The sequence below is a fragment of the Amycolatopsis halotolerans genome (assembly GCF_042647905.1).
Lineage (GTDB): Bacteria > Actinomycetota > Actinomycetes > Mycobacteriales > Pseudonocardiaceae > Amycolatopsis > Amycolatopsis halotolerans.
The window spans coordinates 1-202,918 of the sequence record NZ_JBHRWI010000039.1; the positions used below are offsets into that span (position 1 = coordinate 1).

Here is a 202,918-nt window from a genome sequence, read left to right on the forward strand (position 1 = left end):
CCCCCAACTCACCACCTACCTCACCACCACCCAACCCATCGACACCCGAGAACTCCGCGCACTGCTTGAGGAATCGCTGCCGGAGTACCTCGTGCCCGCCCATCTCGTCGTCCTCCCTCGGATGCCCCTCACGCCCACCGGAAAGATCGACGTCGCGGCACTGCCCGCCCCGGTCGTGCGGGGTGCCGGATCGGGATCGGCGGCCGACGAACGAGAACGGGTTTTGTGCCGGCTGGTCGGCGAGGTCCTCGGAGTGCACCACGTGGGCACCGAGGACAACTTCTTCGATTTGGGCGGGCACTCCCTGCTCGCCACCCGGCTGATCGGCAGGATCCGCACCGAAATCGGGGCCGAGCTCACACTGCGCACGCTCTTCGAGCACCCGACGATCGCCGGTTTCGCCTGCCGGCTCACCGCCGCCAGGACCCGGCCGCGGCTGCACCGCGAGAACGTATCCGAAAACCCCTGACGCACGACGAATCGGAGGAAGGACCGCAGATGGCCGAGTCGACCAACCCGTTCGACGATCCCGAAGGCACCTTTCTGGTGCTGATCAACGACGAGGAGCAGTACTCGTTGTGGCCGCAGTTCGCGAACGTGCCCGACGGCTGGCGGACGGTACACGGTCCCGGCCCGCGGCAGGACTGCCTCGATTACATCGAAACCCACTGGACGGACATGCGCCCGGCCAGCCTCGTCCGTGCCATGGCCGACCGAGAGAGCTGAACGGCGGGAGCCCTATGGAGCGCACGACCATGCTTGCGGACGGCCGCGCGGTGGTCCTGACGGCGGAGGAAGCCGAGGCGTTGACCCGCCTGACCGGCGAGCTCGCCGACGGAACGGCATTGGAGAGTCCACTGTGGATGAACCGCGCGCGGACCGCCTCGTGCGCCTTGCCGACCAGGATCGGCGCAGCGCTGCGCCGGTTCCGGCACGACGCCGGCGAGGACGGGGTGCTGCTGGTCAAGGGACTCCCCCTGGGGCCCGTCCCTCCCACCCCTGGCCGCTACGACAGTCTCCAGCTGTACGCCACGCAGCCGGCGGCGCTCCTGGTGTCGCTCGCGCTCTGCATCGGCGAGCCGGTCGGCTTCGCGGACGAAAAGGGAGGCAGTCTCGTGCACGATGTGGTGCCGGTTCCCGGGATGGCCGACTTCCCGGGCAATGCCGGGTCCGCGCCGCTTACCCTGCACGTGGAGAACGCGTTCCACCCGCACCGGCCGGACGTCGTCGGCTTGCTGTGCCTGCGCAACGACCACGACGACGCAGCCGCCCTTCGGACCGCGTCGAGCAGGCGGGCGGTCCGGCTGCTCGACAGCGGGACCGTCGACGTACTGCGAGAGCCTCGTTTCGTCACCGAAGCTCCGGCGTCGTTCGGGTCCGGCGAAACGTCCGCCGAGTCGCACGCCGTCCTGTACGGCAGCGTGGAGGACCCCAGCGTCCGCGTCGACTTCACCAGCACGCACGCGACCGACGACGCGGCGGCCGACGCGCTCGCCGAGCTGTCCGGGGCCTTGGAGGAGGTCCGCACCGACATGGTGCTCGCCCCCGGCGACCTCGCCCTGGTGGACAACCGGGTCGCGTTGCACGGCCGGTCGCGGTTCGCCCCGCAGCACGACGGGACCGACCGGTGGCTGCACCGGATCTTCGTCCACGTCGACTTCCGCGCTTCGCGCGCCTGGCGGCCGCGGGGCGGGCACGTGATCTCCGGGCAGGCGGTTTCGTGACAGCGCAAGCGATGATCGTCGACGGCCGCGACCTGGACGCCCAGGCTTCGGCGCTCCGGACCGTCTCCCCTCGGCTGCACGGCTGCCTCGACCCAGTCCGGCTCGCCACTACCGCGTCTACGGCCCTGGACGGGAGCGCTCGCGACTTCGGCCCGGAAACCGCCGGCGGCCGCGGCGGAGCCTACGTCCGGGCGCAAACAGCCCAGCTCGCCGCGCGAGCGGACGGCATCCGGGCGCTGCTCGGGCTCTTCGGCCCTGCCGTGCGCCGGCCGGACGCGGTGGTGCTGGACCTCCTGGGCGGCAACGGCTTGGTCCGCCAGGTCAACGACAGGCTCGGCCTGATCGACGCCGAAATCCTCACCTGCGACGGTGCGCCCCACATGGTCTCTGCGGCGTGGGCGCAGGGCAGCCCCGCAGTCCTGCAGCGAGCCCAGCACCTCGTCGTGCGGGACGGTTCGGTCGACGGCGTCCTGCTCGCCTACGGCACCCATCACATCCCTGAAGAGGAGCGGGCCGGAGTCGCGCTCGAAGCGCGGCGCGTGCTCCGGGCCGGTGGCGTCTTCGTCCTGCACGACTTCGAAATCGGCTCGCCGATGGACACCTGGTTCACCGAGATCGTCGATCCGCATTCGGCGACCGGGCACCGGTACCCGCACCTGACCCGGGCGATGATCGAGGACCACCTGGCCACGGCCGGGTTCGGCGGGTACCGCATTACGGAGATCCTCGACCCCTACGTGACCACCGCGCCGACACGCGAGGAAGCACGGCTCCGGCTCGGCCGCTACCTCACCGACATGTACGGCCTCGTCAAGGCCGAGGCCGAACTGGGACCGGAGGACGTGTCCGCGTGGGCGGCCCGGCGGGCCGAGGAGATCTTTTGCTTCACCACGCAGGACGGGAGGCGGGCCCGGCCGCGGTTCGAGCGCACCGCCGATGGGCAGTGGGCCTACCTGGTCCCCCGGCCGGCCCTGGTCGGAATGGCGGTCAAGTGACCGCCCCCCGATCCGGAGCCGGAGCCGCTGCCACCGCCCGCGGCGGCTCGCTGCGCGCGCTGTTCGGCCAGCGGAACTACCGGCTCTTCGCCTTCGGCCAGGTCGTGTCGATCACCGGAACCTGGATTCAGCGCATCGCGCAGGACTGGCTCGTCCTGCACCTGTCCGGCGGCAACGCGGTCGCCCTTGGCACGGCCGCGGCGATGCAGTGGGGCCCGACGCTGGTGCTCTCGCTGTGGGCAGGCGACGTCGCCGACCGCGTCACGCGGCGGCGCTTCCTGATGTTCTCCGGCTCGGTTCTGGGCGGATTGAGCCTCCTGTGCGGCGTCCTGGTGCTGACCGGAGCGATCCAGCTGTGGCAAGTGCTCGTGCTGTGCCTGCTGGCCGGCGCCGTGTCGGCGGTGGAAACCCCGGTGCGTGCGGCTTTCACTTCGGAGATGGTCGAACCGGGGCAGGTCGCGACGGCGGTGGCGGTGAACTCGGTGGTGTTCAACGTGGCGCGCGTGACCGGGCCGGCTGTGGCCGGCGCGCTGATCAGCGTGCTCGGCACCGGGCCCCTGTTCGTCGTGGACGCCGTCAGCTTCGGCGCCGTCGTCCTGGCGCTGCTGCGGATGCGTCCCGGCGAGCTGCGCGTCTCCGCGGTCCCGTCCCGGCGGACCAAATCGCTCCGGGAAAGCTACCGGGAAGTGCTGCGGCACCCCGGGCTCGGCGCTCTCATCACCCTGGTGTTCTGCCTCTCGGCCATGGGCACGAGCTTCGTGACGATCCTCGCGGTGGTCGCGACACAGGTGTTCCAGCGCGGTGCGGGCGGATTCGGCCTGCTCTCGTCGGTCCTCGCGGCGGGCGCCCTCGGCGGGGCCGTGGCCGCGACCCGCTACACCCTCCGCCACCGGCCGGGCACACGGTTGCTCGCCGCGATCGCGTGCCTGCTCGGGCTTGGGGAAGTGGTGATGGGTCAGCTGCCGACCTTCTGGACGTTCACCGCGATGCTGCTGTGCTGCGGGTTCGTCGCGCAGATGTTCCTGCCGCTTGCCAACAGCACGGTGCAGCTGTCCGTACCGGCCGGCCAGCGAGGCCGCGTGATGGCCCTGTACGGAATCGCCGTGGTCGGCGCCTACCCGGTGGGCAGCCTCGCCATCGGCTGGCTGGCCGAGGCCGCGGGCCCACGGGTCGCGATCGTCGCGGGCGGCGCGGCGCTGGCCGTCGCGGCGGTGGCGTACGGCCTGGTGACGAGGGGCGCGGAGATACCGCGTGGGAACGAAGGGCTGGAGGAGACCGATGGCTGACAACCGGAACACCGACGAACCGGCGTCCCGCGCGGCGCCGCCGGCGGTGCCCCTGGCCGTCCTGCGCCAGGCCGAACGGCACCCCGGAAGGCCCGCCGTCGAGCACGAGGGCGGCAGCTGGACCTACACCGAGCTGGTGCGGCACGCCGACGCCGTCCGGACCAGGCTCGTCGCACACGGCCTCCGACGGGGCGGGCGCGTGGCACTGTTGCTGGACAGGTCGCCGGAGCTCGTCGCCGCGGCACTCGGCGTGCTGCTGGCCGGCGGCACGTACGTCGGTCTCGACGTACGCGAGCCGCCCGCCCGGCTGGCCACGATGCTGGCTGACGCCGGGACGCCGCCCGTCGTCACCGACGAAGCCGGCGCGGCGCGCCTGCCGCCCGGGCACCCGGTGATCCCGGTCGAGCCCAGGCCCGGCAGCGGCACGCCGACGTCCGTGGAGCCGTTGCTCCGGCAACCCTGCTATGTCACCTACACCTCCGGCTCGACCGGAGCCCCGAAGGGCGTCGAAGTGACCCACGGCGGGGCGGCGAACCTCGTTCAGTGGTACGGCGAGCGGTTCTCGGTCGGGGAAACCGACCGGATGCCGCAAATCGCCAGACCGTCGTTCGACGGCTGGTCGCTCGAGGTCTGGCCGTGCTTGGCGCACGGCGCGACGCTGTGCATCCCCCCTGACCGCGTCTTCCGCTCGGCCGAGGGACTGGCCCGGTGGCTGAGCGACGAGCACATCACCGTGTGCTTCCTAACTACCGCGCTCGGCACCGCAGTCCTCGCCGAGCCGTGGCACGCATCGCGATCCCGGTTGCGGGCTTTCCTCGTCGGCGGCGAGCAGCTGCGCACCGATCCCCCGGCGCACCTGCCGTTCGCCGTCTACAACGTCTACGGCCCGACCGAGACGGCGATGCTGGCCACCTGTCACGACTTCGCGTCCGGCGGGGCTGCCTCGGGACCGCCGCCGATCGGGGTCCCGCTCACCGGGGTCACCGGGCACGTTCTCGACGAGCGGTTGCGGCCTGTTCCCGTCGGCGGAACCGGCGAGCTCTATCTCGGCGGACGCGGGGTCGCGCAGGGCTACCTCGACCGGCCGGGGCTGACCGCGGCGCGTTTCGTCGCCGACCCGTTCGCCGGCGGCCCGGCCCGGCTCTACCGCAGCGGTGACGTCGTCCGGTTGCTCCGCGGCGGCGCACTCGAATTCGTGGGCCGCGCCGACAGCCAGGTCAAGCTGCGCGGGTTCCGGATCGAACCCGGCGAGGTGGAGTCGGCGGCGCGCGCCCTGCCTCCGGTGGCCGACGCGGTGGCTGTCGTGCACGAGCCTGCCGCCGGAGGCGGGATTCTCGTACTGCACGTGATTCCCGCCGACCCTGCCGCGCCGCCGGAGCCGGACGCGCTGCGCAAAGAGCTCGCCGCGGTCCTGCCGGACTATCTGACTCCGGCCGCCGTGCGCGTGCTGTCCGCGTTTCCGACGAATGCGCACGGCAAGACCGACCGGACGGCACTGGCCGCGCTGTCCCCGCAAGCCGGTCCGGCTGCCGGCACCGGCCCCCTGACCGGCCTCGAAGGCCTGATAGCCGAACTGTGGTGCGAGGTGCTGCCCATCACCGCCGCCGACCGCGAGGACAGCTTCTTCGACCTTGGCGGCGACTCGTTGGCGGCGATGCGGGTCGCGGCCAAAGCCCGCAAGCGCGGACTTCGCCTCGGCGCCGAAGACCTGTTCGAGCACGAAGTGCTGAGCGAGCTCGCCGCCGCTCTCGAAGAAACGGAAGCGCAGGCATGAACACCGGCACCACGCGGGTCACCTTCGTCGAATTGCCATTGTACCCCAACACCCTTCCGCTGGCTTCCGGATACCTGCAGGCCTACGCCCAGCAGGATCCGGCGGTGGCCGCGGCGTACCGCTTCACCATCGTTTCGCAGCCGGCCGACACTCCGGTGGAGGACGTGCTGACGGCCCTGCTCGCCGAAGAAGACTCCGCCGTCTACGCGCTCAGCTGCTACCTGTGGAACATGCGGGCGATGACGCGCCTGCTGGACGGACTGCTCGAACGCCGGCCGGACGCCTACGTCATCCTCGGCGGTCCGCAGGTGATGAACCACGCCGCCGCCTACGTGCCGCCCGGCCGCGATCGCGTCGTCGTGTGCAATGGCGAGGGCGAAGCGACCTTCTCGGCCTTCCTCTCCGTGCTGCTCGCCGAAAAGCCGGACTTCGCGGCCGTGCCGGGAATCAGCTTCTACGACGGCGACACCCTCCGCACCACCGAGGAACCCGCCCGGCTCCGCGACCTCGACGAGATCCCGTCCCCGTTCGCCGCGGGAATCTTCGACGGCGGCGACTACACGTTCGCGGTGGTCGAGACCAACCGCGGCTGCCCGTTCAAGTGCTCGTACTGCTACTGGGGCGCGGCCACCAACGACAAGGTGTACCGCTGGGACCAGGACCGGGTGCTCGACGATCTCACGTGGATCAGCGAGCACGGGGTGGAAAGCGTGTTCCTCGCCGACGCGAACTGGGGCGCGCTGCCGCGGGACGTCGACCTGACGCGGCACCTCGTCGCGTGCAAGCAGCGCAACGGCTATCCGATGATGATTTCCATGCAGGCGGCCAAGAACCGGCCGGACCGTGTCACCGAAATCACCGAGCTCCTGGTCGAGGGCGGCCTGCTGGCCAGTCAGCCGGTGTCGCTGCAAACCATGAGCGACGAGACGCTGAAGATCGTCGACCGCGCCAACATCAGGGAAAGCACCTACGTCACCCTGCAAGCGAAGCTCAAGGAAAAACGGATCAGTTCCTACACCGAACTCATCTGGCCCCTGCCAGGCGAGACACTCCGGTCGTTCCGCGAGGGCATCGACCGGCTGTGCCGCTCCGGAGCCGACGCCATCGTCACCTATCCGCAACTGCTGCTGCACAACACGCCGATGCACGCGCAGCAGGAAGTACTCGGCATCCGAACCGTACGGGTGGACGACGCGGTGGCCGAAGCCGACGTCGTGGTCGGCACCAAGTGGGTCGACCGGGCGGACTACGACTCGGGGATCTGGTTCACCTACGCGGTGATCAGCCTCTACAACGGGCGTGCGGCGCAGTTCACCGCGCGGGAACTGGATCGCGACGGCACCTGCTCCTACGGGGACTTCCTCACCGCCGCCGCCGAGTTCTTCCGCGGCCGGGCCGACGATCCGATCTGCGCGTTCTTCGCCGACTCGGTGTCCGGGCTCCGCAACTACGACATCAACAACACCGGCAAGGTGCTGCACTACGTCCTGCACTCCCACCGCGCCGAACTCGACCGGTTGCTGCGGGACTTCCTGCGCGAGAAAGGCTGGCTGGACACCGCGCGCCGCCAGGCCGCCTTCGAACTGGATCTGCTCGCCCGGCCCTACGTCTACCGCGAACCCTTCGTCCCGCCGTCCCTTCCGTTGCAGCACCTCGAAATCACGTCCGCGTCCCGCTACGCCGTCGAACTGCGGGCTTCGACGGAGGCGCTCGACCTGCTGGGTGCGCCGGCCGGCGTCGGCCAAGTCCGGGCGGACCACGCGGGCCGCCGCAAGATGCCCTACCCGCGCCACCGCAGCCTCGACCACAACGCGGCCTACTGCCAGGCGATGATGAACCGGCTCCGCGACATCATGCCGTCCTGGTCCGCGCTGGCTCCCGACGGCCGGGCGGAGGTCTTCGATGCGGCGTGAGCTTTTCACCGCGGCACACAAGGACTTCCGCGCTCTGGTGCGGACGTTCCTGGAGCGGGAGGTGCTGCCTCGCTACCCGGATTGGGAACGCGCCGGGGCGGTCGACCGGGATGTCTGGCTGACGGCGGGCAAGCACGGCCTGCTCGGCATGGACCTGGCCGTCGAATACGGCGGCGGCGGCGCCGACGACTACCGGTACCACGTCGTGCTGGCCGAGGAGTTCGCAGCGGCCAGGGTGCATGCGCCGGCCCTGTCGCTGCACAACGAGGTCGTCGGCGCTTATCTGAAGGCACTCGCGACGCCCGAGCAGCGGGCACGATGGCTGCCCGGGTTCTGCTCAGGCGAACTGGTCACCGCGATCGCCATCACCGAACCCGACGCCGGCAGCGACCTCACGCGTCTGCGCACCACCGCACGGCCGGACGGCCGGGGATTCCGGCTCACCGGGCGCAAGACGTTCATCTCGCACGGCGAACTGGCCGACCTGGTGCTGGTGCTGGCCCGGACCGGCGAACGCGACACCGACTTCGGGCTGCTCGCTGTCGAGCGCACCGCCGCCGGGTTCGCCGTCGGCAAGCGCATCGACAAGCTGGGGATGCGCGCGCTCGACACGGTGGAAATGGCCTTCGAAGACGTGGCGGTCCCTGCCGCGAATGTCGTCGGGCGGCCGAGTCGCGCGATGGGCTACCTGCTGCGTCATCTCAAACAGGAACGACTGTGGATCGCGGTGTCCGCGCTCGCCGGAGCGGAGCGCGTGTTCGCCGACACGGTGGACTACTGCCGCGTCCGTGCCGTCTCCGGCGGCCCGCTGACCGCGCTCCAGCACACCCGCTTCGTGCTCGCCGAGCTCGCCACGGAGCTGTCGGTGGCCCGGACGTTCACCGACCGCTGCGTCGCCGCGCACGTCGACGACATGCTCGGGGCGGACGAAGCGGCGATGGCCAAGTGGTGGAACACCGAACTGGCGCAGCGCGTCACCGACCGCTGCCTGCAACTGCACGGAGGATACGGCTACACGCACGAGTTCGCGGTCGGCCGGGCCTTCGTCGACAGCAGGGTCCAGACGATTTACGGCGGCACGACCGAAGTGATGAAAGAGACCATCGCGCAGTCGCTGATCTGACGAGCGGACGCGCGCACGGCCGCGAAAGGGGCCATCGATGAGCACCAACCCGTTGTGGTATCAGGCCTTCGAGCCGCGCCCCGCGGCACAGGTCCGGCTGTACTGTCTCCCCTGCGCCGGCGGCGGCGCGTCGTCGTACCGGCCGTGGACGCCCTTCGTCCCGGAGTGGGCCGAGCTGCGGGCGGTCAGGCTGCCGGGACGGCAGGCCCGGCACCGGGAACCGTCGTTCGACGATTGCGACACCGCGGCTCGCGCCCTCGCCGGGTGGCTGTCCGAGGAGAACGCTCCGTATGCGCTCTTCGGCCACAGCATGGGCGCCATGCTCGCCTACCGCGCCACCAGGTTCCTGCTGGCCGACGGCGCCCGGCCGCCTGTGTTCCTCGCGTCCGCGTGCTGGCCCGTCCGGGGAGTCCCGCCGGAGACGATGCCTGCCACGAACGACGACGACGAGACGTTCTGCGCGAAGGTCGCCGGAATGGGCGGGGCGGCCTCCGAGCTGCTGGCCGACCCGGATGTCCGCGAACTGGTGCTCCCGGTCCTGCGCGCCGACTTCGCGCTGTGCCACAGCTATCAGTACCGCGAAGAGCCACCGCTGCCGATGCCCGTCTCCGTGTACGGGGGCGCGGACGATCCGGTGACTGTGGCCGACAGCCTCGGGGCCTGGAAAGCGCACGCCGACCGGCTCACCGGTCCCCGGCTTTTCCCCGGCGGCCATTTCTTCCTCCAAGAACGCACTGACGAGTTCGCCGGGATCGTGTTCGGCGAACTCGCGGCCGCACTGCGCACCGTTCCCCTTCCTGCCGACCAAGGAGCCCGCCCGTGATCGTGCTCAACCCCGCCGACGTGCGTGAGCTGCTTCCCATGGCGGACGCGGTGGACCTGATGCGGACCGCCTTCCGCGCGTTCAGCGACGGCGCCGTCGAACAACCTGTCCGGCACATGGTGCATTCCCCGTCGGGCGACGTGCTCGCGGTCATGCCCGCTCATGTCAGCGAAGGCGAATACGGGTTCGGGCTCAAGGCCGTGTCGGTCGTTCCGGAGAACGCCGAACGCGGGCTTCCGGTGCACGCCGGGCTGGTGCTGGTGTTCGACCACGCCACGGGTCAGCCCTGCGCACTGGCGAGCGGAGCCGCGATCACCGCCATCCGGACCGCCGCCGCGTCCGCGGCCGCCACCGACGCGCTCGCCCGCCCGGACGCGAGCACGCTCGCGATCCTCGGCTCCGGCGTACAGGCCCGGTCACACCTCGAAGCGATGACGATCGTGCGGCCGCCGAAAACGGTGTCCGTGTGGAACCACCGCCGCGAGACCGCCGAACGGTTCGCGGAGTGGGCAGGCGAGCGGGTCGACTGCCCCGTCGAAGTCTGCGCGACTGCGGCGGAAGCGGCATCGGGAGCGGACGTGGTGTGCACCGTGACCGCCAGTGCCGAACCCGTGCTGGCCGTCGCCGACGCCGGTGCTCACCTCAACGCGGTCGGCTCCTCCTTCCCGGACGCGCGCGAGCTGACCGGGGAACTGGTCGGCCGCTGCCGCGTCTTCGCCGACAGCCGCGAATCCGCGACCCGAGAATCGGGTGATCTTCTCGCCGCCGTCGCGGAAGGACACTTCGCGATGGACCGCATCCAAGCCGAGATCGGGGAGGTTCTCGCCGGGCGGCACCCGGGCCGCGAATCCGCGGACGAGGTGACGTTGTTCAAGTCCCTCGGGCTGGCGGCCCAGGACGTCTACTCCGGACTGCTGCTGCATCGCCGTGCCGCGGCGACCGGAATCGGCACCCTGCTGGACTTCGCCGACGCCGACGAATGAGCGCCGCCGAAGCGATCCCCTTGTCCTACGGCCAGGAAGGACTGTGGTTTCTGCACCGGCTGGACCGAGCAGGCGCGACCTACAACCTGCCGCTGCAGCTCTCGCTGTCCGGCGTGCCTGCCGAGGAAACGCTGCGCGCCGCGCTCGGCGACCTGCTGGACCGGCACGAAATCCTCCGCACGGTGTTCCGCGAGGACGAAGGCACGCCGGTCCAGCACATCCTCGAACCCCGGCCCGCAGGCTGGCCGCCGCTGCACGTCGTCCCGGCCGATGCCGGCGCGGTGGACGACCTGGTCGCCGACGCCGTCCGCGGTGAATTCGACCTTGCGACCGGGCCGTTGCTGCGCGCCTGGCTGTTCGTCTTCGCCGATGGCACCAGCCGCCTGCTGCTCGTGCTGCACCACACGGTGGCCGACGGCTGGTCCGTCGCGCCGCTGCTGGCCGACCTCTCCGCGGCCTGTCGCGCCCGGTCGCTCGGTGACGCTCCTGCCTGGTCCGAGGAACTGCCGGTGCAGTACGCGGACTACGCGCTGTGGCAGCGGGACCTGCTCGGCGACCCTGCCGATCCGGCTGGGCTGGCCGGTCTCCAGCTGTCCTTCTGGCACCGCCGGTTGAACGATCTTCCCGAGCCGCGGCCGCTGCCCATCGCCGGGCCGCGTCCCGAGCGTCCGGTGCTCGCCGGTGCGGCGGCGCCGTTCCACGTCGGTACGGCGAGCGCGGTCCGGCTGGCGGACCTGGCCCGCGAGCACCGGGCTTCGCTGTTCATGGTGTTCTACGCGGGCCTGGCCGCGACCTTGCACCTCGCCGGCGGCGGAGAAGACATCGTGATCGGCTCGCCGGTGGCCGGCCGCACTGACACCGCGCTCGAGCGGCTTGTCGGCTACTTCGTCAACACGCTCGTCCTGCGCGTCGAGGCGAGCGGCGACGACACGTTCTCCGCCCTGCTCGACCGGGCCCGCACGACCGTGCTCGCCGCGCAGGCCAACCAGGACGTCCCGTTCGAGCAAGTGGTCGAGGCCGTCAACCCGCCTCGCGCACCGGGCCGTCACCCGCTCTTCCAGATCGCTCTGCTCGTGCAGAACGACGCCACCGCCCGGGTCGAACTGGACGGCTGCACCGGCACGCTCCTGCCGGTGGGGACCGGAACCGCCAAGTTCGACCTGACGTTCGCGGTCGACGCGGGCGACGCTGCCGCCGGGTTCACCGGAACTCTCGAGTACGCCACGGCGCTTTTCGACGCCGTCGGCGCGGCCTGGCTCGCAGGCTTGTTCGAGACCGTCCTGGCACAGGTCGCGGCGGCTCCGGACCTCCCGCTGAGCACGATCGTGCCGCCGGACCGCCCGCGCCCGGCCCTGATGCCCGAAGAGACGCGGCGGGCCGCTCCGGCGGGCCGCGACGAAACGCTCGAGCGCCGGCTCTGTGCGCTGTTCGGGGAAGTCCTGGGTATCGCCGACTTCGATCCGGCAAGCAGCTTCTTCGACGAGGGCGGACACTCGTTGCTCTCCGCGAAACTGGCTCGCCGCGTCGAGCGGTCACTGGACCGCAGGTTCGACCTGTGGACGCTCGTGGCCGCGCCGAGCCCGCGAGAACTGGCCGCGCGGCTTTCGACAGGGGATGCGGCCGACGGCGTGCCGGCTCTGACGCTCCTGCGCAGCGGTGGCGATGCGCCGCCGTTGTTCTGTGTGCCCCCTGCCGCCGGCGTCAGCTCGGTCTACCTCGAATTGCCCCGGCACCTGCCCGCCGAAATACCCGTACTGGGGCTGGACTCGCCGCTGCTCGGCGTCGGACGGCGCGAGCAGTGGACGTTCGGCGACCTCGCGGCCGACCTCGTATCCCGCATCGGCTCGGTCCCCTCCCCTGGCGGTTACCGGCTGCTCGGCTGGTCGTTCGGGGGAAATCTCGCCCACGCGGCCGCTGCCGGCCTGCGGGAGGCAGGAGAACGAGTCAGCCTGCTCACGCTGCTGGACGCGCACCCGTGTCCTCCGAAGCCCGGCGGCGACGTACCGAGCGAAGGTGTCCTGCGCCGGTCGCTCGGTCTGTCTGCAACGGACGAACTGCCCGCGGAGCTGGACACGCTGGTGAATGCCTTCGCTGCTTCCCTCGCCGCGATGCCGCCGCGCCCCGCCGCCGTGTTCGATGGCGATCTGGTCTTCTTCCGCGCCCTTCGGAACCCCGAGCCGGCGGACCCCTCCCTATGGCGGCCCTACGTCGGAGGCCGCATCACCACCCACGACGTCGACTGCGCCCATGGCGAACTGACCGGACCTGCGGCTCTGCGCCGCCTCGGGCCGCTGATGACACGCGCTCTGCTCGCCTCGGCCGGGTGACCCGTCCCCCCGGGCACCGCACAGGCTCTCCTGGCCGGACCAGCGAATGCTCCTGGGCACCGATCCGATCACGCGGCAGCGGGTGTTCCGGCTCCACGGTCACACCGCGGATCTGGTTCCGCTTGAATGGCCGCCTCGCCCGGAGCGGGCCACCTGCAGGGATCGACTGCTGCGGGGCCCGACAAGTATCGCAAGCATCTCCGGAAATTTAAGCCAGTAATTGTGTAATGAGGAGCCTGGACGGAAATTGCGTGTCCCCGGCTTCCTTGACGCCGTCCCCGATGCATCCGAACAGGTCTGTGTCGCCGCAACGGCGGGCGGCGACGGTCGCACCGACACATCCCCGGGATGGAAGCCGATGCTTGCGGCGGCACTGCGGCCAAAGCAGCAAGAAGCCGCCGAGTTGGGCCGTCCCGTCCGCGGGACCTCGACGAACGTAAATCGCCGACGGGGAAGTCAGGCACGCGTCATACCGCAGATAACGCTGATCGGTGTTGCGAATAAAAGAGAAAACGAACGAGCTGGCTGGGCTGCGCTCGCCGGCGCTACCCGGCGGATCGCCGCTCCTCGCCTTCCGGCATCCCGTCGACGTCGAGACCGGGCCGCAGGGGCCTTCCCTGTCCGATGGCGTGCACTGGCCCCGGGTTCGCTGCCGCATCGCCCTCGACCGATTCGCGAGGAAAGACCCATTTGCGGAAAGCCCACCAGCGGAACACCATTGCCACCAACGTTCCGACTATGAGGCTGCTGATGAAATCGGCTGCTTCCTGGACGACCAGGGACACGACCGGAACGTGGAGTTGGAGCACGTATCGCGACAGATACAGCGGTGTCGAGTTCAGCGCTACCCCGACACCGCTGAGCACGAAGAACAACGCGGCTTCGTGCCGTCGCTCGCGAACGCGGCGGGAGCGAAAGGACCACTCGCGGTTCAGCACATACGAAACGATCGTCGCGACGATGGTGGCGACGATCATGGCGGTAACCGGCTTTTCCCGCAGGACCGTAAACTTTAGCCCGTAGTTGACGACGAACGTGACCAGAAAGCAGACACCGCCGACGAGCGCGAACTTGAGAAGTGCCCGATGCCGAAAAACGTAAGGACGCGCAAAAGCTGGCACAAGCGTCAGAACTTTCCGAAAAACCGGCACCTTCTGAAGTATACACAGGCTATTCCCCGGTATCGGGACGCCCTGCGGACAAGCGCGCGCTACGGCTTCGGCTCCACCTTGACCAGCGGGACGAACGCCTCGGCGACGTTGAGTTCGCCGACGCTGCATCCATCGGCTTCCGTCCACGCATGCGCACTGAACGGCGCCGCTCGCCGCACGCCCGCGCACCACGTCGGCCACGCTCCTCGGAATCGGCAGAGCAGCACGATCGCCAGCGATCGGGGCAGGCAGGCACGCAAAGCGCGCATTCCCATGCTCCCGGCAAGGATGTCTTCGCGGGAACGTTCCGCCTCGGCATAGGTGGCAGGTCGCACCCGCCAGCGCAGGCAGAGCAATATCCGGCGAATCTGCCTCGGCGGCAGCAACGCGAGCAAGCGGCCTGCCGCGATCGCGCATCGGGCGCCCAGCCTGGTTCTGATGGATCGGGGCGCGTTCGGCCGCCTGGCAACAGACATCTCGACGCTCATGACAGAAGCCCGGCCGCAGCGATCTTGCCGATAATGCTAGCAACGTCCGCCAAGGAACGGTCTTCGTCGACCTCGAACTTGCCGGCGACGATTTCCGCAGTCCGCTCCGGCGTCTCCCCTGCCACGAGCGCACGGACTATCAGCGTCGCTGTCGGGTTCATTTCCCAGTATCGGCCGCTTCTCTGGTCGAGCAGCACGGCACCGAACTCGGTCTCGGCCAGGCTGACATGCTTTTTCAAGACAAAACTCATCGTTCGCTCCTTGGCCGGGGCTTTTCCTGGCATCGGGCGCGCAGCCACGTTTCACAGGCCAGCGCGCCGGAGAGCCCGAGGTCGCTCGAGGCGAGCGGATCGGTCCGGGCGCACAGCGAGCGCAGACGTCCCGGATCGACGAGCCCGAGTCGCCCCAGCTGCGAATCTTCCCAGATCTCAGCAAGTTCAGCCTGATGGTGGCGCAGCCCGCGGACCGCGTCGACAGTCCCGTCCGCCTTCGTCGTGCGATCGAGGATCTGACCGGGCACGAGGTCGCGCATCGCACCGGCCAGCAGGGGTTTGTACCGCCACGCCGTAGCCCGGTGCTCAGGTGCCGCACCGAGTGCCGCATCGATCACCTGGTCGTCGAAGAACGGGGCATGGGTATCGACGCCCAGGCCGCGCGACATCCGGGCCAGAGCGCGGATGTCGCGGGTGCCCGAGCGGATCGCGCTGAGTTCGGCATGGGTTCCCCGCGAGGCTGCCAGCGGCGCGACTTGCGCAGCCAGCTCGCCGATCTCCGAGGCGATCATCTCCTCGGCGTCGGACGTCAACCAGCCGGGCACGTGAAGATCAGTGTTCCAGCCGAGCCTCGGTTCGAACATGTCGACCGCCTTGCCCGGCGTGAGATCAACCGCGGCGAAGGCTTCGGAAAACGTCTGGTTCCGGAGAACCGCGAGCACCGTGCGAGACAACGGCCACGAGCGGGAGATCCGGTACGCCCTGAGCTCTCGCAACGCCTTCGCCGGTTTTCGTCGCGCGAGGGTATGCCAGTGGGCTGGCGATCCGGTGAAGAGGTGGTCCCCGCCGTGGCCGGTGAGGTGGTGCCGGGCGCCGCGTTCTGCCATCCGCGCGACGATTCCCAATGCGCGCTCGCGGAAAACCGCCATGGCCGACGGTTCGTCGAGCGGGGCTCCCCCCGTGTTCATCCCGGCGTAGCACAAGGGGATCTCGTTCGCGGGGATCACCTCGTGCCGGACGCCCGGCAGGTGAGCAGCGGCCCGGCTCGCCCACAAGCTGTCGTCGACGGTGGAATCGGATACGAGCGCCGTGCAGGCGATGAGGGGCACGCCGTTCCTCGCCGCGAGAAAAGTCACCGAGGTGGAGTCGAACCCTCCGGACAATTCGGTGCTTACCTGACCGCCGAGCTGGGTCCGCACCGACACCGCCGAGCTCAGCGCGGCCCTGACCGCTGCGGCGCTCTCCGCCATTCCGCGACTCGCCTGCGGCGGGGTCCACCAGCGCCGGACCCGCACGCTCCGGCCGTTGCCGGCGACCTCGACGCAATGCCCGGGTTCGACCGGTGTCACGCCGGACCACAGCGGACGCTCGCTCAGCGGAAACGACGGCTGCAGCAGGCGAACTGCCAGCGTCGGCATCCGCAGCTCCGCTTGCGTCAGGTCCGCGAGCACGTCGGCTTGGTCGGCGACGACTGGGATGCCGTCGAGTTCGCAGTGGTAGACGCGTCGGAGACCGGACGCGGTGCCCTGGATCCGCATGCGGTCGCCCATCGCGATCGCGACGTGATAGCTGCCGGCATACTTCCGCGTGATCAGGTCCGAGTCGGACAACTGCCTCATCCTGCCGACGTCCTCGCGGAGTTCGCCTGCCTTCGCTGCGAAGCAGCCGATCAACGCGACGCTCGTCGTGCCCACGGTGACCGTCAGCAACTCGCCGTGGTCCCATCGACCGACCAGCCACGGCCTGCCGGACGGGTGCGGACTGGCGTACACGCCAAGTTCGGACAACCGAGGATGCAGGGCCACGGGGTCCGTGAACCTGTTGTCAGGCAGTACGACAAAGAACGGAACGCCGAAGCCCTGCATCGTGCACTCCCTACCCTGCTGCGGAAATCACCAGTCGCGGTTGAGCACAATTCCGTCGAATCCGAAATTGTTCAGCCCGTCGGTCTTTTCCCGAAACGAGCCGGCCGGACGAAGTTCCGGGCTCTCGTAGGCCGCCTTGGGTTCGGTCGATTCGGTGGTCATGTCGGCATCCATCATAAGATCCTTTCTGTCGATGACAGCATTAATCAACCTCGGCACACGGATCGACGCGAAAATACTTCAGTTCGACATCCGCGCAAGCGGCAATATCGAATTCAACCGTTTTCCGGTGCCATAAAAATGGTAGCAGTCGCACTAATTCTGGTCCACTTCGCTCAGCAGCGGCGCCACTCAGCTGACGTCGGCAGCCGGGCCGGATCAAGAAATCACCGGCCGCGTCACCTGAGCAGCACTCGTCCGTACCGGCTGCGAGAACTGCCGAGAAAACCTCTATCGGCCGGAGATCAGTCCGGCAGACTGCAATTGCCGGACGAAGTCCCGCATATCGCGCTCGACCGTATCGCGGTCGGCGCCCGAAGCGGCGGCAAGACGGTCTCTGAGATCCTCCGGCCTGCTGCCGGCGACGAGTTCGCGCAAGATTCCGGCAGCCGTGGAGTTGAGCTGCCAGTACCGGCCCTTGCGCTCGTCGAGCAGGACTACGCTGTCGTCGACCGAGGTCATGGTCACGTGGTCGCTCAACTGCAGTGCCAACGTCAGCTCCCGTTTTTCCGCGCGGACACAGTCATTTGCCGTTGCCATCGCGACATGTCGCCGGGCTCGCCCACCGCCGCTCCGTCCGCCTCGACCCACGCATGCGCGCGGAACGGATGAACCTGAACCCCGGTGTGCCAGGTCGGCCAGTGACCGTGCAGACGGCACCACATCGCCACTGCTATCGAGCGGGGCAAGCAGCCGTCGCCGGCGCACATGAGACTGGCGCGCATCACCGCGCGGTGCGCTGTTTCCGCCTCTTCCCTGCGGGAAGGACGGGCTCCGCGGCTCAGCACCTCCAGTACGCGACGAATCCGGAAGGGCGGGCATGCGGCGAGGATTCGGGCTGCGTAGACGACCGCCACCACCGGTATGCGGCGGACAAGCCCGGGCCCGTCAAGCCTGGCGAGGGCCGTAGCTGCGGCTTTCATTGTGCACCTTTGCATTCCGCGGGCATCCTGCCCGGCTCGGCATCAGGGACGGCGTGCCCGACGTGACACCGCGTAGCCACGTTTCGCAGTTGAGCGTCGTGATCATCGCAGGCAGTGCGGCACCGGGAGGCTGGGGCGACGTGCAAGCCAGGCGCAGGGCGTTCGCGTCGACAAGCCCGAACTCTGCCAGGACGGGATCCTCGCACAGTTCCGTGATCCGTCGGCGCTGCTTCCGGAAGCCCGCATGCACGTTTTCGGACATGTCGTTCTTCGTCGATCGCTGCATCAGCTCCGCGGGCACAGTGCCGGAGAGGCTCTCCGTCAGCAACGGCTTGAAGTCCCAAGGGCTCGACCGGTCATCGGGCCGCACCGCGAGACAGGATTCGATCACCCGGTCGTCGAGGAAGGGAGAAGCCATCGCGACACCGCCCCGTCCGGCGACCTGTCCGATGAGCCGGGCAACACGTCCGGACAAGCCGATATTCTCCAGCGACTGATGCTGAGATCGAGTCCGGGCAAGCGGTTCGGCATCGGCCGCGGCGGACAAGGCGCCCGCCACCACGCGCCTGCCTTCCTCGGTGACCCAGCCGGGCAGGCGCAGTCGCTGATTCCACGTCGGAGGCGGCGGATGCGGTCCGGACAGCGGCGAGGCCAAGTTCCGCGCGCATCCCGCCAGCCAGTCGCCGTAGGATCCCCGATCGCCGACCACTCCCCACAGATCCCGCAGCGACCAGCGCCGGAGCGCACGTTGACCGTACAGATGGTTCAGGGCGACCCGCGGGTTGCGCCTGGCCAACGTGTGAAGATAGGACGTCGGCGCGGTGAGCACCTCGTCACCGCCGTGCCCGGTGAGGTGCAGGGTCGATCCACGGGCTGCCACGAGTTGAGCGATCGCCAAGAACTTCGCGCTCTGGACGCCGACGAACGGTTCGTCGTGGGATTCCGGCGCATCGAACATTCCGTCCAGCGCACCAGGCAGGTTCGCGCCGTCCAGCAGGACGTGATCGGCGCCTGACATCTGTTCCGCGGCTCGCAACGCGCTGGCGGTGTCGTCGTCCGCCGTGGTCAGGCCGCACAACGTCACCGCCGTGAGGCGCGGATTCTTCAGCCAGGCCAGGTAAGCCACCGGCGTGGAGTCCATGCCGCCGGAAAGGTCGCAACTCGTCCGCGGGTGCGCGGACACCCGGTTGTCGACAGCCGTGCATAGGGCCTCCCGGAACGCCGAACTCGCTTCGGCTCTGCTGAGGGTCGCCTCCGGCGACTGCCACCACTGAGACGTCCGGACTGAGCCGCCGGTCGCGCGAAGTTCGGCGTCATGCCCAGGCGGCACTGCCTCGACGCCACACCAGGGAGTCCGGTTCGAAAGAGGGTGCGGCACCGCCGGAAAGATCAGCCGCAGCGCGATCGATGTCTCGTCCAGCGCTGCCGCCTGTGCGTCCGCGACGACGTCCGCGCGATTCGAGATCACGCAGTTCCCCGTGCCGCGCGGGTAAAACACACGGCGGGTGTTCGACAGGGTCCCCCGGACGCGAATGCGATCGCCCAGCGCGGCGATCACATGATGGCTTCCCGGCAGCCGTCTGGTCACGCGATCGAGATCCGCGTAGCTGGTGACGGGAGACAGCATGGAGTTGAGGTTCTCGTCGGGAACCGGGCAGAAGCCGAGCAGGGCCACGATGCCGGCCCGGCTCCTGTGCACGAAAAGATCGTCTGCACCCAGCACGCCCACGATCAGAGGGCGGCCCGATTCGTGTGTCGCGAGCACGCGGGAATCCGGAGTCGGACGGCGAACGGCGAGAGCGCCGTCGTGGTCAGGCACGACCACGAACACGCTCTCGCCTCCGCCGACTGTGTGGCGGTCAAGCATCAGCCGCTCTCAGTCCCAGAGCCAGGCGACGTCCCACGTGTTGCTGCCGATTCCGTTGGTGAGTTCGCCGAACTCGCCCACGGGCGTCATCGCCGGTCGCTCGTAGTCGATCGAAACATTCTCCGCTTCACCCAGAAGACGCTGATCCATGAATCTTCTCCTCACTTCGGAAAATTCCGAGAAATACCGGACCGAATATGCGAACCGGCCCGTCGCTTACGTTATCCCAGTGTTCGATGCCGAGCAACCGAAGAAGACGATTCCCTGTGCTCCCACAACCGCAAGCGCCGGAATCCATCTCAGTGAAGACATTTTCTTTTCACAATCGGCAAATCATGCCAGAATACGGAAACTCCCTGCAGTGCACGGATCTACCAAGAACGCCGAGACCGGCGGTACGTGAAATGTCACTTGGCGGCAGGTTCCAGCGCATCAGGTTCTGCCGATTGAGCGGAAACCTGTTCGGCGAACTCACGCCAGGTCTGAGAGCATTCCCGGGCAAGATTTGCCACGGAATTCGCCCGATGCGGCGGTACATGCGCGATGAGGCGGTTCCACTCGCACACCTGGTTGAGATGCAAGTCCAGCAGCCGGAGCAGAAAGCGGCCGGTATCGGTCTGTCGAAAAGCAGGGTCCTGCCGCAGCGACTGAAGTGTTTCCATGCTGGTTACGGCATTGCGGACGGCCGACGTGCGTGACCGGCGCTCCCGCCCTTCACTTCGCCCGCCGGCTTTCCCACCGGTGCCGCCACGCTCGTTCGGCTCGCCCCCGGGCGCGACCGACAGCTTGCTCCCTGTTCTCTGCGCGGGGAGTCGCCGGGCCTTGCCGTCCCGGCCGATGCGAACCGTCGGCTGAGGAATTTCCTCAGTCGACCGCATCCGCACAGCTCCGACTGTCTTGGGAGAGAGGCCGACCAAGCCGGCGATCCTGCGATCCGACCACTCGGCATGCGCCTTGACGATGCGAGCGGCGGCGGCCGTGCGGTCGGCCAATGTCAACGGCAGCCCGTGCGCCACGTTCGCCTGCACAGCCTTGACAAATGCTTCGTCCTCGGAGCCGTCGAAGAATCGCACCTCGACCGTCGAACAGCCCCGCAATTCGGCCGCCATCAACCGGTGCATGCCGTCGATGACCTTCATCGTGCCGCGGTGGACCAAGATCGGAGGGAGGTGGCCATGCACCTCGGCAAGAGCGTGGACATGGTCCATGTCGACGCCTTCAAGCCGGGGAGAGTCCTCGACCACCAGCACGTCGATTCGCATCGGTTGCGCCGCGTCTTCCGCAGCGGTTTCGCCGAGCGCCTTCGCGTCTGCCCATTCAGCACCCCGCCGCGCCAATCGGGTCCCGCTCGGCCCGCCGCCGCTCAACACCTGAGCGGCCTCCGAAGCCGAGTGTCCGTTCTTGCCTGCCGATCTCCGCGTGCAACCATCCAAGAGTCCTCCCCTGACCGTGAACGCCCCCACCGTTTCCAGCCCGCGCCGACGCAAGGCGGCTGCAGTGAAGTGAACGTCCGATGGCTGAATCCCCCGACGGAAGACACCGCAACGTTGCGTGTCTTTATTGTCACAGTAACCCGGACTTGGGACATGTCAAGCGGTTTCACGACCGCTGGGACACCGCCGGGAAACCGTCTTCAGCCACACGCCGCACGACCGGAGACCGCGGCGGGCACGTCCGTGCTGTGCGTGCGGCCGCCCCGTTTTTGGCGGATCCGGCCGATCGCGTTGCAGGCCTGGGCCGGGGACAGCTGCGACCAGAGGGCAATCGCAGGTCGTTGCACTGACTTTCGCTGTGGATAGTCTTGGTTAAGGCGGCTGCGGTGGCCGATGAGTTCCGCTTCAATAGCGGAGCAAATGATTCGCACACCGCGTTGTGCAGCATCATCCTTTCCGTATCGCTGACAAATGCGCCGACGGTTGCCGCGAGATCACCGAACTGGGCTGAGGGTTCCCGGCGACCGCTGCCGGGGGAAGGCCGATGACGTTGCCGAGCGCGCGCTGGTGGCCGGCGGTGGCCCGGCCTAGCCGTCCACGCTTGGCCAACGGTGTCGGCAGTGCCTCGGATTGCCCGCGATTCGCTGTGGCAAACGGCCTTGACGCGGGGCGCGTGCGCCTCGAAGCAGCAGTGGTGCAATCGATCCGAACTGGACGGTCAGCGTGTGCTCGCGCTGCGCGAGCGTCCCTTGCCTCCGAACAGGACAGTCGCTCGACGGCACGAAGTCCTGCCACCAGTCGGCGGAAACACGGTAAGAAACGGTTGCCGCTTGACCGCCAGCAAGAACGGAGCGCTTTCGTAGGTCAAGGCGTACGGTGCTGCAAGGCCGGTGCGCCTTGGTCCCGATCAGCTACGTGCCTTACGGGACGGCCCGCGATCACTCACGCGCCTTCGACCGTTTCCTCGGCACTGGTGCGCTGCGCGCGGCGGCCTCCCCGCCGACTGGGCGCCGGGAGGTCCTGGTGCTTTCCGCGGTGCCCGCACGAAGCACGCCGTCGACGACAGTCCGAACAGGACTTGCGGCCGGCCGCGAGACTAGATGTCGCCGTTGGTGCCGTTGATGAATTGACCCGACCACTTGCGCTTGAGCCGAAGGCTCGCCAGGTTCACCCGGTCTCGGAGAATTCCCATCGGGCGGCGGATGTCGATGATCACGACGATCCGGTCCTCTTCGCTCTCGTTGCTGACCTCGTGCTCGAAGGTGTCGTCGATGAGCACGCTTTCCCCCTCTCGCCAGGTGTAGTGCTCGGTGTCGACCCGCAACCGCGGCGGGTTTCGCCGCGGCACCATGATCGCGAGGTGATAGCGGAGAATTCCCGCGTAGGGACCGTTGTGCGCGTTGAGCTTCACTCCTGGTTCGAGGACCGAGATCATCGCGTTCACCACCTTCGGCGTCCGCTCGGCGAAAGACAGGATCGTCGGGCAGTCCTCCCGCGCTTTCGGGTTCGCGACGCCGAGCATGTAGGCGTAGTAGAGCCGCCAGTTGTCGGACACCTCCGCCGCGCGGACGGGGTCGATGTCGCGGTACTGGGGCAGGTCGCGCCTGCCGACCAGGGCCAGCACCTCGCTTTTGACCTGGTCGAACTGCGATTCGAGCTGTCGTGCCTCGGGAAACAGTTTGTACGGGGACATGATCCGGAAACGCTTCTCGCCGCCGCTGGTGCGCAGGAAGTAGCTGTTGATCGCGTTCCGGACGCCCGGCTGGTCGACGCTGAGCGAGCCTTTCATGTGATGCTCCTTGGGTGGAAGGTGTGCTTTCGGTTCAATCGGTGCCTTCGGCGTGCGAAACCGCCTTGGTGCCATGACGGCGGAGGAGCAGATGGATCGCCACCCCGCCGCAGATGATCGCGGCGCCCCAGCAGACGATCACCATGCGCACCGACAGGACGAGGGTCAGCGTGCCGAGACCCAGCGCGACGGCGAGCCATAACGCGGACAACACCAGCTGGGACACCGCGAGGATCCGGCCGGTGTAATCCGGCGGCGCTTCGGCCTGGACATAAGCGCGGAACAGCACGAGCGAGCCCAGCGCCGCCCCGCCGACGAACCCGGCCAGCACGATCGACCACGGCAGGTTCGTCGCGGTCGCCAGCAGCGTCATCGCGCAGCCGGTAAGCAGCAGCGAGCCGGTGTGGTAGCGCGGGTCGTCATGCGCGTGGGAAAGCTTCACGCACACCAGCCCCGCGAGGAACGCGCCGACGCCCCAAGCCGCGTCGATCAGCCCGTACTCGGCGGCGCCCATCCCGTTGTCGTTCTTGACGAAAGCGGGCAGCACCGCGTTGATGCCGGAGATAAGGCTGCCGGGTATCGCAGCGAAGAGGGCCGCCAAGAGCAGTCTCCGGTGCGCGAGCAGCACGCGCCAGGCATCCGCCATGTCGCGGAACAGCAACCCGCTCGTGCGTTTGGTCGCCGGCTTGGTAGTGCGCCGCGACGGCATGGCCAGGAGCATGCCGCTCGTGAGTACGCGGCCGGCGAGGCCGAGAAGCAGCGGAGCGGTGTCGCCGAGCGCCGGAATGGCGGCCCCGCCCAGCCCCGCCCCGATGAACACCCCGACCTGCGACACGGCCTGCCAGACCCCATTCGCGCGCAGGAGTCCCTTGCGGTCGAACAATTCCGGCAGCAGAGCGCTGTAGCTGGCCGAGGACAACGAATACAGCCCGCTGACCAGCGCCCCCGCGACCAGCACGTGCCAGGGCTGCAGCTGCCCGAGGCCGGCGAGGAGCGGGATCGCGCCGAGCGGCAGGACCCGGCCGAGTTCGGTGGCCACGGTGACCGCGCGCCGGGAGAAGCTGTCGATCAGCGGTCCCCCGAAGAACGCGGCGGGCACTCCGGCGCCCGCGTTGAGCGCGGCCATCACCGCGAGGTGGAGCGGGGTGCCGCCGAGGGCGAGGACCAGCCAAGCCAGCACGACGATGTCCAGGCCGGTGCACAGGGTGGAGAGCGCACGCGCGCCCAGCAGCAACCGGAAAGCGGGGGTGCCCAGCATCAGAGCTCGGCCCTTCCGGCATCGGCGATCCGGTCGAGCCGGTCCCGGAGACCCGCGGGACACATCGGACCGAGCTCTTCGCGCAGTTCCCGCGCCTTGGCCCGGTTGTGCCGGGCGGTGTCCTCGTCCGACCAGCCGGGCGGAGGGCGCAGCAGCATCGACCACACGGGCACGGGTTCGCCGCCCCGCAACAGTTTCTGCCGGTATCCCGCCACGCCGAGGTCGAGCTCGCGCAGTCCGTTCCGCACGCAGTACCGGACCGGTTCGTGGATCATCAGGTTGAAGTACTCGGCGTGGTCGCCGATCCGGTCGTAGTCGAGTCCCGCGGAGCGGCCGACCAGCGTCCGGCCGTGCCGGATGCACGAGAAGTAGCCGAGGGCGCGGCCTTCGTGGCGGCAGACGAAGGCGAACAGCGCGTCGCCCAGGACCGACTTCAGCTGGCGGTAGCGCCCGACGAAATAGTCGGCGTCGCCGTAGCTGCCGTGCCGGCGCTGGGTGCTTTCCTGCAGCTCGCCGATCTCGCGGAGGTTGTCGTCGGTGATGTCCTCGACGGTCACCGACCGACCGCCTCTGGCCAGCAGCCGTCGCTCCCAGCGCACCCGGTCGCGGTCCCGTTTGCGCAGACCCGCTTCGTACTCCTGCTCCGAATCGGCGTGCACCGGCACCGAGATCCGCATCGCTGTCAGCAATACCGGCCGGCCGGGCAGCAGTTCCCGCAGCCGCGTCATGTCCGGTCCGGTCAGGTGCGCGGCGAACGCGGTCCCAGCCCCCGCAGCCGCCTCGCGCTCCGCCGCCGCGGCCCATGCCTCCAGCCCGCCGTTCACCACGGGTGCGGTTCCGTAGCCCGAGGCGTTTCCCACCACGGTCACCGGTTCCCAGCGGCGGGCGGCCTCGTCGGTCACCCGGTCCGCGCCGCCGAAGAGCGTGCCGGGATGGAGGTGTGCGTTGGCGGGACCGTCGCGGTACCGGAACAGCGGGACGATCGCGCGCAACGTGCCGTCGGCGTCCCGTACGACCAGTACCCGCTCCTCCGCGCCGTTCTGCCCGAGCATGGCGAGGTTCCAGGTCCTGGCCGAGTAGAAACCGATTCCGGTCGGGGCCGCCAGGTCGTCCCATTCCGCCGGCGCAGCGGGAAGCGGGCGCTCCTCTGTCGCGAAAGCGCCGCCGCGGCCGGTTGCCGGCGTGCGGGCGGTCATGCCGCGGGCCCCGTGAGCGCGACCAAAGGACGGGGGGCCAGGCCCATCTTGCGTTTGAACGGTTCGTTGAGGCGTCCGCACTCCGCGATTTCGACCCCGGACGACCACATCAGTTCCAGCATCTGCCACCACATCCGGTAATAGGGGCTGAAGGCGACGTCCGGCCGGTCGCGCAGATACCCGGCGGCCCAGTACTGCAGCCGGGCCGCTTCGAGAAAGCTCACGCCGACGGCCAGCGTGTCGCCGCCGGCGTCGCAGACCTCCAGCACCCGCACGGGCTCCCCCAGCTCGCGCAGGAACGCCGCGAGCTTGACCGGGTCGTAATACCGCGGCGACCCGGCCCGGGTTGCGGTGGCGGCCACGAACTCCATCAGCCGGGGAAGCTCGGGATGGTCGGCTCGGCGGATCTCGCACCGGGCGCCCTGGTCTTCGGCCCGGCGCAGCTGCCTGCCGAGTTCGCGGCGGGCCGAGCCGCGGAGCGAGGCGAGGTAGGACGGGCCGTCGGGAGCGAGCGCACGCGGCAGCACCCAGCGCGGGACGAGTTCCTCGCGCTGAAACCCGTGCTCGCCGAGCGCGCGGACGGTGTCCGTGCCGTCCTCGAGGTTGATGAAGCCCCATCGGGCGCATCCGGTCTCCGCCGCCTGGGTTCCGAACGCTTCGCCCAGTGCCCGCAGGGATTCGTCGTCGCGCGCGAGCACTCTCGCGCCGGGGCAGTGCCACATCGGGGAGAGAAAAGCCTGCTCATTATCGCGCAGGCCAAGCAGTCCGAGCGGATCGCCCTGGAGGTAGGCGGGCGCGGCGGCCAGCAGCCCGCCGCCGGCGTCGCGCACTTCCAGATAGCGCGGGAGGGCGATCTTCTGCACGGGATGGTGTTCGTAGGCGCGCAGGAACGCCCTGGTGTGGAACACCGGCGCGTCGAGATCCTTCGCCAGTTCGTCCCACTCCGGGCCGAGCTCGTCGGCGGTGCGGAGCACCCTGATCTCCCGCCGCCCGCGACCCGGCGAGCTCCGGGAGAGCGTGGTGACGTGGGCGATCGTCTCTGCGCAGGCCACCACGTCGTCGGGCGCGACCGGGCCCATGTGGCCGATCCGGAGGACGTCGCGTTTCCACGCGCCACGCCCCGAGGACACCCATACGTCGTGCCGGGCGGAAAGGGTGTCGCGGACCCGTTCCGCGGCCGGCTCCGGCAGGCGAACCGCAGTGACCGTCGGCGAGCACAGCGGCTCCGGAGGCACGACGACGAGTCCTCGCGCACGCAAGGCCTCCCGGCAGAGGCGCGCCGTCTCGGAGTGCCTCGACCAGACGTTTTCGAGGCCCTCCTTCTCGATCTCGGCGACCGCCGCCTCCAGTGCGAAGACCACCGACAGGTTCGGGGTGTACGTGGTGGTGGACTCGCGGGCATGCGCGGCAGCGCGGGCGAGATCGAGGTAGTAGCTGCCCGCTCCGGGAGCTGCGGCCCTGGCGAGCGCCCGCTCCGACACGGCCGCCAGCACGAGACCGGGCGGACAGGCGAGCGCCTTCTGGGTCACCCCGACCGCGACGTCGAGGCCCAGCCGGTCGAACGCGATCTCGGTCGCGCCCAGACTGCTCACGACGTCGACCAGGATGAGGCAGTCGCTGACCGACCGGACAGCTGTGGCCCACTGCTCCAGCGGAGCTAGCACACCGGTCGAGGTTTCGTTGTGCGTCAGCAAGACTGCCTGGTAGCCCTCGCCTGCCTTCGCGCGGATCTCCTCGGTCGGGGGCACGTCGCCCCACTCGGATTCCAGGACGTCGACCTCGGCGCCGTGGAACGCGGCGATCTCGCCGAAACGCGCGCCGAAGTAGCCTTGCTGCACCGACAGCACGCGATCGCCCCGCCGCAGCACCGACGCGGCCGCCGCCTCCAGCCCGCCCGTGCCGGAGCAGGTCAGCACCAGCACCGGCCCGGCCGTGCCGAACACTTTTGCCAGCCGCGCCGTCAGGTCTGCCAGCCGGTCGCGAAACTCCCGCGAGCGATGGCTGATCATCCGTTCGCCGGCCATCGCCTCGAGCGTCGCCCCGCTCACCTCCGCAGGGCCGGTCATTCGGTAGTTGCGCATGGCACATCGCCCTTCCTTCGCCGGTCCGCGGCGCTCGATCCGGCAGGCAACAGGCCCTCGACCGCGGCACGGACGCGCGCCCGGTCGAGGACGACCGGGGTACCGCTCACCCGGTTCGAAGCCATTCCCTCTTCCACCACGAGTCCGGCGAGACCGGGTTCGCGCTCGGCGCGGCAGTCCGCGGGCAGGCCGCGGGCGGTGATGAGCGACCGGATCGTCGCGCCGAGGTCGCGCTCGCCCGCGCGAAGCAGCCGCCGCAATGTCGCGACCGCTGCGGCGACCGCCGCCGGATCGTGGTCGTCCGGAATCTCCGCTGACCCCGCCTGCTCGACCATCGGCGCCAGCCAGGTCAGGTGCATCGCACAGGCGAGGCCGTGCGGCACACCGAGATGGGCAGTGAGCGGATAGGCCAGCGCGTGCGCCGCGGTGGTGCGGGTGATGTCGATGGCCCGTCCGGCAAGAGTCGCGGCTTCGCAGAGCAGATCCCGCTCAGCGGCCGTAGGAACCTCGCCCGCCTCGCGCAGGATCGGGACGACCTTGCCGAGCGCGGCCTCGGCGTGGTCCCGGGATTGTTCTGTCGCGCGGAGCGACCACAGCGATTCGACGGCGTGCGCCAGCGTGTCGAAAGCACAGCTCCAGGTGAGGGCGGGCGCACAACTGTCGGTCAGCGCGGGATCGACCAGCGCGACGTCGGCCCGTACCGCCGCGTCGTCGAGCGAAACCTTGCGGCTCCCCCGGTACAAAGTCGCGAACCGGGTGACCTCGCTGCCCGAGCCCGCGGTCGTCGGAACGAGCACCAGTCTGGCTCCGTGGAGCGGAGCGCGGCGTCCCTCGAGCACCTCCGCGGCCGCAGAGGGTTCGGGGGGCAACGCCCGGGCCGCCTTGGCGATGTCGAGCGAAGACCCGCCGCCCACGCCGACCACCAAGGTGGCGCCGCAGTCCGCCCTGGCCCCAGCCGCAGCCACCGCCTCATCGAACGTGGGATTCGGCCGGAAGCCGGAGAAGACGCGGGTGCCCGGCGGGAGCCGGCGCGCCAACCCGAGCCGTCGCACGGTGCCTCTGCTGGCGACCACGAGCGTGCCTGCCCAGCCAAGCCCCGCGAGCTCCGTGAGCCTGCCGGACACACCCCTCCCGGCGATCACCGGGACGCTCGGTTCGGCAAACGCTGTCACGACGCCTGCCCGGCAGCCGCGCCGCGGAACCGTTCGGCGACCGCGTCGAGCCCCATGGCCGCGGACGCCCTCGGGTGCACCTCGTCCGGCGTCGGCGCGGCTTTGAGGACGCACAGCACCGGCCCCGGTGCGGACAGCGCGGCCCGCACCTTGACGGTGAGGGTGCTTTCGTCGTCGCACGTCAGGACCGTCCGGTACCCGAGCCCTCCGCCGAGGGAGTCCCAATCGAGGCCGGCCGAGGTGCTGCGCTGGCAGCCGGTGGATTCGTAACATCCGTTGTCCACCACCACATGCACCAGCTGCGCGGCACCGGAAGCGGCGACGGTGCTCCCGGTGCCCAGGTGCATGAGGAAAGCGCCGTCGCCGTCGAGCACCACCACCCGGCGTCCGGGCCGGGCTGTCGCCAGGCCCAGTCCGATGGCCGCGGCGTGGCCCATCGAACCCTGCATGTAGAACGTCTCCGGCCGGTCCCGCTCGTGATGAGCCTGCCGCGACAGATAGCCGGTGGTGGTGACCAGCAGTTCATCGGTCAACTGCTCGAACAGGGCGGCGACCGCGGCCGCCCGGGTCAGCCCGGACTCCCGCACCGGCTCCTTCTCCGCTGCTTTCCCAATCGATTTCCTCGGCACCAAAAGGAAGAACGGGTCGTTCTTGGCGCGCGCGCGGGCCGCGTCGTCCAGCGCTTCGCCGAGCCCGTCCGGCCGGAGCACCGTGTGCGGGATGCCGAAGCCCGCGAGCATCGAGAGGGTGGCAGAGCCCATCACCGCGTGCTGAGCCTCGTCCTCGCCGGGGTCCGGCCAGCCGCGCAGCGTCATGACCACCAGCACCGAGACGCGGTAGGGCAGCACGAGCGAGGTCAGCGGGTTGACCAGGTTGCCGAATCCCGAGTTCTGGCACAGCACCGCGGCCTGCTCCCCGGCGAGCTCCCAGCCCGCGGCCAGCGCCAGCGCGGCGCCCTCGGACGCGGCCGGGGTCAGGTCGCCCGCACGGTCGAAGAGCGTCCAGGGCCCGGCCAGATGACCGCACGGGACGCCCGTCACCCGGCGTGTGCCGTAGGCGCGCAACTCCTTGACGAACGACTCTGCCGGCAGTACCCCGCTCAACGGTCCCTGCCCAGCCACTGGTTCATGCCGGACAGGTCGAAGATCTCCTTCACCGACGCGATATGCGGTTCGATGCCGGTGGTCGACCCCTCGGCGAGCACGGTCGCCCAAGCGTCGCGCACCGCCCGCACCGTCGCCCGCATGCCCTGGTTCGCGTAGATCACCATGGCGATGCCGGCGTCGTTCGCCTCTCGGACCGAGAACCGCGCGTAGGTGGTGGGCACCACGACCACCGGTGCACGGTGCCGCCACCGGTCCATGAAGGCGATCACTTCCGCCGAATCGACGGCCTTCGAGTGCACCAGCACCGCGTCGGCGCCGACATCGACGTAGTGGTGGCAGCGACGGAGCGCCTCATCGACCCCGAGGCCGCAAATGAACGCCTCCGTCCTGGCGATGAGGACCGTGTCCGGGTGCCGCTGGGCCTGCTTCGCGGTCGTCAGTTTCTGCCCGAACTCTTCGGCCTCGAGAAGCTGCTGTCCGGCGTCGACGAAGCTGTTCCGCTTCGGGAACACCTTGTCCTCTATGCAGACCGCGGCGACGCCGGTGTCCTCGTAGCACATCATCGTGTACGCAGCGTTGAGGTTTCCGCCGAATCCGGTGTCGCAGTCCGCCACCACCGGGACGGCCACCGACCGTTGGATCGTGGCCGCACCGGAGAGGAATTCGGCCATGCCGAGAAGACTGACGTCCGGAAGCCCGTGCGCCGCCGAGATCTCCAGTCCGGACGCCCAGATGGCGTCGAATCCGGCTTCGGCGGCCAACCGGGCGCTGAGCCCGTCGTGCGCGCCTGCCACGCGGAGAAGCTTCTTCTCGGCGAACGCGCGTCTCAGCATGGACGCCCGCGCACCGGGTGCTTCGATCAGGTTCGCAGTTTCCGTTGTCATCGCAGCCCTTCACTCTTTTCGGCTGTTCCGTTCGCAGCCGTCCCCAGGAATTTCGACAGGCGGTCAGCGGCTTCCGACAGGAGGCCAGGCGCCGCCGCGACACAGAGCCGGACATGGCCCGGCAAACCGAAGGTGGATCCCGGCCGCAGGCGGACCCCGGCGTGTTCGGCCAACTCCGCGCACAGCACCCGGTCGTCACGCCATTCCGGCCGTGCCTTCGCGAGCCCCGAAGCGTCGAGGCACAGGTAGATACCGCCGTGCGGGACGATCACGCTGACTCCCGGTACGGCCGACATCGCCCGTACGGCGTGTTCGCGCAATGCCGCCAGGCGGCGCGCCCGATCCGGCACGGAGTCCTGTTGCCGGTCGAGGACCGCGGCGACGGCGGACTGCGCCAGGGTGCTGACCGGCCCGGTGGTGTGCTCCACGATGTTCCGCACCGCCGCCGTCAGCGGCGCGTCCGCCCACACCCAGCCGATCCGGAGACCGGCCAGCGCATGCACCTTCGAAGCACCGCCGACCACGGCCTCGCACGGGCCTGCCCGCACCCCGCCCGCGTCTTCGCCGCCGTAGGCCCAGTAGATGTCGTCGACGACCAGAAGCAGCCCGTGCCGTGCGCACCAGGCGCGGATCGCAGCGAGGGTCCCGGTGTCGTAGACAGCTCCCGTCGGATTGACCGGGCTGTTCACCACGAGCGCTTTCGTTCGCCCGTTACGCGCGGCTTCGAGCCGATCGGGGTCCGGCAGCCAGCCGTTCGCGGGATCGCCCGGCACGCGCACCGGCCGGGCACCGGCGAGCCGCAGCATCTCGGGGTAGTGGCTCCACCGGGGTTCCGGGACGAGGATCTCGCCGCCGGACGCCGAAGCCGTGACGACGCTGAACAGCCCGTGCCGCCCGCCCGCGGTGACGGTGATCTGCTCGGGGTCTACGTCGGAACCGACCCGCCGGGCGTAGTGCGCGGCGACCGCGGAGCGCAGCCCCGTCTCTCCGCAGGATGCCGCGTAAGCGGTGACCTCCGGTCCGGAGACAGTCTGGGCGAGCGCTTTCAACGCCGGTTCGGCCAGCGGCTCGATCACCTGGCCCGAGGACAGGTCGATCACCCCGGTCATCCGTCGCCGCCCTTGGCCTGGAGCGGGCTGATGCCGGTGAGGGCCGCGATCTTCGCCAGGTCGGTCACCACCGGCGGCAACAGCGGGATGCCGTCGGCGGCGCGCTGTCGCGCCGACCTGCGGCGCCGGTCGCCCGGCATGCGCACCGGGACGTCCGGCTTCGCGGGTCTGGCCGAGCGGACCTCGGCGGTCAGCCGGTGCACCTCGCCGGCGACGACGTCCGGTTCGCCGAGCGCTCCGAGGTCGAGGCATAGCACGAACTGCCCGAGACCCGCTCCGCTCTCGTCGTAGGTGTGTTTGCTCCACCGCGCGCCCGCCAACGGGCCGCACAGCAGTTCGGCGAGCAACGCGAGCCCGGATCCTTTGTGCCCGCCGTATTCCTCGCCGAGGCCGCCGAGCGGCAGGAGCGCGAATCCTGCCCGCGCCTTCAGCCCGGCAACGACCGCGGGGAGGTCCGTGGCGGATTCGCCGTCCGGGCCGACCGCCCAACCGGGGCGCATCGGCCTGCCTTCGCGGCGAAGACGTTCGAGCTTGCCGCGCGGCACGATGCTCGTCGCCGCGTCGAAACACAGCGGGCCGTCCGTGCTGGGCACGGCGTAGCTGATCGGGTCGGTGCCGAACATCGGCTCGCCCGCGCCCGACGGAGCGACCTGCGGCGTGGCGTTGGTGGTGGCGATCGCGAACATGCCCGCGCGTGCGGCGCGTTCGGTGTACCAGCCCGCGATGCCGATGTGGTTCGAGCGGCGCACCGCCACTGCCGCGATTCCCTGCGCACTAGCACGTTCGACGGCCAGGTCCATCGCGAAGCACAAAGCGGGCTGCCCGAGCCCGTTGTGCGCGTCGACCACGGCGACCGCGCCGTGGTCGCGCACGACCTCCGGCGACGCGAGACCGTCGATCGCGCCTTCCCGCAATCCCTCGACGTAGCGGCGCAGCCGGGCGACGCCGTGACTGTCCACACCGGACAGATCGGCAGCGACCAGCACCTCCGCGGTCAGGTCGGCATCGGGACCGGACGCACCCGCCGCCCGCAACGCGGTCGCGGCGAACGCGCGCAGTTCAGCGGCTCCGACGATCATGACGGCATCACCGCCGCGGACGGCGTGCACGCGCGTGCCGCCGCGTCGGCCAGTCCGCTCCACAGCTCAGCGCCGGTCAACGGCGACGCGGGCGGCGGATCGGCGACCGGGTAGTGGCTGATGAGCGGATCCGGGGAGCGCCCTGCGAACCGGATCGCCACTACGCCGGTGGGGAGCCCGTCCGCGGCGCGCCGGGCGGCGACAGTACCCGGAAGCTTGCCCCGCCAGGTGCTCTCGTCCACTTTTCCTTCCGCGGTGACAGCGAAATCCGCCGACCCCACCGCGCCTGTTCTGTCCACCATCTCGAGAAGTGCCTCCGCCCCGGGTTTCGCCTCCGCCTCCGCCGCCGCGGCCAGTCCGAACCCGATCCCGCCGCCCGCCCCGAACCAGCCGCGGCGGAACCGGGCCGGGGCGGCTTCGTCGCCTGCCGCCGCGAGCAGGCTGGTGAACTGGCTCAGCGCGCCCGCCGCGATCGGCCGGTCCTGTTCGGTCATGCCCTTCTGCGCCCCGAAAAACGCGAGGTTCTCCGCCAGCGAGGGACGGACGTCCGGCAGCAGGCGCAGGGTCACGCCGTCGAGGAGCCGCCGGGCTGGGGCCAGGTCGATCCGCGCTACTTCGCGCAGCGTCGAGGGAACGGGGACGACACGCTTGCCCGACGAGTCGAGGAACCGCGCGCCGAGCGCGTGCAGCGCGCCCGCTCCGCCGTCGACAACAGCCGTGCCGCCAAGGGCGAGCAGAAGGACTTTCGCTCCCTTGGCGATCGCGTGCGCGATCACCGTGCCGACCCCCGCCGAACTCGCCGTGAGCGGACGGAGATGCCGTGGGTTCGTTCCGCCGAGCCCGCAGATCGACGCGGTCTCCACGACCGCGGTGCCGGAGTCCAGTCCCAGCCAGGAAGTCCGCTGTCCGCGACCCAAGACGTCCTGGGCGGTGACAGGCATCAACCGGCCGCCGAGGACCTCGTGCAGCACGGCCAGCGTGCCGTCGCCTCCGTCTGCCAGCGGCAGCACAGTCACCCTGGCATGCGGAAGCGCGCGCCGGACGCCGACGGCGAGCGCGTCGGCGACCTGGACGGACGTGGCATGGCCACGCAGGCAGTTCGGAGCGACAACCACGCTGCTGATGCGTCGCGCGGCCGCCCGGATATCGGGACTCATCCGCACACGGCGGAGCGCCCGCGGACCCAAGTGCGCAGCAGCAGCCGCGTGCGGTCGGGTTCGTCCTGGAATTCGGTGCGCCCGTGCAGCAGGGAGAGATTGTCGAACAGGGCGAGTTCGCCTTCGCGCAGCTTGCCTGCCCTCGTGAGGCCGCCGGCGGCGACAATCCGGTCCAGCTCGTCCAGCGCGGTGCGCTGCCGCTCGGTCAACGGCGGGATTCCGGGGTGTTCGTGCCCCCGCTCGATGTAACCGCGGAGATAGCTGATCGCCGGCTTTCCGTGCTGAGTGAACAACACCGGCTTCAGGGTGGTCGGCGGTTCGCCCGGAGCCTGGTCGCCCCTGCGGTCGAAATGGAATGGCTCGCGCAGCGCCGCGGTCGCGTCGCCGCTGGCGGCGAGGGCGGCTTCCAGATCGCGAATGTGCACGAACTCCAGGGCTCCGCCCCGCACGGATTGCCGGACGCACAGGAGAGTGAAGAACTCGGGCGCCGGGAGCGGAGCCTCCGCGCCGTCCGTGTGCAGGCTGCCGCCGAACCGGGAGTCCGAGTATCGCGCCCGCGCGCCTTCGCCGATCGCCGTTCCGCGATCCCGCACCTCGCGGACCAGGTTGCCCTCCCCGTCCTGCGGGAGCGGTTCGCCGAGCAGGCTCGTGAACCGCACCAGCGCGGTCTTGTTCCTCTCGTCGTCGAGGGGGAAGCCAGTCAGGACGAGAACTCCCTGGCCAAGCTCGACGTGCTTCCTGACCAAGGCAGCGAGTTCGTCGCGCGCCTCGTGCGGGTCCGGGTCCTCATCGTCGGCGACGAGGAAGGCGCGAAGCGCTCCGGCGAGCGGGACGCGAGACGCGCCGAAGCTGTCGACTTCGGCTCTGGCGTCCGCGGCATCGCGAGGCGTTGCCAAAAACTCGACCAACGGATCCCCCTCTGTCCGTTTTGCGCACCTGCCGCCAGAAAACTGCCAAGTTCCGGCAGCGCGCCGAATCACGGCAAGGTGCTCCCCAGATTTTTATTGCCCCAGTAGTGCACAATTAACGAAAATGTAGTCTAGATGTCATCTTGTCCGAGTGTCAAGGCGGCGTCCGCGTCAGCCGAGCGCCGTACTGCTCCTTTCGGGCCGCGACCTTCTGCGTTTCTTGACAATTTTTGCGTCCGTTTCGCCGTTCCGCGCGCGGTGCGCACAGCAGGCGGATGCGATCGCTGCGCCGAAGGACGGAACATCAGGAACGAACGGACCACCGGGCGGACCCGCCGATCGATGCGGAAACGATCACCAGCACCGATGGCCACAGGCTGACATTCCGGGCGCAACACTGCGGGCAGTAGTGCGAATTCCCCGGCATTGAGCGCATCGAACTTCATCTTCCGCAAAGCTGAGCAGCAGCAAACAACATGGCAGCATGACCGCGCCACGCCCCTCGGAACTGCCACTCGACCGGCCGGCCGGTTGCGTTTCGCTTGCGCACTATTCAGGAAAACGATCTCGGTCAAAGACCGGAAAAAGCACAGACCCGGCTAATAGGGCGAGGAATCCTCTCCGTTCCCGCCTTCTCGCCCGCGCAAACGGCGGGCCGACCGGGATCGGCGACAGCGCGGGCGTGAGCGGAGCGATTCGCTTGCCCGAGGTGGCCGGGGAATGCCGTTCCGGTGTCGGCGGACCGGCTGCACGGACCACTCGCGGTGGCGCGGCGGGAGATCGTCCTCGACCCGGTGCCCGGCCGCGGCACGAACGCGTTCCGGAAGACTCGACGGCGCAGCCGCTCCGGGTTGTCCTCGACAGCCCGTGCGATCACCGTTCCGCCCGAGTTGCGGCCTGTCAGCACGACGTCCGCGAGCCCGCATCCCAGGCCGGACCGGCACGCCAGGAACCGTGCCCCTGAGAGAAATTGATCGTAACTAAGCGCCCGTTCGCCAGCGTACGGAACAGATCGAAAGGAATAATGCGAGTTGCCGATGAGAACAAGGCCCCGCGCGCGAGGACAAGCAGTGCAGCCTTCGCGCGCGGCGGCCGACCGGGTTAGCCGCGGGGCTGATCAGAAGAGAATCCGCCGCCCCGAAGGCGGTGCGATCCGCCCGCGGGGCAGCGGATGGCCAAGGGGCCTTTGCGGAGTCGGCCCGCCCGTCGGCGGCCACGGAGAGCCTGGCATTTGTCCCACGGCGCGTCGCCAGACGAGATTTCGGGGTGCTCGCCGCGGATCCGCGCGAGACAAAGGGCAACGCCCGGGCCGTTGAGCGAACTGGCCGACAATGGCATCCGCGACGCGCAGGACAGCCAGCAGACCATGGTCGCGGACATGGAGTCATCGGCGGTCGCAGAACCGGAGATCCTCGCGAACTGCCGGCCGCCGCGGCCAACTGGCGCAGATTTTCGGACAGGATCGGGAACGAAGACCTTTGACTGCTGGCGCGCCGGCCACCTGCGGCGCCGAATCCACCCTCCTCCCGGACGGCATGCAGTCCCGACAGTCTCGTCACTGCGATGCAGGACTCCGGCCGGATCGGTTTCTCGTCGAACCACCGGGCAGATCCGGAACGCCGCCACGGGCGCGGCGCGCGGGTCGACGACAGCCACCCGGTCAACGTACTCGTCGCCGGCAGCCGAGACACCTGGTTCATCGCCGCCAGGTCGCAGTTTCTTGCCGGAGAACCGGCGGATCGCAATGGGCCGCCCCGGATCCTCCGTCTCTCAAGGAACCCGGCACAGCGCGACATCCGACCGGTGCCCGCGGTTGTTCCCGTTCATGTCCCCGAACCCGTTGCCGCATCAGGACGCACGCAAGGCATTGGCCTCTCGCCGAGAAGATCCGCAAGGGTTTCAAGATGCGGGAAGCGCCTCGCCGAGGTTGCCACGTTCACCTCCTCCGGCACCGGATCGCCAGAAGCACACGCGCCCGCGTCCCGTCGTCTTGCGGCCCGCTGTGGACTTGGCACGGACCACGGGGCCGCAGGAACCCGCCGCGTGCTCGCGGCGACGGGAATGCATCTGCCCCAAACTTGGCCGCGTTCGCCCCGCTCCCTCTTTGCGGATCTCGGAGCCGGATCGCGCGTCGAGTGCGGCTATCGCACTCGACGGGGCTTTCCGTCCACTCGATTCGAGAAAAACAATTTCCATTGGATTGCGATCATTACGATCGACCTTTTGTCCGTTTCGAGATTTTTCTCGGGTTCTGCCGGGCTCGTGATTCGGATCACCGAAATGGCGCAGCGAATTCACCGGCTGCGCCTGTAGCATGCAAGAAGGAGACCGGACGGGCATTATTGCGCCATCTGGGGAACCGAGCTTCAGCGTCCGGATCCGGTCTCCGATTGGCGGTTTCCGCGCGAAAGCGGACCGTTCCCGGGCATCGCGGCGCGGGAACCGCGCGGGCGACGCATTTATCGGGAATGACTGAACATCAGCGGCACCATGACGACGCGGCACGGGCGCATCCGGCAACTGCGCCCGTGCCGCACTGGGGGTACGGTGAATGAAGTGAAAAGCCGGGCGACGGTCCGGCATGCTGCTTTTTTCGATGTCGACGAAACAGTGATCACCGGCAAAAGCATGTTCGCTTTCCTTCGCTACTGGATGGCACGCCATGGCGACGACGGGAGCGGGTATGCCCGGCGTGCCGGCGAATTGGGGCAGATCGCTGCCTCCGGCCGGCCGCGGGAGGAAGGGAACCGGCTTTACTACCGCTATTTCACCGGGGCCGTTGCCGCTGAGGTGCAGGCCGCGGGCCGGGACTGGTATGCGACGTACCGGGAGGGGCCGGAGGCGTTCGTCGGGGCCGCGCTGGCGGCGCTGGAGAGGCATCGCCGTGCCGGGCACCGGATCGTGCTGGTGTCCGGCTCCTTCGCGGCCTGCCTGACGCCGCTCGCGGAGGATCTGGGTGCCGACCTCGTGCTGTGCTCTGAGCCGTTGACCTCGAAAGACGGCCGGTACACCGGCGAGGTCCGGCGGTCGATGATCGGCGCGGCCAAGCGGGACGCGGTGACGGCGGAGCTCACCGCCGCGGACCTGGATCCGCGCGATTGCTTCGCGTACGGCGACCACGCCAGCGACCTCGAAATGCTGGCCGCGGTGGGCAATCCGGTCGCGGTCGGAAACGACCCGGTGCTGGCCGCCCAGGGCTGGCCTGTGCTGCCCGCGGACCCCGCGCCGCGGCAATCCGGCGCGCGGGAAAACGCCGCGCACTGAATCTCGCATCGAATTCTTCAGCAAGGAAACCGGCCCCGTGGAGGTGGGGATGACTGCGTTCGTCGTGGTCGGCGATCGCTTTGCGAAATTCGCCGCGAATACCGGAGCTGTGACGGTTTCACAATTGATCGAGAAGGTGCACGGCGGCGGTATGTCCGGCGCGGTGAAGCTCGTCGGCGGCCAGGGCGTGACAGAATCCGACTGGGACCGGATCCGGGCCGCGCTGGCGCGCCGGGAAATTCTGAGTGAATTCGAGACGCACCCGTTGAGGCACGGCCCGCTCAGCGACCGTTCGGAAACCCATAAGCACAATCGGCACAACATTCTGGTCGCCGGGCTGGAACAGGTGGGCGAGCACGAATTCGAGGCAGCGCTGCGGTTGCACAACGACCAGGAGTTCCAGCTCGACCATATGGGCGTGCACGTCCAGGGAATGATCGTGCTGGAGGCCGCGCGGCAGATGTATCTCGCGGTGTGCGAGCGCTATTACCCGCGGGAAGACGAAATTCATCTGTTCGACAAGATGGAGACCGCTTTCCGCAACTTCCTTTATCCCCTGGAAACCCGGCTGCGCACTGCGGTGACCGCCGGGACCAGCGACCTCGGCCGGCCGGTCTTCGACGTGCGGACCGAGTTCCGGCAAGCAGGGCTGCACATCGCGGCGGTGCGGACGGTCGGCACCGCCTTGTCCGCACAGTCGCTGGAGCGCAAGGAGCACCGCGGGGCCGAACGCGCCCTGCGGCACGCCCTCAAGAACTCCCCGGCGCCAGACCCGGCCCGCTGACCCCGCTGCGAAGAGGAGGACCATGACGACGACGGAAGGCGCGGGACCGCCGAAATTCCCGATGTCCCGCCGCCCCGGCTGCCCGTTCGACCCACCGGACGAGCTTGCCGGGATCCGCGAGACCCGACCCGTCCAGCAGGTGCGCAACTGGGACGGCTCCCGGCACTGGCTGATCACCCGGTACCAGGACTGCCGCACGGTGCTCGGCGACGCGCGGTTCAGCTCGAACTTCCGGCTGCCCGGCTACCCGACGACCGGGCCCGCGCAGCTGGCCTCGACCTGGCGCAGCTTCATCAACATGGACGGCGCCGAACATCTGGAACAGCGCCGGGTGCTCATGCGCGAGTTCACCCGGCGCCGGGCGGAGCAGCTGCGGCCGCGCGTGCAGCAGATCGTGGACGACGCCATCGACGCTCTGCTGTCCCAGGGCCCGCCCGCCGACCTGGTGAGCCGGTTCGCGCTGCCGGTTTCCTCGCTGGTGATCTGCGAACTGCTCGGCGTCCCGTTCGAGGACTCCGCGTTCTTCCAGGACCGCTCGGCCGCCATGCTGGACAAGACGCTGAGCCGGGAAGGCATCAACAACGCCAGGGAGGAGCTGCGCGGGTTCCTGCGCGACCTGGTGGCCGCCAAGGAAGCGACGCCGGGCGACGACCTGATCAGCCGGCTCGTGCGCGACCAGGTCCAGACCGGGCGGATGACTTCGGTGCAGGTCGTGGACACCAGCATGCTGCTGCTCATCGCCGGCCACGAGACCACCGCGGACATGATCGGCCTCGGCACCGCGGCGCTGCTGGCCCATCCGGAGCGGCTGGCCGAGATCCGCGACAGCGACGACCCGGCGTTCCTCGCCAACGCCGCCGAGGAAATGCTGCGGTACCTCACCATCACCCAGTCCGGCAGAAGGCGGGTAGCGGTCGCCGACATCGAGGTGGGCGGGCAGCTGATCCGCGCAGGCGAAGGCGTGATCGTCGCGAACGCCGCCGCCAACCGCGATCCCCGGCACTTCGCCGCGCCGGACGAAATCGACCCGCACCAGAAGGCGCGCCACCACCTCGCGTTCGGTTACGGGCCGCACCAGTGCCTCGGCCAGTCGCTGGCCCGGGTGGAGCTGCAGGTCGTCTACGGCACGCTCTACCGGCGGATCCCCGCCCTGCGGCTGGCCGTCGCCCCGGAAGAAGTCCGCTATCAGCACGAAATGCTCATCTACGGCGTGCACGAGCTGCCGGTCTCTTGGTGAGCGCGGCTCGAACCCCGATACCCGGAAAGGGAACCTTCATGACTTCATCGTTGCTCCTGGCCACCGAGATCCCGGTGGCCGGGCAGTCGGCGGCAGACGCGGTCAAAGTGTTGCGGGACAATGGTTCCGGCACCCTCTACGAGGGCATCGAGCACCCGGCGATCCTCGAACTGACCCCGGTGGCCGACGCGTCCGCGCTCGCCGTGCCGCTGGCCCGGCTGCGTGAACTGCGCAAGCCGCTCGCACCGCTGCAGACCGGGGACTTCCGCACCCAGGTGCTGGAGTTCGTCGCCGCGCCGAAGCCGGTCGGCGGCGACCTCCCGGAAAGCCCGTACGTGCAACTGCGGCACGTCGAGGTGAAACCGCCGGTGCACGAGGAATACCTGGCCTGGCGCGAGGACACGATCTTCGCCGAGGTCCGCAAGTCCCCGAAGATCGAAGCCTTCCTGGCCTACCACTCGCTGGTGAGCACCGAGCCGGGCGTGCTGTTCGTCGCCGGGTTTTCCTGCCCTCCGGAGGAGTACCTGCCGACGTTCGCCTCGGAGCGGTACGCCGAGATCGCCCGCCAGGCGCATCCCCGTTTCGTCACCGACGAAGGCCTCTACACCCGGATCTACCGGCGGGTTCCCGCGGAAGGCGAGCAGTCCCGATGACCGAGCCGTCCCGGTCCGCGGTCTACCGGCTGAGCATGACCACCCAGGGCCCGCTGTACCCGCCGAGCGAGGTGATGAACACCGACGGAGACTTCGTCGTCATCGGCACGATCACCCGCGCGCAGCCGGACGGCACCGTCGCGGCGGTGCCCGGACGCGCGATCGTCGCGGCGGACAGCCCGCTCCCGCAGTTCGGGAGCACCCTCCCCTACCGGATCGTCCGCGAACTGCCCGAGAAGCTTTCCACCGAGGACGAGGCGATGGTGCTCGCCACGCTGCCGCTGCCGCTGCCCTGCTCCAACTACACCGCGGTGATGGCGCCGCAACAGCAGCCGGAGCCGTTCTCGGTGACGCGTCCGAGCTATCCGTTCCACCAGGCCCCGATTCCGGATCTGCAGCCGGAAGACGGTCCGAAGGTGACCGCGCCGGTCACGCTCGGGCAGTGGGTCAAGGCCCGCGGCACACTGACCGTCACGCTGGCCGAGGACAGCACGGCGGCGGAGTTCCGCGGCGAGTTCTCCGGGCTGATCCCGGAGAGCCTGTACACCGTGATGGCGATCCGCCGCCGGGACCTGGATCCGGACGGCCCGGCCCACCCCAGCCCGCTGGGAGTGCCGAATGTGTTCGTCGCCGACGAGGAGGGCAACGGGCGCTACCGCGCCGTGCTGCCCGACCCGTTCCCGGCCACAGACGCGCCGAACAGCGCGGACCGGCTGGTCAATTTCGTCGTGCTGTGGATGAGCTACCAGCAGAATTACGGCGGCGCGGTGGGGCACCACGGTCTCGGTGCCGACATCCACGCGCAGCTGCGCCTCGACGCGCCCGGCTTCGCCGAGTTCACCACCCGGCCCCGCAACGGAGATGGCAAATGACGTCAGGAATCGTGTCCCCGGTCAGCGATCCGGCCACCGAGGCCGCCCGCGGGCGCAACGCGGCGGCGGGCTTGCGCCTGCCGGTCGGCGTCGTATCGACCGGGCTGTGCGTGCCGCCGCGGGTGGTGACCAACACCGAACTCACCCGCACGCTCGACACTTCCGACGCATGGATCCGGTCCCGCACCGGGATCGAGGAACGGCGGTACCTCGCGACGGGGCTGTCCACATCGGACATGAGCGTGGCGGCCGCACGCGAGGCACTGCGCCGGGGCGGCGTCGCCGCGGCCGAACTGGACGCGATCATCGTCACCACGTTCACGCCGGACCAGCCGCTGCCTTCCACCGCGCTGATGGTCAAGGAACGCCTGGGCGCGCACCGCGCGGTCCCGCTCGACCTCACCCAGGCCGCGTGCGCCGGCGGGATCTACGCGCTGGTGGTGGCTGCGCACCTGCTGCAGAACACCTCGTACCGGCATGTGCTGGTGATCGGAGCCGACGCCGGTTCGCGGGCGACCGACCCGCAGGACCGCGGCACCCGGGTGTTCCTCGGCGACGCCGCGGGCGCCGCGCTGCTTTCGCCCACCGCGGAAGGCTTCGGAATCCTGTCCTGGCACACCGATTCCGAACTGTCCTACGAGGTCGAGATCCCGGCGGGCGGCTCGAGGACGCCGACCAGCCCGGAAACCCTGCAGCGGCGCGACCAGTACCTGAAGATGAACGGCAAAGCGGTCTGGACCATGGCGACCGACCGGCTGCCCCGCAGCATCCGCGAAACCGCGGCGCGGGCCGGGATCGGCCTCGACGAGGTCGGCTATTACCTGCTGCACCAAGCCAATCTCAACATCATCACCGAGGCGATGGCGAGCCTCGGCGTGCCCGCCGAGCGCGCTCCCACCACCGTCCGGCGCTTCGGGAACACCGCCGCGGCGAGCATGTTCACCGTCCTGCACGAGACGCTGAACGGTCCCGCGGAACATGGCGACGTGCTGATTATGGCGGGCATCGGCGCCGGGTTCCTGTGGGGCTCGATGTGCCTGCGCCACTACACGGCCCGGGGCTAGCGGTGTTCGCGATCTCCGCGGCGGGCGCCGACGCCGCCGACCCGCTCGGCCAGCTGCGCGCCGGAGAGTGGCCGGACCCCTCCCCCGGCGAAGGCTGGACGACGGTGACCGTTCGCGCGGCTTCGCTGAACCGCCACGACCTGTGGACGTTGCGCGGAGTGGTGCCGCCGCACCAGCGGCTGCCGGTGGTGCTCGGCTCGGACGCCGCCGGTGTCGACGAGAACGGCGAACCGGTCCTCGTGCATTCGGTGATCGGGAACCCGGCGTACCGGGGCGACGAAACGCTGGATCCGGACCGCACCGTGCTGAGCGAGCAATACGACGGCACGTTCGCCGAACGGGTCGCCGTCCCGGTCCAGAACCTGCTGCCCAAACCGGCGTGGCTTTCCTTCGAGGAAGCCGCCTGCCTGCCGGGATCGTGGCTGACCGCGTACCGGATGCTTTTCGAACAGGTACCGCTGAAACCCGGCGACACGGTGCTGGTGCAGGGCGCGGGTGGCGGGGTGTCGACGGCACTCGTCGCGCTCGCCGCCGCCGGCGGGTTGCAGGTCTGGGTGACCGGCAGTACCGAAGAACGGCGGCGGCGGGCCGAGCGGCTCGGCGCGGACGCGTCCTTCCCGCCCGGTACCCGCCTGCCGCGCCGGGTCGACGCGGTGATGGAGACCGTCGGCGAAGCGACGCTGGCGCATTCGCTCCGGAGCGTCCGGTCCGGCGGCCACATCGTGGTGTGCGGCGCGACCACCGGGGCGACTCCGCGCATCGACCTGACGCACGTGTTCTACCGGCAGCTCACCATCACCGGATGCACGCTCGGCACCCGCGAACACCTGGCCGGGCTTCTGCGGTTCTGCGCGGAGCACCGGCTCGCGCCCGCGGTCGACCGGGTGCTGCCGCTGTCGCGGGCGGCGGCCGGATTCCAGGCGATGGCGGAGGGAGACGTGTTCGGCAAGATCGTGTTCTCAGTCTGAATCGGTTGTCCGCACGGAAAACGAACCCAAGGAGAGTGGTGTGGTGAGCAGCTCTGCGGTGACCCGCGAGGCGCTGGAGACCTTCGTGATCGACGCGCTGGCGGCGCAGGGCGCGGCCCGGGAGCGGATCGGCCCGGACGTGTCCTTCGACGAGCTGGGGCTGGATTCGCTGAACGTGACCGACATGGGCCTGTCAGTCAAGACCGAGTTCGGCATCGACGTGCGCCCCGGCGACCTCGAAGACGCCGAGAATCTCCGCGCGGCGCTCGCGGTGATCTACCAGAAGGCCGGGCTCGGATGACGGTCACGCTGGCCGGTGCCGGATCGGCGCTGCCGCGCCGGGTTGTCGGCAACGACGACTTCACGCACCTGGACACGTCAGACGAATGGATCGTGCAGCGCACCGGCATCCGGCAGCGGTACTGGCTGGAGGACGACGAGAACCTCGCGGACCTCGCGGAGCGGGCCTGCCGCGCCGCGCTGGCCGACGCGGCGGTGGCGCCGCAGGCGATCCGGCACGTCATCGTGGCCACGTCCACCGCGGACCGGATCAGCCCGGGTGTCGCGGTCGAGGTGGCCACCCGGCTCGGCCTCGACTATCCGGCCGCGTTCGACGTCAGCGCCGGCTGCTCCGGCTTTCTTTACGCGCTGGACCAAGGGATCGCGCTCATCGAGTCCGGGCGCGCCGAGCACGTCCTGGTGTGCGGGGCCGAGGCGCTTTCGCGCATCACCGACCTCTCCGACCGGAGCACGGCCGTGCTGCTGGGCGACGGCGCGGGCGCAGTGGTGGTGTCGCGCGCACCCGGCGCGATGCGGCCGGTTTTCGCACTGGGCTCGGACGGGACGAAGATCGACCTGCTGTACGTCAGCCGGAGCGACGGCCTGCTGCGGATGCGCGGCCGGGACATTTACGAGCACGCCGTCGAGGCGATGACCGGGCACACCCGGCTGGTGCTGAAAACCTCCGGGCTGTCCGCCGGCGATCTCGCGCTCTTCGTCGCGCATCAGGCCAACGCGCGGATCGTGCAGGCGGTAGCCCGGCGGCTGGAAGTGCCTGAGCACAAGGTCTTTCTGAATGTCGACCGGGTCGCGAACACGTCGTCCGCATCGATCCCGCTCGCGCTGGCGCAGGCCGCCGGGCAGCGTCTGGCGCCCGCGGGCGGAATCCTCGGCCTCGCCACTTTCGGCGCGGGCCTGACCTGGGGCGCCGGGGTTATTTCGTGGAAAGCGAAACCCGGCGGAATCGGAGAACCGACCGAAAGGGAAACACGATGAGCAATCCGGGACTGCTTGCAGGCAAGGTCGCGCTGATCACTGGCGCGAGCAGCGGCATCGGCGCCGCTGCGGCGAAGGTCTTCGCGCGGGAAGGAGCCAAGGTCGTCCTGGTGGCGCGGCGCAAGGAACGGCTGGAGGCACTGACCGAGGAACTGCGGGACAGCGGCGCGGAAGCGGAGTTCGCGGTCGCGGACGTGCGCGTCGCCGAAGAATGCGCGGCCGCGGTGGACCTCGCCGTCGAGCGGTTCGGCCGGCTCGACGCGGCCTTCAACAACGCAGGCCACGGCATCGGGCGCGACCCGTTGCACCTGATGGACGACGACGTTTACGACTACCTCGTCGACACCAACCTGCGTGGTGTCTTCAACTGCCTCCGTCCGGAGATCACCACGATGCTGACGAACGAGAACGGAGGTGCGATCGTCAACACCAGCAGCGTCGGCGGGCTCGTCGCGTCGCCCGTGTCCGCGCCGTACATCGCCGCGAAACACGCCGTCATCGGCCTGACCCGGGCGGCTGCCGCGGAATACGGGCGCGAGCGGATCCGGGTGAACGCCATCGCACCGGGCGCGACGCACAGCGAACAGGTCGCCGACTGGTTCACGAAGAACCCTGGCATGGAGGAGACGCTGCACCAGTTGACCCCGCTGCCCCGGACCGCGCAGCCGGAGGAAGCCGCCGAGGCGGTCGCGTGGCTGTGCAGCGACCGTGCCTCCTACGTCACCGGCGTAGCGATGCCGGTCGACGGCGGATTCACCATCCAGTGACGCCGGCGGCGGGCTCGGGAAAGGAGAAGGCGATGGGAGACCGCCTCGACCGAAAAGTCGCGGTGATCACCGGGGCGGGATCGGGAATCGGGCGGGCGACCGCGGAACGATTCGCCGCCGAAGGCGCCGTCGTCGCCGCGTGGGACGTCAATGCCGACCGCGCGGGTCTGACGGCGAAAACGTTGGCAGACCGCGGCTTCCGGGCCGCCGCGTTCGCGGTCGACGTGTCCTCGGCGGCCTCGGTGCGGGCGGCCGCCGACGAGGTGATCGCGCAATTCGGCACGGTGGACGTCCTGGTCAACAACGCGGGGATCTTCGATTACTACACCACCCTGCGCGACACCACCGAGGAAGCCTGGGACCGCGTCCTGAACGTGAACCTGAAGGGGATGTTCCTCGTCACCCAGGCGCTGCTCGACGCGCTCGTCGACGGCGGCGGGGCGGTGGTGAACACGTCCTCGATCTCCGGCCTCGTGGCCGGCGGCGGCGGGGTCGCCTACACCGCGTCGAAGCACGGCGTCATCGGATTCACCCGGCAACTCGCCCTCGAATACGGCAAACACGGCGTGCGGGCCAATGCGGTGCTGCCCGGCGCGGTCGAGACCGAAATGACCAAACCCTTGCTGGCGCAGGCCGATCTGCCGATTCTGGAAACCGTCCGGAGCGTGCCGGCCGGCCGGCACGCCCAGCCGGACGAGATCGCCGACACGGTGCTGTTCCTGGCCAGTGACGAGGCCAGGTTCGTCTACGGCACGAGCCTCGTCGTCGACGGCGGCTGGACCGTGGTCTGACCGCCGGAACCGATTTCGGCTGTTTTTCCTGGGGAAGCATTTTTCAGCACTGGGGTTCCGCGCGCGAAAAATCGCGCGCGGATGGACGAAAGAATGGACGACCATGTTCTTTACCGAATCGCGGCCGCCGGGCAGGACCGGCCGCCGCGGCATCGCGTTGCTGGCCGCCTGCGCGGCGTTGGCGCTGACCGCGGGGACGGCGGACGCGGCCGGTCCGGTGACGCCGCTGTTCACCCTTCCGGCAGGCAATGTCGCTCCCGAGTCACTGACCGCGGACCCGGCCACCGGCGACATCTACGTTTCCAGCTACACCAACGGCGAAGTCGACCGCCGCGCCGTCGGTTCCGGGCAGGCGCAGGTGTTCATTCCCGGCGGCGCCGACGGCAGGGCGAACGCGACCGGGGTCAAGGTCGACGGCGCCGGCCGACTGTGGGTGCTGGGCGGACCCACTGGCATCGTCGACGTCTACGACGCCAAAACCGGAGCCCGGATCGCGGCATTCACCAGCGGCCACACCGACGGCCTGCTCAACGACCTGGCCTTCGGCCCGGACGGCAGCGCGTACATCACCGATTCGTATCTGCCGGTGGTGTACCGGGTCGCCCCGGACGACCTGGCCGGCGCGGCGAACGGCGCGCCCCTGCCGCAGTGGCTTTCCCTGCGCGGCACGCCCGCGGACTACGGCACGACGAAACAGCTGAACCTCAACGGCATCGGCGTGTACCGCGGAAATCTGGTGACAGTCAACTCCACCACCGGGCAATTGTTCCGGATCTGCCTGGCGACGCGTTCGGTCAGCGTCGTGCAGAGCAGCGCGAAGTTTGTCGACGGCGACGGCCTGACCATCGCCGGCGACAAGATGTGGATCGCCCAGAACTACCGCAACACGGTGGTGCGGGCCGGACTCAGCGGCGACGCCGGTGTCGCCTCCCCGGAGGTCTCGTTCACCAGCGACGACCTTCGGATTCCCAGTTCGGTGATCCGCTACGGCGGGCAGACGGTCGTGACCCGCGGCCAGTTCGGCAACCCGACGCCCGTGACCCCGTTCGACGCCGCCGCGGTCGACGGGGTCTAGCGGACGATCTCCGCGACAGCCGTAGCGTCTCCCGTGCGGGTTCCGGCGGTCTCAGCCGCCGCCGGCACCCGCACGGGAGGCCATCTCCGCGAGCCTCCGCAGCGCCTCGTGGTCCGCGCTGCCCGGTTCGGCCTGGTAGATCGTCATCCGCTGGCCGCCGGGGCCCAGCCGCAGCACCTCGTAGTCGAACGTGACCTCGCCGAGGTCCGGATGCCGCAGCCGGGCTTGGGCGCTGCGCCGGCTGCGGACATCGTAGCGCTGCCACAGCCGGCAGAATTCCGTGCTTTCCCGGGAAAGTTCCTCGACCAGCGCGGCCAGGTCCGGAGCCTCGGGCGCGTCGGCGAGCAGCGAGCGCAGCTGCGCGGCGGTGCTGACCGCGGCTTCCTCCCAATCGACGTAGAGCTCCCGCGCGGCCGGATGCCGGAACAGGTACCGGATCGTATTGCGGCGTTCGGCAGGCCAGTCCGTCAATCCCGGGAACAGCGCGAGCGCTTCCGGATTCGCGGCGAGGATGTCGCTGGTGCGGCTCAGCAGATGCGCGGGCCACGGGCGCACCGTCTCGAGGAGCCGGAGAATGCCCGGCCGCACCTCGCGTTCGGACGGATTTCCCGGTGACAGCACGCGTTGCGCGGTGTGGTTGGCCAGCGCGTAGAGGTGCGCGTGCTCCTCCCGGTTGAGCCGCAGCGCATGAGCGATCCCGTCGAGGACGACGCCGCTCGGATTGGTTTCGCGGCCTTGCTCCAGCCGGATGTAGTACTGGACGCTGAGCCCGGCGAGCGTGGCGAGTTCCTCCCGGCGCAGCCCTTGCGTGCGGCGGAGTCCGGTGCCCTCGGGGAGCCCGACGTCGGCAGGGCGCAGCCGAGCGCGCCGGGCGAGCAGGAATTCGCCGAGCAGGGTGGGCGTGCTCGTGGGCACGGATTCTCCTCTTCCAGGGCTCGCCGGTGCGGTGGCTGCCGGACGATGCCTGTCCCTTTCACTGGCAGGCACGGTGGTGCCATGCACACTGCGGTCTTCTTCCTGACGGTACTTGCTGCCAGGGTCGAAGTCATCCCGGAAACCCGGGCAGACCCGAAGGGAGATCCGTGACACGAATGCCGGGCACGGTTTCGCCGCCGCGCGGCCGCTGGGCGGGCCCGGCGCCGGAACAGGCGGGGTTCGGCGGCCGGTTCACTGCCGCGACCTCGATCGGCTCCGTACTCAACCCGGTCAACTCGTCGATCATCGCGATCGCGCTGGTGTCCATCGGCCAGGCGTTCGGGGTCGGAGCCGACGCCACCACGTGGCTGGTTTCGGCGCTGTACGTGGCGACCGCGGTGGGCCAGCCCACCGCTGGACGGCTCGCCGACCTGTTCGGACCGCGCCGGGTCTACCTGATCGGCTCGGCGCTGGTCGGACTCGGCGGCCTGCTCGGGTTCCTCGCGCCGACGCTGTCCCTGCTGGTGGTTGCGCGGGTGATCATCGGGATCGGCACCTCAGCCGCGTATCCGGCGGCGATGGCCATGGTGCGGCGGCAATCCGAGCGGCTGCGCACGCCCGCCCCGGGCGGGGTGCTGAGCGCGCTGGCGATCGCGGGCTGGACCAGCATGGCGGTCGGTCCGCCGCTGGGCGGTCTGCTGATCGCGATCGGCGGCTGGCGAGCCACCTTCGTCGTCAACCTTCCGCTGGCGGCGATCAGCGTGCTGTGCGCTCTGCGCTGGCTGCCCGCCGACGAACCGAACGAACGCGGCACTTCGCGGCTGCGCAGTTTCGACCCGGCCGGAATGGTGCTGTTCGCGGTCGTGCTGATCGGCCTGCTGGTATTCCTGATGGACCTGAGCGCGCCTCGCTGGTGGCTGCTCGGCGGCGCCGCGATGCTGCTGGGCGTGCTGGTCTGGTGGGAACTGCGGAATCCCACCCCGTTCCTCGACGTGCGGATGCTGGCCACCAACCGGGCGTTGACCACGACTTATCTCCGGTACGCGGTGACCATGCTGGTGACGTACTGCTTCCTCTACGGCTGGACGATGTGGCTGGAGCAGAGCGCGCACTTCGCCAGCTCCACGACCGGTCTGCTGATGGTTCCGTGCTTCGTGGTGGCCGCCGCCGGTTCGGCGCTGATCGCCCGCTGCGGGGCGTGGGGTCCGCTGCTGGCAGGCACGATCGCGCTGACCGCGGCCAGCGCGTGCCTGTTGCTGCTGCGGGCGGATTCGCCGCTGTGGCTGTTGATCGTGACGAGCCTCGTGTTCGGGCTGCAGAACGGGCTCAACGCGGTGAGCAATCAGGCCGCGATGTACCGGCAAGCACCGGCTTCGCACACCGGTTCGGCCGCCGGGCTGCTGCGCACCTTCTCCTACCTCGGGGCGATCGCGTCGGCCAGCCTGATCAGCCTGACCTTCGGCGAACAAGCCACCGATGCCGGGCTGCACCAGCTGGCGTTGATCCTCACCGTCGGCTCCGCGGCGACCATCCTGACCGTGGTGTTCGACCGCGAACTGCGGAAACCCGCGCCGGACAAGACTTCCTGACCTTTTTCAGTGGTACGACAACAAGGAGAAGAGAACCCGTGGCCATCACCACGCTGGACCGCACCACCGCACTGATCGTGATCGACCTGCAGAAGGGCATCGTGGCGCTGCCCACGGTCCACCCGGCCGCGGAGATCGTCGAGCGCGGCAACCAGCTGCTCGCCGCCTTCCACCGGCACGACCTGCCGGTGGTGCTGGTCAACGTCGACGGCGGGGCCCCTGGCCGCACCGACGCTCCCGCCGGCGGCGGCGAGCTGCCAGCCGACTTCGCCGAGTTCGTGCCCGAACTGGACCGGCAGACCAGCGATTACGTCGTGACGAAGCCGAACTGGGGCGCGTTCTACGGGACGTCGCTCGACCTTCGGCTGCGCCGGCTCGGCGTCACCCAGGTCGTGCTGGCCGGCATCGCCACCAGCATCGGTGTCGAGTCCACAGCCCGCGCGGCGCACGAACGCGGCTACCACGTCACGCTCGCGGTGGACGCGATGACCGACCTGAACGCCGAAACGCACCGGAACAGCCTCGAGCGGATCTTCCCGATGCTCGGTGAGAGCGGTACCGCACAGGAGATCATCGATCACCTGAAGAATTCTCACTGACGTCGGGCGCGCGGCCGTTGGCCGGGTCTTCCTCCCCCCAGGGAAGACCCGGCCAACGGCCTTTTTCGCGGCTTTTACGCGCTATTTACGGAACAAAAAAATACATTTCCGCCTATTACGCTCGCACCAACCGGAACTGTTGTCTGACCCCCGCGCGTATTGCTAAGGTCGCAACTGGATTCCCGCGGGGACAAGGAGACCGGTCCGATGAGCCTTGCCAACGTGCTGTCCCTGCGCGCCCGCCCGGCAGACCGGATCGAGCATTACGGCACCGGATCCGAGCACGTGCTCGAAATGTGGCACGGCGGCGAAAAGACCGCCGTGGTGGTGCACGGCGGATTTTGGGCCGCGGAATACGACCGTTCGCATATCCGGCCGTTCTGCGCGGCGCTCGCGGATCAGGGCTACACGACGGTCGCGGTCGAATACCACCGTGTCGGGCAGCACGCGGGCGGCTGGCCGGGCACGTTCACCGATGTCGCGGCCGCGGTCGATGCGCTTCCCCGGCTCGTCGGGTCGCGGCGCGAGACAACGGTGCTGGTCGGGCATTCCGCAGGCGGGCATCTCGCGCTCTGGACGGCATTGCGGGATCAGTTGCCCGACGGCGGACCGGGCGTGCCGGGGAACCGGACGGAAGTCAAGGGAGTGGTGTCCCTGGCGGGCGTCTGCGATCTGGTCGACGGCCACCGGCGCAACCTCGACGACGGCGCGGTGCACCGCCTCCTCGGCGGTCCGCCGGACGGTCTTTCCGCCCGCTACCGCCTCGCCGACCCGATCCGGCTCGTGCCGTCGGCCGCGCGGTGCGTCCTGGTCCACGGCGACCAGGACGACCGGGTGCCGGTGAGCCAGAGCGTCCGGTTCCACGCCGCCGCACTGGCCCAAGGCGGTGACGCGCGGCTGATGATCCTGCCGGGCACTGGGCATTTCGAGCTGATCGACCCGACCTCGGCGGCCTTCGACGCGGTGCTCGACGCGGTCCGCACCGCCTTCTCCGCCCCCGGCTATCTCGCCCCGACCGGCTCGGAATCGGCGAAGTAAGGCCCGAAAACCCGCTCTACCACCGGAACCGGACGCAGTGCGTACAGCATCAACGCGTAGCAACTCCCCCGCAGCAACAACGACGGCACCAACACCCCCGCGCCGACCGCGAGCGTCGCAAGCGGCTTGCTGTGGACGACATCGAGAAACACCAGCGGTGCCACGCCCAGCAGCAACGTTTCCAGAATCACCCGGACCGCGAACAATCCGTAGAGGGGCAAGAATATCCGGCGTTCCCGCATCGAAGCGACCACCGAGCCCCGCTCCCGCGCGGAAGCCGGGAGCGGGGCGGCGACGATCGCGGCGGAGACCGCGGCGTAGGCGGCCGGGAAGGCCAGCACAGCGACGGCCAGCAACGGAATCGTCAGGTCCGCACCGGTAGTGCGCCACACCAGCAGGGCGGGCACGTACCCGAGCAAGCCAGCCAGCGCGCACAGGCCGTAAAGCGCGAGTTCCGCACCGAAAAGCCAGCAGACGGCGCTCACGCGGATCGACCGCAGCGTGGCGAGCAACGTCGTGCGACAGTCCCGGAAAACCAGCATCAACTGCTGCGAAGCGGCCGCACTGACCAAGATCTTGCCCGCAAACCCTCCCACAGCCGCCACCAGGAACGCGGGCGACCGGATCAGGGACCATGCTTCCGCGGGAGCCTCGTCGAAGAGCCAGCCGCGGCGGAAGACGTCGGTGGCGATGCCTTGATCCGGGACCAGCGAAGAAAAAGCCAGCACGGCGACCGCGACCGCGAGAACGCTCGGGTTGCGCACGAGGAGCGCGAACGGGCGTACGACGGCCTGCCTCGCGAAGTCCTGGCGCACGGCGTCAGTCGGCGGAAAGGGTGTAGAGGTCGCGCAGCGTCCAGCCGCACAGGACGGTCAGGACGAGCAGCGCGCCGCCGAGAACCGCGGGCAGCAGGCCCGTTACGCCGTCCACCACGGTGGACCACAGCACCACACCGCCGCCGACCGCCAGCGCCGCGGCCACCATGCCGATCCCCCACCACAGCCGCCCTGGCTCGGGCGCTACCACGTCCTCCGGGTCGAGGCCCGCGACGACGGTGCACACCTGCACAGAGCCCAGCACCAGCGCCAGCCACCACCCCGCCAGCAGCGTGATGCGCAGGCCGGGCGAAAGCGCGGTGGACAGGTTCGCGGCGACGTACACCGCGCCGCCGATGACGACCGGCACGGCGAGCCGGCGCAGAGCTTGCGCGACCAGGCGCAGCATCGCGCGCACGGAAAGGCGCGGCAACGGGACCACCAGCACGAGGCCAGCCAGCACGAGCACATCGCTGATGTTCGCCGCCCAGGAGTGCACCACGTTCTCCGGCAGCAGCGAGTCTTCGACCGCGATGTGCCCGAGCAGCCAGCCGCAAAGCCCGGTCGCGAAAACCAGTGCGGAAGCCCGGCTGCGCCGCTGTGCGGCCGAATCGGCAGGCCACACCACCGGATGCACCCACATGTCGAGGGCACCGACGACCAGGTTCGGCAGCCGCCGCCAGCCGGCGGCGCGGGCCTCGTCTTCCAGCCCGGCGCCCCAGCGGCTGCGCAGCGACGCCGGGTAAAGCCGGACCAGCCGCGCCGCCCAGCTCATGCCGGGTTCACCCCCAGCCGCCGCAGGCCCGCGTCGGCGACCCTGGCCATCGCCCGCAGTTCGCGCTCCAGGACTTCCCGGCCGCAGCCGGTCAGCTGCACAGGGCGTTGCCTGCCCTGCTCCTCCAGCGACTCGACCAGCCCCTTCGCCTCCAGCCGGGCCAATGCGCCGTAAAGACTGCCCGCGCCGAGACGTTCGCCGGTCAACTGCTCGATCGCGCTGTTGATCGCGTAGCCGTGCAACTGGCCGTCGGCCAGTGCACACAGCACCAGGGTCTGCGCGTCGTTGGCTTGCATCCGTTCTCCCTTGCTCGCCCCTCAACATACTAGTACGCGCCGCGTCGTACGCGCCGTGTACTATCCGAGCCATGGTGGAAAACGACACACCAGTGGTCCTGGACACCGTCTCCAAGAGGTTCGGATCCACTGCCGCGGTGCAATCGGTGTCCTGGGCGCCGCTGCGCGGACAGGTCACCGCGTTGGTCGGGCTCAACGGAGCCGGCAAGTCCACGCTCATGCGCATCGTCACCGGGCTCATCCGGCCGACCGAAGGCACCGTGACGGTGCGGCCGTCCCGCGACGGCGGACGCGCGCTCTCGGCGATGATCGAGGCCCCCGCGCTGTTCAACGGGCTGACCGTCCGGCGCAACCTGGAGATGCACCGGATACTGACCGGAGCGGACGCCGCCGAGGTAGCCCGGGCGGTGGAACTCGCGCAGATCGGCGACGTGCTCAAGCGCCGCGCCGGCACGCTCTCGCAGGGCTACCGGCAGCGGGTCGCGATGGCGCAGTCGCTGCTGGGCTCGCCGGATCTGCTGCTGCTGGACGAGCCGACGAACGCCCTCGACCCGGAAGCCATCGTGCAGCTGCGCACGATGATCCGGACCGTCGCCGACGAGGGCACCGCGGTGGTGGTTTCCAGCCACCAGCTGCGCGAACTCGAAGGCACCGCGGATGCGCTGGCCCTGCTGCACGGCGGCCGGATCCTCTACGACGGCCCGTTCGATTCGTTCGTCGGCCCGCCGACGCTGCGGGTGCGGGTCGCCGGCTCCGACGGAGCGGAGACCGCTCGGCTGACCGCTTTGCTGCGGGAGAAGCAGATCGACGCCGCACAGACCGACGACGGCATCCGAGCGGTCGCCGACCTTGCGGCCGACTCCATCGCCCAGCAGATCTTCAGCACCGCGGTCAAAGCCGACATCGAACTGATCGAACTGACCCACCTCGCACCGACCCTCGAAGAAGCCTTCCACGTCGCGATCGCCGGAGCCCGCTCATGACCACCTACCGCGCCGAACTCCTGCGCGCGCGCAGCCGCACCACCCTGGTGTTCTTGGTGCTGTGCATCGCTTTCACCCTGTTTTCGATGAGCAATGCCGGCCCGCAGGGCCATCCGCCGCTGTGGGGGTTCCGGGAGGTGGCGATCCTGACCGCGACGCTGCTGATGGGCCGCGGCGCGGTGGTGGCCGCCAACGACTTCTCCACCGGCACCATCCGGCCGTGGCTGATCTCGCGGCCGTCCCGGCTCTCGGTGTTCGGCGGCAAGCTCGCCGCCTCGGTGACCGTGGCGCTCGGCGCCGCGGTGCTGATCGGCCTGGTTTCGTACGCGGCCAGCGAGCTTTTCGGCGAAGCCGCGACCGCGCGGGACATGGCCGTGGCGACCGGGCAGTTCGCGCTCGCCTGCGTGGCGCTCACGATTTTCGGGCACGCCGTCGGCGTGCTGACCCGGTCGGTGCCCGCGGCGCTGGCCATCACCATCGCCTGGGTGCTTCCCGCCGAGAAAGTGCTCCAGGGCCGGTCGGAAACGCTGGATCAGTGGCTGCCGGGAAACCTGCTGCAGGACTTCACGCTCGGCGTGATCGGCTACCACACCGGCCCGGCCGCCGCGGTCCTGCACGCGACCGTCCCGTTCGTCCTGCTGGACGTCGTGGCGCTGGTCCTGTTCGCCCGACGCGACATCAACAGCTGACGAGGTGTTCGCCATGACGACCGACGCACTGGAAATCCCGGCCGGGCACCCGGCCCGCCGTCCCGCCGCATGGGCGCTGTGGTGCAGCATCCTCACCGGGGTCGTGTTCACCGCGTGGGCGTACGCGACTACCCAGTTCCCCGGCATCAGCGCCAGCACACCGTGGCAGGACGACCCGTACCACGGGATGATCTCGTTCACCGAGTTCCTGGTGCCCGCGATGACCGTGCTGCTCGCCGTTCGGGCCTCGCTGTGGCGGCGCGGGCAGCCGCAGCCGGTGTTCCGGATCAACCAGCTCGCGCGCGGCTGCCTGGTCAGCTCGGCGCTGGTAGCGCTGACCGTGCTGACCGACGTCGTCGCGACCGTGCTGGCGGCCGACCGCGACCGGTGGGACGCGAAGACGCCGGGCCTGGTCGCGAGCCTGCTCCCGCTGGCGCTGCTCGCCGCGACGTCGTTCACGCTGCACCGGACGGCGCTGCGGCAGCTGCCGCACACCGAATCCGGCCGTCCGGACGGCGACTGGCTCGACGACCTTGCCGAACTGGTCCGCCGCATCGCCGGCGTGCGGCTCGACCGGCCGCTCGGATTCGTGCGCGACCACATCGTCGCGTTCGCGGTGCTGCTCAGCGCACTCGCCGGCATCGGCGTCGCTTCGATGCAGGCGCTCGGCGAGGGCGGCGAACCCCCGCTGCTGTACGGCATGAGCGTGCTCGTCGGGTTCGGCGGATTCCTGGCGTTCTGCCTGATCTCGAACGCCGTCCTGCACATCGCGGTGCCCCGGGGCGCGGATGCGGCCCGGCCCGGCCGCATCCGGCAGGCCGCCCGCGTCGCGGTGATCGCCGGCGCGCTGACGCTGCCGGCCGCGGCGGTGCTGCGCGACCGGATCTGGCAGTTGCTGGGCCACCGGGCGGAAGTCGATTCCGTCGGAACGTACGCGAGCATCACGCTGATCACCGCGATGCTGATCGGTCTGCTGGTGTTCGGCGCGGCGGCCGCGGTTTCCCGCGGAGGCCGCGGACGGGCCGCCTCACTCTGAACCTGATTCATCCGCCACGCGGGCGGTCCGGGAGTCGCCTTCCCGGGCCGCCCGCCTGAGCGTTCTCCGCACTGCCGGGACGTACCGCAGCCTCTCCGGCAGCCAGGGCGCCCAGGTGCGGACGCCGGCCGCGAACCGGTCGAAGCGGTGTTGGTCGGCTGGCGTCCACCGCAGTTCCAGCAGATCGCGCACTTCGGGCGGCAACGTGCCGACTGTGAGGAAACCGGCGGCACGGCCGAGAACCCGGCCCGGCCACCGCCACAGCGCGGGCGGCACAGCCGGTGGCGGCGGCGGGTCGCGCAAGTCCGACAGCACTGCCAGCGCCGCGTCCGAGCGTTCGAGGCGCTCCCTGATCATGGTCGCGAAGTAGTAGCGGAACTCGCTCAGCGTGGGCGGCATCTCGCGACCGGGAACGCCGAGCACGTGTCCTAATTGGACGGAATCGGCGTACAGCCGTTCCTGTTGCCGCACCGACAGCTTCGGCCCGAACAGCGCGCACGAGGTCAAATACCGCTCTGCCAGCGTCGCGTTCACCCAGGCATAGGCCGCGCCGTTCAGTGCGTGGTAGCGGCGGCCGTGCTCGTCCACGCCCTGGAACGGCTTGTGCAGTTCGCGCAGCCGACGCGCCTCGGCGAGGGCCAGTTCGCCGCCGTAGATGTAGCGCAGCATCGAATCCGACGTGCGGCTCGCCCGGCCCCACTGGTCGGTGCGGAACGCCGAATGCGCGCTCACCGCCGCCCCGACCACCGGATGCATCACCTGGAGCAGCAGGGTGGAGGGAATGACGAGAAACGCGCGCAGCTCCCCCGCGACGTCCCACAGCACGCTTCCCGCGCCGAGCGGTTCGGGATTTGCCATCGCCCGCCAGCATACGCCGAGTTCGTCTCCGGCGCGGCCGGCGAGCGCAATAACCGTAATTGGCCGCAATCGGAAAACTGTCCCGCGGACCATTTTTCCGTAGTACGCTAACCGGCATAATGCGCACGGCGCGAATAGGCGCGCCGCCGCGCTTCCGGCGAATCCCCGATATCCGGTGCACACCGGTGAAAGGCGAGCACATGGGAACGTCCACGGCAATCCGGCCGGCCGCGCAGGCCGGCCCGCCGGATGCGGTCAAGCTGCTGCCCGTCATCGACCCGGAGCGGCTGCGCGCGGACCTGGCCGCGGTGGAAAAACACTTCCTCATCCACGCCAACCCGGCCGCCGAGGACACGGAGCGGGCGGAGGGCGACCAGACCGGCTGGGACGTGCTGGTGCTGCGCTGCCCCGGCGGCGACCTGGAGAAAATCGGCCGCAACGCAGGCGGTCTGGAGGACTTCGCCGACACCTCCTACCTGGAGCTGACCCCGTACGTGCGGGAAATCCTCGACAGCATGGACGTGCCGATCCGCGGCGTGCGGTTCAGCTCGCTGGCGGCAGGCGCGGAGGTGCAGGAACACACCGACAGCCCGTACGGCCTGCCGGTCGGATGGGTGCGGCTGCACATTCCGGTGGAAACCAGCGACGACGCGGTGCTGACCATCAACGGCGCCGACCAGCGGTGGAAGCCGAGCGAATTCTGGTACGCGAATTTCGGGCTTCCGCATTCACTCTACAATCGCGGTTCCGCGGCGCGCGTCCACCTGATCATCGACTGTTATGTTGCGCCCGGGCTATTCGACCTCTTCCCGGCGGACGTACGCGCGCGGATCCCCGAGGACGAGGTGATGTTCTTCCGGGAAGAACGCGCGCTGCCGGGTCAGCTGCGCACCGTGCACGGCACGATCCGGATGCCGGCCGCGTTCCTGAAACCGCATCCGGACCTGCCCACCGCGGAAGAATGGGATTCCGGCGAGGACGCCGAGGGCGAACTGCGTGTGCAGGACGACCGGCTCGTGCTGCGGCTGGGCGAGCACGAGACCGCCCTCGCCCACATCGGGGACCGCGAATTCCGCCCGTTGTGCTGGACGCACGAGCAGAGCATGGTGCTGGACCCGGCAGGCCCCGCGCCGCGGATCGTGTTCCGTTACCGGCGCGGCAACCAGGTGATCGAGGCGGTCCGGGAGCAGCCCGCGCTCGCGAGCTGAACCGGCGAAACCGCACAGTGCGCCGCACCGGTGGGTGCGGCGCACTGTGCGTTGCTCCGGTTCCGGCGCGGGATCCGCGAAATGCCCTCGCAGGACGGGGAAACCGGGAAGGTCCCTTGCGGGAACCGTGTTGCCGCTAGGGACCTTCCCGGATCGCTGCGCACCGAGACGGAGTGCGGAGCAGGGCGGGCGGCGAACGGTCCCGGTCCGGTCCCTGCGGCACCGTTCGGCAGCTCCGCTCAGTACTGGCCGAGCGACCCGCGCACCCGTGCCCTCCGGATGCCCACCTCGAACACCAGCACGCCGAGCCCGACGTAGATCGCGGTGTTCAGGAGCAGCCCGGGCAGTCCTCCGTCGGACCACATCGCGCCGAGCGACCGGCCCTGCAGCACCGATTCGCGGAGCATGGTGACCCCTTGCGTGCTGGGCAGGCTGTTGGCGATCGTGGTGAGCCAGCGCGGGAACTCGTCCACCGGCAGCAACGTGCCGTTGGTGAAGATGATCATGTTGATCATCAGGTTCGCGAGCGCCCCGACGTGCTTGAAGACCAGCATCGCGCCGCCGATCATCAGGCCGAAACCGAAAAGGCCGCTCAGCGTCAGGGCGAGCATGAGCAGGCCGCCGCCGGACACCGGGACGGAGACGCCAAAGCTCGCCAGCAGCACCAGGTCGAGGACCGCGACCAGGCCAGTGGTGGTGACCAGCGCCGCGACCGCCCGGCCGACCAGCAGCAGCTCCGGCGGACTCACCGACATGCACATCTGTTCCAGGGTGCCGGTCTGCGCCTCGCTGACCAGGTCGATGCCCACCCAGCTGACCATGTTCACGGCATAGAACCACACCACGTAGCCCAGCAGCGCCGAGGTGAGCTGCCCGCGGTCCATCGAGCCGTGGCCGAGGAAGAACACCAGGAAGAGGAAGATCGCGGTGAGCGTGACGAGCTGCATCACCATGTTGAACTTGTAGTACCAGTTGACGCGCAGGCCTTTGCGCGCCTCGGCCAGCACCACGTGCACCGCCGCGCTCATCGTCGCAGCTCCTGCTCGTCCTGGACCACTCGCAAGAAGACTTCCTCCAGTGTCGGCTCGAGGCGGTTGATCCCGAGCACGGTCAGCGACCGGCTGCGCGCGTGCGCCAGGAGTTCGTGCAGTTCCTCCTGGTCGTTGATCTCGCCGGAGAGGGTGATCTCGCCGTCCCGCGCGACGACCTCCAGGTCCCGCCAGGCCGGTTCACGGGCGTCGAGATGCCCGCCCAGCCGGATTTCGTAGCTGTCCTTGCCGAACAGCGCCAGCAGTTCCTTCACCGGCTTGTCGATCAGCATCCGGCCCTGGTGGATCACCGCCACCCGGTCGCACAGGTCCTGGACGACCTCCAGCTGGTGCGAGGTGAGCAGCACGGTGCGGCCCTCGTCGCGGGCCAGCCGGTCCACCCAGAGTCGCACGGTGCGCGAGGCTTGCGCGTCCAGTCCTAGCGTCGGCTCGTCGAGCAGGATCACCGGCGGGTCGCCGATCAGCGCGCAGGCGATCGCCACTTTTTGCTGCATGCCGCGGGAAAACCGGGTGACCGGCTCGTGCCTGCGCTCCCACAGCTCCAGGTCGCGCAGCAGATGCTCGGCCCGCTCCCGCCAGGCCGTGCCCCGGGAACCCTTGAGCCGGGCGAAATACCGAAGGTTCTCCCATGCCGAGAGCTGCCAGTAGATGTTGCGGGTGCCTTCCAGAACCGCACCGATCTGCGCCATCGCGCGCCGCCGCGAGCGGCGCACGTCGCAGCCGTTGACGCGCAATTCGCCCGAGGTGGGGGTGACCAGTCCGCAGATCATCTTGATGGTGGTCGTCTTGCCCGCCCCGTTCACGCCGAGCAGGCCGAGCACCTGGCCGTGCTCGATGGCCAGGTGCAGGCCGTCGACCACCCGGCGCGTTCCCGATCCGGTGCGGTAGACCTTGGTCAGCCCGGTCACCTCGACGGCCTTGCCGCTCTCGGAAGTCATGTCCGCATCGCCTGTCCGTTCTCGCTGGGGTGCCGTCCGCCGGCCGGCGGGGTGCGCAGGTGCTCGGCCAGTACCGCGACGTGCGGCGGGTCGAGCATGGTCAGATGGCTGCCCGGCACCAACCGGACCTCGAGGCCGCCGCGGGCCAGTTCGCCCCAGCCCCACGCCGGATCGCTGTCCGGCGGTTCGTCCGGGTCGACGCAGCGCAGCAGCAACGCCGCTCCGGCATGGGGCCGCGGACGGTAGGCCAGCGCGGCCCGGGTGTGCGCGCGGGCGATGTCCACGTACTGGCGCATCGTGCGCAGGTCCATGTGCTCGGCGAGCAGCCCCGCTTCGCCGGCCAGCGCGACGACGTGCGGCAGCCGTTCGTCGTCGGGCAGCGCGCGCAGCCCCGCTTCGGTCACCGGCAGGTGTTCGGCGAACTCGCTTGCCAGGAATTGCACGTCGTCCATCGCCTCGAATTCGGCGAGAGACGGGAAGTCCGGCCCGAGGTCGGGACTGCTGTCGAGCAGAACCAGACGCGTCACCTCGTGCCCGGCCGCGCGCAATTGCCGGGCCATCTCGTATGCGACCAGACCGCCGAGCGAGTATCCGCACAGGTGATACGCACCCTCCGGCTGCACCTTCCGGATGTCCGCCACATACGCGGCAGCCATCTCTTCGATCGATTCGTGCGGTGCGCGCGCCAGTTCGAGAGAGTGCGCTTGCACGCCGTAGACCGGGCTTTCCCCGGGCAGCACGCGGGCCAGCGAGGTGAAGCAGAAGACGGTGCCGTTCTTCGGGTGTATGCAGAACAGCGGCGGCCCGGCGGTTCCGGCCCGCAACGTGATGATCGAGCGCGGCCAGCCCTCGCGCGGCTGCTCCAGTGCCTCGGCGAGTTCCGCGGGCGTCGGGTTGCCGTACAGGTCAGCCAGCGACACCGCGCGGCCGAGAACCCGGCGCAACTCCCCCACCAGCCGCAACGCGACCATGGAATGACCGCCCGCGTCGAAGAAGTTGTCGTGCGCGCCGATGCGCGGGACGCCCAGCACGTCTTGCCAGACCGCGGCGATCACCGCCTGCACGGGGGTCTGCGGCGGGACGTAATCCGCCGCGAGCGCCGGACCGGCAGGCGCGGGCAGCGCGTCCCGGTCGATTTTTCCGTTGCGGGTCAACGGGAGTTCGCCCAGCGTCACCACCGCCGAGGGGACGAGGTAGTCCGGCAGCGCCGAGCGGCAATGCGCGCCCAAGTCGTCCGCACTGCCGTCGCCCACGACGTACGCGACGAGGCGCCAGCCTGCCTGTTCGTCCCGGTGCGCGACGACGATCGCCTCCCGGACCGCGGGGTGCGCGCGCAGCACCGCTTCGATCTCGCCGACCTCGACCCGGAAGCCGCGGATCTTGACCTGGTCGTCCGTCCGGCCGACGAAGTCCAGCACGCCGTCAGCGGTCCAGCGCACCAGGTCGCCGGTCCGGTACATGCGGGAGCCCGAGCCGCCGAACGGGTCCGGCAGGAACCGGTCGGCGGTCAAGCCGGGCTGGCCGAGGTAACCGCGGGCCACCCCCGAGCCTGCGACGAACAATTCGCCGACCGAGCCGGGCGGCACCAGCCGCAGCCGCGCGTCGAAAACCCGCACGGCCATGCCGTCCAGCGGACGCCCGATCGGGACCGACGACGGCACGGTCTCGCTGTCGGTCATCCGGAACCGGGTGGCGAAGGTCGTGGTTTCGGTGGGCCCGTAGACGTCCGTCACCGCGAGACCGGGGCATGCGGCCAGCACGCGGCGCACGGCGTCGGCGGGCACCGCGTCGCCGCCGGTCCACAGCTCGCGAAGGCCGGCCAGCGCGGACGGTGCGGCGTCGGCAAGCACGCGGAACAGCCCGGAGGTCAGGAAAGCCGCGGTCACCTGGTGCGCGGCGACGAGTTCGCCCAGGTCGTCGATCGTGAGGTCGCCGGCCGGTGCGACGACTACTTCGCCGCCGGACAGCAGTGGCGCCCAGACTTCGTAGGTGACCGCGTCGAATGCGTGCGGCGAGTGGAAAAGGACCCGCCGATGGCCATCGGCCCAGGACGAGTCGGCGGCAAGAGCCACGACGTCCGCGTGCGTGACGGCGACGCCCTTCGGCGCGCCCGTGGAACCGGACGTGTGCATCACGTAGGCGAGGCCGGCCGGGTAGGCCGGAAGATCCAGCGCGGCAGCGGGGAAATCGGTCCGGTCCGCTGCCGTGTCGACCACGCGCACCGCGGCGGATCCGGCGACGTTCCGGGCCGCTGAGGCCCGGTCGGTGAGGACGGCTTTCACGGCACAGCGCCGGACCATCGCGGCCAGCCGGTCGTCAGGACTGCGAGCGTCCAGCGGAACGTACGCGCCGCCCGCCTTGAGCACCGCCAGCGTAGAAACGATCAGCTCCACTCCGCGTTGCTGGAGCAGAGCAACCCGGTCCTCGGGGCCGACCCCGGCCGCCCGCAGCCAGTGAGCGAGGCGGTTCGCCCGTTCGTCCAGCTCCCGGTAGGTGACCGTTCCGCTCTGGTGCCGCAGTGCGGGCGCGTCCGGGGTGCGGGCCGCCTGGCCGGCGAACAGCTCGTGCACGCACTGGTCGGCAGGCGGCCCGCCCGGCGTCCGGCCCCACTGTTCCAGGATCATCCTGCGTTGGTCGGCCGGGAGCGTCATCAGGTTTTCCACCGGCGCATCGGGAGCCGCGGCCATGCCGTCGAGAACCCGGACAAGCCGGTCCAGCAGCGTTCGTGCCGCGTCGCCGTCGAAACGCCCTCGCTCGTGCCACAGCTGCAGGCGCAGTTCCTCGCCCGGTGCTGCGGCGAGCGTCAGCGGGTAGTTGGTCTGCGCATCGGTCCGCACTTCGCGGACGCGCAGGCCGGTCTCGTCACCGCTGCCGGTGCGGGACGCGGGATAGTTCTCGAACACGACCGCGCTGTCGAACAACGCGCGGTCCCGCGGCGCCTCGCTGAGGGCGTGGATGCGGGCCAGCGGCGTGTGCTCGTGCTGGCGCGATTCGGTGAGCTGCCGCTGGACGTCGGAAAGCCACTCGCCGACCGGCTGCCCGGTCCGGAGGACCGCCCGGACCGGCACGGTGTTGATCAGCAGGCCCACGATGTCGTCCGCGCCGGGCAATTCCGGCGGACGCCCGGAGACCGTCATGCCGAACGCCACGTCGTCGGAGCCGAGCCGGCACGCGGTGAGCACTGCCCACGCCGCTTGCACCACAGTGTTGAGCGTGACGTGGCAACGCTTCGCGAGTTCGGCGAGTTTCCTGGTCGAAGCCGCCGGGAGCTCGGCTTCCTGGCAACCCGGTTCCCCGCTGTTCTCGTGGCTGGTCTCGACCGGCGGCCGGTAGCCGGCCATCAGCTCGCGCCAGTACGACTCCGCTCGCGCCTGATCCTGCTCGCCGAGCCAGGCCAGGTAGTCGCGGAACGGGCGCGCCGGAGAGAGTTCCGCGGGCACGCCGCGGACCGCGGCCTCGTACCGCTGGAATGCCTCGCCGGTCACCCTCGGGAAGGACCAGCCGTCCAGCAGCAGGTGATGATGACTGAAGACGAACCGGTGGTCGTCGGCAGCGAGGCGCATCAGCGCGAAGCGCAGCAGCGGCGGGCGGTCCAGCGCGAAACCGCGTGTGCGGTCGTCCGCCAGGAACTGGTCGAGCCGGTGCTGGTGCTCGGCGGCGGGCGTGTCGCGCCAGTCCAACTCCGTCCATTCCGGACGGAGCGCGTCGTGCACCACTTGCACCGGAGCGGGCAGCCCCGCCCAGTGCACGGAGGTGCGCAGCACCGGGTGCCGCTGCACGACCGCTTCCCACGCCGCACGCAGCGCTGCCGGGTCCAACGGGCCATCGAGGCGGCAGGTGAACTGTTCGACGTAGAGCCCGCCGCCCTGTTCGCTGTGGAAGACCATGCCTTCCTGCATCGGGGTCAGCGGGCAGACGTCCGCGACACCCTCGACACCGGCCAGGACCCGGTCCAGTGCTTCCTGGTCCAAAGGGGACAGCGGGAAGTCGGACGGCGTCCACCCGCCGGCCCCCGGCGCACAACAGTGCGCGATGAGCGCGCGCAGCCGATCAGCGAAGGCGGCGGCGAGCGCTTCGATCGTCTCCGGGAAGTGCACGGTGGTGCTGTAGCCCCAGGCGACTTCGAGCTGCCCGCCGCTGACCGCGGCCGTGACGTCGAGCAGGTTCTCCCGCGGCTCGTCCGGGTCGTGCATCCGCCCGGCCGGCTCCGGCGCGGGCTCCCACCATGAGCCGGGATGGAAGGAACTGTCGAACTGGCCCAGATAGTTGAACGCGACTTGCGGGCGGTGCGCGGCGCGGAGCTCCGGCGTGCGGTCCAGGTAGCGCAGCAGGCCGTAGCCGATGCCGCCGCGCGGCACCGCGCGCTGAGCTTCCTTGACCCGCTTCAGGAGCGCGCCGGGATCGCCGTCCGGGCCCAGCTCGAGCAGCACCGGGTGAAAGCTGGTGAACCAGCCGACCGTGCGTGACAGGTCGAGGTCGTCGGGCGCGGCGTCCCGGCCGTGGCTTTCCAGCTCGACGACCACCCGCGACGCGCCGAGCCACTCGCCCAGCGTCTGTCCGAGCGCGGCGAGCAGGACGTCATTCACCCGGGTTCGATATGCCTGCGGCACCTGGCGCAGCAGGGCTGCCGTCTCGTCGGAGCCGAACCTGGTGCGCACAACGTCCACTGTGGACACAGTGGGCGGTTCGGCGGACGGGAGGTCGAGCGGAATCGCCGCGACGCCGGCCAGTCCGGCCCAGTAATCCGCTTCCCCGCGTATCTCCGAACTCTGCGCGTAGCGGTGCAGGTGGTGTGCCCAGTCGCGGAACGAGGTCGTTTTCGGCGGCAGGGCGGACGGGCCTCGCGCCATCATCGATTCGAGGTCCTCAAGGAGGATGCGCCAGGACACGCCGTCCACCGCCACGTGGTGCACCACCAGAAGCAGCCGGCAGTCGTCCGGTCCGAGGTCGAAATAGACTGCGGCGATCAGCGGGCCGGCCGCGAGGTCGAGCCCGGTTTGCGCGCGTTCCGCCGTTGCCGCGATCCGGGCAGGCCGGTCGGCTTCCGGCACCGCGCGAAGGTTCTCCACGGTCAGAATCCGCTCCGGGATCCCGGAGAGCCCGGCCTGTTCCTGCCGCCAGCCCGAGCCGGTCCGCTCGACGCGCAGCCGCAGGGCGTCGTGGTGCCGCAGCAGTTCGCGCAACGCCGCTTCCACGGCCGACGGCGACGTCGGGCGGCGCGCCCGCAGCAGAACAGCCTGGTTGTAGTGATCCGGCACCGGCGGGCACTGCTCGGTCAGCATGGCGAGCTGGATCGGAGTAAGCGGCACCGGGCCGGTCACCGCACCCTGTTCTGCCTGCTGGACCTCGGTCGCCGCGATCTCGCGGGCAGCCGCGGCGAGCGCCTGCACCGTCTGGTGCTCGAACACCTGCTTCGGGGTCACGGCCCAGCCCACGGCGCGGACCCGGGCGACTACCTGCAGGCTCACGATCGAGTCGCCGCCGAGAGCGAAGAAGTTCTCCTCCGCGCCGACCGCGTCGAGGCTGAGCACCTCGGCCCACGCCGCGGCGATCGCCTGCTCGGCGGGCGTCGACGGGGCGGTGCGCACGGTGGCGGGCGCGGGAGCGGACGGCGCAGGCAACGCCTTGCGGTCCACCTTTCCGTTGGCGCTCAACGGCATCCGGTCCAGCAGCACAATCGCCGACGGCACCAGGTAGGGCGGCAGGCTCTGCGCCGTGTGCGCCCGCAGTGTCTCCTCGAGACCGCTGCGTTCGGCGCCGGGCGCGGCCACGGCGTAGCCGACCAGCCGGGCGTCGGTCCCTGACTCGGCGCGCGCGACGACGACCGAGGCGGCCACCGCTGGGTGCGCATCGAGCACCGCCTCCACCTCGCCGGGTTCGACCCGGTGCCCCCGGATCTTGACCTGATGGTCGGCCCGGCCGAGGAATTCCAGGTCGCCGCGGGCGTTCCGGCGCACGAGATCGCCGGTGCGATAGACCCGGGCGCCGGGTTCGCCGAACGGGTCCGGGACGAACCGGGCGGCGGTGAGGCCGGGCCGGTCGAGATAGCCGCGAGCCACTGCGTCGCCGCCGAGGAACAGTTCTCCCGGCACGCCCGGCGGAACCGGGTTGCCGGTGCGGTCCAGCACGTGTGTCCGGCTGTGCCCGAGCGGACCGCCGACCGGAGTGAGCGCGCCGTCCAGCGCGGAGCCGGACTCGAACCAAGTGTTGTCGATGGTCGCTTCGGTGACCCCGTAGGAATTCACCACCCGGCCGCCCGGTCCGACGACCTCGCACGCACGCGCGTACTCCGGTGCCGGCCACGCGTCCGCGCCGGAGATCAGCAATCGCAGAGCGGCGAGCCTCCGGCCGCGCAAGGCGGCGACGACGTGCCGGAGCACGACCGGGACGAATTCCGCGCAGGTGATGCCGTGCGCGTCCGCTAACTCGGCGAGCGAGGCCGGTTCCAGCAGCAGATCCCGCTGGCAGAGCACGAGGGTCGCGCCCGAGCCGAGCGCGCGGGCCACATCGCCGGTGAACACGTCGAAGGCGGCGCTGGCCATTTGCAGGTGCCGATCATCCGACCGGAGGCCGTAGGCGGCGCGCCAAGCCTCGATGGCGGCAGCGAGGTTTCGATGGGTCACCTGCACGCCCTTCGGGCGTCCGGTCGAGCCGGAGGTGTAAACCACGTACGCGAGATTGCCCGGCTGAGCGCGGCCCGGGAGGTTGTCGGCGGAGTGCTCGGGTGCTCGCGGCCGGACCAGCGGAAAGTCAGCCAGCGCGTCCTCGGCGATCAGCAGCGCCGCGCCCGCGTCGGAGAGCAGCATCGCCTGCCGTTCCCGCGGGTGGTCCGGATCCACCGGGACGTACGCGGCACCGGCTTTGAGCACGGCGAGCACCGCGACGATCAGGTCCGGAGAACGGCGCAGGAGCACGCCGACTCGGGTTTCCGGCCCCGCCCCACGCTCGCGCAAGGCACGCGCCAGCCGGTTCGCCGCGGTGTTGAGCGCGGCGTAGGTCAGAGTCCGGCCGTCGCCGGTCACCGCGACGGCGTCCGGCCGAATCTCGGCGTGCTGCTCGACGAGTTCGGGCAGCGACTGTCCGGGTCGGACGGGCCGGTCCGGGCGTGCCGCGGCGAGGGCGCGCGTCCGCTCGCGCGGGCCCAGCATCGACAGGCTCCGCATCGGTTCCGCCGGGCGGGAGACTGCCTCGGACAGCAAGTTTCGGCAATGCTCGACCATCCGCTGTACCGTGCCGGCGGCGAACAGATCGGTGTTGTACTCCAACGTGCCTTCGAGGCCGTCCGGCGTCTCGCGCAACGACATGCTGAGGTCGAATTTCGCGGTGGCGCCGAGCAGCGCCTCCCCGCCCGCGAACGGGCGGAGCCGCAGGCCCGGCCACTCGACCTCTCCTCCGGGCGTGTTCTGCACGTCGAAGAACACCTGTACCAGCGGGCTGTAGCTGAGCGAACGGTCCGGGCGCAGCGCCTCAACCAGCCGTTCAAAAGGCAGGTCCTGGTGGGAAAACGCGTCAAGGCAGGTACGCCGCACCAGCGCGAGCAGCGATCGGAAATCCGCGGAGTCGTCGCACTGGGTGCGCAGCGCGAGCGTGTTCACGAACAGCCCGATCAGCCCGGCCAGTTCGGACCGCGTGCGGCCGGCCACCGGTGTGCCGACCACCACGTCGTCCTGCCGCGTATAGCGCGCCAGCACGGCCGCGAAACCGGCCAGCAGCACCATGAAAAGCGTCGCGTCCTGGCCGCGGGCAAGCGCGTGCAGCCGCTCGACCAGCTCGGCGGGCCAGGTGAACGCGACCGTCGCGCCGCGGAAGCTCTGCACCGGCGGCCGGGGGAAATCCGCGGGCAGATCGGCGAGATCCGGCGCGCCGGCGAGTTCTCCGCGCCACCAGGCGACCTCGCCTTCGAGCCAGTCGCCGGCCAGCCGGTCCCGTTGCCAGGCCGCGTAATCCTGGTACTGCACCGGCAGCGGCGCGAGCGCGGGCGGACGGCCCTCGGCGCGCGCCAGGTACACCTCGCCCAGTTCGCGCACCAGCACGCCGAGAGACCAGCCGTCGCTGACGATGTGGTGGGTCGCGAGCACCATCACGTGGTCGCGGGCGGAGACCCGGAAAAGGGTCAGCCGCAGCAGCGGCGGGCGGGTCAGGTCGAACGGCGCCTGCGCGGCCCGGGCAGCGAGGCCGGGCAGCACCCGCTCCGCCTCCGCCGGAAGCAGCCCGGAGAGGTCCACCGCCGACATCGGGGTCGCCACGGCAGGCCGGACCGACTGGTGCACCCGCCCTTCGCTGCTGTGGAACGCCGACCGCAAAGCGTCGTGCCGGGCGAGGACGGACCTCAGGCCTGCCCGCAGCGAATCGGCCCGCAGCGGTCCGTCGATCCGGGCGCTCATCGCGATGTGGTACGTGGACTGGCCGGGCTCGACCTGGTCCAGGAACCACATTCGTTGCTGCGCGAACGAAAGCGGAAGGTCGTCGGTGCGGCCCGCCGGGAGGATCCGGTCCGGATCGGGCAGCGTGATGCCCCGCTCGCGCAGCAGCCGCGCAAGCAGGCGCTGCTTGGCCTCCGCGGCCCGGGTGTCGGGAGCGTGCTGGTCGGTCATCGGACTACTCGCCGTCGTCCAGCTGCGCGAGGATTTCCTCCAGCGACAACGCATCGATCTGGCCGCGGAGTTCGGCGACCGCGGCGACGTGCCCCGGCGTGGGCTCGGCCGCCGCGAGAGCGCGCGCCAGGCAGGCAGGCGTCGGCGCGTCGAACAGGGCGCGCAGCGGCAGGTCCACCGCGAAGTCCGCACGCAACCGGGCCGCGACCTGCGTCGCGAGCAATGAATGGCCGCCGAGCGCGAAGAAGTTGTCCTGCGCCCCGATCGGCGCGACGCTGAGCACGTCCTCCCACACCCGCGCGACCGCGGCCTCGACGGCGTCGGCGGGCGGCTGCGCGTCGGCTGCCGCTTCGCCCCGGCCCGCCGGAGCAGGCAAGGCACCGCGATCAAGCTTTCCATTGGGGTTCAACGGAAAGCGGTCGAGCAGCTGAACCGAGGCGGGCACCATGAAGGCAGGCAGCCGGTCGGCGCAGTGCGCGCGCAGCTCGGTTTCGGCCACCGGACCGGCAGGCACCGCATAGGCGATCAACCGGCGGTCGCCGGGTGCGTCCTCGCGGACCAGCACGGCGGCTTCGGCCACCGCGGGATGGGTGCGCAGCACCGCCTCGACTTCGCCGGGCTCGATCCGGAACCCGCGCAGCTTGACCTGATGGTCCCGCCGGCCGAGGAAGGCAAGCTCTCCGGCGGCACGCCAACGGGCGAGATCGCCGGTCCGGTACAGCCGAGCCCCCGGCTCGGCGGAGAACGGATCAGGCACGAACCGGTCCGCGGTCAGGCCCGGCCGGCGGAAGTAGCCGCGGGCTACCCCGGCGCCGCCGAGGTACAGCTCCCCCGCGACGCCGCGCGGCACCGGCCGCAGCCACTGGTCCAGTACAGACGCGCGGGTTCCGGCGATCGGCGTCCCGACCGCCGGCGGCAGCTCGGCATCGGCCGGCACGAGCGCCGCGGTCGAGTACGTGGTGGCCTCGCTGGGTCCGTAGAGGTTGTGCACAGCTGCGACGGCCGCCTGCTGGTGCGCGGCGTCGACGAGCGATCCCGGCAGCGGTTCTCCGGCAAGGCAGACCGTGCGCACCCCGGGCGGCAGTTCCCCGTCCCGCACCACTTCCGCGAGCACTGACGGCACGGTGTTCACCAGTGTGACGTCCGGCAGCGGCGTATCCAGCATCGCCAGCGCACTGTCGACGAGCACGACGCGCGCACCGAGGCTCAGCGGCAGGAAGATCTCGAACACCGACAGGTCGAAGCACACCGATGTGGCGGCCAGCATCCCGTCCGACCCGTCGAGGGGGAACGCGGAACTCGCCCAGCCCACCAGCGCCGCCACGTTGGCATGGGTGATCTGCACGCCCTTCGGCGTGCCGGTCGATCCGGACGTGTAGAGGACGTACGCGGTTTGCCCGCCCAAGACCGCGGCGTCCGGACCGTCCACCGGCTGTGCGGCGATAGCCGCCGCGTCGCCGTCGACGGCGAGAGTGTGTATTCCGTTGCTGGGCAACCGATCCGCCAGCGCATCACACGTGACGACGATCTCGGCTGCGCTGTCGGCGAGCATCGCGTTCAGCCGCTCCGCCGGATACGCCGGATCCAGGGGGAGGTAGCCGCCGCCTGCTTTGAGCACCGCCAGCAGCGCGACCACCAGCTCCGGCGTGCGGTCGAGGCAGACCGCCACCAGGGTTTCGGCGCGCACGCCCAGACCGCGCAAGTGCCCGGCCAACTGGTTGGCGCGCTCGTCCAGTTCCCGGTAAGTCAGGGCGGTTTCCCCGCACCGCACGGCGATCGCGTCCGGAGTGCGGGCCGCCTGGGCGCGGAACCGCTCGGGTACGGGCGTCCGGCTGTCCGCCGGACCGCCGTCGGCCAACCGCGTCGCTTCGTCCAGTTCGGCCGCGCTCAGCATCGGAAGCGTGCTCACCGGTGCGACGGGATCCGCGACGGCAGCCTCCAGCAGCGTGCGGAGATGCCCGGCGAGGCGTTCGACCGTCGCGTGGTCGAACAACGTGCCGTCGTATTCGACCACTACGTCAAGGCCGTCCGCACCGATCTCGGTAACGAACAGGCTGAGGTCGAACTTCGCGGTGCCGCCGCGGTGCTCCCGCCGGAACAGCACCGACCGCAGCCCGGGCCAGTCCCGGTCCGCCGCCGGCGTGTTCTGCAGCGCGAAAAGCACCTGCACCACCGGGTTGTGCCGCGAGTTCCGTTCCGGCTGCAGCGCCTCGACCAGTCGCTCGAACGGCAGGTCCTGGTGGCTGTAGGCGTCAAGGCAGTTCTCTCGCACCTGCTCGAGCAGGGTGCCGAAGCCCGGGTCGCCGGAGACGTCCGTGCGCAGCGCCAGGGTATTCACCAGCAGGCCGATCATGCCGTCCAGCTCTGGACGGCCGCGGCCGGCGACCGGGGTGCCGACGACCACGTCCGGCGAACCGCTGTGCCTGGCCAGCACCGCGCTGAAACCGGCCAGCAGCACCATGAACAGCGTGGCGCTGTGCTCGTGGCCGAGCGATGCGAGGCCGTCGCGCAGCTCGGCCGGCCAGTGCACGGCGACCTGCGCGGACCGCGACGCAGGCAGCGACGGGCGGGACCGGTCCAAGGGGAGGTCGAGCAGCACGGGAGCGCCTGCCAACCGGTCACGCCAGTAGCCCAGTTCGCGCTCCAGCGCGGTGCCGGAGAGCTGTTCCCGTTGCCACACCGCGTAATCCGCGTACTGGATGGGCAGCTCGGGCAACTCCGGCTCGCTGCCGGCCACGGCGGCCTGGTAGCAGATGCCGAGCTCGCGGGCGAAGTTGCCGAGCGACCATCCGTCGGTGATCGCGTGGTGCATGGTGGTCAGCAGCACATGGTCCGCGCGGCCGAGGCGGAGCAGGCGGACCCGCAGCAGCGGTCCGGTCGCCAGGTCGAACGGTGCGGTTGCTTCGGCTGCGGCTAGCCGCGCCGCGACCTCGGCGCGCTCCGCCGCGGGCAGGCCGGACAGGTCGATCGCCGGCAGCGCGACGTCGACGACCGGGGCGACGAGCTGGCTCGGCACGCCGGACTGGTCAATGTCGGCCAGCGTGGTCCGCAGGGTTTCGTGCCGGCCGGCCACGGTACGCAGCGCCTGGCGCAGCGCCGGGGCGCTGAGCTCGCCGGCCAGCCGCACGGCCATCGGGACGGTGTAGGCGGGACTGCCCGGTTCGAGCTGATCGAGGAACCACAGCCGCTGCTGCGCATAAGACGCGGGCAGGACGAAGACATCCTGCTCCACGCCCGGGTCGATGCCGGTCACCAGCCGACCTCCGGATAGAAGTCCGCGGCGGGTTGCGCGGTGCCTGCCGCGCGCACCCGCTCGGCGAGCCAGGAGCCGACCGCGAGGTCCAGCACGCCCAGCCCGAACGGCGAGAACACCGCGGCCCGATCCGGATCGCGGGAGACCGTGCCGGTCAGCACGTCGGCGAGGGTGCCCGCGACGAAATCGCGGTGCCCGACCCGCTGCTGCGCCAGGTGCAGCGAAGTGCGCTCGCGCATCGCATGGTCGATGTCGTCGGTGAAGTTCTGCGCGCCCAGCACCAAGTCTTCGCTCAGGTCGCGCAGCGACAGGTGCAACACCGTCGGCCGGTGCGCGAGCAACTCCGGATCGTGCAGGTGCGGGGTGCCCGCGACGGTGGCGAGCACCACGAGGTCGCAGTCCGCGAAGACGCCGGACACCTCGTCCGCGACGACCACGTCGGAGCCGGGCAGCCGCTCCGCGAACCGGTGCGCGGCGGCCGGGTCGGTGTCGAACAACCGGTAGCCGCCGACGTCCCAGGACAAATCGGCGACGAACCGGCGCACGTGGTCGGCGATCAGGCCGGTGCCGACGAAGCCGATCCGGCGCGCGGTCCGCCCGCCGGTCAGCGCCTCGGCCGCGAGCACCGCGGATCCGGCGGTGCGGGTCGCCGAGATCAGCGAGGATTCCATGCAGGCGTACGCGAATCCGGTCGCCGGGTCGTTGAGCAGCAGCACCGCCGACGCGCGCGGCAGGCCGTGGTTCTTGTTGCCGGGGACGCTGGCGATCCATTTGATCCCCGCGACGTCGAACTCCCCGCCGAGATACCCGGGCAGCGCGATGATCCGGTCGGACGCGCGCCCCGGAAACCGCAGGAAACTGCTGTGCGGCAACGACGAATCCCCCGCCGCGTGGACGAGGTAGGCGCGGCGGACCACGTCGGCGCACTCCGGGCGCGCGGCGTCGAGGTGCTTGCGCGCGTCGCTTCCGGTGATCACGGTGAGTTCGGGCGGCGCCAGCTCGGGCATGGGAATCCCTTTCAGATGCTCAGCACCGGCTCGGGCAGGCGCTCGGCGAGCCAGCCCGGCCGGTAGACGGTGTCCGCGTACGCGGTGCCCCGGTCCGCGCACAGCATGGCGACCACCGGGGCCGGTCCGCGGTACCCGGCGAAGTACCGTTCGATCGCTGCGTAGACGCTGCCGGTGGATCCGCCGGCGTAGATGCCGTGCTTGCGCACCAGGTCGTGGCAGGCGGCGACGGTTTCGGTCTCCGGGACGAGCACCACGTCGTCGATCTCGGCACGGTCCACCATCGGCGGCCGGATCGCCGAACCGAGTCCCGGGATGTGCCGGGCGCGCGGCGGGCTGCCGAAGATCGCCGATCCCTCGGCGTCCACCGCGACCACCTTCGCCCGCGGCCACAGCCGTTTGACGCAGCGGGCGACGCCGGCGATCGTCGCGCCGGTGCCGACCCCGACGAACACGTAGTCGATCCGCTCCAGCGCCGCGCACAGCTCGGCGCCGGTCATCAGCTCGTGCGCGTCCGCGGCGTCGGCGTTCTCGTACTGGTTGGGCCAGTATCCGTCTGGCAGGCCCGCCCGCAGCCGGCGCACCGCGGTCAGCCTGCTGAGCAGGAAGCCGCCGCTTTCGTCCCGCACGGTCACCTTCTCCACCCGCTCGCAGGCCGCGCGCAGGAACCGTTCGGTGGCCTGGTTCGTGTTCGGGTCGATCACCGGCACGAAGGACAGGCCTGCCGCGCGGCAGAACGACGCCAGCGAGATCGCGAAGTTCCCGGACGAGGACTCCACCACGACGCTGGCCGACGTGAGCTCGCCCCGCTCGGCCGCGCGGCGCAGGATCAGGTACGCCGAGCGGTCCTTCACGCTGCCGGTCGGGTTCTGGAATTCGAGCTTCGCGTACAACCGCAGCCGCTCGTGCGAGAGCCGCGCCAGCGGCGTCCGCGCGAAGCCGGCGCCAATCCCCTCCAGCCGGGCGAGCAGCGCGTGGTCAGTCACGCGCCCGCGCCGGTCGTCGCCATCAGCCGGCCGGTGCCGCTCAGCGTGGCCAGGTCGATGTCCGCGACGCAGAGCACCGGTTCGTCGTTGAGCACCAGGCTGCCCTCCAAGTGCACGCAGCCGGAGCCCTGTGCGAAGTCCGCGCCGTCGAGTGCGCAGCGTTCGCGGTCGAGCCGCACGCCGAGGTCGGTGCCGCCGGTGGTCCCGGTGAACTTCACGAACACGAAGCCCAGCTCGTCGACCCGGCGGTGCAGTTCGGCCAGCGTCGCCACCGGCCCGCCGACGGCCACCGGGTGCGTGCCCTCCGAAAGGCGCTGCACCAGCTCATCCATTGCGTTGTCCTCCTTGGTTTTCCGAATCTGCGGTGTCCGCGAGGTCAGCGGGCACCGCGAAACCCAGCTCGGCGGTGCAGAATTCGCGCCATCCGGCGGCGTCGCCGCCGAACAGCAGCGGTTCGCCGGTCACCGGGTCGGCGCGCACCGCGAAGTCGTCGCCGAGATAGCCGAGGTCGTCGTCGCCGAGACCGGCCTGCGCCGGCGCGGCCGCCGCGGCCCAGCCGGGAAACCGGCGGAACTCGGCCAACGGAAAGGCTTTGCAGTACCCGGGCAGTGCGGCCGCGCTCACTGTGCCGCGGCCTCGGCGGCCATCTGCTTGCGCAGGCTCAGCGGCCGCATGTCGGTCCACACCTCGTCCACGTGGGCCAAGCACTCCTTCTTGGTGCCCGAGGTGCCCTCGCTGCGCCAGCCGGCCGGGATTTCCCGGTCCGCGGGCCAGATCGAGTACTGCTCCTCGTGGTTGACCACCACGTCGTAAATGGTCGTTTCGTCGTCGTCCTCGAACACGGTTCCTCCTCCGGCGCGCTCAGCGGCGCGGTTCTTTCGCGGTGTTCTTTTCAGTGGCCAAGGTCAGCTGCCGCCGCAGATCCCACAGGAACGGGAAAACCCGCTGCGCGGCCCGGCCTTCCAGATAGCCGGACGATCCGCCGCCGGTGCCGCGCACCAGCCTGCCGATGATCCGTTCGACCAGGCACAAGTGCTCGTGCCGCCAGCGCAGCCACATCCGGTCGTGGTCCAGCAGCTCCTCGCCGAGCAGCACCAGCGCGGCATGCCGGTCCGGTTCCGCGTACACCGCCTGCCAGTCGTCGGCTCCCGCCGCGCGCGGAACCCCGACGGCCACTTCGGCGAGGCTCGGCACGGCGAGCGCGGCGGTCACGTCGAACGGGAGCACCCCGCTGCTGGTCGACGCGAGCTGCGTCAGATAGCCCGGCTCGCGCAGACCGACCAGCACCTCGAGCACCCGGAACTGCACCGACTGGAATCCGCTCGCGGTGCCGAGCGCGTGCCGGAACTGCAGAAAGGCACTCGGCTCCAGCGTGTTCAACGTCTGCATCTGTGCGGTCTGGGCGGCGAAGATCTCGTTGACCCTGCGCATCCTGGTGACCGCACGTGCCCACTGCCGGTCGGCAAGGCAGGGCAGCACCCGGTACAGCTCGTGGATCATCACCTTGAACCACAGCTCCATCGCCTGATGGGTGACGATGAAGTGCAGCTCGTCCGGGTGCTCGGGTTCGCTCACCGGGCGCTGGAGCCGCAGCAAGGCGTCCAGTTCGAGGTAGCTCCCGTAGGTCAGCTCGGCGGTGCCGGGCAGGTCGGTCATCCCGCATCTCCCCCTCTGGGCCGCGCTGCCGGGGCGGTCGCGCGCGGCATTCGGAGTTCGGACTTCCGGCGGCGGTAGCCGTCGCGGCCCACCGCCCGGATGGCGCCGGCGTCCGCCGCGGGCCCGGCTGCGGACCGGCGGTCGAGTTCGGCGGCCAGCGCGGCGACGGTCGGCAGCTCGAACAGCGCCCGCAGCGGCAGGTCGGATCGGAATTCGGCGCGCAGCCGGGCGTGTACCCGGGTCGCCAGCAGCGAATGGCCGCCGAGCGCGAAGAAATCGTCGTCCGCGCCGACCTCGGGCACGCCGAGCACGACCTGCCACACCTTCGCGACCCGCTCCTCGGACGGAGTCGCGGGCACCCGGTACGCGACGCCGCCGAGTTCGTCGCCGTCCGCGGGCCGCAAAGCTTTCCGGTCGATCTTCCCGTTGGGCGACAACGGGAATTCCGCGAGGCGCACGAACGCGGCGGGAACCAGGTAGCCGGGCAGCGTGCGAGCGCAGTGCGAGCGAAGTCCCGCATCGTCCACTTCGGACTCCGCGACGACGTATGCGACCAGTCGCGCCCGGTCCCCGGTTCCGTGCACGACGGTGACCGCTGCCCGGACGTCCGGATGCGCCGCGAGCACCGCGTCCACTTCGCCGGGCTCGATGCGCAGGCCGCGGATCTTGACCTGGTGGTCGAGCCTGCCGAGGAATTCGAGCACCCCGTCGGCGTGCAGCCGCACCTGGTCGCCGGTGCGGTACAACCGGCCTCCGGACGTCCCGGCCGGGTCGGGCGCGAAGCGTTCCGCGGTCAGGCCCGGCCGGCCGTGGTAGCCGCGGCCGACTTGCACGCCGCCGATGCACAGCTCGCCGGGAACCCCGGCGGGCACCGGTCGAAGGAGGCGGTCCAGCACGTGGATCTGCGTGTTGGCCACCGGTGCGCCAAGCGGCACTGCGCCGGTCGAGTCCGGCGGGCACGGCCAATGCGTCACGTCGACCGCGGCTTCGGTCGGCCCGTACAGGTTGTGCAGGGGCACGCCGGGCAACCTCGCCGCGGCCGCGCGGACGACTTCCGCGGGCAGCGCCTCGCCGCTGGCGATCAGCCGGCGCAAGGAACTCGCGCGGGCGGATTCCGGTGCCTCGACGAACGCGGAGAGCATGGCCGGCACGAAATGCGCCGTGGTGACGGCTTGTTCGTCGGTCAGCTCCGCCAGATAACGCGGGTCTCGGTGTCCGCCGGGCGCGGCGAGCACCAGCCGTGCGCCGGTCAGCAGCGGCCAGAAGAACTCCCACACCGACACGTCGAAGGTGGCCGGCGTTTTCTGCAGCACCCGGTCGTCGCCGTCGAGGCGGTAGGTGTCCTGCATCCACTGCAACCGGTTGACGATCGCGCGGTGGGTATTCATCGCGGCCTTCGGCCGCCCGGTCGAGCCCGAGGTGTAGATGACGTAGGCGAGGTTGTCCGGCACCGCTTGCGTCCCGCCGCGCAACTCGGCTCCCTCGCCTGGGTGCACCGTTTCAACGTCCGACGCGAACGCCCGGTCGGTGACCAGTGCCACGGCCGCGCTGTCGGCCAGCAACGACTCGAGCCGTTGCGCCGGGTGCTCCGGATCAAGCGGCAGATAGGCGGCTGCGGCGAACAGAACGCCGAGCACCGCGACGACCAGCTCCGGCGAGCGGTCCAGGCAGACGCCGACCCGGTCCTCCGGGCCGATCCCGGACGCGCGCAACCGCTGTGCCAGCCGCTCTGCCTTGGCACGCAAGGCCCGGTAGGTCAGCTCGCGCCCGGCCGAGGACACTGCGATCGCGTCGGGCGTTCGCTCCGCTTGCGCGCGCACCAGCCCGGCCAGGGTGGTCTCCGGCAGTTCGGCGACGGGGCCGGCGAGCACGGCCTGCGCGGCGAGTTCCGGTGCGGGCAGCAACGGCAGCTCCGGCACCCGCCGGTCCGGATCCTCGGCCAACGCTCCCAGCACGCTTTCGTACGAGCGCATCAGGCGGAGGATCGTCGCCTGGTCGAAGAGATCGGTGTTGTATTCGACGTTGGCGTGCAGCCCTCCGGCGGATTCGCGCACCGAGAGGGTCAGGTCGAAGCGTGCGGTGTCACCGGCCGGCTGGTCGTGCAGCGCGCTGATTTCCAGCTCTGGCCACGGCGCACCGCCTGCCGGCGCGTTCTGCAGCACGAACAACACCTGCACCAGGGGGCTGTGGCTCGGCGAGCGCTCCGGCTGCACCGCGTCGACCAGCAGCTCGAACGGCACGTCCTGCCGGGTGTAGGCGTCCACAGTGGTCTCGCGCACCCGCGCGAGCAGTTCCCGGCCGGTGGGCGCGCCCGTCAGGTCGGCGCGCAGCACCAGGGTGTTGGCGAAGAATCCGATCAGCGGCTCCAGTTCGGGCCGCGAGCGGTTGGCGATCGGGGTGCCGATCAGCAAGTCCTGCTGGCCGCTGTAGCCCGACAGCACGGTCGCGAAGGCGGCGAACAGGACCATGAAGTCAGTCGCCCCTTCCGCACTGCCCAGTTCTCGTGCGGCCGCCGCCACCCGCGCGGGCAGGTCGACCGCGAGGTTCGCGCCCCGGTGGGTCTGCACCGCCGGCCGCGGCCGGTCGGTGGGCAGCGCAAGCAGTCCGGGCGCGCCGGCCAGCTTCTCCCGCCACTGCGAGAGCTCGCGTTCCAGCCGGTCGCCGCTGAGCAGTTCGCGTTGCCACACCGCGAAATCCGGGTACTGCACCGGCAGTTCCGGCAGCACCGCGGGCCGGTGTTCGACGGCCGCGGTGTAGCTCTCGCTCAGCTCCGCGACCAGCACGCCGGACGACCAGCCGTCGCTGACGATGTGGTGCAGATTCAGCAGGAGGACGTGGTCGTCGTCGGCCAGCCGCACCAGCGCCGCCCGCAGCAGCGGCCCGGTTTCGAGATCGAACGGCGTCCGCGCGTCCCGCCGCGCCAGCGCCCGAGCCTGCGCGAGCGCGTCCGCCCGGTCGAGTTCGCCCAGGTCGACCACCGGCAGCAGAACCTCCGGTGTCTCGGCGATCACCTGGTACGGCGTGCCGTCCTCGCTGGAGAAGCTGGTGCGCAAGGATTCGTGGCGGCGCACGACATTCCGCACGGCGTCCGCCAGTGCGGCGACGTTCAGGTCGCCGGCGAGGCGCACCGCCATCGGCAGGTTGTACGCCGAACTTCCGGGCGCCCAGCGGTCGAGGAACCAAAGACGTTGCTGTGCGAAGGAAAGCGGAAGGACGCCAGCACGCGGCGTCGGGGTCAGCGCCGGCGTGGAATCGTCCGCCGTCCGCGCTCGCTCGACGAACCGGGCGAAGTCGGCGAGCGTCGGGTTGTCGAACAAGGCGCGGAGCGGGAGTTCCGCGTGCACCAGTCCGGACAGGCGGGCGATCACCCGCATCGCCGAGAGCGAATGCCCGCCCAGCGCGAAGAACGCCGACTGCCGGCTCACGTCCGTCCGGCCGAGGACGCCCGACCAGACGGCGGCGACCAGTTCCTCCATGCCGGGTCGCGGCCGGTCCGCCTCGGCGGTGGCGGCGGCCCCGGCGGCAGGCGGGAGCGCGCGCCGGTCCAGTTTCCCGTTGGGGGTCAGCGGAAGCGCGTCCAGCCGGACGAACGCCGACGGCACCATGTACCCGGGCAGGTGCTCCGCGCAGTGCGCCAGCAGGTCCCGGTCGGCGGAGCCGGCCACCGCGTACGCGACGAGCTGCTGGTTGCCCGGCACGTCCTCGCGGAGCAGGACGACCGCGTCGCGCACGGCCGGGTGCCGGTGCAGGACAGCCTCGATCTCGCCGAGTTCGATCCGGAAGCCGCGCAGCTTCACCTGATGGTCGATGCGGCCGAGGAATTCCAGCGTGCCGTCCGCGGCTGCGCGCACCAGGTCGCCGGTGCGGTATAGCCGCGTGCCAGGCGGCCCGAACGGGTCCGGCACGAACGACGACGCGGTGCGGCCGGGCCGTCCGGCGTACCCGCGGCCGACTCCGCTGCCGCCCACGCACAATTCGCCAGGCGCGCCGAGCGGCACCGGACGCTGCCGGTCGTCCAAGACGTACAGCCGTGTGTTCGGCAACGGCGTCCCGATCGGCACTCCGGAAGCGTCCGGGGCGGGCGGCGCCGCGATGACGTGGTGCGTGACATCATCGGAGCATTCCGTCGGACCGTATGCGTTGAGCAGCGGAATCCGCGGATGCCGGGCGAGCCAGGCACGGCAGAGGCCGGCAGGCAGTGCCTCTCCGGTCAGCAGCAGCCACCGCAGCGCAGGCAGCTCCCCGGGCGCCTCGGACGCCTCGATCGCGCGGAGCATCGAGGGCACCACTTCGAGGATCGTCACGTCCCGGCGGGCGGTCTCGGCCATCAGCCGTACCGGATCGTGGGCCACCGGATCGGCGAACACCCGCACGCTGCCGCCGACCAGCAGCGCCGAGAAGCACTGCCACACCGAAATGTCGAAGGACGGCGACGCGGTGGCAGCCACCGTGTCGTCCGAGGAAAGGCCGAGGGCGCGGACCTTCGCGAGCAAGTGGTTGACCATCCCGCGTTGCTCGACCATCGCCCCTTTGGGCTTGCCGGTGGAGCCGGAGGTGTAGATGACGTACGCGAGATGGTCAGGCCCGGTCCGCGGATCCAGCGGCTGGGCCGCGCTGGGCTGGTCAGCGTCGTCTACGCAGACGACCTGTGCGTCCGTGGGCGGAAGGGCGATGCGGGCCGCGCTGGTGGTGATCACGACCGCCACGCGGGCGTCGTCGAGCATGAAGGCGATGCGCTGCGCGGAAAGCGCGGTGTCCACCGGGAGATACGCGCCGCCGGCCTGCCACACTGCGAGGATCGCGACAATCAGGTCGACCGAGCGGTCCAGGCACAGGGCGACCCTGGTCTCCGGCTCGACACCGAGGCCCCGCAAGCGGTGCGCGAGACCTGCGGCCGCCGCGGCCAGTTCGGCGTAGGTCAGCTCACGGTCGTCGCCGGCCACGGCGAGCGCGTCCGGAGTGTGCGCCGCTTGTGCCTGGAACAGCTGCGGGAACGTCCGGTCCAGCGGGAACGGCACCGCGGTGTCGTTCCAGTCGGCCAGCACCTGCCGGGCTTCGTCCTCGGCCAGCACCGGCAGGTCCGCGACGGTGCGCCGAGGATTGCCCGCCAGCGCCGCCAGCGCGGTGCGGACCTGGTCGAGCAGCCGCCGCGCGGTCTGCGGACGGTAGCGGTCGCCGTCGTAGAGCAGCTGGAGCCGGACCTGCTCGCCGGGTGCCGAGATCAGCGTCAGCGGATAGTTGGTCTGTTCGCGTCCCTGCAACCGGTCCACCGCGGGCATTCCGGCGGGACGCGCCGCCGCGGCTTCCGGCAGCTGCTCGACCAGGTAGTTCTCGAACACCAGCACCGATTCGAACAACGGCTGGTCCCGGGGAGCCGCGCTGACGCCGTGGATCTCCACCAGGGGGGTGAACTCGAACTGGCGGGCGTCGGCGAGCGCGCGCTGCACGTCATGCAGCCAGTCGAGCGTCTGCCGGTCCGGCTCGACGGCGAGCCGCACCGGCTGGGTGTTGATGAACTGCCCGACCATGCCCTCGGCGCCGGACAAGTCCGCGGGCCTGCCTGCCACGACGGTGCCGAACACGACCTCGGGTTCCATGCTGTGCCGGTGCAGCACCAACGCCCAAGCGGCGTGCACCAAGGTGCCGAGCGTGACCTGGTTGCGCCGGGCGAAGTCCTGCAGGGCGGCGGTCTGCTCGGCCGTCACCTGCACGATCTCGGTGGCGGATCCGGATCCTGGCGTCGGCTCGCCCGGTTCGACCGGCAACGGCGTCGGCGCGCTGACGCCGCCGAATTCCTTGCGCCAGAACGCTTCCGCTTGCACCGAATCGCGCTCGGCGAGCCAGCCGAGGTAGTCGCGGTACGGCCTGGCCGGCGCCGGGACGAACTCGATGCCGGTCAGTGCGGCCCGCTGGAACGCGAGGACTTCCTGGAACACCCGGGCCAGCGACCAGCCGTCCAGCAGGAGGTGGTGGTGGGTCCAGACCAGCTCGCGAGTGTCCTCGCCGGTGCGGACCAGCGTGAGCCGCATCAGCGGCGCGGTTTCCGGGCGGAACCGCTCGGCCCGGTCCGCGCGCAGCAAGTCGGCCAGCGCGGCGCGTTGTTCGGCGGCCGTCCGGTCTCGCCAGTCCAGCTCCCGCCACGGCACTTCCACCGTGCGGTGCACCGCTTGCAACGGGGAATCGCCGTCGCGCCAGTGGAACGAAGTGCGCAGCACCGGGTGGTGCGCCACCACCGCAGCCCACGCCGAACGCAGCGAGGGCACGTCGAGGTCGCCGGTGAGCCGGCAAGTCACCTGCTCGACATTCACGCCGCCCTCCGGCGCGTACAGCAGATGGAACAACATCCCTTGCTGCATGGGCGACAACGGATACAGGTCTTCGAGACCGCCGGGCAGCGCGGCGAGCCGGTCCACCACGTCCTGGCTGACCGTCGCGAGCGGGAAGTCCTGCGGGGTCGCCAGTGCTGGGTCTTCCACGGCGTCGGCGAACTGCGCGACGCACTCGAGGAAACGGGCGGCCAGCCGTGCCACGGTGGCCTCGCGGTGCCGGCCGGGGCTGTAGGTCCAGCGGACCTGGAGCTTGCCGTTCGCGACGGCGGCGGTCACTTCCAGCGCATACCGGCGCGGCGCGCGGGCGTCCTGCGGCACGCCGGTCGGCTCGCCGGACAGCCGCCAGCCGGTGCCGTTCTCCGGGGTCTCGTCGAACTGGCCGAGGTAGTTGAACAGGACGTCGCGTTCGGGCACGCCGAAACGGACACCGCGGCCGTAGGCGAGCAACTGGTGCCCGATGCCGCCGTCCGGCACCGACCGGAGCCGGGCTTTCGCGTGCCGCAGAGCCGAAACCGCGTCGCCCGCGGACAGCTCGAGCGGGTAGAGGCTGGTGAACCACCCGACCGTGCCGGTGAGGTCGACGCCTGCCCAGCGCGTCTCCCGGCCGTGTCCCTCGGTGTCCACGACCACGCGATCGCGGCCGGACCACTCCCCCAGGGTCTGGCCGAGAGCGGCGAGCATGACCTCGACTGGCCGCACCCGGGCGGACCCCGCGTGCAGGAGAGAGCGGGTCTGCCGCCGGTTCAGCGACCGGGTGACGGTTGCCGCCGTGCCGGCCGTGTCCGGTTCGGCTCCGGGGAAATCGACCGGCAGCGACGTGTTCGCGGCGCGGAGCATGTCCTGCCAGAACGGGATCTCCGCGACGAGTTCGTCCGACTCGGCGTACTCGGCCAGCCGGGTCGCCCAGGCGGCGAAGGAAGTGCCGGCCCCGCGGGCTGGTGCCTTCCCGCCGCGGGAGATCTCCGCGTAGGCGGCGGCGAGGTCGGCCAGCAGGACGCGCCACGAAACGCCGTCCACTCCCAGGTGATGGACGACCAGCAGCAGCCGCTCGCCGTCGTCGCCGAGGCGGACGTGCACCGCACGCAGCAGCAGGCCGCCGTCGAGAGCGAGCGAAGACTGCGTGTCAGTCGCGATCTCCTCGAAGGCGCCGGTCGGATCGGCGCTGCCGGACAGGTCGACGCAGCGCAGAAGCTCGGGATGCTCGGCGGGCTCCGCGATCCGCTGCTGCCACCGGCCGTCGGGGCGTCGCTCGAAACGCAGCCGCAGCGCCGCGTGCTTCGAGGTCAGGTGCACGAGCGCGGCTCGCAGCGCGTCGGGGTCCGCTGGCTGCTCGAGCCGGACGACGAATGCTTGGTTGAAGTGATGCGGAGCGGGCCGTTCCGCGGCGAAGAACCAGGACTGGATCGGAGTCAGCGGGATCGGGCCGACCGGATCGGGCTCCGCCACCGCGGGTTCGGCTGTTGTGGAGCCGGCCGCCGTCGCCAGCTCGGCAACGGTCTGGTACTCGAACAGCTGCCGCGGATTGATCCGCAGCCCGGCCTGCATCGCCCGGGCCGCGATCCGCATGCTCAGGATCGAATCTCCGCCCAGTGCGAAGAAATTGTCGTGCACGCCGACCGCGTCCAGCCCCAGGATGTCCTGCCAGATCTCCGCGAGCGCCCGTTCGGCCGGGGTGTCCGGTGCGGAGTACTCGGTGCCGGACTGAACGCGGTCGGCGGACAGTGCCGAGAATGCGGCTTCGTCGATCTTGCCGTGCGCAGTCAGCGGGAACGCGCCGACAACCACGTAGTGCGCCGGGTGCAGGTAGCTCGGCAGGGACCAGGCCACGTGTTCGCGGATGTCGGCGATCTCGCCGGTGGTGACCAGGTACGCGGCCAGTCTTTCGTCGCGCAGCAGCACGTGTGCGGCGGTCACGTTCGGATGGGCGCGCAGCGCGGATTCGATCTCGCCCGGTTCGACGCGGTGCCCGCGGACCTGCACCTGACTGTCGCTGCGCCCGAGGTAGACGAACGTGCCGTCGCGCAGCGCCCTCGCCCGGTCGCCGGTGCGGTACATCCGGGCGCCCGGCGCGCCGTGCGGGTCCGGCAGGAAGCGCTCCGCGGTGAGCCCGGACCGGCCGAGGTATCCGCGGGCGGGCCCGGCGCCGCCGACGTAAAGCTCGCCCGCCACGCCGGCGGGCACCGGGCGCAGATCGTCGTCCAATAGGTACACGCGCAGGTCCGAAATCGGCCTGCCGATCGCCGAGCCCGCCCCGGGCCGCAGATCGGGCTCGGCGACCCGGTGCTGGGTCACGTGCACAGTGGTCTCGGTGATGCCGTACATGTTCACCAGCCGCGGCCGGCGCAACCCGGTGCGGCCGGCCCAGCCGGCGAGCTGTCCGGCGGACAGCGCCTCGCCGCCGAAAATCACCGTGTGCAGGGCGGGCAGTTCGCCGGCGCGGGAGGCCAGCGGCAGGAATGCCGAAGGCGTCTGGTTCAGCACGGTGACCGCTTGCTCGGCAAGGAGTTCCGCGAAGTCGTCCGGCGAGCGCCGGGTCGGTTCGTCCACCAGCACCAGCCGGCCGCCGTGCGCCAGCGCGCCCCACAGCTCCCACACGGAGAAGTCGAACGCGATCGAGTGGAACAGGCTCCAGATGTCGTCCGCGCCGAACCCGGTCCAGCACTGGGTCGCGTCGAACAGCCGGGCCGCGTTGCCGTGCGGCACCAGCACGCCCTTGGGCTGTCCGGTGGAACCCGACGTGTAGATCACGTACGCCAGCCGCGCCGGGTCCACCGGCGCGTCGACCGGTTCGGCCTCGCGCGCGTCCAGGACGACGACCGCCGGTCCGGCAGGCACTCGCGCGGCCAGGTCCGGGGTGGTCACCACGATCGGCGTCCGGCTGTCGGCCACCAGATACGCGATCCGCTCGGCCGGGTAAGCCGGGTCCAGCGGCAGGTACGCGCCGCCCGCGAGCTGGCAGGCCAGTACCGCCACCACCTGCTGGGGCCCGCGCTCCGACAGCACGCCGACCAGCGTCTCCTGGCCGACGCCCGCCGACCGCAGCCGTTCCGCGAGACCGGACGCGCGCCGCAGCACCGCGCGATAGCTCAGCTGTTCCTCGCCCCACACGACGGCGATCGCGTCCGGCCGCGTCCGGGCCTGCTCCTGGAAGCGGGTCACCAGCGGCGCCGGCGCGGGCAGTTCCCCGGCCTCAGGGTTCCACCGCCGCACCAGATCCGCTTCGTCCATGGTGGACAAGAGCGGCAGCCGGGCGACCGGACGGGACGGATCGGCTGTCATGCCGGCCAGCAGCCGGGCGAGCTGACCGAGCAGGTCGGCGGCGGTTGGAGCGTCGTACCGGTCGGCGGCATACAGCAGGCGGAGGCTGAACCGGTCGCCAGGGGCCGCGACCAGAGTCAATGGCACGTCGGTCTGCTCGGCGACCCGGACGTCGCGCACTGCCGTGTCCGATTCGCCGCGCACGGAGTCGTCGCCGAGCGGGTAATTCTCGAAGACGACCAGGCTGTCGAACAGCGCGACCCCGCCCGGTACTTCGCTCCACGCCCGGATCCGCGCCAGCGGGGTGTGTTCGTGCTGCCGCAGCTCGGCGACCGAGCGCTGCAGCTCCGGAAGCCACTCGCCGACCGGCTGGCCGTCCGGCCAGCGCACGCGCACCGGAATCGTGTTGATGAACAGCCCGATCATGTCCTCGGAGCCGGCCAGTCGCGGCGGGCGCCCGGCCACGGTCACGCCGAACACGACGTCGTCGACGCCGCTGTGCTTGCCCAGCAGCATCCCCCAGGCGGCCTGCACGACCGTGCTCGCAGTGAGCCCGTGCTCCCGGCACATCCGCTGCAGGGCCGCCGTCGCTTCCTCGTCCAGCTCGGCCACCGCGCTCGCCGAGCCCGCCGAGCCGGGGTTCGCGGGCCCGGCCGGAAGCGCGGTCGGCACGGTGAACCCGCGGAGCGCGTCCCTCCAGGTCTTCTCGGCCGTCTGGTCGTCCCGGGCCTGCAGCCAGCCGACGTAATCGCGGAATGGCCGGACCGGCGGAAGGCGGACCTCGGCTCCGGGCTCGGCCGAGTAGTACGCCATCACTTCGCGCAGCAGCCTCGCCCGGGACCATCCGTCGAAGATCAGGTGGTGGTTGCTGCAGACGATTTCCCACGCGTCCTCGGCGAGCCGGATCAGCGCGATGCGCAGCAGCGGCGCCCGCGCCACGTCGAACCCGCGGGCGTGGTCGGTGCGCAGGAACTCCGTCAGCCGCTGCTCGCGCTCGGCGTCGTTCGCGTCGCGCCAATCCTCCACCGCGACGTCGAGCCGCGCCTCGCGGTGCACGACCTGAACCGGCTCGTCCAGCTTCTGCCACAGGAACGAGGTGCGCAGCGCCGGGTGCCGGTCGACCACTAGCTGCCACGCGCGGGCGAAAGCATCCGGGTCGAAGGGGCCTTCGACCCGGAACGCGACCTGTTCCACGTACATCCCGCCGCGGTCGTCGGAGACGGTGTGGAACAGCAATCCTTGCTGCAGCGGGGAAAGCGGGTAGAGGTCCGCTACATCGCTCACGGCGCCAAGTCCAGCTCGTCGGCGGCGGCGGTCGGGAGGACCGCGACCGGCAGCCTGCTCGGACCGCTGAGGAAGTTGGACCGCACCCTGGTCACCGGCCCGGCCACGTCGATCTCGGCGGCGAACTCGGCGAGCGCGCCGAGCAGAGCCGACATCTCCACCCTGGCCAGATAGGACCCGAGGCAGAAGTGCGGGCCGAAGCCGAACGTGACGTGTTTGTTGGGCTGGCGGGCCAGATCGAACGCCTCGGGCCGGTCGAACACCCGCTCGTCCCGGTTCGCCGAGCAGTTCCACACCGTCACGATGTCGCCCGCGGCGACGGTGCGGTCGTGCAGCACCACGTCTTCGAGGGCGACCCGGCCGAAGTGCATGGCCGGCGTCGCCCAGCGGAGCACCTCCTCGACCGCGGTCTCCCTCGCGACCGTGCCCTCGCGCAGCGCGCGCCACTGGTCCTTGTGTTCGCTCAGCGCCTCCACCGCGGTGCACATGGACAGCCGCGCTGTTTCGTCGCCGCCGATGACCAGGCTGTAGCAGTTGAAGATGATCTCGTGCACGGTGAGCGCGCGGTTGCCGATGCTGCCGGTGGCGAGCGCGCTGATCACGTCGTCCTCCGGGTTTTCGCGGCGCAGCTCGGCCAGCTCGGCGAAATACATCAGGATCTCGTTCCGTGCCGCCCACGCGTCGCTGAACGTTTCGTCCGCGTCGTCGGAACTGAGCGCGGATTTGTTCAGCCGGAGCAGGTGCGGCCGGTCGGCCTCGGGCACGCCCAGCAGATCGCAGATGGTGGTCATCGGGATCCGGTCGGCCACCTCGCCTGCGAAATCGAACGCACCGCGCCGCACCGCGGCCCGCACTGCCCGCCGGGTGGACCGGCGCACCTGTCCGGAGACCCGTTCGAGCACCCGCGGCGAGAACGCCTTGAGCAGCACCGCGCGCAGCTCGCGCTGGCGCGGCCCGTCGGTGACCGCGAGCATTTTCCCGGCCGCGGTGTCGCCCCCGCGCAGCAAAGTGGTGAGCAGATTGCCGCGTTCGGACGTGAACCGGATGTTGTCCTTGTACACCGCCTGCACGTCGGCGTGCCGGGTGATCACCCAGAATTCCGGGCCGTGCACCGTTTCGGAATGCCGGTAAACCGGTTCGCAGTCGCGCAGATAACGCCACAGCCCGGACAAGTCGGAATCGGCGTGGGTCACCGGATCGGCCAAATCGAACACCGCCGGATTTTCCGCCGCAACCGCCGTTTCGGCACTCAAGAAGCCGCCCTCCGTCTTCCGCCGCCGCCGGCGGTCGTCCCCTGCGCCGGAACCGGAGTGCTCCGCACGCTGCACCGGTCGGCGAGCCCGACAGTAGAGGCTCCTGCGGAATGCGTGCAAGACCTTCCCAGCAATGCTTTCAATGGTCCAGATAATGCGCAATGAGCGTAATTCGATGCAATGCTGCATTACCTTTCACAGCGCATTTTTGCCGCCGTGCAAAGTGGGTTGGCGAGGTCCCGGCTCCGTGCTAGCGTGCGGGAGAATTGATCCGCAGCCACGCCATTCTGGGGGCGTTTCAGCGTGTTATCCAGCGAGTCACGGGCGACGGCCGCCGCGGGTTTCCGGCGCGCCGCCGAAGCGGCCGCATGACGGCATCGAACACGCCGGACGGCGCACGCGCGCTCGCCAGCGCTCAGTCCGGCCAGGCCGCACTGCACGAACTGTTCGCCGCGCACGCGCACGCGACGCCGGACGCGATCGCGCTGGCACACGCCGAACGTCAGCTCACTTACCGGGCGCTCGACGCGCGCGCTACCGCCTTGGCGCGCCGTCTGCGCGCGCTGGGCGTCGGGCCGGACGAGCGCGTGGGTGTCTGTCTTCCGCCGACCGCGGACCTGGTGACCGCGCTGCTCGCAGTGCTCAAGGCCGGCGGTGCGTACCTCCCAATCGACCCCGCGTACCCCGTCCGGCGGCTGGAGTTCCTGCTGGCGGACAGCGACGTACCGCTCCTGCTCACCCATTCCGCGATCGCGCTGCCCCGCCACAACGCGCGGGTGCTGCCGCTCGACCGGCCGTGGCCCTCCGAAACCGCCGGACTGCCGGTCCCGCGCATCGACGACCTGGCGTACGTCATCTACACCTCCGGATCCACCGGACGCCCAAAGGGCGCCCTGCTCACCCATCTCGGCATCGCCGGGCTCGCCCTTGCGCAGCAACGGATTCTCGGCACCGGCCCCGGCAGGCGGGTGCTGCAGTTCGCGTCCGCCAGCTTCGACGCTTCGGTGTTCGAGATCGTCATGGCGTTGTGTTCCGGCGCTACGCTGGTCCTTCCCGGCGAGCGGTTGATGCCCGGCGCGGACCTGATCGCGACGCTGGACCGGCAAGCGGTAACGACGGTCACCCTGCCGCCGTCCGCGTTGGTGGTCACGCCGGCCGCGAAGCTGCCCGCGCTTGCGACCGTCTCGGTCGCCGGCGAGACTTGCCCGCCGGAAATCGTCCGCCGGTGGGCGCCCGGCCGCCGCTTCCACAACCTGTACGGACCCACCGAGGCGACGGTCTGGTCGACCGCGGCGACCTGCGTGCCGGACGAGCCGGTCACCATCGGCGTGCCGGTCGCGGGCACCCGCGCGCACGTCCTCGACTCAGGTCTCCGGCCGGCGCCGCCCGGCGCTTCCGGCGAACTGTATCTCGGCGGGCCCGGCTTGGCGCGCGGCTACTGGCGCCGTCCGGGGACCACCGCGGAACGTTTCGTGCCGGATCCGTTCGGCGAGCCCGGCGCACGGCTTTACCGGACCGGCGACCGCGTGCTCCGCCGTCTCGACGGCGAACTGGACTTCGTGGGCAGGCTCGACCGGCAGGCGAAGGTCCGCGGCCACCGGATCGAACCGGGCGAGGTCGAAGCCGTGCTGCGCGAGCACCCCGCGGTGCGCGATTGCGTCGTCCTCGCCGCGCCCGACACGCTCACCGCTTACGCGGTGGCCTCCGAAACGACTTCCGAAGACCTGCGGTCGCACTGCGCCGAGCGGCTGCCGGCCCACCTGGTGCCGGACGCGTTCCCGCTCCTCGACGCGCTGCCCACCACCCCGAACGGCAAGGTCGACCGCGCGGCACTGCCTCCCGTGCACCGGGATTCCGGCCAGCCGTACGAAGAACCGGTTACGGACACCGAAAAACGCCTCGCGACGATCTGGGCCGATGTCCTCGCCGTGCCGAAGGCGGGCAGGCACGACCGGTTCCTCGCCCTCGGCGGCCATTCCCTGCTCGCCACCATGGTGCAAAGCCGGGTGCGCGCGGCGTTCGGCGTCGACCTGCCCGTGCGCGCGGTGTTCGAGGCGGCCGATCTCGCGGCGCTCGCACGCGAGATCGCCGCGCAGGACCGCACGCACGCGGACGCCTCACTCCCGTCCGGCGACTCCCCCGCCCCGCTCTCCTCCGGGCAGCGCCAGCTGTGGTTCCTGGAAGAGCTCCTGCCCGGTACGGCTGCCTACGTGTCGCATGTTGCGGTGCGCCTGTCCGGACCGATGTCGGTCCCGGAGGCCGAACGCGCGCTCAACGCGGTCGTCGCCCGGCATTCCGCGTTGCGCACCACCATCGTCTCGGACAACGGCCAGCCAGTGCAGGTGGTCGCCGACAAGCTGCGCCTCGGCATCGAGCTGATCAACGCCGAGGCGACGCCGGACGCGGCGCGGGAATTGGCCGCGCAGGTCGCGCGCCGCCCGTTCGACCTCGGCCGTGCCCCGCTGCTGCGGGCCGCGCTGGTGTGCATCGCCGACGATGAGCACGTGCTGGTGCTGGCCGGGCACCATGCGGTGGTCGACGGCTGGTCGTTTTCCGTGCTGCTGCGCGATTTCGCCACCGCGTACCGGGGAGCCCCGCTGCCGCCGCCGAGCGCGCGGTACGCGCAGTTCGCCCGCTGGCAGCAGGACCGCCCGGAGCTGCGCGCCCGGCTGGACTACTGGCGAGAACAGCTCTCCGGCGCACCGGCGCTGCACGAATTGCCGCTGGACCGGCCGCGCCCGGCCGTGCAGACCTTCGCCGGCGCCGTGCACACCTTCACCGTCCCGGCAGACCTGCACCGGCGCCTGATCGCGTTGAGCCGGAACGAAGAGGTCACCCTCTTCATGACCCTGTTCACCGCGTACGCGGTCCTCCTCGCCCGGCACAGCGGGCAAGACGACCTGGTGGCGGGCACGCCGGTCGCGAACCGGGAACGGCCGGAATTCGAGGAGACCGTCGGGTTCTTCGCCAACACCGTCGCGCTGCGCGTCCGGACCGGCGGCGATCCCAGTTTCCGCGCCCTGCTGCACCAGGTCCGGCGCACCTGCCTGGCGGCCTACGCCCAGGACGTGCCGTTCGAGCTGGTCACCGAAGCGCTGCGGCCCGGACGGGACCTCAGCCACAACCCGGTCTACCAGGTGTTGTTCGCGCTGCAGAACGCCTCCGCCTTCGACGTCGACCTGCCAGGGGTGACCGCCCGGCAGCTCGATCTCGATCCCGGCACCGCCCGGTTCGACCTGGCCTTCGCGGTGACCGAGACCGACGGCGGATTGCACGGCGTGGTCGAGTACAGCACGGACCTGTTCGCCGCGCGCACTGTCGAACGGCTCGCCGACCACTACTGCCTGCTGCTGGCCGCGATGGCCGCCGACCCCGGCGGGCGGGCGAGCGCGGTGCCGCTGCTCACCCCCGCCGAAACCCGGCAACTCGCCGCGTGGAACGACACCGCGGCACCGATCGGATCCGGCGAATGCCTGCACCAGCTCGTCGCGAGCCAGGCCGCCCGGACGCCAGACGCGATCGCGGTCGTCTGCGGCGACCGGCAGTTCACCTACGCCGCGCTGCTGCGGTCCGCGCACCGGCTCGCCCACGTGCTGCGCGAGCGGGGCGTGCGCGCCGAGACGCCGGTCGGCGTGTTCCTCGAACGCTCCGCCGAGTCGATCGTCAGCCTCCTCGCTGTGCTCGCCGCGGGCGGGGCCTACCTGCCGCTCGATCCGGCCTACCCGGCGGACCGGCTCTCGTTCATGGCCGCCGACAGCGGTCTGCGCGTCGTCGTGACCACCAGCGAACTCGCCGGATCGGTTCCTTCCGGCGTCGGCACGATCGTGCGCCTCGACGCCCAGCGGGACGAAATCGCAGTCGCGACCGCATCCGCACCCGCGGTCGCGGTCGGCCCGGACCACCTCGCTTACGTCATCTACACCTCCGGTTCCTCCGGGCGGCCCAAGGGCGCGCTGATGGCGCACCGCGGCCTGGCGAACCTGGTCGCCGCCGAGGCGGCCGCGATCGACCCGGCCGCCGCGGACCGGGTGCTTGCCGTCGCGTCATTCGGTTTCGACGCCTCGTTGTGGGACATCGTGATGGCGCTGTGTTTCGGCGGCGCGCTCTGCATCGCGACCGGCGAGGAGCGCCTGCCCGGCCCGGAACTCGCCGGGCTGATGGTCCGGCAGGCGATCACGCACGCGACCCTCGCCCCGTCCGCGCTCGCGTCGCTGCCCGCGACCCCGCCGGATCTCGCCGTGCTGACCTCGACCGGAGAAGCCGTCACCGCGGAAGTGGTGCGTCGCTGGGCACCGGGCCGCCGGTTCCTCAACGGCTACGGCCCGACCGAGTGCACGGTCGGCGCGACCATCGGCCAGTGCCGCGCGGAGGACGCGGAACCCACGCTGGGCCGTCCGTTCGCCAACACTCAGGTCCACTTGCTCGACGCGCATCTCCGGCCGGTGCCGCCGGGTGTAGCGGGCGAGGTGTACGTGAGCGGGCCCGGTCTGTCGCGCGGCTATCTCGGCCGTCCCGGGCTTACCGCGCAACGGTTTCTGCCCGACCTGTTCGGCCCGCCGGGCGGACGGCTCTACCGCACCGGGGACCGCGCGCGGTTCGGCCCCGACGGCGGTCTGTTATTTCTCGGCCGGGCCGACAATCAGGTGCAGCTGCGCGGATTCCGGGTCGAGCCCGGCGAGATCGAGACGGTGCTGCTCGACCACCCCGCAGTGCGCGAAGCCGCGGTGCTGGTCCGCCGCGGCACAACCCGGCTCGCCGCCTACGTGGTCGCCGAACCCCGCCCCGCCGCGGCAGAGCTGCGCGAGCACTGCGCCCGCCGCCTGCCGGAGTTCATGGTGCCCGCGGCGATCGTGCTGCTCGACCGGATGCCGTTGACCAGCAACGGAAAAGTCAACCGCGACGCGCTGCCGGAGCCCGATTTCACCGCGGGCGAGGAATACCGGCCGCCGCGCACCGCGGCCGAACGCGCGCTCGCCGCGGTCTGGGAGCAGGTGCTCGGCATCGCCCGAGTGGGACGGGACGACAACTTCTTCGCGCTCGGCGGCGACTCGATCCTGAGCATCCAGGTCGTTTCCCGCGCCGCGCAAGCCGGGCTGGCCGTCACCGCGAAGCAGCTGTTCCAGTACCAGACCGTCGCTGACCTGGCCGCCGTGGCCGGATCGGCACCGGCCGTCGCCGCCGAGCAAGGCCCGGTCGCCGGGTCCGTCCCCGCGACGCCGATCCAGCAGTGGTTCCTCGACCAGAAGCTGCCCGCACCACACCATTTCAACCAGGCGCTCGTCCTTCGCTCCGCCCAGCCGCTCGACCCGGCGGCGTTGGAAACGGCACTGCACGCGCTGCTCGCGCACCACGACGCGCTACGCCTGCGATTGCGCGCCGAAGACGGATGGGTGCTGGACACCGCCCCGCTCCCGGCGGAACCGCCCGCGCTGCTTCAGGTCGCTGACCTCACCGCATTGCCCGCAGCGCAGCGGTTCTCTGCGCTCGACGCTCGCGTCGCGGAGACACAGCGCTCACTCGATCTCGGCAGCGGCGTGCTGCTGAGCGCGCTGTACGCCGCCGTCTCCGAGGACGACCACCGTGTCCTGCTCGTCGCGCACCATCTCGGAGTGGACGGGGTTTCCTGGCGAATCCTGCTCGACGACCTCGCCACCGCGTACCGGCAAGCACTCCGGGACGAGCCGGTCGTCTTGCCGCCGAAAACCACGTCGTTCCGTCAGTGGGCCGGGTCGGCTGCCGTCCGCGCGGGCGACCCGGACCGGTGCCGAACGCTGCTGGAACAGCAGGACGGAAGCGTCCCGGCGGATTTCGCACCCGCCGATTTCGCGCACGCTGGAGCCGGTGCCGTCGGCGACGCTCGCACCGTGACCGTCGCTCTCGACGAAGCCCAGACCTCGGTGCTGCTGCGGCCGGCCGGCAGCCGGTCCGCGAAGGACGTCCTGCACACCGCGCTCGGCCGGGTGCTGACCGGCTGGACGGGCCGCGACCGAGTGCTGGTCGACGTCGAGGGCCACGGCCGCGACGCCGGTCCGGATGCCGATCTCACCCGCACCGTCGGCTGGTTCACGGTCATCGAGCCGGTCGTGCTCGGCAAGGACGGCACGGAAGCGGTCGGCACCGGGTGCCTGGCGCTGCGGCACGGCTCGGACGCGCCGTTGCGTTCCCTTCCGGTGCCGGAGGTGTGCTTCAACTACCTCGGCCAGCTTGACGGCGGACTCGGCGACGCCCTGTGGGAACTCGTCGCCGAACTGCCTTCCGGCACGCAGGATCCCCGGCAGCCGCGACCGTATCCCCTGGAGGTGACCGCCTTCGTGGTGGCCGGGCGGTTGCACGTCCGCTGGACCCATGTGCCCGCGATGCACGCGGAGCGCACCGTCGCCCGGCTCGCCGAAGAGTTTCTCGAGCACGTCCGCGATCTCGCCGAACCGGCTGGCGCATCCGGAGCCGAAGCGACGTATCCGCTGTCGCCGTTGCAACAGGGCATGCACTTTCACGCACTGCTGTCGCCCGACAGCGGCGTGTACGTCGTGCAGCTTTCCTTTGCGCTGGAAGGCGACCTCGAGGTCGACGCGTTTCGCAGCGCCTGGCACGAGGTGGTATCCCGGCACCCCGCGCTGCGCACGACCTTCCACCAGCCGGACGGCGAAGATCCCGTGCAGGTCGTCCACCGCGACGTGCCGGAGCCGTGGCAGCTGGCCGACTGGAGCGGTCGCGACGACGCGGCCGCGCTCGTCTCCGACCTGCTGCAGAGCGAGCGCGCCGCCGGATTCGACCTGGTCGAACCGCCTCTGTTCCGCTTCGCCCTCGCCCGGGTCGCCGAGCGGACCCACCGGTTCGTCTGGACGCATCACCACCTGCTGATGGACGGCTGGTCGCTGCCGATCGTCCTCGCCGACCTGTTCACCGCGTACGAGGCGCATCGCGCCGGGCAGCGGCCGCACCTGCCCGCCGTGCCGCCGTACGAGAAGTACGTCAGCTGGCTGTGCGAGCAGGACGACGCGGAGGCCGACGCCGGATGGCGCGAAGCGCTCGCCGGGTTCACCGCGCCGACCCCGATTCCGTTGGACCAGCCCGGATGCGGCCCGATCGGCGCCGCGACAGTCGAGGTCGAGCTGTCCCCGGAGCGCACCCGCGCGCTCCGGGACCTGTGCCGGGGCAACGGGTTGACGTTGAGCACCGCGGTGCAGGCGGCATGGGGCCTGGTCCTCGCCCGCCACGCCGAATCCGACGACGTCGTGTTCGGCGTGACCGTGTCCGGGCGGCCGCCGGAGCTGCCCGCGGTCGAGAGCATGGTCGGACTGTTCATCAACACCCTGCCGATGCGCCTGCGCATCGACCCGGACGCCGAGGTGGCGCCGTGGCTGCGTGCCGTGCAGTCGTCGTTCGCCGAAGTCCGGCAGTACGAACACACGCCGTTGGTGCGGATACAGGGCTGCAGCAGCGTGCCCCGAGGCAGCCGCCTGTTCGACAGCCTGGTGGTCTTCGAAAATTACCCGCTCGGCGAACACGCCGTAGAGCCGCGCGGCGGATTGCGGGCGCACGACGTGCGCGCCACGGAGCAGACCGACGCGGCGCTGACCCTCGTCGCCGCCCCGGGCGAGCGGCTGGCGCTCCGTCTCATGTACGCCACCGATCGCTGCCCCGAGGACTGCGCCGCCGCGTTGGCCGAGCAGGTGATCCGCGCACTTGAGTCGTTTGTGGATGGTCCAGGCCGCCGGGTCGGCAGCGTCTCGCTGGCCCCGGCGGACGACCGGTTGCTGCGCGCCTGGAACCCCGCGCCGGCAGAGGTCCGCGGCCCGGCGCTGATCGAGCGGTTCGTCGAGGCGGCGCGAGCGCAACCCGACGCGGTGGCGCTGGTGTGGGGCGACGAACAGCTCACCTACCAGGCCGTGCTGCGCCGCGCGGGGGGCCTGGCGAGCAGGCTGCGTGCCGCCGGGGTCGGGCCGGACGTGCTGGTCGGCGTCCTGCTGGACCGCGGGCCGCTCCAGGTGATCGCGATACTCGCCTGCCATCTCGCCGGCGGCGCGTACTTGCCGCTCGACCCGGCTTATCCGCAAGAACGGCTCGACTATCTGGTCTCCGACAGCGGCGCCCCGGTCGTGGTCGCCTCGCCGGATCTGACCGGCCGGGTGCCCGCCGGGCCGCGCGTGCTCGCGGCCGCGCCGGCCGCGCCGGCCGCGCCTGCCCCGGCTCCGGTCAATCCCGCGCACCTCGCCTACGTGATCTACACGTCCGGATCGACCGGGCAACCGAAGGGCGTCCTGGTCCCGCACGGCAACGCCGCCCGGCTGTTCGACGCGACCCGGCACTGGTTCGAATTCGACCGCGAGGACGTGTGGAGCCTGTTCCACTCCGTGTCGTTCGACTTCTCGGTCTGGGAACTGTGGGGTGCGCTCGCGCACGGCGGCCGGCTGGTCCTCGTCGACGACACCACCCGGCGGGCTCCCGCCGAGTTCGCCCGGGTCCTGGCCGACCACGCGATCACCGTGCTCAACCAAACGCCCTCGGCCTTCCTGCCGCTGGCCGAGACGGTCTCCGGGCTGCCCGCGCTGCGCACGGTGATCTTCGGCGGCGAGGCGCTGCCCGCGGACCGGCTCGCCGGCTGGGCCGCACGCTTCGGGCTGGACCGGCCGCAACTGGTGAACATGTACGGAATCACCGAGACCACCGTCCACGTCACGCGGCACCCGGTCGGCAGTCCGGACCTGGACCGCAGGTCCGGCAGCGTCGTCGGCCGCCCGATCCCGGACCTGCGCGCCTACCTGCTCGACGACGATCTCCGGCCGGTGCCCGCCGGGGTCGCCGGGCACCTCCACGTCGGCGGAGCCGGTCCGGCCCGCGGCTACCTCGGCAGGCCCGGGCTGACCGCCGAGCGATTCGTGCCGGACCCGTTCGGGGAACCCGGTTCGCGGATGTACCGCACCGGCGACCGCGCGCACGCGCTGCCCGACGGAGCCTTCGTCTACCTCGGCCGTTCCGACGACCAGGTGCAGCTGCGCGGCCACCGCGTCGAACCGAACGAAATCGAAGCAGCACTGCGCCGCCACCCCCAGGTCACCGGCGTGCGCGTGATCCTGCGCGAAGACGAGCCCGGCGACCAGCGTCTGGTCGCTTATCTCACCGCGGACGGCGACACCAGCGACCTCCGCGCCCGCGTCCGGGAGACCCTTCCGGCGCACCTGCGTCCGGCGCATTACGTCACACTGGGAGCCTTCCCGCTCACCGCGCACGGGAAGATCGACGTCGCCGCGCTTCCCGCGCCGGGAGACGGCGACGAACCGGCCGCCGGGTACGTCGCACCGCGTACGCCGACCGAGAAGGCGCTCGCTGAGCTGTGGTGCAGCGTGCTGCGCGTACCGGACGCCGGGCTGCACGACAGTTTCTTCGCTCTCGGCGGGCATTCGCTGATCGCCACCCGGCTGCAGGGCCGCATTCGTGCCGAGTTCGGTGTCGAACTGCCGCTGCGCACCGTCTTCGAAGCGCCCGACCTCGCCGCGATGGCCAAGGAAATCGCCGGTGCCCGGCCCGACGAAACACCGATCGTCCCGCGCGAACGGACCGGACCGGCTCCGCTCTCGTCGGCGCAACTGCGGCTCTGGTTCCTGGAACGCTGGCGGCCCGGCACCCAGCTCTACCACATCGCCGGCGTCCTGCGGTTGTCCGGAGAACTGGACCCGCGGGCGTTGCGCACGGCGCTGCAGGCGGTGGTCGACCGGCACGAAAGCCTCCGCACGCACCTGACGGTCGCCGGTTCCGAAGCGGGTCAGCTCGCGCGGGACCACCTTGCCGCCGAGCTGCCGGTGGTCGATCTGTCCGGCCGGCCGCACCACGCCGACCGGCTGGCAGCGGCGGTCGCGCAAACCCCGTTCGACCTCACCGAGGGCCCGCTGTGGCGGATCGTCTTGGTGCGAACCGCCCCGCGGGAGCACCAGCTCGCGCTGTGCCTGCACCACCTCGTCGCCGACGGTCACTCGCTCGATCTCCTGCTGCGCGAGCTGGCGGAGAACTACCGCACCGCGCTCGCCGGCGAGCCGATCGCGCGCGCGCCGCTGCCGATCCAGTTCGCCGACTACGCCGCCTGGCAGCAGGACCGCTTGGCAGGCAAGCAGGTCGCCGACGATCTCGCGCACTGGCGCGCGAAGCTGGCCGGGATCTCCCCTGCCCCACTGCCGACCGACTTACCCCGGCCGGAAGTGCAGACGCACGCCAGCGCGGTGCACCAGGCCGAGCTGCCCGCCGCGGTCGCGGCCGGCGCGGCCGAAGCGGCGGACCGGACCGGCACGACGCCGTTCATGGTCTTGTTCGCGGCCACCGCGGTCGCTTTTCAGCAGGCGAGGGAGCTGCCCGAGGTGGTGGTCGGCACGCCGGTCGCGAACCGGTCCCGGCCGGAAACCGAGGAGCTGATCGGCTGTCTGGTCAACACCGTCGTGCTGCGCGCGGACCCGGGCGGCGAGCCCACGTTCGCGAGCCTGCTGGAACAAGTCCGGGCCACCTGCCTGGACGCCTACGCGCACTCCGAAGCGCCGTTCGAACGCGTCGTGCAGGAGGTGCAGCCGGAGCGCTCGGCCAGTCACCTGCCGTTGTTCCAGACCTGGTTCGTCGTGCAGGACGAACCAGTCGCCGGTGGCTTCGGCGGCTTGGACGCGCAGCCGGTCGGGGTGCCGCCCGGCATGGCTCGCTACGACCTCCGGCTGGAGTTCCGCCGCACGGGCGCAGGCTTGAGCCTGGTGTGCGAGTACAAGACCAGCCTGTTCCGGCCCGGCGCGATCGTCCGGCTGGCCGGTCACATCGCGCGGGTGCTGTGCGCCGTGACCGCTGACCCGGGCGCCGCGATCGCGGACCTTGCGGACGAACTCGCCGCCGCTGACGAGGCGGAACGGGCCGCAGGCGCGGCCGGAGCCGCCGCCTACAGCCAAGGAGCCCTGCGACGGCGCCGCCGCGCCGTGGCGCCCGACCGGGCAGAACCCAACGCACGACAGGAAGCGGGAAGATGAGCAATCGGGAAAGCGGACCAGCCCAGTTCCGGCCCCGGCGGCGGACCGCGGTGAGCCTCGCGCCGGAGACGCTGGTCTCGGCCCGCCCGCTGCTGGCCGACGGCCCGACGCCGCTGCTGTTCGCCCCGGCCGTCGACGGCGTCAACGCGCTGTCCTGGGTCGAGGCCAACCGCGAGCAGGTCCGTGAGCAGACCGTCCGGCACAAAGCCGTGCTGCTACGCGGGTTCACCGTCGGCGACGTCGCCGAGTTCGAGCAGGTGGTGCGGCTGGTCGGCGGCGACATGCTGGAGTACTCCTACGGATCGACGCCGCGCAGCCACGTCGCGGGCAACGTCTACACCTCGACCGAGTACCCGGCCACGCAGGAAATCCCGCAGCACAACGAGATGGCCTACAGCCGGTCGTGGCCGCTGAAACTGGGCTTCTACTCGGTGCAGGCCGCCCCCGAAGGCGGCCAGACGCCGCTCGCGGACAGCACCCGTGTCCTGGCGCGCATCCCCGCCGCGATCCGCGACCGGTTTGCCGAACACGGCGTGATGTACGTGCGCAATTACGGGCAGGGCCTGGATTTGCCGTGGCAGGACGTGTTCCAGACGCCGGAGCGGACCGAGGTCGAGGCGTTCTGCGACCGCGCCGGGATTGAGTACGAATGGCTCTCCGACGACAGCCTGCGCACCCGTCAGGTCTGCCAAGCGGTGGCGACGCATCCGGAAACCGGCGAAACCGCTTGGTTCAACCAGGCGCACCTGTTCCACATTTCCGCGCAGGCGCCCGAAATCCGCGAAACGCTGCTGGCCACCTTCGGCGAGCAGGGCCTGCCACGCAACACCTACTACGGCGACGGCAGCGCGATCGACGAAGCAGACCTCGCCGAGATCCGCCGCGCCTACCGGGATGAGACCGTCATGTTCCGGTGGCAGGACGGCGACATCGCCATTCTCGAGAACATGCTCGTTTCGCACGGGCGCATGCCGTACGCCGGACCGCGCAAGCTCGTCGTCGCGATGGCCGGCGCGGGCGGACAGGGCCAGTAGAGCGACGATGGAAGGCTACCGGCTCTCCCCTCAGCAAAAGCGTGCCTGGCTGGTGCACCAGGCCGACCCGAGCGGTGTCTACCCGGCGCAGGCGCGCGCCGAGGTCGACGGGAACCTGGACCGCGAGCGGCTGCGCCGCGCCGTCGAAAGCGGGTGCCTGCGCCACGAAGCGCTGCGGACGGTGCCGCACCGGCCTGCGGGCATGGACTTGCCGATTCAGGTCATCCAGCCGGCTCCGCGCGTGGCGTATGCGGTGCACGGCGGCACCGACCCGGCTGATCTGGCACGAGCGCGCGCGGGCACGGACTTCGATCTCCCGGACGGCCCGCTCGTGCTGGCCGATCTGGTGCTGCTGCCGGATTCCCGGGCCGAGCTGCTGCTGACGGCGCCCGGCTGGCTGGTCGACGCGGTGTCCCTGCACGTCCTGCTGTCCGAGATCCGCGAGAGCTACGAGGGACGCCCGCAGCCCGAGGAACCGTTGCAGTACGCCGACGCCGCCGAGTGGCAGCACGATGTCCTGACCGCTCCCGAGACCGCCGGGGGCAGGGAGTTCTGGCAGACGCACCTCGCGGCGCTCCCGCCGGCCGAAGCGCTCCCCTGCGAGCGAACCGGTGCGGCGGACGGCTTTCGCCCAGCGACCGTACCGGTCGAACTGCCCGCCGAAGTCGTCGCGCTCGCGCAGCAGCGGGACTGGCCGCTCGACGCCGTGTTCGCCGCGGCATGGCAGGCATTGCTCACCCGGATGGCCGGCAGCGTCGTCCGGATCGCCTCGGCGGCGGCGAACCGGCCGCACGCTGAGATGCGGCACGCCGTCGGCTCGTACGTCCAGTGGCTGCCGCACGCCGCGGCGGCCGACCCGGCACAGACGTTCGCCGAGTCCGTCGCCGCGGTGGCGGACCAAACCCGCAAACTGGCGGAAAACCAGGAATTCTTCGACGCGGCCTCGTTCGGCGAGACCCCGGCAGCGCGTGCCGGATTCGTCTGGACGGCGCTGCCTGCGCGGTCGGACTGGCCGGTCGTATTCGCGGTCGCACACCGCGAGCCGTTGCCGGTCCTGCTCGACGGGATGCGCTGCGGCACAACGATCCGGCTGGCGCTGCACCACGACACTGCCCGGCTGACCACCGACGACGCGCACCGGCTGGCAGCGATGTACGGGTGCCTGCTCGCCGCCGCGGTGCGGGAGCCGGAGGCGCGGATCGGATCGCTGCCGATCTCCCCGAGCGAAGAAACGGGCCGCGCACTGGCCGCTGGACTGCCCGCGGCCCCGGCAGCGGCCCCGGATCGCTGCGTGCACACGATGTTCGAGGAGCAAGCAGCGCTCCGGCCGGGCCAGACGGCGGTCGTCGCGGGAGCGGACCGGCTCACCTATCGGCAGCTGAACGAGCAGGCGAACCGGATCGCGCACCGCCTGCGCCGGGCAGGCGTACGGCCGGAAGACCGGGTCGGTCTGGCCGCCGGGCGGGGAACCGGCTTGCTCGCCGGGCTGCTCGGCGTGCTGAAGTCCGGAGCGGCGTATCTCCCGGTCGACGCAGACCTCCCGCCGGCCCGCCGCAACGCCTTGTTCGAGCAGGCAGGCGTGCGGCTGGTCCTGGCCGAAGGCGGTGCGGGCACGATCGACCTCGCCGACCCGGGCCTGGCGGACGAACCGGCGACCGACCCGGTCGGCGGAGCTGGCCTCGCCAACCTCGCGTACGTCGTCTTCACGTCCGGATCCACCGGCACGCCGAAGGGCGTCGCGGTCACGCACGACAGCCTGGCCCGCTACACGAGCGGCATCGCGGATGTGCTGGACCTGCCCGCCGGCAGCGGTTACGGCATCGTCTCCACCTTCGCCGCCGACCTCGGGCACACCGTCGTCTACCCGTCGCTGTGCACCGGCGGCACGCTGCACGTCCTGTCCCGCGAGGTCGCCGAAAGCCCGGCGCGGATGGCCGCCTATGCCGACCGGAACCCGATCGACTGCTTGAAGATCGTGCCCTCCCACCTGCGGGCGTTGCTGGACGGCCCGCGGCAGGCGGCGGTGCTGCCGAAGCGACGGCTGGTCCTCGGCGGCGAGGCGCTGACCGCCGATTTGGTCCGGTCGGTGCGGGAACTGGCGCCGGACTGCCGACTGCTCAATCACTACGGCCCCACCGAAACGACCGTCGGCGTGCTCAGCCACGAAGTCGCCGCGGCGGACGATCCGGTGCCGCTCGGCCGGCCGCTCGCGCACGCCAGGGTGCACGTGCTGGACGACCGGCTCGACCTCGCTCCCTTGTGGACAGCAGGCGAGGTGTGCGTCGGCGGTCCCGCGACGGCCCGCGGCTACCTCGGCAACCCCGCAGCCACCGCCGAGCGGTTCGTGCCCGACCCCCGCCTGCCCGGCGGACGGCTTTACCGCACCGGTGACCTGGCGCGCCGGCGCGCCGACGGCACGCTGGTTTTCCTCGGCCGCGACGACGAACAGGTGAAGCTGCGCGGGTACCGGGTCGAACCGGCCGAGGTCGCCGCGGTGCTCCGCAGGCATCCGGACGTCCAGGACGCGGCTGTCGTGGTCCGCACCGGCAACGGCGCGCCGCACCTGGTCGGGTATGTCGTCGCCGACGCAACCCCGGAAGTTCTGCAAGCGCACTGCGCTGCGCACCTGCCGTCCTACCTGGTCCCGTCAGCGGTCGTGCCGATCGAGGCGATCCCGTTGACCGCCAACGGAAAACTCGACCGCACGGCGCTGCCCGAGCCGGCGGGCGCCACCACGTACGCACCGCCGGAATCCCCGGCGGAGGAGACTCTCGCCGCTATCTGGGCCGAATTGCTGCATGTCGACCGAGTCGGCCGCCATGACGGTTTCTTCGCGCTGGGCGGCGACTCGATCCTGGGCATCCAGGTGGTCTCGCGCGCAAACCAAGCCGGCCTCGCGGTGACGCCCCCGCTGCTGTTCCAGCACCCGACGATCGCCGCTCTCGCCACTGCCTGCGCGACCGGCGCCGCGCCCGTCGAGGCGGAACAGGGACCGGTGATCGGACCTCTGCCTGCGACGCCGATCCAGCGCTGGTTCCTCGGCTTGGACCTGCCCGACCCGTCGCACTACAACCAGACGATCTGCTTGCGTCCGCGGCAAACCCTGCGTGCCGGGCCGCTGCGGTCCGCACTGCGCGCGCTGGTCGTCCACCACGACGCGCTGCGGCTGCGCCTGACCAGCGCCGCCGACGGCGATTGGACGCTGGACAACGCGCCGGTCGCCGAACACGAACTGCTGCGCGCTGCCGACGACCTCGAACCCGCCGTGGTGCAGGCACAGCAGGACATCGACACCGCGTCCGGCTGCCTGCTCCGCGCCGTCCTCGCCGGCGACGGCTCCGCTCAGCGGCTGGTCCTGGTCGCACACCACCTCGGCGTCGACGGAGTGTCCTGGCGCATCCTGCTCGAAGACCTCGCGACCGCATACCAGCAGGCGGCGGCAGGACAGCCGATCCAGCTGCCCGCGAAAACCACCTCGTATCAAGAGTGGGCCGTCCGGACCGCGGAGCGGGCGCACGCCTACGACGCGGAAATCCCCTACTGGACGGACCTGCTGACCGCGGCGCGCAACATCCGGATACCGCAGGACGAGTACCGCGCCGACGGGCCGGGCACCTACGGCGACAGCCGGACGGTCGCCGTGGAACTGGAAGCTTCCGCCACCGAAGCTCTGCTCGGTCGGTCCGCGCAGACCTCGGTGCACGCCGCGGTGCTCGGTGCGCTCGGCCGGGTCCTGCTCAAATGGACTGGGCAGCAGGCGATCGTGGATGTCGAGGGCCACGGACGGGATGTCCGCGGGGCGGACTCCGACCTGAGCCGCACCGTCGGCTGGTTCACCACCATTCACCCGGTACGGCTGACCGCCGACGGGGCCGCGCCAGCGCCGTCCGGCGGGATTGGCTACGGCATCCTGCGCCATCTCCGCTCGGACACCGCCACCGCCCGCCTGCGCGCGCTGCCCAGCCCGGCGATCCGGGTCAACTACCTTGGCCGAGGAACCGGTTCCGCCGCCGGCAGCGGATTGCTCGAACTGGTGCCCGAACGCCTCGGCAGCGCCGCCGACCCGGCGGCCCGCCGTCCGTATCTGCTCGACATCACCGCCGTCGAACTGGCCGGCCGGTTGAGGATGACCTGGGCGTACCGCCCGGCGGTCCACCGCGAGCAGACCATCGCGGCGCTCGCCGGGGACTGCCTGCGCGAACTCGCCGCCGGCCCCGGCATCCGTGCGGAGCCGGAGCCCGGATTCGCCGAGTCCGGCCTCACCGAAGCGGACCTGGCCGAGCTCATGGACGAACTCGACACGCTGCCCGCCGAGGGGGACGCATGACCGGACAGCACGCCCGCGTCGAGCGCATCTATCCGCTCTCGCCGCTGCAGCAGGGCATGGTGTTCCACGCCCTGTACGAACCGGGCAAGGACCCGTACGTGGAGCAGGTGTGCTGCACGCTGACCGGCGAACTCGACGCAGAGGCGTTCCGGGACGCCTGGGCCGAAGTCGCGGACCGGCACGCCGCGCTGCGCACCGCGTTCCGCTGGACCGGGCAGGCACAGGCACGGCAGGTCGTGCACCGGCAGATCGCGTTGCCGTGGACCGAATCCGACCTCGCCGGGCTCGGCCCGCGCGCACAGACCGCGGCTGTAGCGGAACTGGCCGAACGGGACTGGGCCCGCGGCTTCGATCTCGCCCGCGCCCCGCTGTTCCGGCTGACCTTGGCCCGGCTCGGCGACCGGGAGCACCGTCTGGTGTGGACGAACCACCACGCGGTGCTGGACGGGTGGTCGCGTTCCCGGGTGTTCGGCGAGGTGATGACGCTCTACCGCGCCGCAGTCGCCGGCCAGGACGCTGAACTCGCGACGGCGCCCGCATTCGGCGACTACATCGCCTGGTATCAAGGCCTGGACCTCGCGCAGGCGGAGAAGTTCTGGCGCGACACGCTCTCCGGCTTCACCGCGGCCACCCCGCTGCCGTTCGGAACCGCCGAGGCGCGCGAGGGCACCGGCTCGGTGCGGCTCGACCTGTCCGAATCCGGCACCGCTGCGCTGCGCGAAGTCGGCCGCAACCACGGGTTCACCGCCAACACTCTCGTCCAGGCCGCGTGGACGCTGCTGCTGGCGCGGCACAGCGGGCAGTCCGACGTCCTGTTCGGAGCGACCGTCGCCGGCCGCCCGCCGGGCCTCGCCGGCGTCGAGAACATGGTGGGGTTGTTCATCAACACCGTGCCGGTCCGCGTCCGAGCTACCGGCGAGTCCGTCGCCGAATGGCTGGGAGATCTCCAGCGGACATTCGTCGAGCTCCGCCAATACGAGCACACGCCGTTGGCGGAGACGCGGCGCTGGGCCGAAGCGCCAGGAAACAGCCCGCTCTTCGAGAGTCTGGTGGTCTTCGAAAACTACCCGCTCGACGAGCACATCGCGGACAGTCCCCGCGTCGCCGAAGTCAGCTTCCGTGAGCAGACGCACTACCCGCTCACCCTCGTCTCGGCGCTCGCCGACCGGTTGACGCTGCGGCTGGCATACGCGCGGAATCAGTACGACGAAGCGGGTGCGAGCGGGTTGCTGGCCGAGCTGAAGGACCTGCTGTCCGCGCTCGTCGTCAATCTCGACGCACCCGTCGCAGCGCTCACCGCGCTCACGCCGGAGCGGGAAGCCGCCCTCCTCGCGAGCTGGAACCCTGCCCCGGCAGCGGTTTCGGCCGAGGAAGGGTCGCTGGTGGAACGCTTCCTCGGACAGGTGCGCGAGCGGCCGGACGCCATCGCGGTGGTCTGGGGCGGGGAACAGTTCACCTACCGCGCTGTCGCACGCCGGGCCGCCGGGCTGGCCGAGCAGCTGCGCTCGGCCGGAGTCGGCCGCGAGGTGCTGACCGGGGTGCTGGTGGACCGCGGCCCGCACCAGGTGATCGCTGTGCTCGCGTGTCACCTCGCCGGCGGAGCCTACGTGCCGCTGGACCCGGAGTATCCGCAGGAACGCCTGAGCTACATGGTGTCCGACAGCCAGATCCCGGTTCTGGTCAGCACCGTCGACCTCGCCGACCGGGTCCCGGACGGGCCGGCGGTAGTCTTCCTCGCCGGCACTGAAGCCGCACCGGCGCCGCCGCGGATCGACCCGGCCGACCTCGCGTACGTCATCTACACCTCCGGATCGACCGGACAGCCCAAAGGGGTGCTGGTCCCGCACCGCAACGCGGCGCGCTTGTTCGACGCCACCCGCCCGTGGTTCGGCTTCGACGCCCGCGACGTGTGGAGCCTGTTCCACTCGGCGGCGTTCGACTTCTCGGTGTGGGAACTGTGGGGCGCGCTGGCGCACGGCGGGCGCCTGGTGCTCGTGGACGACCTGACCCGGCGCACGCCCGCCGAGTTCGCCTGCCTCGCCGACCGGCAAGCGGTCACCGTGCTCAACCAGACTCCCTCGGCGTTCCTGCCGCTGACCGAGGTCGCCGGCGACCTGCCCAGCCTGCGCACGGTGGTCTTCGGCGGCGAAGCCCTGGCCGCGGACCGGTTGTCGCACTGGGCCGGGCTGCACGGCCTTGACCGGCCGCGGCTGGTGAACATGTACGGCATCACTGAAACCACCGTCCACGTGACCGGGCACCCGCTCGGCGCGGCTGACCTCGACCCGGCCGCGGGCAGCGTCATCGGCCGTCCGATCCCGGACCTCCGGCTCTACCTGCTTGACGAGAACCTGCGTCCGGTGCCTGCCGGCCGGACCGGCGAACTTCACGTCGGCGGCGCCGGCCCGGCCCGCGGCTACCTGCGCCGGCCAGGGCTGACCGCGCAACGCTTCCTGCCCGATCCGTACGGCTCGGCCGGAGCGCGCATGTACCGCACCGGCGACCTGGCGCGGGCGCTGCCCGACGGCACGTTCGTCTATCTCGGCCGCGCCGACGACCAGATCCAGGTCCGCGGCCACCGCGTCGAACCGGCCGAGGTCGAGGCCGCACTGCGCGCGCACCCGCGGGTGACCGGCGCCCACGTGCGGCTCCGCGACGATCAGCTCGTCGCCTACCTCACCGCCGACGGCGAGGTCGACGACCTGCGCGAGCACCTCGCGCAGCGCCTCCCCGGCTACCTTTTCCCGGCGCACTGCGTCGTCGTGGACGAATTCCCGCTCACCGTGCACGGGAAGATCGACCCGGCGGCTCTGCCGGAGCCCGGCTGCGAGCGGCCGAGTGTCGAGACGGCCGCACCGAGAACGCCGGTGCAGGAGGTCGTGGCCGGAGTCTGGCAACAGCTTCTCGGTGTCGAGAACGTCGGCATCCACGACGACTTCTTCGCGCTCGGCGGCCACTCCCTGATCGCCGCCCAGGTCCACGCCCGGCTCCGGGCGGTGTTCGGCGTCGACGTGCCGTTACGGGTGCTGTTCGCGCATCCCACCGTCGCGGAACTCGCCGCGCACGTCGAAGCCCGCCGCGAGACGACCGCGGACCAGCGGCCGCCGCTGCGCGCCCAAGACCGCCCGGCGGAAGTTCCGTTGTCGTTCGCACAGCAGCGCGCCTGGTTCTTCGAGCAGTGGGCTCCGGACAGCCCGCTCAACACGATCATCGCGGGCCTGCGGCTCATCGGCGCCCTTGACGTGCCGGCGGTTGCCGCTGGGCTGACCGCGATCGCCGCGCGCCACGAACCTCTCCGCACCGCTTTCGGCGCCGGCACCCCGCAGCAAGTCGTCGCGCCGCCCGCGCCGATGCCCTTGCCAGTGACGGACCTCCGCAGCCTCGACCCGGCCCGGGCCGCCGCGGTCATCCGCGAGCTCGCCGCCTCCGAGGCCCGGCTGCGCTTCGACCTCCAGACCGGGCCGCTGGCTCGCGCGCGGTTGCTGCGCGTGGCCGAGGACGACCATGTTCTGTTGCTCGGGCTGCACCACACCATCGCAGACGGCCGCTCGCTCGAGGTCCTGCTGGCCGAACTGACCGAGCTGTACACCGCGCGCTGCGAAAACCGCGAGCCGGTGCTCCCGGTACTTTCCTTCCAGTACGCGGATTACACCCTGTGGCAACGGTCCTGGTTGGACAGTGCGACCCTGGAACGGCAGCTCGCGCACTGGCGCGAGAACCTGGCCGGCGCACCGGCGCTGCTCGAACTTCCCACCGACCGTCCGCGCCCGGCGGAGCTGGGATTCGACGGCGCGAGCCACGCGTTCACTGTGCCCGAACCGGTCCGGCAGATGCTGCACCAGGTGAGCAGGGAGATCGGCGCGACGCCGTTCATGACCCTGCTGGCCGCGTTCTCGCTGGTGCTGTCCCGCTACAGCGGCCAGGACGACGTCGTGGTCGGCACGCCGATCGGGCAGCGCCCCACCGAGGAAGCCGAGCGGCTGATCGGGTTCTTCACCAACACCTTGGCCCTGCGCACCGACCTCAGCGGCAACCCGACCTTCGCGCAACTGGTCGCCCGGGTCCGCGAGGGGTGCCTGGACGCCTATGCCAACCAGGATGTCCCGTTCGAGCAACTGGTGGAGGAACTGCGTCCGGCAAGGGACGCCAGCTATGCGCCGCTGGCCCAGGTGGGTTGCGACTACCAGCGGGTGTCCTCGCCCGAACTCCGCTGGCCGGGCGTGCGCGTCCGGCCGCTGGACCCGCCGCCCGGCAACGGAACGGCGAAGTTCGACCTTGCGCTCGCCCTGGTCGAGAGTCCGGACTCGCTGACCGGCACGCTGATCTACAACACCGCCCTGTTCGAGCTGGCCACCGTCGAGCGGATGGCCGCAGTGCTGCTCGAAGCGCTCGCCGCGCTGACGACCGAGCCGAACCGGCGGCTGCGCGACGTGCCGCTGCTGTCGCCTGTCGACCACGACCTGCTGACCCGGCGGTGGAACCGCACCCCGGCCCCCTCAGCGCCGGCACTCGGGTTCGCGGATCTCGTCGCCGCACAAGCAGAACGCACCCCGCACGCGGTTGCGGTCGCGATGGGCGGGCATCAGCTCACCTACGCCGCGCTCGACGCGCGCGCCACCCGGCTGGCCCAGCACCTGCGGGCCGCCGGAGCCGGACCGGACGTCCGGGTCGCGGTCTGTCTGGAGCGTTGTCCCGAACTGGTGATCAGCGTCTTGGGCATCATGAAGGCAGGCGCCGCCTACCTGCCGCTGGACCCGACGTATCCGGCCGACCGGCTGGCCTACCTGCTCCAGGACAGCCGCGCGCAGCTGCTGCTGTCGCAACGGGACCTGCTCGACCGGTTGCCTCGGCACGAGAACGTCCTGCTGCTCGACGAGCAGTGGCCTGCCATCCGCGCGGAGCGCGACGACGCCCCGCTGCCGTCGGTGCCGCTCGACGCTGTCGCGTACGTCATCTACACCTCCGGCTCCACCGGCCGTCCAAAAGGGACGATGGTGCCGCACCGCGGCATCGCCGCGCTCGCCGACGCGCAGGCGCGCGCGCTGGAAGTCGGCAACGGGAGCCGGGTGTTGCAGTACGCGTCGCTGAGCTTCGACGCATCCCTGCTGGAACTCGTCATGGCGCTGCCGCCCGGCGCGACGCTGTGCCTCGCACCGCGCGAGCGGCCGCTCCCCGGCCCGGATCTCGTTCAGCTCCTAGACGAGCAAGCGGTCACCACGGTGATGCTTCCGCCGTCCGCGCTGGCGGTGACCCCGGACGCGGCGCTGCCGGCGCTGACGACCGTGACGGTCGGCGGCGAGGCGTGCTCGGCCGACCTGGTGCGCCGATGGGCGCCCGGCCGCCGGTTCCACAACCTGTACGGGCCCACCGAGGCGACCATCTGCACCGTCATGGCCGAATGCCTGCCGGGTGCACCGGTGGCGATCGGCAGGCCGATCCCGGGCAGCACCGCGTACGTCCTCGACGCCGAGCTGCGTCCGGTGCCGATCGGCGTGCCCGGCGAGCTGTGCCTCGGCGGCACCGGCCTCGCCCGCGGGTATCTGGGCCGGCCGGGGCTGACCGCCGGCCGTTTCGTACCGGATCCGTTCGGGCCGCCCGGTGCGCGGCTTTACCGCACCGGCGACCGGGTGCGGTTCCGTGCCGACGGGACACTCGCGTTCCTGGGCAGGCTGGACGCCCAGGTCAAACTGCGGGGCTTCCGCATCGAACCGGGCGAGATCGAAGCCGCGCTGCGGAGTGTGGCGGACGTGGCGGACGCGGCGGTGGTGCTGCGCGAGGACCAGCCAGGCGCTCCCCGGCTGGTCGGGTACGCGGTGGCGAGCAGCGGTGTCACGACCGACGAACTGCGCGCGGCGTGTGCCCGCGCTCTGCCGGAGTACATGGTCCCGGCCGCGTTCATGGTTCTCGACGAGTTCCCGTCCCTGCCCAGCGGCAAGCTCGACCGTGCCGCGCTGCCCGCGCCCGGCGCGGACCGACCGGAACTGGCGGTGTCCTACGCCGCGCCCTCGACCCGGACGGAGCGCACGATCGCCGATATCTGGGCGAAGGCGCTCGGGCTGGACCGCGTGGGCCGCGACGACGACTTCTTCGCCCTCGGCGGCGACTCGATCCTGAGCATCCAGGTGATCACCCAGGCGGCCAAGGCGAGTCTGCGGATCAGCCACAAAATGCTGTTCCAGAACCGGACCGTGCGCGCCCTCGCGTCCGCCGTCGAAGAAGCGGCCCCGGCCGCGACCGGTTCCGGCGCGCAGGACGCCGTGTCCGGCCCGGTCCGGCCGACCCCGATCCAGCAGTGGTTCCTGGACCAGCACCTGCCGACACCGAAGTATTACAACCAGGCGCTGCTGGTGCGTCCGCGCCGGCCGCTCCACACCGAAGCGCTCCGTGCGGCGCTGCGCGAAGTGGTTGCCCACCATGACGTCCTGCGATTGCGCGTGACATCCGACGCCACGCTGGACATCGCCGCCCCGTCGGACGCGGCACCGGTCGAACTGACTGTCGCCGGACTGGCGGACGCAGAATCCATCGCCGAAGCGGCCGCCGAGGCGCACGCGGGCATCGATCTGTCCGCCGGCTGCCTGCTCCGCGCTGTCCACATCAGACTGGCGGACAGCGAACGGCTGCTGCTCGTCGCTCACCACCTCGCCGTGGACGGCGTTTCCTGGCGGATTCTTCTGGAAGACCTGGCCACCGCTTATCATCAAGCGCTGCGCGGTGCGCCGCTGGCGCTCCCGGCCAAGACCACCGCCTTCCGGGACTGGGCCGCCGGTCTGGCCGAGCACGCGAACCACCCCGAGATCAGCGTCCAGATTCCCTATTGGACAGACGTGCTGGCCGACGCGCAGAACCTAGCCCTGCCGACCGACGCGGACCTCGACCCGGCGGGCGACACCTATGCCGCCGCCGGTTCAGTGACCGCCGAGCTCGACACCACCGCCACCGAAGAGCTGCTCCGCTCCGCCGGCCCGGCCAGCGCGCACGAGCTGCTGCTGACCGCGCTCGGCCGTGCGCTCTGCGACTGGACCGGAAGCGACCGGGCGGTGGTGGACGTGGAAAGCCACGGCCGGGACGCCTTGTCCGGCATGGCCGGGTCCGCCGACCTGACCCGCACGGTTGGCTGGTTCACCGCGATCTACCCGCTCGTCCTTCCGGTCGCCGGACCGCTGCGGACCGCGGTGGGCAACGTCCGCGAAGCGATCCGCGCGCTGCCGGACGGCGGTCTGGGCTACGGGCTGCTGCGGCACGGACGCTCCGACGCCGCGACCGAGCGGCTGCGCGCGCTGCCTGGACCGGAGGTGTGCTTCAACTACCTCGGCCAGGTGGACCAGTCCTTCGCGGGCGACTCGCCGTGGCTGCCCGCGGAAGAAGACACCGGGCCGGGCCAGTCGCCGGACGTCCCGAGGCGGTACCTGATCGACGTGGTGGCGCTGGTTGCCGACGGCCGCCTCCGGATCACCGTGACGCACGGCGCGCGGCACCGGCGCGAGACCGTGGCCGGCTTGCTCGACGCGCTCCGCGCGCACCTGCGCACGGTGCTGGCCGCCGTCCGGTCCGGGTCCGGCGATGCGCTGGTGCCGGCGGACTTCCCCCTGGCCGACCTGGACCAGGCCGCGCTCGACCGCCTCGCCGCCGCGGCCGACGGCGCGCTGGAAGACGTCTACCCGCTTTCTCCGATGCAGGAAGGGATGCTGTTCCACACCGTCCGCGAGGAGGGGCCCGGCTCGTACGTGGTGCAGATGGCCGCCCGGCTGACCGGGAAGTTCGACCCCCGCCGGTTCCGCGCCGCCTGGCAGCGGGTGCTGAACCGGCACGCGGCGCTGCGCACGTCGTTCCACTGGGATCGGCTGCACCGTCCGCTCCAGGCCGTGCACCGCACTGTGCCCGCCGCCGTCGACACGGTGGACTGGCGTTCGCTGGACCACGCCGAACAGGTCGAGCGCGGCGCGGAATTCCTTGCCGCGGAACGGGAACGCGGGTTTTCCCTCACCCGTCCGCCGCTGGTCCGCCTCACCCTGCTCCGGCTCGCCGACGAAGAGTGGGAACTGGTCTGGACCCACCATCACCTGCTGCTGGACGGATGGTCGATGCCGCTGGTCGTGCGCGAGCTGTTCGGCTGGTACGAAGCGCTCGGGGGCGACGGCGCCCCGGCGAGACCGCCGGCTCCCGCCCGCCCGTACCGGGACTACATCGCGTGGCTGCGGGACCAGGACCCGGCGGAGGAGTTCTGGCGCGCCCGGCTGGCCGGCTTCGCCGCCGCCACTCCGCTTCCGGCGCGCACGCCCGGCAGGGCCCAGGACGGGTACCGCACCGCGGAGATCCGGCTCCCCGAGGACGCGACCGAACAGCTGCGGCAGTTCGCCCGCGATCTGGGCATCACGACCAGCACGCTGGTGAACGCCGTCTGGGCGGTGCTGCTCAGCAGGCACAGCGGTGAGGAAGACGTCGTGTTCGGCGTGACGGTCGCGGGCCGCCCGCCGGAACTGCCCGGCGTAGAGTCGATCGTCGGCCTGTTCATCAACACGCTGCCCGCCCGCATCCGCCTGCCCCGGCGGCAGCCGGTCGGCGAGTGGCTGCGCGACCTGCACCAGGACCTGCTGGAAATGCAGAGCAACGCCTACAGCCCGTTGGTGCGGATGCAGGCGTGCAGCGCGGTGCCGCGCGGCAGCAGCCTGTTCGAGAGTATCGTCGTGTTCGAGAACTACCCGGTGGACGAGGCTGCGGGCCAAGCCCTCACCGGGGTCGAAGCACGCCAGGTGCACGCCGTCGAGCAGACCGACTACCCGCTGACCTTCAGCTCCGCACCCGGCCCGCGGCTGCTGCTGTCACTGCTCTACGACAACGGCCGTTACAACGCGGAGGCGGCCGAACAGCTGCTCGCCCAGTTGCGGCACCTGCTGGCCGAGTTCGCGAAGCACCCCGGTCGACTGCTCGGGCAAGTGTCCATTTTGGACGAAAGTGCGCGCAGGACCGTGCTGTCCCAAGGGGTTCCCCCGGTCTCCCTGGCACCCGAGGAACGTCCGCTGCACCGGCTGGCCGAGGAGCATGCCGAGCGCACGCCGGATGCGGTCGCGGTGGTCGCGGACGACCGGCAGCTCACCTATCGTGCGCTGAACGCACGCGCGAATCAGCTGGCCCGGGTGCTGCGGCGGCACGGCGTCGGGCCGGAGACGCGGGTCGGGCTGCTGCTCGACCGCTCCCCCGGTCTGCTGGTCGGGTTGCTGGCGGTGCTCAAAGCCGGCGGCGCGTACGTGCCGCTTGACCCGGACGCGCCCGCGGACCGGAATCACCGGCTGATTGGCGACGCCGGAATCCGGCTGCTGGTGTCCGATCAGGACCTGAGCACCGCGCCCGTGCCGGCCGTCCCGGTCAGCTCCGGCGGCTCCGAGTCCGCGGAGAACCTGCCCGCCGCGACCTTGCCGGACAGCCTGGCCTACGTCGTGCACACCTCCGGTTCGACCGGACGTCCGAAGGGCGTGCAGGTCAGCCACCGCAACCTGAGCGCCGCCGCAGCCGCCTGGCGCACTGCGTACGCACTGTCCGAAGAGGATCGGCACCTGCAGATGGCGGGCGTGACGTTCGACGTGTTCACCGGCGATGTCACCCGCGCGCTGAGTTCAGGCGCGGCTCTCGTGCTGTGCCCGCGCGAACTGCTGCTCGCCCCGGCTGCGCTGGCCCGGCTCCTCGACGAGCAGCAGATCACCGCGGCCGAGTTCGTGCCCATAGTGCTCCGTTACGTCGTGGAGGCTGTGCGGTCGTCCGGCGGCCGGTTGCCCGCGCTGCGGTTGCTGGTGTCCGGCGCGGACGCTTGGCCGGGCCGTGACCGCGCCGCCGCCGCGCGGATCGGCGGCGAACGCACCCGCGTCATCAACTCCTACGGCGTCACCGAAGCGACCGTCGACAGCACATGTTTCGACGGCGATCTCGCCGAGGTCGGCGACGCGCTCGTCCCAGTGGGCCGTCCGCTCGGCGCGACCCGGGTGTACGTACTTGACCGGTCCGGCGCGCCGGCGCCGCCCGGCGCCCCGGGCGAACTCCACCTCGGCGGACCGCAGGTGGCCCGCGGGTACTCGGGCCTGGCCGGCCTGACCGCCGAACGGTTCGTGCCCGATCCGTGCGGTGATCCGGGCGACCGGCTGTACCGCACCGGTGACCGGGCGCGCTGGCGCCCCGACGGCGAACTGGAGTTCCTCGGCCGTCTGGACGACCAGGTGAAACTGCGCGGCGTGCGCATCGAACCAGGCGAGGTGGAAGCGGCTCTCGCCGCCCACCCGGCCGTGCGCGCCGCGGCCGTCGCCGTCAAGGCCGATGCCCGCGGGGAACCGCGCTTGGCCGGCTACGTCGTCGCGGACGGCGACGACGACCTGCTGCCGGAAGTCCGCGCGACAGCTGCGCGGCTGTTGCCCGCGTCGATGCTGCCCGCCGTCCTCGTGGTGCTGGACGCCTTGCCGCTGACCGCGAACGGGAAGCTCGACCGGTCCGCGTTGCCTGTCCCGGAAACGCCCGAAGCCGCCTCGGACTACGACCCGCCGGAGTCGCCCGCCGAACGCGCGCTCGCCGAGGTCTGGGCGAAAGTGCTCGGCGTGCCACGGGTCTCGGCGACCGACAGCTTCTTCGCCCTCGGCGGCGATTCGATCGTCAGCCTTCAGGTCGTGGCCCGGACGCGCGCCGCGGGCTGGGCCGTCAGCCCGAAGCAGGTGTTCGACCACCAGACCGTCCGGGCGCTGGCGGCGGTCGCGGTCCCGGCCTCGCCCGCCTCGCCCGCCTCGCACGCCGAGCAAGGCGTGGTGACCGGCTCGCTGCCGCTCATTCCGGTCCAGGCGACATTCTTCGCCGAACAGCACCCGGCCCCACACCACTACAACCAAACGGTGCTGCTCCGCGCGCGCGGCCCGATCGACACCGAAGCCCTCGAACGGGCGTTGCACCTGCTCGTCCGGCACCACGATGCGCTGCGGATGCGATTCCGGCGCACCGAAGACGGCTGGACGCAAGAGCAGGGCGGACTGGCCGGGCTGCCGTCGCGGCTGCTCACCGTGGAAGACCTCAGCTCGGCCGACGATCCCTCCGCCGCGGTCGAGGCCCGCGCCGCCGCCGCGCAGCGCACTCTCGACCTCGATGCCGGGCTGCTGCTGCGCGCGGTGTGGTTCGGCCTCGGCGCCGACCGTCCGGGCCGGTTGCTGCTGGCGGTGCACCATCTCGCGGTCGACGGCGTGTCGTGGCGAATCCTGCTGGAGGACTTGGCTCACGCGTACACCCGAGAACGCGACGGAGCCCCGGCCGAGCTGCCGCCCAAGACCGCGGCGTTCCGCGACTGGGCGCAGGCGCTCGCCAAACACGCGCACAGCGACGAGATCGGCGCGCAGACCGGCCATTGGCTCGCCGTCGCGCGCGCCGGGGCCGAATCCGGCCTCCCGCTGGACCTGCTGCCCAAGGCGGACGAGGGCCTGGAGGACGTCAACACCCGGGCGCAGCTGGCCTCGGTGACCCGCGAACTGGACGAGGAAACGACCCGGCTCTTACTGCACGACGTGCCTCCGGCCTACCGGGCGCGCATCGACGAGGTGCTGCTGGCCGCCGTCAGCTCCGCGATCGCGGGCTGGGCGGGCGAGCCTTCGGTGCTGGTGGACCTGGAAGGCCACGGGCGCGAGGATTTCGGGGCCGCGCTGGACGTCTCCCGCACCGTCGGATGGTTCACGAGCGTCTACCCGGTCCTGCTCGCTCCCGATCCGCACGACCCGGCGGCCGCGCTGCGGCACGTCAAGCAGCGGATGCGGGAGGTGCCCGACCGCGGCCTCGGCTACGGCCTGATCCGCCATACGCGCACCGGCGACCCGGCCGCCGCACAGCTGGCGGACCTGCCGTCCGCGGCGGTCTGCTTCAACTACCTCGGCCGGCTGGACGCCGGATTCGGCGGAGCCGGGCCGTGGGAGCCTGCCGCCGAGCCGGAAGGTCCGGGCCAGGACGCTCGTGCACCCCGCCCGTACCTGCTGGAGGTCGACGCCATGGTCCTTTCCGGACGGTTGCGGTTCACCTGGTCCTACAGCGACCGCCTGCACTCCGAGGCGACCGCCGCCGGACTCGCCGACCGCTGCGTCGCCCTGCTGCGGACCCTCGTCGAGCGCCGCCGCGAGGCGGAGGCGGCGTCCCCCGACGTGACCGGGGTCGCCCTAGCCCCCGGCGAACTGGACGCCCTGCTCGCCGGTTTCCGGACGCCATGACGATCTCCCCAGGAGCGCCGCCCGCGATGCCCGAGCAGACCACCGTCGAGAGCATTCACCCGCTGTCCCCGCTGCAGCAGGGGATGTTGTTCCACGCCTTGTACTCCCCGGACGACGACGTGTACGTCGAACAGTTCAGCTGCCGCTTCGACGGGCCGTTGGACGTGCCGGCGTTCCGCGCCGCCTGGACGGGCGTCGTGACGCGGCATCCCGCGCTGCGCACGTCGTTCCACGCACTCGAAGGCGAGCAGCCGGTGCAGGCGGTGCACCGCGCATTCGAGCTGCCGTGGACCGAACACGACTTGCGGGCCGCCGAACCTTCTCCGGACCGCCTGCCGGAGTTCCTCGCTGCGGACCGGGCGGCGGGGATCGACCCGGCCGCGCCGCCGCTGCACCGGTTCTCGTTGCTGCGGGTGGCCGACGACGCGTACGTGTTCGTGTGGACGCACCACCACCTGCTCCTCGACGGCTGGTCCATGCCGCTGGTGCTCGGCGAAGTGACCGCAAGGTACACGGCACAGCGCCGCGGCGAGGACGCGGATCTTCCGCCGGCGCGGCCGTACCAGGACTACCTGACCTGGCTGGCCGCACAGGACCAGGCGAAAGCCGAGGAGTTCTGGCGTGCCCGCCTCAGCGGGTTCGCCGCCGCCACCCCGCTGCCGCTGCACGCCGAAGAACCGGTTCCGGGACAAGGCTTTCTCTCGGTCGAAGAAGTACTGTCCGAGGAGTCGACGGCGGAGCTGACCGCGACCGCCCAGGCCGGCGGACTCACCATCAGCACCGTCGTGCAAGCAGCGTGGTCGTTGGTGCTCGCCCGGTTCAGCGGCGCCCCGGACGTCTTGCACGGCGCTACGACCTCCGGTCGTCCGCCGGAACTGCCAGGCGTGGAAGACATCGTGGGCATGTTCATCAACACGCTTCCGGTACGCACCCGGATCGACGGCCGGCGGCCGGTCCTGGAGTGGCTGCGCGAAACACAAGCGGACTTCGCCGCCGCGCGCGGACACGAGCACATCCCGCTGGTGCGTGCACAAGGCTGCAGCGACGTGCCGCGCGGCGAGCCGCTGTTCGACAGTCTGGTCGTGGTGGAGAACTTCCCCATCACCGCCGCGGCGAACGATTCCTTCGACGGCGTCGCCGTCACCTCGGTCCAGGCCACCGAGCAGACCGGCTACCCGCTGACGGTCGTCGCGCTGCCGGGACGTTCGCTGCGATTGCGGTTGCTCTGCGACCGGCGCTGGTACACCGAAGAGACCGCCCGCCCGATCGCCAGCGCGCTGCGCGGCGCAGTGACGGGCCTGCTCGAAAACCTGGACCGGTGCGTGGACGACGTGCCGATCATGACCGAGGACGCAGCAGCTGCACTGGCACGGCAGTGGAACGCCACGCGCGGCGACTACCCGCGCGACCACTGCGTGCATGCCTTGGTCGCAGAACAAACAGCGCGCAACCCTGACGCCGTAGCGGTCGTGCACGGCGAACAACACCTCACCTACCGCGCACTGTCCGCGCGCGCCGCCCGCCTGACCGCTGCGTTGCGCGCACTGGGTGTCACGCCCGGTTCCTGCGTGGGCGTCTGCCTGGAACGGTCCCCCGAGCTGATCGCCGCTCTGCTCGGCATTCTCCGCGCAGGTGCGGCGTACGTCCCACTCGCCCCTTCGTACCCGGCACAGCGTCTCGAGTTCATGGCTCAGGACAGCGGGATCTCTGTCGTGCTCACAGTGAAAGCGCTGCGGCACAACGTTCCTGGCGGAGTGAGCACTATGCTCCTTGACGACCCCGGAAGCTGGCCGACCGGCGACGACACGGCGGTCACGGCAACCGCGGACGCGCCCGCGTATGTGATGTACACGTCCGGTTCCACCGGAACTCCCAAAGGCGTCACGGTTCCCCACCGAGCGATCGTCCGGCTCGTCCGCGACACGGATTACGTCTCGCTGCGAACCGACGACCGGATCGCCTTCGCCGCTACCACCGCTTTCGACGCGGCGACCTTCGAGCTGTGGGGCGCCATCCTGTCCGGTGCCGCAGCGGTGGTCGTGGCCAAACAGCAGGCGCTGGACCCGGTTGGCTACGCGGCGCTGATCCGCGAACAGGCGATCACGACCTTGTTCATGACTACCGCGCTGTTCAACCAGTTCGCCGCAGGCGTACCGGACGCGTTCGCGCCCATGCGCCAGGTGCTATTCGGCGGTGAGGCAGTAGATCCGGCCGCCGTCCGTACGGTGCTGGCCGCTGGCGCGCCCCAGCGGCTCCTGCACGTCTACGGCCCGACCGAGAGCGCCACCTTCGCCACCTGGCACTTGGTCGACACAGTGGGCGGCCAGGACCGTACGGTGCCGATCGGCACCGCGATCGCCAACACCACCGCGTACGTGCTCGACCGCGCGGCACGGCCGGTGCCGGCCGGCGCGGCCGGCGAACTGTTCCTCGGCGGAGACGGCCTGGCACACGGCTACCGCGGTCACCCGGCGCGGACCGCGGAGCGCTTCCTGCCGGATCCGTTCGGGCCGCCGGGAAGCCGGCTCTACCGCACCGGCGACTTGGTGCGGACCCACGCCGACGGCGCGATCGTCTTCCTCGGCCGCTCCGATCACCAGATCAAGCTGCGCGGCTTCCGGATCGAACTGGACGAGGTGGCCGCTGCCCTGCGCACAGCTGACTCGGTCACCGACGCGGTGGTCCTGCTCCGCGAAGACGTACCCGGCAATCCCCAGCTCGTCGCATATGTGACCGGCGCCCCGCAACTGGCCGAACTGCGCGCCCACTGCGCCCGCACGATGCCCGACCACATGATCCCCGCGGTGTTCGTGCCGATGCCCCGCCTTCCCTTGACGGCCAACGGAAAACTGGATCGGAACGCCCTCCCCGCACCCGAGTGCCGCACCAGCGGAACCGACCCCGGCCATGTCGCGCCGCGGCCTGGCACCGAAGAACTGGTCGCCGAACTGTGGGCGCACGTGCTGCACGTCGACCGGGTGAGCCGGGACGCGAACTTCTTCGACCTCGGCGGACATTCGCTGACCGCGACCCAGCTGCAAACCCGGTTGCGCCGCGCGTTCGCGACGGACGTGCCGCTCCGCACCATCTTCACAGCCGACGACCTCGCCGGTCTCTCCGCCGAAATCGACGCGCTGCGCCGGGACCCGACCGGCGTCGTGTCCGCGCCTCCGCGGCCGGTCGGCCGAGCAACGCCGCTGCCGCTGTCGTTCCCGCAGCGGCGGCTGTGGTTCCTCGAACAGTGGGAACCTGGCACCGCGCTCTACCACATCTCCGGCGCGCTTCGGCTGCGCGGCAGGCTCGACGTGCCCGCGCTGCGCGCCGCCTGGCAGGCCGTCGTCGACCGGCACGAAGTGCTGCGCACCCACGTGTCCGCGACGTCGCCGGACGACCCCAGGCAGACCGTGACCGCGCGGTTGCCCGCCACGATCCCGGTCGTCGATCTGACCGCCGCCCGTGCGCGGGAGGTCGTGCGAGCCGCACTCGAAACGCCGTTCCAGCTCGCCGAGGGCCCGCTGTGGCGGCTGATGCTGGTCCGCACGAGCCTGGAGGAGCACGTCCTCGCGATCTGTCTGCACCATCTGATCGCCGACGGCGAGTCCATCGGTTTGCTCCTGCGCGAACTCGGCGCGCAGTACCGGGCACACGGCCGAGCGGATCTGCCCGCGCTGCCTCTGCAGTACGGCGACTACGCGGCCTGGCAGCACCGCACGCTCACCGACGATCGGCTCGCGGCGGACCTCGCCTACTGGCGCAAGACGCTCAGCGGGCTGCCGCCCGTCACCCTGCCCACCGACCGGCCGCGCTCGGCAGGCACCAGTTCCGAGGCGGCCCGCTGCGCCGTCGCCGTTCCGTCCGAAGTGGACGGACAGCTCGGCGCGCTCTGCCGTCAGGCGGGCGTGACCCGGTTCATGGCGCTGTACGCGGCTTTCGCCGCCGCGCTCGCCCAGACTCGCGACCTGTCCGAGGTCGTGGCCGGCACCCCGACCGCCAACCGCGACCACCAGGAGCTGGAGGGACTGATCGGGTTCTTCGTGAACACCCTGGTGCTGCGGCTGGACCTCGGCGGCGACCCGGCGTTCCGGGACCTGCTCGGCCGCACCCGGGAAGCCTGCCTCGGTGCCTATGCGCACCAGGCGGTCCCGTTCGAGCGCCTGGTGACCGAACTCGCCCCGGATCGTGCCGCCGGCCGCCTGCCGCTGTTCCAGACCTGGTTCGTCGTGCAGGACGCGCCGCCCGCGGCCGAGGCGTTCCCCGGCATCGAGGTGTCGCCTGCCGGCGACCCGGACCGGCTTGCGCGCTACGACCTGCGGCTGGACGTGCAGCGGTCCGAGGGCGAAACGCGCGCCGTGTTCGAGTACAAGGCCGCCCTGTTCGAACCGGCGGAGATCGCCCGGCTGGCCCGCAGGTTCGTCAGCCTGCTCGAACTGGTCGCCGCCGACCCGGAGATCCGGTTGTCGGCGGTGACCCGCCGGCTGACCGAGTCCGAAGACCGGCTGCGCCGCGAACGCAAGAACGGGATGAGCCTCGCCGGGCTGCAGCGGCTCAAGAACACCCGGCGCGCGAACGCCCCGGACAGCGGGAGCCGCACATGACCGCGACGACCGGTCCGGTACCGCGCCGGAACCGCAGCCTCGTGACCGGCGAACGCCACGCTCGCCGCGTTCCCGCCCCCAGCCCTGTCCCGGGGCCCGCACAGAAGAGGGTGCACTAGTGACCGCCACCGAGGGCTATCCGCTCTCCCCGCAACAACGCCGCCTGTGGGAACTCCAGCGCGGCGGCCCGTCGCGCTATCGCAGCTGGTGTGCGCTCCGGCTGGCGGCGGGCACGACAGCCGGACAGGTCGCCGAGGCACTGTCCGAAGCGGCGGCGCGGCACGAGATTCTCCGCACCGCGTTCCGATGCCCGGCCGAAGCGTCGATCCCGCTGCAGGTCATCTCTGCCATCGCGGACCGCCCGGCGGTGCCCGTGCACGACCTGCGCTCGGTGCCCGCCGGCGCACAGGAAGCGGCCTACGCCGCAGTCAAAACCGCGTTCACCGAGGTTCTCGATGCCGACGCGCTCAGCGCCGCGCTGGTGCTGCTGGCCGACGATGCCCGCCTGCTGCTGCGACTGCCCGCTCTCTGCGCGGACGAGGCATCGATGCGACTGCTCGCACAGGAAGTCAGCGACCGGCTCGCCGGCGCCCGTCCGGAGGCAGAACCGTTGCAGTACGCGGATTTTGCCCCATGGCAGGACGAACTGCTCACCGCGGCCGAGTTCGACCTCGAACGGGAGTACTGGCAACGGCGGCTCGTCGCGGCGGACCTGCCCTTCGCCCGCACGGCCGCGGCGGGCTTCGCACCGGCTGTGTTCTCCGTCGATCTCGACACGTCGCTGGGTGAGGAAAGCGCCGCCGTCGCCCTGGCCAGCTGGCATTTGCTGCTGCGAACACTGACCGGGCAGGAGGAGCTGGCGATCGGCGTCCGGCTGCCGAACCGGGTCGCGGACGAGATGGCCGGTGCGATCGGCCCGTACGAGAAGTACGCGCCGTCGCTCGCCCGGCCGCAGGCAGGCGAAACCGCCGCCGGATTCGTGGCGAAGGTGGCAGGCGAACTGGCCGAAATGGCGGATTGGCAAGGCTATTTCGACCATACCCGGTGGACCGCCGCGCTGGACCGGTCCGCCGCGATCGCGGCGGGCTTCGACTGGAGCCGCGGCGAATCGGGCGTGCTCGAAGAGGCCGAAGCGATCACCGAACGGTTCACCGTCCGGCTGTCCGGTCGCGAATACGACGGACTGATCCGGCTGTCCATCTGGTTCGACTCGTCTGTCGTCGACGCCGCCGACATGCCGGTCCTCGCGGAGCAGTACGTCGCATTCCTGCGCTCGGTCCGCAGCGACGGCGCACAGGCCGCGCTCGCCGTGCACGTGCCGGCGGCCGGGCCGGAGCCGGCCCCCCAGACCGACCCGGTGCCGCCAGCCCAGCCGGTCCACCGCCGGTTCGAGACCCACGCCCGGCACGATCCCGGCGGCATCGCGGTGCGCTGTCTGGACGAATCGGTCACCCGGGCGGACCTCGACGCGCGCGCCGACCGGCTGGCGCGCAGGCTGCTGGCCGCGGGCGCCCGGCCCGATGCGCCGGTCGGGCTGTGCCTGGACCGTACGGTCGACCTGGTCGTCGCGGTGCTGGGCATCCTGAAGAGCGGTGCGGCGTACCTGCCGGTCGACCCGGCCGCGCCGCTGGCCCGCCGGCGCGCCATGCTGGACCAGGCCGGAGCCCGGCTGGTCGTCGCCTCCGCCGAGCAGACCGGTCTCGCCGGTCCGGACCGCACTCTCGTCACCCCGGACGGAGCCGAAGCACCGGCCGTCGCGCTGCCCACCGCCGGGAACGCCGACGACCGGCTCGCATACGTGATCTTCACCTCCGGCTCCACCGGCTTCCCCAAGGGAGTCGCGGTGAGCCACGCCAACCTTGCCGCGTACGTCGACGACGTGACCACGCGTCTTGATCTGCCCGGCGACACGAGCTACGCCATGCTGTCCACGCTGGCCGCCGACCTGGGCAACACCATGCTGTTCGCCGCCCTCAGCACCGGCGGCACGCTGGACCTGCTGCCCGCTGAGCACACCACTGACCCGGCGCGGCTCGTCGCGCATCTGCGCAAGCATCCGGTCGACTGCGCGAAGATCGTGCCTTCGCATCTGCGCGCGCTCCTCGACGCACCCGACGCAGCTGCCGTGCTGCCCGCGCGGTGTCTGGTGCTCGGGGGCGAGGCAGCCGACTGGCCGCTCGTCGCCGAGGTACGTCGTCTCGCCCCGGGCTGCCGCATCCTCAACCACTACGGCCCGACCGAAACAACGGTCGGCGCGCTCACGCACGAGCTGCACCCGGACGATTCGGGCGCGTTCCGCACCGTCCCGCTCGGCACCGCGCTGCCGCACACCCGGGCCGAGATCCTGGACGGCCGGCTCCAGCGGACCCCTGCCTGGGTCTCAGGCGAGATCTGTCTCGGCGGCACCGGGGTGGCCCGCGGCTACCTCGGCCGTCCGGGGCTGACGGCGGACCGCTTTGTGCCCGACCCTTTCGGACCGCCGGGCGCACGCATGTACCGCACCGGCGACCGCGGCCGCCGGCTCGGGTCCGGAATCACCGAATTCCTCGGCCGCGCCGACGATCAGCTGAAACTGCGCGGGTACCGGGTGGAGCCCGCGGAGATCCAGGCCGTGCTGCGCACCCATCCCGCGGTCCGCCAGGCCGTCGTGACACTCCGGGAGGAAGGTTCGGCGCTCGCCGCGTACGTGGTCGCCCCCGGCACCGATCCCGCGCAGCTGCGTGCGCACTGCGCCGAGCACCTGCCCGAGTACATGGTGCCCGCCGCGATACTGGCGATCGAGGCGATTCCGCTGACCGCCAACGGAAAAGTCGACCACCGGGCACTGCCCGCCCCCGGACCCGGCGCGGTCGCCTACCAGCCGCCCCGCACCCCGGCCGAGGAAACGCTGGCCGAGATCTGGCAGCAGGTCCTCCGCGTCCAGCGAGTGGGCCGTGACGACAACTTCTTCGCGCTGGGCGGCGACTCGATCCTGGGCATCCAGGTCATGTCGCGCGCGGCCGAGGCTGGCCTCGCGGTCACTCCGAAACTGCTGTTCCAGCACCCGACGGTCGGCGAACTGGCGGGTGCGTCCACCGCGGTGGACGCCGGCGCGACCGGCGCAGAGCAGGGCCTGGTCACCGGGACGCTGACTCCCACCCCGATCCAGCGCCGTTTCCTCGCGCAGCCGCTGCCCGCCCGCCATCACTACAATCAGGAAGTCCTGGTGGCGCTGAAACAACCGCTCGAACCGGAACCGCTGCGCATCGCACTGCGTGCCCTGATCAACCACCACGACGCTCTGCGCATCCGGCTCCGACGCGACGAACTCGACCTCGCCGGTCCGCTGCCTGCCTCCGCCGATCCGCTCGTCACCGTCCGGATGGCCGGCCTGCCCGCAGCCGATCGGCGCAGTGCGTTCGAGAAGGCCGCCGAGCAAACCCAAAGCTCGCTCGACCTCGCCTCCGGCTGCGTTTTCCGTGCCCTGCTGGCCGATCTCGGCGACGACGGGCACCGGCTGCTGCTGGTCGCGCACCATCTCGGCGTCGACGGAGTCTCCTGGCGGGTCCTGATCGCCGACCTGGTCGCCGCCTATCAGCAAGCGGCAGCCGGAACGGCAGTGCAGCTCCCGCCCAAGACCGCCTCGTACCGAGCCTGGGCTGAGCGGCTCGCCGAAGAAAAAGCCCGGCACACCGCGGAAATCCCGTTCTGGACGGACCTGCTCGCCGGCCGGCCCGCACCGCCGCCGCGGTCCGGCGAGAACACCTATGGCACTTCCGAGACCGTCACCGTGACCGCGGACGAGGTGACCACTCGCGATCTCGTGCGTTCGGCCGGCGCTGCCTCGGTCCCCGCGCTGATCCTGGCCGCACTGGGCCGGACGCTCACCGAGTGGTCCGGCGCGCCGCGGATCGTCGTCGACATCGAAAGCCACGGCCGGGACGCCCTGGCCGACGACCTCGACGTGTCCCGGACCATCGGGTGGTTCACCGCCATCCACCCGGTGGCGCTGGACGCCGGGGCCACCGCACGGTCGGTCAAGCAGGCCCTCGCCGAGATACCCGCCAACGGCGTCGGATACGGCCTGCTGCGCTACGGAACCGACCCGGCCGCCGCGGCGCTGCGGGCCCTGCCGGAACCGTGGGTCAGGCTCAACTACCACGGTCAACTCGTCGCCGACCCGGCCGCCGACGCCCTGTTCGACGCCGCACCCGAGGACCCGGGCCCGTCTGCGGACCCGGCCGGCGTGCGGCCGTACCTGCTGGACCTCACCGCCGTCGTCTCCGCCGGCCGCTTGCGAGTGGACTGGACCTATTGCCCGACTGTGCACGCACCGGACACCGTGCGGGCATGGGCCGAGACGTTCCTGAGCGGCCTGCGCGAGGAGGTCTCGCACGGCGGCGCCGGCTGGACGCCTGCCGATTTCCCGCTGGCCCGGCTGGACCAGGGCGCGCTCGACGCGATCGCCGGCCTGCTGGACGAACTCGGCTGACCGGACGCGGCCGCCGCGGCGGCATCCGCGACCGGACGCTCACGCCGACCGGGGCGAGCCCGCCGGGTCCTCTCCGAATCCGCCAGCCAGCCGGTACACCCGTTCCGGCGCGCCGACTTTCCCGTAGCGGCACGACACCTGCAACGAACCGATCTGCGCCAGGTAGCGCACGTAACGCCGAGCCGTGACCACGCTCATCCCGGTCGAATCCGCGATGTCCGCGGCCGACACCTCGCCGTCGGGCGCGCTGCGCGCCACGTCGATGACGCGATTCACTGTGATCGCCGATATGCCGTTCGGCGGATCGATGCCCATTGTCCCCAGCTCCTCGTCGCTCGCGCCGCGAGGTCGATCGAAGGGCGCCGGCACGTCGTCGCGCCCGGTCGCCGACCATCGATTGGCTGCACGCCACCACATCCCGCGGACCGCCCAGATTCCGCCGGAGCGGGCGCCTGCACCCCCAGACCCCCTGATCGCATACGATCCTACGCCGCGAATATAAACGGCCGTCAACCCTGCAAACGCAGTCTCCCCCGCTCGGAATACGCGAAGCCTCCGCGCGCGAAGCTTGAAAAGCGCGTCTGCCACCGCATTCGCGCAGATCTCGCGACGAGTCCGCGGCGATGGAATTCGGCAACCTCCTTCGCGAATTGCAGAACAAAAGCAAGAAGACGGTAAACTACCCTCGGTAATACCGGCCAGATCGGACATAAGACTACGGGAAGACGGATTGCGCGGCCGTCAGGAATTGCCCGCTTCGTCGCCCGCATCCCTTTCGCGTGGTCGTTTTGCCCGTGCACCGCCCCCATCACCCCTTGTGGTGCTCGTCACAGCCTCACGATAGTTGATCTCTTCCGGTGAACACCGATCGACGCCGCCGGAAACAGCGGAGAACGACACGTCCGATGCGCCGAGCGCGATCAATAGTCCCGGACCTATCGGTCAACCGGATCGGCGATAGGGATGATCCGACAACGCGCTGATGCCGCTTTACGCCGATCGTTCGAAATGGTCATTGCTTCCCCTTCCGGCAAACGGCGCAGCGATAATTCCCGATTAATCCGACCTGCTTCGGCACACCGCCGCCAGGTGCGAACCACCCGGAGCGGACCGGATCGCGGCGATCAGAACAGCGTTGGCAGCTCAGCCGGTTCCGGCATCAGTGCACCGCCCCTCTCGCACCGCTCGGCGGATACGGAAACACCGCGGCCCCCAAACGGCGCCCGTTCGGAGTCCGCGTCCGCAAGGTCACGGTCGAACAGCGTTCTCGCAGATGCACCAGGAAACGGTGGAGCATCCATGCCTCGACCACACTGCGAGACAGGGTCGCGCGAACCGTGGTGTTTCCTTACCGCGTCGCGCCGCCTGGAGCAGGCCCGCTGTCGATCTTCGGCCAGCGAACCGATCCTGTGGTCTGAGTACCGGAGCCGGAGGCTGGCAGGCCTCATCGAAACGTCGGCGAACGAGGGGCCTCAGCTGAAGGCGCCGCCGCGGCGAAGCCATGCATGGGCCTCGCCGTCCGTCGCGGATCTTGCGACCTGCTTGCCGCTCCAGCTCCGGTCCGCGGCGATCAAGCTGTGAACAGGCATCCGTCGATCAGCAACGACGGCAGCGCGGGAGCCGGCGCCAGGCGGATGGGCGTCGTGAACGGATGCTGCTGACGGAAGCCGGGAACAGCGAGGACGGATGCGCCGCGCATGCTTTCGCCCGGCCGCGAAGATCGCGCCGAACGGGTCCATCACCGCGGTGAGCACGTCCAGCGCGTTCCCGCCGCGCCGATCGCGACCGCGGCCAAGTCTTGCTCTCGATCGCCTTCTTCAGCCCCACCGCGTCCTCCAGCAACGAGGCCCCGGCCACCGCTGACGTCTCCTTCACCGGTGCCACCAACGGATTACTCATGCGACGTACAACCCCCGTGCGGCCGGAATCGGCCCCGGCGAACTCCACCGGAAACCCAGTGGCACCGGACAGCTGTCCGCTCGTGGCACCGCGAGTCCCTGCGCGAACGAAGTGCGTTTGTTGCCCGAGCACCGATCCGGCCGTCCCCCGAGGCACCGCCGCCCGGTGCCCGCTGACACCGGCACTGACACGGGTGCACTCCGCCGCGTCTGAGCCGTGACAGCCGCGTGTCTCCCCAGCAGGCGAATGTGGTCACAACGAACCGCCAAGCCAGCCAAGGAGACCGAAAATGTCCACGTTCACCACCCCGAACCCCATCATCGCCGCCCTCACCACCGCCGGCGCCCGCGTCCGGATCACCGCCGCCGAGCGCACCGACACCGTCGTCCGGGTGCGGCCCGTCAACGCGGCGAACCCCACCGACGTGAAGGTCGCCGAGAAGACCAAGGTCGAGTTCGCCGACGGCGTGCTGTCGGTCAAGACCACCAAGTCCGGCAGCCAGACCGGTTCCGTCGAGATCGCGATCGAACTGCCCGCCGGGTCCGCGCTCGTCCTCAACACGGCCTGGACCGAGGTGCGGGCGGACGGCGTCCTCGGCGACTGCGAGGTCAACATCGGCTCGGGCCAGGTTCAGCTCGACCGGGTCGCCGCGCTGCGCGGCAGCCTCGGCGCGGGCGGGCTCGCGGTCGGCCACGTCTCCGGCGCGGCGGTCATCGAGGGCAGCACGGCGGGTCTGCGGATCGGCGAGGCCGACGGCGAGATCCGCTACCAGGGCACGAGCGGCAAGGTCTGGATCGGCCACGCTCGCGCCGACGTCGATCTCGGCGGCTCGAACGGCAGCTTCGACATCGGGACAGCCGACGGCAGCGTCGTCGCCAAGGCGGCCAACTGCCCGATCCGGATCGGGCGGGTCACGCGCGGCCAGGTGGAGCTGTCGAACGCGGCGGGCGGGATCGAGGTCGGCGTCAGCGCGGGCATCGCCGCCGACGTCGACGCGAAGAGCACGAAAGGCCTGGTCCGCAGCACGCTCGGCGAGCCGGGCAGCTCGGGCGCCACGCTCAAGGTCCACGCTCGCACGCGGCTCGACGACATCGTTCTCTATCCCGCTGCCTGACCACCCGATCGGATGGCAGGATCGTGCAAGTGCAGATCAAGATCCTGGGTCCGTTCGAGGTCCGCGACGGCGACGTGGCCGACGTTCCGGGCGCGCGCCTGCGCGGGCTGCTCGTCGCCCTCGCGCTCCGGCCGGGCCAGGTCGTCCCCAAGGCGGCGCTGATCGACTGGATCTGGGGCGAACACCCGCCCGCCGAGGCCGCGAATGCCTTGCAACGCCTGGTTTCCCGGCTGCGCAAGGCATTGCCAGGGGCCGTCGTCGAAGGACTGACGGACGGCTACCGGCTGGCGCTCGATCCGGACGCGGTCGACGCGGTGCGCTTCGAGCGGCTCGTCGCCCAGGCCCGGGCCGACCACGGGCCTGGGCAGCTGCGCGAAGCGCTCAAGTTGTGGCGCGGGCCCGCGATGCAGGACGTCGGCTTGCAGGACAGCGAGGCGTTCGACGCGGCGGCCACCCGGCTCGAGGCCCTGCGCCTGGCGGCCATGGAAGACCGGTTCGAAGCAGAACTCGATCTCGGCCGGGGCGCGGACCTCGTCGCGGAGCTGACTGACCTGGTCGCCGCGAACCCGGTGCGGGAGAAGCTCGTCGCCGCGCTGATGCGGGCGCTCGCCGCCGCGGGCCGCAACACCGAGGCGCTGCAAGCGTTTCAGCGCCTCCGGGAAACGCTGGTCGACGAGCTGGGCGCCGATCCGTCGCCCGAGCTGTCCGCGTTGCACGTCGCGTTGCTGCGAGGCGAGGTGGGACGGCGCGAGGAAAGCCGCAAGACCAACTTGCGCGCCGAGTTCACCAGCTACGTCGGCAAAGAGGCCGATGTAGCCGCCGTCCGAGACATGGTGTCGCGGCATCGGCTCACCACCCTGACCGGTCCCGGCGGCTCGGGAAAGACCCGGCTGGCGACAGAAACCGCCCGCACGGTGGTCGACGGCCTGCACCACGGCGCCTGGCTGGTGGAGCTGGCCGCCATCGGGACCGGCGACGACGTCGCGCAGGCCACGCTGTCCGGGCTCGGCCTGCGCGACGCGCTGCTCGGCGAAGCGTCCTCCGCGGATCCGGTGGACCGGCTGGTCTCCGCGATCCGCGACCGCGAGATGCTGCTGGTGCTGGACAACTGCGAGCACGTCATCGAGTCCGCGGCCGCCCTCGCGCACCGGCTGCTCGGCGAGTGCCGCGGGTTGCGGATCCTCGCGACGAGCCGGGAACCGTTGGGGATCACCGGCGAGGCGTTGTGGCCGGTCGAACCGCTCGCGCGGGCCGAGGCCGTCCAGCTGCTGCGGGACCGGGCGACGACGCGCCGCCAGGACCTCGCCGACGACCGGACGCTGGCTCGCATCTGCACCGCGCTGGACGGGATGCCGCTCGCGATCGAACTGGCCGCGGTCCGGCTCCGGACACTGTCGCCCGAGCAGCTGGCGGACCGGCTCGACGACCGGTTCCGGCTGCTCACCGGCGGCAGCCGCACCGCTCTCCCCCGGCACCGGACGCTGCGCGCGATGGTCGACTGGAGCTGGGAACTGCTCAGCGACGGCGAACGGCTCGTGCTGAGCAGGCTGTCGGTGTTCGCCGGTGGTGCGAGCTTGGAAGCGGCGGAACGGGTTTGCGCGGGCGAGCAGGTCGACGAGTACGAGGTCCTGGACCTGCTCACCGCGCTCAGCGACAAGTCCCTGCTCGTCGCGTTCGGCGAAGGCGAGCCGCGGTACCGGATGCTCGGCACGATCAAGGAGTACAGCGCCGCACGGCTCGCCGAGGCCGGGGAGACGGACCTTGCCCGGCAGGCGCATCTCGCGTACTTCACCGAGCTGGCCGAGACCGCGGAACCCCGCCTGCGCCGCGGCGAGCAGCTGGAGTGGCTCACCCTTCTCAAGGCAGAGCACGACAATCTCGTCTCGGCGATGCGCGGTGCCCTCGCGGCTCGCGACGCCCACGCGTCGATGCGGCTCGCTGCCGCCTGTGGCTGGTACTGGTGGCTCGTGGGCCGCAAGGCCGAGGGCATGGAGCTGATCAGCGCCGCGATCGCGACTCCCGGCGAGGTCCCTGACGGGATCAGGGCCATCGTGTACGCCCTGACCTCGATGTTCGTCACGTCCGGACCCGGCGACATGCCGGAAGCCGCGGAGTGGATCCATCAGGCGTACGAACTCGGCAGGCACGACCGGCATCGCCACGCGGCGCTGCGGCTGGTGGTGCCGCTGGAAATGATGCTGCGCGACATGGACGCGCTCCTGCCGGCCTGGGAGTCGCTGCTGGCCGACGAGGACCCGTGGGTGCGCGCGTTGTCCCGGCTGCACATCGGCAAGCTGCGGATGATGCTCGGCCAGGCCGGCGAATCCTGGTTCGACGAATCGCTGGTCGAGTTCCGGGTGCTCGGCGAACGGTTCGGCATCTCGTTCGCGCAGACCGAACTCGCCGGCTGTGTGGCCATGCGCGGCGAATTCGCGGAGGCCAGCGAACACTTCGACCAGGCGATCGCTGTCGTCACCGAACTGGACGCGCTCGACGACGTCGTCCAGATGCGCATGCGGCAAGCGCGGCTGCACTGGCTCGCGGGCGACAAGGACGCCAGCGCCGCCGCGGTGGCCGAAGCGGAAAGCCTCGCGGAAGGCGTCACCTGGCCCGGAACGCTGGCCTCGCTCGCCTTGGTCCGGGCGGAACTGGCCCGGTGGAACGGCAACGCGCAGGACGCCTTCGACCAGTTCGGCCAGGCGATGAGCCTGCTGGGAGACGAAGCGCGGCAACCGCATCTGCGGGCCGCGACCCACGACCTGCACGCCTGGTTCACCGCCGATCTCGACGAGGCGCGCGAGCACCGTGCCGCCGCCTGCGACGCGGCAGCGGAAACCGGTCGGGCGCCGGTGATCGCGCAGATGGTCGTCGGCGTCGCTGACCTGGCATCGCGACGCGCGCAGTACGACCACGCCGCGCGGCTGCTGGCGGCGAGCGCGCAGGTGCTCGGCCGGAAAGACCTGTCGAACCCGGACGTGCCGCGGATCGAGCAGGAGGCGCGCAGCCACCTCGGCGACGACGCGTTCGACCAGGCCGCGCGGGAGGGCGCGGCGGCCTCGTGGACCGAACTGGTCGTGGCACCGCTCGCGCCCTGACGCGGCGCCCGGCCCGTGTCAGCGCCGTGACCGCCCGGTGTCTGGCCTCTCCGCGATCGTGGTGACATCAAGCCACCACGAGAGGATTTCCGATGAGCCAGCAGCTTTCCCCGGTCCAGGGCCTGCCGATGGACCGCGACGCCGGCCCGTTCGACCCGCCCGCCGCGATCACCGCGCTGCGCGAAACCCGCCCGGTCAGCCCGATGCTGTTCCCGGACGGCCACGAGGGCTGGCTGATCACCGGCTACGACGCGGTCCGGCAGGTCATGTCCGACGCGCGGTTCAGCAACCGCATGGACCTCGGCGTGGTCCACGTGCCGTACGAGACGCCGGGCATGCCGGTCGCCACCGAGCCGTCGCCGCAGATCCCCGGCCTGTTCATCAGCATGGACGCCCCCGACCACACCCGGTTGCGGCGCAAGCTCACCGGCGCGTTCACCGTCAAGCGGATGAAGCAGCTCGAAGACGGCATCATCAAGATCACCGAACAGCAACTGGACGCGGTCGCGCAGCTGGCACCGCCGGTGGACCTCGTGCGGGAGTTCGCGCTTCCGGTGCCGTCGCTGGTGATCTGCGAGCTGCTCGGCGTTCCCTACGCCGACCGCGAGACCTTCCAGGCGAACTCGTCGAAGTTCATGGAACGCGACGTGAACCTCGAAGACAAGATGGCCGCGTTCGGCGCCATGATGGGCTACCTGGGCCAGCTGTGCGCGGACAAGCGCGCCGAGCCTGGCGAGGACATCCTGTCCGATCTGGCGCGCGACGAGGATCTGAGCATCGAAGAGCTGACCGGGATGTCGTTCCTGCTGTTGCTGGCCGGACACGAGACCACTGCGAACATGCTGTCGCTGGGTGCGTTCGCGCTGCTCGAGAACCCCGCGCCGCTGGCCGAACTGCGGGCCGACCCGTCGCTGTTCTCCAACGCGGTGGAAGAACTGATGCGCTACCTGTCGGTGGCGGACATCTTCTACCGCTATGCGACGGAGGACGTCGAGCTCGGCGGGGAGACGATTCCGGCTGGATCGACTGTGGTTGTGTCACTGCTCGCCGCCAACCGCGACCCGGGTCGCTTCGAGAACCCCGATGTGCTTGACGTGCACCGGAAAGTCCGCGGGCAGGTGGCGTTCGGGCACGGGATTCATCAGTGTCTTGGGCAGCAGCTGGCTCGCCTCGAGATGCGGGCTGGGTTCGAGGGGCTGTTCCGCCGCTTCCCGGACTTGCGGCTCGCGGTTCCGGCTGGGGAGGTGTCGTTGCGGACGAATATGAACATTTACGGGGTGCACGAGCTTCCGGTTACTTGGGGCTGATTGCCTGCTGAGGAGTTGACGATGAACGAGACGTCACCGGTCGACGCGCGATACCGCCTCGATCCCGACTGGACGTGGCTCGCCACCCCGGCCGGTGTCGTCCTCGACGGCGGAGCCCTGACCTTCGTGCGCGGCATGGCTCCGGCCGAGGTGTTCCGCACGTTCGACCTCGACCCTGACTCGGCACGCGTCATGACCGCGGCGCAAGCGCTCGCCGACCCGGTGTTGAGCACGGCCGGGTTCTTCGAGGGACCGCAATGGATTCGCGTCGCCGAGTCCGGCGAGTGGGCCGTAGTCGTGGAGTACATCCAGCAGAAAACCCACGTCGACGGCATCGCTGGTGACCTCGCCCGGAACACCGACGTCGTCTTCATCGCGGCGAACGAAGACGACCCGGCGGTGGTCAGCTATCTCTCGCACGGCGACCTGGTCTTCACCTTCACCTGCGGGGGCGGGTACGACTCCCGCGGCGGCACGCACCCGCACCTGTTCGACGACGAGATGATCGATTCCGGCCTCATCGACTTCGCGTCGGACGCGACGATCGCCGACAGCTCGATCGCGCTGATGGCGATTCTGGGAAGGCACCTCGGACTCACGGTCACTCCGGAGACGGTCACTGGTCCGCTTCCCACGGCCTACCGCAGGGACCGCTACGCACCCCTTCGGCCTGGCGGCAAGCTCCGTTGAGCATCCCGAACTCGCGGCCCGGAAGCGGACCGTCGGTGTTCGCCTCGAACCCCTCGTCTTCGAGGCGAACACCGATCCCCTACTTCGGAGCCTGGAACCCGCCGATCCGCTCCTCCAGCAGTTCGGCCAGTTTCAGCGGCGTCCGGTCCTCGAACATCGGCCCGATCACCTGCACCCCGACCGGCAGTCCTTCGGCGGACAGGCCCGCTGGCATCGCGGTGGCGGGCAGACCGGGCATGGTGGCCACACCCGCCCAGACGAGCTGGTCGAAGAACGGGTATTCGACGCCGTCGATGTCGAGGCGGCAGGCCAGCAGGTCGGGATTGTGGTCGTGCGGGAACGCAGGCGTCGGCGTCACCGGGCACACCACGGCGTCGAACTCGGCGAACAATTGCCGCCAGGCGTGGCGGTGCAGTTCTCGGCGGTTGTTGACTTCCAGCCAATCGCGGTGGGTGAGCACCATTCCGCGCAGCCGTGAGGCGTCGAGGGAATGGTCGTCGGCGCTCAGTCCGGCGGCGCGGGCCTGCAACTGCTCGTACGCGTCGACGGGGAAGCGTGCGACGGAGCCGGAGAACAGGAGCTGCGTGTAGAGGGTCGCGGCTTCGGTCAGGTCGGGCAGCAGCGAACTGTGGCGTTCGACGCGGGCGCCGCCGTCGGCAAGTGCGGCGGCTACCCGGTTGACGCCCGCTCGCACGGCGGACCCGGTCGGGATGAGCGGATGGTCTTCGAGGATCAGGACCCGGAAGTCGTTCAGGCGCGAGTGCCGTGCGGGCGGCAGGGCCAGCTCGTGTGCCACGCCGTACGTGAGCGGGTCCGGTCCGGCCATGACGTCCAGCAGGAGCGCGAGGTCGCGGGCGGTGCGCGCCATGGGGCCGACGACGGCGAGGTCCAGGTCGACCGGCAGCGCTGGCCCGGGCGGTGCGACCATCCCGCGGTTCGCTACCAGTCCGAGGGATGGCTTGTGTCCGTATACGCCGCAGAAATGCGCGGGGGTGCGCAGCGAGCCGCCGATGTCGGAGCCGATCGACAACGCGCCGAAGCCCGCCGCGAGGGCCGCTGACGATCCTCCGGAGGAGCCGCCGGGGGTGCGGTCGTGGTTCCACGGGTTGTTGGTGGTGCCGTATACCGGGTTGGAACTCTGCAGACCTTGCAGCCCCAGGGGCACGTTGGTCTTGCCGAGGATTACCGCGCCAGCCGCTTTGAGGCGCGACACCTGGACCGCGTCTTCGGCGGGCATGAAGTCCCGGTGCTCCGGGATGCCCCAGGTCGTGGGCAGGCCGACGACGTTGTAGCACTCCTTCACGGTCACCGGAATCCCGAGCAGCGGCCGGTCCTCGCCGCGGGCGCGCGCCTGGTCGGCGTCGCGGGCGGCGGCGCGCGCACGGTCGAAGTCCGGCACGCAGATCGCGTTGAGCGCCTTGTCTTCCCGCTCGATGCGGGCGATTGCCTCGTCGGTCAGCTCCGCCGACGTCACTCCGCCAGCACGCAAAGCAGCCGCGAGTTCTTCGGCCGAGTGAAAGTTCTGCTCCATGAATTTGACCGTAACGGGTACCTGGGGAAGCCATAAAATATGAATTCGCACAACGGGGCGAAGATGGTCTCGGTCACCCGACCACCGCAGAACTCGCGCTCCGTACTCGGCTCGCCACTGGCTGCGCCGTGTCGGACGCGCTCCTCGCCGGTGGCATGGACCAGAAACCGACCTGAAGGGTCAGTGGTCCCAGAATCCTTGTCTCTCAAGCAAAGCGACCGCCCGCTCGCCCGCGTCGGCGAGATGTTTCTCCACGAGCGTGCGTGCCCGGGCGGCCGAGCGAGCCGACAACGCGGCCAGGATCAGCCGGTGATCGGCCCGTGCCTTGTCCGGCCAATCCTCGTGCGCCTCGTAAAACCCGTGCGACACCGTCTTGCCCAGGATGCCGAGGAGCGAGAGGAGCCGGCGCGAGTCGGCGGCGTAGTTGATCCTCCGGTGGAACTCGAAGTTCAGCCGTTCCTGTTCGGCACGGTCCGCTCCGGACTCCATCCGGTCCGCCAGATCGTGCATCGCCTGCAGGCTTTCCGGGGACAGGTTCCTCGCCGCGCGCTCCGCGGCCAATCCGGACACGACCCCGAACACGCGGAAGTGGTCCCGGATGTCGTCGCGCGTCATCCGGGCGACGAACGCGCCGCGGCGGGCGATGTGCTCGACCACGCCCTCGTGGTCGAGGGTGATCAACGCTTCGCGGACGGGCAGTTTGCTGATGCCGAGTTCGTCGGCGAGCGCTTCCTGGTCGATCTTCGCGCCCGCGCGCAGCTGGCCGGAGAAGACGCGCCGCCGGATCTCCTGCGCGGCCATCGCGTTGAGGTTCGCCGGGCCGGTGCGGCGCGGTCCGGCACTCGCGGTTTCGGGCATCGCCACGACCTTCTCCCATCCCTGCGCCGACAGCTGTATCGGATGAAGTATTACACGACAGTGGCACGCGCAGGCGACCTCTTCTCGCTCCGCGAGGCGCGCCCGACGCCGCCATAATCCCAGGCTCACCTGCGGGTTTACCGCCATCTGACCATCGCCCGACGGTGTGAGCCATTCGATGATTTCTGATAAAGTATTTTCTCAGCGGGTCGGCTGAGTCATAGTGGGGGCATGGCAGCAGCGGTGACTCCCGAGGACTTCCGGCCCATCCTGGACCTGGTGCGCGACTTCGTCCGGGCGAAGGTCGTTCCGCGCGAGCAGGAGATCATGGACGGCAACGCCATCCCGGCCGATCTGCGCGGGCAGGCGGCGGAGATGGGCCTGTTCGGCTACGCGATCCCCCAGGAATGGGGCGGGCTCGGGCTCGACCTCACCCAGGATGTCGAACTGGCGATGGAGTTCGGCTACACCTCGCTGGCGCTGCGGTCGATGTTCGGCACCAACAACGGCATCGCCGGACAGGTGCTGGTCGGCTTCGGCACCGACGAGCAGAAGACGCAGTGGCTGGAGCGCATCGCCTCGGGCGAGGTCGTCGCGTCCTTCGCGCTGACCGAGCCCGGTGCCGGGTCCAATCCCGCCGGGCTGCGCACCAAGGCCGTGCGCGACGGCGACGACTGGGTCATCGACGGCCAGAAACGCTTCATCACCAACGCTCCCATCGCGGATCTGTTCGTCGTCTTCGCCCGCACCCGCCCAGCGGACGACTCCGGGCCGGGAATCGCGGTGTTCCTCGTGCCCGCGGACACGCCGGGGCTGGAGGTCGGGCCCAAGGACAAGAAGATGGGCCAGGAAGGCGCCTGGACCTCGGACGTCACCTTCACCGGCGTCCGGGTGCCCGCTTCCGCGCTGGTCGGCGGGGACGAGGACGCCGGGTACCGCGCCGCGATGACCTCGCTGGCTCGCGGCCGGGTCCACATCGCCGCGCTGGCTGTCGGTTCCGCACAACGGGCGTTGGACGAGTCCGTCGCGTACGCGGCTTCGGCGACGCAGGGCGGTCAGACGATCGGCGATTTCCAGCTGGTGCAAGCGATGCTGGCCGATCAGCAGACCGGCGTGCTGGCGGGGCGGGCGCTGGTGCGCGAGACTGCGGCGCGCTACGTGTCCGGCGAGGACCGCCGGATCGGGCCGTCGGCGGCGAAGCTGTACTGCACCGAGATGGCGGGCAAGGTCGCCGACCTCGCGGTGCAGATCCACGGCGGCACCGGCTACATGCGCGACGTGCCGGTCGAGCGGATCTACCGCGACATCCGCCTGCTGCGGCTTTACGAAGGCACCAGCGAAATCCAGCGTCTCATCATCGGCGGCGGCCTCGTCCGGCAGGCGAAGAAGGCGCGGAAATGACCAGCCGCGCGGCTTCCCGGGCCCGGGAAGCGGCGACGCTGCTGTTCGTCCCGGGCGACCGGCCGGAGCGCTTCGGCAAGGCGATGGCCGCCGGGCCGAGCCTGGTCGTGCTTGATCTGGAGGACGCCGTCGCGCCGGACCGCAAGGAATACGCGCGGGAACAGGTCGTCGCGTGGCTCGAGGAGAACCCCGAGTGCGCGGTGCGGGTAAACGCCGCCGGCACCGCCTGGCACGACGAAGACCTCGCCGTGCTCAGGCGGCGCCGGTGCACCGTGATGCTGCCGAAGGCCGAACCGGCGACGACGCGCGCCGCGGGCGAACAGCTCGGTGTCCTGCCGGTGGTGATCGCGCTCGTCGAAACCGCGCGAGGCGTGCTGGACGCGCGGGAGACCGCGACTGTCCCGAACGTGCAGCGCCTCGCGTTCGGCAGCTTCGATCTGGCCGCGGAACTGGGCGCGGATCCAGCGGACCGCGACGCGTTCGTCGCGGCGCGGGGCGCGCTTGTGCTCGCTTCCGCCGCAGCGGGACTGCCCGGGCCGATCGACGGCGTCACCGCGGATCTGGACAACGAGCTGCACCTCACCGACGAAGTCCACTACGCACGGCGGCTCGGGTTCACCGGAAAACTGTGCGTGCACCCGAAACAGGTGCCCGTCGCCGCCGCGGCACTGCGGCCGACCCGCGAGGAAGTCCACTGGGCACAGTCGATCCTCGACGCCGGAGCGGACGGCGCGGTCGCGGTGAACGGGCAGATGGTCGACAAGCCAGTGCTGGAACGCGCCCAGCGCGTCCTCCGGCAGGCACGAGAAGGGAATGGGCGATGACGCTCACCGACGACGAACAGCAGATGGTCGCACTGGTCGCGGAGTTCGTGGACGAACGGGTCCGGCCCCGGGTCCGCGAATTCGAAGCCGACGACATCTACCCGGCCGAGTTCATCGAGGAGATGAAGAAACTCGGCTTCTTCGGCCTGCTCGCCCCGGCCGAGTACGGCGGCGTCGACGTCAGCACCGCCTGTTTCGCCCGCGTCACCGAGGAACTCGCGCGCGGCTGGATGAGTCTGGCGGGCGCGATCGGCGGGCACTCGGTCATCACGTACCTGATCAAGACCTTCGGTACGCCAGAGCAGCGCGAGAAGTACCTGCCCGCGATGGCCGAGGGACGTATCCGGGCGACGATGGCGCTGACCGAGCCCGGCGGCGGCAGCGACCTGCAGGCCATGCGCACCCAGGCCGTGCCCGGCGACGACGGCTACACGATCACCGGTTCGAAGACCTGGATCTCCAACGCCGCGCACTCCGGCCTGATCGGCCTGCTGTGCATCACCGACCGCGACGCCTCCCCCGTCCACCGCGGCATGAGCGTGCTGCTCGTCGAACCCGGCGACGGCCTCACCGTCTCCAAGAAGCTCCCCAAACTCGGCTACCGCGGCGTCGAGGCCTGTGAACTTGTCTTCGACGGCCAGAAGGTGCCCGCGGACGCCGTTCTCGGCGGCGAGCCGAACCAGGGCTGGTCGCACATGATGCGCGGGCTGGAAGTCGGCCGGATCCAGGTGGCCTCGCGCGCGCTGGGCGTCGGCCAGGCCGCGCTGAACGACTCGGTCCGCTATGCCCAGGAACGGGAGTCGTTCGGCAAGCCGATCTGGAAACACCAGTCCGTCGGCAACTTGCTCGCCGACATGGCCACGAGGATGCGCGCGGCGCGGCTGCTCACTTTGGACGCCGCGGAGAAGCTAGACGCGGGCGAACGAGCGGACATGGAAGCCGGGATGGCGAAACTGTTCGCGTCGGAAACCGCGATGCAGGTCGCGCTCGACGCCATCCGCGTCCACGGCGGCTACGGCTACTCCCGCGAATACGACGTCGAACGTTACTTCCGCGACGCGCCGCTGATGATCGTCGGCGAGGGAACCAACGAAATCCAGCGCAACGTCATCGCTGCCCAGTTCGTCGCCCGCAACAAGATCTGAGGGAATCCCATGACTTTGCTCAACGGCCGGACCGCTGTCGTCACCGGCGGCGCGCAGGGCATCGGGCTCGCCATCGCCCAGCTGTTCGTCGCCCAGGGCGCCCGCGTGGTGCTCGGCGACATCGACGGCGACGCGGCCGCGAAAGCCGCGGGCAGCCTGGACGGCGAAGCGGTCGGCGTCGCCTGCGATGTCACCAAGGGGTCCGATGTGGACACTCTGCTCGCCGCCGCGGCCGAATCGTTCTCCCCGGTCGACGTGTTCGTCAACAACGCGGGCATCACCCGCGACGCGACCATGCGGACGATGACCGAGGACGACTTCGACCAGGTCATCTCCGTGCACCTCAAGGGAACCTGGAACGGCACCCGCAAAGCCGCCGCGATCATGCGCGAACGCAAGAGCGGCGCGATCGTGAACCTGTCGTCGCTGTCGGGCAAGGTCGGCATGGTCGGGCAGACGAACTACTCCGCCGCCAAAGCCGGGATCGTCGGGCTGACCAAGGCCGCGGCGAAGGAGATGGCGCACCACGGCGTCCGCGTGAACGCGATCCAGCCGGGCCTGATCCGCACCGCGATGACCGAGGCCATGCCGCAGAAGGCGTGGGACCAGAAGATGGCCGAGATCCCGATGCACCGGGCGGGCGAGGTCGGCGAAATCGCTTCGGTGGCACTGTTTCTCGCGTCCGACCTCTCGTCGTACATGACCGGCACGGTGCTCGAGGTGACCGGCGGACGGTTCATGTGACCGGCTGGGAACCGCACGCCGTCACCACCGCGGAACTGGTCGACCCCGCCCCGGTCGCGGCGCTGGCCGCGCTCTTCGACAACGGACTGCCCGCCCCGCGGCCGGGCGACGACCTGCCGCCGCTGTGGCACTGGGTCGCACTCCCCCGCTGGCCTGGTTCCGCCGAACTCGGCCCCGACGGGCACCCGGCGCGCGGCACGTTCCTGCCGCCGATCGACCTGCCGCGCCGGATGTTCGCCGGCGGGGAGGTGACCGTGCACCGGCCGCCGAAGATCGGCGAGACGGTCACCCGGCGGTCCATTGTGGACTCCGTGACGGAGAAATCCGGCCGTTCCGGGCAGCTGGTGATCGTCGTGGTGCGAACCGTGCTGTCCGGTGCGGACGGTTCGCCGCTCGTCGAGGAACGGCAGGACCTCATCTACCGCGAGGCAGGCGGGGGTTCCGAAGCGCCTGCGGCGGAGCCCGCCGACTTGGCGGGCACTCCGTTCCGCCGCGGCGAAAACGGCTGGGACTTCGCCACCGATCCCACCCTGCTGATGCGTTTCTCCGCGGCCACCGCGAACGCGCACCGCATCCACTACGACTGGCCCTACGCCACCCGAGTCGAGGGCTACCCGGGATTGGTCGTGCACGGCCCGTTGATGTCGCTGGCGCTGGCCGAGGTACTGCGCCTGGACTCCCCCGCCGCGCGAGTGACCCGGCTGGCGCACCGCAACCTGGCCCCGCTGTTCTGCGGCCAGCCAGCGCAGCTGCGCACCGAGCCCCGTCCCGGCGGCGCGACCCTGACCCTCATCGGTGCCGCCGGACCGCGCACCAGCCTCGAAGCCGACTATCACGAGGAAGGCACTCCCCATGCGTGACGCCGTCATCTGCGAACCTGTCCGCACGCCGATCGGCCGTTTCGGCGGTTCGCTCAAGAGCGTGCCCGCCGCCGACCTCGGCACGATCGCGCTGAAGGGCTTGCTGGACCGCACCGGCCTGCCCGCCGAAGCGATCGACGACGTCATCCTCGGCCACTGCTACCCCAGCGCCGAGGCCCCCGCGATCGGCCGCGTCGTCGCGCTCGACGCCGGTTTGCCGGTCACCGTGCCCGGAATGCAGGTCGACCGGCGTTGCGGTTCCGGGCTGCAGTCGGTGCTGCTGGCCGCGCTGCAGGTGCAGGCGGGCGCGAGCGACCTGATCGTCGCGGGCGGCGCGGAAAGCATGTCCAACACCGTCTTCTACGCGAACGACGTCCGCTGGGGAGCGACCGGCGCGGGCGTCATGCTGCACGATTCCCTGACCCGCGGCCGCCAGACGCCCGGCGGCAAGCACTACCCGGTGCCCGGCGGGATGCTCGAGACCGCCGAAAACCTGCGACGCCAGTACGGCATCACCCGTGCGGAGCAGGACCGGCTCGCCGCCACGTCGCATCAGCGGGCCGTCGCCGCGCAGCAGTCCGGGGTGTTCGCCGAGGAGATCATTCCGGTGCCGGTGGAGACGCGGAAGGGCACCGTCGTCGTCGACACCGACGAGCACCCGCGTCCGGACACCACCGTCGAAACGCTCGCCAAGCTGCGACCCGTGCTGGGCAAGCAGGATCCGGACGCGACGGTGACCGCGGGCAACGCGAGCGGACAGAACGACGCCGCTGCCGTGTGCATCGTGACCACCCGCGAACGTGCCGCTGAACTGGGCTTGCGCCCGCTGGTGCGGCTGGTTTCCCACGGCGTGGCCGGGGTCGAGCCGAAGGTGATGGGCATCGGTCCGGTGCCCGCCTCGGCGCTCGCGCTGGAGCGTGCCGGGCTGAAGATCTCCGACCTCGACTTGATCGAACTCAACGAGGCATTCGCCGCGCAAGCGCTGGCCTGCACCCGCGAATGGGGCTTCGGCGAAAAGGACTTCGACCGGCTCAACGTGCACGGCTCCGGGATCTCGCTGGGCCACCCGGTCGGCGCGACCGGCACCCGGATCCTGGCCACGATGGCGCGGGAAATGCAGCGCCGCGAAGCCCGGTACGGGCTGGAGACGATGTGCATCGGCGGCGGACAGGGCCTGGCCGCGGTGTTCGAGCGGGTGTCGGAGTGACCCGGGTTTTCGGCTCGGCGGAGGAAATCCGGGCCGCGCTGGGCGAGGACATCGGGCCGACCGAGTGGTTCACTGTCGACCAGGAGCGGATCAACGCGTTCGCCGAGGCCACCGGCGACCGGCAGTGGATCCACACCGATCCCGAGCGGGCCGCGAACGGGCCGTTCGGGTCGACGATCGCGCACGGCTTCCTGACCCTCTCGCTGATCCCGTTCTTCAGCGCGCAGCTGGTCCGGCTCGACTTCGGGTCCGCGCGGATCAACTACGGGCTGGGCAAGGTCCGCTTCCCGTCCCCGGTTCCGGTCGGGTCCCGGCTGCGCGCCCGTGCGACGTTCGCCGAGGCGAAAGACAGCGCCGCCGGGGTCACCGTCACCACGCGGTACACCGTGGAACTCGAAGGCGCGGCGAAGCCGGCGTGCGTCGCCGAAACCTTGGTGGTCGTGGCCGGATGACCGAATTCTGCCGTCTGGACGAAGCGGTCTCCCGTCACGTGCGCGAGGGCGACGCGTTGCACGTCATCCTGGGACACAGCCGCTGGAGCGCGCTCGTGCGCGAGATCGCGCGGCAGCACTGGCACCGGCCGTCGCGGTTCACGCTGATCATGGCGAGCCTGTCGTCGCTCGGCGCGGTGCTGTTCCGCTCCGGGTGCCTGGAGAAGGTCGTGACTGTCTACTCGGGAGATTCGTTTCCCGTGTTCACACCGAATCCGGTGTTCCAGCAGTCCTATGCGGACGGCTCGGTCGAGGTCGAGAACTGGTCGTTCCTGAGCTACATCCAGGGTCTGCGCGCCGCGGCGACCGGCGTGCCCGCAGTGGTCACGGGCTCGGTGCGCGATTCGTCGATGACCGAAAACCCCGGCTACGCGGAGGTCGACACGCCGTTCGGCCGCGTCGGCCTGGTCGCGCCGCTCACCCCGGATGTCGCGATCGCGCACGCCGCGGTCGCCGACCGGCAGGGCAATCTGGCGATCGCGCCGCCGATGTTCGAAGGCTCGATCGGCGCGTTCGCCGCTCGTCGCGGAGTGCTGGCGACGGTAGAGAAAGTCGTCGACGACCTGCGCCCGTGGGCTTCGTTCGTTCGCATTCCGGCGCACCGGGTGCTGGCTGTCGTCGAGGCTCCGTTCGGTGCCCATCCCGGCGGGGTCTTCCCCGGCACCGAGGGCGCGCGGCTGCCGGTGGACGGCTACGCCGAGGACGTCGAGTTCTGGATCGCGGCGCGGGAAGCGAGCCGTTCGGCGGACTTCGACGACTGGATCCGCGAATGGATCCTCGTCGACCACGACACCTACCTGGCGAAACTCGGCGAAGCGCGGCTCAGCAACCTGACTCGCACGCTCGGGCAGCCGACTCCGCCGACCGGTCGCGGCGAGCACACCGGGCCAGTGACGCGTCCGGAACGCGCCGCGACCTGGCTCGCCGCACTCGTCCGGTCGCGGATCGCCGAAATCGGCGCCGACGGCGTGCTCGCCGGTGCCGGTCTGGCGAATCTCGCCGCCTGGGTGGCCGTCGAACAGGCCAAGGCCGACGGGCACGAGGTCGCGCTGGCGGCCGAACTCGGCCTGTGGGACTACTCGCCGACGCCCGGCGACCCGTTCATCTTCAGCTTCGCCAACTTCTCGTCGTCCTCGATGCTGCTCGACACCGAACAGGCGCTGGGGAATCTCGTGAACGGCCCGGCGACGCGCTCGATCGCCTGCGTCGGGGCGGCGGAAATCGACCGGCAGGGCAACATCAACACCACCCGCGTCGTCGGCGGCCCGTATCTCGTCGGTTCCGGCGGCGGGAACGACGTCGTGACCGGTGCGGACGAGACGTACGTCGTCGGGACGATGAGCCCGCGGCGGTTCATCGAAAACTGCAGTTACGTCACCAGCCCCGGCGCACGGGTCCGGGCCGTGGTCACCGATCTGGGCATCCTGACCCAGCGCGACGGCGAACTGGTGCTCACCGCGATCGCGCCCGGTCCGGAGCCGCTGGCCGAACGCGTCGCGCACGTCCGGTCGCGGTGCGGCTGGGACCTCGCGGTCGCGGACGACCTGCGCGAACTGCCCGAGGTGACCGCCGACGACGTTCGGCAACTGCGCAAATACGACCGCGAGGGCCTGTTCCTCGGCGACGGCAAGAAGGGAGCGGCATGAGTCGCTACGCACGATTCGAGAACCTGCGGATCGACGGGCCGGACGAGGACGGCGTCCTCGAACTGGTCCTCGACGCCCCGAACCTCAACGCGGTGAGCGAAGCCGCGCACGCTGATCTCGCCGACGTCTGGCGCGAATTCGACCGCGACCCTGCAGTGAAAGCCGTTCTGCTGCGCGGCGAAGGCAAGGGATTCTCCGCGGGCGGGTCCTTCGACCTGGTCGAGAAGCTGGCCACCGACTTCGAAGCGCGATCCCGCACCATGCGGGAGGCGCGTGACCTCGTCTACAACGTGATCGACTGCTCGAAGCCGATCGTCTCGGCGATCCACGGCCCCGCCGTCGGCGCCGGGCTCGTCGCCGGCGTGCTCGCGGACGTCTCCGTGGTCACCGCCAACGCCAAGATCATCGACGGCCACACCCGCCTCGGCGTCGCGGCGGGCGACCACGCAGCAGTGTGCTGGCCTTTGCTGTGCGGGATGGCCAAAGCCAAGTACTACCTCATGACCTGCCGCCCGCTGAACGGAGCCGAAGCCGAGCGAATCGGCCTGGTGTCGCTGTGCGTCGACGAGGAAGCCGACCTGCTGCCCACCGCCCGCGAGATCGCGCACGAACTCGCGAACGGCGCCCCCACCGCGATCCGCTGGACCAAGCAGAGCCTCAACCTCTGGTACCGCCAGCTCGCGGGCGCGATCTTCGACTCCTCGCTGGCACTGGAGTTCTACGGCTTCGGCGGTCCGGAAGTGCACGAGGGCCTCGCCTCGCACCGCGAACGCCGCAAGCCCGACTTCTCCCGGGTGCACGACGCATGAACCCCGCGCTGCTGGCCGGACTGCGGGTCGTCGAACTGTCCGCATACGTCGCGACGCCGCTGTGCGGGCTCACGCTCGCCCAGCTCGGTGCGGACGTCGTGCGGGTCGAACCGCTCGGCGGCGCCGCCGACCGTACGCGCTGGCCGCTTTCCGACTCCGGGACCAGCCTTTACTGGTCCGGGCTGAACAAGGGGAAACGCGCCGTCGCCGTCGACCTCGAGTCCGAAGCGGACCGTCGCCGGGTCGCCGACCTGATCGTCGACGGCGGCCCGTGCGTGGTCGTGACGAACACTTCGCGACACGCGGACCTCGGGTACGAAGCCTTGCGCGCTCGCCGCCCGGACCTCATCCACGTCCTGCTGGACGGCCGGGCAGGCGGCGGCGCGGCGGTCGACTACACCGTCCAGGCGGCGACTGGTTTCCCGCTGCTCACCGGCACGGGTTCGGCTCCGGTGAACCACGTGGTGCCCGCGTGGGACGTCTGCGCCGGGCTGTACCTCTCGATCGGGCTGCTGGCCGCCGAACGGCACCGGCAGGTCACCGGAGAGGGCCGGTCGATCCGGGTCGCGCTGGAGGACGTCGCGCTCGCTACGGCCGGGAATCTCGGCTATCTCGCCGAAGCGCAGCTGACCGACCACGCGCGCACGAAGTCCGGCAACGAGATCTACGGTACTTACGGCGATGATTTCGAGACTGCCGACGGTGTGCGGGTGATGATCGTGCTGCTCACTGAACGGCACTGGCAGAAGATGCTGGCCGCGACCGGGCTTTCCGACGCCTTCGCCGGGTTGGGCGAGTCGCTGGGGATCTCGTTCGCCACCGAGTCCGACCGGTACCGGCACCGGGACGTGATCACGCCGCTGCTCGCGCGGTGGTTCGGGCAGACGCCGTACGCCGAGGTGGCTGAAGTGCTTACGCGGCACCGCATTTTGTGGGAGCGGTACCGCAGCTTCGCCGAACTCGGCCGGGATGGCGGTGCCGCGCTTCGGGAACTGACGCTGTTCGGGGAGGTCGACCAGCCCGGGGCGGGGGCGCATTGGGCGCCGAAGTCGCCGATCCAGGTGGACGGGGACCGGCTTCCTCCGAGGCCCGCACCGGAGGTAGGACAGCACAACGGCGACGTGCTGGGTGCGACGAGGTCATAGCGGGACTCGGGCGCAGTCCAAGCGAGTCGTCGCCTGGACTGCGCCCGCGACTCGCGGAAGATCGTGCGCTGTCCTCCGGTCGACCACCAGATCAGGCTGTCGGTGCCCGCACCGCGCCACGCCATCACCAGCTGCCCGTCTCCAGTACGGCCCAAAGCGGGAGCCGCTTCCGTGCGGCGGTCGGTCGAAGGTCGCGGCGGCGACCACGTACTCCCGTCGAAGCTTGACCACCAGATATCCGCAATGGACCGCACCGGGCCTGACGGCTCCGTCCGGCCCGAGGCGTCGACTGGTTCCAGCCGCGCCGTTTGCGAGTGATCCCCGCCGGGAACTCGCGGCGCGAGGTGATCGACGTGGTGCGAACCGATGTATCAGCACGGATGGGCCGGTTGCTCTGGTGTGGACTGATGCTCGTCGGCACCATCGCTTCCGGCTACCGCCTGGGTACGGGCATCATGATCGCCGAGGCGGTGCTGGGGGCACGCGATGAACGGCGCTCGCTCGAATCGGGCGCGAAGCCGTTGTCGGCCAAGGCAGAGGCAGCGGCGGGATGAGCGTCCCGGCCCGCCGGATCGCGGGCGCGAACCGCCATCGACGCCGGGACGCCGCCGACGCGGTGCCGTGGTCGCTGCGCGTCGCGGCGGCGGCCAGCTGGCGATTCCTGCTCGTCCTGACCATGCTCGGCGTCGTCGCGTGGACGCTCGGCTATCTCGCGAGCGTCACCGTGCCGATCGGGATCGCCCTGCTCTTGTCGGCGTTGTTCGCGCCGCTGGTGGAGCGGCTGGTGCGCTGGCACGTGCCACGCGCGCTGGCCACGCTCGTCGCGATCGTCGTCGGGCTCGCCGTCCTCGGCGGGGTTCTCACGCTGGTGATCACCACGGTCACCGCGAGTCTGCCGCAGCTGAGCAGCCAGATCGGAGCCAGTCTCGCGAGGATCAACAACTGGCTGCAGCACGGCCCGCTGCACCTGCCCCAGTTGCAGCAGCTGCTCGACAAGGCGGTCAACGCTATCCAGGGCAACACGGCCGAACTCTCCGCCCGCGTGCTCTCCACCGCCGCGACCGTCGGCGGCGTGCTGACCGAGATGCTGCTGACGCTGTTCGTGCTCGTTTTCTTTCTCTACAGCGGCAATCAAGTGTGGCGTTTCCTGCTGCGGATCGTGCCCGCCTCCTCGCGGGACGAGATCGACGTCGCCGGTCGCCGCGGGTTCGCCTCGCTGGTCAGTTACGTGCGCGCGACTGTGGCGGTGGCCTGTGTGGACGCGGTCTGCATCGGCGTCGGCGTCTGGGTGGTCGGGGTTCCGCTCGCGGTGCCGCTGGCGGCGCTGATCTTCATCGGCGCGTTCGTGCCGATCGTCGGCGCGGTGGTGACCGGCGCGGTCGCCGTGCTGATCGCCCTGGTCGCCAACGGATTCGTCGCCGCGGGCATCGTGCTCGCGATCGTCGTCGCGGTGATGCAGCTGGAAAGCCATGTGCTGCAGCCGTTGCTGCTCGGGCGCGCGGTCCGGCTGCACCCGCTGGCCGTGGTGCTGGGCATCGCGCTCGGTCTCGAAATCGCCGGGATCGTCGGAGCGCTGCTCGCGGTGCCGATCCTGGCCGTCGCGAAAGCCGCCTTCGGTTCCCTGCTGCGCGATCCGCACCTGGACCCGGTCGAGATCGACCCGCTGCTGCCCGGCAACGCCCGCACCGCCGGACGATCAAGGTTTCGCGCGTCCCGGGACGGGTAACCGCACGTCGGAGGGACTCTGATGACGAGTTTGATCACTGACGACGCTGATGGCGCGACGCCGCGCAGAGGACCGCTCGAACGTGGTTTTCCGCTGCCCCGTTCGGCGCCGCCGACGGTGTCCTCGACGCTGCACCGGCTCTCTTCGATGGCGTCCTTGCGCGCGTGGGAACAACGTTCGACTCCCGCGCTGATGCACCAAGCGATCCTGAGCGGCGTCAACGCGCGTCATGCCGCCGAAGCGGCCCAGCTGAGCGTCGCTGAAGCGCACGTGCGCTGGAGTGCTTGGGCGGCCAAAAGACTGGCCCCGCAGCGGCCCGGGATCGCGGCGGAACTGCCGGTACAGCAATTTCTCAACGTGCACGCGGCTTTCGCGGCGGCGCTCAAATAGGGTTTTACCCGCGCAGATCCGCTTCCAGCGTCGGCAGCCGATCCTTCTGGTACCGCACCGCTCGGCATCGACCCCGACAACCCGGCGACGACGGTCCCGTCCGCGCCGTGCACCGGGACTCCGACCGCGGCCACACCTCGTTCCGAACGTCTCTGGTTGAGCGCGAAACCGCTGCGCCGCACGCGCGCCGGGCCGGACTCGGCGTCCACGCCGATCCCGCCGCGTTCGTCGACCGGGAAGTCCTGCTGCGCTAAGCGTTCTGCCCCGGCTGCCTGACGCTGCTGTCCACAAAGATCGTTCCGGACGGCGGACCCTCCTACCGAAGCCGGAGCCTGACCCGACCCTCAACGGACTCGCCGGAAAGGTCGCCGTCGTGACCGGCGCGGCCTACGCGCGCCGGCTGGTCTCCGAAGGCGCGACCGTCGTACTCGCCGATCGCAACCTCGAGAGTGTCCAAGCCACCGCCGCTTCTTTGCTGGTCCCGGAAAAGCCAGCGCGTACGCCCTCGATGTCTCCAGCTGCGCGGAGTTCGCTGCGTTCTTGACCGAGGCGTACGGGCGGGTCGATGGCCTGATCAACAACGCCGCGATCTTCTCCACCATCAAGATGAAACCGTTCTGGGAGATCACGGACACGGCATGACGTTCTCGATGGCGCGCGAACTCGGCGAATTCGGCATCCGGGTCAATACCCTCTCGCCGGGCCCGGTCTACACCGAAGTCGCGCGGGAAACCGTGACGCCGGAACAACGCGAGGCCATGCTGCGAGCCCAATCGCTGCACCGCCCCGCCGGGGCCGACGACCTGACCGGCCAGACCCTGAGCGTTAACGGCGGGCTGGTGCACCGATGAGCACGCAACAGGAACTCGTCGCGCTCTCGTCCCGGATCCTGGCTGCCGCCGGACAAGGCGACCTCATCTGGGGCGACGTCTCCTGCCGCGACGCCGACGGGCGGGGCGTGTGGATCAAGTCCGCCGAATGGCGCATGGAGGAGGTCACCCCGGAGCGGGTGCACCTGGTCAACGCCGACGGCGAGGTCGTCTCCGGCGGCGGCCCGCGGCACAGCGAATACCCGATCCACACCGAGGTCATCGCGGCACGGCCCGAGGTGAACGCGGTAGTGCACACGCACGCGCCGCACGCCGTCGTCCTAGCCGCGACCGGACAGGAACTGCGGCCGGTGAGCCATGCGGCGAACCTGTTCGTGCCGCCTGAGGTGCCTCGCTATCCGGAAACCGCTGATCTGATCCTGACGCCCGAATTGGGCAAGTCCCTGGCCGCGGAACTGGGCAATGCGCGTGCGGTGTTCCTGGTGAACCACGGGATCGTGGCGGTCGGCGATTCAGTCGAGAGCGCGACGGTCGCCGCAGTGGTGCTGGACCGGGCATGTGAACAGCAGTTGCTGACACAGTCGTTCGGCGGGTGGCCCAGTTGGTCACCGCCGGAGGAGTCAGGGGCGCATCTATCACCCACGCGCGGTGGGAGCAGTGTGGGATTACTTGGTGCGGCAATTGCCTTGAGCTGAACGGCGCGCTGCCCGGACAGGCAGCGCACCGTTCAGCCGTCAGCGCTCTTGAACCGCCCGGACAGCGAGCGGGCGCTGGCCCGGCATGTGCTTCGCGCACGCCCGCGCGCCGGGCTCCGCCACGATCGCCGACTCGGTGTTGCCCGGCGGATAAACCCGCAAGCCGTAGACCGGTCGAGGTGCGCAGCTCGCCGGGTCGTAAACGTCGACGTCGACCTGGTCGACCCACGCCATGGCGGATTGGCCGGGTGCCAACGTGAGCCTCGGCGCCACGCCGGGTTCCCGTACGGCGGCGTCGCCCACCTGGTGCCGATCCGGGCCCGCGACGTAGGAAACTCCGGGATGGCCGCCCAAGGCGCAGGCGCCGCTGCCGGAGTTGGTGAAGACGATCGGCACGTAGTAGTGCCCGGCGGCCCCCTCTCCCCGGCCAAGCGCGACGTGCAATCCGCTGGTCCGGCAGGACGCCGTTCGGGCGGAAGCGGGCTGGTTCGCGATGACCGTGCCGGCGAGTGCGGCCACGACGCCGCCGATTACGAGGTACCGGGCCGAGATCACTGTCGTTCTCCCGTCGTGCGAGATTCCGCTGATGCTTCATCGTGGCAACGACCGCCCCGGCCGCCCGAGAGGCCAAGGACCCTCTTTGGGTCACTGCCTGCCCGCTGGCAGCAAGGGCCGGACCCGCTGAAAACCCCGCCGTCCGCCGCGATGCACGACGGAATCCGCATCGGCCCCGGTCTTGCCGCGATAGGGAACAATTTCTAGGGCATGTTCTGCGGCGGAGGGGCGGCCCGATGACGGTGCGAGTCTTGCTGGTCGAGGACGACGCCCTGATCAGCGAAGCGCTTTCGCTCGCGCTCGCTGACCAGGGCTGCATGGTGGCGCAGGCCGCGTGCGGCGAGGATGCGTTGCAGATGCTGGAATCGGTGCGCGTGGACGTGGTCCTGCTCGACCTGATGCTGCCCGGCATGGACGGGTTCGCCGTCTGTCAGGAGCTGCGGGTGCGCGGCGACCTGCCGGTCATCGTCATCACCGCTCGCGCCGACAGCCAGGACGTCATCGCGGGCCTGGAAGCCGGCGCGGACGACTACGTGACCAAGCCGCTCGTCGCCGGTGAGCTGGCGGCCCGGATTCGCGCGCTGCTCAGGCGCTCCGCGCCAGTCCGGCGGTGCTGCCTCCAGGTCGGCGATCTGATGCTGAGCACGCACGACGAGACCGTCTCCCGCGACGGCACCCCGATTCGCCTCACCCGCACCGAATTCCGGCTGCTGGCCGAGCTGGCCTCCGCCGAGGGCGAGGTCGTCACGCGGGAGCAGCTGCTGCACCGGATCTGGGGCCGCGACTACTTCGGCGGCACCCGGCTGCTCGACGTGCACATCAGGCGGTTGCGGCGCAAGGTCGAGCCGGATCCCGACTGTCCGCGCCTCGTGCTGACAGTCCGGGGCATCGGCTACCGCGCCAAGCCCCAGCAGTGAACCGGTCCCGGCTTTCGTTGCGCTGGCGGGTTTCCGCGGCGTTCGGGCTCGGTCTGCTGGTCGTGGTGAGCGCGCTGTCGGCGGCGACCTGGCACCTCGCCACCGAGTACCTGCTGAACCAACGCCAGCAGAGCGCCGACCGTCATTCCCGGGTCAACGCGCGGTTGGTCGACAACGAGGTCCGCTCCCAGTCCGGCGGTCTCGGCGAACTGCTGTCCGGCCTCACCTCCGGACCGAATTCGACGATCCTCGTGTCCCTGCCCGGCGGCTGGCAGACCGCCGGGCGCCCGGTCCGGCCCGACCTCCTCCCGCCCGGCCTGCTCTCCCGGGCCCGTCCCGGCGCGCCCGCGCACGACCGCTTCACCGCCGACGGAGTCCCGGTCCTCGCGGTCGCCCAACGACTCGCCACCCAGGACGGTTTCTACGTCGAGCTTCATCCGCTGCTCGGGCTGGAACGGACCTTCCGCAAGCTGCGCATGATCCTCATCGCGGGCACCGTCGCGTGCGGGCTCTTCGGCGTCGTCCTCGGTGCCTGGGCGGCCCGGCGCGCGCTGCGTCCGCTCGCCGCGTTCACCGAGACCGCCGCCCGCATCGCACGCGGCGACATGCGCGCCCGCCTGCCCGAACAGGCCGGTCCGGACCTCGCTCCCCTCGCCGAGACCTTCAACTCGACCGCCGACGCCCTGGAACAGCGAGTCCGCCGCGACGCCCGGTTCGCCGCCGACGTCAGTCACGAACTGCGCTCGCCGCTCACCACGATGACCACCGTCGCGGAAGTGCTCGAACGCCGCCGCGACGCCATGCCCGCGCCCGCGCAGAAGGCGCTGCAGCTCCTGCTGGCCGAACTGCACCGGTTTCGCGGCATGGTGCTCGACCTGCTGGAGATCTCGGCCGTCGACCAGGCCGACAACGGCGAAGAACGCGAACTGGTCGACCTCGGCCCGCTCGTCCGCAGCGGAGTCGCGAGCAGTCCCGCCCCGCGTCCCGCGCTGGACCTCTCCGCGCAACCCCTGCTGGTAGCCGCGGACCGGCGCCGCCTCGACCGGGTGCTGGCGAACCTGCTCGACAACGCGGCCCGCTATGGCGGCGGTGCGGTCCGCGTGGCCGCACACGCAAGCAACGGCGTCGTCCGGCTGGAGGTGGACGACGCGGGCGAGGGGGTGCCCGCCGAACTCCGGGAGCGGATTTTCGAGCGGTTCTCCCGGGGATCGCACGCCGGACGGCGGGATCCCGACTCGGGAACGGGATTGGGACTGGCGATCGTCGCGGACCACGTGTACCGCCACGACGGGCGGGTGTGGGCGGAGGGCAGACCGGGCGGCGGGGCACGGTTCGTCGTCGAACTTCCCGAAGCGCGCGGCTGACCGGCCTGTCGTGCGCTTCACGACTGCCTGATCGCGCAGCTCGCCCCGGAAATTGTCGGTGTCGCGTGCGAACCTGACGGAGTGGAAGTGCACTTCGACGCCGAACTGTGGATCTGGGACGCGCGGCGGACCGACACCTGGACCTTCGTCAGCCTGCCCGGCGACGTCTCGGACGAAATCCGCGAACTGGGCGGGCCCCGTCGCGGGTTCGGGTCGATGCGCGTCCTGGTCCGCGTCGGCGCTACTACCTGGCGAACCTCGATCTTCCCGGACAGCGAGCGCGGGTACGTGCTCCCGGTCAAACGCGCGGTGCGCAAAGCCGAAAGCCTCGATCCCGGCGACATCGCCCAGGTGACCGTGACGGTCCTCGACCTCTGACTGCCGCCGAAGCCGGTCCGGTCCGGCGGGGAAGATCCCGTGCCGGGCGGGGATGAAGTCGGCCGGGACTGCTGGATCGGGGGAACTTGGCGAACGCGGTCGCGACGGCTCCTGTCACCTGCCGACGAGGCCGAGCGATCACACGCCGCCAGCCCGGAACAGTCCCGGCTAGCGCGCGGGCGATCGGATGTACTCCACGGGAATGCCGGTGAAATCCCACCCCAGAAGGTTTTCCTCGCCGGTGTTCGACAGGATTTCGTAGAGAAGCCGCGTGGTCGGGCCTGGATGCTCGCGCCACTCGTCCGCGCCTTGGCTGTGGTAAGCGATCTTCCAGGCGTCCGGGTCGGTCGATGTGGTGATCCAGCAGAAGGTTCCGCCTTGACCGTCAGTTCCCCACGGCAGCAAGCCCCCAGGCTCGGGGAAGAGACCGTAGTCGACGTCGGTGAGGTATTCGAGGTCCTCGTCGCCGAGGATATTCAGGAGTTCGTCAAGATCGCGCTTGTACTTGATCCAGTCCTGCTCAGTCGCGACCGGACTCCGGATAACAATCCTGCGAAATACGCCGCCCGGGAAGCGGGTCAAAAGTTCCTTATAGTCGGCTGGCAGCGGTGTGCCAAGTTCGCGTTCAACGTCTGACCACTCCTTTTCCGGCGTGAACTCTTCGCGCCAGTCGAGGAGCCGAGCGATCTCGTCGACACGGGACGGGGCCACCTGACCTCCTGGTGTCAGCTTCGTGTCTTCGTCCGGATTTTCGCGGAGCAGTCGACACCCTAGCGGCAGCGTGGTGCTCAGCCGTCGGCATCAAGAATTCTGGTTCTGCCGAATCTACGGCCCAGGTCTTCCTTACCGGCATCGGCGGACCGGACTGGCTGGCCGCGGCGGGCAAACTGGCCACCGAATTCGGGATCGGCCTCGCCGCCCGCCAGATCGGCCTCGGCCGCGAGTACACCGACCCGCTCGGCGGCGAGGAACGCGTACGCGAGTTCGGCGCCGCGCGATGTCCTCCGCCAGGTTCTGGCGCGATAGCCCGAAAACCCCGGACCCGGTTCCCGGTTCCTAGAGGTCGATGACGACCTTCCCGTGCACGTGGCGCTCCGCCTGAAGCTCGACCGCGGCGCGGATCCGCTCGACCGGGAAGGTCGCCGCGATCGGCACCCGGAGCCGTCCCGCCGCCGCCAAACCGGCGATCTTCTCGAGCGCGCCGGGCGCCGCGTTGGCGCCGTTCGCTGGAGTGATGCCGTCGATCTGGCCCGCGATGGTGGTGATGCGTTCGTCCGGCACGCCGAGTTCGCGGGCCGCCAGCGCCGTTTCCGTCCCATGCAAGTCCATCGCGGCGGTGACGCCGGCGGGAGCCAACGCACGGACCCGTTCGACCAGACCATCTCCGTAGACGACCGGCTCGGCCCCCAGCGCGCGCAGGGCATCAGCGGAGGCGGCCGACCCCGTGCCAATCACTCGCGCACCCGCGAGGCGCGCGAGCTGGACGGCGAACACGCCGACCCCGCCTCCCGCACCGCCGACGAGCACCGTGTCGCCCGGGCCCGGGTTGACCACCGCCAGTGCCGCAGCCGCCGTGCAACCCGCGATAGCCAGGGCGCTGGCGGTGCGGTCGTCAACGCCATCCGGTGTGCGGTGCGCCTCGCCGCCCACCGCGATGGTCCCCGCGACGTCCACGACGACGTAATCAGCGACCGCGCGGGACAGGACGCCGCCGAAAACCCGGTCACCGACCGCGAACTCGCGCACGCCGTCGCCGACTTGGTCCACCGCACCGGCATAGTCGGTGCCGAACCCGCACGGCAGGCTCAAACCGAACCGCGCGGCGGTCTCCGCGTCGGAGGTCATGAACCAGTCCATCGGGTTCAGGCCAGCCGCCGTGACCCGCACACGAATCTGGCCCGGACCGGCCTGCGGCACCGGCACTTCGCGGATGCTCAAGGCTTCCGGCCCGCCGAACGACGCGAGCTGAACCGCCCTGCTCGTGGTGGCGCTGGGTTCTTTCATGCTCACCTGTCTCCTGAAGCAACACAAACGGACTATGCTCCGCTTCCGTCACCCAAGCTAGCACAAGTGGAGCGTGATCCGTTTTGACTGCCGCGCCGACCCCCAAGCCGAGAGCGGACGCGACCCGCAACCGCCAGCAGTTGCTGGACGTGGCGACCCGGTTGTTCGCCTCGGCCGAGACTGAGCCGTCGATGCGCGCGATCGCCAGCGAAGCCGGGGTCGGCATCGCGACCCTCTACCGGCACTTCCCCACCCGCGAGTCACTGGTCGACGCGGTCTACCAAGACCAGGTCTCGCGACTCACCGCCGGTGCCCGCGAGCTGCTCGCCGAGCTCGGCCCGGCCGCCGCGCTCCGCCGCTGGATGGACCTGTTCGGGGACTGGATCGCGACCAAGAACGGAATGCTCGACACGCTCCTCGCGATGGTCGAATCCGGCGAGATCGCCCACGCCCGCACCAGAACCGAACTGCTCGCGGCCGTCGACAGCCTTCTCGAAGCCGGCCGCACGAGCGGGGAACTCCGCACCGACATCCCCGCCGAAGACATCGCCGCCGCACTCATCGGCATCTTCACCGTGGCTGGCTCACCCGAGCACAAGGCGATGGCCGGTCGCCTGCTCGACCTTTTGATGGACGGGCTCCGGCCGACCGAAGGCGGCTGAGCGAGAGTGCGGCGGGGATAGGAGTCGGCGCGGTTCGGGCACCAGCACCGCTACGGACGTTGCGCGTCCCGACACCCTCCGCAACCATGTCGGAGGGGGGTTCTGCACGCGACGGCACCTGCCCCTCGATCTGGGTCGCACCCAGCGGCGTCCTGTTCTTCACACCGCCGGCGAAGGGGAGACGAGTTGGCAGGCCGGTTCGGCGTGCTGCTGCGGCAGCTGCGGCAAGCTGCCCGGCTGACCCAGGAGCGGCTCGCGGAGCGTTCCGGGGTGTCCGTCCGGTCCATCAGGCGGTTCGAGCTCGGACAGGGCGGCGAGCCCCGCATGGCCACGGCGCGTCTGCTGGCCGACGCCCTCTGCCCGAGCCCAGCCGAACGGCACGAACTGCTGGCCGCCGCGCTGACCGGCGCCGAGAGCGGCGGTCAGGGCCCGGTCGGCTCGACGCCGCGCCAATTGCCCGCCCAGGCGGGGACATTCGTCGGGCGCCGCGCCGAACTCGCGTCCGTGGACAAGGTCTTCGGAGCGCTCGGGTCGGGCGGGCTGGCAGTGGTGTCGGCGATCGGCGGGGGCGGCGTGGGCAAGACCTGGCTGGCGCTGCGCTGGGCTTACGCCAACGTGCCGCGGTTCCCCGACGGGCAGCTGTTCGTCGATCTGCGCGGCTTCACGCCCCACGGCGATCCGATGACGGCGCAGGAGGCCGTCCGGGTGCTCCTGGGTTCTTTCGACCTCGAACCCGCCGCGATCCCTCCCGACCTGGCGTCCCAGACCGCCTTGTACCGCAGCCTCACCGCGGGCAAACGGATGGTGATCGTGCTGGACAACGCCCGGGACACCGCACAGGTGGCTCCGCTGCTGCCCGGCGGTTCGTCCTGCGCGGTGCTCGTCACCAGCCGCGACCGGCTGACCGGTCTCGTCGCCGCCCACGGCGCGAAGCCGGTGCCGCTGGACGTTCTCGGCCCGGCCGACGCCCGGCAGCTGCTGGCGAGCCGCCTCGGACACGAGCGGCTCGCCGCCGAGCCGGACGCCGCCGCCGAGCTCCTGTCCTGCTGCGCCGGGCTGCCGCTGGCGCTGGCCGTGGTTTCCGCTCGCGCGGCCGTCCGGCCCTCCTTTCCGCTGGAGGCGCTGGCCGCCGAACTGCGCCACGCCTCCGACCGGCTGGACACGCTCGACGCCGACGACACCGCCGCCAGCGTCCGGGCCTCGCTCTCCTGGACGCACGGCGCGCTCACCGCCGATCAGGCGACGGTGTTCGCGCTGCTGGGTCTCGCGCCCGGTCCGGACATCGGGCTGCCCGCCGCGGCCGGGCTGGCCGGACTGCCCGAGGACGAGACCGCCGAGGTGCTGCGGGCGTTGGAGCAGGTCTCGCTCGTCCACCACCACCTGCCTGGCCGATATCGCATGCACGACCTGGTCAAGCTCCACGCCGAGGCCATCGCCCGCCGCGACCTGCCCGAACGCACGAGGGACGCCGCGCTGCGGCGGCTGGTCGAGCACTACCTGCACAGCGCGGGCGGAAGCGGCCAGCTGCTCGACCCGCACCGCCAGCCCGTCCGGCTCGCTCCCCCGGCGCCCGGCTGTCGCCCCCGCCCGCCCGCGGACCGGGCGGCGACCATCCGATGGTTCGACGCGGAACACCCCAATCTGCTTGCCGCCCAACGCCTCGCCGCCGAGAACGGCTGGCACCGCGAGGTGTGGCAACTGGCCTGGGCGCTCAGTCCGTCCCTCCACCGCAGGGGACACAACTACGATTCGCTCGCCGTCTGGTCCGCGGCAGCGGCCTCCGCCGACCGGTTCGCCGATCCCGTCGCCCAGAGCCTCGCCCGGCGGTTCCTCGGCTGGACCTGCGCCCTGCTCGACCGGCCCGACGACGCGCTGGACCACTTGCGGCACGCGGTCGCCCTGGCCGGGGCGTCCGGCGACCCGCTCAGCCAGGGCCACGCTCTCCGCTTCCTCGCGGCGGTCTGCGACCAGCACGGGGACCACCGCCAGGCACTGGCGCACGAGCGCGCCGCACTCGTCTTCTTCGACGCCCTGGAAATGCCCGCCTGGCAAGGAGATGTGCTGAACATGATGGGCTGGAGCGCGGCCCTGCTCGGCGAACTCGACGAGGCCCGCGCCCACTGCGAGGCCGCCCTCGCCCTGCTTCGCAGGCATCACCACCCCGTCTCCGAATCCAACACCCTCGACAGCCTCGGCTACATCGCCCACCGGCGCGGAGATCACGCGATGGCCGTCGACTACTACCGGCAAGCACTCGCCCTGTGCCGCGACCACGGCCACGCCTTCTTCGAAGCCGAAGCCCTCGAGGGGCTCGGGCACCCGTATCTCGCCCTCGGGAACGGCGAGCAGGCCCGCGCGGTCTGGCGGCAAGCGCTGGCGCTCTACCAGACCCAGCACCGCACAGACCGCGCCGACCGGGTCCACCGACAACTGGCCGCCCTCGACGACGACTCCGCCCCGCACTGACCACAGTGGACACAAGCCGACGCGTCCCGGCGCGAGAAGATCGCTGGGTCCGGCGGAATCTCAGCGCCGGTGCCGCCGTGCGGCCTGGCCCCGCACAGATCGGTGGCTTACCACGGCATCCAGACGCCGTTGTACCACTGCTCGTTCGCGTTGTCGTTGTGGTGGTTGCCGTCGAAATCGACGTCGTAGTGGTTGATGTGGTCGGCCGGGTACCCCAGCGGGTTGGCGGAGGTGTCGCAGACGTAGTCCACGGTGCAGATCGATTTGACGGGCACATTGCCGAAGAACCGGTCGACCCCGGCGAGCGGTGCTCCGACGGCGGGGCCGAACACTCCGGTTCCGCCGTCGGCTCCCGGAGGTCCTTGCCGCTTCGGATCGGCGACGAGAATGGCGTTGACGTTGTCGAACGACGTCCAGTTCGTGGTGACCCAGACGTGCACCACCGCGGCGCCCATGGAGTAGCCCATCATCTTGACGTGCTGGCCCGGGCACGCCGCGCGTTGCTCGCGGACCAGCCGGTTCAGCTCGTTAACGCCGGCCTGGGTGCTGGCGCCGTTGGGGATGTCGGTCGGATACCCGACGTGCTGTGTGACGTTGAAGAACCGGTCGTCCCACCAATGGCTCCGCCACCCGCCGACAGCGATCGAGTAAGTCCCGTCGCACGGCGCCGTGGCGGCCCGCGCCGACGGTCCGGTCCAGACCGAAAGCCCGGTTATCGCCAGCAAACCTGTCACCAGAGCCGCGATGTTCTTCTTCCTCATGCAACCTCTCCGTTCAGTGGGAATCTGCCGCCCGCTCAAGCGATCCGAGGATGACGGCGGGAATCAGGGGTCCTCAGTTCAGGACCACGACCTTCAGCGCGGGCGAGGCCGCGATCTGGTCTTCGGTGAACCGCTCGGGCACCCATTGGCCGGCCGAGAAAAGCTTGGTCTGGTCGGCGTAGTGCGGCGAGGTCGGGTCCGCCGACTGGGAATACGTCAGCACCGAGGAGGCCTGCGGCGGTCCGTCGGCGGCGAACCGCACCTCCTGGACGAAGCTGGACCCGAAGACCACGTCCAGTGTGCCGTCGCCGTTCTGGCCCGGACTGATCACGTTCAGCACGCCCAGATCCGAGAGCGAACCGTGGACCGGGATCTGCTCGCCGTTGCGGGTGACCTTCTGGATGTCCGACAGCGGGGCGTCGAGCGGGATGCCGGCGTTGCGCAGTGCGATGACCGCCCGGCCGAACGCGTCGTGCACCGCGGAGTTGCCGGTGTCGAGCGAATTGGGGGTGTGCACCGGATCCCGGACATCGAAGGGAACCCGCCACGGCACGCTCTTGAACAGATCGCCGCCGGAGAGAGAGAACCAGAAGTTCTCGAACAGCCACGATCCGCGGCTGGCGACGGTGTAGCTGTGGTCCTTCCAGCCGGCCAGGATCGGGCACGCCTCGCTCACGTTCACCAGGACGCCGTCGACCAGGATGACCCCGAACGGAAGGTCGCGGCACATCGACACCACGGAATCAAGCGCCAGATCGGCCGCCCGGCTGCGGTCGGCGAACAGCAGCTGCCGCATGGTCTCCGGGGTGAATCCTCGGCCGGGAAGGCCGTCGGCGCCGTTGATCCGGTTTTGCGCGGTCAGGATCAGCTGCTGGGTTCGCAGCGACCGCGGGGTCGCCGAATCGCCCATGACCCGGGGGTATGCCAGGGGCTGGGCGGGATTGGACAGCCAGGCGCTGTCGTTGGCGTTGCCGACGAAGTCCGACCGGATCAGGCGTGGCTGCCGGTGCGGATCCAGGACGCCGGGGGCGGCGGCGTTCGGGTCGTTGGGCCAGTCGCATTCGCCGCGTTTGCCGTCGAAGATGGAGATCGGCGGCACGTCAGGCAGCTTCACCTGATTGAACAGCAGCTGGCCGGTAAGGGTGAGACACGATTGCGCGTGCTCGTCGGTGATGTTCGGCGCGGCCTGGATGTCCGCGTACAGCGCGTTGCCTTTGCGGTCGGCGGCGACGGTGTTGAAGAAGGGAACTCCCTGTGTCCGCTCCAGGATGCTGACCACGTCGTGCACGTCCTTGGCCCGGTCGAGCCGGAACCAGGTGTTCAACGCCCGGAGGTTGTCCATGTTCACGTCGCGGACCGCGTGCGCGCTGACCACCCAGGGCAGCGGAACGCCTTGGAGCGAGGTGGTGATCGGGCCGTACCGGGTCGACCACAACGTCCTGGTGACCGTGCCGAGCGAACCGTCCTTGTTCAGCACCTCGACGCTGACCTGCTGCGAGGTCATGTTCTCCCACTTGCCGTCGACCAGGTAGACGGTGGGGTGCAACGGATCCACCTGCACGTCGAAAAGACCGAACGGGGCGACTGTCGCGACCGTGTGGCTCCAGGCGACGTCGTTGTTGTGCCCGATGTTCACCGCGGGAAACCCGAGCAGGCTGGCGCCGGAGACGTCCGCTTGCCCCGGGATCGTCAGGTGGCTCTGCCACATCCGGTTCTTGCCCTGCCAGGGAAAATGCGGGTTGGCCAGGAGCATGGCGGTGCCCCCAGACACCCCTTGCGCACCGACCGCCAGCGCGTTGCTGCCCATTCCCTGCCGGCGCGCGGCAGCCACCGCGTCGGCGATCCGGCGGGCGGTCTCCTCCGCGGGGAGCGCCCGCGGCGGCGCGGCGGCCACCGACGGCGCGGCGTTGACCTCGCCGTCCAGCAGTGCCTCCGCGCTGCCCATGATGATCTCGGCGTGTGCGTGCCGGTAAACGTCCGACTCCGCGATGGGGCGAACCCAGGCGGCGCCGCGGCACGCCGGATCGGAGATGTTGTCCGCCCCGGTCTCGGCGAGGTACCGGTTGTACCCCTGGACGTAGCCGTGAATGGCTTCCTTCACCTCCGGCTCCGGCCCGTCGGGGGCGGGCTGGGCGGCCAGGCGCTCCACTACGTGGTTGTCGTTGATGCGCTGGAAATACAGATCGCTGTTGAGGTTGGTGGTGGTGTTCTGGTGCTCCCCCGGGCTCGCCTTGCCGTCAGGACCCAGGAATCGGGATCTGCGGCCGTTGACCGTCAGGTAGGTGTCGGCCAAAGTGCAGATGTTGTCCTTGGCCGCGGCGTAGCCGTATCCCTCCCCTATTCCTTCCCAGTTCGACGCGATGATGTGCGGGATGCCGTACTCGGTGTAGCGAATCGTCGGCTGGTCCGGCCCGTGGTCGGTTGCCATGGCCGGGACCGTCGCCGTAGTCGCGACCAGCAGCGCCGCGGCCGGGAAAGCCAGCGACAATCCGGTTCTCGGTCTCCTCCTGCTCGCCATCGAACCGTCCTTCCTCGCGGTTAAGGCGAAATCAGCGGGTCGTTTTCCTTGCCGGAGAAATCAGGCGGCGAAAGCTTTTTCCAGGCGCGAGAGGTAATCGACGAGATCCTGTTCCCAGCAGTAGCCGTTGTGGCCGCCGTTGCAGTTCGTTCCCCACGTCGCGCCATTGCCGTAATCCACGTAGTAGTACGGCATCCGAAGAGCGTCGAGGTGATCCTTGACGTGCTTCGCTGCGCCTTCCAACCAGAATTCCAGCGCGTCGTTGTTGCCGACGTAGATCGAGACTCCGACACCGGCCAACTTGTCCACGTGCGTCGAAGGATCGGCAGCGTTCCACAGCCGATCGGCGTCGAATACCGGGTAGGGCGAGCCGAACAGGGCGTCGCTGTCCACGCCAGGCGCGTAGGAGTCCTGGGTGCAATTGTCGGCACCGGACGCGGAAGCGCAGATCGCGCCGACGGCGTTGGTCACCGTGGCGACAGCGACCATCCGCAAGTCCATCGAGTCCACCGACAGGTCGATGTCTCCCGAGAGCGAAGCGACCTGGCTGAACAGATCCGGGCGGTCCTCGGCGTAGTGCAAGGCCCCGAAACCGCCCATCGACACTCCCGCGACCGCGCGGCCCTTCTTCGCCGCGATGGTGCGCAGGTTGGCGTCGATGAACGGAATCACCTGGTCGAGGTGGAAGTTCTCCCAGTTCTGCGCGCCCAGCACGGTGTTGGGGTCACGCCAGTTCGCGTACCAGCCGCGGTGGCCGCCGTCCGGGATGACCGTGATCACCGAACTGGAGGCGGTCAGCGCCGGATAGCCCTGGGCGGCCGGGTCGTCCGGGGATCCGTGCAGGAAGTACAACACCGGATAGCGCTTGGCCGGGTGGGAGTCGTAGCCGGCCGGAAGAATGATCTTGAGGTGATGCGGGCCAGCGACCTGTGCGGTGGTCACGGTGAGGACGAAGTCGGTGCCGGTTCCGGTCGCCGAGCCGACCTGGGTCAGGCCGAACCCGTCGGCGAGGACAGGCTGGGCCTGCTCGTCCGCGTGCGCAGCGGGTGGCGCCAGCACGGCGAGAGCTGTCGCGACGGCGGCGGCCAGCCTGGCGGGAGCGCGAGACAGGGACCTCACCGGAGGAGTCCTTCTTCGAGGTGGAGCGCCCGTATCGCCATGCGGCCAAGGATCGCCGCTCGAAACCGGACAGGCCAGGCCACGAACCGGCCACTTTCGGCCGATCTCCGTCCCGGGAGCTCCCGGGACGCGGTCGCCGTTCCGAGAGCCAGCTCCTCAGCGGCGGTTCGCCGCGGGTTCCAGCGCGCTCAGCACCGACTGGTGCGTGATCCACCCCGTCAGCTCGTCAGTCCCGGTCAGCACCGGAAGGCCGGTTCCCGGCGCCTGGCTCAACGCGTCGAGCGCATCGGCGAGCGTGGAATCGCTCGTCACCGGCGGAGGCAGTTCGGCGAGATCTCCTACCCGGCCCGCGTGGTCTTCGGCCACTGCCTCGGCTACCGCGCGGGCCGTGGCGCAGCCCTGGTACCGGCCGTCCTCGTCGATGACCGGCAGGATTCCGTGGCCGGACAGCGCGAGGGCGTGCGCGGCCAACTCCAGCGGCAGGTCCTCGCGCAGCGGCTCCGGCAGCGGTTCGGTGACCGCGGAGACCTTCGTGCCCGCCAATCGCCGCGCGGAGGGGTGTTTGTCCAGATCGATGCCGCGGCGACGGAGCTTCAGCGTGTAGATCGTGTCCCGGCTCAGCGCGCGGCTCACGGCCGTCGCGATCACGATCGCGGTCAGCATCGGCAGGATCACCGAGTACTGCCCGGTCAGCTCGAACAGCACGATCACCGCCGTGATCGGGGCCCGCGCCGAACCGGCGAACGCCGCGCCCATGCCGATCAGCCCGTACACGCCCGGCGACGCCGTCACCGACGGGAACCACGTGTGCACCGCGATCCCGAACGCGGTGCCCGCCATCGCGCCGATGAACAGCGACGGCGCGAACACCCCGCCCGAGCCGCCGATGCCGATCGTCAGGCTGGTCGCCACGATCTTCCCCAGCATCAGGACCAGCAGGAATCCGAGGACGTACTTGCCTTCGACCGCGTTCTGCAGCACGGGATAGCCCACCCCGTACATCTGCGGCAGCGCCAGCAGCAGCCCGCCGAGGAAGATCCCGCCGACGGCCGGGCGCAGCCACTCCGGGCCTCGCCACAGCCGGTCGCACAGGTCCTCGATCCAGTACAGCACCCGGGTGAACAGCACCCCGCACGCGCCGACCACCAGGCCCAGCGCCACGAACAGCAGATACTCCACCGGACTGCGCAGCGTGAACGGCGGCAGGTCCAGGAACGGCGCGTTCCCCAGCACCGCCCGCCCGACGACGCTCGCCGTCACGCTCGCGAGCACCACCGCCCCGAACGATTCCGCCGCGAAATCCCGCAGGATCAGTTCCATCGCGAAGAACGGACCGGCCAGCGGCGCGTTGAAGGTCGCCGCGATCCCGCCCGCCGCGCCGCACGCCACCAGCACCCGCAGCCGCGATTCCGGCAGCCGCGCCGCCCGGCCCAGCGCCGAACCCAGCGCGGACCCGATCTGCACGATCGGGCCTTCCCGGCCCACCGAACCGCCGGAGCCGATCGTCAGCGCCGAGGCCAGCGCCTTCACCACGCTCACCTGCACCGGAATCCGGCCGCCCCGCTCGGCGACGGCGTACATCACCTCCGGCACCCCGTGCCCGCGCGCTTCCGGGGCGAACCGGTAGACCAGCGGCCCGTAAATCAGGCCCGCGATCACCGGGGCCAGCAGCAGGAACCACGGTCCCAGCGCCGGGAACCACGAGTGCGCCGCACGCCCGGCGTCCGAATAGTCCGCGTGTCCCGAGAACACGTGCGTGAACGTGGTGATCAGCCACCGGAACACCACCGCGCCCAGCCCCGCGCCCGCCCCGATCAGCACCGCCAGCCCGACCAGCCCCGCCCGGCTCTCCCGCACCCACCGGCCCACCGGCTGCCGAGCGGGCACGACCAGCCCGCGTTTCCCCGCACTCTCACCCGACGACATTGATGCAGTATGCAACAATTGCCCACGGACATGGTTGCGGGATCGCTCACACCTGACCGAGCGGCGATTCCTCAGGCACCGCAAGGGTTTTCGTCCGTTTTGCCGGGAGCCTGGCTGCGTCCGCCGTCACCGAGCCGATCCTCCAGGCCTCTAGTGCGAAGCCGCGCCGACCCAGCGGTGATAGGCGGCTGGGTCGACGTTGCTGCCGCAGACGATGGTGGCCACATGCCGTCCGGCGAAACGGTCGCGGTCTTCGAGAATCGCCGCGATGCCAAGTGCGGCAGAGGGTTCGACGACGAGGTCAGCGCGGTCGAGCAGCAGCCGCATCCCGGCGACGATCGAAGACTCCTCGACCAGGACGGCGTCGTCCGCGAGCAGGAGCAGGTCGTCCAGGACTGCTGGGATGGGCCGCCGTCCGGCGACGCCGTCGGCGATGGTGTCGGTCGAGTCGGTCGTGACGACGCGCCGTTCGCGCCAGGAGCGGGTCATCGCCGGTGCGCCCTTTGGCTGGACGCAGATCACCTCGACCTCGGGCGCACAAGCCTTGAGCACCTGACCGATCCCGGTGGCCATCGCGCCTCCGCCCAGTGCGATCAGGACGGCGTCGAACGCGGGCTCCGTCGCCACCAGTTCCAGTCCGATGGTCCCCGCGCCTTCGCAGGTCTCGAGGTCCAGGCTGTCTTCGACCAGTCGGATGCCGTCGTGCCGTGCGATGGCGACCGCGCGCTCGCGAGCCTCCTCGAAGTCGCCGTCGACCAGCTCTAACTTGGCCTCCAGCGCGCGGATCCGATCGAGCTTGATCGCGGGCGCGAAGCGGGACGCCACGACAGTGACGTCGAGTCCCCGGCCGCGGCCGGACCAGGCGAGGGCTTGGCCGAGGTTGCCCGCGCTGGCGCACACGACGGCCGTCGAGCGGATGTCGGCGAGCAAGCTGGTGATCACCTCGGTGCCGCGCGCTTTGAAGCTGCGGACCGGGTTCGCCGTTTCGAGCTTGATGCTCACCGCGCACCCGAGGTCGGATTCCAGCGCCTCGCAGCGATACAGCGGAGTGTCGAGGAAAACCGGGTCGATCAGCCGGCGGGCTGCCCGGATCCGAGCGAGGTCGAGCCGTGTCTCCTGCACGGGACGCAGCGTAGCCGCCGGGAGGCCTCGGCGAACCTGATGAGGAAGGGCGATCGAGCCGTCGCTGCCGTCGCGAGGCAGACTGAATCACGATGTCCTTCCCCGCCATTGTCCCGAAACAGCCGCAAGGAACCGCTCACCGGACCGTAGCGGTGGCTCTTGCCGTGCTGCTGCTCGCGACGGCCACCGTGCTGGCCAACCGGGTGCTGCCCGGCTGGGCCTATCCAGTCTGCGGAACGGTCACTGCGGCCGTGCTCCTGCTCCTCGCGCGCGCAGTCGGCATCGGCTGGGCGGAGATCGGGTTCAGCCGCCAGCACGCGCGCCGGGCGCTCCGGTTCGGGCTGGGCGGTTTCGCCGTCGTGGTGCTCGGGTTCGGTCTCGCCGCGGCGCTCCCGCCGCTGCGCGTGCTGTTCCACGACGGACGGGTCGGCTCGCACGGATTCGGCCAGCTCATGTGGCTCGCACTGGTCCGGATCCCGTTCGGCACCGTCCTGGTCGAAGAAGTCGCCTTCCGCGGCGTGCTCCCGGCATTGCTCGGCGGAGGCGAACGCTGGCGCTGGCGGCCGGTGCTCGGCGCGTCCGCGCTGTTCGGGCTGTGGCATCTGCTGCCGTCGCTCGCCCTCACCCAGAACGAGGCGGTGCGCCAGGCCGTCGGCAGCCTGCCGCTCGCGGTAGTCTCGCTGCTGGCGATGCTCGCCGCAGCCGCAGTGGGCGTTTTCCTTTGCTGGTGGCGCTACCTCGGCCGCGGTCTGCTCGCTCCGGCGCTCGTGCACGTGGCCACGAACTCGGTCGGGCTGGTGCTCGCCTGGGCGGTCGCCCGCTGAACCGAACGCTCACGGATGGGTGTGCTTCTCCTGCTCGACATCCCATTCGCGCTGCCATGCCGCCATCCGGTGCCGGTTCAGCGCGACCACCGTGCCCGCGCACATCAGGGCCACCAGCAAGCACGCCGAAACCCACAGCCCCAGTGCCGCGCACACCGCGTCGACCAGCACGGCGGACGCGGTCAGCGGCGGCGCGGCCGGGTTTCCGGCCCGGTCCACCCAGATCGAGACCTGGTCGCCGCGCCGCGCACCCGCGTCGGCCGCTACCTCGCCGACCCGGCGCGATCCGTCCGGCGCCTGCCAGGAGGCAGCGGTCAGAGCGGAGTCGGCGAAGACCCCGCTGCGTCCGCTCACCGTGGTAGCCGGGCCGTCGGTCAGCAGCACCGCGGTCGCCCGGCTCCGCTGCGCCAGTTCACGGGTCGAGACCGGTTTCTGCGTCCCGTAAAGCTCCGACCCGGCGGCAGCCGAGAACGGGACCGCGGCCAGCCCGACGAGTACTGCCGCGACGAGAAGACCGGCTTGGAATCGGTCCGAAGCCCGCGCTACTGAAGCGGGTCCCGGAACGAGCAGGTGCCACCACCGCCTGACGCGGTCAGCCGACGCTTCCATCTCTCGTGCCTTTCGTGCGGCCCCTCCACCAGGATCGCCCCGTAAGCACGCTGTCCACAGAGGACTTCCGCCCTGCTGCGCGCGCCGGAATGCTCACAACGCCGGGACTTCCGGCGCGCTCCGCACCGTCGTCACTTCCGCGGCGGGACGTCGCGCGATCATCCGCGTCGGCAGCCCGTACCCGACGCGCAGCAGCGTGTGCACGTGCCCCAGGTCGCGGAAGGCCGCCAGCAGCTGCGCCCGCGTCGACCGGGCCTCGAACGGCTGCGACAGGAACGACGTCGCCAAACCCTCCGCGGTCGCGGTCAGCAGGACGCGTTCCATGATCATCCCGCCGCGGACGTCGGCCGCCACGCCCTGGTCCCGGGTCAGCACCGCGGCCAGCACCGGATCCTGCTCGAACGGCCGCGGCGGAATCGACCGGTTCTCGTGCGACGCGCGGAGCGACACCACGCCGGGGATGTCCGCGGGTGGCCCGAACGCGTCAGTGGGCACGCCGTCCGGGCACTCCGCCGCGCGACCGGTCCACCTCGCGGTTTCCGCACGGAAGTCCGCGTCCGTGGCCTGTTCGGTCTCCGCCCGGCGCACGAGCGCGGTCACCTGGGCGTAGCGGCCCGAGCCGTCCAGGAAGTCCAGGTGGCCGCCTTCGCCCAGCGCGGCCGAGCGAAGCAGCGCCCGCGCCGACGGCGGCACCGCCCGGTCGGACAGCGGACGCCGGTTCGTGTGCCGCCGGTAGACCGCTTCGGCGAGCCGACGGTCCAGAGTGGACGGACGGGTGTTGCCCTCGATCGAGACCAACGCCAGCAGATCGCGGTCAGCCGCCTCCGGCGCGATCCGCACGCGGCTGCGCACGCCGTTGACCCGCAAGGTGAGCACCAGGTTGCACACCGCCGCGCCGCAGGAGAGCCGCGCCTCGCGCCCGGCCGGGTCGGCGACCGGCAGGACGCGGTCGCGGTCCAGCCACACCTCGATCCGAGGCCCGTCGACGACGAACCGCCACGGCTGGGTGTTCTGCGGGGACGGAGCGCGCACCGCGGCGGCGAGCGCTTGGTCGACGACGAGCGGCAGGAAAACGTTCATGGGAAGTCTCCGGGTGAGGGGGTACTGAACCGAGCGTCTCTCCCCGAGGGCTCGCGAAGTAGCGGAACCTGTCCCGAATTCGAGGGACCAACGGCCCTCAGGGAACCCGGCGGTCCGGGATCGGATCCGCCGGTGCGGAGCAGGGGCGCGGCGGGAACGGCGGCTACCGGCCCCACCACCGCCACTCCCGCACCTCGGGCAGGTCCTCGCCGTGCTCGGTGATCCAGCGCCGGTGCCGGTCTTGCGCGCGGGTCATCCGCTGCCGCAGCGGCCCGGTCGTGGCGAGCAGCCCGGGCACCCGGTCCAGTACGTCGATCACCAGCTGGAACCGGTCCATCCGGTTGCGCACCAGCATGTCGAACGGCGTGGTCGTGGTGCCGTGTTCGGTGTAGCCGCGGACGTGGAGCCCGGCGTGGTTCGTCCGGCGGTAGGCCAGCCGGTGGATCAGCCACGGGTACCCGTGATAGGCGAAAATCACCGGCCGGTCCGGGGTGAACAGCGCGTCGAACTCCCAGTCGCTCAGCCCGTGCGGGTGCTCCGCCTCCGGCTGCAGCCGCATCAGGTCCACCACGTTCACCACGCGGACCGCCAACTCGGGCAGTTCCTCGCGCAGGATCGCCGCCGCGGCAAGGATTTCCAGAGTCGGCGCGTCGCCCGCGCACGCGAGCACGACGTCCGGCTCGCGGTCCGCGTGCGTGCTGGCCCATTCCCAGATACCCAGGCCCCGCGCGCAATGCAGGGCGGCTTCCTCGGCGTCGAGCCAGTCCGGCGTCTCGTTCTTGCCCGCGACGACCACGTTCACCAGATCCCGGCTGAGCAGGCATTGCGCGGCCACCTCCAGCAGTGTGTTGGTGTCCGGCGGGAAGTACACCCGCACGACCTCCGGGGCCTTGTTCGCCACGTGGTCGACGAAACCCGGGTCCTGGTGGGAAAACCCGTTGTGGTCCTGGCGCCAGACGTGCGAGGTCAGCAGGTAGTTCAGCGACGCCACCGGCCGCCGCCACGGGATCTCGCGGTGCACGCGCAGCCATTTGATGTGCTGGTTCACCATGGAGTCCACGATGTGCGCGAACGCCTCGTAGCAGGAGAACAGCCCGTGCCTGCCGCTCAGCAGGTAACCCTCGAGCCAGCCCTGGCACAGGTGTTCCGAGAGCACTTCCATGACGCGCCCGTCCGGGGCGAGGCGCTCGTCGGGCGGGCCGGTCGGCAGTTCCCAGGTCTTCGCGGTCACGTCGTACACCGCGTCGAGCCGGTTCGACGCGGTTTCGTCCGGGCCGAACAGCCGGAAGTTCGCGCGTTCGGCGTTGCGGCGGAACACTTCCCGCAGGAACCGGCCGAGCGCGCGGGTCGGCTCCGAAGCCCGCTCCCCCGGTGCCGAGGTCTGCACGGCGTGCTCGGCGACCGGCGGCAGCGAAAGCGGGCGCAGCAGCACGCCGCCGTTCGCGTGCGGGTTCGCGCCCATTCGTCGCGAACCGGTGGGGATCAGCGCGGTGACCGCCTCGGTCGGGCGGCCTGCGGAGTCGAAGAGCTCTTCCGGCCGGTAGGACCGCAGCCACTCTTCGAGCTGCCGCAGGTGCGCCGGGTCCTCGCGCACCCGGGGCAACGGGACCTGGTGCGCCCGCCAGGTTCCGCAGACCGGCTGACCGTCCACTGTGGCCGGTCCGGTCCAGCCTTTGGGCGTCCGGAGCACGATCATCGGCCACGGGTCGCCGCGGCGGATCAGAGCCAAGTCGGCGACCACCGCGTCCAGCGCCGCGGCCATCTCCTGGTGCATCGCCGCGGGCTCGTCGCCCTCCACGAACACCGGAGCCCAGCCCGCGCCGCGCAGCAGCGAGTCCAGTTCGGACGGCGGGATCCGGGACAGGACAGTCGGATTCGCGATCTTGTACCCGTTGAGGTGCAGGATCGGCAGCACCGCCCCGTCGCGGCGCGGCTCCAGGAACCGGCTGGCCTGCCAACTGGTCGCCAGCGGGCCGGTCTCCGCCTCGCCGTCGCCGACGACGCACGCGACGAGCAGGCCCGGGTTGTCGAACGCGGCACCGAACGCGTGCGCGAGCGAGTAGCCCAGTTCGCCGCCCTCGTGGATCGACCCGGGCACGTGCGGGGACACGTGGCTCGGCACCCCGCCGGGGAACGAGAACTGCCGGAACAGCCGGTCCATTCCCTCCTCGTCGCGCGAAACCTCCGGCCACAGCTCGGAATAGCTGCCCTCCAGCCAGGTGCTCGCGAGCAGCGCCGGACCGCCGTGCCCCGGTCCGGTCACGAACATCGCGTCGAGATCGTGCGCCAGGATCGCGCGGTTGAGGTGCGCGTAAACGAAGTTCAGGCCGGGCGAGGTGCCCCAATGCCCGAGCAGCCGCGGTTTCACCTGCCCGGCGGTCAGCGGTTCCCGCAGCAACGGGTTGCCCATCAGATAGATCTGACCCGCGGCAAGGTAGTTCGCGGCTCGCCACTGAGCGTCGACCTGCGCCAATTTCTCTTCGGCGAGCGTCGCTGCCGGAGCCGCGGTCACCGCCTCGAGTCCCGCACCACGAGCACCGGGCAGGAGGCGTGGTGGACCATCGCCTGGCTGGTCGAGCCGAGCAGCATTCCGGCGAACCCGCCGCGCCCGCGGCTGCCGACGACCAGCAGTTGCGCGCGGCTGGACTCGTCGAGCAGCACGTGCCGCGGCCGGTCGCGGACCACCTTTCGCCGCACCTCGACGTCCGGGTACTTCTCCTGCCAGCCCGCGAGCCGCTGCGCCAGCAGCCGTTCCTCGGCGGGCTCCAGGCTCTCCCACCGCGGCATGAGCCGCGCCGAGCTCTCGGCCGAGTCGTAGACGACGTCGATCCAGGCATGGACCGCGACCAGCGGCACCTGCCGGAAACTGGCCTCCTCGAACGCCGTCCCGAGCACCGCGTCGCTGCTCCAGCCGCCGTCGACGCCGGCCACGACCGGCCCGTCGCCCTGCCTCCCGCGGACCACCGCCACCGGGCACCCGGCGTGGCTGACGACCGCCCCGGTCGTCGCTCCCACCAGCATGCCCGCGAACCCGCCGATCCCGGCGCGGCCGAGCACGACCAGCCGGGCCGCGTGGGACCGCGCGATCAGCAGGGCCGGCGCCGAATCGGTCAACGCCTCGCTGCTGACTTCCAGGGAGGGGTCCACCGAAAGCGCCAGCTCGCGCGCCTCGGCCGCGATGCGCTCGCCGTCCTGCCGGATGCTTGCGAACAGCCCGGCGCTTTCAGCGGGGCCGCCACCGTAAACCAACCCGGCCAGCTGGAGGCAATGCACCAGCTCCAGTTCGAGATCGCGTCCCGAAGCGAGCCGCGCGGCCCAGCGCACCGCGTCCGCCGACCCCTCCGAACCGTCGACTCCGACGAGCACTGTGCGGGTCCAGTCAGTCATCTCTCCACCTCCTCCGCGGACACGAGGTCCGCTCCGACCACGCCGGGCACCGCCAGTGCCAGCAGCGTCGCGACGTGGCGATCGGTTTCGTCCTCAAAGCGGTCGACGATCCGCACGATCCCTTCGCGCACGTCGACCTTCCAGCGGCCGGTGCCGCCGTAAATCTCGAGCCGGTGCCGCACGTCCGCGGCGATCGCGTGGTCTTCCCTGGCGAGCACGCGCACGACGTCGCCGCGCGTCACGATGCCGATCACCCGGCTGCCGTCCACGATCGGCATCGCCCGGATCCGCGCGTCCACCAGTGCCTGGCACAGATCGGCGACGTCGGTGCCGGACGACATCGCGGTCGCCGGAGACGTCATCACCGCGCCGACAGTCGCCTCAGCGGCTTCTGAATGGTGCGGGTACGCCGACCGCGTGTCGGCCGGAATGCAGCCGCGGATCAGGTCCGCCTCGGTGACGATGCCGATCAACCGGTCGTCGTCCACCACCGGAAGCGCGGTGAAGCCGTGCTCGGACAGGATTTCCGCCGCCTCCTTGACGGGTGTCCGCGGATCGACTGTCCACACTGGCGCGGACATCAGATCACGTGCGCGCATCAGGTCCGTCCTTCCCTTGTGCGCCAAAGCTTTCCGGCGCGACGCAGCCCGGTGCCGTCCTCGATGGCAACCCGGTCGGTTACGTATTCATCGCCACTTCCGGCCGAGGCCCTCGGCGACGCCGCGACGCAGGCTCGACGGCGCGACGCGGGTCGAGCGCCCCAGCCGCAGCAGCGCTTGCGGAAACCCGGCGAGCCGGTAGTCCTCGCACAGCGCCGAACGCACCTCGGGCACCCGCAACGGCTGGGTCAGCACCGCGCCGGCGAGACCGAGGGTGATCCCTTCAAGCCAGGACCGCTCCAGTGCGTAACCGGCGTGGATGTGGTCGGCGCGCGCGTCGTCAGCGGTGGTGAACAGCAGCACCGTTTCCGCTTCAAGACGCTCCCGCCGCACGAGCAGGTCCGGCAGGACCGTCGCCCGCCGCCGCACGAGCCCGCCCCACGGCAGCTCGACCGTGGACCGCGTTCCCGTACCATGCCGATGCGGGAACGCCTCGTCCCGGACCGTCCAGAGCGCCAGTTCGCTCTGGTAGGCCTCGTCGTCCTGAAGGGCGCGCGCGGCGTGCTCGAAGAACTTCGCGAGCCGTTCCGTCCCGTCCACCCGCGCCGCCTTCACCCCGGTCGTCACCGCGGCCGCGACAACCCGCGCGGTCTGCTCCGCGGTGACCGGCAGTCCGGTGAACGCCCCGCGGTGGCTTCGCCGCACCATGATCGCCCCGTAGCGCCGCAACTCCTGGTCGGTGGGCGGCAACGGTTCCGCCGCTTCGACCCGCGCGACGACCTCCGGGTGCGCCGGATCCGGCAATACGGTCACTTCGGCCCGTCTGCCGAGCACGCGGACCGCCAGCTCGAGATTCGCCAACGCGGTCCCGCAGGACATCGCCAGGTCCCGCCGGTGCGGGTCGTGCCGCGGCAACGTCACGTCGACGCGCTCGCACAGCAGCACCGCGCCGTCGGTCAGCTCGACTCGCCAGGGCTGCGTGTGGTGCACGGACGGGGCCCGCAGGACTGAGCGGCCCAGCACCTCGGCTTCGGCGAGCGTCCACTCGCCGGACCGGCAACCCGCCGCAGTGGCTGTCTTCTCCATGGCGGTCACTCCTGTCGTGTCGTACTGCCCGAGCAAACCGCGCCGCACCCGGTTCGCGCTCCGGCCGCAAGCCACCGGGCGCAGGGACCAACGTCACCGGATCCGGCGGCACGGGATTCCGAAGTGGACTCGCGCCTGCTTCGGCGCGGTCGCCGGAAGAGAATTGCCGACAGCTCCCCGGCAGCCGAAACCCGTTCCCCGCCGGGATCACGGCGGTCAACGACGCGTGCCCTCGAACACCAGCACCACCGCCTGTGGCGCGCTCCCCTGTCCGCCGGGCCGCACCTCGGTCGTCAACCCGCGCACCGCGGCGGCGACCCGCACCGAATGCACTGCCGCGCCGACCAGCACGCGGTCCACACAGCCCGCACCGTCCGCGACCACCGCGAGTCCCCGGCTGTTCGGCTGCCGCGTCACCTCGGTGCGCGGCCACGGGTTCTCCCCTGCCAGCGCCGCGAGCACGCCAGGATCCACGACCGGCACCGCCCGCCCCCGCGGCGGTCCGGCCACCGCCCGCAACGCGAGATAACGGTCCCAGTCGCTCACAGTCGCCGGGTCGTCCGCGCCGGGGATCACCGCGGCGAGCACGTCCGGTCGGCCGGGATCGTGCGGGAACGACAGCACCGGGCGGATCCCCAGCCCCCGCAGCACAATCCAGGCCGCCGACAGCGCGGTGCCGCACCCGGCGAGCACGTGCCGTCCGCCGGGGTCGTGCCGGAGGCGGCCGACGCGGGCGATCGCCAGTTCGCCGGGCCGGATCTCGACGACGAACCGGCGGACGTCCAGCCGCGCCAGCGCGTCGGCGAGCACCGCCCGCGCGGAACGGTCCCAGGAGAATGCGAGGTCAGTCATCTCAGCGCCCCCGCGGGCCGTGAAGACGCGGCCCGGCAGGTCGCCAGCAAGCTCTCGGCATCGGTGACCGTGACCCGGTCCGCCAGCCCGGCGGGCACCGTCACCGGAAGCCCCGGCTCCGGCGGCACGAGCACCACCGGGACGAGCGCCCGCAACGCGCACACGATCCCGAACTCGCGCGTCGTGATCTCGTCCCCGGCACCGCGGACGTCCACGGCGAGCACCGGCGGATCGGCTCGGTCGTCGAGCGGGCACGAGGTCCCCGGCGCGAGCGCGAGGCAGAACCCCTCCCGCGAATGACACCGGCTGACCCGGCACCCGTTGTCCCGCAACGGCCGGCAAAACGCGTCACTGTCACCGAACTTCGCTTCGGTCAGCAGTACGTGCACGGTGCACCTCATTTCCCAGATCCGCGAGCACGGCCTCCGCGCCGCGGGCGAGTTCCAGGTCCTCGCGGGCGCGGACCACCAGCACCGGCACGGGCGAACCCGGCGCGCTGATCGTCCGGTCCACATCGGACTGTTCGAGTGTCCCGATCCGCACTCCCAGCATCCCGAGACCGCGAGCGACCTCGGCGATTGTTTCCGGCTGGTATTCCGCGACCCCGCCGGTGAACACCAGCGCGTCGAGCCGGTCGAGACTCATTGCGGTGGCCCCGATTTCCCGGCGGAGCCGGTGGACGTAGACCTCGACCGCCAGCGCGGCGTCGGCGTTCCCGTCCGCCGCGGCCGCCCGCACCTCGCCGAGATCGCCGCTGGTCCCGCTCATCCCGGCGAGCCCGGACCGCAGGCACAACGCGTCGGCCAGCTCGTCGGGACCCATCGGCGCGGTCTTCATGACGTGCAACAGCAATCCCGGGTCGACCGAGCCGGACCGGGTCGCCATCGCGGGCCCCTCCAACGGGGTGAACCCCATCGAGGTGTCCACGCTCCGCCCGCCGCACACCGCGGTCACCGACACCCCGGCACCCACGTGCGCGCACACCAGCTGCAGCCCATCGACGGGCCGTCGCAGCAGTTCCGCTGTCCGGCGCACCGCGTACTGCACCGACAACCCGTGGAAACCGTAGCGGCGCAACCGGTTCTGCCGCGTCCACTCGCGCGGCAACGGATAATGCGAGGAGGCGGCAGGCAGGTTCGCGTGGAACGCGGTGTCGAAACAAGCCACCACCGGCACGCCCGGCAACAGTTCCCGGACCTTCCCGGCGACCTCCAGCGAAAACGGCTGGTGAATCGGCGCCAACGGCACGAGCCGATCGAGATTCGCCACCACCCGGTCGGTCACCAGCACCGGCGTCTTCTGCGCACCGCCGTGCACGAACCGCACCGCCACCGCGTCCGGCCGCGGCCACCGCCGCACCGCGTCGACCGCGGCACGGGACAGTTCGCTCTGCCAAGCAGCCCAGCCGACCGCCGTGCCGTCGTGCACGACCGCCGCCTTCAAACTGGACGAGCCAGGATTGAGGGTCAGGATTCGCACTGAGTTCTCCTCGCGTCCGGTCGCACCGCTCGTCCCGCAGCCGACGCTATTCCGGCGCGACCCGCGGTCACTGCGGGCGGACGTCCGCGCTGCCGGTGTCTTTAGTCCCCAGGGCAGCGGCAGTACGACCCGCGTGTTCGCCGAAACGATGACGAAGATCCCGCCCTTTTGCGCGCCCCGTCCAGGCATGCCCCAAACCCGGCTTTCGCCCTGGAGCGAACGATGACCGTTTCACGCCATTCGCCGCATCCCGACCTGCCGAACGCTCGACCAGCTCGTCCCGGGCGGTGATCCGGTCCCGCGCGGCGCGGACTGCCCTGATCGCGCTGACCGATACCCCCAGGGGCATGTGAAATGCCCCCGGGGGTATTGTCAACAGCAACGGAAAGGAGCAGCCGTGCAGGTGAGTTTGTCCCGCACCTACGAAGGCGCGGGTTTCGACGACGTGATGGCCAAGACGCGAACCGCGCTCGCCGGGGCCGGTTTCGGCGTGCAGGCGACCATGCGCGAGAAGCTGGACGAGCGAATGGAGCGCTACACCATTCTGGGCGCGTGCAATCCACCGCTCGCCCACCGCGGGCTCACCGCGACCCGCGAGATCGGATTGCTGTTGCCCTGCAACGTGGTCGTCCGCGAAAACGAGGCCGGAGGCACGATCGTCGAGGCGGTCAATCCCGCGATGATGGCCGAGGTCGCGACGGGCGTCGCCGAGGTCGCCGCGGAAGCCGCCGAACGACTCGGATCCGCGCTCGACGCACTCGACCGGGAGCTGGCATGACCGGGGTGGTGCTCTACGCGGATCCGGTCTGCCCGTTCGCCTGGCTCGCCTACCGTTGGCTCGCCGACGCGGAAACCGAGTTCTCGGTGCGGCCGATGAGCCTCTCCGTCCTCAACGAAGGACAGACCGTGCCGGAGGCGCACCGTCAGCGGATCGAGGACTCGCTGCACGTTGGCCGGGTCCGCGCCGCGATCGAGGACCCGGCGGCCGCCACCCGGTTCCATCTCGAGCTCGCCCGCCGGATTCACGAGCAGCGGCAGCCGGTCGACCGCGCCCTGCTTCGCGCGGCCCTGCGTGCCGCGGGATTGCCGGAAGACCTTGCGGACCAAGCGAATTCCGCCGACGCCGACCCGGCCGTGCACAGCGCGCACCGCGCGAGCCAGGACGCGCTCGGCGAAACCGGCGGCAGCCCGATCACCGAGATCGACGGCCGGGCCTTCTTCGGCCCGGTGCTCACCGAACTGCCCACCCCGGCCGAGGGCCGCGCCCTGCGCGCGGCCGCCGCCGTCCCGGCGTTCGCCGAACTCCGCCGGCCGCGCGTCGGCGCGCCGACGATCCCGGAAGGATGACCATGTGCCGTCCCGTTGCGTGCCGCACCTGCGGCAAAACTACCTGGGCCGGCTGCGGCCAGCACGTCGACCAGGTCAAAGCCGCCGTGCCCGCCGGAGAGTGGTGCCCCGGACATCCCGCCCAACCGCCGCCGCCGCGCTCGTGGCCGTGGCGCAAGCGCCGCTCCTGAACCCATCCGAACTTCACCGACCAGTCAGGAAGAGGACCTCATGATCGGCGACCAGGACACCGTCACCCAGGTGCGCAACCGGCTCCGCCGCGCGCAAGGCCAGCTCGCCGGGGTCATCTCGATGATCGACGAGGGCCGCGACTGCAAGGACGTGGTCACCCAGCTCGCCGCCGTCTCCCGCGCACTCGACCGGGCCGGGTTCAAGATCATCGCCAGCGGCCTGCGCGAATGCGTCTCCGCGGACGGCGAAGGCAACGAGACCGCGATGACCGAGGAACAGCTGGAGAAGCTCTTCCTCACGCTCGCCTGAGCTGAGCGTCCCCAGCGCGGCCGAGCCGGATCGCCGAGACCAGGAAGAAGATTCCGCCGAGGACCGCGTATCCGGCCACCGTCGCCAGCGACGGGTTCGGCGCGCCCGCGCTCAGGACGAAGTTCGCCCCGGCCAGCACGGAGATGCCGCCGCTCAGGATCATCGGCCACTGGCCGCCCATCCCGCGCCTGCCGACAGCCACGATCAGCTGAACCAATCCGGCAATGACGGCCCACGCGCCCCAAACCCGCAGCACCGCCGGAACACCGGACGCGCTGGCGACGGCGATGCCGATCCCCGCCAGCAGGCTGATCGCGATGTTCACGTACAACCCGGCGGCACGGGACGAGCGCGCGTCCACGATCGCGGCGGCGACGTCGAACAGCGGATACCCGACGACGAGCACGACCCCGATCGGGCCGACGTGCGACTTCGAGGTGAGGAACAGCAGCGCGGCCCAGACGACGGCGAACGCGAATCGGACGAAATACAGCCGACGCAACGGGGCCGCGCTTTCGGCGGCGGGCTTGTCAACGATGGTCACGGGGATCCTTCCCAAGCACAGGTAGAACGAACGTTCTGTCTCTCTCTGAGCCTGTCGCGACGCCGGGACAGCGTCAAGGCAGAAGGGTCTTTCCGAAGTGTTACGTCGCCGCGGAGTCGAGGCGGAAGCGCAGGATGCCGTCGACGCCCTGCAGGAACGTCTCGCCCACCGCAGCCGCGTCCGTCAGGCAGCCGGATGCCATCGCACCGTCGCGCAGCAGCACGAAATGCCGTCCCGCGGGCTCCGGCGGAGTGTCGCCGATCTGTGCGAGGAGGTCCGTGATTGTGCGCAGGAACCATTCCCGGTGCGCCAGGACAGCTTGGTGCACCGGGTGTTTCGGGTCCGGGTACTCCGCCGCCGCGTTCAGGAAAGCGCAGCCGCGGAAGTGCGCGGACTGGATGCTCTCCGCGATGAATCCGGCGATGGCGCGCAGGGCGTCGGCAGCGGGAGGGTTGCCGGAGAGGATCTTGCCGATGCCGTCGCGCTCCATCTCGGAGACGCCCCGCAGATACGCGACGACGAGGTCTTCTTTGCCGGGGAAATGCCGGTACAGCGTGGCCCGGGTGACCTTCGCTTCCGCGACGATCCGGTCGATCCCGACCGAGTGGAGGCCTTCGGCGTAGAAGATCCGGGTGGCCGTCGCGAGCAGCCTCGACCGCGCTTCGGACACCTGGATCTTCTGCACCACAAGGCAACGCTAGCAGAGTCGCATTACCCGGCCAGGTGGTCGCTGATCTGGGCGAACACCGCTTCCAGCGGCGGCACCAGGATCGACCGCGACATCAGGTGCGCTCCGAACACCTCGCCGTGCTGCGGTGGTGGCTCGAAACGGACCCCGCGCCGATGTCGGCGGAAGAGGCCACCGGCATGGTGCAGAACCTCTCGCTGCGCGGCCGCTACTGGGCCAACGGCTTCGAGGGCGATCCGCCGGATCCCGCGCCTACCGGGCCGGAGTCCCCATAGCGGCCCATCGCCGGGCGATTTCTTGGCACGCGGCAACGAGTTCGGGTGGACGGACGTCGGTCATTTCGGCGTCGAAAGTGGCGAGGATGCCCGCGATCCCGGCCCAGGACCAGGCCCCGAGCGTGAGCCGGCAGTGGCCGGTGTCGAGGTCTTCCGCCACCGAGCCGCCCGGAGCCCAGCGCGCTACGACGGCCGCGGGCAGGTTGAGCCGGGCGGATCCGGTGCACTCCCACTCCGCGGGGGTGTCTCCGCGATCGTGGGTGCTCATCACGAACTGCGCGAGATCGTCGACCGGCAGCGCGCGGGCCGGGAACCGCTGTGTGGTCGGGCGAACCTTCAGCCGGTCGACCCGCCGCACTCGCCATTTCCGGTCCGTGCGGTCGTAAGCGGCCAGATACCACCGGGCAGCCCAGACAACCAGATGGTGCGGCTCGATCCGGTGCGCGGCCTCGAAGTCGGCGTCGCCGGGTTCGGCGCGGGTGCCGTCCGGACGCAGGATCTCGGCGACGAGCACCTGCCGGTGCCGCACGGCGGTTCCGACAGCGGTGAGAGCCGCTGGATCGATCGGCGGTCCGGGGAATTCCCAGTAGTTCCGCAGCCGGGTCAGGCGCAGGGATTCCATCGACGCCCGCAGCGCGGGAGGCATGACCTGGTGCAGCGTCGCCAGGGCGCGCGAAGCGTCGTCGCCTAATCCGAACATCGTGCTGGGCGCGGTTTGCAACGCCACCGCCACCGCGAGGGCCTGGTCGTGGTCGAACAGCAACGGCGGCAACGTGTTTCCGGCGCCGAGGCGGTAGCCGCCGTCGGGACCGTGCACGGTGGCGATCGAGTAGTCGAGCCCGCGCAGGGTCTCGATGTCGCGGCGGACAGTGCGTTCGCTGGCCTCGAGCCGCTTGGCAAGTTCGCGCAGCGGCCACACCCGTCCTGACCCCAGCAGAGACAGCAGCCGGAGCGCCCGGTGGGAAGTATTCGCCATCGCCCCATCATGTACTGGCCACTCGATGTCCACTACCCCGGGCAAGGTCGGTTCCGTTCCAGAAAGAGCGGAAGGACAGTCAGGCATGCGGGTAGTGGTAGTCGGCGGCGGAATCGGCGGTCTCGCGTTGGGCGCGGGATTGCGCAGCCGGGGATTCGAGGTGACGGTGTTCGACCGCGACACCGACGTGACAGCGACCGGCGGTTACCACATCACCTTGGACGACCGGGCACAGTCGGCGCTGGCCGAACTGGTGGAACCAAAGATCATGCAGCGGCTGCTGGCGTCGGGCTCGGCCCTCCGGCTCCGCGAACGAGACGCGTTCTGGGACCGCCGCGGCCGCTTTCTCGGGCACGGCCCCGATCTGAGCGGCAGCGGCAGCGTGGACGTCGACCGAATCACCCTGCGCACGCTGCTGGCCGAAGCAGTCGGCGAGGACCTGCACCTCGGACGCACCGTGTTCGGCGTCAGCGACGATGGCCCCCAGGTCCTCTTCGCCGACGGCACACTGGTTTCAGCGGACCTGATAGTCGGCGCGGATGGTGCCCACTCGGTAGTCGCGCGGCACCTGGCAGGCGGCCCGACCAACCGCCCGGCAGGCATCGTCGGCTTCTCCGGCCGCACCCTCCGCCGAGACCTCGGCCTCCCCGAACAGGAACGGTTGCGCTCGCGCTCCGGCATCGCGATCGCCCCGCACGGAGCTGCGCTGTACGTCGGTTTCCTGGACCCAGTCGGCAATGCCGCACTCGACGCTCCCGAGTTGCGGATGTCCGTCACCACGGGCCCGACTTACATCTGGGGCGCGATGCTCCCCGAGTCGAATGCGACCAATGCCCTGCGCACCCGCCGCGGCGGCGAACTGCAGACCGCGATCCTGGAGACGTTCCGCAACCGCCGTTGGGCCGAGCGCACCCTCGAAGTCATCGCCAAGGCCGCCCCGGACAGCGTCGCCGCCTTCCGCTTCAACGCCGCCTCCACCCGAGCGGTCGACCTAGACCCCTGGCCCACCGGCCGAATCACCGCCCTAGGCGACGCCGTCCACGCCACGCCGCCCACGGCCGGAATGGGCGCCGGCGCGGCCATTCGCGACGCCGCGAGCCTGGTCAAGCACTTGTCCGAAACCGACAGCACCACCGCCGTCGCACGATTCGAAGCCGAAATGCGCGAACGCGGCAGCGAGGTCCTGACTCTGGCGATGAAGACGGTCAAATGGATCCTCGCCACCGACACCCCGCTCGGCGCCGCAGCCACCGCCGCGCTAACGCCGATCCTGGCCACAGCCGCCCGACTGCGCCGCTGAGGGCCTATCAGCCCTGCGCCTCACGAAGGAGACGCACCGCCTTCGGACCGACGCCGTGCAACGCCAGCAGCTCGGCGTCGGTCCACTCGGCGGTCTGCGCCAAGGTCGTGATCCCCGCACCGTGCAACGCCCGGGTAGCCGGACTCCCGATCGCCTTGGGCAAGTCGCCGACCTCCCCCGCCACTGCCGTCCCCGCGGCGGCCACCGGAGCCGCCAACCGCTTCGGCGCGCGGGCCAGCCACGCCCGGCGCACCCAGTGATTGAGCTGCTGCCCGTTGATGTCCCCGATCGGCAACCGCACCCCAGCCCGCGCGACCCGGCGCGCGGTCGGGTGTTCCCCGCGCATCTCGTCCACATCGGACGCAGTCATCCGGAGCACGACCTGCCGATCCGGTCGCAAGGCAGCGAACTCCTTGCCCCGCACCGTGAACGCGACCGTGCCGTCAACGTCGAGCTCGGCCGTCTCCGGGTAGGACAGGGCGGTTCTGCGAAGCTGCGCCGGTGTCGTCATGGCCCCCAGGCTGGCACGACTGCGCCGCCGAGGCCATTTCGACACTCCTCAGACGGTCTCGGCCCCGAGGAAGTCGAACACCGCTTCCCGCAGCTCGACCCCCACCAACGCCCCCCGGTGGTCCCCCGCGACCTGCCGCAACCGCGCGCCCGGCACCCGCGCCACCAGCTGCTCGATCCCGTGCGCCATGAAGTCCTGCCGCCCCGCGAGGAACAACGTCGGCACCAGCGGAACCCCCGCCCCCGGGTCGAACGGCTCGCTGGCCAACCCCTCGACGAGATTCAGCAACGACGCCGAGTCCCCCGCCGCCGCCATGGCCGTGATCGCCCCGGTCAACGGATCATCCGGCGACGGTCCCCCTTGGACAGCTTGGCGCGCGGCCACGAGATCCACCGCCGCGAACGGCTCCTGCGGACTCAACCCGCCGAGCACCAACCGCCGCACGGAAACCTTGGGATGCGAAGCAAGATCCCACGCGAGCCGCGCCCCGAGCGAATACCCGACGACGTCGACCTCCGCCGCCCCCGCACACTCCGCCAGCGCGTCCACCACCCGAGTCGCGGTGACCTCCGCCGCCGCACCGACCTTGGGCCCGCCAGGGTGTCCCGGCAGATGCACCACGACCGTCTCCCGCCCCGCGGCCGCCAGCGGATCGGCCCAGTACTCCGCGGGCCAATCGCACGCGGCCGACGAGGCGAACCCATGAATCAGCACCACCGGAGGCCCCGTGACAGGACGACTGGAAAGCGTGCGAGTGACCGGAAACGCGGAAGTCATTCTACAATCGTAGACAAAACCCGCCACCCGGTCCAGCGTTCCGTGAGGGCCACCCTCAGGGAATCTGATTCCGTCAGGGTTCCCCTCACGACCCGCCACCGTCCGTGAAGGGCTCCTTGAGGGAATCAGATTCCCCCAAGGAGCCCTTCACAGCCCACCCGCTTCGCTCGCCGCCGCTGCCGCGATGCGCCCCAATGTGGCGTTCGGTGCGTCCGACGCACCCAATGTGGCGTTCGGTGCATCCCACGCACCCAATGCCACATTGGGGCGCTAGCCCCACCACCCACCGAACCGCAGCCGATGCACCCAACCAACCAGGCACCCACACCACCCCCGCACCCCGATACGAAGCCAAAAACGCGGCGCGGAGGTGCTTGTCAAGGCATCTTTCCCGCCTTGACAAGGGCCTCCGCGCCGTCGTCACAATCAGCTTCGGGGTGCCCCACGCAACCAAGGGCGCAATGTCGCCGCCAGGCGACGAGCCGCAAGCGAAACCGGACTCAATCCCCGATCCGAGCCATCAACCCGTCCACATAAGCCCGATACCGCCCAGCAACTTTCCCCACCGGATGCATCAACGAAGTCACATTAGCCCCAATAGAAACCGCGATGATCTCATCCGCCAACACCCCAATAACCGGAGCATCAGCAGCCTCCCCCAACCCCCGAGCAGCAGCGATCCGCACAGTCAGCTCACCCCGCCAACTGTCGAGCAAATCCCGATACTGCCGAGCAAGATCCGGATTGGCCACGGAATGCTCCCACAACACCAGCAACACCCGAGCCGACGCGATCTGATGCGCGTCCGTCGGAATGGCCGCTTCCACAAACCCCCGCAACGACTCGACCGGCCCGAGCGCGGGGTCCAATTCAGACATCCGCTGCGACGTCTCCTGCAGCACGCTCTCGAACGTAGCCGCGATGATGCTGTCCTTGCTGGGGAAGTAGTGCTTGAGGGCACCGTTCGCGAACCCGGCCGCGGTGACGATGCTGCGCATCGTCGCCGCCTCGAACCCGCCTTCGATGATCAGCTTTTTGGCGACCTCGACGATTTCCCGTCGTCGCTGATCGTGATCGATGACCTTCGGCATGGTTACAGACTCTAACCCGTATTCTCCCGCGACGGATGTGACCCTGCTCGACCGCACGCGGGAGCGGCGAGCCCGGAAAGCGGGCACGGAGAACCAGCCGCCAACGTCCAAGGCGGCCACTGGAAGAGAGGCCTACCCCAGGCCCAGCCGAGCCGCCCGTCTCTCCGCCTGCCGGGCCGGATCCGCCACCGGGGCCGCCAGCAGCAACCGCTGCGTGTAGGGATGCTCCGGTGCCCGCGTGACCACCGCCGTCGGACCGGATTCCACGATCTCTCCCTGGTACAGCACCGAAACCCGATGACAGATCCGATGCACCACACCGAGGTCATGCGAGACGAACAGGTAGGACACCCCGGTCTCGCGCTGCAGTTCCAGGAACAGCTCGAGGATCGTCGCCTGCGTGGTCAGGTCGAGCGCACTCACCGGCTCGTCGCAGACGATCAGCCGCGGCCGCCGGACCAGCGCCCGCGCGATCGCGATCCGCTGCCGCTGTCCGCCGGAGAACTCCCCCGGATACCGGTGCACCGCGTCAGCGGGCAGCCGCACCCGGTCGAGCATGTCCGCAACCACCGTCCGGGCGTCCGCGCGCGAAGTCCCGGCCACCACCAGCGGCTCGGCAAGCACCTCGCCGACGGTCATGGTCGGGTCCAGCGAACCGTACGGATCCTGGAACACCACCTGGATGTCGCTGGCCAGCCGACGCCGCACCGCACCGCGCGCGTGTGTGATGTCCTCGCCGTCGAAGGTGATCCGGCCGGACTCCGGCGCGGCCAGCCCCAGCACGGCTTTGCCCAAAGTGGACTTCCCCGACCCGCTTTCGCCGACCAGCCCGACGCATTCGCCCGGCTTCACGTCCAGCGAAATCCCTTTCAGCGCCCGGAATCGCACCCGGCGGCTGAGCCGGTAGTCGACCACGAGGTCCTCGATCGCGAGCAGCGGAGCGGTCATCGTCCGGCCTCCTCTCCGGTCGCGTGGGCGAGGCCGCGCCGTTCCCAGGCTTCGTCCAACTCTTCCCGTCCTTCGGTGTCGTCCAGCGACGCGCTGATCAGCTCGGCGGTGTAGGGGTCCTCGGGCGCACGGAAGATCCGTTCCACCGGACCGGTTTCCACGATCCGGCCGTCCTTCATCACCACGACGCGGTCGCAGATGTCCGCGACGACGCCGAAGTTGTGCGTCACGATCACCAGCGCCATCCCGTACTCGGCCTGCAGTTCGCGCAGCAGTTCCAGCACCTCGGCCTGCACCGTCACGTCCAACGCGGTCGTCGGCTCGTCCGCGACCAGCAGCGACGGCCGCCCGGCCACCGCGCCGGCGATCAGCACGCGCTGCGCCATGCCGCCGGAGATCTGGTGCGGGTAGCTCGCCATCACGCGGTCCGGGTCGGTGAGGCCGACTTGCAGCAGCACCTCGCGCGCCCGTTCCTTCGCCGCGGCCTTGTCGAGGCCGTGCACGCGGCGCAGCGGCTCGACGAGCTGGTGGCCGATCAGGTAGCACGGGTCGAGGTTGGTCATCGGCTCCTGCGGCACGTACCCGATCTCGCGGCCGAGCAGTTTCGCCCGCTCCGCCGCTTTGCCGACCTCGCGCCCGCCGACCCAGATCCCGTCCGCGACCGCGGTCCCGCCCGCGGGCAGGAGGTCGAGCACCGAGAACACCGTCTGCGTCTTGCCGGACCCGGATTCGCCGACGATCCCGAGCACCTCGCCGGGAGCCGCGTCCAGCGACACTCCGCGCACGACCTCCTTGACGCCCTTGTCCGTCGCATAGCCGACGCGCAGGTTCTCGATCCGCAGCGCGCAATCCGCCGCCGCGTGCTCGTGCGCGCCCGAAGCCGCGCCGCCGTCCAACGCATCCGGCGAAGGAGCCGCGAGCGCTTCCCGCACCCGAGCCCGGCCGCGGCGCGTCGGCTGTTCGGCGCGGACGCTGACCAGGTCGGCGAGCGTCGAGCCGATGAACGCGAGCGCGGCGATGGTGACGCCCAGTGCGATCGACGGCCACAGCAGGATCAGCGGGTACGTCAGCATGTTCAGGAAGCCGTCGTTCATCGTCTGGCCCCAGCTGGGCGTCGACGCCGAGCCGATGCCGAGGAACTGCAGACCGGCCTGCATGCCGATGGCGAGCCCGGCGGTGAGCGCGGTCTGCACGATGATCGGCGCGTACACCGCGCGCAGCAGGTGCGTGCGCAGGATCCGCAGCGTGCCGACACCGGCCACGCGCGCCGCGTCGATGTAGGGCTCCCGGCGCACCGTCAACGCACGGGCGCGGGTGATCCGGTAGTAGCCGGGCGCGAGGAACACGCCGAGCGCGATCATCAGCACGGTGAAGTCCTGGCCGGTGCCGGCCGCGACGACCAGCAGCACGATCATCCCGGGTACGGACTGCAGCGCGTCGCTGATCCACGAGCAGATCCGGTCGGTCGCGCCGCCGAAGTACCCGGCGACCACGCCGGTCGGGACGCCGAGCACGATCCCGGTGACGCAGGTGATCAGCCCGCCGTACAGCGTGGTCCGCGCGCCGTAGAGCAGGCGGCTGAAGATGTCGCGGCCGGCGGAGTCGCCGCCGAGCAGGTGCCCGTTGCCGGGTTCGGCGTGGGTCAGCGCGAAGTCGACGTGGTTCGGGTCGTACGGGGCCAGCCACGGCGCGAACACCGCGGCCAGCACGACGATCGCGAACACGACCAGCGCGACGATGCCGACCGGACGGCGGAAGTACCGGCGCGTCAGCGAGATCCGCTTCACCGGGGCGAGCGTGGCGGGGAACGGGGCAGCGGTCATCGGTCGCGCACCTTCGGGTTGACCCACCCGAGCACGAGGTCGAGCAGGAAGTTGACGATCACGACGAACACGACGGTCACCGCGGTCAGGCCGAGCAGCACCGGGATGTCCCCGATCTGCGACGCCGACTGCGTCAGGCTGCCGATCCCCGGCAGGTTGAACACGATCTCCACGACTACCGCGCCGCCGAGCAGGCCGACAAACATCAGCGCCAGCACGGTCAGCGCGGACGGCGAAGCGTTCCGCAGCACGTGCGTCGTGACGCGGCGCGACGACAGGCCGCGCGCCCGCAGCGTGCGCACGAAGTCTTGGTTGGCGACCTGGAGGAACCCGTTGCGCAGTTGTTCGGCGATCATCACGATCGCGCCGAGCGACAGCGAGATCGACGGCAGGGCGATCGAGCGCAGCCAGCCGACCACCGACTGGTCCGGCGACACGTAGCCGACCGCGGGGAACCACTGCAGCTGGATCGCGAACCAGGTGACGAGCACGAGGCTGACCCAGAACCCGGGCAGCGCGAACAGCACCACCGAGGCGAGCTTCAGCACGCGGTCGACCACGCCGCCGGGACGCAGCCCGCAGATCACCCCGACGAGCACGCCGAGGATCGCGGCGAGCAGCGTCGCGGCGACGACGACCGACAGCGTCACCGGCACGCGCAGCGCGATCTGTTCGCCGACCGGCTGGAAATTCCGCCAGGAGGTCCCGAAATCGCCGGTGGCCGCGTGCGTCAGCCAGTCCCAGAACTGCGCGAGCAGCGGCCGGTCGTACCCGATCTGGGCGCGCAGCGCCGCCTGCTGCGCGGGGGTGGCGCTGTTGCCGAGCAGCCCGGCGGTCGGGTCCCCCACCGCCGTGTGCGCCAGGAAGAACGTGCCGCTCGTGACGAGCACGAGCAGCAGGATCCCGGACACCAGGCGTTTGACGATGAATGTGAGCATGTTCCGGCTCCTCCCCGGGGCTCGTCTCTCCATCATGGACGGACGAGCCCCGGGACGACGGGCGCGTCAGCCGCGCTGGATGAACCGCAGCGTCGGGAACATCATGCCGGTGATCGGCGTGACGGTGATGCCCTTGACGCTGAAGTAGAGGTTGTCGGCCTGGTACCAGACGTTCCACCAGGCGAGGTCCACGAGCTTCGTGTTGAGCTCCTTGAGCGCGGCGGTCTGGGCCGGGCCGGGCTGGGCCTGCTCCGCCTTCTGCACGAGCGCCTTCACCTCCGGGAAGGCGTCCACCGACGGATTCGGGTTGTACCACTGCTTCGAGGTGACCTGGTCGGTCAGCGTGGCCATGTCGTTGCCGTCCATCGCGATCACCGCGAGGAACATCGGGTACGTCGGCGCGTTCTTCTGGTAGTCCGGCATCGACATGTTCTGCCAGTCGACCTTGATGCCCAGCTGCCCGAACGTCTGCTCGGCGGCGGGCTGCCACGCCTGGAAGATCGTGGACATCGGCATCTTGAGGCTGAACCCGTTCGCATAGCCGGCTTCGGCGAGCAGCTGCTTGGCCTTCGCGAGGTCAGTCTTGTACTTGCCGTTGCCCGCCGGGTCGTACACCTGGCTGCCGCTCGGCCACAGCTGGTCGGTGACCGTGCCGGCGTCGTTGCCGACCGCCTTGAGGATCCCGGCCGCGTCGAAGGCGTAGGAGATCGCCTGCCGCACGCGCTGGTCGCCGAGCGCCTTCACCTGGCTGCCGGTGCGGTCCGCGAACTGCACGCCGACCCACGACGCCGGCTTCTTCGCGACGTTCCAGCCGTTCTGCTGCGCCTTCGGCAGGTTGGCCGCGTTGGCGAACTGGACGTTCAGCTGACCGGACAGCATCGCGTTGAAGCTGGCCGCCTGGTCGGTGATCGGGAACAGCCGCACCGTCGGGAACGGGTAGGTCGCGCTGTCCCAGTGCTTCGCGCGCTTCTTGAACACGTACTGCGACTGCGGCTGCGAAGAACCCTTGTCGAAGGTGTACGGGCCGGAGCCGTCGGGGCCGTTGGCGAGCGAGTTGGCCTTGATCGCCTTGGGCGAGGCCATCCAGCTGCGGCCGAGACCCATGAAGTACAGCAGCGCGTCGTCGCGTTCGGACAGATGGAGCACGACCGTCGACGCGTCCTTCGCCTCGACGCTCTTCACGTCGATGTAGGCCTGCCCGGAACGGGTGCCGGACTTGAGGTGGTTGAGGTTCTCCACCGCCGCGGCGGAGTCGAACTTCTGGCCGTCGTCGAACGCGACGTCGTCGCGCAGGTGCATCGTGAGGCTCAGCCGGTCGGCCGACCAGTCCCACGACTTCGCGAGCGCGGGGATGGGCTTCGCGTCCTTGTCCAAGGCGACCAGCGGGTCGTAGACCGCGGACAGGTACGGGCCGTCGAAACCGATGTCGGCGTTGGCCGGGTCCCACGACGTCACGTCGAGGAACACGCCCGCCTTCAGCTCGTCGGTGCCCGCGCCCGCCCCGGCGGCGCCCGAGCCGGTGCATCCGGCGATCGCGAGCAGCGCCGCGGCGGCCGCCGCGAACAACGCCGCTGTCCTTGTCCTCGTCATTGAGTCCCTCTCTCAGGGTGCTGGACCGCCGGCGGGATCGCTCGGCGCCCCGCCGGGAACGGCGGGCCGTCGAGTGCGGCCCGGCTCGCCGTGGTGCGGGATAGTCTACGATTGTCGGCTAAAAAATCAACGGGCCGGATGCGTTTGTTATCTCCCGGCCTTGATGCCGTTTTCAGACGGCGTCGGCGACCAGAACGCGCGGACTTGCAGGCAGTGCGAGGACATCGCATACGCGCCATCCTGCACCGTCCAGCCATTCGCGGACTTCCGCCTCCGGATAAACCACGGTTCCGTCGATCACGAAGTACTCCCCCGCGTGCAACGCGTCGATCGGGCGCTGCCGTTCGTCGTCGTCGAGGAAGAAGTCCAGCAGCAGCAACGTCGCGCCGTCCCCGGCGGCGGCGCGGGCGTTGGCCAGGATTTTCCGGTTCTGTTCAGCGGTGAACCGGTGCACCACGTGGTTCACCATCACCAGATCGTGCTCGCCGCCCGGTTCCGCGGATTCGGTCGGCGCGGGGTCGATGCTGATGCGATCCGCGTACCCGGCCGCATTCGCCGCGTCGGTGATCCCCTGCGTGGACTCGGGTCCGAAAACGAAGCGAGCGGTCAGTGCGGGATTCGCCCGCAACGCGCCGATCGCGAATTCCGGCGACAATCCGCCCAGATCGAGCATCGAACGGTAGGGCGAGAAATCGAATGCGCGCGCGAGCATCGACGCGTGCAGCGAGTTGTAGCGCATCACGCCCGCCATGAACGTCGCCCAGCGGCCCTCGTCCATCTGGAGGTCGCCCGGTTTGCCACTGTCCACAGTGGTGTCGAACTGGAGCCAGTGTCCGTAGCTGATTTCGTTGAGGAAGGTCAGGAACGGCGCCAGATCCGTGGCGCCGTTCCCTCCCAGGTACTCCTGCGCGTCCTCGGCCAGCGAGTAGCGGCCGTCGGTGCGCTCCAGCAGACCGCGCGCGTTCATCGCGTCGGCCAGGATCCGGGTCAGCTGCTCGCCGGTGCCAGTGGCGGCGGCGAGTTCCGGCGCCGTTCGCGGACCGTCGGCGAGCGCGCGGAACAGACCGATCCGCGAGGCGGCGAACAACTGCTTCGCGCCCATGTACCCGATGGCGATGTCGACGATGCGGTCCGGCGCTGGTTTCGTCATGTGGCGGCTCCTCACGGCGTCGGGGGTGCCTCTCCGGGCACCCCGGGAAGCTTTAGTCTACGCACGTCGACAAAAAACACCAGCCCCTTCACCAGGTTCCGTCGGCAGCGACCTCGCGATCGAGCCACAGCTGCTTGGTCAGCTCGCGGATCCGGTCCGCGCCGACGCGTTCCAGCAAGTCGAGTGCCCCCGCATTGTCCTCCAGCTGCGCCTGCCGCGATACGCCCACGAGGACGTTCGCGGTCGCGGGATTGGCCAGGCAGAAGGCAATTCCCAGCTGCGCTGGCGACGCGTCGAGCTCGGCGGCGATCTTTTGCACAGCCGGCCAGGCGTCGGCGATCTTCTCCCGGATGCCGCCGACGTCGGCACCGATCTTGCGACTCGGCTTCAAATTCCCGACGAGCAGCCCACCTTCGAAAATGTCCGACGCCTGCAAGGTCAGCTCCCCGGAAGCGAACAGTGGCGCGTAGTACTCGCCCTCGGCCATCGACCGCCGCGCGAGCCCGTACTTGAGCTGCGCGAAAACCGGCGGCGCCAAACCACGTTTGCGCGCAATGGCAAAAGCTTTGCGCAGATCGTCAATGCGCCAATTGTTCACGCCCCACGCGCGGAACCGGCCACCTTCGATCTGCTCGGCGACGTCCGCGACGACTCGCTCGAGGTCGACTTCGCCGAAGTAGTCGCCGACCACGACCAGATCCGCCGACTCGACGCCGACGCGTTCGAGCGAGGTGTCCATCTGCTGCGCGAAGCCGACGTTCGGGTAGTCCCAGAGCCAGAGTTTCCCGCAGTAGAGCCAATCTTCGCGGGCGAGCCCGGCTTCGCGGACCGCGCGGCCGAAGATCCGATCAGTCGTGGAGCCCTCGGCGTGCGGGCCCATGTCGTAGTGCGCGACGTCGAAGAAGGCGTGCCCGAGCTCGGCCGCGCGGGCGATCAGCGCCACCGCGTCGCCGAACTCCATCCGGTCCCAGGTGTTCCACGAGCCGAGCGACAACGCCGGCACGCGCGGGAACGCCGGGCTCAGTCCAGGTCGATCCGTCGCCACGATTCCTCCTGCGATTCAAGGGATTTATTTTCTACGCTTGTATACTATAAGCCCGCGTACCCCGCTCCCGGCGAAAGGAAACGACGATGCCCGCTGCCCGTACCGTGCTGATCACCGGAGGTGCCGGCGGCATCGGCCGCGCGATCGGCGCCGCCTTCGCCCAAGCCGGCGATTCCGTGGTGCTCGCCGACCTCGACGGCGCCGAAGAAGCCGCCAAACCGGTTGGCGGGCGCGGAATCCGGCTCGACATCACCGACGAGGCCGCGATCTCCGCGGCGCTCGACGAGGTCGGTCCGGTCGACGTCCTGGTCAACAACGCCGGCCTCCTCAGCGTCCACGGGCGGTTGCTGGACCTGCCCGGCGCGGACCTGCTGCGCATTCTCTCGACCAACGTGCACGGCACGTTCCTGATGACGCAGCTGGTGGCCCGCCGGATGGTCGAGCGCGGCGAGCCGGGCGTCGTGGTGAACCTGTCCTCGATCGGCGGGCGGCAGCCTACGCCCGGCATGGGCGGTTACGAAAGCAGCAAGGCCGCGGTCGACGCGCTGACCCGCTGGGCCGCGATCGAACTGGCGGAGCACAAGATCCGGGTGAACGCGGTCGCCCCCGGCCCGGTCGCGACGCCGATGCTCGCCGCCGCGATGCCGCCGGGATCGCCTGCGCACGACGCGTGGGTGGCGCGGATTCCGGACGGCCGGATGGCCGCGGTCGAGGACGTCGCCGCCGCGGTGGTGTTCCTGGCGAGCCCCGCCGCCGCCCACATCACCGGCACCAGTCTCCCGGTGGACGGCGGCCAGCTGCTCACCTGAGCCAGCGGTCCGTGAAGGACTCCTTGAGGGAATCAGATTCCCCCAAGGAGCCCTTCACGGACGTTAGGCGATCATTCCGGGCCTGCGCTCGAACACGATCTGTCCATCGAGGACAGTCAGGTCGACCTCGACCTCGGGCAGCTCGGCGGGGGTCACCGCGAACGGATCCGCGGACAGCACGCACAGGTCAGCCGCCATCCCCGGGGCGAGCGTGCCCTTCCACGACGCGGCGCCGTCCTGCTGGGCCGGGTGGACGGTGTAGCAACGGAGCAGGGTTTCCATCCGCTGCCGCACGTCCTCGGCAGGGCCCATCCACTGGTCCGCGGCGGCGATTTCCTTGCGCCAGTCCGGCGGCAGCACCGGCGCGTCGGACGTCAGGCACAGCGGGATCCCGGCGTCCAGCGCCTCCTGCAGCGGCCACGCGGCGTCCGAACTGCCCGCCCCCAGCGCCGCGTCGACGACTCCGGCGGTCCGCACCGCGATCCCGGCCTGTGCGGACAGTCCGACCCCCAGCCGGGCCATCCGCTTCAGCTGCGCCGCGTTCACTAGGTCGCCGTGGATGACGTAGTGGCCGAGATCGACGTCGCGCTCTCCCCTGGCCCGCTCGACGGCGTCCAGCATCAGCTCGATCGCCCGGTCGCCGGTCGCGTGCACGCCGACCTGCAGTCCGGCCTCGTGCGCGGTGCGGACCATCCGGGTGAAGTTCTCCTCGCGCTCCGGATCGTCCGCACCGCCGACCAGCAGGTGGGCGTGACTGCCGTCGGCGTAGCAGTGGTGGGTGTAGGCCGAGCGCATCGGCGGGATGCCGTCGGCGAAGATCTTGACCCCGCGGAAGTTCAGCCGGCGCGGGTCCGGGCCGGGTCCGTCCACTGTGGCCAGTCCGGCGCGGAAGTTGTCGAACGTGCTCGGGCCGTCGAGTTCGCCGTACAGCCAGAGCGCGGTCACCCTCGCCCGCAGCAGTCCTTCGGCGGCCAGTTCGCGGTACTGCTCGACGACGGACATGCCGAACGCGCCGATGTGCCCGTTGTCCTCCCCCGGGCCGAGGCCGGGTTCGGTGTAGCTCGTAATGCCCAGCGCGGCAAGGATTTCGCCCGCGCGGAGGATGGCCGCCCGGCGTTCGGCGGCGGTGCGCAGCGGCTTTTCCGGGCCGGGCCCTGGCGCGCCGTCGTCGGCGAACAGGGTGTCCGGCCACAGCGCGCCGAGCCACGCTCCGTGCAGGTGCGCGTCGTTGATGCCCGGCAGGACCGCGCGGCCGCCGAGGTCGAGCACCTGAGTGCCGGGTCCGATCAGCTCCCGCACGTCCGCGTCGGTTCCGGCACGCAGCACGCGTCCGTCCCGCACGGCCAGCGCGGTCGCGGGCGCGGCACCGGCCATGGTGTGCACCGCTGCTGCCCGCAAGACGAGATCCGCAACTGAGGTCGGCACAGGCGCTCCTGGAGGGATTCGGGGACTCGACATTTTTGTCGACGTCCGTAGACTAACCCATCACACGGCCCTCCCGGGCCCGCCAGCCCCCGGAAAGGTTTCCCATGACCGTCCCGACTTCCACCCGCGCCGCGGTGCTGACCGAGCACGGCGCGCCGCTGGAGCTGACCGAACTCCCGCTACCCGCCGAGCTTGAAGCCGGCGCGGCGCTGGTCCGCGTCTCGTGCGCGACGCTGTGCGGCACGGACGTGGAGATCTGGTCCGGGAAGATGAGTTTTCCCGGCATGCTGCCGATGGTGCTCGGCCACGAAATGGTCGGCGAGGTCGTGGCCGCCGGACCGGACACCCGCGACGCGCTCGGCCGCGAGGTCACGGTCGGGTCCCGGATCGGCTGGTCGGAGTCGACCTGCGGCGAGTGCTACGGCTGCACGGTGCTGCGCGAACCGGTCGCGTGTTCGCGGCGCGGTTACGGATTCCTGCAGCGCTCGGACGTCGCACCGTTCGCGACGGCCGGATTGTGCGAATACGCCTACGTCGTCCCGGGCGCGGCGAAGCTCCTGCTGCCCGCCGAAGTGCCCGACACGTGGGCCGCGATGGCCGGGTGCGCGGCGAAAACCGTGCTGCGCGCGTTCGACCGGGTCGGCGGCGTCCGGCCCGGATCTCGCGTGGTGGTGCAGGGATCCGGCGCGCTGGGCCTGTTCGCGACCGCGGTCGCGCACCTCAGCGGGGCGGGTAGCGTCATCACCGTCGGCGCCCCCGCGTCGCGGCTGGAGCTGGCGAAGGAGTTCGGCGCCGACGACGTGGTCGATGTCGCCGGGGGTTCGGACGCGATCGTCGAACGCGTCACCGAACTGACCGGAGGCCACGGCGGCGACCTCGTGCTGGACTTCGCGGGTGCGCCGTCGATCGGCCGCGAGGCGGTCGCGATGGCGGCTCAGCGCGGCCGGGTCGTGATCGTCGGCAGCACCGGGCCGGAGCCGACGCCGGTCCCGCTCGGCACGGTGATGGGCAAGGAGCTGACCGTCGTCGGTTCGCTCAACGGCGACATCGCCGACTACCACCACGCGATCGAGTTCTTCGGTTCGTTTGCCTCCCGGATGCCGTGGGACCGGCTGTTCGGCAGCCCGGTCGGGCTCTCCGGCGCGAGCGAGCGGATCGAGGCCATGCACCGGCTGGACGAGACGAAAGCCGTCGTCGACCCGCGTCTTCCCTGACCTTTCCTGACGAGTCAATCCCTTACGAGCCAAGGAGGTCTCGTGTCCGCATCCTCGCCCTTGCCCCGCCGCAAGGTCGGCACGTCCGGTTTGGACGTTTCGCTGCTCTCGCTCGGGTCGTGGCACACCTACGACCGGATGGACTTCGCCGATTCGGTCGCGATGATCCGCGCCGCGGTCGAGGCCGGCGTGAACCTGTTCGACGTCGGCGTCTACGGCATGCCCGGCCACCCGCCGGTCTTCACCGACGTGCTGTGGAGCGCGATCGTCCGCGCCGCCCGCATCCCGCGCGAGGACTACCTGGTCTCGGCGAAGCTGTGGATCGAAGGCTTCGGCGACCAGGGATTCCGCCCCCAGCTGGAAAACGCGTTCCTGCGCGGCGGTTTCGACGTCGCGGATCTGGTGATCCTCGGCGACCTGCGCCGCGACGACGTCGCGCTGGAGGACCTGGTCGAGGACCTCGCTGGGCTCACTCGCTCCGGGCTGATCCGGGCGTGGGGCGTCAACAACTGGTCGGCCGGGAACATCGCGCGGCTGCGCGAAATCGCCGAAGCGCTGCAGGTGCCGGGTCCGCAGATCGCCCAGCTGAAGTACAGCATCGGCCGCCGGTCCATTCCGGACGGCGAACCGTTCGCCCGGCTCTTCGCCGACGGTTTCGTCATGCAGGCCTCCGACGTCCTCGAAGGCGGCATCCTCGCCGGGCGCACCAACCTGACCCGCGAGATCGGCCGCGACCCCGGCGACGTCCGCAAGCGGATCACCCGCGACGCGGCCAAGGTCGTGAAGGCCGCGGAGGAACTCGGCACGAGCGCGGCCCGGCTCGCGGTCGCGTTCACGCTGACGCATCCGGCGAACGTCACGACGCTCTTCGGCGCGACCCGGATGGAACAGCTGGAGGACAACCTCGCGGCGGTCGAGCTGGTCGAGAAGGTCGGGGCCGAGCAGATTCGCGCGCTGGTGGAGCCGTTCTGGGCCGACCGCGACGCCGTCGATCCCGAAGGCCCCTGAACCGCTTGGCCCACCCTCGTCTTCACGTCCGTGAGGGGAACCCTGAGGGACTCTGAGTCCCTCAGGGTTCCCCTCACGGACCGCGACCGGCGCCGCCACCCCGCGCCGCCGCAGAATTCGCCCGCTCTCCCCGAGGAGGCTGCCTTGACCCATCCCCCCGTCCCGTTCGACCCGGAGATCGAGCCCGCGCTCGCCGAGATCGTCCCGGCCGACGCGCCGCCGTTCACGCGAGAGACGATCCCCGGCCTGCGCCGCGCGATGGCCGAGATGTTCCCGCCCGCCGCCGAAGCGGTCGGCGACGCGCCGGTCACCGTCGTCGAACAGACCATTCCCGGTCCGGAAGGCGCGCCGGACCTGGAAATCACCATCCTGTCCCCGCACGAGAGCGACGGCGCGCTGCCGGTGCTCTACAACATCCACGGCGGCGGCATGATGGTCGGCCACCGCAACATGGATGTCGGCCGGCTGCTGGCGCTGGTGCTGGAGCTGAACGTCGTCGCGGTGAACGTCGAGTACCGGCTCGCGCCCGAACACCCGCACCCCGCGCCGGTCGAGGACTGCTACGCCGGTCTGGTGTGGACAGTCGAGCACGCCGACGAGCTGGGCGTCGACCCCTCGCGCGTCGTCGTGATGGGCGGCAGCGCGGGCGGCGGGCTCGCCGCGGCGGTCTCGCTGCTCGCCCGCGACCGGAAAGGCCCGGCGATCGCGGGACAACTGCTGCTGTGCCCGATGATCGACGACCGCAACACGACGATCGCGAGCCAGCAGTACCCCGGTCTCGGCACCTGGACCCGGGAGTCGAACCTCGCGGGCTGGCAATCGCTGCTCGGCGACGCGGTAGGCACCGACGACGTCTCCCCCTACGCCGCCCCGGCGCGCGCGACCGATCTGTCCGGTCTGCCTCCGGCGTTCATCGAGGTCGGCAGCGCGGAGCCGTTCCGCGACGAGGACACCGAGTACGCGCTGCGGATCTGGGCGACCGGCGGCCAGGCCGAACTGCACGTGTGGGCGGGCGCCTTCCACGGGTTCGACATGTACGTCCCGGACTGGCCGATCAGCAAGGCCGCGCTCGAAACGCGGAACTCGTGGCTGCGCCGGATCCTCGGGAAGGCGGGGAAATGAGCGTCCCGCCGGTGCCCTACGACCCGGAACTGGAACCCGGGCTCGCCGCGTTCCTCGACCTGGTCGAGCGGATCCCGCTGCGCGCGGACACGATCCTCGCCAACCGCGCGCATTTCGCGACGATCATCCCGCCGGTCGAGCAGATGGTCGGCGACCGTCCCGTCGAGTTGACCGAGCACACCGTCCCCGGTCCCGAGGGCGCTCCGGACATCGTGCTCACGGTCGTCCGCCCCGCCTCGGGAGTCGCCGACGCGCCCGCGCTGTACAGCATCCACGGCGGCGGAATGGTGCTGGGCAACCGGTTCTTCGGCCTCGACGGCCTGATCGACGACGTGCTGCGGTTCGGCGCGGTCGGCATTTCGGTGGAATACCGGCTGGCTCCGGAAAACCCGGCTCCCGCCGCCGTCGAGGACTGCTACGCCGGTCTCTTGTGGACAGTCGAGCACGCGGACGAACTGGGCATCGACCCGTCGCGGATCGTCGTCACCGGCGCCAGTGCGGGCGGCGGTCTCGCGGCCGGTGTCGCACTGCTGGCCCGCGACCGCAACGGCCCGGCCATCGCCGGGCAGCTGCTGGCGTGCCCGATGCTCGACGACCGCAACGAGTCGGTCTCGACCCAGCAGTACAACGGAATCGGCGCCTGGGACCGCAACAACAACGACACCGGATGGGACGCCCTGCTCGGCCCGGCGCGGGGTACCGACGCGGCGTCGCCGTACGCGGTCCCGGCGCGGATGGCCGATCTGTCCGGTCTGCCGCCCGCGTACCTGGACGTCGGCGCCGCGGAGATCTTCCGGGACGAGACGACCGAGTACGCCTTGCGGATCTGGGCGACCGGCGGACAGGCGGAACTGCACATCTGGGCCGGCGGGTACCACGGGTTCGCCGGGTTCTCCCCCGACGCCGAGGTCTCCCGATCCGCGGTCGCGACCCGCCTTTCGTGGCTGCGCCGGATCCTGCGTGCCGGATGAAGCGTCTCCAGACCGAAGCGAGCCTGGTCGAGCCGGTGGTGCCGAAAAACCGCCCAGGCGCGCTCCGGATGGCGGTCGTGCTGGGGCTGCTGGAGGTCTTCGGCCCGATCTCCATGGACCTCTACCTTCCAGCGCTCCCCCAGCTCGCCGACGACCTCCGAGCCGGGCAGAGTCTCGCGCAGGCGACCATGTCGGTCTGCATGCTCGGCCTGGCTTTCGGCCAGCTCGTCGTCGGCCCGCTGAGCGACCGGTTCGGCAGGCGGCGTCCGCTGCTGGCCGGAATCGGGCTTTTCACGGTTCTGTCCGTGGTGTGCGCCTTCGCGCCGTCGATCGAGGTGCTGCTCGCGGCGCGATTCCTCCAAGGACTGTGCGGTTCGGCCGGAATCGTGCTGTCGCTGGCCGTCGCCCGAGACCTCGCCGAGGGCGTCGAACTGGTGCGGCTGTTGGCCTTGCTGACCACCGTCGGCGCACTCGCCCCGATCGTCGCTCCGGTGATCGGCGGCCAGCTGGCGGCGATCATCGGATGGCGCGGCATCTTCGGCGTCTTGGCCGGGATCGGAGCGGCTTTGCTGATCGTCGCCGCGACCGCGCTGCCGGAAAGCCTGCCACCCGAGGCACGACATCCGCGCAAGGGCGGCGGCGAGTTCCGGATACTGCTGAAAGACCCGCTGTTCCTGGGTTTCCTGCTCGTGAGCACCTGCGGCGGAGCGGCGTTCTTCACCTACCTGGCGTCGATCAGTTTCGTCCTGCAAGACGGATTCTCATTGTCGCCACAGCTGTTCAGCGCGTGTTTCGCCGCGAACGCGGTGATGTCGGTGCTCGGCGCGCAGGTGAACCGCGCGGCGGTGCGCCGTGTCGGGCCGGTCCGGATGTACGTGCTGGGCACGACCTTCACCGCGGCGGCAGCGCTGACCATGCTGGGCGCGGTGTTGTTCGGGGCCGGATTGGCGGCGTTGCTGATCCCGTTGGCACTGCTGATGCTCGCGGGCGGAACGACGCAGGCGAACGGCAACGCGCTAGCCCTCGCCAACCACGGGCGGCGAGCCGGAACCGCGGCGGCACTGCTCGGGACGGCGTCGTTCGCGATCGGCCCGATTGTCGCGCCGCTGGTGTCGCTGGGCGGGACTACGCCGTTGTCGATGAGCCTGACGATGACGGTGGCGTACGGAATCGCGACCGTTTTGCTGTGGCTGGCGGTGTTGCCCCGCCTACGCCGGTCAGGGACGGCCTGACTCGAACACGAGCTGGCCGTCCTCCTCACCGACCGCCCGGAAGCCCGCTTTCTCGAGCACCCGGCAACTCGCTTCGTTGCCGGGCAGCACATAAGCCCGCAGCTCCGGCGCGAGAGCGGGTTCCGGGTGGTCGTCGTGCCACTGCCGCAGCGCCCGCGTCAGCTCCGTGGCCAGTCCCGCACCCCACGCCGCTCGCACCAGCAGATAGCCGACTTCCCGGTGTCCGCTGCCGTGCGCGAGGCCGAACCCGGCACGGCCGAGAAATCCCGACGCACCTTCGACGCGCCACTTCGACCAGTCCCGCTGGCGGTGTTCGTCGATGAACGTCTCCAGCCTTTCGCGAGTAGCCGCGCGGGTCTGCGGACCGGTCGTCATGTGCCGCATAACCTCGACGTCGGCATGCAGGGCAGCGAGATCGTCCAAGTCCGAAGGCAGCCAGGTGGTCAACCGCAGCCGCGGGGTGCGGAGGATTTCTTCCCGGTCCGTCACCAGCCGGGGTGGTACGGCGCCGGCGGGGTTTTCGGCAGCAGCCACGCGCCGGTCGCCCGATGCGCCGCCAGCACCAGCGCGGCGACCGGGACGATCAGCCACAGGAACCCGCTCGGGAAGGTCATCTGCAGGGTCGGCGGCGCGCTCTTCCGGACGAAACTGGAACCGAGCCCGACGATCATGAAGACGACGATGTCCAGCACCGCCAGGCCGCAGCCGACGAGCACGCAGACCCGGCCTGCCGGAGCGCGCTTGAACAGGCCGATCGCGCCGGCGACCGTCAGTGCCGCGATCGCCAGGTCCGCGGCGCCGACGATCCCGTTGGACAGCAGCCTGCTCGAGGACGGATTGCCGATCATCCGGATGACAGCCACGACGAAGCCGATCGTGGCCACCAGGCCGATGACCGAGGCCAAAGTTGCCGCGGCGACCGCGGTCGCGCCGAAATACGCGGTCGGCGGCGCCGGAGGCGGCGGCTGCGCCGGGAACTGACCGCCGTAAGCGGACTGCCCGCCGTAAGCAGGCGGCAACGGCGAGTACTGCTGCGGACCGGTGCCGGGATACGGCTGCGGCGGTTGCGTCACGACGGCGGTTCCTCCGAGGTCAGGAAGACATTCGGGACTCATCCTGCCAGGTCAGCGGCCCCTTCCCGGCCCGACTGCCCGAACGGACGACACGCGGTTCGCCGGTACCTCTCGCGATACGGCCAGATAGGTGTTACCTTAGGTAACAGTGAATCGCGGTAACGCCTAATCAATGTCGCTCAGGGAGGACCGAATGACCAGCGCAGACGTGCGGCAAGCACCGGAAGCGGCCCCGTCCGGCCGGCACGAGACCGCGCAGCGGCTGCTCGACTCCTCCGCGACCCTGTCGTACGACCCGGCCACCGAGGTCGACTGGGAAACCCCGCTGGACAAGGACTTCCACGGGGCCAGCCCGGAGTGGAGCACGCTCTACGGCACGAGCTACTGGGCCGAGATGACCCCGGAGCAGCAGAAGGAGCTGACGCGCCAGGAGGCGGCGTCGGTCGCGAGCACCGGGATCTGGTTCGAGATGATCCTGCAGCAGATGGTGCTGCGCGATTTCTACGCCAAGGACCCGACCGACCCGGCGTTCCAGTGGGCGCTCACCGAGATCGCCGACGAATGCCGCCACTCGATCATGTTCGCCCGCGGCGCGCAGAAGCTCGGCGCTCCCCCGTACCGGCCGCGCAAGCTCGCCGTCGAACTGGGCCGCGTCTTCAAGGCGGTCGCGGGCGGCGAAGCGGCGTACGCGGCGATCCTGGTCGCCGAAGAAGTGCTCGACGTGATGCAGCGCGACTGGATGCGCGACGAGCGCGTGGTCCCGTTCGTGCGGACGATCAACAACATCCACGTCGTGGAAGAGTCGCGGCACATGAAGTTCGCCCGCGAGGAGACGCGCGAGCAGCTGGAGGGCGCGGGAGCCGTGCGCCGTCAGGTCAACGCGCTGGTCATCGCGATCGCGTCGTACTTCATCGTCAGCAGCATGGTCAACCGCGACGTGTACAAGAACGCCGGGCTGGACTCCGAGCGCGCGCTGCGCGAGGCGAAGGCCAACGAGCACCACAAGTCGATGATGCGGTCGAGCTGTGCCGGGCTGATGGAGTTCCTCGGCTCGTGCGGGCTGCTGACGAAGCCGGCGCTGGTGTTCTACAAGCGGGCGAATCTGATCTGACATGGCCTTCGCGATCACCCAGACCTGTTGCAACGACGCGACGTGCGTGTCGGTCTGCCCGGTCAACTGCATCCACCCGACGCCGGACGAGCCGGACTTCGGGACCACCGAGATGCTCTACGTCGACCCGGAGACGTGCATCGACTGCGGCGCCTGCGCCGACGCGTGCCCGGTCGACGCGATCTTCCCGGTGGACCTGCTGACCGACTCGATGAAGGTGTACGCGGGGATCAACGCGGACTTCTACGCCGACCGCCCGCCGGTCGCCGCGAACCCCGCGCCGAACTTCCACCGCTGGGGCCCGCCGACGTTCGACCGCGAGATCCCGAGCGACCTCGAGCCCGCGGACGTGGCCGTCGTCGGCACCGGCCCGGCCGGGATGTACGCGGTGGAAGACCTGTTGCTGCACACCAACGCCCGCGTCACGCTGATCGACCGCCTGCCGGTCGCGGGCGGCCTGGTGCGCTTCGGCGTCGCCCCGGACCACCCGGACACGAAGCGGATCGGCGAGGCTTTCTCGCGGTTCCGCAACCACCCCCGGCTGAAGCTGAAACTCGGCGTCGAAGTCGGCCGCCACGTGACTGTGGACGAGTTGGCCGAACGCCACGACGCCGTGATCTACGCCGTCGGCGCTTCTTCCGCGCGCACCCTCGGGATTTCCGGCGAAGACCTCCCCGGCAGCCTCGCCGCGACGACGGTCGTCGCCTGGTACAACGGCCACCCGGACGTCCCCGCGCACGCCGTCGACCTCTCCGCGGAGCGAGTGGTGCTGATCGGCACCGGCAACGTCGCCCTCGACGTGGCCCGGATCCTCACCGCCGACCCCGACGACCTCGACGGCACGACCATCGCCCCGCACGCCCTGGAACGCCTGCGCTCCAGCAAGGTCCGCGAGGTAGTGCTGCTCGCGCGGCGCGGCCCGGAAGACGCCGCCTACACCTCCCCCGAGCTGATCGCGTTGGCGCAGCGCGCGAACGTGCCGCTCGTCGTCGACACCGAAGACCCGCGCACCGCTGCGGCGATCGACGCTGGCACCGGAAAAGCCGCACTGCTGCAGGGTTTGGATCGCGAGACGGTCGACTGGACCGCCCCTCCCGCGGACGGCCCCCGTCGGATCGTGCTGCGCTTCCACTCGGCTCCAGTGGAGATCACCGGCGACCGCCAGGTACGCGGATTGCGCGTCGACGGCCCTTCCGGACCGGTCGAGATCGCCGCCGGTCAAGTCGTGCGCGCCGTCGGCTACCGGGGACGTCCGGTGCCGGGCCTGCCGTTCGACGAGGCGGCCGGGACGATCCCGAACACCGCGGGCCGAGTCGAGGGCCGGACCGGTGCCTACGTGGTGGGCTGGATCAAGCGCGGCCCGTCGGGCGGGATCGGCGCGAACCGGACGTGCGCCGGGGAAACCGTGGCGACCCTTCTCGCGGACATCACTTCCGGACAGGTTCCGTTGCGAGGACGGCGGTCGCCGATCGCCGCGCTGGCCGCACGGTTCCGGGGGCGGGTCACCAGCTGACGGAAGGCCAGCCAGGGATCGCAGGCCTTGAACCGGTGGCATGACCGAGACGTCCGTGAGGGGAACCCTGAGGGAATCAGATTCCCTCAGAGGGCGTCTGAGAACTGGGTGGGGCGGTGGGCGTGGTGATGTTCTGGAATGGGGTGGGCTCCCGGTAGGACTGGTGGTTCCTACGCCAACCGGTCCTCACCAGGAGCCCG

At 70.6% G+C, this 202,918-nt stretch carries 149 protein-coding genes and 1 pseudogene; 76 read left to right on the plus strand and 74 right to left on the minus strand.

All coding sequences use genetic code 11. The features are described from left to right. The 11 genes from ACFORO_RS29075 to ACFORO_RS29125 all read left to right on the plus strand — a co-directional run. Positions 1 to 469, plus strand: a 469-nt coding sequence (locus ACFORO_RS29075) for a phosphopantetheine-binding protein (RefSeq protein ID WP_377896671.1), incomplete at its 5' end; no start/stop codon positions are given. A 29-nt stretch (positions 470 to 498) separates the two neighbouring features. Beyond that, positions 499 to 726: an MbtH family protein gene (locus ACFORO_RS29080; protein ID WP_377872170.1), complete on the plus strand. Its 228-nt coding sequence runs from the start codon at positions 499 to 501 to the stop codon at positions 724 to 726. Positions 727 to 740: 14 nt separating this feature from the next. Further along, positions 741 to 1,724, plus strand: coding sequence for a TauD/TfdA family dioxygenase (locus tag ACFORO_RS29085; protein ID WP_377872171.1), 984 nt, complete (start codon positions 741 to 743; stop codon positions 1,722 to 1,724). Continuing rightward, the gene (locus ACFORO_RS29090) at positions 1,721 to 2,719 is read left to right on the plus strand and encodes a class I SAM-dependent methyltransferase (protein ID WP_377872172.1); all 999 of its coding nucleotides are present in this window, start codon (positions 1,721 to 1,723) and stop codon (positions 2,717 to 2,719) included. Before ACFORO_RS29085 ends, ACFORO_RS29090 begins: the two co-directional genes overlap by 4 nt. Further along, positions 2,716 to 4,005 (plus strand): MFS transporter, encoded by a 1,290-nt coding sequence (locus ACFORO_RS29095; protein WP_377872173.1) that lies wholly within the window; start codon positions 2,716 to 2,718, stop codon positions 4,003 to 4,005. Before ACFORO_RS29090 ends, ACFORO_RS29095 begins: the two co-directional genes overlap by 4 nt. Beyond that, positions 3,998 to 5,779, plus strand: a complete 1,782-nt coding sequence (locus tag ACFORO_RS29100) for a non-ribosomal peptide synthetase (protein WP_377872174.1) — start codon at positions 3,998 to 4,000, stop codon at positions 5,777 to 5,779. The genes ACFORO_RS29095 and ACFORO_RS29100 overlap by 8 nt, the downstream gene beginning before the upstream one ends. Next, the gene (locus ACFORO_RS29105) at positions 5,776 to 7,692 is read left to right on the plus strand and encodes a B12-binding domain-containing radical SAM protein (RefSeq protein ID WP_377872175.1); all 1,917 of its coding nucleotides are present in this window, start codon (positions 5,776 to 5,778) and stop codon (positions 7,690 to 7,692) included. Before ACFORO_RS29100 ends, ACFORO_RS29105 begins: the two co-directional genes overlap by 4 nt. Continuing rightward, on the plus strand, positions 7,682 to 8,815 hold the full coding sequence (locus ACFORO_RS29110; RefSeq protein WP_377872176.1) for an acyl-CoA dehydrogenase family protein: 1,134 nt from the start codon (positions 7,682 to 7,684) through the stop codon (positions 8,813 to 8,815). Before ACFORO_RS29105 ends, ACFORO_RS29110 begins: the two co-directional genes overlap by 11 nt. Positions 8,816 to 8,852: 37 nt before the next feature. Then, entirely contained in the window at positions 8,853 to 9,638 is a 786-nt protein-coding gene (locus ACFORO_RS29115; protein WP_377872178.1) for a thioesterase II family protein, read from the plus strand. Next, on the plus strand, positions 9,635 to 10,621 hold the full coding sequence (locus ACFORO_RS29120) for an ornithine cyclodeaminase family protein (RefSeq protein ID WP_377872180.1): 987 nt from the start codon (positions 9,635 to 9,637) through the stop codon (positions 10,619 to 10,621). The genes ACFORO_RS29115 and ACFORO_RS29120 overlap by 4 nt, the downstream gene beginning before the upstream one ends. Continuing rightward, complete coding sequence (locus tag ACFORO_RS29125; RefSeq protein ID WP_377872181.1) at positions 10,618 to 12,948, plus strand: condensation domain-containing protein; 2,331 nt, start codon at positions 10,618 to 10,620, stop codon at positions 12,946 to 12,948. The genes ACFORO_RS29120 and ACFORO_RS29125 overlap by 4 nt, the downstream gene beginning before the upstream one ends. Before the next feature lie 545 nt (positions 12,949 to 13,493). On the opposite strand, the gene ACFORO_RS29130 is transcribed toward ACFORO_RS29125, so the two are convergent. The 21 genes from ACFORO_RS29130 to ACFORO_RS29230 all read right to left on the minus strand — a co-directional run bounded on the left by ACFORO_RS29130 (position 13,494) and on the right by ACFORO_RS29230 (position 34,845). Beyond that, positions 13,494 to 14,099 (minus strand): GtrA family protein, encoded by a 606-nt coding sequence (locus tag ACFORO_RS29130; RefSeq protein WP_377872182.1) that lies wholly within the window; start codon positions 14,097 to 14,099, stop codon positions 13,494 to 13,496. 59 nt (positions 14,100 to 14,158) lie between these two features. After that, entirely contained in the window at positions 14,159 to 14,587 is a 429-nt protein-coding gene (locus tag ACFORO_RS29135) for a lasso peptide biosynthesis B2 protein (RefSeq protein ID WP_377872184.1), read from the minus strand. Next, a complete protein-coding gene (locus ACFORO_RS29140) occupies positions 14,584 to 14,838 on the minus strand; it encodes a lasso peptide biosynthesis PqqD family chaperone (RefSeq protein ID WP_377872185.1) in 255 nt (84 codons plus the stop codon). The genes ACFORO_RS29135 and ACFORO_RS29140 overlap by 4 nt, the downstream gene beginning before the upstream one ends. Beyond that, entirely contained in the window at positions 14,835 to 16,604 is a 1,770-nt protein-coding gene (locus ACFORO_RS29145) for an asparagine synthase-related protein (RefSeq protein ID WP_377872186.1), read from the minus strand. Before ACFORO_RS29145 ends, ACFORO_RS29140 begins: the two co-directional genes overlap by 4 nt. Before the next feature lie 87 nt (positions 16,605 to 16,691). Further along, on the minus strand, positions 16,692 to 16,838 hold the full coding sequence (locus tag ACFORO_RS29150; protein ID WP_377872187.1) for a lasso RiPP family leader peptide-containing protein: 147 nt from the start codon (positions 16,836 to 16,838) through the stop codon (positions 16,692 to 16,694). Positions 16,839 to 17,114: 276 nt separating this feature from the next. Continuing rightward, the gene (locus ACFORO_RS29155; protein ID WP_377872188.1) at positions 17,115 to 17,375 is read right to left on the minus strand and encodes a lasso peptide biosynthesis PqqD family chaperone; all 261 of its coding nucleotides are present in this window, start codon (positions 17,373 to 17,375) and stop codon (positions 17,115 to 17,117) included. Between the two features lie 2 nt (positions 17,376 to 17,377). Continuing rightward, entirely contained in the window at positions 17,378 to 17,821 is a 444-nt protein-coding gene (locus ACFORO_RS29160) for a lasso peptide biosynthesis B2 protein (protein ID WP_377872189.1), read from the minus strand. Further along, complete coding sequence (locus ACFORO_RS29165; RefSeq protein ID WP_377872190.1) at positions 17,772 to 19,673, minus strand: asparagine synthase-related protein; 1,902 nt, start codon at positions 19,671 to 19,673, stop codon at positions 17,772 to 17,774. Before ACFORO_RS29165 ends, ACFORO_RS29160 begins: the two co-directional genes overlap by 50 nt. A gap of 9 nt (positions 19,674 to 19,682) precedes the next feature. Continuing rightward, positions 19,683 to 19,823 (minus strand): lasso RiPP family leader peptide-containing protein, encoded by a 141-nt coding sequence (locus ACFORO_RS29170; protein ID WP_377872191.1) that lies wholly within the window; start codon positions 19,821 to 19,823, stop codon positions 19,683 to 19,685. Between the two features lie 257 nt (positions 19,824 to 20,080). Beyond that, the gene (locus tag ACFORO_RS29175) at positions 20,081 to 20,935 is read right to left on the minus strand and encodes a ParB/RepB/Spo0J family partition protein (RefSeq protein ID WP_377872193.1); all 855 of its coding nucleotides are present in this window, start codon (positions 20,933 to 20,935) and stop codon (positions 20,081 to 20,083) included. A 1,267-nt stretch (positions 20,936 to 22,202) separates the two neighbouring features. Next, the gene (locus ACFORO_RS29180) at positions 22,203 to 22,895 is read right to left on the minus strand and encodes an aspartyl/asparaginyl beta-hydroxylase domain-containing protein (protein WP_377872195.1); all 693 of its coding nucleotides are present in this window, start codon (positions 22,893 to 22,895) and stop codon (positions 22,203 to 22,205) included. A gap of 34 nt (positions 22,896 to 22,929) precedes the next feature. Continuing rightward, positions 22,930 to 24,153 carry an MFS transporter gene (locus tag ACFORO_RS29185; protein ID WP_377872196.1) on the minus strand — a complete coding sequence of 408 codons (1,224 nt, stop codon included), beginning with the start codon at positions 24,151 to 24,153 and terminating at the stop codon, positions 22,930 to 22,932. Then, positions 24,153 to 25,349, minus strand: a complete 1,197-nt coding sequence (locus ACFORO_RS29190; RefSeq protein ID WP_377872198.1) for a GNAT family N-acetyltransferase — start codon at positions 25,347 to 25,349, stop codon at positions 24,153 to 24,155. The genes ACFORO_RS29185 and ACFORO_RS29190 overlap by 1 nt, the downstream gene beginning before the upstream one ends. Further along, on the minus strand, positions 25,346 to 27,430 hold the full coding sequence (locus tag ACFORO_RS29195; protein WP_377872199.1) for an aminotransferase class V-fold PLP-dependent enzyme: 2,085 nt from the start codon (positions 27,428 to 27,430) through the stop codon (positions 25,346 to 25,348). Before ACFORO_RS29195 ends, ACFORO_RS29190 begins: the two co-directional genes overlap by 4 nt. Then, positions 27,412 to 28,602, minus strand: a complete 1,191-nt coding sequence (locus ACFORO_RS29200; RefSeq protein ID WP_377872200.1) for an iron-containing alcohol dehydrogenase — start codon at positions 28,600 to 28,602, stop codon at positions 27,412 to 27,414. The genes ACFORO_RS29195 and ACFORO_RS29200 overlap by 19 nt, the downstream gene beginning before the upstream one ends. Next, complete coding sequence (locus ACFORO_RS29205) at positions 28,599 to 29,705, minus strand: thiamine pyrophosphate-dependent enzyme (RefSeq protein WP_377872201.1); 1,107 nt, start codon at positions 29,703 to 29,705, stop codon at positions 28,599 to 28,601. The genes ACFORO_RS29200 and ACFORO_RS29205 overlap by 4 nt, the downstream gene beginning before the upstream one ends. After that, entirely contained in the window at positions 29,702 to 30,592 is an 891-nt protein-coding gene (locus ACFORO_RS29210) for an isocitrate lyase/phosphoenolpyruvate mutase family protein (RefSeq protein WP_377872203.1), read from the minus strand. The genes ACFORO_RS29205 and ACFORO_RS29210 overlap by 4 nt, the downstream gene beginning before the upstream one ends. After that, positions 30,589 to 31,701 (minus strand): pyridoxal phosphate-dependent aminotransferase, encoded by a 1,113-nt coding sequence (locus ACFORO_RS29215; RefSeq protein WP_377872204.1) that lies wholly within the window; start codon positions 31,699 to 31,701, stop codon positions 30,589 to 30,591. Before ACFORO_RS29215 ends, ACFORO_RS29210 begins: the two co-directional genes overlap by 4 nt. After that, a complete protein-coding gene (locus ACFORO_RS29220; protein ID WP_377872205.1) occupies positions 31,698 to 32,780 on the minus strand; it encodes an Ldh family oxidoreductase in 1,083 nt (360 codons plus the stop codon). The genes ACFORO_RS29215 and ACFORO_RS29220 overlap by 4 nt, the downstream gene beginning before the upstream one ends. Beyond that, positions 32,777 to 33,937: a glycerate kinase gene (locus tag ACFORO_RS29225; RefSeq protein ID WP_377872207.1), complete on the minus strand. Its 1,161-nt coding sequence runs from the start codon at positions 33,935 to 33,937 to the stop codon at positions 32,777 to 32,779. Before ACFORO_RS29225 ends, ACFORO_RS29220 begins: the two co-directional genes overlap by 4 nt. Then, complete coding sequence (locus tag ACFORO_RS29230) at positions 33,934 to 34,845, minus strand: TauD/TfdA family dioxygenase (RefSeq protein ID WP_377872208.1); 912 nt, start codon at positions 34,843 to 34,845, stop codon at positions 33,934 to 33,936. Before ACFORO_RS29230 ends, ACFORO_RS29225 begins: the two co-directional genes overlap by 4 nt. Positions 34,846 to 36,408: 1,563 nt before the next feature. Here ACFORO_RS29230 and ACFORO_RS29235 point away from each other — a divergent pair. The 13 genes from ACFORO_RS29235 to ACFORO_RS29295 all read left to right on the plus strand — a co-directional run bounded on the left by ACFORO_RS29235 (position 36,409) and on the right by ACFORO_RS29295 (position 47,595). Further along, positions 36,409 to 37,158, plus strand: a complete 750-nt coding sequence (locus ACFORO_RS29235; protein ID WP_377872209.1) for a hypothetical protein — start codon at positions 36,409 to 36,411, stop codon at positions 37,156 to 37,158. 243 nt (positions 37,159 to 37,401) lie between these two features. Beyond that, positions 37,402 to 38,109: an HAD family hydrolase gene (locus ACFORO_RS29240; RefSeq protein ID WP_377872210.1), complete on the plus strand. Its 708-nt coding sequence runs from the start codon at positions 37,402 to 37,404 to the stop codon at positions 38,107 to 38,109. A 49-nt stretch (positions 38,110 to 38,158) separates the two neighbouring features. Next, the gene (locus tag ACFORO_RS29245) at positions 38,159 to 38,893 is read left to right on the plus strand and encodes an AfsA-related hotdog domain-containing protein (protein WP_377872211.1); all 735 of its coding nucleotides are present in this window, start codon (positions 38,159 to 38,161) and stop codon (positions 38,891 to 38,893) included. A 22-nt stretch (positions 38,894 to 38,915) separates the two neighbouring features. After that, a complete protein-coding gene (locus ACFORO_RS29250) occupies positions 38,916 to 40,130 on the plus strand; it encodes a cytochrome P450 (RefSeq protein WP_377872214.1) in 1,215 nt (404 codons plus the stop codon). Positions 40,131 to 40,168: 38 nt separating this feature from the next. Next, positions 40,169 to 40,783, plus strand: coding sequence for a hypothetical protein (locus ACFORO_RS29255; protein ID WP_377872216.1), 615 nt, complete (start codon positions 40,169 to 40,171; stop codon positions 40,781 to 40,783). Beyond that, positions 40,780 to 41,655: a hypothetical protein gene (locus tag ACFORO_RS29260; RefSeq protein ID WP_377872217.1), complete on the plus strand. Its 876-nt coding sequence runs from the start codon at positions 40,780 to 40,782 to the stop codon at positions 41,653 to 41,655. Before ACFORO_RS29255 ends, ACFORO_RS29260 begins: the two co-directional genes overlap by 4 nt. Then, on the plus strand, positions 41,652 to 42,719 hold the full coding sequence (locus tag ACFORO_RS29265) for a 3-oxoacyl-ACP synthase III family protein (RefSeq protein WP_377872218.1): 1,068 nt from the start codon (positions 41,652 to 41,654) through the stop codon (positions 42,717 to 42,719). Before ACFORO_RS29260 ends, ACFORO_RS29265 begins: the two co-directional genes overlap by 4 nt. 2 nt (positions 42,720 to 42,721) lie before the next feature. Continuing rightward, on the plus strand, positions 42,722 to 43,687 hold the full coding sequence (locus ACFORO_RS29270) for a zinc-binding dehydrogenase (protein ID WP_377872219.1): 966 nt from the start codon (positions 42,722 to 42,724) through the stop codon (positions 43,685 to 43,687). Between the two features lie 43 nt (positions 43,688 to 43,730). Continuing rightward, on the plus strand, positions 43,731 to 43,988 hold the full coding sequence (locus tag ACFORO_RS29275) for an acyl carrier protein (RefSeq protein WP_377872220.1): 258 nt from the start codon (positions 43,731 to 43,733) through the stop codon (positions 43,986 to 43,988). Further along, a complete protein-coding gene (locus ACFORO_RS29280; RefSeq protein ID WP_377872221.1) occupies positions 43,985 to 44,962 on the plus strand; it encodes a beta-ketoacyl-ACP synthase 3 in 978 nt (325 codons plus the stop codon). Before ACFORO_RS29275 ends, ACFORO_RS29280 begins: the two co-directional genes overlap by 4 nt. Continuing rightward, positions 44,959 to 45,729 carry an SDR family NAD(P)-dependent oxidoreductase gene (locus tag ACFORO_RS29285; RefSeq protein WP_377872222.1) on the plus strand — a complete coding sequence of 257 codons (771 nt, stop codon included), beginning with the start codon at positions 44,959 to 44,961 and terminating at the stop codon, positions 45,727 to 45,729. The genes ACFORO_RS29280 and ACFORO_RS29285 overlap by 4 nt, the downstream gene beginning before the upstream one ends. Positions 45,730 to 45,761: 32 nt before the next feature. After that, positions 45,762 to 46,520, plus strand: coding sequence for an SDR family NAD(P)-dependent oxidoreductase (locus ACFORO_RS29290; protein ID WP_377872224.1), 759 nt, complete (start codon positions 45,762 to 45,764; stop codon positions 46,518 to 46,520). Between the two features lie 103 nt (positions 46,521 to 46,623). Next, positions 46,624 to 47,595 (plus strand): hypothetical protein, encoded by a 972-nt coding sequence (locus ACFORO_RS29295; RefSeq protein ID WP_377872225.1) that lies wholly within the window; start codon positions 46,624 to 46,626, stop codon positions 47,593 to 47,595. 51 nt (positions 47,596 to 47,646) lie between these two features. On the opposite strand, the gene ACFORO_RS29300 is transcribed toward ACFORO_RS29295, so the two are convergent. Next, complete coding sequence (locus tag ACFORO_RS29300; protein WP_377872227.1) at positions 47,647 to 48,510, minus strand: helix-turn-helix domain-containing protein; 864 nt, start codon at positions 48,508 to 48,510, stop codon at positions 47,647 to 47,649. 176 nt (positions 48,511 to 48,686) lie between these two features. Between ACFORO_RS29300 and ACFORO_RS29305 the strand changes: the two genes are divergently transcribed. The 3 genes from ACFORO_RS29305 (at position 48,687) to ACFORO_RS29315 (ending at position 51,736) form a co-directional block, all read left to right on the plus strand. Beyond that, complete coding sequence (locus tag ACFORO_RS29305) at positions 48,687 to 50,099, plus strand: MFS transporter (protein ID WP_377872355.1); 1,413 nt, start codon at positions 48,687 to 48,689, stop codon at positions 50,097 to 50,099. Positions 50,100 to 50,137: 38 nt separating this feature from the next. Further along, entirely contained in the window at positions 50,138 to 50,698 is a 561-nt protein-coding gene (locus ACFORO_RS29310) for an isochorismatase family protein (protein WP_377872228.1), read from the plus strand. A gap of 207 nt (positions 50,699 to 50,905) precedes the next feature. Then, positions 50,906 to 51,736: an alpha/beta hydrolase family protein gene (locus ACFORO_RS29315; protein WP_377872229.1), complete on the plus strand. Its 831-nt coding sequence runs from the start codon at positions 50,906 to 50,908 to the stop codon at positions 51,734 to 51,736. On the opposite strand, the gene ACFORO_RS29320 is transcribed toward ACFORO_RS29315, so the two are convergent. The 3 genes from ACFORO_RS29320 to ACFORO_RS29330 are packed head-to-tail and all read right to left on the minus strand — an operon-like array spanning position 51,700 to position 53,622. Next, on the minus strand, positions 51,700 to 52,551 hold the full coding sequence (locus ACFORO_RS29320; protein WP_377896673.1) for a hypothetical protein: 852 nt from the start codon (positions 52,549 to 52,551) through the stop codon (positions 51,700 to 51,702). The two genes, ACFORO_RS29315 and ACFORO_RS29320, sit on opposite strands and share 37 nt — an antisense overlap. Positions 52,552 to 52,555: 4 nt before the next feature. After that, complete coding sequence (locus ACFORO_RS29325; RefSeq protein WP_377872233.1) at positions 52,556 to 53,326, minus strand: hypothetical protein; 771 nt, start codon at positions 53,324 to 53,326, stop codon at positions 52,556 to 52,558. Further along, complete coding sequence (locus tag ACFORO_RS29330; RefSeq protein ID WP_377872234.1) at positions 53,323 to 53,622, minus strand: PadR family transcriptional regulator; 300 nt, start codon at positions 53,620 to 53,622, stop codon at positions 53,323 to 53,325. The genes ACFORO_RS29325 and ACFORO_RS29330 overlap by 4 nt, the downstream gene beginning before the upstream one ends. Before the next feature lie 71 nt (positions 53,623 to 53,693). On the opposite strand from ACFORO_RS29330, the gene ACFORO_RS29335 reads away from it, so the two are divergent. The 3 genes from ACFORO_RS29335 to ACFORO_RS29345 are packed head-to-tail and all read left to right on the plus strand — an operon-like array spanning position 53,694 to position 56,330. Continuing rightward, a complete protein-coding gene (locus ACFORO_RS29335; RefSeq protein ID WP_377872236.1) occupies positions 53,694 to 54,605 on the plus strand; it encodes an ABC transporter ATP-binding protein in 912 nt (303 codons plus the stop codon). Next, the gene (locus tag ACFORO_RS29340; RefSeq protein ID WP_377872237.1) at positions 54,602 to 55,294 is read left to right on the plus strand and encodes a hypothetical protein; all 693 of its coding nucleotides are present in this window, start codon (positions 54,602 to 54,604) and stop codon (positions 55,292 to 55,294) included. The genes ACFORO_RS29335 and ACFORO_RS29340 overlap by 4 nt, the downstream gene beginning before the upstream one ends. Positions 55,295 to 55,307: 13 nt before the next feature. Beyond that, positions 55,308 to 56,330, plus strand: coding sequence for a hypothetical protein (locus ACFORO_RS29345; protein WP_377872238.1), 1,023 nt, complete (start codon positions 55,308 to 55,310; stop codon positions 56,328 to 56,330). Here ACFORO_RS29345 and ACFORO_RS29350 read toward each other — a convergent pair. After that, positions 56,322 to 57,188 carry an oxygenase MpaB family protein gene (locus ACFORO_RS29350; protein ID WP_377872239.1) on the minus strand — a complete coding sequence of 289 codons (867 nt, stop codon included), beginning with the start codon at positions 57,186 to 57,188 and terminating at the stop codon, positions 56,322 to 56,324. The genes ACFORO_RS29345 and ACFORO_RS29350 overlap by 9 nt on opposite strands. 200 nt (positions 57,189 to 57,388) lie before the next feature. Between ACFORO_RS29350 and ACFORO_RS29355 the strand changes: the two genes are divergently transcribed. Beyond that, complete coding sequence (locus ACFORO_RS29355; protein WP_377872240.1) at positions 57,389 to 58,396, plus strand: aspartyl/asparaginyl beta-hydroxylase domain-containing protein; 1,008 nt, start codon at positions 57,389 to 57,391, stop codon at positions 58,394 to 58,396. A 239-nt stretch (positions 58,397 to 58,635) separates the two neighbouring features. Here ACFORO_RS29355 and ACFORO_RS29360 read toward each other — a convergent pair whose 3' ends face one another. From ACFORO_RS29360 to ACFORO_RS29415, 12 genes are read right to left on the minus strand one after another with little or no spacing between them, the layout of a single operon-like run. After that, positions 58,636 to 59,424 carry an ABC transporter permease gene (locus ACFORO_RS29360; protein WP_377872241.1) on the minus strand — a complete coding sequence of 263 codons (789 nt, stop codon included), beginning with the start codon at positions 59,422 to 59,424 and terminating at the stop codon, positions 58,636 to 58,638. Then, complete coding sequence (locus ACFORO_RS29365; protein ID WP_377872243.1) at positions 59,421 to 60,383, minus strand: ABC transporter ATP-binding protein; 963 nt, start codon at positions 60,381 to 60,383, stop codon at positions 59,421 to 59,423. Before ACFORO_RS29365 ends, ACFORO_RS29360 begins: the two co-directional genes overlap by 4 nt. Beyond that, complete coding sequence (locus ACFORO_RS29370) at positions 60,380 to 68,977, minus strand: amino acid adenylation domain-containing protein (RefSeq protein WP_377872244.1); 8,598 nt, start codon at positions 68,975 to 68,977, stop codon at positions 60,380 to 60,382. Before ACFORO_RS29370 ends, ACFORO_RS29365 begins: the two co-directional genes overlap by 4 nt. Before the next feature lie 4 nt (positions 68,978 to 68,981). Continuing rightward, entirely contained in the window at positions 68,982 to 72,230 is a 3,249-nt protein-coding gene (locus ACFORO_RS29375; protein ID WP_377872246.1) for a non-ribosomal peptide synthetase, read from the minus strand. Continuing rightward, positions 72,227 to 73,237: a 2,3-diaminopropionate biosynthesis protein SbnB gene (gene sbnB, locus ACFORO_RS29380; protein WP_377872247.1), complete on the minus strand. Its 1,011-nt coding sequence runs from the start codon at positions 73,235 to 73,237 to the stop codon at positions 72,227 to 72,229. The genes ACFORO_RS29375 and sbnB overlap by 4 nt, the downstream gene beginning before the upstream one ends. 11 nt (positions 73,238 to 73,248) lie before the next feature. Further along, entirely contained in the window at positions 73,249 to 74,223 is a 975-nt protein-coding gene (gene sbnA / locus ACFORO_RS29385; protein WP_377872248.1) for a 2,3-diaminopropionate biosynthesis protein SbnA, read from the minus strand. Beyond that, a complete protein-coding gene (locus ACFORO_RS29390; RefSeq protein ID WP_377872249.1) occupies positions 74,220 to 74,555 on the minus strand; it encodes a hypothetical protein in 336 nt (111 codons plus the stop codon). Before ACFORO_RS29390 ends, sbnA begins: the two co-directional genes overlap by 4 nt. Beyond that, positions 74,548 to 74,847: a hypothetical protein gene (locus tag ACFORO_RS29395; RefSeq protein ID WP_377872251.1), complete on the minus strand. Its 300-nt coding sequence runs from the start codon at positions 74,845 to 74,847 to the stop codon at positions 74,548 to 74,550. The genes ACFORO_RS29390 and ACFORO_RS29395 overlap by 8 nt, the downstream gene beginning before the upstream one ends. Beyond that, positions 74,844 to 75,065, minus strand: coding sequence for an MbtH family protein (locus ACFORO_RS29400; RefSeq protein WP_377872252.1), 222 nt, complete (start codon positions 75,063 to 75,065; stop codon positions 74,844 to 74,846). Before ACFORO_RS29400 ends, ACFORO_RS29395 begins: the two co-directional genes overlap by 4 nt. Positions 75,066 to 75,084: 19 nt before the next feature. Further along, positions 75,085 to 75,879, minus strand: coding sequence for a tryptophan 2,3-dioxygenase family protein (locus tag ACFORO_RS29405; protein WP_377872253.1), 795 nt, complete (start codon positions 75,877 to 75,879; stop codon positions 75,085 to 75,087). Continuing rightward, positions 75,876 to 86,750 (minus strand): amino acid adenylation domain-containing protein, encoded by a 10,875-nt coding sequence (locus ACFORO_RS29410; protein ID WP_377872255.1) that lies wholly within the window; start codon positions 86,748 to 86,750, stop codon positions 75,876 to 75,878. Before ACFORO_RS29410 ends, ACFORO_RS29405 begins: the two co-directional genes overlap by 4 nt. Next, complete coding sequence (locus tag ACFORO_RS29415; RefSeq protein ID WP_377872257.1) at positions 86,747 to 88,003, minus strand: cytochrome P450; 1,257 nt, start codon at positions 88,001 to 88,003, stop codon at positions 86,747 to 86,749. Before ACFORO_RS29415 ends, ACFORO_RS29410 begins: the two co-directional genes overlap by 4 nt. Before the next feature lie 368 nt (positions 88,004 to 88,371). Here ACFORO_RS29415 and ACFORO_RS29420 point away from each other — a divergent pair, with 368 nt between their 5' ends. From ACFORO_RS29420 to ACFORO_RS29445, 6 genes are all read left to right on the plus strand, one after another. After that, positions 88,372 to 98,997: an amino acid adenylation domain-containing protein gene (locus ACFORO_RS29420; RefSeq protein ID WP_377872259.1), complete on the plus strand. Its 10,626-nt coding sequence runs from the start codon at positions 88,372 to 88,374 to the stop codon at positions 98,995 to 98,997. Next, positions 98,994 to 100,031, plus strand: a complete 1,038-nt coding sequence (locus tag ACFORO_RS29425) for a TauD/TfdA family dioxygenase (RefSeq protein WP_377872260.1) — start codon at positions 98,994 to 98,996, stop codon at positions 100,029 to 100,031. The genes ACFORO_RS29420 and ACFORO_RS29425 overlap by 4 nt, the downstream gene beginning before the upstream one ends. A gap of 7 nt (positions 100,032 to 100,038) precedes the next feature. Continuing rightward, complete coding sequence (locus ACFORO_RS29430; protein ID WP_377872261.1) at positions 100,039 to 104,358, plus strand: amino acid adenylation domain-containing protein; 4,320 nt, start codon at positions 100,039 to 100,041, stop codon at positions 104,356 to 104,358. Next, entirely contained in the window at positions 104,355 to 116,576 is a 12,222-nt protein-coding gene (locus ACFORO_RS29435; protein WP_377872263.1) for an amino acid adenylation domain-containing protein, read from the plus strand. The genes ACFORO_RS29430 and ACFORO_RS29435 overlap by 4 nt, the downstream gene beginning before the upstream one ends. A 26-nt stretch (positions 116,577 to 116,602) precedes the next feature. Then, positions 116,603 to 121,171: an amino acid adenylation domain-containing protein gene (locus ACFORO_RS29440; protein ID WP_377896674.1), complete on the plus strand. Its 4,569-nt coding sequence runs from the start codon at positions 116,603 to 116,605 to the stop codon at positions 121,169 to 121,171. A 118-nt stretch (positions 121,172 to 121,289) separates the two neighbouring features. Beyond that, entirely contained in the window at positions 121,290 to 125,642 is a 4,353-nt protein-coding gene (locus ACFORO_RS29445) for an amino acid adenylation domain-containing protein (protein ID WP_377872267.1), read from the plus strand. Between the two features lie 39 nt (positions 125,643 to 125,681). On the opposite strand, the gene ACFORO_RS29450 is transcribed toward ACFORO_RS29445, so the two are convergent. Continuing rightward, on the minus strand, positions 125,682 to 125,957 hold the full coding sequence (locus tag ACFORO_RS29450) for a hypothetical protein (protein ID WP_377872268.1): 276 nt from the start codon (positions 125,955 to 125,957) through the stop codon (positions 125,682 to 125,684). Between the two features lie 1,873 nt (positions 125,958 to 127,830). Between ACFORO_RS29450 and ACFORO_RS29455 the strand changes: the two genes are divergently transcribed. The 4 genes from ACFORO_RS29455 to ACFORO_RS29470 all read left to right on the plus strand — a co-directional run bounded on the left by ACFORO_RS29455 (position 127,831) and on the right by ACFORO_RS29470 (position 133,747). Continuing rightward, the gene (locus ACFORO_RS29455; protein ID WP_377872269.1) at positions 127,831 to 128,655 is read left to right on the plus strand and encodes a hypothetical protein; all 825 of its coding nucleotides are present in this window, start codon (positions 127,831 to 127,833) and stop codon (positions 128,653 to 128,655) included. Positions 128,656 to 128,684: 29 nt separating this feature from the next. Continuing rightward, positions 128,685 to 131,750, plus strand: a complete 3,066-nt coding sequence (locus ACFORO_RS29460) for a BTAD domain-containing putative transcriptional regulator (RefSeq protein ID WP_377896675.1) — start codon at positions 128,685 to 128,687, stop codon at positions 131,748 to 131,750. Positions 131,751 to 131,842: 92 nt separating this feature from the next. After that, positions 131,843 to 133,057, plus strand: coding sequence for a cytochrome P450 (locus ACFORO_RS29465; protein WP_377872275.1), 1,215 nt, complete (start codon positions 131,843 to 131,845; stop codon positions 133,055 to 133,057). Between the two features lie 21 nt (positions 133,058 to 133,078). Then, positions 133,079 to 133,747 (plus strand): DUF6461 domain-containing protein, encoded by a 669-nt coding sequence (locus ACFORO_RS29470; RefSeq protein WP_377872276.1) that lies wholly within the window; start codon positions 133,079 to 133,081, stop codon positions 133,745 to 133,747. A 79-nt stretch (positions 133,748 to 133,826) separates the two neighbouring features. On the opposite strand, the gene ACFORO_RS29475 is transcribed toward ACFORO_RS29470, so the two are convergent. Then, positions 133,827 to 135,278: an amidase gene (locus ACFORO_RS29475; protein WP_377872277.1), complete on the minus strand. Its 1,452-nt coding sequence runs from the start codon at positions 135,276 to 135,278 to the stop codon at positions 133,827 to 133,829. A gap of 180 nt (positions 135,279 to 135,458) precedes the next feature. Further along, positions 135,459 to 136,136 carry a GntR family transcriptional regulator gene (locus tag ACFORO_RS29480; RefSeq protein ID WP_377872278.1) on the minus strand — a complete coding sequence of 226 codons (678 nt, stop codon included), beginning with the start codon at positions 136,134 to 136,136 and terminating at the stop codon, positions 135,459 to 135,461. Between the two features lie 231 nt (positions 136,137 to 136,367). Between ACFORO_RS29480 and ACFORO_RS29485 the strand changes: the two genes are divergently transcribed. The 13 genes from ACFORO_RS29485 to ACFORO_RS29545 all read left to right on the plus strand — a co-directional run bounded on the left by ACFORO_RS29485 (position 136,368) and on the right by ACFORO_RS29545 (position 148,524). Continuing rightward, a complete protein-coding gene (locus tag ACFORO_RS29485) occupies positions 136,368 to 137,537 on the plus strand; it encodes an acyl-CoA dehydrogenase family protein (protein ID WP_377872279.1) in 1,170 nt (389 codons plus the stop codon). Then, positions 137,534 to 138,361 carry an HpcH/HpaI aldolase/citrate lyase family protein gene (locus ACFORO_RS29490; protein WP_377872280.1) on the plus strand — a complete coding sequence of 276 codons (828 nt, stop codon included), beginning with the start codon at positions 137,534 to 137,536 and terminating at the stop codon, positions 138,359 to 138,361. Before ACFORO_RS29485 ends, ACFORO_RS29490 begins: the two co-directional genes overlap by 4 nt. Beyond that, on the plus strand, positions 138,358 to 139,506 hold the full coding sequence (locus ACFORO_RS29495; protein ID WP_377872281.1) for an acyl-CoA dehydrogenase family protein: 1,149 nt from the start codon (positions 138,358 to 138,360) through the stop codon (positions 139,504 to 139,506). The genes ACFORO_RS29490 and ACFORO_RS29495 overlap by 4 nt, the downstream gene beginning before the upstream one ends. 9 nt (positions 139,507 to 139,515) lie before the next feature. After that, positions 139,516 to 140,250: a 3-oxoacyl-ACP reductase FabG gene (gene fabG, locus ACFORO_RS29500; RefSeq protein ID WP_377872282.1), complete on the plus strand. Its 735-nt coding sequence runs from the start codon at positions 139,516 to 139,518 to the stop codon at positions 140,248 to 140,250. Further along, positions 140,247 to 141,110 carry an FAS1-like dehydratase domain-containing protein gene (locus ACFORO_RS29505; protein WP_377872283.1) on the plus strand — a complete coding sequence of 288 codons (864 nt, stop codon included), beginning with the start codon at positions 140,247 to 140,249 and terminating at the stop codon, positions 141,108 to 141,110. Before fabG ends, ACFORO_RS29505 begins: the two co-directional genes overlap by 4 nt. Then, the gene (locus ACFORO_RS29510) at positions 141,103 to 142,317 is read left to right on the plus strand and encodes an acetyl-CoA C-acetyltransferase (protein WP_377872284.1); all 1,215 of its coding nucleotides are present in this window, start codon (positions 141,103 to 141,105) and stop codon (positions 142,315 to 142,317) included. The genes ACFORO_RS29505 and ACFORO_RS29510 overlap by 8 nt, the downstream gene beginning before the upstream one ends. Beyond that, positions 142,314 to 142,769, plus strand: a complete 456-nt coding sequence (locus ACFORO_RS29515) for a MaoC family dehydratase (RefSeq protein ID WP_377872285.1) — start codon at positions 142,314 to 142,316, stop codon at positions 142,767 to 142,769. Before ACFORO_RS29510 ends, ACFORO_RS29515 begins: the two co-directional genes overlap by 4 nt. Further along, positions 142,766 to 144,454 (plus strand): CoA-transferase, encoded by a 1,689-nt coding sequence (locus tag ACFORO_RS29520; protein WP_377872286.1) that lies wholly within the window; start codon positions 142,766 to 142,768, stop codon positions 144,452 to 144,454. Before ACFORO_RS29515 ends, ACFORO_RS29520 begins: the two co-directional genes overlap by 4 nt. Next, on the plus strand, positions 144,451 to 145,263 hold the full coding sequence (locus tag ACFORO_RS29525) for an enoyl-CoA hydratase/isomerase family protein (RefSeq protein ID WP_354741006.1): 813 nt from the start codon (positions 144,451 to 144,453) through the stop codon (positions 145,261 to 145,263). Before ACFORO_RS29520 ends, ACFORO_RS29525 begins: the two co-directional genes overlap by 4 nt. Continuing rightward, positions 145,260 to 146,408, plus strand: coding sequence for a CoA transferase (locus tag ACFORO_RS29530; protein ID WP_377872288.1), 1,149 nt, complete (start codon positions 145,260 to 145,262; stop codon positions 146,406 to 146,408). The genes ACFORO_RS29525 and ACFORO_RS29530 overlap by 4 nt, the downstream gene beginning before the upstream one ends. Before the next feature lie 344 nt (positions 146,409 to 146,752). After that, positions 146,753 to 146,962, plus strand: coding sequence for a hypothetical protein (locus tag ACFORO_RS29535; RefSeq protein ID WP_377896676.1), 210 nt, complete (start codon positions 146,753 to 146,755; stop codon positions 146,960 to 146,962). Then, a complete protein-coding gene (locus ACFORO_RS29540; RefSeq protein ID WP_377872291.1) occupies positions 146,959 to 148,134 on the plus strand; it encodes an AI-2E family transporter in 1,176 nt (391 codons plus the stop codon). Before ACFORO_RS29535 ends, ACFORO_RS29540 begins: the two co-directional genes overlap by 4 nt. Positions 148,135 to 148,155: 21 nt before the next feature. Further along, positions 148,156 to 148,524, plus strand: coding sequence for a hypothetical protein (locus tag ACFORO_RS29545; protein ID WP_377872292.1), 369 nt, complete (start codon positions 148,156 to 148,158; stop codon positions 148,522 to 148,524). Between the two features lie 110 nt (positions 148,525 to 148,634). Here ACFORO_RS29545 and ACFORO_RS29550 read toward each other — a convergent pair. Next, positions 148,635 to 148,733 (minus strand): annotated as a pseudogene (locus ACFORO_RS29550) (hypothetical protein); the annotation flags it as partial. 164 nt (positions 148,734 to 148,897) lie between these two features. Here ACFORO_RS29550 and ACFORO_RS29555 point away from each other — a divergent pair. The 3 genes from ACFORO_RS29555 to ACFORO_RS29565 all read left to right on the plus strand — a co-directional run bounded on the left by ACFORO_RS29555 (position 148,898) and on the right by ACFORO_RS29565 (position 150,049). Further along, positions 148,898 to 149,068 (plus strand): hypothetical protein, encoded by a 171-nt coding sequence (locus ACFORO_RS29555; protein WP_377872293.1) that lies wholly within the window; start codon positions 148,898 to 148,900, stop codon positions 149,066 to 149,068. 94 nt (positions 149,069 to 149,162) lie between these two features. Next, a complete protein-coding gene (locus ACFORO_RS29560) occupies positions 149,163 to 149,375 on the plus strand; it encodes an SDR family oxidoreductase (RefSeq protein ID WP_377872294.1) in 213 nt (70 codons plus the stop codon). After that, complete coding sequence (locus tag ACFORO_RS29565; protein WP_377872295.1) at positions 149,372 to 150,049, plus strand: class II aldolase/adducin family protein; 678 nt, start codon at positions 149,372 to 149,374, stop codon at positions 150,047 to 150,049. Before ACFORO_RS29560 ends, ACFORO_RS29565 begins: the two co-directional genes overlap by 4 nt. 39 nt (positions 150,050 to 150,088) lie before the next feature. Here the strand turns inward: ACFORO_RS29565 and ACFORO_RS29570 are convergent, their stop codons facing one another. Further along, positions 150,089 to 150,604, minus strand: a complete 516-nt coding sequence (locus ACFORO_RS29570) for a DUF4232 domain-containing protein (protein ID WP_377872296.1) — start codon at positions 150,602 to 150,604, stop codon at positions 150,089 to 150,091. A gap of 236 nt (positions 150,605 to 150,840) precedes the next feature. Between ACFORO_RS29570 and ACFORO_RS29575 the strand changes: the two genes are divergently transcribed. The 3 genes from ACFORO_RS29575 to ACFORO_RS29585 all read left to right on the plus strand — a co-directional run bounded on the left by ACFORO_RS29575 (position 150,841) and on the right by ACFORO_RS29585 (position 153,263). Then, positions 150,841 to 151,521, plus strand: a complete 681-nt coding sequence (locus ACFORO_RS29575) for a response regulator transcription factor (protein ID WP_354740974.1) — start codon at positions 150,841 to 150,843, stop codon at positions 151,519 to 151,521. After that, a complete protein-coding gene (locus tag ACFORO_RS29580; RefSeq protein WP_377872297.1) occupies positions 151,518 to 152,885 on the plus strand; it encodes a sensor histidine kinase in 1,368 nt (455 codons plus the stop codon). Before ACFORO_RS29575 ends, ACFORO_RS29580 begins: the two co-directional genes overlap by 4 nt. An 81-nt stretch (positions 152,886 to 152,966) precedes the next feature. Then, complete coding sequence (locus ACFORO_RS29585) at positions 152,967 to 153,263, plus strand: DUF1905 domain-containing protein (protein WP_377872299.1); 297 nt, start codon at positions 152,967 to 152,969, stop codon at positions 153,261 to 153,263. Between the two features lie 168 nt (positions 153,264 to 153,431). On the opposite strand, the gene ACFORO_RS29590 is transcribed toward ACFORO_RS29585, so the two are convergent. Both ACFORO_RS29590 and ACFORO_RS29595 read right to left on the minus strand, forming a co-directional pair. Beyond that, complete coding sequence (locus ACFORO_RS29590) at positions 153,432 to 153,974, minus strand: SMI1/KNR4 family protein (RefSeq protein WP_377872300.1); 543 nt, start codon at positions 153,972 to 153,974, stop codon at positions 153,432 to 153,434. 345 nt (positions 153,975 to 154,319) lie between these two features. Then, on the minus strand, positions 154,320 to 155,267 hold the full coding sequence (locus ACFORO_RS29595; protein ID WP_377872302.1) for an NADP-dependent oxidoreductase: 948 nt from the start codon (positions 155,265 to 155,267) through the stop codon (positions 154,320 to 154,322). Positions 155,268 to 155,350: 83 nt separating this feature from the next. On the opposite strand from ACFORO_RS29595, the gene ACFORO_RS29600 reads away from it, so the two are divergent. Further along, on the plus strand, positions 155,351 to 155,929 hold the full coding sequence (locus ACFORO_RS29600) for a TetR/AcrR family transcriptional regulator (protein ID WP_377872303.1): 579 nt from the start codon (positions 155,351 to 155,353) through the stop codon (positions 155,927 to 155,929). Between the two features lie 186 nt (positions 155,930 to 156,115). Further along, a complete protein-coding gene (locus ACFORO_RS29605; protein ID WP_377896677.1) occupies positions 156,116 to 158,395 on the plus strand; it encodes an ATP-binding protein in 2,280 nt (759 codons plus the stop codon). Between the two features lie 107 nt (positions 158,396 to 158,502). On the opposite strand, the gene ACFORO_RS29610 is transcribed toward ACFORO_RS29605, so the two are convergent. From ACFORO_RS29610 to ACFORO_RS29630, 5 genes are all read right to left on the minus strand, one after another. Continuing rightward, on the minus strand, positions 158,503 to 159,156 hold the full coding sequence (locus tag ACFORO_RS29610) for a cutinase family protein (RefSeq protein ID WP_377872307.1): 654 nt from the start codon (positions 159,154 to 159,156) through the stop codon (positions 158,503 to 158,505). Between the two features lie 73 nt (positions 159,157 to 159,229). Next, complete coding sequence (locus ACFORO_RS29615; protein ID WP_377872308.1) at positions 159,230 to 161,674, minus strand: penicillin acylase family protein; 2,445 nt, start codon at positions 161,672 to 161,674, stop codon at positions 159,230 to 159,232. Between the two features lie 60 nt (positions 161,675 to 161,734). Further along, positions 161,735 to 162,793 (minus strand): alpha/beta hydrolase, encoded by a 1,059-nt coding sequence (locus ACFORO_RS29620; protein WP_377872310.1) that lies wholly within the window; start codon positions 162,791 to 162,793, stop codon positions 161,735 to 161,737. A 156-nt stretch (positions 162,794 to 162,949) separates the two neighbouring features. Next, positions 162,950 to 164,719, minus strand: a complete 1,770-nt coding sequence (locus tag ACFORO_RS29625) for a chloride channel protein (protein WP_377872312.1) — start codon at positions 164,717 to 164,719, stop codon at positions 162,950 to 162,952. A 150-nt stretch (positions 164,720 to 164,869) separates the two neighbouring features. Further along, positions 164,870 to 165,841, minus strand: coding sequence for a threonine ammonia-lyase (locus tag ACFORO_RS29630; RefSeq protein WP_377872313.1), 972 nt, complete (start codon positions 165,839 to 165,841; stop codon positions 164,870 to 164,872). A 92-nt stretch (positions 165,842 to 165,933) separates the two neighbouring features. On the opposite strand from ACFORO_RS29630, the gene ACFORO_RS29635 reads away from it, so the two are divergent. Then, a complete protein-coding gene (locus tag ACFORO_RS29635; protein ID WP_377872315.1) occupies positions 165,934 to 166,665 on the plus strand; it encodes a CPBP family intramembrane glutamic endopeptidase in 732 nt (243 codons plus the stop codon). A 9-nt stretch (positions 166,666 to 166,674) separates the two neighbouring features. Here ACFORO_RS29635 and ACFORO_RS29640 read toward each other — a convergent pair whose 3' ends face one another. The 9 genes from ACFORO_RS29640 to ACFORO_RS29680 all read right to left on the minus strand — a co-directional run bounded on the left by ACFORO_RS29640 (position 166,675) and on the right by ACFORO_RS29680 (position 175,757). Next, the gene (locus ACFORO_RS29640) at positions 166,675 to 167,274 is read right to left on the minus strand and encodes an Rv1733c family protein (protein WP_377872317.1); all 600 of its coding nucleotides are present in this window, start codon (positions 167,272 to 167,274) and stop codon (positions 166,675 to 166,677) included. Positions 167,275 to 167,367: 93 nt separating this feature from the next. Continuing rightward, positions 167,368 to 168,354 (minus strand): Acg family FMN-binding oxidoreductase, encoded by a 987-nt coding sequence (locus ACFORO_RS29645; RefSeq protein ID WP_377872318.1) that lies wholly within the window; start codon positions 168,352 to 168,354, stop codon positions 167,368 to 167,370. Between the two features lie 163 nt (positions 168,355 to 168,517). After that, the gene (locus ACFORO_RS29650) at positions 168,518 to 170,866 is read right to left on the minus strand and encodes a phosphoketolase family protein (protein WP_377872319.1); all 2,349 of its coding nucleotides are present in this window, start codon (positions 170,864 to 170,866) and stop codon (positions 168,518 to 168,520) included. Then, a complete protein-coding gene (locus ACFORO_RS29655; RefSeq protein ID WP_377872320.1) occupies positions 170,863 to 171,741 on the minus strand; it encodes a universal stress protein in 879 nt (292 codons plus the stop codon). Before ACFORO_RS29655 ends, ACFORO_RS29650 begins: the two co-directional genes overlap by 4 nt. Then, positions 171,738 to 172,340, minus strand: a complete 603-nt coding sequence (locus tag ACFORO_RS29660; protein ID WP_377872321.1) for a CBS domain-containing protein — start codon at positions 172,338 to 172,340, stop codon at positions 171,738 to 171,740. Before ACFORO_RS29660 ends, ACFORO_RS29655 begins: the two co-directional genes overlap by 4 nt. A gap of 87 nt (positions 172,341 to 172,427) precedes the next feature. Continuing rightward, complete coding sequence (locus tag ACFORO_RS29665; RefSeq protein WP_377872322.1) at positions 172,428 to 173,426, minus strand: Acg family FMN-binding oxidoreductase; 999 nt, start codon at positions 173,424 to 173,426, stop codon at positions 172,428 to 172,430. 216 nt (positions 173,427 to 173,642) lie between these two features. After that, a complete protein-coding gene (locus ACFORO_RS29670; RefSeq protein ID WP_377872323.1) occupies positions 173,643 to 174,278 on the minus strand; it encodes a hypothetical protein in 636 nt (211 codons plus the stop codon). Further along, positions 174,275 to 174,667 (minus strand): hypothetical protein, encoded by a 393-nt coding sequence (locus ACFORO_RS29675; protein ID WP_377872324.1) that lies wholly within the window; start codon positions 174,665 to 174,667, stop codon positions 174,275 to 174,277. The genes ACFORO_RS29670 and ACFORO_RS29675 overlap by 4 nt, the downstream gene beginning before the upstream one ends. Next, positions 174,633 to 175,757 carry an acetate/propionate family kinase gene (locus ACFORO_RS29680; RefSeq protein ID WP_377872326.1) on the minus strand — a complete coding sequence of 375 codons (1,125 nt, stop codon included), beginning with the start codon at positions 175,755 to 175,757 and terminating at the stop codon, positions 174,633 to 174,635. Before ACFORO_RS29680 ends, ACFORO_RS29675 begins: the two co-directional genes overlap by 35 nt. Positions 175,758 to 176,154: 397 nt before the next feature. Between ACFORO_RS29680 and ACFORO_RS29685 the strand changes: the two genes are divergently transcribed. From ACFORO_RS29685 to ACFORO_RS29695, 3 genes are all read left to right on the plus strand, one after another. After that, positions 176,155 to 176,535: a DUF302 domain-containing protein gene (locus ACFORO_RS29685; protein ID WP_377872327.1), complete on the plus strand. Its 381-nt coding sequence runs from the start codon at positions 176,155 to 176,157 to the stop codon at positions 176,533 to 176,535. Continuing rightward, entirely contained in the window at positions 176,532 to 177,104 is a 573-nt protein-coding gene (locus ACFORO_RS29690; protein ID WP_377872328.1) for a mycothiol-dependent nitroreductase Rv2466c family protein, read from the plus strand. Before ACFORO_RS29685 ends, ACFORO_RS29690 begins: the two co-directional genes overlap by 4 nt. Before the next feature lie 210 nt (positions 177,105 to 177,314). Further along, on the plus strand, positions 177,315 to 177,584 hold the full coding sequence (locus ACFORO_RS29695; RefSeq protein ID WP_354740927.1) for a metal-sensitive transcriptional regulator: 270 nt from the start codon (positions 177,315 to 177,317) through the stop codon (positions 177,582 to 177,584). On the opposite strand, the gene ACFORO_RS29700 is transcribed toward ACFORO_RS29695, so the two are convergent. Beyond that, entirely contained in the window at positions 177,571 to 178,128 is a 558-nt protein-coding gene (locus ACFORO_RS29700; protein ID WP_377872330.1) for a hypothetical protein, read from the minus strand. The genes ACFORO_RS29695 and ACFORO_RS29700 overlap by 14 nt on opposite strands. Before the next feature lie 100 nt (positions 178,129 to 178,228). Further along, positions 178,229 to 178,798, minus strand: a complete 570-nt coding sequence (locus ACFORO_RS29705; RefSeq protein ID WP_377872356.1) for a TetR/AcrR family transcriptional regulator — start codon at positions 178,796 to 178,798, stop codon at positions 178,229 to 178,231. A gap of 53 nt (positions 178,799 to 178,851) precedes the next feature. On the opposite strand from ACFORO_RS29705, the gene ACFORO_RS29710 reads away from it, so the two are divergent. Further along, on the plus strand, positions 178,852 to 179,091 hold the full coding sequence (locus ACFORO_RS29710; protein ID WP_377872332.1) for a hypothetical protein: 240 nt from the start codon (positions 178,852 to 178,854) through the stop codon (positions 179,089 to 179,091). Here ACFORO_RS29710 and ACFORO_RS29715 read toward each other — a convergent pair. Continuing rightward, positions 179,069 to 180,067, minus strand: a complete 999-nt coding sequence (locus tag ACFORO_RS29715; RefSeq protein ID WP_377872333.1) for a helix-turn-helix transcriptional regulator — start codon at positions 180,065 to 180,067, stop codon at positions 179,069 to 179,071. The two genes, ACFORO_RS29710 and ACFORO_RS29715, sit on opposite strands and share 23 nt — an antisense overlap. 85 nt (positions 180,068 to 180,152) lie before the next feature. On the opposite strand from ACFORO_RS29715, the gene ACFORO_RS29720 reads away from it, so the two are divergent. Next, positions 180,153 to 181,367, plus strand: coding sequence for an FAD-dependent oxidoreductase (locus ACFORO_RS29720; RefSeq protein ID WP_377872334.1), 1,215 nt, complete (start codon positions 180,153 to 180,155; stop codon positions 181,365 to 181,367). Between the two features lie 7 nt (positions 181,368 to 181,374). Here the strand turns inward: ACFORO_RS29720 and ACFORO_RS29725 are convergent, their stop codons facing one another. The 9 genes from ACFORO_RS29725 to ACFORO_RS29765 all read right to left on the minus strand — a co-directional run bounded on the left by ACFORO_RS29725 (position 181,375) and on the right by ACFORO_RS29765 (position 191,240). Then, complete coding sequence (locus ACFORO_RS29725) at positions 181,375 to 181,878, minus strand: hypothetical protein (protein ID WP_377872335.1); 504 nt, start codon at positions 181,876 to 181,878, stop codon at positions 181,375 to 181,377. A 48-nt stretch (positions 181,879 to 181,926) separates the two neighbouring features. Next, positions 181,927 to 182,655 carry an alpha/beta fold hydrolase gene (locus ACFORO_RS29730; protein ID WP_377872336.1) on the minus strand — a complete coding sequence of 243 codons (729 nt, stop codon included), beginning with the start codon at positions 182,653 to 182,655 and terminating at the stop codon, positions 181,927 to 181,929. A gap of 500 nt (positions 182,656 to 183,155) precedes the next feature. After that, entirely contained in the window at positions 183,156 to 183,746 is a 591-nt protein-coding gene (locus ACFORO_RS29735; RefSeq protein WP_377872337.1) for a TetR/AcrR family transcriptional regulator, read from the minus strand. A gap of 132 nt (positions 183,747 to 183,878) precedes the next feature. Beyond that, positions 183,879 to 184,694 carry an ABC transporter ATP-binding protein gene (locus tag ACFORO_RS29740; protein ID WP_354750508.1) on the minus strand — a complete coding sequence of 272 codons (816 nt, stop codon included), beginning with the start codon at positions 184,692 to 184,694 and terminating at the stop codon, positions 183,879 to 183,881. After that, on the minus strand, positions 184,691 to 186,517 hold the full coding sequence (locus tag ACFORO_RS29745) for a dipeptide/oligopeptide/nickel ABC transporter permease/ATP-binding protein (RefSeq protein ID WP_377872338.1): 1,827 nt from the start codon (positions 186,515 to 186,517) through the stop codon (positions 184,691 to 184,693). Before ACFORO_RS29745 ends, ACFORO_RS29740 begins: the two co-directional genes overlap by 4 nt. Further along, complete coding sequence (locus tag ACFORO_RS29750; RefSeq protein WP_354750507.1) at positions 186,514 to 187,455, minus strand: ABC transporter permease; 942 nt, start codon at positions 187,453 to 187,455, stop codon at positions 186,514 to 186,516. Before ACFORO_RS29750 ends, ACFORO_RS29745 begins: the two co-directional genes overlap by 4 nt. A gap of 66 nt (positions 187,456 to 187,521) precedes the next feature. Next, on the minus strand, positions 187,522 to 189,045 hold the full coding sequence (locus ACFORO_RS29755) for an ABC transporter substrate-binding protein (RefSeq protein WP_354750506.1): 1,524 nt from the start codon (positions 189,043 to 189,045) through the stop codon (positions 187,522 to 187,524). 172 nt (positions 189,046 to 189,217) lie between these two features. Then, positions 189,218 to 190,195 (minus strand): methyltransferase family protein, encoded by a 978-nt coding sequence (locus ACFORO_RS29760; protein WP_377872339.1) that lies wholly within the window; start codon positions 190,193 to 190,195, stop codon positions 189,218 to 189,220. Between the two features lie 88 nt (positions 190,196 to 190,283). Beyond that, positions 190,284 to 191,240 (minus strand): aldo/keto reductase, encoded by a 957-nt coding sequence (locus ACFORO_RS29765; RefSeq protein WP_377872340.1) that lies wholly within the window; start codon positions 191,238 to 191,240, stop codon positions 190,284 to 190,286. 86 nt (positions 191,241 to 191,326) lie between these two features. Here ACFORO_RS29765 and ACFORO_RS29770 point away from each other — a divergent pair, with 86 nt between their 5' ends. After that, positions 191,327 to 192,049 (plus strand): SDR family NAD(P)-dependent oxidoreductase, encoded by a 723-nt coding sequence (locus tag ACFORO_RS29770; protein ID WP_377872341.1) that lies wholly within the window; start codon positions 191,327 to 191,329, stop codon positions 192,047 to 192,049. A 63-nt stretch (positions 192,050 to 192,112) separates the two neighbouring features. Here ACFORO_RS29770 and ACFORO_RS29775 read toward each other — a convergent pair whose 3' ends face one another. Beyond that, positions 192,113 to 193,474: an amidohydrolase gene (locus ACFORO_RS29775; RefSeq protein WP_377872343.1), complete on the minus strand. Its 1,362-nt coding sequence runs from the start codon at positions 193,472 to 193,474 to the stop codon at positions 192,113 to 192,115. 104 nt (positions 193,475 to 193,578) lie between these two features. Here ACFORO_RS29775 and ACFORO_RS29780 point away from each other — a divergent pair, with 104 nt between their 5' ends. The 5 genes from ACFORO_RS29780 to ACFORO_RS29800 all read left to right on the plus strand — a co-directional run bounded on the left by ACFORO_RS29780 (position 193,579) and on the right by ACFORO_RS29800 (position 199,021). Beyond that, positions 193,579 to 194,688 carry a zinc-binding dehydrogenase gene (locus ACFORO_RS29780; RefSeq protein ID WP_354750501.1) on the plus strand — a complete coding sequence of 370 codons (1,110 nt, stop codon included), beginning with the start codon at positions 193,579 to 193,581 and terminating at the stop codon, positions 194,686 to 194,688. 42 nt (positions 194,689 to 194,730) lie between these two features. Continuing rightward, positions 194,731 to 195,696 carry an aldo/keto reductase gene (locus ACFORO_RS29785; RefSeq protein ID WP_377872344.1) on the plus strand — a complete coding sequence of 322 codons (966 nt, stop codon included), beginning with the start codon at positions 194,731 to 194,733 and terminating at the stop codon, positions 195,694 to 195,696. A 144-nt stretch (positions 195,697 to 195,840) separates the two neighbouring features. After that, positions 195,841 to 196,818: an alpha/beta hydrolase gene (locus ACFORO_RS29790; protein WP_377872346.1), complete on the plus strand. Its 978-nt coding sequence runs from the start codon at positions 195,841 to 195,843 to the stop codon at positions 196,816 to 196,818. Beyond that, positions 196,815 to 197,789, plus strand: a complete 975-nt coding sequence (locus ACFORO_RS29795) for an alpha/beta hydrolase (RefSeq protein ID WP_377872347.1) — start codon at positions 196,815 to 196,817, stop codon at positions 197,787 to 197,789. The genes ACFORO_RS29790 and ACFORO_RS29795 overlap by 4 nt, the downstream gene beginning before the upstream one ends. Beyond that, on the plus strand, positions 197,786 to 199,021 hold the full coding sequence (locus tag ACFORO_RS29800) for a multidrug effflux MFS transporter (protein ID WP_377872348.1): 1,236 nt from the start codon (positions 197,786 to 197,788) through the stop codon (positions 199,019 to 199,021). Before ACFORO_RS29795 ends, ACFORO_RS29800 begins: the two co-directional genes overlap by 4 nt. Here the strand turns inward: ACFORO_RS29800 and ACFORO_RS29805 are convergent. Together ACFORO_RS29805 and ACFORO_RS29810 are read right to left on the minus strand one after the other, a co-directional pair. After that, on the minus strand, positions 199,007 to 199,510 hold the full coding sequence (locus tag ACFORO_RS29805) for a GNAT family N-acetyltransferase (RefSeq protein ID WP_377872350.1): 504 nt from the start codon (positions 199,508 to 199,510) through the stop codon (positions 199,007 to 199,009). The genes ACFORO_RS29800 and ACFORO_RS29805 overlap by 15 nt on opposite strands. Beyond that, a complete protein-coding gene (locus ACFORO_RS29810) occupies positions 199,507 to 200,094 on the minus strand; it encodes a hypothetical protein (protein ID WP_377872351.1) in 588 nt (195 codons plus the stop codon). Before ACFORO_RS29810 ends, ACFORO_RS29805 begins: the two co-directional genes overlap by 4 nt. 193 nt (positions 200,095 to 200,287) lie before the next feature. Between ACFORO_RS29810 and ACFORO_RS29815 the strand changes: the two genes are divergently transcribed. Further along, positions 200,288 to 201,205 carry an AurF N-oxygenase family protein gene (locus ACFORO_RS29815; protein WP_377872352.1) on the plus strand — a complete coding sequence of 306 codons (918 nt, stop codon included), beginning with the start codon at positions 200,288 to 200,290 and terminating at the stop codon, positions 201,203 to 201,205. Position 201,206: 1 nt separating this feature from the next. Further along, positions 201,207 to 202,718 (plus strand): FAD-dependent oxidoreductase, encoded by a 1,512-nt coding sequence (locus ACFORO_RS29820; protein ID WP_377872353.1) that lies wholly within the window; start codon positions 201,207 to 201,209, stop codon positions 202,716 to 202,718. Positions 202,719 to 202,918 lie beyond the last annotated feature (200 nt).

Bases quoted from the DNA above. Each gene is read 5' to 3' on its own strand.
- ACFORO_RS29080 (WP_377872170.1), top strand. From the start codon at position 499: ATGGCCGAGTCGACCAACCCGTTCGACGATCCCGAAGGCACCTTTCTG.
- ACFORO_RS29085 (WP_377872171.1), top strand. From the start codon at position 741: ATGGAGCGCACGACCATGCTTGCGGACGGCCGCGCGGTGGTCCTGACG.
- ACFORO_RS29100 (WP_377872174.1), top strand. From the start codon at position 3,998: ATGGCTGACAACCGGAACACCGACGAACCGGCGTCCCGCGCGGCGCCG.
- ACFORO_RS29105 (WP_377872175.1), top strand. From the start codon at position 5,776: ATGAACACCGGCACCACGCGGGTCACCTTCGTCGAATTGCCATTGTAC.
- ACFORO_RS29110 (WP_377872176.1), top strand. From the start codon at position 7,682: ATGCGGCGTGAGCTTTTCACCGCGGCACACAAGGACTTCCGCGCTCTG.
- ACFORO_RS29115 (WP_377872178.1), top strand. From the start codon at position 8,853: ATGAGCACCAACCCGTTGTGGTATCAGGCCTTCGAGCCGCGCCCCGCG.
- ACFORO_RS29125 (WP_377872181.1), top strand. From the start codon at position 10,618: ATGAGCGCCGCCGAAGCGATCCCCTTGTCCTACGGCCAGGAAGGACTG.
- ACFORO_RS29135 (WP_377872184.1), bottom strand. From the start codon at position 14,587: ATGAGCGTCGAGATGTCTGTTGCCAGGCGGCCGAACGCGCCCCGATCC.
- ACFORO_RS29140 (WP_377872185.1), bottom strand. From the start codon at position 14,838: ATGAGTTTTGTCTTGAAAAAGCATGTCAGCCTGGCCGAGACCGAGTTC.
- ACFORO_RS29150 (WP_377872187.1), bottom strand. From the start codon at position 16,838: ATGGATGCCGACATGACCACCGAATCGACCGAACCCAAGGCGGCCTAC.
- ACFORO_RS29160 (WP_377872189.1), bottom strand. From the start codon at position 17,821: ATGCAAAGGTGCACAATGAAAGCCGCAGCTACGGCCCTCGCCAGGCTT.
- ACFORO_RS29165 (WP_377872190.1), bottom strand. From the start codon at position 19,673: ATGCTTGACCGCCACACAGTCGGCGGAGGCGAGAGCGTGTTCGTGGTC.
- ACFORO_RS29170 (WP_377872191.1), bottom strand. From the start codon at position 19,823: ATGGATCAGCGTCTTCTGGGTGAAGCGGAGAATGTTTCGATCGACTAC.
- ACFORO_RS29175 (WP_377872193.1), bottom strand. From the start codon at position 20,935: ATGCGAATCGACGTGCTGGTGGTCGAGGACTCTCCCCGGCTTGAAGGC.
- ACFORO_RS29180 (WP_377872195.1), bottom strand. From the start codon at position 22,895: ATGAAAGGCTCGCTCAGCGTCGACCAGCCGGGCGTCCGGAACGCGATC.
- ACFORO_RS29185 (WP_377872196.1), bottom strand. From the start codon at position 24,153: ATGCTGGGCACCCCCGCTTTCCGGTTGCTGCTGGGCGCGCGTGCGCTC.
- ACFORO_RS29190 (WP_377872198.1), bottom strand. From the start codon at position 25,349: ATGACCGCCCGCACGCCGGCAACCGGCCGCGGCGGCGCTTTCGCGACA.
- ACFORO_RS29195 (WP_377872199.1), bottom strand. From the start codon at position 27,430: ATGCGCAACTACCGAATGACCGGCCCTGCGGAGGTGAGCGGGGCGACG.
- ACFORO_RS29210 (WP_377872203.1), bottom strand. From the start codon at position 30,592: ATGACAACGGAAACTGCGAACCTGATCGAAGCACCCGGTGCGCGGGCG.
- ACFORO_RS29215 (WP_377872204.1), bottom strand. From the start codon at position 31,701: ATGACCGGGGTGATCGACCTGTCCTCGGGCCAGGTGATCGAGCCGCTG.
- ACFORO_RS29220 (WP_377872205.1), bottom strand. From the start codon at position 32,780: ATGATCGTCGGAGCCGCTGAACTGCGCGCGTTCGCCGCGACCGCGTTG.
- ACFORO_RS29225 (WP_377872207.1), bottom strand. From the start codon at position 33,937: ATGAGTCCCGATATCCGGGCGGCCGCGCGACGCATCAGCAGCGTGGTT.
- ACFORO_RS29235 (WP_377872209.1), top strand. From the start codon at position 36,409: ATGCAGGACTCCGGCCGGATCGGTTTCTCGTCGAACCACCGGGCAGAT.
- ACFORO_RS29245 (WP_377872211.1), top strand. From the start codon at position 38,159: ATGACTGCGTTCGTCGTGGTCGGCGATCGCTTTGCGAAATTCGCCGCG.
- ACFORO_RS29250 (WP_377872214.1), top strand. From the start codon at position 38,916: ATGACGACGACGGAAGGCGCGGGACCGCCGAAATTCCCGATGTCCCGC.
- ACFORO_RS29255 (WP_377872216.1), top strand. From the start codon at position 40,169: ATGACTTCATCGTTGCTCCTGGCCACCGAGATCCCGGTGGCCGGGCAG.
- ACFORO_RS29260 (WP_377872217.1), top strand. From the start codon at position 40,780: ATGACCGAGCCGTCCCGGTCCGCGGTCTACCGGCTGAGCATGACCACC.
- ACFORO_RS29265 (WP_377872218.1), top strand. From the start codon at position 41,652: ATGACGTCAGGAATCGTGTCCCCGGTCAGCGATCCGGCCACCGAGGCC.
- ACFORO_RS29280 (WP_377872221.1), top strand. From the start codon at position 43,985: ATGACGGTCACGCTGGCCGGTGCCGGATCGGCGCTGCCGCGCCGGGTT.
- ACFORO_RS29285 (WP_377872222.1), top strand. From the start codon at position 44,959: ATGAGCAATCCGGGACTGCTTGCAGGCAAGGTCGCGCTGATCACTGGC.
- ACFORO_RS29290 (WP_377872224.1), top strand. From the start codon at position 45,762: ATGGGAGACCGCCTCGACCGAAAAGTCGCGGTGATCACCGGGGCGGGA.
- ACFORO_RS29295 (WP_377872225.1), top strand. From the start codon at position 46,624: ATGTTCTTTACCGAATCGCGGCCGCCGGGCAGGACCGGCCGCCGCGGC.
- ACFORO_RS29305 (WP_377872355.1), top strand. From the start codon at position 48,687: ATGCCGGGCACGGTTTCGCCGCCGCGCGGCCGCTGGGCGGGCCCGGCG.
- ACFORO_RS29315 (WP_377872229.1), top strand. From the start codon at position 50,906: ATGAGCCTTGCCAACGTGCTGTCCCTGCGCGCCCGCCCGGCAGACCGG.
- ACFORO_RS29325 (WP_377872233.1), bottom strand. From the start codon at position 53,326: ATGAGCTGGGCGGCGCGGCTGGTCCGGCTTTACCCGGCGTCGCTGCGC.
- ACFORO_RS29330 (WP_377872234.1), bottom strand. From the start codon at position 53,622: ATGCAAGCCAACGACGCGCAGACCCTGGTGCTGTGTGCACTGGCCGAC.
- ACFORO_RS29335 (WP_377872236.1), top strand. From the start codon at position 53,694: ATGGTGGAAAACGACACACCAGTGGTCCTGGACACCGTCTCCAAGAGG.
- ACFORO_RS29340 (WP_377872237.1), top strand. From the start codon at position 54,602: ATGACCACCTACCGCGCCGAACTCCTGCGCGCGCGCAGCCGCACCACC.
- ACFORO_RS29345 (WP_377872238.1), top strand. From the start codon at position 55,308: ATGACGACCGACGCACTGGAAATCCCGGCCGGGCACCCGGCCCGCCGT.
- ACFORO_RS29350 (WP_377872239.1), bottom strand. From the start codon at position 57,188: ATGGCAAATCCCGAACCGCTCGGCGCGGGAAGCGTGCTGTGGGACGTC.
- ACFORO_RS29355 (WP_377872240.1), top strand. From the start codon at position 57,389: ATGGGAACGTCCACGGCAATCCGGCCGGCCGCGCAGGCCGGCCCGCCG.
- ACFORO_RS29360 (WP_377872241.1), bottom strand. From the start codon at position 59,424: ATGAGCGCGGCGGTGCACGTGGTGCTGGCCGAGGCGCGCAAAGGCCTG.
- ACFORO_RS29365 (WP_377872243.1), bottom strand. From the start codon at position 60,383: ATGACTTCCGAGAGCGGCAAGGCCGTCGAGGTGACCGGGCTGACCAAG.
- ACFORO_RS29370 (WP_377872244.1), bottom strand. From the start codon at position 68,977: ATGACCGACCAGCACGCTCCCGACACCCGGGCCGCGGAGGCCAAGCAG.
- sbnB (WP_377872247.1), bottom strand. From the start codon at position 73,237: ATGCCCGAGCTGGCGCCGCCCGAACTCACCGTGATCACCGGAAGCGAC.
- ACFORO_RS29390 (WP_377872249.1), bottom strand. From the start codon at position 74,555: ATGGATGAGCTGGTGCAGCGCCTTTCGGAGGGCACGCACCCGGTGGCC.
- ACFORO_RS29405 (WP_377872253.1), bottom strand. From the start codon at position 75,879: ATGACCGACCTGCCCGGCACCGCCGAGCTGACCTACGGGAGCTACCTC.
- ACFORO_RS29420 (WP_377872259.1), top strand. From the start codon at position 88,372: ATGACGGCATCGAACACGCCGGACGGCGCACGCGCGCTCGCCAGCGCT.
- ACFORO_RS29425 (WP_377872260.1), top strand. From the start codon at position 98,994: ATGAGCAATCGGGAAAGCGGACCAGCCCAGTTCCGGCCCCGGCGGCGG.
- ACFORO_RS29430 (WP_377872261.1), top strand. From the start codon at position 100,039: ATGGAAGGCTACCGGCTCTCCCCTCAGCAAAAGCGTGCCTGGCTGGTG.
- ACFORO_RS29435 (WP_377872263.1), top strand. From the start codon at position 104,355: ATGACCGGACAGCACGCCCGCGTCGAGCGCATCTATCCGCTCTCGCCG.
- ACFORO_RS29440 (WP_377896674.1), top strand. From the start codon at position 116,603: ATGCCCGAGCAGACCACCGTCGAGAGCATTCACCCGCTGTCCCCGCTG.
- ACFORO_RS29450 (WP_377872268.1), bottom strand. From the start codon at position 125,957: ATGGGCATCGATCCGCCGAACGGCATATCGGCGATCACAGTGAATCGC.
- ACFORO_RS29455 (WP_377872269.1), top strand. From the start codon at position 127,831: ATGTCCACGTTCACCACCCCGAACCCCATCATCGCCGCCCTCACCACC.
- ACFORO_RS29465 (WP_377872275.1), top strand. From the start codon at position 131,843: ATGAGCCAGCAGCTTTCCCCGGTCCAGGGCCTGCCGATGGACCGCGAC.
- ACFORO_RS29470 (WP_377872276.1), top strand. From the start codon at position 133,079: ATGAACGAGACGTCACCGGTCGACGCGCGATACCGCCTCGATCCCGAC.
- ACFORO_RS29475 (WP_377872277.1), bottom strand. From the start codon at position 135,278: ATGGAGCAGAACTTTCACTCGGCCGAAGAACTCGCGGCTGCTTTGCGT.
- ACFORO_RS29480 (WP_377872278.1), bottom strand. From the start codon at position 136,136: ATGCCCGAAACCGCGAGTGCCGGACCGCGCCGCACCGGCCCGGCGAAC.
- ACFORO_RS29485 (WP_377872279.1), top strand. From the start codon at position 136,368: ATGGCAGCAGCGGTGACTCCCGAGGACTTCCGGCCCATCCTGGACCTG.
- ACFORO_RS29490 (WP_377872280.1), top strand. From the start codon at position 137,534: ATGACCAGCCGCGCGGCTTCCCGGGCCCGGGAAGCGGCGACGCTGCTG.
- ACFORO_RS29495 (WP_377872281.1), top strand. From the start codon at position 138,358: ATGACGCTCACCGACGACGAACAGCAGATGGTCGCACTGGTCGCGGAG.
- fabG (WP_377872282.1), top strand. From the start codon at position 139,516: ATGACTTTGCTCAACGGCCGGACCGCTGTCGTCACCGGCGGCGCGCAG.
- ACFORO_RS29510 (WP_377872284.1), top strand. From the start codon at position 141,103: ATGCGTGACGCCGTCATCTGCGAACCTGTCCGCACGCCGATCGGCCGT.
- ACFORO_RS29520 (WP_377872286.1), top strand. From the start codon at position 142,766: ATGACCGAATTCTGCCGTCTGGACGAAGCGGTCTCCCGTCACGTGCGC.
- ACFORO_RS29525 (WP_354741006.1), top strand. From the start codon at position 144,451: ATGAGTCGCTACGCACGATTCGAGAACCTGCGGATCGACGGGCCGGAC.
- ACFORO_RS29530 (WP_377872288.1), top strand. From the start codon at position 145,260: ATGAACCCCGCGCTGCTGGCCGGACTGCGGGTCGTCGAACTGTCCGCA.
- ACFORO_RS29540 (WP_377872291.1), top strand. From the start codon at position 146,959: ATGAGCGTCCCGGCCCGCCGGATCGCGGGCGCGAACCGCCATCGACGC.
- ACFORO_RS29545 (WP_377872292.1), top strand. From the start codon at position 148,156: ATGACGAGTTTGATCACTGACGACGCTGATGGCGCGACGCCGCGCAGA.
- ACFORO_RS29560 (WP_377872294.1), top strand. From the start codon at position 149,163: ATGACGTTCTCGATGGCGCGCGAACTCGGCGAATTCGGCATCCGGGTC.
- ACFORO_RS29565 (WP_377872295.1), top strand. From the start codon at position 149,372: ATGAGCACGCAACAGGAACTCGTCGCGCTCTCGTCCCGGATCCTGGCT.
- ACFORO_RS29575 (WP_354740974.1), top strand. From the start codon at position 150,841: ATGACGGTGCGAGTCTTGCTGGTCGAGGACGACGCCCTGATCAGCGAA.
- ACFORO_RS29595 (WP_377872302.1), bottom strand. From the start codon at position 155,267: ATGAAAGAACCCAGCGCCACCACGAGCAGGGCGGTTCAGCTCGCGTCG.
- ACFORO_RS29610 (WP_377872307.1), bottom strand. From the start codon at position 159,156: ATGAGGAAGAAGAACATCGCGGCTCTGGTGACAGGTTTGCTGGCGATA.
- ACFORO_RS29615 (WP_377872308.1), bottom strand. From the start codon at position 161,674: ATGGCGAGCAGGAGGAGACCGAGAACCGGATTGTCGCTGGCTTTCCCG.
- ACFORO_RS29625 (WP_377872312.1), bottom strand. From the start codon at position 164,719: ATGTCGTCGGGTGAGAGTGCGGGGAAACGCGGGCTGGTCGTGCCCGCT.
- ACFORO_RS29635 (WP_377872315.1), top strand. From the start codon at position 165,934: ATGTCCTTCCCCGCCATTGTCCCGAAACAGCCGCAAGGAACCGCTCAC.
- ACFORO_RS29640 (WP_377872317.1), bottom strand. From the start codon at position 167,274: ATGGAAGCGTCGGCTGACCGCGTCAGGCGGTGGTGGCACCTGCTCGTT.
- ACFORO_RS29645 (WP_377872318.1), bottom strand. From the start codon at position 168,354: ATGAACGTTTTCCTGCCGCTCGTCGTCGACCAAGCGCTCGCCGCCGCG.
- ACFORO_RS29655 (WP_377872320.1), bottom strand. From the start codon at position 171,741: ATGACTGACTGGACCCGCACAGTGCTCGTCGGAGTCGACGGTTCGGAG.
- ACFORO_RS29660 (WP_377872321.1), bottom strand. From the start codon at position 172,340: ATGCGCGCACGTGATCTGATGTCCGCGCCAGTGTGGACAGTCGATCCG.
- ACFORO_RS29665 (WP_377872322.1), bottom strand. From the start codon at position 173,426: ATGGAGAAGACAGCCACTGCGGCGGGTTGCCGGTCCGGCGAGTGGACG.
- ACFORO_RS29670 (WP_377872323.1), bottom strand. From the start codon at position 174,278: ATGACTGACCTCGCATTCTCCTGGGACCGTTCCGCGCGGGCGGTGCTC.
- ACFORO_RS29690 (WP_377872328.1), top strand. From the start codon at position 176,532: ATGACCGGGGTGGTGCTCTACGCGGATCCGGTCTGCCCGTTCGCCTGG.
- ACFORO_RS29695 (WP_354740927.1), top strand. From the start codon at position 177,315: ATGATCGGCGACCAGGACACCGTCACCCAGGTGCGCAACCGGCTCCGC.
- ACFORO_RS29715 (WP_377872333.1), bottom strand. From the start codon at position 180,067: ATGGCGAATACTTCCCACCGGGCGCTCCGGCTGCTGTCTCTGCTGGGG.
- ACFORO_RS29720 (WP_377872334.1), top strand. From the start codon at position 180,153: ATGCGGGTAGTGGTAGTCGGCGGCGGAATCGGCGGTCTCGCGTTGGGC.
- ACFORO_RS29725 (WP_377872335.1), bottom strand. From the start codon at position 181,878: ATGACGACACCGGCGCAGCTTCGCAGAACCGCCCTGTCCTACCCGGAG.
- ACFORO_RS29730 (WP_377872336.1), bottom strand. From the start codon at position 182,655: ATGACTTCCGCGTTTCCGGTCACTCGCACGCTTTCCAGTCGTCCTGTC.
- ACFORO_RS29735 (WP_377872337.1), bottom strand. From the start codon at position 183,746: ATGCCGAAGGTCATCGATCACGATCAGCGACGACGGGAAATCGTCGAG.
- ACFORO_RS29740 (WP_354750508.1), bottom strand. From the start codon at position 184,694: ATGACCGCTCCGCTGCTCGCGATCGAGGACCTCGTGGTCGACTACCGG.
- ACFORO_RS29745 (WP_377872338.1), bottom strand. From the start codon at position 186,517: ATGACCGCTGCCCCGTTCCCCGCCACGCTCGCCCCGGTGAAGCGGATC.
- ACFORO_RS29750 (WP_354750507.1), bottom strand. From the start codon at position 187,455: ATGCTCACATTCATCGTCAAACGCCTGGTGTCCGGGATCCTGCTGCTC.
- ACFORO_RS29755 (WP_354750506.1), bottom strand. From the start codon at position 189,045: ATGACGAGGACAAGGACAGCGGCGTTGTTCGCGGCGGCCGCCGCGGCG.
- ACFORO_RS29760 (WP_377872339.1), bottom strand. From the start codon at position 190,195: ATGACGAAACCAGCGCCGGACCGCATCGTCGACATCGCCATCGGGTAC.
- ACFORO_RS29770 (WP_377872341.1), top strand. From the start codon at position 191,327: ATGCCCGCTGCCCGTACCGTGCTGATCACCGGAGGTGCCGGCGGCATC.
- ACFORO_RS29780 (WP_354750501.1), top strand. From the start codon at position 193,579: ATGACCGTCCCGACTTCCACCCGCGCCGCGGTGCTGACCGAGCACGGC.
- ACFORO_RS29795 (WP_377872347.1), top strand. From the start codon at position 196,815: ATGAGCGTCCCGCCGGTGCCCTACGACCCGGAACTGGAACCCGGGCTC.
- ACFORO_RS29800 (WP_377872348.1), top strand. From the start codon at position 197,786: ATGAAGCGTCTCCAGACCGAAGCGAGCCTGGTCGAGCCGGTGGTGCCG.
- ACFORO_RS29815 (WP_377872352.1), top strand. From the start codon at position 200,288: ATGACCAGCGCAGACGTGCGGCAAGCACCGGAAGCGGCCCCGTCCGGC.
- ACFORO_RS29820 (WP_377872353.1), top strand. From the start codon at position 201,207: ATGGCCTTCGCGATCACCCAGACCTGTTGCAACGACGCGACGTGCGTG.